A 226,879-nucleotide genomic window follows, 5' to 3' on the forward strand; every position below is an offset into this window, starting at 1 on the left:
ACTACGACGTCGCCCGCAAGCTCGCCTACGCGCCGCTGAAGTGCGCGCCCGGCGACTGCTATGCCTACCAGAACGTCGCCTTCAGCCTGATCGGCGACGTGGTGTTCGCCGCGTCGGGCACCTTCTACGACCAGGCCGTGGATCGCCGCATCTTCAAGCCGCTGGGCATGAACGACGCCAGCATGGGCTTGGCCGGCATCCAGGCGAGCACGCGCTGGGCACGTCCGCACGTGCGCAGCCGCAATGGCTGGGTGTCGTCCACGCCGAAGCCGACCTACTACCGTTTGCCGCCTGCGGCCGGCGTCAATGCCAGCGCCAGCGATCTGGCGCAGTGGTTGATCGCGCAGACCGGCCATCGTCCCGACGTGCTGCCGGCGCCGCTGCTGGCGACGCTGCACGCGCCCGTGGTGACCACGCCGGGCGAAATGCGCGGCGGTTGGCGTCGCGAGCGCGTCCATTCGGCCAGTTACGCACTGGGCTGGCGCGTGTTCGATTACGCGGGCCATGAAGTCGTGTTCCATGCCGGCGCCGTGCAAGGCTATCGCGGCCTGGTCGCACTGGTGCCTGGCCAGGATCTCGGCATCGCGCTGGTCTGGAACAGCGACAGCTCGCTGCCCTCGGGACTGCTGCCGACCATCCTCGATCGCGCGATGGGCCTGCCCGGCCAGCCATGGGTCGAAACGCCGGCCGACTACGACCTTATGCTTGCGGAATCGCCGGGGGCATCGCCGACCGACGCGGCGAAGGACGGCGGCACCTCATCGCAGCGCGGCACGGCGTCGCCGCGCTGATCGTCCCAGGTGGCCGCTAAGGCCACCTGCTGCCTCTCAGGGCTGCGCGCCCTCTTCCATCGCCTTGAGCTTGGCGAGGCCCTTCTCGTAGTCCGCACCGATCATCTTGTCGAACAGCAGGCCGAGCCAACGCTTGAACGGGTTCATGCCGTGCTCGCTGTCGAATGCCCACGTGACCCGCGTGCCCTGCCCCTCAGGCGCCAACAGATAGCTCGCGTTCGCCTGGCTGCCATCGAAGTCCAGCGCTACCACGATGCGATGGTGCGGCTCGCTGGCCGTGATTTCCTGGCTGCCGCTGCCGACGGAGCGGTTGCCCACCCAGCGCATCCTCGCCCCGACGCCGCGGGCGGGCCCTTCGAACGTGTACTTCGCCTGCGGGTCGTACTCGGCCCACGGCGACCAGGCATTGAAGCGTTCGAACGAATCCAGCGTGGCGAACACCTGCTCGGGACTGCGTGCGATCACGGTGCTGCGCTCGACATGCGTCGCCGACGGCAGCAGCAGGCCGCCGACGGTCAGTACCAACCCGATGCCGACGATGACGGCCAGCACCCACTTGATGAACTTCATGCCTCTCTCCTGGGGAATCGCGAAGACGACAGCCTAGCCGGCCGCCCATAAAAAAACTCTCCCCCCGCTGGGCACAGGGAGAGAGTCCATGGTGTTACGGCTAATCGGGGTTGGCTTAGATCAGCGGAGCCGGGGTTGCCGGCAGCGCGACCGGGGCCGCTTTCTTCTTGGACTTCTTGGCAGCCTTCTTGGCGGGCTTCTTGGCAGCCTTCTTCGCAGCCTTCTTGGCCGGCTTCTTGGCTACTTTCTTGGCGGCCTTCTTCGTGGCCTTCTTCGCGGTCTTCTTGGCAGCCTTCTTAGCAGGCTTCTTGGCGACCTTCTTGGCAGCCTTCTTCACGGACTTCTTGGCGGCCTTCTTCGCCGGCTTCTTGGCGACCTTCTTGGCTACCTTCTTAGCGGCCTTCTTGGCGACCTTCTTCACCGCCTTCTTGGCCTTGGCGACCTTCTTGGCGACCTTCTTGGCTGCCTTCTTCACGGTCTTCTTGGCAGCAGACTTCTTGGTGGCCTTCTTGGCGGCCTTTTTGGCGGCCGGCTTTTTCTTCGCAGCTTTCTTCGTTGCCATGTGATGGCTCCTCGTCAGTGAACTATGGATTTTTACGTCTGGTTACAGCACATCTGCCCGAAGGCAGGCCCAGCTGCAAGAAACGCCGCGGGAGTCGGACCCGTCGGCAGCCGCCGCCGCGACACGCGCGGCGAAGCGGATTCCCCAGGGGACCGGGCGTGCGAAACCCGGCTCCCTACAAATACGAAAACACCCGCGTCGCTCGGCGACGCGGGTGTCTTGGATTGGGTGCGTTGCGTTTTTCCGGGGGAAGCGAGGCCGGCGTCCACCCCGATCCGGGTGACGATGGTCTGTGTTGTCTCTCGCGCTGTCGTGTTGATTCGACTCACTCGCTTCCGCAGCATGCTCTGCTTGGGGCGAAACCTAATCACGGTTTTTCAAGGTGTCAACACCTGGCCGCAACTTTTTTTCATCCCGCCCACTGCATGCGTCGGCGGTGACCGGTGCCGACGCACCCTGCCGACTGCCGTCGATGTCGTCGCGCATCGCGCCTCGGAAAAGCACGCGTGAAAAAAACATCGGGAAAACGCGCATATTTTTTTGCGCGGTTCGCGAATCGGCGCTGACGGCATGCCTGCATGTTGCTCCCGCTCAACGCTCGGATCGACGCCCGAACGGCTTGAACGCAGGCTAAAAAAACTTCCTCGGGAGGCGTCGGATTCCGTGTCGCACAAGCCCGAATGCGCCGATTTGCGCAAAAATTTTCCCGCCTGTTGGCGATGCCTTCGCCACCTTGGACGCGCGAACAACACGCGCGCCGGCATGCACCGACATCCCGATCCACCGTCCACGACCATTGCGATCGAGGTGTACCGCGCGTTCCGTTTTGCCGTTCGTCGGTCACGGTCGGATGACCGCGTCGGGATTCCGACGTGTCGTTCTCGGGCTCTGCTCCCCGTGCCATCGGTCACGCGTCGAGCACGCGCCCGATCGCGGCGGCGGAAACGAAACGGGGAGCCGGCGACGACGGATCCGCTCCGTCGCCATCGGCTCCCCGCAGGGAGACAGCCTGTCGGGCTGACTCAGTGGTCTTCGTCTTCGATCAGTTCGGCGTAGTCGTCGGGCGAGAGCAGCTCGTTGAGCTGTTCCGGCTCTTCGGCCTGGATCACGAAGATCCAGCCGTCGCCATAGGCGTCTTCGTTGATGGTCTCGGGCTTGTCGGCGAGCGAGGCGTTGACCTCGAGCACGGTGCCGGTCACGGGGCTGTAGACGTCGGACGCCGCCTTGACCGACTCCACCACGGCGCTGGCGTTGCCGGCTTCGATGCGGTCGCCGACGTTGGGCAGTTCGACGTACACGAGGTCGCCCAGCAGGCCCTGCGCATGGTCGGAAATGCCGACGGTGACGCGGCCGCCACCTTCCAGGCGGGCCCATTCGTGGGACTTGAGGAACTTCAGATCGCCAGGAATTTCGCTCATGGGGTACTCCGGAAAAGTGCGGTGGGTCGGGGAAGAGACGATAGTTTAGCGGAGGAATGCGCGGGTGAAGGAAGCGGCGCGCGGATCACTCGATCACGCCCGGCTGCGGCTGGCCGTCGCGCACGAACGGGAACTTCACCACGCGCACCGGCACCTCGCGGCCACGGATATCGACGCGCACGTTGCCCGCGGCGCCCAGCGGGATGTCGCCGGCGGGGACGCGCGCGAAAGCGATCGCCTTGCCTAGCGTCGGCGAGAAGGTGCCCGAGAGGATCTCGCCGTCGCCGTACGGCGTCAGCACCTTCTGGCCGTGGCGCAGCACGCCCTTCTCGTCCATCACCAGGCCGATCATCTGGCGCGGCGCACCGGCGGCCTTCTGCGCTTCGAGCGTGGCACGACCATTGAAGGTGCGCCCTTCGTCGAGCGCCACCGTCCAGGCCAGGGCGGCTTCGTAGGGCGAGACGGTTTCGTCCATGTCCTGGCCGTACAGGTTCATGCCGGCCTCCAGGCGCAGCGTGTCGCGCGCGCCCAGGCCGGCGGGCTTCACGCCGGCGTCGAGGAGCGCGTTCCAGAACGCCACCGCCTGCTCCTGCGGCAGGACGATCTCGTAGCCGTCCTCGCCCGTGTAGCCGGTGCGCGCCACGAACAACGGCGTGCCGGCTAGGCTGTTGGCCTCGGCGGCGGCGAAGCGCGTCAGCTTGCCGACCTTGGCGCGATCTTCCTCGCGCAGCAGGCCGTGCACGCGATCGCGCGCGGTCGGGCCCTGCACGGCGACCATGGCGAACTCGGGACGTTCGGTGACGGCAACGGCGAACGGAGCGGCCTGGGCGCCGATCCATGCGAGATCCTTCTCGCGGGTGGCGGCGTTGACCACCAGGCGGAAGAAGTCTTCGGCCATGTAATAGATGATGAGGTCGTCGATCACGCCGCCCGCCTCGTCGAGCATGGCGGTGTAGAGCGCCTTGCCCGGCTTCTGCAGCTTGTCGACGGAGTTGGCCACCAGGTGGCGAAGGAAGTCGCGCGTGCGGTCGCCGCGCAGGTCCACCACGGTCATGTGGCTGACGTCGAACATGCCGGCGTCGCGGCGCACCTGGTGATGCTCCTCGATCTGCGAGCCATAGTGGATCGGCATGTCCCAGCCGCCGAAGTCGACCATCTTGGCGCCGAGCGCGCGATGGGTGTCGTTGAGGATGGTCTTCTGGGTCATGGCGGGTCCTGGGACAGGCAAAGAGGGCCATTATCCCAGAACGCACCAGCGCGGTGCGCCGCCGTCAGAGGCCTTCGTAGGCTGTGTTGATGCAGTCCACGGAGCCGGCTTTCAGCGGGGTGAAGCGTCCGGCAGGCAGTTCGATGCGACCGGCCCAGGCGACGTCGCGCAACCATTCGCCATCATCGTCGTGCTGGCGCACCAGGGCCGCCACGCGTGCATCCGGCTGGCGGTCGATGCGGCAGTTGCCGAATTGCAGGTAGTAGTCCTGCCGCCCCTTCGGATACGGCTGCGCGTCGGTGATCTGCCAGCGCGCGCGATTGCCGTCGCGGCCCGCCATCTTGCCGGCCACGACGAAGCGTGGCACCGGCGCCGCTTCGGGATCGGCCGATGGCGCCGCCAGGACCGACACCGAGTAGTCGCATACGTGTTCGTACGCATTGGAATCGGACACGCAACTGCCGCCCATGTCCTCCAGCGCGTCGGGATAGGGTGGCACCGTCAGGCCGACAAGCTGCTGGCCGTCCACCGGCGCGGCCGGCAGCAGCATGCTCATCCACGCTGCCAGCGCCACGCCTTGCCCCATGCGATCAGGCCTCCTGGACCTTCAGCGTCATCCCATCCACGGCCACCACCCGCACGCGGGTGCCGACCGGCAGGTCGGGGCCTTCCACCGTCCAGAACGCATCGTCGATCTTGACCCGGCCGCGGCCGGCCGCGATCGCCTGGTCGAGCACGGCAACGTTACCGACCAGTTGCTCGGCGCGCCGGTTCAACAGCGGCTTGTCGCTCTGCCGTCCCTTGCCGCGGAACCACTTGCGGTAGACGGCCACGGAGATCAACGCCAACATCGAGAACAGCACCGCTTGCGCCAGCCAGCCGAGCCCCGGCGCCATCAGCACCACGACCGCCATGGCCACCGCGGCGAAACCGAACCACAGCATGAAGGCGCCTGGCGCCATCGCCTCCGCGGCGAACAGCACCAGCGCCCCGATCGCCCAGAACGCGAACTTGAAACTCATGTCAGCCTCCCGGGACGCGCGGCGGACGGGACGGTGCAGCGGCCTGCTGCTTGTCCAGTGCGCCCTTCGCAAGCTCGGCGATGCCAGCGATCGAGCCGATGATGCCCGTAGCTTCCATCGGCATCAGCACGAACTTCTGGTTCGGCGCCGTCGCCAGCTCCTTGAAGGCCTCCACGTACTTCTGCGCGATGAAGTAGTTGATCGCCTGCACGTCGCCCTGCGCGATGGCATTGGAGACCAACTCGGTCGCCTTGGCTTCCGCCTCGGCCAGGCGCTCGCGGGCCTCGGCCTCGCGATAGGCGGCCTCACGCTTGCCCTCGGCCTCCAGGATGGCGCTCTGTTTATCGCCCTCGGCGCGCAGGATTTCCGACTGTCGCGCGCCTTCCGCCTCCAGGATCGAAGCGCGCTTGTCGCGCTCGGCCTTCATCTGCCGGGCCATCGCGTCTACCAGATCGCGCGGCGGCTGGATGTCCTTGATCTCGATGCGGTTGACCTTCACGCCCCACGGGCTGGTCGCATGGTCCACCACGCCGAGCAGCTTGGCGTTGATCGTCTCGCGCTGGCTGAGCGACTCGTCCAGGTCCATCGAACCGATCACGGTACGGATGTTGGTCTGCACCAGGGCGATCATCGCCTGATCCAGGCTGGATACTTCATAAGCCGCCTTGGCCGCGTCCAGCACCTGGAAGAACACCACGCCATCCACCTTCACCACCGCGTTGTCCTTGGTGATGACGTCCTGCGAGGGCACTTCGAACACCTGCTCCATCATGTTGACCTTGCGGCCGATGCTCTGCATGTACGGGATCAGGAAGTGCAGGCCGGGGGACATCGTGTGGGTGTACTTGCCGAAATGCTCCACCGTGAACTCGTAGCCCTGCGGCACCACGCGGACACCTTTAAAGAAGGTGACCACGATGAACAGCACCACCGCCGCGACCACCAATGTCGAAAGACCGAACTCCATGCTGACCCCCTTCCTGTGATGTAGATCCGATTATAGGCATGGCCGGACCCGGCGACCGGAAGGAACTTTCCGGTTGCTGCGACGGTATTGCCCGCTGCGGCATCCCTATTCCCGACAGCCCCACGAAATCCTCCGCTTGAGCCGATCGCAGTTCGCCATCGACGTCCCCGACAGCCTGGTCGCCCGCGCGCGCTCGGGTTGCCGGGAGGCGTTCGAGCAGATCTACCGGCGCTTCGAACGCCCGGTGTTCACGCTGGCGCTCCGGATCTGCGGCGACCGGGAGGAAGCGGGCGACGTGCTGCAGGACACCATGCTGAAGCTCTTCCACCACCTTCCCGACTACCGCGGCGACTGCCCCTTCTGGGGCTGGCTGCGGCAGATCGCCGTCAACGAGGCGTTGCTGCGCCTGCGTCGGCAGAAGCGGCTGGTCGCCGAGATCTCGGTGGAGGAAGACGACCTGCCGCAGGACCAGGGACTACCCCCCGCGGCCGCGGCCGACGCGGCGCTGCTGCAGCGCGCGCTGGAAGCGCTACCCGCGGCGACCCGCAGCGTGTTGTGGCTCTACCACGCCGAGGGCTATACCCACGAGGAGATCGCCGGGCTCATGCAGCGCACGCCGAGCTTCTCCAAATCGCAGGTCTCCCGCGGCACGCGCCGGCTGCGGGCGCTGTTGAACATCGAGGACACCGTCCATGCCTGATTCCCGTTCCCGCGAACCCGTGCCGCGCGATTGGGGCGATGCCTTCGGCGCCCTGCCGCTGGAGACGCCGCCTCACGGTGCGTGGCAGCGTGTCGCCGCTGCACTGCCGCCAGCGCGCGTGCCCGCACGTCCCGTGCGCTGGCGCCGTCCTGCCATCGCGCTGGCCGCCACGGCCTTCTTCGCCGCCGTGATCCCGTTGATGCACTGGCGGGGTGCAGAGACCTCGATACCGCCTTTGCAACGCGCGCCCGCGGTCGCGACCACGGCACCGGCGCTTCCGGACATCCCGGCGCGATCCGCTGATGCCGAACCCGCCTCCGCCACACCCGTAGGTGTCTCCACGACGCAACGGATCGCTGACGCGCCGTCGGCGCGTCCAGCCGTTGCGCGCCCTCGTGCGCCGGCGCAACCCGCCCGTCTCGATGCGCTCTACACCGAATCCGCGCGCCTCGAAGCCGTGCTGGCGCAACTACCCGACAGCAGTACCGGCAACGTGGCGGCCCTCACCGTCAGTGCCGACCTGCAGGACCAGGTCAGCCACATCGACCTGGCGCTCTCGCAACCCGCCCTGTCCGAGACCACGCGCACCGCGCTGTGGGAAGAACGCGTCGACACGCTGCGCCAGCTTACCGGCGTGGAAGCCACCCAACGCTGGCAGGTCGCCTTGAACGACACCGCCGCCGATAGCGCCATCTACTGATCCAGAACACGCAACGAGGAGACCCACCATGCTCAAGCCCCTATCCCGGTCGCTGCTGGCCCTTGCACTGATCGCGCCACTGCCCGCGCTGGCCCAACAGGGCGATGCAGCCAAACAGAAGGAACTGGACGCCGCCCGCGCGGACCTGCAACGCGCCGCGAAACGCGTCGCCGAACTTTCGCGGGACGCCGGCGCCGTGCGCGCACCCGTCGACATCGATCACATCGTCGTGCGTCGGCCGCGGCTCGGCGTACTGCTCTCGGGCGATGACGCGGCAGGCGTGCGCATCACGGGCGTGACGCCGGAAAGCGGCGCGGCCAAGGCCGGCCTGAAGGCGGGCGATCGCTTGGTGCGGGTGGCGGGCGAGACGATCGGTGGCGCCACCGCCGACGCACGCGTGGCCGACGCGCGCACGCGGTTGGCCAGCCTAAAGGCAGATACGCCCGTGCGGGTCACCTATCAGCGCGACGGCAAAGTCCACGAGGCGAGCGTCACTCCTACGCAGGTATCGCCGCGCAGTGCGTTCGCCAGCCAAGGTCCGGGCGCCGTCTTCTTCAGCAGCCGCGAAGGTGGCATGCCATGGATCGAGGGGGTGCCTCTGCCGATGGGCGAGATCAGCACCGTCATCGCGCCCGAGGTGCAGCTCGAGCTCCGCAAGCTCGGTCAGCTCGGCGACTGCAAGGGTGAGGACTGCCAGTTGCCTGCGCTCGCCCAGGCCTTCCGCTGGAGCAACCTCAACCTGGCGACCGTGGATGCGTCGCTGGGTCGCTACTTCGGCGCCGACACCGGCGTGCTCGTCCTGTCCGTCGGCGAAGAGCTCGAAGGCCTGCAGTCAGGCGACGTGATCCGCAAGGTCGACGGCGCAACGGTCACCTCGCCCCGCGACGTCACCCAGGCGCTGCGCGACAAGCCGGAAGACGCCAAGGTCGCGATCGAATACCTGCGGGATCGCCAGACCCGGACCAGCACCGTGACCGTACCGAAAGCCGCGGCGTTCCGTTTTCCCGCGACATCGCGTGTGGTCGTGAAGCCGCGTACGGCCGAGACCGCCGGCAAGGCGCCGAACGTCGTGGAGCGTCGGCGCGTGATGATCGTCGACCAGGACGGCAAGGTGCAGACCTTCGAAGACGACGGCGGCGACATGCCGCTGCCGCCCCCGCCGCCTGCTGCGCCCGTACCGCCATCCGGCAAGGGCAGCACGCTGCTCTGACACGCATTACTAGAAGAGAAACCGATGAATCCCCTGCCCCCGCAACCGCGGGGGTCTTTTTCTACAAAGGCGGCACGTCCCTGTGCCGGAGAGAACCTTCAGCGCGATTGCCCGGCCGCCGCGGCACGTTCTGCAGGTGCGGGCTCGACCCAGTCGGCGAACACCTTGGCGATGCTCGCATCCGCCACGGTCTTGCCTTCCTGCACGTCGCCGGCCTGGGTGAACAACGGAATGATCATCGCCATGCCGTCCACCTTGGTTTTCAGGTGGACACCGGGCGCGCGGGACAGGAATCGATCCCAATGCGCGCGCACCTTGGCCCAGTAGCCGGCCGTCGCCTGCCAGTAGTCGCGCGCGGGCTTGAAGTCGACCTCGGTGGTCTTGATGTAATCGTTGAAGCCGAACTCGCGTGCCAGTTCCACCTGCGTCCCGTCGGGTTTTCGCAGGACCTTGGTATTGAACTGCTCGTGGGTCCAGCCATTCGGCGTCAGCGTGTGGCGGTTGACCACCGACAGCGCGTTGTAGTCGCTGCGCTTGGTGTACTCGCGACGCGGCAGCGGCCGCCAGCTCAGATCGCTGGTCCAGGTTGTCACGCCATTGGCGTACTCCCAGCGGCCGGTACCGCAGTAGCGCGGCGCATCGCTGACCTCGTACACGCACTGCGTCCACGCACCGCGCGTGGCATCGGCAGGGATCGTGCGGACGCTCCAGGTCTGGTCGGCGCTGAACTCGAAGCGCGTGGATGCCTCGTAGGTCCAGTCCTGGCGCCAATGCTTGGTCACGTGGCCGCTCTTGGCGTCGACCAGGATGTGCTGGAGGACGATCCGGGTCGGCGAGTCCTCGACGACGATGACGGTCTCATCGCCGCCGCTGCGCATGGCCGCCTGGCGCTCGTAGCCCGGCTGCAGTAGGACGGTTTCGTCGAAAGCGAAGTCGACGGTGTAGTCGCCCTGCATCGCCAGGATCGACTGGTGGTCGCGGGCAGGGTCGGCGGCGAAGGCCTGGCCTGCGGCCAGCAACGAGGCGGTGAACAGCAGGGTGGCGACCGATGTTTTCATGGTGGCTTCTCTCATGTGAGTCTGATCAGCGGTACGACCTTGTCGCCCGCCTCCATTGGGGTTTCCCGATCCGCGTCCGGTAGGGACGCGTTGTAACGGGTCGACGATGCGCAGCAGCAGTCGTGCAGCCCGCTTTCCAGTTCCGCGCCTTCGGCATGCGCGATCCGACGCGCCGTGTTGACGCCCAGCACCGACATCAACGACAGGCTGGCCGCGAGCACGGGCAACGTGGCGGGTTGCGGCACCGCATGGAGTTGCAGCGCACAGGCGCGCCATTGCCCGCCGAGCAAGCGTCCCGCAAGCCGTTGCCACAAGCGGTCGGCCAGCCCGGCGGCTTCACCGTCGGTGCCCTGCGGCAACGACGCCACCAGGCGATCCCAGGCCACGAAATCGCTGTCAGGCAACAGGCACAAACGCCAGCAGCACCGTCCCTGCGCGTCGAAGAACAGCAATCGTTCGTCCAGGCCGTCGCTGCCCACGCCGGCGTGGGCTTCCACGCGTACCGCTTGTTGCCAGCCGGCCAGTTCGCTGCCGTGCTGCGTTCGATAGAGGCACAACACCGGTCCCAACGCCGCGAGTTGCGCGGCGCCCGGAAACGCATCCGCGGATGCGCCCGTGACGGAACCAGGGAGTGCCCGCAGCATCGGCATAGCGGTTACCAGCTCACCGCTACGCTGGCCGACAACGTGCGACCCGGCGCGGTGTAGCGATCGAGCGTGGCGCTGCCGGTGGCAACGAGTGCCATGTCGCCCGCATCGATGTAGCGACGATCGGCCAGGTTGAAGACGCCGACGTTGAACTTCGCGCCAGGCGCGAAATTCCAGTGCGCGTACAGGTCGAGCACGCCATAGCCCGCCTGGCGGTAGTAGTCCGGGTCCGACACGCGGCGCTTGCGGTCGACGAAACGGCCTGCCAGTTCCGCGCCCCACGACGAGGCGTCGTAGGCCAGGCCCAGCGTCGCGGTCAGCGGGTCCACGCTGTCCAGCGGCGTATCGGTGCTGCGGTCCTTGCCGCGCGACCACGCGGCCGCACCGCGCAGCGACCAGCCCGCCCACGCATCGGACAACGCACCGATGTCCAGGCCCGCCTTAAGCTCCAGGCCATGGATCTGCGCCTCGGAAATGTTCTGCGACTGGTAGACCATCAGCCCGTCGTCGTTGTAGCCGATGGGCCGCATCGATTCGATGAAGTCGTCGTAGCGGTTGTAGTAGCCCGAGAAGCTGGCGTACGCCACTTCGCTAGCATAACGCACGCCCAGTTCGACGCCGTCGCTGGTTTCCGGCTTCAGGTCCGGGTTCGCGATGGCGGTGTAGCCGAACTGCACGTTGGTGAAACCGATGTTGACGTCGTTGTAAGGCGGCGATCGGAAGCCGTGCGCATACCCGCCGAACAGCGACCACGCCGGTGCGAACGTCCACACCATGCCGAGTTTGGGCGACACGCTGGTCTCGCGGATATCCGCCAACGCCACGCCCGGATTGTCGGCGTCGAAGATTGCATCGTGCTGCGGGTCGAGGCGATAGTGGTCCACGCGCAGACCCGGCACCAATCGGAACGCGCCGTCAGCGAAGCTGATCTCGTCCTGCACGTAGAGCGCGGCGGTGGTGGTCTTGCTTACCGGGAAGTCGCGCACGGGGAACGTATCCGGCGACATGACCGGCGTGCTCACGCCGGTCAGCGGGAACGTGCGCAGGCCGTCGCGCTTCTGCCGCGTCTCGGTACGTGCGAGGTCCAGGCCATAAATCAGGTCGTGGCGAACAGAAGTACCGAACGCCTTGCGGAAGTTCGCCTGGAGACCATAGGTCCGCTGATCGAAATTGAACTCGCGCTCGCGGATGTCGCGCAGCGTCGGCGCAGGCAGCGTCCGTTCCTCGCGTGTGTACTGGGTGGTTTCGCTGTCCTGGCGGTAGATCTGCCAGTCCAGACTGTCGGCGAATGCCGCCGAAAGGTTGTCCCACTCATGCGCGAAGGCGACGCGCGCACGCGTCTGGTGGTCGCGCGCGATCACGCGATCGTTGGTGGCGCGCGTCAGCGATTGATACCCCTGCTGGGTCAACAGATCGGTATCGGCATTGTCCTCGTTGCCTTCCACCGTCAGGCGGAACCGCTGCCCTTCGCTCGGCGCGAAGACCAGCTTCGTCAGCAGGCTGCGACCATCCCGTTCCTGCGGGTTCGGCAATGTGCGGTTGGCGCCGATACCGGCGACATCGCCCTGGTTTTCGGTTTCCTCGCCTTGCCGGTGGCCGACGCTAACCAGGCCGCTCAATCGGTCGCCACCGAACGCCGCAGTGGCGTTGCCGAACAAGCCGTTCCAGCTGCTGTCGTAGCCGAGGCGGAAGCCGAAGTACGCGTCCTTGCCGTCTTCGAGATAGTCCGAAGGATCCTTGGTGATGAACGATACGACGCCCCCGAGCGCATCGGAACCGTATAGCGAGCTGGACGGTCCGCGCACGATCTCGACCTGCTTCAGCGTGTCCAGGTCGACGAAGTTGCGGTTCGCGTTGGAGAAGCTGCCGATCGAGAAAGCGTCCGACACCGGAATGCCATCGGTCTGGATGCGTACGCGATTGCCTTCCAGGCCGCGGATGCGGAATCCGCCCAGGCCGAAGCGGCCGAAGCTGGAGGTGACGGTCACTCCGGGCTCGTAGCGCACCAGCCCCTTAATGTCGCGGACCAGGCGGTCGTCCAGTTCCTCGCGATCGATGACGCTGACCGTATTCGGCACATCCGCGACGGCGCGCTCGCTGCGCGTGGCGGTAACCTGGATGCGCGCCAGTTCATTCGCATCGGCGCTGGAGGAAGAGGGCGAAGCCGCATCGGCGGCGGGAGCGGCATGGGCATGGCCGGCAAGGGCCAGGCACACGGCCGCGGTGAGCAGCGTGGGACGCATCATGGCGTACAGCATTCCTGTGGGTGGTGATCAGACCCGGAAGGCTGGCGGCCGGAGAATCCTTGGCTGGCGCCCGGTGGAGAGAGAGGGTGTTCCGCCGCGCTGTACTGCGGCGACGCATCGACATAGCGACGATGCGTCGGTTTACTTGGTGAGGATCAGCTTGTCGTTGCTGGTGTGGCGCAAGCGGTACACGCGGTCGCCATGGCGGATCAACACTTCGCGCTGGCCCTTCAGCAGGGCGGCACTTTCGAGGATCTCCTCGGTGCGCGGCTCGCTGTTGGACAGGGAAAGGCGCTCGCGCAGCGCCAGCGAATCGGCCATGGGCAATGCAGTGACGTTCGAGATCATCGGGAAGCTCCGGGTGGAACGGAACTTGATGATAATGATTCTTATTTGCGAGTCAACACTTTCGTAGCGTCGCCTGTCCGTCAGTCCGCCGCAGCCGTCAAGCGCGCCCAGACGGCCTCGTCGTAGCGGGTGGCCAGATCCAGCGCCGTCAGGTTCTCGCGTAGCTGTTCTGCCCGGCTCGCCCCCAGGATGACGGTCGACACATGCGGGTTCTGCAGGCACCACGCGATGGCGAGCGGCGCCGGCTTCTCGCCAAGTTCCGCCGCCACGGCAGCGTAGCGGGCGGCACGTTCCTGACGCCTGGCGCCTGCGGCGCCCAGGATCATCCGGCGTAGATCTTCGTGCCCCGTGCGTCCCAGGCGCGTATCGCCGGCGATGTCGCCGCCGTACTTGCCCGTCAGCAGACCCGACGCCAAGGGCGACCAGGTCGTCGTACCCAGGCCCAACTCGGCGTAGAGCGGCGCGTACTCCAGTTCCACCCGCTGCCGGTGCAGCAGGTTGTACTGCGGCTGCTCCATCGTCGGCCCGTGCAGGTGGTGCTTGCGCGCGATCGCGGCGGCCTCGCGGATGCGCGCGGCCGGCCATTCCGACGTTCCCCAATACAGCACCTTGCCTTGCCGGATCAGCGTGTCCATCGCCCAGACGGTCTCCTCCACCGGCGTATCGGGATCCGGGCGGTGGCAGAAGAACAGATCCAGGTAGTCCACCTGCAATCGACGAAGCGCGTCATGGCAGGCCTCGGTGACATGTTTGCGGGAGAGGCCACGTTGGGTGGGGCGGGGATTCTCGACCGCCCCGAAGCACACCTTGCTGGACACGCAGAAACTATCCCGCGGCAGCGCCAGCGCGCGCAGCGCCTCGCCCATCACGCGTTCGGCGTCACCATGGCCGTAAACCTCGGCGTTGTCGAAGAAGTTGACCCCGTGGTCCCACGCCAGCGCGATCAGCTCGCCCGCCTCGCGAGCACCGACCTGCTGACCGAAGGTCAGCCAGGCGCCGAAGGACAGGGCTGAGACCTGGAGTCCCGACGTGCCGAGGCGGCGGTACTGCATGGCGTTCTCCCGTGGCGGTTCGCCCCATCCTAGCGCCCGTCTCCGGCACCGGCACGGCGCCAAATGAGAATGGCTCCGCCGCCCCCGGCGAGCGCGCTTTAGAATGTGCACACTTTCCTCCTCCGGGGAGTAGCCCACCCGTCCCGACGGGGTCCGCGCGTCAACACACTTGGTCGACGACCATGGTGCGCGGGACGAAGCGAAACGCTTCGCCGGGCAAGACCGAAGGCAGGCGTCGCGCTAACCCGGGCCGGGCAGTGCGTCGTTTGCCTTCGCGTCCATCCGCGAACGCCTGGCCCCGGAGTCCTTGATGTTGTCCCTGCACGCCCTGCTGGTCTCCACCGGCACCGTCACCTTGGCCGAAATCGGCGACAAGACCCAGTTGCTGGCCCTGTTGCTGGCCGCGCGTTACCGCAAGCCGTGGCCGATCGCGCTGGGCATTCTGGCCGCGACCCTGGTCAATCACGCGATTTCCGCCTGGCTGGGCGCCGAACTGACCGACTGGCTGTCGCCCGAGGTGCTGCGCTGGGTGGTGGCGGGCAGCTTCCTGGCCGTGGCCCTGTGGACGCTCAAGCCGGACACGCTGGAGGACGAAGCCGACAACCTGCCGGCCCATGGCGCCTTCCTAGCGACGACGGTGGCCTTCTTCCTGGCCGAGATCGGCGACAAGACCCAGGTCGCAACGGTATTGCTGGCCACCAAGTACGTGCCGCTGTGGCAGGTGATCGCCGGCACCACGATCGGCATGCTGCTGGCGAACCTGCCGGTGGTCTGGCTGGGCCACCGCTTCGCCGACAAACTGCCGCTGAAGCTGGCCCGCGGGCTGGCATCGGCCGTGTTCCTCGCCCTGGCCCTGTGGGTGGCTTTCCGCGGCATAGGCTGAACGGCCTGGGGCGGCCCCGGCGGCTGCTAGACTGCCCGGTCAGAACAACATGCAAGGTCTGGGGGAATACATGCTGGAAGTCTTGGGGCGGATCGGCTTCGGCCTGTTCGGTCTGGCGGTGCTCATCGGCATCGTCTGGCTGTTTTCCAACAACCGGAAGGCCATCGACTGGAAACTGGTCGCCACGGGCGTCACCCTGCAGATCGCTTTCGCCGCGCTCGTGCTGCTGGTGCCGGGCGGCCGCGAAGTGTTCGATGCGCTCGGCCACGGCTTCGTGAAGATCCTCAGTTTCGTTAACGCCGGCTCGAACTTCATCTTCGGCGGCCTGATGAACGTCGAGACTTACGGCTTCATCTTCGCCTTCCAGGTGTTGCCCACCATCATCTTCTTCGCCGCCCTGATGGGCGTGCTGTACCACCTGGGCGTGATGCAATTCATCGTTCGGATCATGGCCTTGGCGATCACCAAGGTGATGAAGGTGTCCGGCGCCGAGACCACGAGCGTCTGCGCCAGCGTGTTCATCGGGCAGACCGAAGCGCCGCTGACGGTGCGCCCGTACATTCCGAAGATGACCGAGTCGGAGCTGATCACCATGATGATCGGCGGCATGGCCCATATCGCCGGTGGCGTGCTCGCGGCCTACGTGGGCATGCTGGGCGGCGGCGATGCGGAGCAGCAGGCCTTCTACGCCAAGCACCTGCTGGCCGCGTCGATCATGGCCGCTCCGGCCACGCTGGTGGTGGCGAAACTGCTGATTCCCGAAACCGGCACGCCGCTGACCCGCGGCACGGTGAAGATGGAAGTCGAAAAGACTTCTAGCAACATCATCGATGCGGCCGCCGCCGGTGCGGGCGACGGCCTGCGGCTGGCACTGAACATCGGTGCGATGCTGTTGGCGTTCATCGCACTGATCGCGCTGCTGAACTGGCCGCTGACGTGGTTCGGCGAAGCCACCGGCCTGGCCGCCATCCTCGGCAAGCCGACCGACCTGGCCACGATCTTCGGCTACCTGCTGGCGCCCATCGCGTGGGTCATCGGCGTGCCGTGGCAGGATGCGACCACCGTGGGCTCGCTGATCGGCCAGAAGGTGGTCATCAACGAGTTCGTCGCCTACCTGCAGTTGGCGGACATCGTGAATGGCAAGGTGGCCGGCGTGTCGCTGTCCGACGAGGGCAAGCTGATCGCCACGTACGCGCTGTGCGGCTTCGCCAACTTCAGCTCGATCGCGATCCAGATCGGCGGCATCGGCGGCTTGGCGCCCGAGCGCCGCTCGGACTTGGCCCGGTTCGGCCTGCGCGCCGTGCTCGGCGGCACCATCGCCACGCTGATGACGGCCACCATTGCCGGCGTGCTGTCGCACTTCGGTTGATCGGAGAACGGCGGCCGGCGGCCGCCCTTCCCCTTCCTTCTACGTTTCCTTTCCGTGACCGCGGCGTTGCCGCGGCCCGGACTTCAGGTATCGCGCCATGAGTACGTCCTCGCCCTCCCCTGCCCGCGTGATTGTCGTGGGCTCGTTCAATGTCGACCACGTGTGGCGCTGCGATGCGTTGCCGGCGGCAGGCGCGACCATTGCCGGGCGGTACGCCAGCGGCCCCGGCGGCAAGGGCTTCAATCAGGCGATCGCGGCCGTGCGCGCGGGTGCGGAGACCACGTTCGTCTGCGCGCTGGGCGACGACGCCGGCGGTCGCCTTGCGCGCGACCTGGCCGCAGGCGACGGCTTGGATCTGCGCGCCCAGGCCAGCGATGAACCTACCGGCACCGCCGGCATCTACGTGGATACGCACGGCCGCAACACCATCGTCATTGGCGCAGGCGCCAATGCTGCGCTGTCCACGGACCACGTGAATGCCCAGTCCGCTATCTTCGCCGTGGCCGGCGTCGTGCTCGCGCAACTCGAATCGCCGACGGACACGGTGCTCGCCGCGTTGCAGGCCGCCCGCCAGCAGGGCATCACCACAGTGCTCAATCCGGCGCCGGCCAATGCCGCCACCACGACCGAGCTGCTCGCGCATGCCGACGTCATCACCCCCAACGAAACCGAATTCGCCGCCCTGCTCGCCCGCCACCTTGGTGAGCGGATCAGCGCCGACGATGTGGCCACGCTCGACGGCGTCACCCTGCACCAGCACTGCCGGCAGCTGTTCCCGCATGGCACGGTGGTCGTGACGCTGGGCGCGACCGGCGTCTACGTGTCCCACCCGGACGAAGCGCTGCGCGGCGACCCGCGACCGCACTACCGTGTTGCCGCCGAAGCCGCCGCGGTGGTCGACACCACTGGCGCGGGCGATGCCTTCAACGGTGCGTTGGCCGCATCGCTGGCGGAGAACAGCGTGCCGACCTTCGCCGATCACGTGCGCTTCGCCAATCGATTCGCCGCATTGTCGACCGAACGGCCCGGCGCGGCACTGGCCATGCCCCTGCGGGCCGATCTCCAGGCGCGTTTCGCCGACTGAGCCGGCGGTTCCCCCGCCGGAGCCGACGGCGGATAATGCCGCCATGCAGATCGGCCCTTACCGCATCGACCCGCCGGTGATGCTGGCCCCCATGGCCGGCGTCACCGACAAGCCGTTCCGCCTGCTGTGCAAGCGGCTGGGCGCCGGCCTGGCGGTGTCGGAAATGACCATCAGCGATCCGCGCTTCTGGAACACGGCCAAATCGCTGCACCGAATGGATCACGACGGCGAACCCAGCCCCATCAGCGTGCAGATCGCGGGCACCGAGCCGGAGCAGTTGGCGAATGCCGCGCGCTACAACGCCGATCATGGCGCGCAGATCATCGACATCAACATGGGCTGCCCGGCCAAGAAGGTCTGTAACGCCTGGGCGGGCTCCGCGCTGATGCGCGACGAGGCACTGGTGGGCCGGATTCTGGAAGCCGTGGTGAAGGCCGTCGACGTGCCCGTCACGCTGAAGATCCGCACCGGCTGGGATTGCGACCACCGCAACGGACCGGTCATCGCCCGCATCGCGCAGGAAAGCGGCATCGCGTCACTGGCTGTCCATGGCCGCACGCGCGACCAGCATTACACCGGCACGGCCGAATACGAGACCATCGCGGCGATCAAGGCCACGCTGCGCATTCCCGTCGTCGCCAACGGCGATATCGATTCGCCCGCCAAGGCCGCGCACGTACTGGCGAAGACCGGTGCCGATGCGGTGATGGTCGGTCGCGCGGCGCAAGGCCGTCCTTGGATCTTTCGCGAAATCGCGCACTTCCTCGCCACGGGCGAGCACCTCGCCCCGCCGTCCCTGCATGAAGTGCGCGACATCCTGATCGGCCACCTGGAGGCGCTGCATGCGTTCTACGGCGAGCCCCAGGGCGTGCGCATCGCGCGCAAGCACCTCGGCTGGTACGCCAAGGACCGTCCCGAGAACCTCGCGTTTCGTGCCGTCGTGAACCGCGCTGAGACGGCCGAAGACCAGATGCGTTTGACCCGCGACTACTTCGATGCCTTAGTGGCCGGCGAGCGGTTGCCGACCGCTGCGTGACTTCCTTCTTCCGGAGACTCCCATGATGGAATCCGACGCTCCTTACCTGCACGGTTTCTCTTCGGTGGAGCAAGCACGCCTGGTGAAGCAGGCGAGACTGCTCGAAAGCACGCTGTTCAACCATGTGGATTACACCGGCGTGCGTCGCCTGCTCGAAGTCGGCAGCGGCGTCGGCGCGCAAACCGAGATCCTGTTGCGGCGGTTCCCCGACCTGCACGTGACCTGCGTGGACCTCAACCAAGTGCAGTTGGATGCCGCACGCGACAACCTGGCGAAGATGCCCTGGTGCCGCGAGCGCTTCACGCTGCAGCAAGCAGACGCGAGCCGGCTGCCGTACGGCGCGCGCGACTTCGACGGCGCCTTCCTGTGCTGGATCCTGGAGCATGTACCCAACCCCGCACGCGTACTGAGCGAGGTACGTCGCGTGTTGTCGCCGGGTTCGTCCATCTATGTCACCGAAGTGATGAACTCGTCGTTCCTGCTGCATCCGTACTCGCCCAATACGTGGCGCTACTGGATGGCGTTCAACGATTTCCAGTACGACAGCGGCGGCGACCCCTTCATCGGCGCGAAGTTGGGAAACCTGCTGCTGGCCGGCGGCTTCCGCGACGTCGTCACCGAGATCAAGACGGTGCACTTCGACAACCGCGAACCGGCGCGGCGCAAGGACCTGATCGCGTTCTGGGAGGAGTTGCTGCTGTCGGCCGCCGATGCGCTGGTGCAGGCCGGTCGCGTCACGCAGGACGTCGTCGACGGCATGCGCCAGGAAATGCGGGATGTCCAGAACGATCCTGATGCCGTGTTCTTCTATGCCTTCGTGCAGGCGCGCGCAACGGTTTACTGACGAAGCTAACCACCCGGTAAACATGACCGGAGTCACCGTGCGTTCCGGCACTGGGGCGCCCCGCAACACGGCGCGACGATGTGTCCGCCGGTCCCCCTGCCGGCCTGCAGCACACCGCAGCCATTCGCGGTAATCACCTCCCCGGAGGAACCCCATGAACACAAGAACCGCATCCCTGATGGCGGCTGTTCTGGCCATCGCTCCCCTCGCCGCACACGCCGACGATACCGTCGCCCAGCTCGCTCGCGAAACGGGCCTTACAGAGCGCAACGTACGCATGGTGCTGGGCGCGCGCACCCCCTATGCGGAGTACCGCATCGTCTTCAATCGCGTCCAACGTCAGTTCAAGGATGCCGTCGGCGAGCACAACTACGATCGCCTGATGCGTGGCGAATCCATCGTGATCGAGCGCGCACCCGCGCAGGACGCTGTCGCCCGGCAGGTTCGCGAGGAGACGTCAACTCCGTCGGCGAAGCCCGAGGACCGAGAAGGCTGACGTCCCTCCGCGGTAGTGGTGGGTCGCTACCGACTCCCGGTAGCGCCTTGCGGCACGTCATTCGCCAACTGCTCGGCGACGGATCCTGCCGCGGGATCCCGGATCCGTCGCCACATGGCATCCAACAGGTGGCGCACGCCTGCGCCACCCGACACCGGGAGCGACCACGGCCGCTGCACCGGAGTGATGGACTGCCAACGCCCTTCCTTCCAGGCCGCGACATCGAACTGGAAGTTGTAGTTCGGTTCCAACCCCATGCGCAGGTCCGAGAGCACCAGGCGGTCCTCGCGGACCTGCGCGCGCATAAAGCCACGGTTGAACCAGGACAAGCGATCCACTGCGGGAATGCCCCGCGCCTGGCGCAGCGCCTGCACGTTGGACGGATAGCCACGGAAGTGCATCCGGCCTTCGTCGACCAGTACCGAGCGTTCGGCTTCGACATAACCCGCGGGCGTCATTGCCACCACGCGCCACAGCAACGTGTTGAACGGCATGGGCACCGAGAAGTACGGCGCATCGCCCAGGCCCATCGAGGCGAGCGTGCGCTCGGCTTCGCGATCCACCATTGCCTTCGCGACCAGGGACCACCCCAGATAGGCCGTACTGAGGACCAACCCCGCCACCAGCGCGCGCTGGGCGGTGATGCGCTCGCGCAGCCCCCACGCGACGATGCACGCGACCAGCAGCCAGACCGTGTACAGCGGGTCGATGATGAACACGCTGGACCACATCGTCGGCGCCGGCATCAGCGGCCACCACAGCTGCGTGCCGTAGACGGTGAACGCGTCCAGCAACGGATGCGTAATCAGCGCGAGCTGGATCGCCCAGAACCAGCGCGCGGGCGCTGCCGCGACGCGCCCATCGCCGAAGCGCTTGAACAGCCACCACAGCAGCCAGCCGACCAGCGGCAGCACGAACAGCGAGTGGCTGAAGCTGCGATGCACCGTCATCAGCGTGACCGGGTTGTCCGAGAACAGCGCGATGGGCAGGCTGTCGAGGTCGGGCAGCGTGCCGAGGGCCGCACCGGCGAGCAGCGCGGCGCGACGATGGGCGGCGGGGGCGATGGCGGCCGCGAGGGCACCGCCGAGGACGATCTGGCTGAGGGAATCCATGCGGCGATCCTAGCAGCCGCAGGCGCGATGCCTCACGCCGCGCGCGGCACGTCCTGCGGAACCAGACGCAGCCGCGGCGCGACTTCCGCCAGCACCTGGCCCGTGTGGGACAGCAGGCACAGCGTCCCGTCCGCCTCCTCGCTGAGCGCGGTCAGGCTTTCGACCCAATCGCCATCGTTCGCGTACAGCAGGCCATCGCGCTGGAGCAGCGAAGCGCGGTGAATGTGCCCGCAGACGATGCCATCCAGCCCCCGCCGCCGCGCATCCTCCAGGCCTGCGTGGACGAAGCGCGCGATGTAGCGCTCGGCCGCATCGCTCTGGCGCTTCAGGTATTCCGCTAATGACCAGTAGCGCAGGCCGAAGCGGCGACGCAGCTGGTTGGTCAGGCGGTTGCCGGTGAGGATGCGGTAGTAGAGCCAGTCCCCGAACTTCTCCTGCAGTCCGCCGAAGTGGGTGACGCCGTCGTAGTCGTCGCCGTGCGTGACCAGCAGCCTGCGCCCATCGAGCGTGGTGTGGATCGCACGGCGACGGACCTGCATGGCGGGCAGCATCAGGCCACAGAAGCGACGAATCGGCCTGTCGTGGTTGCCCGGTACGTAAACCAGTTCCGTGCCGTTTCGCGCCAGCGCGTGCAGCGCTTCGATGACGCGGTTGTGGGCCGCATCCCAGGACGCGCGGCGCTGCGCCATCCACCACAGGTCGACGATGTCGCCGACCAGATACAGCCGCCGGCAATGCAAGCCCGCCAGAAAGTCGGCGAACTCCGCCGCATGGCAGTGCTTGGAGCCCAGGTGCACGTCGGAGACGAAGACCGCGCGCCGCATCGGGGGTGGCGCGGCCAGCGGACTCATGCCGCGGTCTCCGTCGGGCGCCACACGTCGCCCAGGTAGCGTTCCCGCTTCTTCGGCCGGATACGGTGCAGGTCCACTTCGATCAAGCCATCGATGGAATCGCTGAAGTCCGGGTCCACGCCGAACGCGAGGAACCGCGCGCCACCGGGTTCGCACAGCTCGGTGTACTGCTTGTAGAGCATCGGCACCGTCGCCCCCAGCGTGTCGAGGTTGGTCTTGAGGACGCGGAAGGCGGTGTCCGCCTCGAGGGCGTCGAAGCAAGGGGGCGTGGCGGTATAGCGGAACGGATGCCGGGAGCGCGCCTCGCCGTTCGGATCGCCGTAGTAGTGCGCGTAGTACGCGACGATCTGTTCGCGCGCATGCAGCGGCAACGCCGCGCTCATCGATACCGCACCGAACAGGTAGCGCACGCGGGGATGCCGGCGCAGATAGGCGCCGATGCCTTGCCACAGGTAGTCGATGCTGCGGCTGCCCCAGTAGTCGGGCACCACGAAACTGCGTCCCAGCTCCATGCCCCCGGCCAGGCGCGGCAGGGCATCGTCCGCGTAGTCGAACAGCGAGGCGGTGTAGAGCCCCTTCAGCCCCTGGGCGGCCAGTACGGGCGCGCCACGCGCCAGCCGGTACGCGCCGGCGATCTTCCGCTGCGCCGCATCCCACAGCACGATGTGCTCGTACCAGGTATCGAATGCATCCACGTCCATGCGCTTGCCGGTGCCCTCGCCCACCGCGCGGAAGGTCAATTCGCGCAGTCGTCCGATCTCGCGTAGCAGCGGCGAACCACCGGACAACTTGCCCACACAGATCCGCTTGCCATCCGTGGTCTCGCCAAGCACGTCGAGCGCGTCGATGCAGGCCGCCAGTGCGTCAGGTGCCAGCGCATCGACCAGCGGCTCCTGCTCCTCGGACGGCGGGTCCATGGGCTTGGCTTCACGGCGCCCGAGCGCGTACAGCGCCTCGCGCACCTGACCGATGAGCGTGGCGGGATCGACGGCCGGATCCAGCCGCAGCGGCTGGCCCACATGCAGTTGCAGCCGGCGCTGGCTGCGGCGGAACATCTCGCGCGCCAGCAACGCCGTGCCCGCCGGCTTGAACAGCGCCGAGGCGCCGTAGAAAAACGCCGAATTGCGCGCCACCACGCGGACCGGTAACACCGGCGCGCCCGTGGCGCGCGCGAAGCGCAAGAAGCCGCGACGCCAGCGGGTATCGCGCACGCCACGCGGACCCAGCCGGGAGACTTCGCCGGCCGGGAACACGATGACGCACTGCTCGGCCTCCAGCGCCTGCTCGACGGCCCGCACGCTGTCCGCACTCGGCTTGCCGCCCAGGATGCGTACGGGCAGGAGCAGCGAGGCGATCGGCGTGATACCGGCCAGCATGTCGTTGGCGACGATGCGCACGTCCCGCCTCACCCGGCCGACCATCTGCAGCAGCGCCAGCGCATCCAGGGCGCCTGACGGATGGTTGGCCACGATCAGCAGCCGTCCCTGCGCCGGAATCCGGCGCGCATCCTGGTCGTCGACGGCCGGGCGCAGGTTGAGGTGATCGATGGCCGCGTCGATGAAGTCCAGGCCTTGCAGGTGGCCGTGGTCGGCCAGGAAGGCGTAGGCCTGGTCCAGCCGGGACCACCGGCCCAGGGTACGCAGCAGCGGGCCGGTCAGCCGCGCACGGCGGCCGCGGAACCAGTGGGGATAGCGTTCGGCGATCTGGCGTTCCAGCGGGTGCATGGGCAGGGGCTGGCGGCGGGGTTTCGCCGCGCAGCCTGCGCCTGGCCGGCGACAGCACGGTTTCCGTTTTCTGGCAGTCCGGTGACAGCGCAGCGCTTGATGTCCGCTTAACCCGGGACAACCCTGAACAGCGCAGAATGCACGCACCGCTCCCGGCGTGTATCATGCGCGCCCATCTTTTCATCCGAATCAAAGGATATAAGCCTGATGTCCAGCTACCTGTTCACCTCCGAATCGGTCTCCGAAGGCCATCCGGACAAGATCGCCGACCAGATTTCCGACGCCGTGCTGGACGCCATCCTGGCCCAGGACAAGCGCGCACGCGTGGCCTGCGAGACGCTGGTGAAGACGGGCGCCGCCATCGTGGCCGGCGAAGTCACCACCACCGCCTGGGTGGACATCGAGTCGCTGGCCCGCAAGGTCATCAACGACATCGGCTACGACAATTCGGACGTCGGCTTCGACGGCCACACCTGCGCCATCATCAACATGCTCGGCAAGCAGTCGCCGGACATCAACCAGGGCGTCGACCGCAAGAAGCCGGAAGAACAGGGCGCGGGCGACCAGGGCCTGATGTTCGGCTATGCCTGCAACGAGGCGCCGGAATTCATGCCCGCCCCGCTGTACTACAGCCACCGCCTGGTGGAACAGCAGGCCAAGGTGCGCAAGAAGGGCAAGCTGAAGTGGCTGCGCCCCGACGCCAAGTCGCAGGTCACCCTGCGCTACGACGGCAACACCGTCCTGGGCCTCGACGCTGTGGTGCTGTCGACCCAGCACGACCCGGACATCAAGCAGAAGGACCTGATCGAAGCCGTGCGCGCCGAGATCCTGGTGCCCGTGCTGCCGAAGAAGTGGCTGGACGCGCTGCCGAAGAACAAGGTGCACATCAACCCGACCGGCAAGTTCGTCATCGGCGGCCCGGTGGGCGACTGCGGCCTGACCGGCCGCAAGATCATCGTCGACAGCTACGGCGGCATGGCCCGCCATGGCGGCGGCGCGTTCTCGGGCAAGGATCCGTCGAAGGTCGACCGTTCGGCCGCCTACGCCGCGCGCTACGTGGCCAAGAACATCGTGGCCGCCGGCCTGGCCGACAAGTGCGAAGTGCAGGTCTCCTACGCCATCGGCGTGGCCGAGCCGACCTCGATCTCGGTCACCACGTTCGGTACCGGCAAGGTGGGCGACGACGTGATCGAGAAGCTGATCCGCAAGCACTTCGACCTGCGCCCGTACGGCATCACCAAGATGCTGGACCTGGAACACCCGATCTACCAGCCGACCGCCAGCTACGGCCACTTCGGCCGCAAGCCGCGCGAGATCAGCTACGTGGACGCCGCCGGCAAGAAGCACACCGCGACCGCCTTCTCGTGGGAGAAGACCGACCGCGCCGAAGCGCTCCGCAAGGACGCCAAGCTGAAGTAACCGCCGCGACCTTCGCGCCGACGGGAACGGGCCGCACACGCGGCCCGTTTTCTTTTGGAAGCGGCACTGCGCGCGCCGCACCGGGATCGGTTAGCCTGCGCGCCTCACCCCGAGGAGGCGCGCCATGGAATCGCTGAAGAGCCATCAGCTCTCGATGACGGTGCTGATGACGCCGGACATGGCCAACTTCTCCGGCAAGGTCCACGGCGGCGCGATCCTCAAGCTGCTCGACCAGGTGGCCTACGCCTGCGGCAGCCGCTACGCCGGCAAGTACGTGGTCACCCTGTCGGTGGACCAGGTGATGTTCCGCCAGGCCATCAACGTGGGCGAACTGGTGACGTTCCTCGCTTCGGTCAATCACACCGGTACGTCGTCGATGGAAATCGGCATCAAGGTCGTGGCCGAGGACATCCGCAAGCAGAGCGTGCGCCACGCCAACAGTTGCTTCTTCACGATGGTCGCGGTCGACGACGACGGCAGGACCACCCCTGTCCCGCCGCTGGAGCCGTCCACGCCGGACGAGATCCGCCGCTTCGCCGCCGCCCGCCTGCGCCGCCAGTTGCGCGAAGAGATGGAACGCCGGCATGCCGAACTTGGCAGTCGCGCCGTGGAAAACCCCTGAGTTGCCGCAACTGGCGATGCATCCGGTCTGCCGCTAGGATCGTCACACACGTCAGGAAGACCGCATGTCGAACGACACCAACCGGCGTCCCATCGCTGCCCGCGCCAGTGGATGGGCCCGATCGATCAGTGCCGCATTGGCGCGTTCGTGCGTCACGCCGAACCAGATCTCGATGCTGAGCATCGTCTTCGCCGCTCTGGGTGCGGGGATGCTGTGGTTCGCCACCCCGCTTGCGCTGGTCGTCGCGGCGATATGCATCCAGCTACGACTGGTCTGCAATCTGCTGGACGGCATGGTCGCGATGGAGGGAGGCAAGAAGACCCCGACCGGCGCGCTGTACAACGAGTTCCCGGACCGCGTGGCGGACTCGCTGCTGATCGTCGCCCTCGGATACGCCTGCGGCGCGGTGTGGCTGGGCTGGCTTGGCGCACTGGCGGCCGCACTCACGGCCTACGTGCGACTTGCAGGCGGCAGCCTGGGATTGCCGCAGGATTTCAGAGGACCGATGGCCAAGCAGCACCGCATGGCCGTGTTGACGGTCGCGTGCCTGCTGGGCGCAGCCGAACTGGTCTTCGCACAGACGCACTGGGCCCTGCGCATAGCGGCCTGGATCATTGCCTTGGGCGCGCTGGTAACCTGCATCACCCGCAGCCGTGCGATCTCGGTCGCGCTGCATGCGCGCGACAGCGCATGATCAGCCGCCTGCTGGCCGCGATCAGCAAGGCCCTGATCGGGGCCTATCCGCGCTGGATAGGCTGCCAGCCCGAGGCGCGCCAGCGCATCTATTTCGCGAACCACGCCAGTCATCTGGACACCGTCGCGCTGTGGTCGGCATTGCCCCCTTTCCTGCGCCCCAAGACCCGCCCGGTGGCGGCGCGCGACTACTGGGGCGGTGGCGGGCTCAAGGGCCTGATCGCAGGGCCCGGCCTCAACGTAGTGCTGATCGACAGACAGCGCACAGATCCCGACGCCGATCCGCTGCAGCCCCTGTACGAAGCGCTTGACGCAGGCACGTCGTTGATCCTGTTTCCCGAAGGTACGCGCAACCCCGACGCCACGCTGCTGCCGTTCAAGTCCGGCCTGTATCACCTGGCCCAACGCTATCCACGAGTCGAGCTGATCCCGGTCTATCTCGACAATGCGCGTCGCAGCATGCCGAAAGGTAGCCTGCTGCCGGTGCCGCTGATCTGCACCGTGCGCTTCGGCGCGCCCCTGGCGGCGGAGCCTGGCGAAGACAAGGCCGGTTTCCTGCAGCGCGCGCGTGATGCGGTGCAGGCACTGGCGCCCTGAACCAAGGAAGCACGTAGACGCATGGATACCCTGCCCTTCAACGGCTTCATCCGCACCGCCATCGCGCAGGCCCCAGGCAAGTTCTGGTGGATGATCGGGGGCGTGATCGCGCTGCTGGTGCTGGCGTCGACTATCGGCTGGGTGCTGGGCAGGCGCAGGCCTTCACCCGTGGTGGACAACCTCAACGCCCGCATCAACGCCTGGTGGGTGATGGTGGGTGTGCTGCTGGTGTGCTTCCTGGTCGGCAAGATCGCCACCCTGGTGCTGTACGCGCTGCTGTCGTTCTTCGCACTCCGCGAATTCCTCACCCTCACGCCGACGCGCCGCGGCGACCACCTCGCGCTGTGCCTGTGCTTCTACGTCGCGATCCCGCTGCAGTACTGGCTGATCGGCGTGGACTGGTACGGCCTGTTCGTCATGTGCATCCCGGTGTACGGCTTCCTGTTGCTGCCCGCCGTCACCGCACTGCAGGGCGATACCGAGGACTTCCTGGAGCGCAACACCAAGGTGCAGTGGGGCCTGATGCTCACGGTCTACTGCCTGAGCCACGCGCCGGCACTGATGTTGCTGAACATCCCCGGCTACGAGGGCCAGAACCTGATGCTGCTGTTCTACCTGTTGCTGGTGGTGCAGCTGAGCGATGTCCTGCAGTACGTGTTCGGCAAGTTGTTTGGCAAACACCTGCTGGCGCCCAAGGTGAGCCCCTCCAAGACCGTCGAAGGCTTGGTGGGGGGCGGTCTGTCCGCCGCCGCCATCGGCGCCGCGTTGTGGTGGGTGACCCCGTTCACGCCCGTGCAGTCCGCGCTGCTGTCGTTGCTGATCGTCCTGTGCGGCTTCCTGGGCGGGCTGGCGCTGTCGGCCACCAAACGCAGCCTCGGCGCGAAGGACTGGGGCACCATGATCGAAGGCCATGGCGGCGCCCTGGACCGGCTGGACTCGGTGGTGTTCGCCGCGCCGGTGTTCTTCCACGTGGTCCGCTACGGCTTCCAGTAGCGCGCGACGGCAGCGCGGAGACCCCGCCGTGCCGGCTACAATACGCGCATGTCCTTGATGCAATTCCAGCGGGTCGACTTCAGCGTCGGCGGGCCGCTTCTCCTCGAACACGTCGACCTGTCCATCGAATCCGGCGAGCGCGTCTGCATCGTCGGCCGCAACGGCATGGGCAAGTCCACGCTGATGCGGCTGATGGCCGGCGAACTCAAGCCCGACGATGGCGAGATCCGCGTGCAGAACGGCGTGGTCGTCGCGCGCATGGCCCAGGAAGTGCCGCAGGACACGCAGGGCACGGTGTTCGACGTGGTCGCCGAGGGTCTGGGCGACCTGGGCCAGTTGCTGGCGCGGTACCACCATGCCGTGCACGACGGTGACATGGATGCGATGGGCGAAGCCCAAGCACAGATCGAAGCCCGCAACGGCTGGGACCTGGACCGCCGCGTGCAGCAGGTGCTCGAACGGCTGGAACTGCCGGAGGAAACCGACTTCGCCGCGCTGTCCGGCGGCATGAAGCGTCGCGTGCTACTGGCGCAAGCGCTGGTGCGCGACCCCGACATCCTGCTGCTGGACGAGCCCACCAACCACCTCGACATCGAGGCGATCGCCTGGCTGGAGGGCTTCCTGAAGTCCTTCGGCGGCAGCATCGTCTTCGTCACCCACGACCGCAGCTTCCTGCGCTCGCTGGCCACGCGCATCCTCGAGATCGACCGCGGCCAGCTGACCAGCTGGCCGGGCGACTACGACAACTACCTGCGCCGTCGCGAGGAGCGCCTGCACGCCGAGGCGCAGGAGAACGCGCGCTTCGACAAGCTGCTGGCGCAGGAAGAAGTGTGGATCCGCCAGGGCATCAAGGCGCGACGCACCCGCAACGAAGGCCGCGTCACCGCATTGAAGGCGATGCGCCGCGAACGCGCGCAACGCCGCGAGCTGTCCGGCAACGTGAAGATGGAAGCCGCCGCTGCGCAGTCGTCGGGCAAGAAGGTCATCGAGGCCAAGCACATCACCCAGGCCTACGATGGCCGCGTGCTGCTGGACGACGTGTCCGCGACGATCATGCGCGGCGACCGTGTCGGTATCGTGGGTCCGAACGGCGCCGGCAAGTCGACCCTGTTGAAGATCCTGCTGGGCGAACTCGCGCCGCAGCAGGGCGAGGTGAAGCTGGGCACCGGCCTCCAGATCGCCTACTTCGACCAGCACCGCAGCCAGTTGGACGAATCGCGCACCACGCTGGAGAACGTCGCAGAAGGCAGCGACTTCGTCGAAATCAACGGCAGCCGCAAGCACGTCATCGGTTACCTGCAGGATTTCCTGTTCTCGCCCGAGCGCGCGCGTGCGCCGATCACCCGCCTGTCCGGCGGTGAGCGCAACCGGTTGCTGCTGGCCAAGCTGTTCGCCCAGCCCTCCAACCTGCTGGTGATGGACGAACCGACCAACGATCTCGACGTCGAGACGCTGGAGCTGCTGGAAGAGCTGCTGCTGGATTACAAGGGCACGCTGTTGCTGGTCAGCCACGATCGCGACTTCCTCGACAACGTGGTCACCAGCACCCTGGTGCTGGAGGGCGAAGGAAGGCTCGGTGATTACGTGGGCGGCTACACGGACTGGCTGCGGCAACGTCGTGCGCCCGCGGTAGCAACTTCTCCCTCCTCGCCCGCCAAACCCACGCTGTCGAAGCAACCCGAACCGGTCGCCGCCAAGCGCAAGCTGAGCTTCAAGGAAGCGCGCGAACTGGAGCAGCTGCCGGCCCGCATCGAAACGCTGGAAACCGACATCGCCGCACGCACCGCCGCGATGAACGATGCGGCGTACTACCAGCAATCGCCGGCCGACCTGCAGCGCGCGAACGACGAACTGGCCGCCCGACAGGCCGAACTGGACCTCGCCTACCAGCGCTGGTCGGAACTCGACGCCTGAACCCGCACCGGCCTAGCCGGTGTTCTGCACGCCCTGCGACACGCCGTTGATGCTGGCGACGAGCGCATGCAGCAACGCGTCGTCTTCGCGCTCGCTGGCGCGCCAGCGCTTCAGCAAGTCGGCCTGCATCACGCTGATCGGGTCGATGTAGGGATTGCGCAGCCGGATCGACAGCGCCAGTCGCTGGTCGTGCTGCAGCAGCCATTCGTTGCCGTTGAGGGCCAGCACCCAGCGCAGGGCGGCGGCATGTTCCTGCTGCACCTTCGGGAAGAATTCCCCATGCAGGTCGCCTGCCATCTTCGAGTACATCTCGGCGATGCTCAGGTCGCCTTTGGCGAGCACCATCGAGACGTCATCGAGGAAGGTCTTGAAGAACGGCCAGTCGCGCGCCATTTCGCGCAGCGCCTCTTCGCCGTAAGCATCTGCTGCGGCCTGCAACCCCGTCCCTACGCCATACCAGCCCGGGATGACGGCGCGCGCCTGGCTCCACGCGAACACCCAGGGAATCGCGCGCAGGTTGCCCAGCGCCGCATCCTGGCCCAGCCGCCGCGAAGGGCGCGAACCCAGCGTCATACGCTCGATCACGTCGATCGGCGTAGCGCTGCGGAAATAGTCCATGAAACGCGGCGCCTGCACGAAGGCGCGATAGGCCTGCGAACTCTCGCTTGCGACGAGCGCCATGATCTCGCGCCAGCGCGCTTCGCGCGGCTCCGGCGGGCGCGGCCGCACGCTGGACAGCAGCACCGCGCCGACCGACTGCTCAAGCGAACGCAACGCCAGCGCACGGATGCCGTACTTGCGATGGATCACCTCGCCCTGCTCTGTCACGCGCAGGCGACCGTCGACACTGCCGCGCGGCGCGGCTTCCAGCGCGCGCGTGGTCTTGCCGCCACCGCGGATGATCGAACCGCCGCGACCATGGAAGAACGTCAGCCGGATGCCCAGCTCCTGTGCCGCGTCCACCAGATCCACCTGCGCGCGCTGCAGGCCCCAGCGCGAGGCGGCGATGCCGCCGTCCTTGCCGCTGTCCGAATACCCGAGCATCACCATCTGCACGTTGCCGCGCGCGGCCAGGTGAGCGCGGTAGACCGGATCGGCCAGCAGGTCGCGCAAGACGTCGGTACCGTGGCCCAGGTCGTCGATGGTTTCGAACAGCGGCGCGATATCCAGCGGCACCTGGCCTGCGTCGTCGACCAACCCTCCCCGGCGCGCCAGCGCGAGCACGGTTAGGACGTCGGCGCGGCTGTGCGCCATGCTGATGATGTAGGTCCCGAGCGCATCCGCGCCGTGGCGCGTGCGCGCATCGGCCAAGGCCTTGAACACCGCATCCAGGCGCTCGTTGCCTTCCTGGTCGGATGCCGGCAGCACGGCCTCGCCGCTGGCGTACGGACCCAGCAACGCGGCGCGTTCGACCGCATCGCGTTGTTCCCAGTCTCCATCACTCAGCGCAGCCGCCACCGCGCGCGCATGCACGCTGGATTCCTGGCGCACGTCGAGCCGGGCGAGATGGAAGCCGAACGTACGCACGCGCCACACCAGCCGGCGCACCGCGAACCAGCCGGCATGGATGCCGCGGTGGGCTTCCAAGCTGTGCAGGATGAGATCAACGTCCTGCGCGAGTTCGTCCGGCGACGCATAACCTTCGGAACGATCTTCCAGCGTGGCCTGCAAACGGGCGCGCATCAGGTCGTTGAGCAGGCGGTACGGCTGGTCGCCATGGCGGGGCCGCGACCTCTTCGCAGCCTCGGGCATCAGGGCGCGGTAATGATCGACGCGCGCGATGACGTCATCGGACACCCCGATGATCGAGCTCGACTGGCTGAGCAGGGTGGTGAGCTGGCGCAGCTCCTTGAGGTAGCGCGTGAGAATGGCGCGTCGCTGCGCGTCCAGCGTGGCGGTGACGGTGCGCGCATCGACGTTCGGGTTGCCGTCCATGTCGCCGCCAACCCAGGTGCCGAAGCGCAGCACGCGCGGAAGCCGCGCCGTGATGTCGGGCGCGGCGCCGTACACGTCGGTGATCGCGCTTTCGAGTGTTTCGTACAGCACCGGGATGACCCGATACAGCACTTCGATCAGGTAGAAGCCGACATGCTCGCGTTCGTCTTCGACACCCGGGCGCACCGGCGAGGAATCCGCCGTCTGCCAGGCCGACGTCAGCGCCATGCGGAAGCGCGCGGTGTCGGTCGCCAGTTCGCCAGGCGTGCGCGTGCCATCCAGCCCGTTGATCAGGCTGGCCACCATCAGCTGCTCTTTTTCCAACAGCGCGCGACGCACCGCTTCGGTCGGGTGCGCGGTGAACACCGGCTCCACGTCGATGCGCGGCAGCCAGTCGGCCAGTTCCTCGAGGCCGACGCCCTGCGCCTTCAGTCGTGCCAGCGCGTCGTGCAGGCCGTCCGGCTGCGGTCGCGCACTGCCGGCCCGCTGGTAATCGCGCCGACGGCGGATGCGATGTACGCGCTCGGCGATGTTCACCACCTGGAAGTAGGTGCTGAAGGCGCGGATCAACGCTTCCGCCTGTGCCGGCGACTGGCCATCGAGCAGGCCCGCCAGCGATTGCGGGGGCTCACCGGCCTGGCGGCGCGCGATGGCGGTGGTCCGGACGCGCTCCACCTCGGCGAGGAATTCCGGCGAGACCTGTTCAGCCAGCATGTCCCCGACCAGCGTCCCCAACCTGCGCACGTCTTCACGCAGCGGGACATCGGGTGGGGCGAATTCGAGGCTGCGGGGGCTGTTCATGCGCGCTGCGAAGGTCCCGTGGTTCATTTGGCCTGGATTGGTATTGTCCTTGCGGACAATTGGTCTGCTGCAGGGCAGCATTCCGAAGCCTACCCGATCAGGCCAGTGCGTGCGTCATCGTTTCATCCGGAACAAGAGATATAATGCTGGCCGCCGAGGGGCGCTGCGACCGTGATGTCTGTTCAACAGGCAAGCACGGCCAGGCTCGGCAGGAACTGCAACGGCGCCCGGTCAAGCTGCGAGCCTCGCTCGCCACCTTTCCCGGAGCCACTACTGATGAACGCCGTACGCAAGTTTTCCACCGAGGGCGACTACAAGGTCGCCGACATTTCCCTGGCCGATTGGGGCCGCAAGGAACTCGATATCGCCGAGCACGAGATGCCCGGCCTGATGTCCATCCGCCGCAAGCATGCCGCCGTCAAGCCGCTGAAGGGCGTGCGCGTGACCGGTTCGCTGCACATGACGATCCAGACCGCCGTGCTGATCGAGACGCTGAAGGACATCGGCGCCGATGTGCGCTGGGCCTCGTGCAACATCTTCTCGACGCAGGACCACGCCGCCGCCGCGATCGCCGCCACGGGCACGCCGGTGTTCGCCTGGAAGGGCGAGACGCTGGAAGAGTATTGGGACTGCACGCTGGACGCGCTGACCTTCACTCTGGCCGATGGCACTCAGACGGGTCCGGAGCTGGTGGTGGACGACGGCGGCGACGTCACCCTGCTGATCCACAAGGGCTATGAGCTGGAGAACGGCAGCGACTGGGTCAACACCGCCTCGGGCAACCACGAGGAGCAGGTGATCAAGGACCTGCTGAAGCGCGTCGCCAAGGAGCGTCCCGGTTACTGGACCCGTGTGGTCAAGGACTGGAAGGGCGTGTCCGAAGAGACCACCACCGGCGTGCACCGCCTCTACCAGATCGCGGAGCAGGGCAAGCTGCTGGTGCCGGCGATCAACGTCAACGACTCGGTCACCAAGTCCAAGTTCGACAACCTGTACGGCTGCCGCGAGTCGTTGGCCGACGGCCTGAAGCGCGCGATGGACGTGATGCTGGCCGGCAAGCTCGCCGTGGTCTGCGGCTACGGCGACGTGGGCAAGGGCTCGGCGCACTCGCTGCGCGCGTACGGCGCCCGCGTCATCGTCACCGAGATCGACCCGATCTGCGCCCTGCAGGCGGCGATGGAAGGCTTCGAGGTCAACACCGTCGAAGACAGCCTGGGTCAGGCCGACATCTACGTCACCACGACCGGCAACAAGGACATCATCACCCTCGCCCACATGAAGGCGATGAAGGACCAGGCCATCGTCTGCAACATCGGCCACTTCGACAACGAGATCCAGGTGGATGCGCTGTACGCGTCGGAAGCCAAGCGCATCAACATCAAGCCGCAGGTCGACAAGTTCGTGTTCCCGAACGGCAACGCGATCTTCCTGCTGGCCGAAGGCCGCCTGGTGAACCTGGGCTGCGCCACCGGCCACCCGAGCTTCGTCATGTCGAACTCGTTCGCCAACCAGACGCTGGCGCAGATCGACCTGTGGGCGAACAAGGACGTGTACGAGAAGACCGTCTATCGCCTGCCGAAGCAGCTCGACGAGGAAGTCGCACGCCTGCACCTGGAGAAGATCGGCGTGAAGCTGACCACGCTCACCAAGGACCAGGCCGACTACCTCGGCGTGTCGGTCGACGGTCCGTACAAGCCGGACCACTACCGCTACTGATCGACGCAGCGCACGGGGGCGGCGCGACGCCGCCCTCTCGATCCACGGCAGGCGCGGGGATGCGCCTGCCCCTCGGGGCCTCTCTATGCCGATCCCGGTTTCGTTCGAGTTCTACCCGCCCAAGACCGATGAGCAGCGCGCACAGCTCGACCGCACCGCGGACAAGCTGAAGGCGCATTCGCCCGAGTACGTGTCGTGCACGTTCGGCGCCGGCGGCTCCACGCTCAGCTACACCTCCGAAACGGTCCGCCATCTCAACCAGCACCACGGCTTCGATGCCGCGCCGCACCTGTCGTGCGTGGGCGGCAGCCGCGAGGAAATCCGCGAGCTGCTGCGGCTGTACCGGGCCTTGGGCTGCAAACGCATCGTCGCGCTGCGCGGCGACCTGCCGTCTGGAATGGGCCATCCCGGTGACCTTCGCTACGCCTCGGAACTGATCGAGTTCATCCGCGCCGAGCACGGTGACACTTTCCATATCGAAGTGGGCGCCTATCCCGAGACACATCCGCAAGCCGAGGACACGCTGACGGACCTGCGTCACTTCAAGGCCAAGGTCGATGCCGGCGCCGATGGCGCGATCACGCAGTATTTCTACAATCCTGACGCCTACTTCCACTTCGTCGATGCGGTGCGCAAACTCGGCGTGGAGATCCCGATCATCCCGGGCATCATGCCGATCTCGAACTTCGCTCAGTTGCGCCGCTTTTCAGAAGCCTGTGGCGCGGAGATACCGCGTTGGATCGGCAAGCGCATGCAGGCGCTGGGCGACGACGCCGATGCGATCCGCGACTTCGGCGCCGACGTGGTGGCCAATCTCTGCGAGCGCCTGCTGGCCGGCGGCGCACCGTCACTCCACTTCTACACGCTGAACCTCGCCAAGCCGACCCAGACCGTCCTGTCCCGCCTGGGCTAAGCCGCCTGAACATCGGGGCGCGCCATGCGCCCCACCCACACATGAACGGCCGTCGCACTCCGCGCATGCGCATCGTGACCGGCCGCCATGCCCGGATTACGCTGCGGACATGCGCGTTTCGCTTCTTCTCCTCGCCAGCCTCTGCCTGTGGGCCGCATTCGATGCATCGCCTGCGCGAGCGCAGCAGCAGGGCGTGCAGCGCTGTACGACCATGGGTGGCGACACTGTCTACACCGACAAGAACTGCGAAGACATCGGAGCGATGGATCGGCTGCCTTCCGCCAGCAGCACCGGGCCTTCAGCGGCAGGCGCGCTCTATCGTGGAGGGTGTTCGCGCACGCTGAGCGACCTCGTGGCGCAGGTGTCGATGGCGATCAGCGCAGGCGACGTCAATCGGCTGGCCGGGATCTACCACTGGAGCGGCGTGTCCGATGCCGCCGCCCTGCGCATCCTCAACCAGCTCGATGCGGTGACACAGCGACCGCTCGTGGACATCGTGCCCATCCGGCCGGCCCCTGCGCCGGTGATCGATGCAGCAGGCGCCGTCGTCGACGCCAACCAGGACGGCTACTACCCCACCACCACGCAGCGTTCGCGGCCCGTGGGTCTGCGCGTGGTGCAGACGTTGAAGAACAGCGCCACGCCTTCGAACACCACGTTCGGATTGCGGCGGGCTTACAACTGCTTCTGGATCACGCTCTAGGCGCTTTCCCGTCTTGCGGACTCAGCTGCGTTCCGGACCATCGACCGATGCATCCCGCATCGGGGAGAAGCGCAGCGTCGCCACCACCCCCTTCGCGTCGCCAGGCCGCACGCCCACCTCCCATCCGTACAGCGCACAGAGGCGACTGACGATGGACAGGCCGATGCCGCCGCCTTGGGAGTGGCCGGCATGCGTTCCGCGATAGCCCCGTTCGAACAGGCGCGCGGCGTCTTCCTTGCTCAAGCCGGGTCCGGAATCCACGACTTCGACCGCCTCCGGCAGCAGGCGGACGATGACCTCGCCCTCCTTCGTGTACTTCACCGCATTACCGATCAGGTTGCCCAACGCCACGGACAGCGCGGCCTCGGGCGAATCCACCCTGGCGCCCTCTTCGCCCTCCACGCGCAGCGTGAGCGGCTTGCCGCCCAGCGTGGCACGGTGGGAGTCGAGCAGTTGGTCGACCACGCGGGCCACATCGGTATTGCCATGGCCGCGCTCGTTGCGCGACAGCAGCAGCAGCGCGCTGATCAGGTCCGTGCATTGCTGCTCGGCACGCTGGATGCGCTGGATGCGCGTACGCGTCTTTTCGTCCATGTCCGGACGCGACAACATCAGTTCCACCGAGCCACGGATGATGGCCAGCGGCGTGCGCAGCTCGTGGCTGACGTCTGCGTTGAATTCCCGATCGCGCTGGACGACTTCGGTCAGCCGCTCCGAGTAATCATCCAACGCCTTGGCCAGCTCGCCGACTTCGTCCTGCGGGAAATGCGGCGCCAGCGCGCGGGGATTGCTGCTGCCTCGATAGGCGCGTAGGCGCGCGGCGAGCTCGGAAACCGGACTCATCACGCGGGACGCGGACCACCACCCGATCAGCATGGAGATGCCGGTGAACACGACGACGACACCGACGAGCGCGTTATTGAACTTGCTCTTCGCCTTGACCGATTCGGTCTTGTCGTACGCGAGGAAGAACCAGGCTTCAGGCGTCTTCTGTACGGCCAGCCAGTAGGAGAATGGAGACCCGTCGTCGTCCGTGCCGCTGACCGTGTGGATGCCGTTGGGCAGCTCATACCACTCGGGCTGATCGATCTTCAGCTGCTCGAACTTGTCCGGCGCAAACGCATATCCACGCATCGTCTGGACGCGAAGGTCGCGCTCGAGGCCTCCACTGGCTTCGTAGCGGCGTTGGTACTCGATGATGTTCTGGCTGATCGCATCGACGACGAGGTCTTCTTCGACCCGATTGCGCACCCAATTGGCGGAGAACGCCAAGAGCAGGGTCAGTCCGAACCCCAATAGGACGAACGACAGGATGATGCGGGTGCGCAGCCGCCGCCTGAAGCGGCGGTGGCGGCGGGGTTTAGGCGACTCAGTTGCTGGCATCGGGCGCGGCGATGCGGTATCCGATGCCGTGGCGGGTCTGGATGTAGGGCGAGTCGAACGGCTTGTCGACCACGGCGCGCAGACCGTGGATGTGCACGCGTAGGGAATCCGAGTCAGGCAACTCTTCGCCCCAGACACGGGTTTCCAGTTCCTGGCGGGTCACCACGGCGGGTGAGGCTTCCATCAGGGCCTGCAGGATCTTCAGCGCGGTCGGGTTCAGCTGCAGCAGCTTGCCCTGCCGACGCACTTCCAGCGTATCCAGGTTGTATTCGAGTTCGCCCACTTCCAACACGCGCGTCTGCACGCCCTTGCCGCGGCGCGAGAGGGCATTGAGGCGGACTTCGACTTCCTGCAGCGCGAACGGCTTGATCAGATAGTCGTCCGCACCGGAATCGAACCCGGCCAATTTGTTGTCGAGCGAATCGCGTGCGGTCAGCATCAGGACCGGCGTCTGCTTGCGTGCTTCATTGCGCAGCTTGCGGCAGACTTCCAGCCCATCCATGCCCGGCAGATTGAGGTCGAGCACGATGGCGTCGAACTCGTGCACCACCGCCAGGTGCAACCCGGTCACACCGTCGGCCGCAAAGTCGACGGTGTGGCCACGCTCCTCCAGATAATCGCCGAGGTTGGCGGCGATGTCGCTATTGTCTTCTATAACAAGAATGCGCATCGGGTCAGTTGGACTTGAGGATGGGCTGGCGGAAGTTCTTGTTGATGTCGTTCTGCGTATCCTCGCGCATACGGCGACGCTCTGCGACGGTGTAGCACTGGGTCGTCGGACGATGGGAACCGACCTTTTTTTCGCGTGTGCATACTTGGCGACTGTCCTCGCCCGCGCGCGTGAGGATCGTGTTCACCAGTTCCTGGTCGTTGAACACCTTGGCTTTGTCGCTCTCAGAGAGCTGATCAACACCACCGGCTTTCTGCAGCGAATCGCTGATGCGCGTCAACGCATTGCGCACTTCCACACGATCCTGCTGGGTAATCTCGGCGTACGTCTTGCCGTCCCCGAGTTCCGCAAGGATCTTGTCCTTCTGCTGCTCGAACGGGACGGACACATTGAGTCGGCTCGGCGCATCCGATCCGCCAGACGCCGCACTCATGGAGGCCTGCGCCGCGGGGATCGCCAGCAGCATGGCAGAGACCAGAAACAGCTTACGCATCCTTTCACCTCGATCGAAATGATTCACCCACAAAGACGACCCGACATCCGTCATGGCCTTGCTTGTTCTCGGGCGCCGGGGGCGGAGCGACGCGACCGAACGTTCCGATTCTTGCATAGGTAACTGCGGCTACGCCAAGGCCTATCGCCGAAAAAACAAAGGCCCAAGCGGGTGGACGCCCGCTTGGGCCAAATAAAGCCCCGATTACCGTAATCCTGTGCTTTCCAGATGAATCACCGGGAGGAACGCAGAGCTGCGGTCCGGACAAGGCTACGCGGAAATCGATTAAACAGCCGTTAAAGGCGGCGTTAAATCTGCGTGAAGTTCGAAATTTCCGACCGGTATCGCGCCCCCACCCCTGTTCAGGCCTTGGCGGCGAGGTGGTCCACGATCCTGCCGGCGACGTCCACCCCGCAGACGGCCTCGATCCCCTCTAGTCCCGGAGTGGAATTGACCTCCAGAACCAGCGGACCGCGGGCGGCCCGGATCAGGTCCACGCCGGCCACGCCCAGGCCGAGCACCCGCGCTGCGCGTACCGCGACGGCGCGCTCCTCGTCGGAGGCCTCCATGCGCATGGCCGTCCCTCCGCGGTGCAGGTTGGAACGGAAGTCTCCTTCGGGTGCCTGGCGACGCATCGAGGCGACGACCTCGTCGCCGACCACGAAGCAACGCAGGTCCGCGCCCTCTGCCTCGCCGATGAACTCCTGCACCACGAAACTCGCGTACAGGCCGCGCAGCGCCTCGACCACGCTCCGCGAGGCGGATGGCTTTTCGGTCAGCATGACGCCCGCCCCTTGGGCGCCTTCGTTCAACTTGATGACGTGCGGCGGCGGGCCGAGCATCGACAGCAAATCGGTGGTGTCGTCCGGGTTGTCGCCGAACACCGTCACCGGCAGGTCGATGCCCTGTGCCGCCAACAACTGGTGCGCGCGCAGCTTGTCGCGCGCGCGCAGGATGGCATCGGAAGGATTCGGACTATAGGTGCCCATCAGCTCGAACTGCCGCAGCACCGCGGTGCCGTATCGTGTGATGGACGCACCGATGCGCGGGATGACCGCATCGTAGTCCGCGAGCGACTTGCCCTTGTAGTGCAACTGGAAGCCCGAGGACGAGATGCGCATGTAGCAGCGCAGTGGATCGAGCACGCGCGCGGTGTGGCCGCGCTGTCGCGCTGCTTCAACGAGGCGGCGGGTGGAATACAGCTTGCTGTTTCGCGACAGGATGGCGAGCTTCATGGGCGCGGAATCACCGGGGTCGCGAACAGCATCGCACGTCCGCAAGGCCGGACGATGACGGGGAAAAGAGGGGTGGAGCGGGTGATGGGAATCGAACCCACGCTAGCAGCTTGGGAAGCTGCAGTTCTACCATTGAACTACACCCGCGCGGACGGCCGCAGTCTATGCCGGCCCGGACGGCAAGGCAATGCGGCGCCAGTCCGACGCCGCATTGCCCGGGCGCATCAGAAGTTGCCACCCAGTGTCATGAACGCCGTGGTGTTGGTGCCACCACCCTGGTTCACGGTGGTGGTGACACCCAGGTTGGCGTCGAAGCCGAACAGCTTCGTGCGCGCACCCATCAGCAGGGTGCCGTAGCCGTTGTCGGTATCCAGGCCGGGCACGGCGTAGGGGTTGGTGCCGGGCAGCGACAGTGACTGCGCGAACACTTCCTCGGCCGGATCCTCGAACTCCTTGTCGACGGTCAGGCGCGCATACGGCTGCAGGTGATCGTTGATCGCATAGCTGACCTCATAACCCGCACTGCCGATGAGCGAGTCGAAGTCCTGGTCCGGATACGCCAGCGCGCTGGAGTTGACGTTGCTCTCGCTGTAACCGTCCATTTCGATCGTCTGCGACACCACGCTGATGACGGGGCCATGACGGAACGCGCCCTCGCCCCACTGGTAGCCGGCGCTCAGGCCCAGGCTCAGGTTGGTGCCGTCGGGCGAACCGCTGTGGCGGCGGGTCACATCGCCCAGCTGCACTTCGCGGTCGACGTCATAGGAAATCCAGCTGTAGCTGACCTGCGCGTTCGCCCAGAAGCTGTCGCCATACCAGCCCGCGAAGCCGCCCAGCGTGGCATCCGACTCGTCGAAACTGCCGCTGCGCTTGCCGAAGTCGTATTGCGCGCGGCCGTAGCCGGCGAACGCGCCGTAGACCAGCGAGCCGCGCGACCAGTCGACGCCGAAGGTACCCATCGGGCCGGCGCCGTCATACAGGTCGCCGTGGTCGTAGCGCAGGAAGTCGCCGCGCAGATCGCCCCACCAGCGCATGCCATCGGCCTCGGGCTTACCGTTGACGTGCGAGGCTACGCGATCCGCACGGGCACGTCCGTGCACGGACGCGGTATACGGGAGCAGCGCGATCTGGCGCGGTCCTTCCAGCATCGCGACCGCGTACTGCGACAGGATGCTGTGCGCTTTTGAAGTGGGATGCACGCCATCGGCGAATGCATAGGTGTCCGGTGCATTCGGCGTGACGTACGAGGTCGGATTGCAGGTCAGCGAGTTGGCGGTGATCTGCGGCTGGCACGCCGTGCCGGTGACATTGGCGAAGCCGTATTCGGCCGGGCTGGCGACGATCTCACGCAGCAGGGTGAACGTGTCCAGCGGGATCACCCGGAAACCCGCGGTGTCGATCGCATCGAACAGCGCGGTGTTGTAGGTCGTCGACAGCTGCGTGCCCGCCGCCGCCGCTGCGGTGCCCTGTGCGCGGAAACCGGGCGTCACGCCCAGGTCCGGGATCGTGGGCACCAGGATGTAGCGCGCGCCCGCCGTCTGCAACGTGCCGATGATGCCCACCTGTGCCGTGACGGCAGCACCGATGGTCGTGGTCGGGTTGGCGCCGCCGCTAGTGATGGCGAACAGGTCGTTCGCACCGCCCCATACGGTGTAGAGCGCATTGGGATCGGCCCGGCCGCCGGTCGAGCTCAGGTAGGTGTTGACCTGCGTGGCCAGCGAGGGGATCGGGCCGAGCGCGCCCGTGGTGTTGGTGCCCACGCGGGCGCCACCGGCGGCGTAATTGGTGCCTACCTGGCCATTGCCGTTGGCGTAAGCGCTGGTGCCGTAGTACTCCGCCAGGTACTGCGACCAGACGAAGCCGGGATTGGTGGTGAACTGGCCTGTCACCGCGCGCACGCTGGCGGGCAGCAGCGGCCGGAAGTAACCGGCATCGGTCAGGCTGTCGCCGAAGAACACGGTCTGCGTGTAGGGGCCGTCCTGGGCAAGGGCGGGAACAGCCGCCATCGCCAGCGCGACGGCCAGCAACGAACGGACGGGCGAGATGGAACGCTTCATGGAGTCTCCCGGGGCATTGGATGGTGGGCTGCGTGCCGGCTCTGCCGTACGGCTGCGCATGGCGCGCATCCTTCCACCAAAGACGGCCGGGGCACACGCTGCAATGCGGCAATGGCGCCCGCCATCGGCGACAATGCGGCCATGGACATCCAGTTGAATGGGCAGCCGCACGCATTGCCCGAATACAGCACCCTCCTCGAACTGCTCGAACAGCAAGGCCTGGCCGAACGCCGGGTCGCCGTCGAGGTCAACGGCGAGATCGTTCCGCGGGGCCAGCATGCCCACGCGCAGCTGAAGGCCGGCGACCGCGTGGAGATCGTGCACGCCCTCGGCGGCGGTTGATCCGCGCTCGTGCGGTGGCACTCACGATGCCACCCCGCCGCCAACATCGGCGATAATCGACACATGTCCAACACCGTCCCCCATGACCCGCTGGTGATCGCGGGCAAGACCTTCCGTTCCCGCCTGCTGACCGGCACCGGCAAGTTCAAGGATTTCGAGGAAACCCGCCTGGCCACCGAGGCCGCGGGCGCCGAGATCGTCACCGTCGCCATCCGGCGCACGAACCTGGGCCAGTCACCGAACGAGCCCAACCTGCTCGACGTGCTGCCGCCGGACCGCTACACCCTCCTGCCGAATACCGCCGGCTGCTACACCGCCGACGACGCCGTGCGCACCTGCCGGCTGGCCCGCGAACTGCTCGACGGCCACACGTTGGTCAAGCTGGAAGTGCTGGGCGACCCGAAGACCCTCTACCCCGACGTGGTGCAGACGCTGGCCGCTGCCGAGAAGCTGGTCGCCGACGGCTTCCAGGTGATGGTCTACACCAGCGACGACCCGATCCTGGCCCGCCGCCTGGAAGAGATCGGCTGCGTCGCGGTGATGCCGCTGGCTGCCCCGATCGGGTCCGGCCTGGGCGTGCAGAACAAGTACAACCTGCTGGAGATCATCGAGAACGCCAAGGTCCCCGTGCTGGTTGATGCCGGTGTAGGCACGGCGTCCGATGCCGCCATCGCGATGGAATTGGGCTGCGACGGCGTGCTGATGAACACCGCCATCGCCGGCGCCAAGCATCCGATATTGATGGCCAGCGCCATGAAGAAGGCCGTGGAAGCCGGCCGCGAGGCGTTCCTGGCCGGCCGCATCCCGCGCAAGCGCAATGCGTCGGCATCGAGTCCGATCGACGGACTGATCGGCTGATGACGGATCCGTTTTCCAGCCCGGGCGCCAAGACACCGCCCAAGCCGTTCACGATCAGCGAAGGCCGGCGCGAAATCCGCAGCTTCGTACTGCGGCAAGGGCGCTTCACCGATGCCCAGCAGCGGGCGTTCGACACGCAGTGGCCGAGGTTCGGGCTGGACTACGCCGGTACGCCGCGGGACTACGATGCGGTGTTCGGACGCACCGCACCGCGCGTGCTGGAAATCGGATTCGGCAACGGCGAGGCCCTGCGCTTCGCCGCTGCGCACGACAAGGACCGCGACTACCTCGGTCTTGAGGTGCACGCTCCTGGTGTCGGTCGCCTGCTGAACGCGCTGGCCGAGGACGGCAGTGTCCACGTGCGCATCTATCACCACGATGCGGTCGAAGTGCTTCAGCACGAAGTGGCCGACGGCGCGCTGGATGAAGTGCGCATCTACTTCCCGGACCCGTGGCACAAGAAGCGCCACAACAAGCGCCGCCTGGTGCAGCCCGAATTCGCTGCGCTGATCGCGCGCAAGCTGCGCCCCGGTGGTCGCCTGCACTGCGCCACCGACTGGGAAGCCTATGCCGAGCACATGTGGGACGTGCTGGATGCGACGCCGGGCCTGACCAATCGCGCCGGCCCGCGCGGTAGCGTGCCGCGCCCGGCGTGGCGCCCGCAGACCCATTTCGAGACCCGCGGCCAGAAGCTCGGCCACGGGGTGTGGGATCTTCTGTACGACCGCGAGTAATACCCAGGCCCCACGGAACCCGACTGCGACATGGAAAACGCGCTGACGCTGACCAACGACATGAAGCTCGTCCTCGGGCTGGTCGGCTTCACGATGGCGATGTTCCTGTTCGAGCGCATCCGCGCGGACCTGGTCGCCTTGGTCGTGCTGGTGGTGCTGGGCATCACCGGTCTGATCGCACCGGAGGAAATCTTCGGCGGCTTCTCCGGCAACGCGGTGATGAGCATCATCGCCACCATGATCCTCGGTGCCGGCCTGGACCGCACCGGCGCGCTGAACCGCCTCGCGTCCTGGCTGTTGCGACGCGGCCACGGCATCGAGCAGCGGCTGCTGCTGATGACCACCGCCATCGCCAGCCTCAACTCGTCCTTCATGCAGAACCCGTCGGTCATGGCGCTGTTCATGCCGGTGGCCTCGCGCCTGTCCGCACGTACCGGCCTGTCGCTGCAGCGGCTGCTGCTGCCGATCGCGGCGGCCATCGTCATGGGTGGCGCGTTCACCATGGTCGGCAACTCGCCGCTGATCCTGCTCAACGACCTGCTGGTCTCGGCTAACAACAACCTGCCCTCGGGCATGGCCACGCTGGAGCCGCTGCGGATGTTCGCACCGTGGCCGATCGGCCTGGTGCTGGTGATCGCATCGCTGCTGTACTTCCGCTACTACGGCGACAAGAAGCTCCGCGACGAGACCGAGACCAACGTGACGCCGGCGCGCACGGAGAGCTATTTCGCTAACACCTACGGCATCGAAGGCGATGTGTTCGAACTGGTCGTCACCGCCGAAAGCCCACTGGTCGGCATGTCGCTGGGCGAAGCCGAGGCGCTGCACGATGCGCCGTTGATGCTGGCACTGCAGACCGGCAACGATACCCGCCTGGCGCCGCCCGCGGACATGCGCATCTGGGTCGGCAGCGTGCTGGGCGTGATGGGCAAGCGGCAGGAGGTCGGCGATTTCGCGCAGAACCATTTCCTGCGCCTGTCCTCGCGCCTGCGCCACTTCGGCGATCTCTTCAATCCCAGCCGCGCCGGCATTTCCGAGGCGGTGGTGCCGCCGACCTCGCGCTTCATCGGCAAGACCGCGCGCGAACTTCGCCTGCGCAAGCAGAACGGCATCAGCCTGCTGGCGATCAATCGCGACAAGAAAGTCATCCGCGAGAACGTGCGCGAGGAAAAACTGCGTGCCGGCGACATGCTGGTGTTCCACAGCATCTGGCAGGACCTGGGCCTGGCGGCGGAGAGCCGCGACTTCGTCGTCGTCACCGACTATCCGAAGGGCGAGCAGCGTCCGCACAAGTTCAAGATCGCGATGACCATCTTCGCGATCACCATCATCATCGCGCTGACGTCGAAGCTGCCGGTCGCGCTGACGCTGATGACCGGCGTGGCCGGCATGCTGCTCACCGGCGTGCTGCGCATGGACGAGGCTTACAGCGCGATCAACTGGAAGACCGTGTTCCTGATGGCGGGGCTGATTCCGCTGGGCTGGGCGATGGACAGCAGCGGCGCGGCAGCGTGGGTGGCCGGCCATACGGTAGAGCGCCTGCCGGAGGGCATCCCGGTCTGGGTGCTCGAGATCGCCATCGCGTTGCTGACGACCGCGTTCTCGCTGGTCATCAGCCATGTCGGCGCGACCATCGTGATGGTACCGATGGCGATCAACCTGGCATTGGCGGCGGGCGGCAATCCCACCGCATTCGCGCTGATCGTCGCGCTCTCGGCCTCCAACAACCTGATGACGGCGTCGAACCCGGTGATCTCGATGGTCGTGGGCCCGGCCAACTACACCTCGCGCCAGCTGTGGCGCGTAGGCGGTCCGCTATCACTGATCTATACCGTGGTAGTGGTGCTCTCGGTCAATGCGCTGTTCTGGTGGAACGGCCGCGCCGGATGACCGTCCCGTCGCTGACACTGGCCTTGCTGCCCGCACGCTACGCGGTCGCGCAGCTACCTGCCGATGCCGCCCTGCCCGGCTGGTGGCCGACGACGGGCATGCGGCACGCGGGCTGGACGGACGACGAACTCTCGCTCGTCTGCGAAGACCACCTTGTCCCCGACGATGTGCGCTGCCAGCGCGGCTGGCGCATGTTCAAACTGCAGGGGCCGTTCGACTTCGCGCTGACCGGCATCCTCAAGGCCGTGCTGGATCCGCTCGCCGTCGCAGGCGTCGGTATCTTCGCCCTGTCGACGTATGACACCGACTACGTGCTGGTGCAGGCACACCAACTGGATGATGCCGTTTCGGCGCTGCAGGGCGCCGGCCATCGCATTGAGGATTGACGGAGCGATCTAGCGGCGTCGCAGCAGGATACGCGCGAACACCGCGCCGAAGTGCAGCCAGATCGCGGCGAACACGCCCAGCCGTGTGGGCACGCCACGCTGCGCCGCCTCGAACTTGCGGAAGTAGCGCCACAGGCCCCGGTGCTTGTGCCACTCCACGAAGATCGGTCGCGTGCGGCTGGACACGCCGCGGATGTGCAGCACGCGCACATCGTTGGCGACGGCTAGAAGCGCGCCGGCCTCGCGCGCGCGCCGGCACAGGTCCATGTCCTCGGCGTGCAGCCGATACTTTTCGTCGAAGCCATCCAGACGATCGAACAGCGTTCGCGGCAACAACATCAGCGCACCCGACACGATATCCACCGGCTGCAGCACGCGGCTCTCGTCCACGGGCACGCCCAGCCGGGACGCGGCGCCCGGCGAGCTAAGCATCGCCGCGAACAAGGGTTCGCGCCGGCGCGCCGCTGCATCGCGTACGCCATCCTCGTCGACCAGGTCCGCACCGAGCAGCGACTCTCCCGCAACGGCCGCTGCGTGCGCACGCAGCCGCGACAGCGTGTCGACCTCCACCATCAGGTCCGGGTTCACGAACGCGATCCACGGCGAGCCGGTGTCGCGTGCACCCTGGTTGCAGCCCACGGCGAACCCCGGATTGTCGGGATTGGCGATGAAACGCAGGCGCGCGTCCTGCAATGCATGGCGCTGCACGACCTCCATCGTGCCGTCGGTGGATGCGTTGTCGACGATGCGGATCTCCTCCACGCCCCGGGCGACCCGCAGGCGCATCAGGCAATCGTCGATCGTGCTCGCACTGGCATGGGTCACCACCACAACGGCGATGCCGCCGAGATCAGCCGAAGAGGTCACGCTGGCGCTCCGGCGATCCGACATCCGCATACAGGGCGGCCAAGCGCTCGCGGGGCTCGCGCAGCGGATCGGCCATCAGGAAGGTCGCCAGCCGAGGCGTGAAAGCCGGCCAGCGTGCGTTCAAGGCATCCATGTCGCCGTCGGCGGGGCCGCCCTCGCCACCGCGGGCGACGAACGCGGTCTCGCACAAGACGTTGCGCCAGCCCAGGCCCGAGAGGCGCAAGGACAGGTCAACCAGCGCCGCGTACCACGAGGCGTAGCTCGCCGTATCCAGTCCGCCGACGCGCTTGCGTGCACTGCCGCGCAGGGCGACGGCATGGGCGACGGCAGCGGGCAATTCCGGATGCAGCGGCGGCATCGCCGCACAGGCGTGCGCGGTGCGTTCGATATCGCCAGGCGGGGGACTTACTTCCCCCAGCCGCGGCCAGGCGGTGGTTTCGCCGGCATTGCACCACGGCGTGGCGGTGGCGATGGCGGCATCGCGGGCCAGGCATGCGGCGAGTTGCTGCAACCAGCCGGGTAGTGGCTGCGCATCGGGCGACAGCACGACGACGTCCGCATCGCCGCACGCCGCCAGCATCTGATCCATGTGCGCCACTTCGCCGAGCATGCGCGGGCGTCGCGTGTAGTCCGCCTGCAGCTGCGTGCGCGCTAGCCACCGCTCGATGATCGCCAGTCCGCGCGGGCCGGCCTGCGCGTCATCGGCCAGCCAGAGCCGTGCGCCCTCCGGCGTACCGGCGTCGAGCGCGCCCAGGCAGGCATCGAGCGCATCGTCGTCGGTGCCGATGGGCAACAGGACGATGGGCAGGGACGATGCGGCCGACGGCGTCACTTGGAGCGCGGCGTATTCAGCGGTTCCAGCGCGCGGAAGCGCTTGCCGTACTCGTCGGTCAGGTCGTTGGCTTCCTGCGGGTTGCTGACGATGGTCGGCGTCAGCAGCACGATGACTTCGCTGCGCTCGGTGCCGGTGGTCTTCTTACCGAACAGGCCACCGATGATCGGCAGCCGGCTCAGGCCCGGGATGCCGGAGGAGCCCTGGGTCGCGGTATCGCTGATCAGACCCGCGAGCATCACCGTATTGCCCGCCTGCACCGCACCTTCGGTCTTGAAGCGGCGCGTGTTGATGCGCACGTTGCCGTTGGCATCGGGCTCGCTGCCCGGTGAGCTCACTTCCTGCACGATATCGAGGAACACCATGCCGTCCTTGGTCACGCGTGGACGCACCTTCAGAATCACGCCGGTATCCAGGTACTGCACCTGGCTATAAGTGTTATCGGTGCCCAGTCCCGGATTGACGGTTACCGAAGAAATCGGGATGCGGCTGCCCACGTTGAGCGTGGCTTCGGCGTTGTTGCGCACGAAGATGGACGGCGTCTGCAGCAGGCGCACGTCGGAGACTTCGTCCAGCGCCGTGATGACGGCGGCAGCGTCGTTCTTCACCAGCGTCCAGACGGCCCCTGCGCCGCTCACGCCACCGATGCTGCCGGCGAGCGTGCTCCAGCGGCTCGGTCCACCGGCGCTCGGGTCCGCGAAGGGGCCGAGCCCGTTGTCCGTCATCGCACGCTCGAGGTACCAGTTCACGCCGTAGCTGAGGTCGCCGGTCAGCGACACTTCCGCGATCTGCGCTTCGATATGGACCTGCAGCGGCATCACGTCGAGCTTGTCGACCACCTCGCGGATCGACTGCCAGGCGCTGGCACTGGAACGCACCAGCAGCGTATTGGTCTCTTCCACGGCTGCCACGCCCACGCGCGTACCGTCGACTTCCAGCGTCACCGCGCCGTTGCCGTTGTCGCGCTGGTTGAGCGCCAGCGAACCGCCACCCAGGCCACTGTTTCCGGAGCTGCTGCCGCCGCTGCCGCCGAAGTCGACGGAGCTGTTGTTGTTGTTCATGCCGCCGTCGTTGATCTGCACCGGATCGGTACCCGGCATCAGCGAGACGTTGCCGGTGCCGCCGGTCGAACGGCCATCACTGGACGAACCGCCGCTGGAGGCACCGAAGACTTCGGAGAGGCGCTGCGCGAGTTCGCGCGCCTTGATGTATTTCAGCTCGTAGGAATACAGGCGGCTTCCCTCGCCCGCGCCGTCGATACGCTCCAGCCATTGCTGGATCTGGTCGAGGTAGGCCGGCTGCGGCGTGATCACCAGTACCGCGTTCGCGCCTTCCAGCGGCATGAAGCGGAACATGCCCGCGCTGGGTGTCTTGCTGTCGTTGCCGAACACCTTCTCCAGATCGGCCACTACGCGGGTGGCACGGCCCGACTGCAGCGGGAACACGCCCACCGACATGCCGGACAGCCAGTCAACGTCGAAGATCTCGACGGTGCGCAGGTAGTTTTCGAGTTCGCTGCGCGTACCGGCCAGGGTGATGACGTTGCGCGTGCTGTCGACGTTGACGATCGCATTGGGTCGCGCGTACGGCTCCAGTACCTTCTTCATTTCGCTGGCGGAAATGAAGCGTAGCGGCACCACGCGCGCCTCGTAACCGCGCGCGTTGGACGCCGGACCCGTGCGCGGCGCCACGCTGCCGGCCAAGGCTTGATCGGCGGGGATGATGTTGTAGCGGCCACCGGTGTAGACCAGACGCGCGTTGTTCCAGCCCAGCACCATCTCCAGCAGGTTCAGCGCTTCGGCCGGCGATACCGGCTTCGGCGTGCCCAGGGTCACGGTGCCCTGTACGCCGGGCGCGATGACGTAGTTCTGCCCCAGCATGTCGCCGAGGATGGCTTTCACCACCGCGTGCACGGATTCGCCTTCGAAATTGAAGGTGGCCGACCCGCTGCTGGCGCCGCCCAGCGAGGGCAGCGGCGCGCTGCCGGCGCTGCGGTTGATCATCTGCCCGTTGCCGCGACGGATCTGCGCCTGCGGACCCGTGGACGGCGCTTCGGCCTCCTTAAGCGGCGCGGTCTGCGCGGCGCCGGGAACGACCTCGCCCGCCGCCGTGGGCGACGTGCGGCGCACATCGGGCACGGGGGCGCTGGCGCAGCCGGCCAACAGGCCCAGGCAAAGGGAAAACAGGATCACGCGTGACGTCATGCCGGCACTCTACTGTGTCTTGCCGGGCGGTGCCGGCGGCGGATTGGGGTTGGCCTGCTGCTGGCGCAACTGCGCGCGGCGCTGCTCGATGCGTTGGCGGATCGCATCCATCTGTTGTTCGGTCGTCGTGGCGGGTGCGCTCGGCGGCTGCGACGACGGAGTCGGCACGCGCACCGGAACGGGCGCGACCGGGGTAGCGGGCGATGGCGAGGGCATGGTCGGCGTCACGACGGGGCCTGCGTTACCACCGGTCGGACGGGCCGCGGGCGGCACACCCTGCGCACCGGGCGCAGCACCGGATGCCGGTGGCACCGCGACGGCTGTCGGCGGCTGGCCACCCGCACCATTGAACACCCGCAGTTCCAGCTCACGGCGTCCTTCTGGTCCATCGAACACGGCCCGGCGCGGCGACAGTTCCGTCAATCGCCAGCCAGGGAACCCGTCCGGCGAGTCGCCTACCTTGACCCGCAGGCCCTCGCCACCCTGGGCCGGCTGGACGATCGCCAGTTCGAGTGCAGGGGTGATCAGCACGCTGCTGAGGATCAGGTCGAAGGCAGGCGCGGAGGCTTCCTCACCTGACAGGAAGAAGGGCTTGGGCCGGCGATCCTCGGAGAACAGAGGGCGCTCGCCGACCTCGGCATATTGCGGCATGCCGCCCAGACGCTCGGGCGGGGCGGGCGGCATCTTCGGCAGATCCTGGACCAGCGACGGATCAGCCGGTAGCGGCGTGATCCGCCCGCCCAGGCCGAACACCGCCAGCGCCAGCACCAGTAACGACCAGCCGGTCACGGTCGCCAGGATCCATGTGCGCGCAGTCCACGCTTCACGGCGCATCGGGCGCCTCCCGTGGAGCCGCCGGCGCGGGCTTGAGGTAGCCGTAGAGGTCGAAGTTCACATCCAGACCGCCTGCGCCGCTCTCGCTGGCCTGGAATGCGTAACGCTGGGCCAGGATGTTGAGGTTCTCGACGAACAGGCGTGGGCTGCCGGATTCGATCTGGTGCAATACCGAGGCGAGTTCCGGCGCGCCGCAACGCAGGCGTACTTGCACCACCACGCGCGGATAGACCTCGCGCCCGGGGAGCGCCAGCGGCGACTGGTTGGCGATGGCGCAGCTGCGATTGCCGGGGCTAGCCTGCTTGACGATGGCTTCGAGGCGCTGGACCAAGCCGGCGGTCGCCAGCTCCACCGTCGCCTCCGGCAGGAAGCCAGGGCGCTGCGCCTGCTGTGCCAGCGCCGCGGCGAGTTCGCGCTGCACCTGCGGCGCCTGCGCCAGCTGGGTGCGGATACGCAGTTCGCGATCGCGCAGCTCGCCGACGCGCGTGTTCACCTCTTGCATCGGCACGGTCCACCAGGGGTGCACCAGCACGAAGTAACCCAGCAACAGCGCCGCCAGCAGCAGCACGAGGGCTAGCGCACGATCGCGGTCAGTCGTTGCCGGCGGCATTGGGCCCTCCGTTGGCACCGGCTGCGGCGGGCTCCTGCTTGCCCAGCAGCTCCGCGGTCAGCGTGAAGCGGTCCATGCGCGTCCGCGGATCAGGCTGCAGCGCGCCGCTCAACGCGGGGTTGCGCCACAGCTTCGAGCCCTGCAGCCGCGCGACCAGGCCGGAAGCTTCCGGGCTGAAGCCGATCAGGGTCAGCCGATCGCCTTCGATGGCGAGTTTTTCCAGATAGGTGTTGTCGGGCAGCCGCTGGGTCACGTCGGCCATGACCTCCAACGCGGTGGGACGTCGCGCACTCGTGTTGTTCAACGTAGTGATGCCGGCGACCAGATCGACGAGCTGCTGCCGTCCGGCCGCCACGCGGCGGGCTTCGTCGGCACGGCTTTCCACCTGCGCCGCGAAGGCGTCGGCCGCCGCGCGCCGGTTGTCGAGCACCAGCCAAGCCCCCAACACCAAGGCCACCACCGCCACGGCCGCCAAGGCCAGGTGCAAGCCGCGATTCGGTGCCCGGCTCGCGGTCCGGACGTTCTCCGGCAACAGGTTCACGCCGGCGGGCAGGCCGGCGGCATCCTCCACGTCGGCCCCCGCCAGGATCGGCGTCAGCGCGCCGAGTTGCGCGAGCGCCGTGTCGAAGGCGGGCTTCGGCACCACGGCGAGTTCGACGTCCAGTTGGCCGTCCTCGCGCACGCCGACCACCCGCGCATCGAAGCAGGCGTCCTGCGCAGTGAAAGGTGTCTGGCGGTCCAGCTCGAAGCGGACGACATCCCGCAGGCGATCCGCGGCGGCGGCAGGCAACGGCAGGCGCCGACGCAGCGTCATGCCTGTCGGCACCAGCCACCAGCGAGGCAGGCCGGCCAGGCGGCTGCCCAACACGGCGGCGAGCTCATCGGGGGTCACGGTAGAGGGCAGGCGCGCCAGTTCGCGGCGCATCGCCCCTTCCATCCAGCTCAGGGCGATCTCGTCGCCTTCGCGCTGGAAGAACAGGCGTTCGCGGGTCAGGCCGAGCAACACGCGCCAGCGTGCAGGCAGGCAACTGGCCAACGCCTGGCCCCACCAGGCGAGGAAGCTCTTCGGTCCCGGCCCCAGGCGCGCCCGGAACTGCTGCAAGGTGTCGCGTACGCCGCTCATTGTGGTGACGCTCCCTCCTCCCAGCGCAACAAGGTGTAGGCCGATCCCGGCACGGGATTGGCGCCTGCGCGCACCACCGTCCTTAGTGACGCCTCGCGGCCATCGGTCAGCCGCGCACGGCTCTCGATACTATACGTGCCACTGCCGGTGCCGACGAGTTGGGCGTCCCCGCTCGCACCGATGGCGTTGCGCTGCGCCAGCCAGGTGGCGGCATCCATGCCCATCGCCACCAGTACCGGACCCTGCGCATAGGTCGCGTCAGGCTGGCCACGCCCGGAGTAAAGCGTGAGGAAAGGCGCCAGCCGTGCGTACAGCGCGGGTGTCATGCCCAATACCTGCTCGACTTCAGCGACCGTCTCGAAGGGCGCGTCCTTCGCACCGTAATCGCGACCTTCCGAAGCGTAATCGTCATCCTCGGCACCCCCGGACGGCTGGCTCAGATTGTCAGCGTCGCGCCAGTCGACGATGGCGCCCGAGAGCGCATCGGCAACGTCCGGCGCTTCGCCCAGTGCCTGCATGAGGCGGGACAGCAGGCCCGCGTCGGCCTGGTTGAGGTCGACCTTGCCGGTTTCGTCGATGATGCGAACTTCGACCGCATGGCCATCGAACGACCATGCGTAAGGCCGTCCGTTGGGCTGCCAATGCGATTGCGGATTGCGATCGGCCACGCGGACCAGCGCGTACTCGAGTCCGGCGCGCGCGATCTCCTGTGCGACCGCACCGCGGCTTCCCACCTGTCCCTGCATGGCCTCCATGCGTGCGGTCAATGCGAAGGCACCGACCAGCGCCGTGAGCAACGCCACCAGCCACAATACCAGCAGCAGGGCCGCGCCTCGGTGTGGCTTCATGGCAGCACCGGATTCGAGCCGCCGGGCAGCAGGCCGCCGCCGGCCCCGCCTTCGCTGCGTGCAAGCGTGACGATAAGGTCCGGCCAACGTCCGCCGCGCACCGCCTCCACTTCCACCTTGACCTGCAGCGGCAGCATTTCGGAGGTTTCCCAGCGGTCCTGCCATGGACCCAGACGGTTGTCCGCGTCCAGTCCCCGGTAGTGGAAGCGCACGGCACGCAGGCCATCGGCCAGACGCTCGGGACGCTGCGCTTCGGCGCGCTGCTCGAGGTCGTCCAGCGACGCGTCCGGCTGCGCCACCGAGAAGCCGACGAGCAGGCGCCCGTCGCCATCGGCCACCACGTCATGGAGGTACGGGCCACCGTGTCCGAGGTAGTCTGGCAGGTCGGTCACGAAGCGCATGCGCTGCGGCGTGCCGATGAAGCGTGCCTGCCGCAGTGTGCTGCGGTCGGTGGCGAACACGATCGGCTGCGCCGAGGTGAGCCGCGCGCGCAGATAGCCATGCACGGCGCGCATGCGTTCGCTGGCCTGCGCCATGTCTTCGCCACGCGCCGCCACGGCCGTGGACGAACGCAACGTGGCAAACGCGAGCGCGAGGCCGGCCGCCATCAGCACCAGCGCGACCAGCACCTCGATCAGCGTGAACCCGCCCGCATGCCGCCGCGTCATGGTGGCGCCGCCTGATTGATGTCGCGTGGCGCAAGTCGCAGCGTTCGCCATTGCAGCGACTGCCCGCGTTCGGTGCCCCAACGCACGAGCAGACGTACGTCGAGGAGTTGCGGTGCGCCCGGATCGAGCTGCGCACGCGATGCGAGTGGATCGGCAAACGGCGACACCTCCAGCGTCCACTGGTAGCGCCCGCGATCGAAGTCGCCTTCGCGTTGCCCGGGCTGCAGCGCCTCGCCGGAACCCAGCTGCGCCAGCAACGACTGCGCGTGCAAGGTGGCGCGACTGCTGTCGGCGGACTGCCTTACCTGTCGCGCCGCGCCGGACAGCGCGCCAAGCACGAGCGTCAGTGCCAAGGCCAGCAATGCGAAAGCGACGAGCACCTCGAGCAGGGTGAAGCCGTGCTGGCGCGCGCGCGATGCTGGCATCACTGCACCGCTCCGATCGTCTCGCGCGACACTCGCACCTCGCCGGTGAGCCAGGCGACATCGACGCTCCATGCCGCGCGTTCCGCCGTCAGCGTCACCCGGCCGCCCGTGGCACCGCCATCGGGGAAGAACAGGATCGCGCCTTCGCCGGCGCGCGCCTGCGCTTGCCGCGCACCGGTGAAGCTCACCGCCAGCGCCGGATCGATGCGGCCGCGATGGTCGCCGGCCGCTTCCCAGCGATGACCGCGCGGATCGATGCGGAAGCGCTGCGGCTCGCCGGTGGCGATCGCGCGCGCGCGGGTATAGCGTAGTTGCGCGGCGATCTCCTTGGATTCGGAACGCAGCTTGATGCCCTCGAGACCGCCGGTGAACGCCATCGCCGCCAGCAGGGCCGCGGCCGCCATCAGCGCGAGGACGAGCAGCGTTTCAAGCAGCGTGAAACCCGCCAGCGAGGCACGTCCTACGACGACATGTCCTGCAACGGCACGCGCGGAAGGACGCGATGGCAGGGCGCAGGCAGCCATGGCGGCGGACGTGGACGCTTACTCGTTCTTGATGTCGGCGTTCACACTGTCGCCGCCGGCCTTGCCATCGGCGCCAAGGCTGATCAGGTCGAAACGCTGCGACTCGCCGGGGATCCGGTACTCGATGGCGTTCTTCCAGGGATCCTTCAGTTCGCTTTCCTTCGCATACGGGCCCAACCAGCCGGTCGCATTGCCGGGCTGGGTGACCAGGTCGGAGAGCTGCGCGGGATAGCTGCCGGTGTCGAGCTGGTAGGTCTCGATCTTGCCGGAGAGCGTCTGCAGCTGCGACTGCGCCAACTTCACCTTGCCGCTGTCCGCGCCGCCCATCACGCGGCTGCCGACAAGCACCAGGATGCCGCCGATCAGGACCAGCACGATGATGATCTCCAGCAGGCTGAAACCCTGCTGCGAACGGAGGGAGCGGAAGGCGGGATTGGGACGCGTGCGGGACATGGTCTCGGGCTCTCCAGTGAACTCAGTTGATGGCGCCGGTCAAATCGTACAGAGGGACCAGCACGGCGATGATGACGACGCCCACCACCGCGGCCAGGACCAGGGTGATGGCAGGCACCAGGGCGGCCAGCATACGGTCCAGCACCTGAGCGGTTTCCTGCTCGAAGGTCTCGGCCGTCTTCAGCAACATGCTGTCCAGGGCGCCCGACTCCTCGCCCACCTGGATCATCTGCAGTGCCAGGCGGGGAAAGCGCTTGCCCTTGCCCAGCGAGGCGGACAGGCCATGGCCATTCTTCACGTCGTCGGCTGCGGCGTCGACAGCGGCGGCCAGGGCACGGTTGCCCAGCACGTTGCGGGCGATGCCCAGCGCTGTCAGCAGCGGCACGCCGTTCTTCAGCAGCGTGCCCAGCGTGCGGGCCAGCCGAGCGGTCTCCAGGCGGGCCAGCAACGGACCGGCGAGCGGACGACCCAACAACCACGCGTCAAGCCGGGCACGAAAGGCGGGGTCGCGGCGGCGGCGGTCGAACCACAGCATCGCGAGCGCCGGCACGGCGATCAGCACGAACCAGAAATCACGGACGAAGCTGCCGATCCACAGCACGCCGCGGGTGAACCAAGGCAGCGTCACATCCAGGCTCTCGTACATCACCGCGAACTGTGGCACCACGTAGCCCAGCAGGAACAACAGCGCCAGCCCCACCACCACCAGCAGGATCGCCGGGTAGACCAGCGCATTGATCACGCGGCCCTTCAACGCACGCGTGCGCTCCAGGTAATCGCCCAACCGCTGCAGCGTTTCGTGCAGGCTGCCGCCCGCCTCGCCGGCACGCACCATGTTGACGTACAACCGCGAGAAGAGGCCGTGCTGCCGCTCCAGTGCGGCCGACAACGGCGCACCGCCGCGCACGCTGTCGCGGATGTCGGTGATCACCCGACGCGCTTTCTCGTCTTCGGGCAGGTCGAGCAGGATGCCGAGCGCGCGATCCAACGGCTGCCCCGCGCCCAATAGCGTCGCGAGTTGCTGAGTGAATTGCACCAGCCGATCCCCAGCGAACGCATTCGGCCGCCATAGTTGCGCCCAGCTTCGGCCAGCGCCCGCGACCGCGAGCGCCGCTTCCACCGGCAGATGCCCCTGCTCCTGGAGGCGCAACACCACCTCGGCGTCGCTGGCGGCCTCCATCTGGCCCTCCAGCATTTCGCCATGCGCATTCAGGGCCTTGTAGCGGTAGAGCGGCATGCGGGACGGGGTGACGGGGAATGCACCAACTTACCGCATTCGCCCGGCCAACGTCATGCGCACTGCCGCACGGAAACGGACGGCCCCGATTCCCGGGGCCGCCGCATCCTGCCACCCGATCTTCAGGGTGATGTGAAGCCGCCGCGCACGCTGACGTTCGCGAACTTCGTCTTGCCCACCAGCGACACGTAGTACGTGCCCGCCTGGGGGGCGGCGATGTTGACCACCTCGTTGTTGCCCGGCCTTGCCGAACGCAGGTCGTAGTTCGTCGCGGTCGCGGCGCTGCCGAACTTGACATACACATCGGCATTGCCGGTGCCGCCATAGCTGATGAACGACAAGTTCGTCGCACCGGCCGGGACGACGAGGGCGTACTGAACCACCGCGTCCTTGGCGCCCATGTTGCCGCCGACGGCTACGTTGTTGGTCAGCACGGTCGCCGTGGGCGGCTCGCCCCCACCGATGACCGCCTGCACCGCCGCTGCGGCATTGACGATACCCGCACCGATCGGTCGGTTCGCAGGTGGCGCCACGGGGAATGGGCGCGCCGTCGACTTCAGCGTGGCCAGGATCTGCGCCGGCGTCAGCGGTGTTTCGGCAACGCTCTGCATCAGCGCGACCACGGCGGCGACGTGCGGCGCCGCCATCGAGGTGCCGCCCATGCCGAAATAGGTTTCGGTGGTGGGCACCGTGGTACCGGCGTTGCCGGTAGACCACACATAGCCCCCCGGATTGCCGTCCACGCTGCCTCCGCCGCCCGGGGCGGAGATATCGATCCGCGCGCCATAGTTGGAATACGACGCGATGCCGCCGGTAATGCGCGTGGCGCCAACGGTGATCACGCCGGCGCAGTTGCCGGGGGAATAGCCACTGACATTGCCCGCATCGTTGCCCGCCGCTACGACCACGGTGCTGCCATTGGCGATGGCGATGTTGAAGGCGTTCTGCTCCACCGCGCTGCACGCGCCGGAACCGCCCAGGCTCAGGTTGATCACTTCCGCGGGATTGGCATTCGCGGGGACGCCGGCCACCGTGCCGCCGGACGCCCAGATCACCGCATCGGAGATGTCGGAGGTGTAGCCGCCGCAGCGACCAAGCACGCGCGCGGGCACGACCTTCGCATTGAACGCGCCGCCGGCCATGCCCTTCGCGTTGTTGGTCACTTCGGCCACCGTGCCCGCCACGTGTGTGCCGTGCCAACTGCTGTCCTGCACCGGCGAGCCCGTGTAGCACTCGCTCGCGACAGGATTCCAGTCGCCTTCGTCGCGGGGATTGGCATCGCGTCCGTCGCCATCGCGGGACACGAACGTGTCGCTGATGAAGTCGTAGCCGGGATGGATGTTCGCATCCAAGTCACTGTGCGTGGTGATGCCCGTATCTAGCACCGCGACCACCACACCGGCACCGGTCGCGCTGTCCCACGCCGTCGGCAGGTTGATGCCGCCGACCGGATCTTTGAAATGCCACTGGTACTGGTTGTAGTAGGTGTCGTTGGGCACCAGGCGCGCGTAACGGCGCGCATCCACTTCCACGAACTCCACGTCAGGATCCGTCGCCAGTTGGCGGAGCAGGCTTTCCGCTTCCACGCGGTCGAGCTTGCGCGACGTCTGCACCAGGTCCGCGCCGATGCCGAGGCGGCGCAGCTTCGCCGCGCTCACCGCCTTGCCGTTCGCCGCGCCGAGGGCGGAGCGCGAAACCGCGCCGAGCAGGGAGCGCTGCAACGTCGCGCTGTTCGCGCGCGCGGCGCTGCCATCGCGGTATTTCACGATGAATCGATCATAGGTTTGGCCATCGCGCAGTCCAGCGGTACTGACATCGCCCGCCGAGGCCGAGCCTGCGAAGGCGCCCAGCGCGACGATTGCGGCGAGTGCAGCAACAAGGGGGCGACGACGCGAATTTCGGAAAGAAGAATGTGGATTCACTTGACCTGCTCCATGTCTACAAGGATGAACGAACTGGTTAACCCGTTTACAACGTGCCTACTCAACGACTTGCGACTTCCCTTTCAAGCGCATCGTGCACGTACCCCTGTTTACCTGCACCGACACTCTTCACGCGAAGAACACATCTTCTGCACACGCTCTACACATGGCATTAACGCCTTGTTTTAAGCACTTTCATCGCGCTTCCAAGAACGTAGCAAATCTCTCGCAAATTGCACAACGCGGTTGTAGTGTTCGATCACACGGAGTGTTTTGGTGTCATCTCGGGATGAGGGGATGGGGAATGCGGGCATCTTTCGCGGTCGCGAAATCTTGTTTCACGGACTCACTTGCACGTCTTTCAGGACGCGATGCGGCATCGTCGCGTTCTTCGCGAATCAGGCGGCGCTCCAGCGCTAACCCTTCCGTCTTCGACGCATTTTTCCCTCTCGCCTCTTCCGCTCCGTTCGACACGGCCATGCGCGTCCCCTGTCGCGTGCCGTGTTGCCCGTTGCCCTGACGTAGTCCGCCTTGACCCCATGCCATACCGGCATGGGTGCTGTCGTATTCCCCCGAAAACACAGATGAAGGACGTGATCCATGAACAGGATTTACAGCAAGGTGTGGAACCCCTCCCTCGGCATGCTGGTAGTGGCCTCCGAGTTCGCACGTCGTGCGCATGGTGTGATGTCGTCTGGAGCGCGCGTGCGTGCGCGCCTGGGCGTCACGCTATTGGTCTCGGCACTGCTCGCGGGCGCGCCATTCGGCGCCGCACTGGCCCACGACAAACAGAAAGGCCAACAGCAGAACGAAAAACCGCAGATAGGGACGGGGCCCGCCTACTGTGTTGATGCGCGCGGGAATCCGATCAAGGATGGCCGTCCGGGCGAGAATGCCGTGTCGTGCGGTGATGGCGTCGATGCCTCCGGCCGCCACGCGGTCGCCGTAGGCTACAAGAGCATCGCGAACAAGAGCGGTGCCACCGCCGTGGGTGGGCTTGCCGAAGCCACCGGCGTGAACGCCACCGCCGTGGGCTACGACAGCAGTGCGAGCGCGCAAGGTGCGACCGCACTGGGCAGCCAGAGCAACGCGACCAGCACCAACGCGACTGCCGTCGGCACTTCGGCGAATGCGACCGGCACGGGCGCCAGTGCCGTAGGCACCGGAAGCAGCGCCTCTGGCGCGTACGCCAGCGCGCTCGGCAGTGCTTCCTCAGCGTCGGGAGCGCAAGCCTTGGCCGCGGGGCACACCAGCAGCGCGACCGGCATCGCTACGGTGGCGATCGGCGGCTTCGCGAACGCCTCGGGCGCCTTTGACACGGCGCTGGGTTATGGCGCCGATGCCAGCGGCGGCGACAGCACCGCACTGGGTTCGGGCTCGATCGCGACCGGTTACAACAGCGTTGCCGTAGGCGGTTCCCTGCTCGGCTTGCTGCCGACCGAAGCCTCCGGTGATTTCTCCACCGCGGTCGGTGGCGGCGCGTGGGCGCCCGGCACGAACGCGACAGCCGTCGGCAATCTGGCGTCTGCCAGCGCAGACAACAGTGTGGCGCTCGGTGGCGACTCGATCGCCGATCGCGAAGACACCGTCTCCGTCGGCAGCGCCGGCAACGAGCGCCAGATCACCAACGTCGCCGCAGGCACGGAAGGCACCGACGCGGTGAATCTCGACCAGTTGAACGCGGTGGCCGAAGCGTCGGAGAACGCGACCCGTTACTTCAAGGCGAACGGTGAGGGCGATGGCAGTGATGACGCCGTCGCCACTGGCGACTACGCCACGGCCTCCGGTTCTGCTGCGCTCGCAGAGGGCGTCGGCGCAACGGCGACCGGCTCCGGCGCGTTCGCGTTGGCAGACGGCGCAACCGCCACCGGCTTCAATGCCACCGCCACCGGTGCGAACAGCGTCGCCAATGGCGCGGGTGCGCAGGCGGGCGGCGCGGGCGCGGTCGCCATCGGCGGACAGCGTCAGCTGTTCGACGAGAACGGCGATCCGTTGCTCGACGAAGACGGCAATCCGATCTATGCGAGCACCGAAGCCACGGCGGACGATGCCACCGCCCTCGGCGCCGGTGCGGTCGCAGGCGAGGTCGGCGCGAGTGCCATGGGCGCGGGCGCCAATGCAAGCGGTGCTTACTCCACCGCCCTGGGAACCGAGGCCTCCGCGGCTGAAACGCAGTCGACGGCGGTCGGCTTCCGCAGCAGTGCGGGCGGACTCGCGTCGACGACGGTCGGCGGCTACAGCAACGCGGGCGGCGATTTCGCATCGGCATTCGGTTACGGCGCCGATGCCGCCGGTAGCGGCGCGACCGCCGTCGGCGAAGGCGCGAGCGCCGGTGGCGACGAAAGCACCGCGGTCGGCGGCACTACGTTCTTTGGGCTGATCAACACGCGTGCGAGCGGCACGGGGGGATCGGCCTTCGGCAACGGCGCTTGGGCCACTGGCGAGTACAGCACGGCCATCGGTCACAACAGCTACGCCGACGGCGACGAGAGCGTGGCCCTCGGCGTGAACGCCGTGGCCGGCGCCAGCAACAGCGTGGCGATCGGCGCGAATTCGTGGAACGACCGCGACAACACCGTCTCGGTAGGCGACATCGGCGCAGAACGCCAGATCACCAACGTCGCCGCAGGCACGGAAGGCACCGACGCGGTGAATCTCGACCAGTTGGACGCGGTGGCCGAAGCGTCGGAGAACGCGACCCGTTACTTCAAGGCGAACGGTGAGGGCGATGGCAGTGATGACGCCGTCGCCACTGGCGACTACGCCACGGCCTCCGGTTCTGCTGCGCTCGCAGAGGGCGTCGGCGCAACGGCGACCGGCTCCGGCGCGTTCGCGCTGGCAGACGGCGCAACCGCCACCGGCTTCAATGCCACCGCCACGGGCAGCAACAGCGTCGCCACCGGCAGCAGCGCGGAGGCCAGCGGCGAATCCAGCATCGCCATCGGCGGGCAGGTGGACGCGTTCGACGCCGACGGCAACCCGATCACCGTCAATACCGTGGCATCCGGCCTCGGCGCCACGGCGATCGGTTCGGGCAGTCTGGCCTCGGGGCTCGGCAGTTCGTCCTTCGGTGTGCTCAGCGAGGCGAGTGGCGAAGCCAGCTCCGCCTTCGGCTATGGCAGCAGCGCCACCGGGGCCTATGCGTCCAGCTTCGGTCACGCCAGCGGCGCGACCGGTGACTACAGCGTCGCCATTGGCGGGCCGGCAGACCTGATCCCCGGCTTCGGTCTGCTCGTGTACACGCAAGCCAGTGGCTTCAGTGCAGCGGCCTTCGGCGCGGGCGCGATCGCGGCCGGCGACTACAGCCTGGCGGCTGGCAGTCTGTCGGAAGCATCAGGACTGGAGAGCACGGCGGCAGGCTTCTTCTCTTATGCGCCTGGCGATTACGCCACGGCGCTGGGCGCGGAGTCCTGGGCCAGCGGCGACAACAGCACCGCGGTCGGCTTCTACAGCACGGCGTTGGGCGACAACAGCGTCGCTCTTGGCGCGAATTCGACGGCAGATCGCGACAACACGGTCTCGGTGGGCGATGTCGGCAACGAACGCCAGATCACCAACGTCGCCGCAGGCACGGAAGGCACCGACGCGGTGAATCTCGACCAGTTGAACGCGGTGGCCGAAGCGTCGGAGAACGCGACCCGTTACTTCAAGGCGAACGGTGAGGGCGATGGCAGCGATGATGCCGTCGCCACTGGCGACTACGCCACGGCCTCCGGTTCTGCTGCGCTCGCAGAGGGCGTCGGCGCAACGGCGGCCGGCTCCGGCGCGTTCGCGTTGGCAGACGGCGCAACCGCCACCGGCTTCAATGCCACCGCCACCGGTGCGAACAGCGTCGCCCATGGCGCGGGTGCGCAGGCGGGCGGCGCGGGCGCGGTCGCCATCGGCGGACAGCGTCAGCTGTTCGACGAGAACGGCGACCCGTTGCTCGACGAAGACGGCAATCCGATCTATGCGAGCACCGAAGCCACGGCGGACGATGCCACCGCCGTCGGCGCCGGCGCAGTCGCCGGCGAGGTCGGCGCGAGTGCCATGGGCGCAGGCGCGAACGCGTCCGGTGCGTATTCGTCCGCGCTCGGCACCGAGGCCAGCGCATCGGGCGTGCAAGCCACGGCGGTCGGCTTCCGCAGCGGGGCTTCCGAGGATGCGGCGACGGCGGTAGGCAGTTACAGCAGCGCCTCTGCGTTTGGCGCGTCCGCCTTCGGCTACGGCGCCGAGGCATCGCAGGAAAGTGCGACCGCCCTGGGCTTCGGGGCCGTGGCGAGCAACTACGACAGCACGGCACTGGGCTCCAATGCGATCGCCAGCGGCGACAACAGCGTGGCCGTCGGCGGCGCATTCTTCAGCTTCCTTCCCACCGAAGCCTCGGGCGATTATTCCGTCGCCGTCGGTGGCGGCGCGTATACGCCAGGCTTCAACTCGGTCGCCCTCGGCAACCTGGCCACCGCCGAAGCCGACAACAGCGTGGCCATCGGTGGCGATTCGGTCGCCGATCGGGAAGACACGGTCTCCGTCGGCAGCGCCGGCAGCGAGCGACAGGTCACCAACGTGGCGGCCGGCACCCAGGCGACCGATGCGGTGAACCTGTCGCAACTGAGTTCCGTGGCCAGTGCGATGGGCGGCGGCGCAGGGTTCTCCGGCGGCCTCTTCATCGCGCCCAGCTATACGATCCAGGGCACGTCGTACAACAACATCGGCGCGGCGTTCACGGCGGTCGATGCCAAGCTCAACCAGCTGTTCGGCATGTACGACGAACTGAGCACGGGCACCACCGCGACGAGTGGCGGCACGCCTCCCGCCCAGGCCAGCTCGGCGCGCGCGAGCGGCACCAGCGAGACGACGTCCACCGGCACCGCCTCGACGGGCGGCGCGGGTAACGGGCCGACAGCCGGAGCCGGCGCCACTACAGACGGAGGCAATGGCGGCGCCGTCGCCAGCAGCCAGCCTGCAGTGACTGCATCGGCCGATCCTGCGGATGCGCCCGCCGCCGCCGCCGCCGCGGCCTACGCCGATGCCGGCGACGTCGCCACGCTCGAAAGCGCCCGCAGTTACGCCGACGCGGCATCCGCCGACACGCTGGCCAGCGCGAAGGCTTACGCGGACTTCCAGATCAAGGCGCTGGAGGACGACTTCAACGCCTTCCGCGGCGACGTCGATCGCCGGTTCTCCGAACAGGATCGCCGTCTCGACAAGATGGGGGCAATGAGTTCGGCCATGCTCAACATGGCGATCAACGCCGCCGGCAGCCGCAGCCCGCGTGGTCGCATCGCGGTAGGTGCGGGCTGGCAGAACGGCGAGAACGCCCTGTCGCTGGGCTACTCGAAGCCGATCGGCGAGCGCGCATCGTTCAGCATCGGCGGTGCGTTCAGTGGCGACGAGAAGTCCGCTGGCGTGGGCTTCGGTATCGACCTGTGAAGGATGGCGGGGTCCGGCGCATACCGCCGGACCCCGCGCGTCTCGCCGTCAACGCACCACCACGACTTGACTGAGCGCAGACACGCCGTTCTCGTCGAAGGCTTCCACCGCCACGTGATAGCTCACGCCGGCGCTCAATGCGCGCAACTCGAGCTGCGTGGGCTGGTCGGCGAACACCTGATACGTGGAGTTCAGCCGATCCGGCGCGATGCCCCAGCGCACGTTGTAGCCCACCGTCCCTTTCACCGGCCGCCAGCGCACGAAGGCGTTGCGCGGATCCGTATCGCGACGCACCGTCACCTGCTGCGGTGCCACCGGCACGCGACCGTCCGCGTTGCCGAACACGCGCAAGTCGCTGACGGCCAGGTTCGCGGCCCCCACGTGACCGTGCACGTAGCGCACATGGCGCGTCCGCACCGGCGCGGGCAGCTCGATGTAAGCGTTGGGACGATCGCGGCGCGGTACCGGCGTAGCCGCGAGCGGCTGCCAATGCCGGCCATCCAGTGAATGCTCCAAGGTGAACTCCGTATAGATGTCGTCGGCGTCGCCGAAGCGTCCGGATTCGTAATCGCCGAAGTTCACCTGTACCGCGCGCACGGTCTTCATGGCGCCGAGGTCCACGTCCAGCGCCTGGCCGGCCTCGTTCTTCCCCGCCACCCACAGCGTGCGCGGGTTCTCGTCGGTGACGTTGCCGGCGGCGAAACCCTCGCGTGTGCTCGAAGCCATCGCGCGCTTGCGATAGGAAAGCAGCATCCAACCAGTGAACAGCGCCTCCGGATCCGCGTTCGGACCGTCCGGAATGTAATGCGGAAAATCGCCGAAGCGCGTACTGACCGACATCTGCCCGTCTGCGCTGAAGGCGGCGGGGAACATCGCGATGCGCCGCTCGAACGTCCAGTTGCGGCCCAGCCACGGCGTACCCGTATTCCACCAGTTGCCGTGCGCATCCTGGAACGTGGAGCCATGGCCTGCCCCTTGCACGAAGCCGCCGGGCTTGTAGCCCACCGGGTTGTACGGCGCGTACTCGAACGGCCCCAGCGGACTGTCGCCCACGTACGTGCCGGTGGCGTAGGCGTTGTGCTCGGTACCGGGCGCGCCGTATTGCAGGTAGTAACGGCCGCCCACCTTCGTCATCCACGCGCCTTCCATGTAATTGCCCACGGGCTCACCGTCGGGGAAGAACGCGCCGCGATGATCCTGGCCGAAGCGCTCCCAGCCATGCTTCCTAGGATCGAGCGCGAGCAACGCGCGCGGCGTGCCGAGGTAGCGCATGCCCTTCGACATGTCGAGCTCGATGCCGTACAGCGGAAACGTGTCGGACGAACCCCAGTAGAGATACCAGCGTCCGTCATCGTCCTTGAAGAACGCGGGGTCCCAGGGCCCGGGCGGAATCTTGTCCGGCTGCGGATCGCCGTTGTGCCAACCCGGCAGACCGACGTCGCGGCCTGGCGGCACCGCATTCGGCAGTTCCGGCAGCATGCGGGTGAGAAAATCGAAGCGACCCTTCGCCGGATCGCGCGAGACCAGTACTGCGCCCGGCGAAAACAGCGAACGCATCAGGATCAGGCGGTCGCCATCGGAGATCACCGCCGGCGCCACCATGCTGTCGAACGGCCAGCGGCTCGGCGAGATGAACTCCCAGTCCACCAGGTTGGTGGAGCGCCAATAGCCGTCAGCCAACGTCTGGAACAGGTAGTACGCATCGCCATGCCGGACCACGACCGGATCGGCACCGGTGCGGTAGGAAATGCCGCGGCTTTCCTGTTCGAAGTTGTAGCGGTAATCGATGTCGATGGGATTGGCGTAGGTGCGCCGTTCCGCCCCCACAGCAAGGCCGGTCATCGCCAGCAGCGCACATGCCAACCAAGCCTTGCCGGCCTGTCGGAACTCGTCCATCCCGCCCCCATGTAACCGTTTACATGGCGCCAGTGTTGCCGAGGCGGGGAGCACTGGAAAGCCGCACTGCAGCGAACGCTTCCCCAAGATGCGAAAAGCCCGGCATGCGCCGGGCTTCTGCATTCAGTGACGAGAGGACAGGCCGCTCAGTCGCAGTCCATGCGCCCTTTCGGCAGCACCCGCGGATTGCCCATCGCGAACTGGGTGATCGGCCGCTCCCACATTTCGAACGAAGACACGCCCGGAGTCACCCCGCAGGTGCTGGCGTACTCAAACCGCTCGCCGTCGGTGGAAACGTACAAGTCGAACTTGATCGCCTCCGGCAACGCGCTGGAGACCATCAGCGTGGTCTGCGCCGCATCGCCACTGCGGGTGCCGCGCAGGTTGCCGCCGCCCTCGCCTGCCGGCGCCCACGACGCGACCTTGCCATCGGCGACCTCCACCTGCAGCGCTAGCACCGGGGAACCGCTGCCGATCGCGAAACCCTGTGGCAGTTCCGCGCGTGTGAGCGTGCGCGGGACCTTGTCCTTCGCGGAGGCAGGCAGTATCGCCAGCATGGCCGCCATCAGGCATGCACGCATCACGATCTTCGTCATGGCTCACCCCTCCTCGGTAACGCGCAGCACTTCCTCGATGGTGGTCTCGCCGGCCAACGCCTTCGCGATGCCGTCTTCGTACATCGTGCGCATGCCGGACACGCGCGCAAGCTGTTCGATCTCACCCATGCCCGCGTGTCGCATCACGGCACGGCGGATCTCGTCGTTCATGACCAGGAATTCCATAATGGTCGTGCGGCCCAGATACCCCGTGGGCGCTGCAGCCGAAGCGCGCGGACGGAACAGGAAGATCTCGCCCTCGGGCTGGTAGCGGCGCAGGCCGAACTTCTCGATTTCCTCCGGCGAGGCCGGATAGCGCTCAGCATGCGACAGCTCCAGCCGACGCACCAGGCGCTGGGCAAGGATGCCGTTGACGGTGGAGGTGAGCAGGTAGTCCTCCACGCCCATGTCGAGCAGGCGGGTGATGCCGCCCGACGCGTTGTTGGTATGCAGCGTGGACAGCACCAGGTGGCCTGTCAGCGCGGACTGGATCGCAATGCGCGCGGTTTCCAGGTCGCGCATTTCGCCGATCATGATGATGTCCGGATCCTGGCGGACGATGCTGCGCAGCGCGCTGGCGAAATCCAGGCCGATCTGAGGCTTGGCCTGGATCTGGTTGATGCCCTCGATCTGGTATTCGACCGGATCCTCGACGGTGATGATCTTCACGTCGCTGGTGTTGAGCTTGCTCAGCGCCGTGTACAGCGTGGTCGTCTTGCCCGAGCCGGTAGGGCCGGTGACCAGCAGGATGCCGTGCGGCTGCTCCAGCACCTTCTGGAACTGCGGCAGGAACGCGTCGGTGAAGCCCAACCGCTTGAAGTCGAAGACCACGGTTTCGCGGTCGAGCAGGCGCATCACCACGCTTTCGCCGTGCGCGGTGGGCACGGTGGATACGCGCAGGTCGAGCTCCTTGCCCTGCACGCGCAGCATGATGCGACCGTCCTGCGGCAGTCGGCGCTCCGCGATGTTGAGCTTGGCCATGATCTTCACGCGGCTGATCACCGCCGCGGTGAGGTTGGCCGGCGGGCTTTCGCCTTCTTCCAGCACGCCGTCGATGCGATAGCGCACCTTCAGCCGGTTTTCGAACGGTTCGATGTGGATATCCGACGCGCGCAATTCGACGGCGCGCTGGATCACCAGATTGACCAGGCGGATGACCGGCGCCTCGGAGGCGAGATCGCGCAAGTGCTCCACGTCATCCAGATCGGCGGTGGCGTCGCCATCGGCGTTTTCGACGATGGCGCCCATCGCGCTGCGACCTTGGCCGTAGTAACGCTCGATCAGGTCATCGATCTCCGAACGCAACGCCACGCGCGGGCGCACCGCGCGGCCGGTGGCCAGGCGCACGGCATCCAGCGCATAGGCGTCCTGCGGGTCGGCCATCAGCACGTCCACGTGGTATTCGCCCTCGCCCACCGGGCACACGTGGAACTGCTTCATGAAGCGCTGCGACAGTGCCACCGATTCCGGCGGCGCGTCCGGCGCGTCCTTCGCGCTGACCAGCGGCAGGTCGAGCACCTCGGCCGTGGTCTCGGCGTGGTCGCGCTCGGACACCAGGCCCAAGCGCGACAGCAGCGCGAGCAGGCTGCCGCCGGTTTCTTCCTGCAGGCGGCGCGCACGCGCCAAGTCGGTCTCCTTCAGCCGTCCACGCGCAAGCAGCGCGGCGACGATGCGCTCGTCGGCGGAAAGCGAGGGGTCGGACACGGCTGCGTTCACGGAGGCCTCCTGGAAGGCCCGGACTGTATCAGGTGATGCGTTCAACCGGCGTGCCCCGCATCGCCGCGGGCCACAGGTTCATCCCATCCACACCCGCGCGTTGCGGAACATGCGCAGCCACGGTGAATCGTCCGGCCAGCCGGCGGGATGCCAGCTGTGGTTGGCGCTGCGCGGCGTGCGTTCCGGGTGCGGCATCAGGATCGTGGCACGACCGTCGTCGCTGGTCAGGCCGGTGATGCCATCGGGCGAGCCGTTGGGGTTCTGCGGATACAGCGTGGCCACCTGGCCATCGCCGTCCACGTAGCGCAACGCCACGCGCGCGGCCGCCTGGTCGACCGCGCCGCTGAACTCCGCGCGGCCCTCGCCATGCGCTACCGCCACCGGGATACGCGAACCGGCCATGCCGCGGAAGAACACCGATGGCGATTCCTGCACTTCCAGCAGGGCGACGCGTGCCTCGAACTGCTCGCTCTGGTTGCGCAGGAACTTGGGCCAGTGCTGCGCGCCCGGGATGATGTCCTTCAGCTGGCTCATCATCTGGCAGCCATTGCAGACACCCAGCGAGAACGTGTCGTTGCGGCTAAAGAATGCCGCGAACGCATCGCGCAGGTCGTTGCGCTCCAGGATCGAGGTTGCCCAGCCGCGGCCCGCGCCCAGCACGTCCCCGTAGCTGAAGCCGCCACAGGCGGCGATACCGCTGAAGTCCGCCAGTGCGACACGGCCGGCGATCAGGTCGCTCATGTGCACGTCGAAGGCGTCGAAGCCGGCGCGGGTGAACGCCGATGCCATCTCGATCTGGCCGTTGACGCCCTGCTCGCGCAGGATCGCGACCTTCGGGCGCTTGCCCGTGGCGATGAACGGCGCCGCGACATCCTCGGCGGCATCGAACGACAGCTTCGGCTTCAAGCCGGTGCGGCCGAACTGGCGCGCGATATCGCGCTCCTGGTCGGCGGCATCAGGGTTGTCGCGCAACTTCTGCATGGCGTGCGTCACCGACCACCAGGCATCGAACAGATCTTCCCAGCGCCAGTCGGCGAGCACCTCGCCATCCTGCTGCACACGGATGGACGCAGCGGTAGTCGGCTTTGCGATACGCTGCGCGCATTCGGTCAGCGCATGGCGCTCGACCAGGTCGGCGAACGCAGCGCGATCTTCGGCGGCCACCTGCACGACCGCGCCGAGTTCTTCGGCGAACAGCGTGCGGAACGGATCATCGCCCCAGCCATCGAGATTGATGTCCAGGCCGACATGCGAGGTGAACGCCATCTCGCAAAGCGCAGCAAAAGCACCACCATCGCTACGATCGTGGTACGCGAGCAGCACGCCGGCCTCGCGCGCATCGGCGATCAGGTGGAAGAAATCGCGCAGACGCTCGGGGTCGTCCAGGTCGGGCACGCCCTCGCCTGCGAACGCCGGCCACGCGGCGTTCCCGCCGGCATGCGGATAGACCTGCGCCAGTACCGAACCACCGAGGCGCTTCTTGCCGGCGCCCAGGCCGATCAGCCACAGATCGCTGTCTTCTTCGCGCGCCAACAGCGGTGTGAGCTGTTGGCGCACATCGGTGACCGGCGCGAACGCGCTGATGACGAGCGACACCGGTGAGACCGATTTGTGCGCCTCGCCTTGGTCGTGCCACTGCGCCTGCATCGACAGCGAGTCCTTGCCGACCGGGATGCTGATGTCCAGCTCGGGACACAGCTCCATGCCCACAGCCTTCACCGCGTCGAACAGCAGCGCGTCTTCGCCGGGATGGCCGCAGGCGGCCATCCAGTTGGCCGACAGCTTCACGCGATGCAGCGACTCGACCGGTGCGGCGCACAGATTGGTGATCGCTTCACCCACCGCCATGCGGGCGGCGGCGGCGGCATCGAGCAGCGCCAATGGCGTGCGCTCGCCGATCGCCATCGCTTCGCCGACGAAGCCTTCGTAACCGCTCAGCGTGATCGCGCAGTCGGCGACCGGCATCTGCCACGGGCCGACCAGCTGGTCGCGCGCGGTAAGACCGCCGACGCTGCGATCGCCGATGGTGATCAGGAATTGCTTGGCCGCCACGGTCGGATGCGCCAGCACGCGCAGGCCGGCTTCATGCAGGTCCAGCGCGTCGGTTTGCAGCGCCGGCCACTTCGGCGGCGCCGGATGGACGGTGTCGCGGTGCATCTTCGGCGGCTTGCCGAACAACACGTCCATCGGCAAATCGATAGGTGCATCGGCGGGGATGTTGCCGGGCGTGGCGCCATAGGCGACCACCAGATGCTCTTCTTTCGTGGCCACGCCGACGGCTGCGAACGGGCAGCGCTCGCGCTCGCAGAGCGCGGCGAACTCCGCCAGGCGCGTCTGCGGCACGCCAAGCACGTAACGCTCCTGCGATTCGTTGCACCACAGCTGCATCGGCGACAGCGACGGATCGTCGCTGGGCACCTTGCCCAGGTCGATCACACCACCGACGCCGGAGTCGTGCAGCAATTCGGGAATCGCATTCGACAGGCCGCCCGCGCCCACGTCGTGGAACCACAGGATCGGATTGTCCTCGCCCATCGCGACGCAGCGGTCGATGACTTCCTGGCAGCGGCGCTCCATCTCCGGGTTGTCGCGCTGCACACTGGCGAAATCGAGGTCCTCCGCGCTCTCGCCGGAGGCCACCGAACTGGCGGCGCCGCCGCCCAAGCCGATCAGCATCGCCGGGCCACCGAGCACGATGACGGCATCGCCTGCCGACAGCGTCTTCTTCTCCACCTGGATGCGGTCGATCGCACCCAGGCCGCCGGCCAACATGATCGGCTTGTCGTAGGCGCGGGTCAGCGGGCTTCCATCAGGCGAGCTGCCCTCCGGCAGTTCGAAACTGCGGAAGTAGCCCAGCAGGTTCGGGCGACCGAACTCGTTGTTGAACGCGGCGCCGCCCAGCGGGCTGTCGAGCATGATTTCCAGCGCAGGCGCCATGCGCGGGTTCAGCGCGCGCGGCGCCTCCCACGGCTGCGGCAGCGTCGGGATGCGCAGGTGCGAGACCGAGAAGCCGGTCAGGCCGGCCTTGGGCTTGCCACCGCGACCGGTGGCGCCCTCATCACGGATCTCGCCACCGGCACCGGTGCTGGCGCCGGGGAACGGCGCGATCGCGGTCGGGTGGTTGTGGGTTTCGACCTTGATGCAGAACGCCGAATCGACGGTGGCCTCGATCCGATACTGTCCATCGCCGTCCGGGCGGAAACGCGCGGCCGGATAACCTTCCAGCACCGCCGCGTTATCGCTGTAGGCGCTCAGCGTGTGCTCGGGCGTCTGCGCATGAGTGTGTTTGATCATCCGGAACAGGGAGCGATCCTGCTCCTTGCCGTCGATGGTCCAGCTGGCATTGAAGATCTTGTGCCGGCAGTGCTCGGAATTGGCCTGCGCGAACATCATCAGTTCGACGTCGGACGGGTCGCGGCCCAGCTCGGTGTAGCGCGTGCGCAGGTACTCGATCTCGTCGTCGGCGAGCGCCAGGCCGAGGCGGACGTTGGCGGCTTCCAACTGCGCCAGCGGGATGCGCTCCAGCGTGCCGCGCGTCGGTGTGGTGAACAGCGCCTGCGCCTGCTCGCGGCTGGCGAGCAGGGACTGCGTCATCGGATCGTGCAGTGCCTTGGCGAGCGCAGGCGAGGTGTCATCCCAGCCTTCGAGATCGATGCGCAAGCCGCGCTCGACGCGCTTGACCGGCTGGCCGGCCCCGCGCAGCAGCTCCGTGGCCTTGCTGGCCCACGGGGACAGGGTGCCCAGTCGCGGAGTGACGAAGCGGGAGACGGTACCCGACGCCTGCGTTGCATCGCTTTCGCTGGCCTGCAACACGCGGCGCAGCGTGGCCAGGTCCGGGGTCGCGCCGGGCTCGGCTTCGACGAAATACACGTGCCAGGCACCGCGCACGCGGACGTCGGGAACGAGGGACTGGAGCTTGGATTCGAGCCGCGCGCGGCGGAAATGCGACAAGGCCGGTTGGCCTTCGAGGACGATCATGTCCGGGAACCGTGGGGTCGTGCCGTCAGGACGGGGCCCGCTATTGTAGCGAAGCCGGCGCTAGGCCGGCTTCCGGGGTTCACGGGGCGGCGCCACCGGCGGCCGACGGCGCCTTCCGGGCCGCCAACTCGTCCAACTTCGCCCGCAGGGCGGCCGGGGGGAGGTAACCGCCCAACTGCACGCCTTCGGCCGAATAGATCGCCGGGGTGCCGCTGACGCCGATGCGCTGGCCCACGTCGAATTCCATGGTCACCGGGTTCTTGCAGTCGCGTGAGGCGACCGGCTTGCCGGCCTTGGCGTCGGTCAGCGCGCGCTTGCGGTCGGGCGAGCACCACACCGAGATCATGTCCTTGTGGTCCTGGCTGCCCAGTCCCATGCGCGGATAGGCCAGGTATTCGACCGCGATACCCTGGCGGTTGAGTTCGCCGATTTCACCGTGCAGCTTGCGGCAATAGCCGCACTCGATGTCGGTGAACACGGTGATCGTGTATTTCGCGTTCGGCGGGGCGAATACGATGCGCTCGGACTTGGGAATGGTGGCGATCAGCTTGCTGCGGTAGCCGGCCAGCGCGACGCTGTTCTGCATCAGGTCTTCCTGCTGCTCCAGGTCCAGCACGGCGCCCTGCATGAGGTACCGGCCATCGTCGCTGACGTACAGCAACTGCCCGCCGGCGATGACTTCGCGGAAGCCGGGCAGCGGCGCTGCGCCGACGTATTCCACTTTGGCGCGCGGATTGAGCTTGGCGATTGCGGCGCGGGCGCGGTCTTCCGCCGACCCGCTGGCCGCCGCCGATGCCGCCGCGGGCTTGGAGGCGGCCGGCTTGCCGGCAGCGGGCGCTTGTGGCGCCTGCGCGCAGGCGGTCAGGCTGAGGGCACCCAGCAGGGCGGCAGTGATCAGGCGGGTCATCATCAGCATCCGGACAGCAGCCACTTCATGGGGCGAGGGCTGGAATTCTGGCACAGCGGGCGCGCCGTGCGGCTTAACCGTCCGCAAGTGTGATGCCGCTCAAGCCCGGGGATGGTGGCGACCGTGCAGCTGTTTAAGGTGCTCGCGCGCCACCAGCGTGTAGATCTGCGTGGTCGACAGCGAGCTGTGCCCCAGCAGTAGTTGGAGAGCACGCAGGTCGGCGCCATGGTTCAGCAGATGGGTGGCGAAACTGTGGCGCAAGCCGTGCGGGCTGATCCGCGCCGGGTCGATGCCGGCCGTGCCCGCATACCGCTTCACCAGCGACCAGAAGCGCTGCCGGGTGGGCGCCTCGCCATCCGGCTCCAGGAAAAGCGCCGGCAGGCTGCGCTTCCCCACCAGCACCGGGCGAGACCTGGCGAGGTAGGTCTCCAGCCAATGCTGCGATTCTTCGCCCAGCGGCACCAGCCGTTCCTTGCTGCCCTTGCCGGTGACCCGCAGCACGCCCTGGCGGAGGTTCACGGCATTCGCAGGTAGGTTCACCAATTCGCTGACGCGTAACCCCGCGGCATACATCAGCTCCAGCATTGCGCGGTCGCGCAGGCCCAGCGGCGCGTCGGTGTCGGGCGCAGCCAGCAACGCGTCGATGTCGGTTTCCGACAACGCCTTGGGGAGCGAACGCGGCAATCGCGGCGGGTCAAGCAGCGCGGTGGGGTCGTCGCGGCGCTCGCCCAGGCGCAGCCGATGGGCGAAGAACGCGCGCAGCGCGGACAGCAGGCGCGCGTTGCTTCGAGGCGAATAGCCCTCCCGCGTGCGCCAAGCGAGGTAGTCGAACAGGCCCGCGCGGTCGGTCGCGCATATCCCGCCCTCGCGGCCGTCCCGCCAGCGCGCGAAGCCCTCCAGGTCGCGCCGGTAGCTGTCGAGCGTGGGTCGCGCCAGACCGCTTTCGGCCCAGATGGCATCGAGGAAGGCGGCGATCGCGGCCGCGTCCTCCGCCCGAACAGGCGGCAACGCATGGGCCTGCTGGCGACGTTCGGCGGGGGTGCGTGCACTCATCCCGCAAGCTTAGTGCATGGCCGGAACGCTATCCTGTGCGGATGACCGATGCCGCTCCCGTTGCCGAGAAACCCCGCGCACTGATCGTATGGCGCCTGCTGTCGCTGCTGTACGACGTCTGGCCCGTGCTGGCGATGTGGTTCGTCGTCGCCATCCCGTTCGTGCTGGTGGACGTCGCGGCCAGCGGCAACGTCCGCCACAACGTCGAGCCCTTCAGTCTGCTGGCGTGGCTGCAATGGGGTTGCTGCTGGCTGGTGACCGGCCTGTACGCCGTACTCAGCTGGCGGCGTGGTGGCCAGACCTTGGGCATGCGTCCGTGGCGTTTGAAAGTGGTGGCCGCCGATGGCGCGGCCCCCACGACGGGCGCGCTGTGGCGCCGTTATGCGCTGGCCACGCTGTCCACGCTCGCGGGCGGGCTGGGCTTCTGGTGGGCCTGGATCGATCGCGACCGGCTGACCTTCCACGACCGCTTCAGTGGCACCCGCATGATCCGGCTGCCGAAGCACCGCTGACCCGATGCGCTAACGGCTTCGCCGGCCGAACATGACCCACGAGATCGCGAGCAGCGCCAACGGCGGCACGGCGTAGGCGATGCGGTAATCCAGGCGGAACGCGCCGGCCAACCGCACGAACATCGTCTGCAACGCCCAGAACCCGACCGCGAATACGATGCCGAGGAACAAGCGCTTGCCCATGCCGCCGCTGCGCAGGCTGCCGAAGGCGAAGGGGATGGCCGCCAGGCACAGCGCCAGCACGTTGAGCGGATAGAACCAGCGGCCCCAGTACTGGTCTTCGTAATCGCGCGCATCCAGGCCGTTGCGCTTGCGGTACTCGATGTTCTGGCTCAGCTCGGTGCTGGGCATGTTGCGCGCGCGCACCAGGCTGGAGGACAGCACGGCGGCGTCCAATTCCGACTCCCAGCGCTCGCCGAGCACCGTGGTCTGGGTGGCGGAGCGCTCGTTGAAGGTGGTGCGACGCACGTTCTTCAGCAGCCAGTAGCCATCCAGGTGCTCGGCGGTGGCGGCGTGCGCGATCGAGGCCAGGCGGCCATCCTCGGCCAGTTCGTACATGCGTACGTCGCGCAACTGCAGCGCGACCTTGCCGCCGCCCTGGTCCTTCTCTTCGCCGCTCTGCGCGTACAGGAAGGTATTGCCCTCGCGCGCCCACAGGCCGGAGTAGCGGTCCATCGCCACGTTGCCGGTGCGGGCGCTCATCTTCAGCACGTCGGCCTGCCGCTGGCCCCACGGGCCCAGGGTCTCGCCGCTGAACACCATCAGGGCGGTCAGGATGGCGAGCGCAGCGGCCACGGAAATGCTCAGCCGCCGCCGCGACAGGCCCAACGCACGCAATGCCGTCAGCTCTGAGCTGGCCGCCAGTTGGCCCAGGCCCATCAGCGAGCCGATCACCGCCGCCGTCGGAAACATCGTGTAGGCGCGGCGCGGGACCGTGTACAAGACCCAGGCCACCGCATGACCGAAGGTGTAGTTGCCCTGTCCCAGGTCGCTGACCTCGCCGGACAGCGCCATCACCACGTCCAGCCCCACCAGCACCGCCCAGGTGAGCAGCACGGTGACCAGAACCACCTGGCCGACGTAGATATCGTGCAGGCGCGGCGTGAGCCTCATGCGCGCCTCCGCGGCCGGGACAGGTTGCCGTCACGCAGGTAGAACCAGATGGCGACGGCCAACAGCGGCAGCGTCAGCCACCACAGGCCGGCCAGCCCGGGCAGCTTGCCGTCGGCCAGTAGTTGGGTGCCGTTGAACATCAGGCTGACGCCGACGAGGTAGGCCAGGAAGCCGAGCATCACTCGCCCGTAGCGCGCCTGCCGCGGCGAACTGCGCGAGAGCGGCAGGGTCAGCAGGGCGAACGCGAGCGCCAGCAGCGGCGGCGTGAGCCGCGCATGGATCTGGGCGTTGGCTTCCGGGCGCGGATCCGCCAGCAATTGCGGGGTGGGGAGCAGTTCGGGGTCGTCCTTGTCCAGCGTGTCGGCGCGGTCCGGCAAGGCGACTTCATTCGACTTGTAGCGGATCAACCGGTAGTCCAGGCCGCCGCCATCGGGACCTTCGACGCGGAAGCCATCGTCCAGGCGCAGATAGCGGTTGCGTTCGCCCTCGAAGAACATCTGCCCGGATTTGGCCGTCACGACGTCGATCCGGCCGTCCTTCGCCCGGTGCATGAAGACCTTGTTCAGCCCGGTGCCGTCGGGGGAGAGCGCGCTGACGTAGACCACCGCGCCACTCGACAGCACGGTGAACTTGCCGGCATCCAGCCCGGAAACGACCAGGCTGCGGTTGGCATGGTCCAGCATCTGATGGGCCGTGCGCAGCGCCCAGGGGCCGAGCCACAGCGAACAGGTCGCCACCAGGATGACCACGGGCACCACCAGCATCATCAGCGGACGCAGCAGCCGGCGCGGGCCGATGCCCGCCGCAGTCAGCACGGCCATTTCCGAATCCCGGTACAGGCGCGAGAACGCCAGCAGCAGTCCCAGCATCAGGGCCAGCGGGATTATGTAGGGCATGTAGTTGAGGAACTGCAGGCCGAGTTGGGACAGCAACAGGCGGGCCGGCACCTTGCCGTCGGCCACGTCGCCCAGCAGGTCCGCCATCACGCCGCCCACGCTGACCATCAGCAGGATGATCAGGGTGGCCAGGAAGCTCTGGGTGAATTCCCGGAAGAGGTAGCGGTCCAGCTTCGGCATCAGGAGGGCTTGATTTACAATCTCGGGCTTGTGCGCCGCGTCTGCGGCGGCGGTCTCTGCGGTCCGGGATGGCGCCTGCCATCGTTCATCCGGCCCGCGATTGTACGTAACTGAACCTGGAATCTGATCAATGACGCTGGAATTCACCCTGAACCACGAAGCCCCCGCCCAGGCCGGCGTCGATTGCGTCGTGGTCGGCGCCTACGCCGACAAGAGCTTGACGCCCGCGGCCCAGGCCGTGGATGCGGCCAGCGGCGGCAAGCTTTCGGCCCTGGTCCAGCGCGGCGATGTCGGCGGCAAGACCGGCAAGACCACCCTGCTGCACGACCTGCCCGGCGTGACCGCGCCGCGCGTGCTGGTCGTGGGCCTCGGGGAAGCCGCCAAGTTCGGCGTGGCGCAATACCTGAAGGCCGTGGGCGACGCCGCCCGTACCCTGAAGATCGGCCCCGTGAAGGCCGCGCTGTTCACCCTGTCCGAAGTCGACGTGAAGGAACGCGATGCCGCGTGGAAGATTCGCCAGGCCGTGATCGCGGCCGACCACGCCTGCTACCGCTACACCGCGACCCTGGGCAAGAAAAAGAACGATGACCCCGGTCTGGCCCAGTTCGCCGTCAGCGGCGACAACGACCAGGCCTTGGCGCAGGGCGTGGCCATCGCCGCCGGCGTGCAGACCACCCGCGAGCTCGGCAACCTGCCGCCGAACATCTGCACCCCGGCCTACCTGGCCGAGCAGGCGCAGCAGTACGCAGCCGAGAACGGCGCCGAAGCCGAGATCCTCGACGAGACGCAGATGGAAGCGCTCGGCATGGGCTCGCTGCTGGCGGTGGCGCGCGGTTCGGCCAACCGCCCGCGCCTGATCGTGCTGAAGTGGAACGGCGGCGGCGACGCGAAGCCGTACGTGCTGGTCGGCAAGGGCATCACCTTCGATACCGGTGGCGTGAACCTGAAGACGCAGGGCGGCATCGAGGAGATGAAGTACGACATGCTGGGCGCGGGCAGCGTCATCGGCACGTTCGTGGCCGCGGCGAAGATGAAGCTGCCGCTGAATCTGATCGTGGTCGTGCCGGCGGTGGAGAATGCCATCGACGGCAATGCCTACCGTCCTTCCGATGTCATCACCAGCATGTCCGGCAAGACGATCGAAGTCGGCAACACCGACGCCGAGGGCCGCCTGATCCTGTGCGACGCCCTGACCTACGCCGAGCGCTTCAAGCCCGCCGCACTGGTCGACGTCGCCACGCTGACCGGCGCCTGCATCGTGGCGCTGGGCCGCTACGCCAGCGGCCTGATGAGCAAGCACGACGACCTCAGCAACGAACTGCAGGGCGCGGGCGAGACCGTGTTCGACCGCGCCTGGCGCCTACCGCTGTGGGATGAGTACCAGACCCAGCTGGAATCCAGCTTCGCCGACGTCTACAACATCGGCGGCCGCTGGGCGGGCGCGATCACCGCCGGCTGCTTCCTCGCGCGCTTCACCGAAGGCCAGCGCTGGGCGCACCTGGACATCGCCGGCGTGGCCAACGACGAAGGCAAGCGCGGCATGGCCACCGGCCGACCGGTCGGCTTGCTGAGCCAGTGGCTGCTGGACCGCGTCGCCTGACCGGCGACGCGTGCCCGACGCCATGGCCCGTGCCGACTTCTACCTGATCGCCAAGCCGCGCTTCCTTGAGGAACCCCTCAAGCTGGTCTGCGAGCTGGCCCGCAAGGCCTACGACAGCAACCAGTGGACGCTGGTGCTGGCGCGCGATGCCGCGCAGGCCGAAGCGCTCGACGAGCTGTTGTGGGAATTCGATCCGGACGCCTACATCCCGCACCAGATCGCCGGCGACGAAGAGGACGAGCTGACGCCCGTGCTGATCGCCACGCCCGATGTCGACGTGCCCGCCCGCGCGCTGGTCATCAACCTGCGCGACGACGCCTTCGCCGGCGCCTGCGAGCGCGTGCTGGAAGTGGTGCCCGCCGACCCGTCCGCACGCGAGCCACTGCGCGAACGCTGGAAGCAGTACAAGGCGCGCGGCTACGACGTGAACAAGCACGACATGTAACGCCCTCGGCGGCCCTGCCGCCGGCCACGCGATCCGCGTTCGCGCGATCGCAGCAACCACACCGACACGATGACCGACCTCGCCTCCAGTTACGACCCGAAATCCTTCGAATCCCGCCTGTACGCGCAGTGGGAAGCCGCCGGCTACTTCAAGCCCAGCGGCACGGGCCAGCCCTACACCGTGCTGCTGCCGCCGCCGAACGTCACCGGCACGCTGCACATGGGCCACGCGTTCCAACACACGCTGATGGACGCGCTGGTGCGCTACCACCGCATGCGCGGCTTCGACACGCTGTGGCAGATGGGCACCGACCATGCCGGCATCGCGACGGAAATGGTCGTCAGCCGCAACCTGGCGCAGGAAGGCAAGGGCGACACGCGCGACTCGCTGGGCCGCGACGGCTTCATCGCCAAGGTCTGGGAGTGGAAGGCGCAGTCCGGCGATACGATCGAGCGGCAGATGCGTCGCATGGGCGCATCGGGCGACTGGTCGCGCAGCACGTTCACCATGGACGAGGACGCCTCGAAGGCGGTCATCGAAGCCTTCGTGCGCTGGCACGACCAGGGCCTGATCTACCGCGGCCAGCGCCTGGTCAACTGGGATCCGGTGCTGAAGACCGCGATCTCCGACCTGGAAGTGGAGAACGTCGAGGAAGACGGCTTCCTGTGGTCGATCGAGTACCCGCTCGCCGACGGCAGCGGCACGCTGGTCGTGGCCACGACGCGCCCGGAAACCATGCTTGGCGACACCGCCGTGATGGTGCACCCGGAAGACGAGCGTTACGCGCACCTGATCGGCAAGGCGGTGAAGCTACCGCTGACCGACCGTGAAATTCCCGTCATCGCCGACGACTATGTCGATCGCGAGTTCGGCACGGGCGTGGTGAAGGTCACGCCGGCGCACGACTTCAACGATTACCAGGTGGGCCTGCGTCACGACCTGCCCCTGATCAACCTGCTGACGCCAACGGCGGCGATCAACGAGAACGCACCGGAGAAATACCGCGGCCTGGACCGTTACGAAGCGCGCAAGGTCGTGTTGGCGGATCTCGAGGATCTCGGCCTGCTGGTCGAGACCAAGCCACACAAGCTGCAGGTGCCGCGCGGCGACCGTACCAACCAGGTGATCGAGCCCTATCTGACCGACCAGTGGTTCGTGAAGATGGACGGCCTGGCCAAGCGCGGCCTGGAACTGGTGGAGTCCGGTGAGGTGAAGTTCGTTCCGCCGAACTGGATCAACACCTACCGTCACTGGATGGAGAACATCCAGGACTGGTGCATCAGCCGCCAGCTCTGGTGGGGCCACCGCATCCCGGCGTGGTTCGATGGCGCGGGCAATTGCTACGTCGGTCGCGACGAGTCCGAAGCGCGCGCCAAGGCCGGTCTCTCCGCCGATATCGCGCTCACCCAGGACAGCGACGTGCTGGAGACCTGGTTCTCCTCGCAGCTGTGGCCGTTCAGCACGATGGGCTGGCCGGACACGCAGGCGATGGCGTCACGCGGCTTCGATCGCTACCTGCCGTCGTCGGTGCTGGTCACCGGCTTCGACATCATCTTCTTCTGGGTGGCGCGCATGGTGATGGCCACCGACAGCTTCGTCGGCCAGGTGCCGTTCCGCGACGTCTACATGACCGGCCTGATCCGCGACAAGGACGGCCAGAAGATGTCCAAGTCGAAGGGCAACGTGCTCGACCCGCTGGACATCATCGACGGCATCTCGCTGGAAGACCTGGTGGCCAAGCGCACCGGCGGCCTGATGCAGCCGAAGATGGCCGAGAAGATCGAAAAGGCCACGCGCAAGGAATTCCCGGACGGCATCGTGCCGCACGGCGCCGACGCGCTGCGCTTCACCATCGCCGCGCTGGCGACCCACGGCCGCGACATCAAGTTCGACATGGGCCGCGCCGAGGGCTACAAGAACTTCTGCAACAAGCTGTGGAACGCCACGCGTTTCGTGCTGATGAACACCGACGGCTTCACCGCCAGCGGCGCGCCGCAGCCGAAGACCGATGCGGAAAAGTGGATCCTCTCGCGCCTGGCCAAGGTCGTCGCCGAAGCCGAAACGCAGTTCGCCGTCTACCGCTTCGACCTGCTGTCGCAGGCGCTGTACGAGTTCGCCTGGAACGAGTTCTGCGACTGGTTCGTCGAGCTCGCCAAGCCCGCGCTCAATGGCGATGACACAGCCGCCGCCGACAGCACCCGCCACACGCTGCTGTACGTGCTGGAGTCGCTGCTGCGCCTGCTGCACCCGCTGACCCCGTTTGTCACCGAGGAACTGTGGCAGCAGGTCGCCACGAAGCTGGGTATCGACGGCGGCACCGTGTCGTTGCGCCCCTACCCGGTCGCCAGCGACTTCGCCGGCCAGGAGTACGCGCAGGCCGATGCCGACGTCGAATGGCTGAAGACGATGGTGTCCACGCTGCGCCGCGTGCGCAGCGAGCTCAACGTCTCGCCGGGCAAGACCGTCCGCTTGCTGCTGCAGGACGGCCAGGACAACGACCGCGCGCGCATCGCGCGCTTCGCGTCGCCACTGTCGTTCCTGCTGAAGCTCGAAGGCATCGCGTGGCTGGACGCCGGCGCCGATGCGCCCGCCTCGGCGGCCGCGGTGGTCGGTGAGCTGAAGCTGCTGGTGCCGCTCGAGGGTCTGGTCGATCTCGATGCCGAACGCGCGCGCCTGGACAAGGAAATCGCCCGCGTCGCCAGCGAGAAGGAGAAGAGCGAGGCCAAGCTGGCAAAGTTCACCGACAAGGTGCCGCCGGCGGTAGTCGACCAGGAACGCCAGCGCCTGGTCGACTGGAGCAACCAGCTCGCCGCCCTGCACGGACAGCGCGCCAAGCTGTAATCGCGATGGCGGGCCAAGGCCCGCCCTACAGCGGCGGCATCGTGGTGATGTCGTCGGCGACCAGTTCGATCGCCATCACCAATGCGTCCTCGCGACCATCGCGGGCCGGATAGTAGCGGGGCCGGCGGCCGATCTCGTTGAAGCCTTCGCTGTGGTACAGCGCGATCGCGCCCGGATTGGATGGGCGCACTTCCAGGAAGACGCGTTGTGCGCGGTGGTCGCGGGCGATCTTCACCAGCGCGCGCAACAGGTGTCTGCCGAGCCCGCGCCCTTGCCGTTCCGGCGCGATGCAGATGTTCAACACGTGGGCCTCGTCCGCGGCAATGCTCAACAGGCCGTAGCCGATAACCAGGCTGTGTTCGGTGAGCACCCAGGACGGATATCCCGCCTTGAGGCAGTCGCGGAAGATGCCGCGCGTCCACGGAAAGGGATAGCCGCGCTGCTCGATCGCCAGCACGGCGTCCAGATCGGCCTCGCGCATCGGCCGCAGGCTGGGAGTGGACGCCGGTGAAGCTTCGACGCCCAACGCACTCATGCCGACGTACCCCGCCGCAGTCGGCGCAGGACTGGCCACAGCGCACGCTTGGCCGCCGGATTGCCGCGCAATTCCGCGGAGGAAGGCCATTGCGCGAACAACTCCGCCGCACCGGGCGCGTTCGGATTGCAGCCCGACGCACGGATCAGCGCGAAATGCAGGCGATCCGGCAGTCGTGAGCCGGCTGCACGCGGCGCGGGAGCAGTGCGCGGGGGGGCGGGTCGTTCCATCGCTTCGCGTGCCGGGGGCCGGGCGCGAGCCGGCGACGCCGCGGGCTCGCGTTCAGCGCGCACAGCCTGCGGCTCCGCGACCTGCGTCGGCGCACCAGCTTCGGTCGGCCAGTCGGCCGGCAGGTAGACCGTATGCCCGAGGGCGCCGAGCCAGCCCTGCTGCTCGGCCGACCACAAGCGGTCCGCCGCCAGCATCATGCGGCGCCGTCCCGCGTGCGGCGGGTGCGCTGCCACAGCCAGTAGGCCGGCCCGGACAGCGCGTAGACCACACCCACCGCGAACAGCGTGCGCGGCAGGTCGATGAAAAGGATCGCCAACCCCAACGGCACCAGGGCAAGCACCACGAACGGGATACGGTCGGCTTTCGCGCCGCCTTCGCCGGTGCCCTTGAAGCTCCAGAAGCGGATCCGGCTGACCATCAACAGCGCGGCCACCAACGTCACCGCCAGCGCCACGTAGCGGAGTTCCTCGCCGGTCCAGCCGAGCTCGCCATCGGCGAACGCCCAGACGAACGACATCATCAACCCCGCCGCTGCCGGGCTGGCCAGTCCGATGAACCACCGCTTGTCCACCGTGCCGACCTGCGTATTGAAGCGGGCCAGGCGCAGCGCCGCGCACGCGGCGTACAGGAACGCCACCACCCAGCCCACTCGCCCCATCACGCCACCATCGAACTTCAGCGCCGACAGCGACCAGTGGTACATCACCAGCGCCGGCGCCAGGCCGAAGCTGACCAGGTCGGCGAGAGAGTCGTACTGCACGCCGAAGTCGCTGCTAGTGCCGGTCAGGCGCGCCACGCGGCCGTCGATGCCATCCATCAGGCCCGCCACGAACACGGCGATGGCCGCATTGACGAACTGGCCGTTGGCAGCGGCGATGATCGCGAAGAACCCGGCGAACAGGCCCGCGGTGGTGAACAGGTTGGGCAACAGGTAGATCCCGCGCGAGCGCGGGGGCGGCTTGATTTCGTTCATGGGTCGCAGTTTAGCCCAAGCGGTCCGCGCCCCGGCTTGCCTGCACGCCCTAGGGGTGCTGCAATCGGGGCTCCTCGATCCCGGAGCCGGCCATGCGCCTCGTCCCCTGCCTCGCCGCGCTGGCGCTGTGCCTCGCCGTTGTCGCCACCACGAAGGCCCAGCAGGTCTACCAGTGGAAGGACAAGAACGGCGTCACCCACTATTCGGACACGCCTCCGCCCAGCCAGCAGGTCCAGAACCGCCGCATCAACCAGTACGGCGCGCCGGCCAACGAAACGCAACCTGCCGGTAAGCCGGTGGAGAACCCGCAGTGCGCCACCGCGCGCCGGAACCTGGAAGTGCTGGGCAACAAGGCGCCCGTGCAGCAGGACACAGATGGCGACGGCAAACCCGATGCCACGCTGGACGACAACGGGCGCGCCACGCAGCGCGCCCTGGCCGAGGCCGCCATCCAGGCCTACTGCAAGCCCGCCGGCGCCTGAGCCCTGCGTGCGCGCCTGGCTGGCCATCGTGGCGGGCCTGGCGGTAGGCGGCGGCGTGGCGTGGTGGCTATCGCGGGACGAAGCCGACGGACCCGAGGCCCGACGCGAGGCGGGACGCGCCGGCGCCGCCCCTGTGGATACGCGTCCTTCGCTGTACCGCTGGCGCGACGACGCAGGCGTCCTCCAGATCACCGAACAACCGCCGAAGGGCCGGCGTTACGAGCGCATCGAGCGTGACACGCCCGCTGGCATCCGGGTGAGCGGCGACAGCAAGGACACGAAGGAATAGCGCCCCGCGCGCGGCCAAGGCTGGCAAAATAGGCGATTCGTCCCCCTGAACGCCGATGCCGATGCGCCTGTCGCAGTTCCACCTCCGCACCACCAAGGAAACCCCGGCCGACGCCGAACTGGTCAGCCACCAGTTGATGTTGCGCGCCGGCATGATCCGCAAGCTGGCCGCCGGCCTGTACACCTGGTCGCCGCTCGGCCTGCGCGTGCTGCGCAAGGTGGAGACCGTCGTGCGCGAGGAAATGGACCGCGCCGGCGCGATCGAGATGATCATGCCGACCATCCAGCCGCGCGAGCTGTGGGAGGAGACCGGGCGCTGGGAGAAGTTCGGCGGCCAGCTGCTGAAGATCACCGACCGCAAGGAGCAGCACTTCTGCTATAGCCCGACGGCCGAGGAAGCGGTCACCGACTTTGCGCGCCAGGAACTGTCCAGCTACAAGCAGCTGCCGGTCAATTTCTACCAGATCCAGACCAAGTTCCGCGACGAGATCCGCCCGCGTTTCGGCGTGATGCGTGCGCGCGAGTTCGTGATGAAGGATGCGTACTCCTTCCACATCACCGACGAGGACCTGGTACGCGAGTACCGCAACATGCATGCGGCGTACACGCGCATCTTCACCCGTTTGGGCCTGGATTTCCGTGCGGTGCAGGCGGACAGCGGTGCCATCGGCGGCGACGCATCGCAGGAATTCCACGTGCTGGCAGAGTCCGGCGAAGATTCCATCGCCTTCTCCACCGGCTCGGACTACGCGGCGAACGTCGAGAAGGCGCAGGCCGCCGCACCCGGTCCGCGCGCGGCCACATCGGAAACGATGAACAAAGTCGCCACGCCCACGCAGAAGACCTGCGAGGACGTCGCCGCGCTGCTCGGCATTCCACTGCAGCGCACGGTGAAGTCGATCGCGGTGATGACCGACGATGGTTTCGTGCTGGCGCTGGTGCGCGGTGACCACGCCGTCAACGAGATCAAGCTGGGCAAGGTCGCCGGCCTGGCCGACTACCGCATGGCCAGCGAGGCGGAGATCGCCGCCCACCTCGGCAGCGAGCCCGGCTTCCTCGGCCCGGTGAACGCGCGCCAGGCGATCCGCGTGGTGGCCGATCGCGACGTCGCCGCGATGGCGGATTTCGTCGTCGGCGCAAACGAGGCCGGCTACCACCTGGCCGGCGTCAACTGGGGCCGCGACCTGGGCGAACCGGAAACCGTGGCCGACATCCGCAATGTGGTGGAAGGCGACAAGGCCGCCGATGGCGGCGAGATCCGCCTCGTGCGCGGCATCGAAGTCGGCCATGTGTTCCAGCTCGGCCGCAAGTACAGCGAAGCGATGAAGTTCACCGTGCTGGACGATGCCGGCAAGGCCGCCGCGCCCGCCATGGGCTGCTACGGCATCGGCGTATCGCGCATCGTCGCCGCCGCGATCGAACAGAACCACGACGCCAACGGCATCATCTGGCCCGTGCCGATGGCGCCCTGGGCCGTGGCCGTCTGCGTGATCAATCCCAAGAACGACGCAGCGGTGAATACGGCGGCCGAGCAGCTCTTGGCGGACCTGCAGGCAAGCGGCATCGAAGCCGTCCTCGACGACCGCGGCCTGCGCCCCGGCGCGATGTTCGCCGACATCGAGCTGATCGGCATCCCGCATCGCGTGGTGGTATCCGAGCGCGGGCTCGCGGCAGGCACGTTCGAGTACCGCGCACGCCGTGCGACCGATGCGGAGAACATCGGGCGCGACGAACTGCTCGCCCGCCTACGCGGGTGAGCATCGGCGGCGGCGCGGTTTGAACCGCGCTTGCCCGCTCGCTTATGATCGGGCGACCGCCATGGACGGGCCTTCCCTTCCTGATTGGAGATAGTTGATGTCGATCGACCTGCGTAACCTGTCCGCCAAGGAACTTGGTGCCCTGATCGCCAAGGCCAAGGAACAGCAGACCAAGCTGGCCAAGCGCACGCCCATCGCCACGGTGCGCGGCAAGATCACCAAGTTCGCGAAGGCCGAGGGCTACACGCTGGAGGAACTGTTCGGTGCTTCCGGACGCGCCACCACGAAGGCGCCCGCGAAGCCTGCCGCCTCACGCGCCGGCCGCAAGCTGGGCAAGGTGGCGCCGAAGTACCGCAACCCGGCCAACCCCAAGGAAACCTGGACCGGGCGCGGCAAGCACCCGCGCTGGATGGCCGCGCTGATCGCCAAGGGCAAGAAGGCCGAAGACTTCCTCATCAAGAAGAAGTAAGCCGCATCGGAATCGAACGCGAACGGGAGGCCTGGCCTCCCGTTTTTCGTTTGCGCGGATCGCGTCAGAGGTTCTTGCGCGAGGAGATCAACAGGTTGCCGAACAGCAGGCCCGCGATCAGCGCCATCACCACGTTGGTGACGGCCAACAGCGCGGATTGCCCGACGCCCACATCCTGCTGCTGCACCAGCGTGAGCAAGCCGCGCAGGCTGGTGCTGCCCGGTACCAGCATCAGGATGCCCGGCACGCGGATCAGCGCGCCCGGCCGGTTGGCCCAGCGTGCAAACGCATTTCCCGCGGCCGTGAGCGTCAGCGCGGACAGGAAGATACCCACCGGACTACCCCAGGCCGCGCCCGCATACCGCGAAATGCTGTAGCCGGCGATGGCGGCCGCCATCACCCAGAAGTAGTCGCGCCGGTGCGCCTTGAACAGCACGGCGAAGGCATAGGCCGCCACCACCATCGAAGCCCATTCGACCCACTCCGGTTGCGGACGCAGGGCGCGCACCTCCGGATACAGTCCCAACAGCTGGGCCAGGGTCACCGCGATCATGCTGCCGACGGTGAGCTTCAGCACGGTGGCCAGTGCGCCCGCGAAACGCGCCACGCCCGAGACCAGGTGCTGGCTGGTGAGCTCGTTCACCGCATTGGTCAGCGCCATGCCGGGCAGCAGCACGATCAGCGAGGCGATGATCACCGTGTTGAGGTTCAACGGCGCGATGAAATTCGCGATGAGGATCGCGACGAAGCCCGCCACGAGCGCCGAAATCGCATCGCTGGCTTCCTTCATCTGCGGACGGCGCGCGATCAGTTCGCCGAGCACGCCGATGATCACGCCGATCAGCCCCGCGGTCGCCATGTCGAGCCACGGCAGCCGCCACAGGCCGGCCACGGCCGCCGCCGCCAGGCCGGAGGCGAAGATCTGCATCGCTCGCCAGCGCACGCTGCGCGCGCGATCCAGCGCCCGCAGCGCGGTGTGGCCCTGAGCGATGCTCATTTCGCCGGCGGACACGGCATCGGCGATGCGGTCGGCTTCGCTCAGTTTGTGCAGGTCGGTTTCGCCGGGCGCGAGCCGGATCACCCGGGTGCTGTCGCTGGCGCCGAGCGGCCGCGCCGGGTCGCTGAAACTCAGGATCAGCCCGGTGGGATTCGACCACGGTTCGCAATCCAGCCCCAGTCGCTGGGACAGGCCGACGACCGTGCCCTCCAGGCGCTGCGCCGTCGTGCCGTAGCTGTGCAGGCGACCGGCGATCTCGCAGACGAAGGCGATGCGCTGGGCGTACGTGGCGGTGGTGAGCGTCTCGTCGGGCATCGGCACAGTATCGCCGAAGCGGCGGATCGTCGCCTTCATTGGGGCCCTCTTACACTACGCAGCTCGATGACAGGCAGGGGGACGGGTGGGTATCGGCGAAGCCATGGCACTGGGCAGCGCAGCAACGTGGGCGGTGGGCGTGATCCTGGCGCGCCAGCTGGGCGCACACCTGCCGCCGCTCTCGCTCAATCTGCTCAAGAACGGGCTGGTGCTGGCGGTGCTCGCGCCGGTGGCGCTGGTGGTCCATGCCGACGCCTGGCCCACGTTGCCGGCCGCCGAACTCGCCATCGTCATCGCCAGCGGCGTGATCGGTATCGCGCTGGCGGATACGCTGTATTTCCGCGCGCTCAACGAACTGGGCGCGGGCCGGATGGGTGTGATCGGCAATCTGTACAGCCCGCTGGTGCTGCTGCTGGGCTTTGTGTTCCTGGATGAGCGCCTCGGCGCCGGACAATGGATCGGCTTCGCGCTGGTGGGCCTCGGTGTCTTGCTGGTCAGTCGTCCGCCGGGCGAATGGAAAACCCATCCGCAGCACACCGCGCGCGGCATCATGATCGGACTGTCTGCGATCGCGCTGATGGCTATCGCCATCGTGATGGTGAAGCGCACGCTAGAAACGCAACCGTTGTTGTGGGTGACCCTGCTGCGACTGGCCGGTGCCGTCGTCGGCCTGCTGGTGGTCGCCACCCTGCCCACGATGCGCGCGCGTATGCGCTTCGTTCCTGCCGATGTCCCGTGGCGTCGCCTGCTGCTGGCCGCACTGATCGGCCAGGGGCTGTCCATGGTGTTGTGGCTGGGCGGCTACAAGTTCACCTCGGCCTCGGTCGCGGCGATCCTCAACGAGTCCGCTTCGGTGTTCCTGGTGGTGCTTGCAGCACTGTGGCTGCGCGAGCCGCTGGGCAAGCGGGCGTTCATCGGCGTGGTCCTCACGTTCAGCGGGATAGCCTGTATGCTCCTTGGCCGAGCGATGCCATGACCCCCACCCTTGCCCGCCCGCACTGCGAAGCCGATCCCGCCAAGCCTGGCCAGGTGCGGCTGGGTGGCGACTGGACGCTTTCGAGCGCGCTGGTAGTGGCCGAGGAACTTCGCGGCCTGCCCGAGGCGGTGACGCGCATCGACGCGACCGCGATCGACCGCATCGATTCGGCCGGCGTGCTGCAGCTGCTGCGCTTCGCCAAACGGCGTGGCATGGAACTCTCCGACATCGCCTTCCGCCAGGACCACCAGGCGCTGGTCAGCACCATCGAGGACGTGGCTGATGACCGTCCGCCGCGCAAGCGCGACTACGGCGTGCTGGCCGCGCTGTCGCGCCTGGGCTATCGCGTGCACGAGAACAAGCAGGAGATCGTCGCCCTGCTGAGCTTCACTGGCGAGAACCTGGTCAAGCTGGTGCGCATGGTGAAGGAGCCGCGCCGCTTCCGCCCCACGGCCACCGTGGCGCACATGGAAGCCGTCGGCCTGGACGCCGTGCCGCTGGTGATCCTGCTGTCGTACATGGTGGGCGCGGTGATCGCCTTCCTCGGCTCCACGGTGTTGCGCGATTTCGGCGCGGAAATCTACGTGGTGGAACTGGTGAGCATCGCGTTCCTGCGCGAGTTCGCCGTATTGATGACCGCCATCGTGCTGGCCGGCCGCACCGCCTCCGCATTCACCGCGCAGATCGGCGCGATGAAGAGCCGCGAGGAGATCGACGCCATCCGCACGCTGGGCCTGGACCCGATCGACCTGCTGGTCATTCCGCGCCTGATCGCACTGCTCGTCATGCTGCCGCTGCTGACCTTCATCTCGATGATGGCGGGCCTGGCCGGCGGCGTCACCGTCGGCGCATTCGACCTGGGCATTCCGCCGCAGATGTACATCGCACGCATGCACGACACCATCGAGGTGAAGCACTTCCTCGTGGGGCTGTCCAAGGCGCCGGTGTTCGCGCTGGTGATCGGCCTGATCGGTTGCCTGGAGGGCCTGCGCGTGGAAGGCACCGCACAGTCGGTGGGCGAACGCACCACCTCAAGTGTCGTGCAGACCATTTCGCTCGTCATCATCATCGACGCGCTCGCTGCGTTGTGGTTCATGCACATGGACTGGTGAGCATGGCCGACGACAACCCCATCATCCGCGTGCGTGGCCTGGTCAACCGCTTCGGCGAACAGACCGTGCACGAAGGCCTGGACCTGGACGTGCGCCGGGGCGAGATCCTCGGCGTGGTCGGCGGCTCGGGCACCGGCAAATCGGTGCTGATGCGTTCGATCCTCGGCCTGCGCCAGCCCGATGAAGGGCAGATCACGGTGCTCGGCGAGGATGCGCGCTCCGAAGACCCTGCCGCGCGCCAGCACATAGAACGCAACACCGGCGTGCTGTTCCAGGACGGCGCGCTGTTCTCCTCGCTGACCGTGGGCGAGAACGTGCAGGTGCCGCTGAAGGAGCATCACCCCGAGCTGCCCGACAGCTGGCGTTACGAGCTGGCGCTGCTCAAGGTCAAACTGGCGGGCCTGCCTGCCGATGCGCTCAACAAGTTGCCGTCGCAGTTGTCCGGCGGCATGCGCAAGCGCGCCGGCCTGGCGCGCGCGCTCGCGCTGGACCCGCCCCTCCTCTTCCTCGACGAACCCACCGCCGGCCTGGATCCGATCGGCGCGGCTGCGTTCGACCGGTTGATCAAGACGCTGCAGGAAGCGCTCGGGCTGACGGTGTTCCTGATCACCCATGATCTGGATACGCTGTACGCGATCTGCGACCGCGTCGCCGTGCTGGCTGACCAGCAGGTCGTCACCGTGGCGCCACTCAGCGAGGTCGAACGCTTCGACCACCCCTGGGTGCAGGAATATTTCCATGGTCCCCGCGCACGCGCCGCGCGCGATGGACAATCGGCCTACCGGCCACCCCACACGCAAACGGCGGTCTGATCGATGGAAACCCGTGCCAACTACGTGCTCATCGGCGCCTTCACACTGATCATCGCGGCCGCGCTGCTGCTGTTCGGGCTGTGGGCGGCCAAGTATTCGTCCGAACGCACCTGGCAGGAGTACCAGGTGGTGTTCCGCGAGGCGGTCACCGGTCTGTCGGTCGGCAGCCCGGTGCAGTACAACGGCATCGCGGTGGGTTCGATCACCAAGCTGTCGCTGGCGCCCAACGACCCGCGCCAGGTGATCGCGCGCATCCGCGTGGAGTCCTACACACCGGTGAAGACCGACACCCGCGCCAAGCTGGCCATCACCAGCCTGACCGGCCCCACCATCATCCAGCTGAGCGGCGGAACGCCGCAGGCGCCGGCGTTGACCACCGTGGACACGCGCGAAGCGCCGGTGATCCAGACGGCGCCCTCCGCGCTGCAGAACATCACCGACACCGCCAACCGGATCGTCGAGCGGCTCGACCAGGTACTCAGCGACAAGAACGTCGCTAGCATCACCGCCACGCTCGAAAACCTGGAATCGATGAGCAACTCGCTGGCCAGCCGCGAGGACGGGCTGGAGTCGCTGATCGTCAGCGCTCGCGACGCCGCGCAGAACCTCGACAAGACCCTGACCACCACCAACGGCACCATCGAGCGCCTGGACCAGAACTTGGTACGCGAGCTGCCCGACATCCTGGCCAAGCTGGAAAGCACGCTGGGCAAGCTGGACTCCGCCGCCGGCAACGCCGACGCGATCATTGGCGAGAACCGCGCGGCCATCAACAGCTTCGCCAACGACGGACTGGGCCAATTGGGCCCGACGCTCACCGAACTGCGCGGACTGGTGCGCGATCTGCGCCGCGTCAGCGACCGCCTCGAAGGCAATCCCGCGCGCTACCTGCTGGGCCGCGACGCACCCAAGGAGTTCGACCCGAAATGAAAGCGCTGCGCATCTCCCTGTGTGCCTCCCTGGCGGCGTTCGCGCTGGCTGGCTGCTCGATCCTCGGCAGCGAACAGCGCGACCCGGTGACGATCTACGCACCCGACATCCGCGTACCCGCGCGGGCCGAATGGCCGACGGTCGGCTGGTCCCTGGTGATCGCCAAGCCCACGGCCGCACGCGTGGTCGACAGCCCCCGCATCTCGGTGCGCCCGACGCCAGGTGAGCTGCAGGTCTATCGCGGCGTGTCGTGGGCGCAACCGGCGACCGAACTGGTGCAGGACGCGGTGCAGCGCACGCTGGAGGATTCCGGCCGCATCCCCGCCGTGGCCAGCGCCGACGCCGGCATCCTCGGCGACTATAAGCTGGTGATGGATGTGCGCCGCTTCGAGGCCGATTACGCCGGTGCCGCCCTGCCGTCGGCCGTGGTGGAGATCAACGCCAAGCTCGTCAGCAGCCGCGACCAACGCGTGGTGGCATCGCGCACGTTCCTCCAGCAGCAGCCGGCCACGTCCGTCGAGGTGGCCCAGGTGGCGCAGGCGTTCGATGGCGCGCTGACCGCCGCCACCGCGGAGCTGGTGGGTTGGTTGCTGGTGGCGGGCCGGGACGACGCCCCCCTGCGCCGCTGAACCGTCAGCGACGTCGGGCAGGATCCACGTGACGGAACGTCAGGTTGATCCTCGGCCCCAGCGGCCGCGTCGTACGCGGCAAGGCGTGCCGATAGAGGCGCTGGGTATCGCCCGACATCACCAGCAAGCTCCCGTGCGGTAGCGCGATCGCCGCGCGCATCGTCGCCTCCTGCCGGTGTTTCAGCAGGAACCGGCGTGGCGCTCCCAGGCTGATCGACGCGATTACCGGCTGGGGGCCCAGTTCCGGTTCGTCGTCGCTGTGCCAACCCATCGCGTCGCGCCCGTCCCGGTACAGGTTCGCCAGCACGCTGTTGAACGGCACGCCCAACTCAGCCTGCAACCGCAGCCGTAACGCGGACAGCGCATCCGTCCAAGCGAGTGGCGTGAAGGCCGTGCCCGAGTAGCGATACACCGCGTCCGCGTCGCCGATCCACGCGCTGAGTCGGGGCGAATCCACGTCGCGTCCGAACAGCCGGATGCGGTGCACGCTCCACGGCAAGGCATCGGTCAGCGCTTCGAACAGGCGATCCGCGGCATCCCCGGCAAGCCAGGCGGGCTGGAACCGCAAGGTAGCGCCGGGTAGCCCTGCGTCGGAGCCATCCGCAGGCAGCGGCAAGGGTATGGTCATGCCGGCGATGCTCGCGGATTTGCCCCGTCTCGCGCAAACGCCGAAAATACCGGGAGCCTAACGCCACGCTGGAGCCGAGACCGATGTCCGATGTCGAACGCGATGTAATGGAATACGACGTCGTGACCGTCGGCGCGGGCCCCGCGGGCCTGGCCTTCGCGATCCGGCTGAAGCAGCTGAACCCCGACATCTCGGTCTGCGTGATCGAGAAGGCGAGCACCATCGGCGCGCACATCCTGTCCGGCGCCGTGATCGAACCGCAGCCGCTCGACGCGCTGCTGCCCGGCTGGCGCGACAACCCGCCGCCGATCTGCGTGCCGGCCACGGACGACGAGTTCTGGTATTTCAGCAAGGACGGCGGCCGCAAGTTCCCCATGGTGCCGCCGGGCATGCGCAACCATGGCAACTTCATCGTCTCGCTGGGCGCGATGTGCGCCTGGCTGGCCCCGCAGGCCGAAGCGCTGGGCGTGGAGATCTACCCGGGCTTCGCCGCATCTGAAACGCTGCACGATGACGACGGCAAGGTCCTCGGCGTGCGCATCGGCGACATGGGCATCGCGAAGGATGGCAGCCACAAGCCAGGCTACACGCAGGGCATCGACATCCGCGCCAAGGTCACCGTGCTGGCCGAAGGCGCGCGCGGCCATCTGACCAAACGGCTGGTGAAGCGCTTCGCCCTGGACAAGGACAGCGATCCGCAGGCGTACTCGATCGGCATCAAGGAACTCTGGCAGGTGCCGGAAGGCCGCGTCACGCCGGGCAAGATCGTGCACACGCTTGGTTGGCCCGCCAGCAACGACATCTACGGCGGCAGCTTCCTGTACCACCTGGAAAACAACCAGATCGCACTGGGCTACGTCAGCGGTCTGGACTACAAGGACCCGGAATACAAACCGTGGGAGGCCTTCCAGCAATGGAAGAACCACCCGCTGATCAAACCGGTCCTGGAAGGCGGCAGCATCCTGTCCGCCGGCGCGCGCGCCATCGTCACCGGCGGCTGGCAGTCGCTGCCGAAAGTCGAAATGCCGGGCGCATTGCTGATCGGCGATACCGCCGGTCTGCTCAACGTGCCGAAGATCAAGGGCACGCACCAGGCGATCCGCAGCGGCATGCTGGCGGCCGAGCACCTAGTGGCATCGCAGCTGGCACCCGAAGGGTTCGACGCGAAGCTGCGCGATTCCGATGCGATGGCCGAGCTGAAGTCCGTGCGCAACATCAAGCCGGGCTTCAAGAAGGGCCTGTGGTTCGGCATGGCCAACGCCGCTTGGGAAACCGTCACCGGCGGCCTGTCGCCATGGACGCTGAAGGTGAAACCCGACTGGTCCTCGCTCGACAAGGTCGGCGAACACGAGGAACCCAAGCGCGATTACGTGGACCGCACGCTGGCGCCGCGCGATCGCCTGCAGGGCGTCTACTTCGCCGCCACCGAGCACGACGAAGACCAGCCCGTGCACCTGCGCGTGCACGACACGTCCGTGTGCGTCAGCCGTTGCGCCGCCGAGTACGACAACCCCTGCACGCGCTTCTGCCCAGCCGGGGTTTACGAAATCGTCGATAACGGCGACGGCAGACGCCTGCAGATCAATGCCGCCAACTGCGTGCACTGCAAGACCTGCGACATCAAGGACCCCTACCAGATCATCGACTGGGTGACGCCGGAAGGCGGTTCGGGGCCGAACTACCAGAACCTCTAGGAAGCCAGTGACGAATCCCCTGTCACGCCGCGTCCGCACCACGCTGTTCTATGCGCTGCGTGCCGCGTTCCGTCTAACCCCGATGCCACAGGCGACGCGCGATCGGTTGCGCCAACGCTTCCTCGACACGCGCGGCGATTGGGTCCCGGAAGGTCCCAAGGGCAAGGCGCCCGACGGCGCCCAGCCGCGCAGACCCTATGTCCGCTCGGATGAGCGCGCCATCGGTTACGTGCCCTACGAGAAGGACGAACTGCCGGATCCCTTGCCTGCCACGCTGGTCGCGTTCTATCTGCCGCAGTTCCACACCATTCCCGAGAACGACGCATGGTGGGGCAAGGGCTTCACCGAATGGCGCAACGTCACCCGCGCCCTGCCGCAGTTCGAGGGCCACTACCAGCCCAAACTCCCCGGCGATCTCGGGTTCTACGATCTGCGCAATGTCGAGGTGATGCATGAGCAGGCACGCCTGGCACGCGAGTACGGCATCAGCGCATTCTGCTTCTACTTCTACTGGTTCGGCGGCAAGACGTTACTGGAAACACCGCTGCGCAACTGGCTCAACGACAAGACCATCGACCTGAAGTTCTGCCTGTGCTGGGCGAACGAGAAATGGACCCGCACCTGGGATGGCCGCGGAAATGAAATCCTGATCGACCAGCAGCACTCGCCCGAGGACGATATCGCGTTCATCGAGCATGTGGCGGAGTACATGCGGGATCCACGCTATCTGCGTGTGGATGGAAAGCCCGTGCTTCTTGTCTACCGGCCCGGAGTGTTTCCGGACATGAAGGCGACTGCCGCACGGTGGCGGGCGTGGTGCATCGCACAGGGGCTGGGAGAAATACACCTCGCCTACGTGCAGTCGTTCGATAGCGTGGATCCACGCGCGATTTCCTTCGATGCCGCCGTGCAATTCCCGCCCCTGCGCTGGAATGCCCCCCCGCTGGCCGCCACGGTCGATCTGATCAATCCAAGTTATTCAGGCCAACTGATGGATTGGCGCGGCATAGCTCCTGCGTTCAGCCAACCGTCAGCGCCTCCCTACCGGTTACATCAAGGCGTCAGTCCTGGCTGGGACAATGAAGCTCGACGTCCCGGCCGCGGCAGGTGTTTTCTGGGTGCTTCGCCGGATTACTACGGAAAGTTCCTGGCAGACGCGATTGCGTCTACCCGATCCCAGCGGATGCCGGGGCCCATTTTCATCAATGCATGGAACGAATGGGCAGAAGGAGCGGTGCTCGAACCGGACGCAAGACATGGCTACGCCTACCTCGATGCGACCCGAAGGGCGTTACGCCCGCTCCTACCCGCCGAAGCGCGCCCATGCGCGATCGTGCACGCGTGGTATCCCGAGGCGCTGGACGACATCGTCCAGGCGCTCAAGAGCAGTGGGATCGACTGGCGCATCATCGTCACCACCGCGCCCCAGGTCCTTACGGAGATCAGCAGAAGTCTGGAGTCCAGCGGGCTCGAATATGAGCTCTGCGTATTCGAGAATCGCGGGCGGGATATCCTGCCCTTCCTGAGAACGGCGCGTCGGCTCCTTGATACGGGATCCGATCTTGTATTGAAGCTGCACACCAAGCGCTCGACCCATCGGGACGACGGCGATGCTTGGCGAAAGGAACTCTTGAGTCAGCTGGCGGGCGGCGGCAGGGCATCAAGGATCCGCGATGCGATGGAGCGTGCGCCAGAGATAGGCCTCGTGGGGCCGGCGGCGCACGTCTTGTCCCTGAGCGAGTACATGGGCGCGAACGCACGTGAGGTGTCTGCTCTCGCCGCGCGTATGGGCGCGCATCCGCCGGTCGGGGAATACCGTTTCGTTTCAGGCAGCATGTTCTGGGCACGGTTGTCCGCGCTGCGGCCCCTGCTCGAGTTGGACTTCCTGGAGTCCGAGTTCGTCGTAGAGCAAGGACAGACCGATGGCACGATGGCGCATGCCGTGGAGCGTGCCGTCGGCATCAGCGCGGCCGTGATGGGCTATCGACTGGAAAGCATTGAACAGCTGATGGGCGAGCCGGCGCTACCGACCGACCGGCGATACGCATACGCCAATCGATCCTGAAGCGACTCGGACGCGGCGAAATGCCGCCTTGCGTGACCCGCATCGACGCCAGGGTGCCCAGAAACGACAACGCCATGGTGTGAGCCATGGCGTTGTGTGTGCAACTGCGGAGATCGCTATCAGCGACGCAGCAGTTTCCATCCGGTCGGGAAGTTGGGTGCAACGACGCCCGTAAAGGACGTGCCCTGCGACTGCCAGATCTGGATCAACGTGTCGTTCGTCCACAGGACGTCAGCACGCCCGTCCCCGTTGTAGTCGGCGACCTGGATGGGCTTCCACGTCGACGCAGCGGCAAACCCGTGGCCGGACAGTCGCGTACCGCCCGACATACGCCACACGGCAACTTCGCCGGTCGCATTGAAGCGCCAGAACAGGTCGTCGCGGTTGTCGCCGTCCATGTCGCCAATGCCGAACAACGTCCAGCCCGTCGGGTATGCCGGCATCGTAGCGCCCGAGAACCCGCTGGCCGTACCCAGCCACGCCTGGATCTGAGTGCCGTCGTACCAGATCAGGTCGAGTCGGTTGTCGGCATTGAGGTCACCCGAGGCGAGGACATTCCACGTCGGGCCAGCAGCATACGAGGCGCTGCCAATGATGGTCGTGCCATTCATCAACCAGATCGAGATCTGCGTCTTGGCTTCGTCGCGCCAGACGAGGTCGGCGCGGCCGTCTCCGTTCACGTCACCGACCGCCACGATATCGTACCCAGCCGGGTAGCTACGCATGGTGTAAGCGGTCATGCCGCCGGCGTGGTTGTCCCAGAGCTGCATGCCGTCGTAATCGCTCCAGATGAAGTCCAGGCGCCCGTCACCACGGAAGTCGCCGCTCGCAATCAGTTTCCAAGCTGTTCCCATCCCATAACCTACGCCGCCAAGCTTCGTACCACCATTCATCGTCCAGTAGGCGAATTGGCTACCGTCAGCCAGCATCCACAGCAGGTCGGACCGTGCGTCGCCGTTGGTATCGATCGACTTCGCATCAAGCAGGTCGGGCGGAGTCGGTGTGGTGTGGGGCACAACCGTCGCGCGGAACGTTGCCACCACCGGAATCGTCTGGTTCAAGCTACGCGCATTGTCCTCGCTGTTGGCCACGCCACAGGCCAGATTGGCGCTGGGGCCGCAGGTGGTCTTGAGCGGGGTGGAAAAGATGCGGTGCGCGAGCTGACCGGTATCACCATACGCCATCACGGTGTAGAAGTTACCGGCATTCGCCGCGGTCTTGTAACCGAAGGAGTAGGGATAGCGGCCATAAAGCAAGCCATTGGAAGAGTTCAACGAGTTGGCGCGATCGTGTGCCGAACCCATCAGGTGCGCGGCCTCGTGGACCAGGGTTTCGTCCGCGCAATAGTAGGTCTTGCCGTCCGTGCCCTGGTCGTAACCGTCGCTGATGACGGCGTAGCCCCACGAAGCGTCTGCAGCCGTGATCGCCGTCTGGTTCGCGCCATTCAGCCACGCGATACCGCAGCCCTCGTTTTCGGGGGTATTGAACTTGCGGACCAACACGGCAATGTCGGCGCCGTACTGATCACGCGCTGTCCGCAAAGGGGCGAGACTCGCGGGGACCGTCACCGGGGACTGGCCATTGCTGCCCGTCAGCTCGGACAGCGCCGTCTGGTTGGTATTGGTGTTGGTGTAGCTGACCTGCACCGCATTGACGATACGCAGGTAGCCGTTGATGTCACTGTTCACGAACGCCTGGTTGCCCACCTGGATCAGATAGACCAGACGTGTTGCCGCGCCGGAAGCGCCGCCGTTGGCGGTAGCGAACTCGGGGGTATAGCCGATGGCGACGTCGATCGTGTTTGCACCCGTCTGAGGTGCTCCCTGCGCAACGGCGGTCGCACCCTGACTGACCTGGGCCGACTGCACGGCCGCGCCCATCGAGGAGCGGAGCGCCGCCGCTTCGGGCACCATCACGTCGACATGGCCCTTCGTGGCCGAAACGACCTTGGATGGATCGGTCTGGACAGCGAATACGGTGCCGTTGCGCGTCTGCAGGCTCAGCGCCGGCTTGCCGTTGGCCTGAGGAATGGAACCGAAGACCGCTTTCTCACCGAAGGTGATGATGGCTTCCTGCTTCTGGTCGCCACCGACGACGCGACCGATCCACGTCCAGTTGCCATCGATTTCTTCCACGTGGCGCTCGTAGCGCAGCTTCACCTGGCTCCCGTCCGGGGCCGGGACGGTCATTTCGCCGTCGGCGATGCCCTTGAATGCGTGCGCCTCGCTGATCGAGGTTGGGTACCACGTATAGGCGCCTTCCTGCTTGGCAGGCGTCGCCTTGTTGGGGTAGGCCAGCAGTGCGCCCCGATCAGGAGCGTTTGCGATGGACGCGCCAATCGCACGGGCCAGCGGCAACGCCATCGGCAACTTGCCGGTCGCCTTGCTGGCTGCGACACCCCGCATCCCTGCAACCCCTGAATCGGGGCTTTCTCCACTGCACCCGGCCAAAGCCAATACCAAGGCGCAAGCGCCAATGCGGAGTTTCATACGTACCCTCAAGAAAAAACAGTTGGAGCCCCTGAACGGACACTATAGCCCAGGCCGAGGAAATGAAAACAGCCAAGTCGGTCTACTTGGCTGGTTATCGGCAGCAGGACGTACAGCTGAAAGTCAGAAGCGTCCAAGCCCTGTGACGGGCGGAGAATTGACGTACGTCACGCAGGACGCAGGCAGTCGGTCAAACTGTGGTGGAGAAAGTGACGCCTGTCTTGGCCTGCAGTTCGGCCTCCGTCACACCATCCGCCGCCTCGACCAGCATCAGGCCCTGCGGGGTCACGTCGAACACCGCCAGATCGGTAATGATCCGGTCGACCACGCCCACGCCGGTCAGGGGCAGGTCGCATTGCGGGAGGATCTTGTGGCTTCCGTCCTTGGCCACGTGCTCCATCAGAACGACGATGCGCTTGACGCCGGCGACCAGGTCCATGGCACCGCCCATGCCCTTGACCATCTTGCCCGGGACCATCCAGTTCGCCAGGTCGCCCTTGTCGGTCACCTGCATCGCACCCAGCACAGCCAAGTCGATGTGGCCGCCACGGATCATGGCGAAGGAGTCGTGGCTGCCGAAATAGCTGGCTCCAGCGCGGGCGGTGACGGTCTGCTTGCCGGCGTTGATGAGGTCGGCGTCCACCTCGTCCTCGGTCGGAAACGGGCCGATCCCGAGCAGGCCGTTCTCGGACTGCAGCCAGACGTCCACGCCGGCGGGAATGTGGTTGGCGACCAGCGTCGGCAGGCCGATGCCCAGGTTCACATAGGCGCCGTCGGTCAGTTCGCGTGCGGCGCGCTGCGCCATCTCATCGCGGGTCCAGGGCATCACTTGTCTCCTTGGCGAACGGTGCGCTGCTCGATGCGCTTCTCGGGGGTCGGGTTATGGACGATGCGGTCCACGTAGATGCCTGGCAGATGGACGTGATCGGGGTCGATCGCGCCCACCTCCACCACTTCCTCGACCTCGGCGATGCAGACCTTGCCGGCCATGGCGCAGGCCGGATTGAAGTTGCGCGCGGTCTTGCGGAACACCAGATTGCCGGCCTTGTCGGCCTTCCAGGCCTTGACCAGCGACACGTCAGCAGCGAGCGCGGTTTCCATGACATACCAGTGCTCGCCGAACTGGCGGGTTTCCTTGCCTTCCGCCACCACCGTGCCGAAGCCGGTGCGGGTAAAGAACGCGGGGATGCCCGCACCACCGGCGCGCAGGCGCTCGGCCAGCGTGCCCTGCGGATTGAATTCCAGCTCCAGTTCACCCGAGAGGAACTGGCGCTCGAATTCCTTGTTCTCGCCCACGTAGGACGAAATCATCTTCTTGATCTGCCGGGTCTCCAGCAGCAGGCCCAGGCCGAAGCCGTCGACACCCGCGTTATTGGAGATCGCCGTCAGCCCTTTCGCGCCGCTGTCCCGGAGCGCGCCGATCAGCGCCTCGGGGATGCCGCACAAGCCGAAGCCGCCGACGGCCAGGGTCTGGCCGTCCGCCACGACGCCGTCCAGCGCAGCCGCTGCGCTGGGGTAGAGCTTTTGCTTGCCTCCGGAGGCCGGGTTACCCGCCATGGCGCGATCCATTCGTGAGGAAAGTCCGCATTCTACCCAGCCACCCCGAAGCGACACAGGTACTTTCGGGCAATGGGAATCCCGTATGGGACGTGCGCGTACACTTCCGGCATGAGAACCGTCGCCCTCGTCACCGCCGTCGCTGCCACCGGGCATGACGATGACCTCGTTCCCCTGCTAGACGCCTGCGCCGATGCCGGACTGCATGCCCGCGCCGTGGCCTGGGACGATCCCACCGTGCATTGGGGACGCTTCGACACGGTGCTGTTGCGCTCGCCTTGGGACTACACCGAACGGCTGCCCGAATTTCTCGCATGGGCAGAACAGGTGGATCGCGTGACCACGCTGTTGAACCCGCTGAACGTGGTGCGCTGGAACACCGACAAGCACTATCTGGCCGACCTGGCCGCGGTCGGCATCCCCACGGTGCCGACGTCATTCGTGGAGCCGGACGCCGAGCCCATGGATGCACTGGCCCGCTTCCTCGAGGCGTTCCCGGACAACGAGGAGTTCGTGGTCAAGCCTGCGGTCAGCGCGGGCGCGCGCGACACCCAGCGGTACCGTCGCGACCAGCAGTTCGCCGCCGGCAACCATATCGCCCGCCTGCTCGACCAGGATCGCAGCGTCATGCTGCAGCCTTATGTGGCCACGGTGGACGCGGCTGGCGAAACCGCCCTGGTCTATTTCGACGGACGGTTCAGCCACGCGCTCCGGAAAGGCGCGCAGCTGCCCCCTGGAGAAGCCGCGCGGCAGGCGCCCATGGCCGCAGGCGACATCATCGCGCGCGATGCCCTGCCTTCGGAGCTCGCCCTCGCCGAGCGCATCCTGGCTGCGACGGCCCGCCTGCGGCAGCTGGATGCCCCACTGTCGTATGCACGCGTCGACCTGCTGCCCGGTCCGGACGGACATCCCTGCCTGCTCGAGCTGGAACTGACCGAACCCTCGCTGTTCTTCGACCAGGCCCCCGGCAGCGCCGCACGGTTTGCCGCGCTACTGGCGGAACGGCTTGCAGACGCCACCGTACGGGCTCGCATGGACAGGGCCTGACGGCTAAAATCGACGTTCTGCCCTCGGCCAGCCGCCGCGGCCGGGCCTCACCGTCGCATACAGGAATTCCCGCAGGATGAAGATTCTCGTCGCCTACAAGCGCGTGGTGGACTACAACGTCCGCATCCAGGTCAAGCCGGACGGGTCCGGCGTGGTCACCGACGGCGTCAAGCTGTCCCCCAATCCCTTCGACGAGATCGCGCTGGAAGAAGCCCTGCGCCTGCGCGATAAGGGCATCGCCACGGAAGTCGTGGTCGCCACCATCGCTCCCGCCGACGCCCAGGCCCACCTGCGCAACGGCCTGGCCATGGGCGCCAACCGTGCCATCCACGTGGTCACCGACCAGGCCATCCAGCCGCTGACCGCCGCCCGTACCCTGCTGAAGCTGGTCGAAAAGGAGTCGCCGGACTTGGTGATCCTCGGCAAGCAGGCCATCGACGACGATGCCAACCAGACCGGCCAGATGCTTGCCACGCTGTGGGGCCGTCCGCAGGCGACGTTCGCAGGCAAGCTCGACATCGCCGACGGCAAGGCCACCGTGGTCCGTGAGGTCGATGCCGGCCTGGAAACGCTCGAGGTCGACCTGCCCGCGGTCGTCACCACCGACCTGCGCCTCAACGAACCGCGCTTCATCAAGCTGCCCGACATCATGAAGGCCAAGAGCAAGCCGCTGGAAACCCTGCAGCTGACCGACCTCGGCGTCGAATCCGCCGATACGCACAAGACCACGCACTACGCCCCGCCTGCCAAGCGCAGCAAGGGCGTCATGGTGAAGGACGCGGCCGAACTGGTCGCCGCACTCAAGCAGAAGGGGTTGCTGTAATGGCCAAGGTTCTCGTCATCGCCGAACACCTGGACGGCAAGCTCAACGCTTCCACCGCCAAGACCGTCAGCGCCGCCACCGCCGTGAACGCCGACGCCATCGACGTGGTCGTGCTGGCCGCCGACCCGACCGCCATCGCCGCCGACGCCGCGCAGATCGCCGGTGTCGCCAAGGTGCTGACCGTCGCCCATGCCGCCAATGCGAACGCCATCGCCCAGGTGCTGGCCCCGCAGATCGCCAAACTCGCCGCGGGCTACACACACGTGTTCGCGCCGTCCACCACGTTCGGCAAGGACCTGCTGCCCTGCGTCGCCGCCCTGCTCGGCGTCAACCAGGTCTCCGACCTGATGGCCTTGGAAGGCACGCACACCTTCAAGCGCCCGATCTACGCCGGCAACGCGATCATCACCGTTGAAACTCCGGCCGACCAGACCGTCGTCGCCACCGTTCGCACCGCCTCCTGGCCGGAAGCCGCCAAGGGCGGTAGCGCGGTCGTCGAAGCGGCAAACGTGGACGCTACGCTCCCTACCCACACTCGCTACGTCGGCCTGGCCGCCGGCAAGTCCGACCGCCCCGACCTGCAGAGCGCCAAGCGCGTTGTCTCCGGCGGTCGCGGCGTTGGATCGGCCGAGAACTTCAAGGTGATCTACGCCCTGGCCGACAAGCTGGGCGCGGCCGTCGGCGCATCACGCGCCGCCGTGGACGCCGGCTACGTGCCGAACGAGCTCCAGGTCGGCCAGACCGGCAAGATCATCGCGCCCGAGCTGTACGTGGCCGTCGGCATTTCCGGCGCCATCCAGCATCTGACCGGCATCAAGGACGCCGGCACCATCGTCGCGATCAACAAGGACGGCGAAGCGCCGATCTTCGAAATTGCGGATATCGGGCTGGTGGGGGATCTGTTCCAGCTGCTGCCTGAACTCGAAGCCGCGCTGGCTTCCTGATCCGCACGACCATCCTGCTTCGACCTCCTCCAAAGGAATCTTCCGAATGAATCGCGTGAAGTTCACCATTCTTGCGCTTGTGATCGCCGCTTCGTTGGCCGCCTGCAATGGGCAACAAAGTGGCACGCCCGGCGAGCCGACCGAACCCGTCGCCGCCACACCCGCCGAGGCTCCCGCCGATCCACGCACTGTCAACGAAGCGATCCCCGCCGAAAACTTCCTCGTGCATCTCAGCAAAGCCGGCGAACCCCAGCCCTCGGCCGACGGCGCGAGCCTGGATATCCAGGTGAAGGTGGCCAATCCGGGGACGCAGGGCGTGTCCGGTCAAGGAAAGATGCCGGTGAATCTGGGCATCCAGATCCTCGGCGAAGGAGACAACGCGGATGGACCAGGGGGCCTGCGTGAATTCGTGCGCGTGCCCCTGCCCTACATCGCCGGCGGCAGCGAAGCGACCGTGCCCGTCACGGTGCCATTCGATCCCCGCCTCGACGGACGCAAGGTCCGCATTGCCTTGGTCCAGGAGGGGGCACGCTGGTACGAGACGAGCGAGTACGGCGCGATCGACCTGGGCCCCCTGAAAATCTGCGAGGCCCGCCTCTGCGACCCGTCCGCCACGCCCACTTCCCCCTGAACGCGGCGCCCGTTCCCAACGCATCCATGACTTATTCCAATCTTTCCTGTTTCAAGGCGTACGACGTCCGCGGCCGTGTTCCCGAAGAGTTGAACGACGACATCGCGTACTGGATGGGCGAAGGCATGGCAACGATCCTGGGACCCGGCCCCGTGGTCCTCGGACGCGATGTCCGCACCACGAGCGCCGCGCTCCAGGATGCGTTGGCCAAGGGCCTGGCTTCCCAGGGTCGTGAAGTGATCGACATTGGCCTGTGCGGGACCGAAGAGGTGTACTTCCAGACCGCGCATCTGGCTGCCGCCGGCGGCGTCATGGTGACCGCCAGCCACAATCCGATGGGTTACAACGGAATGAAGTTGGTGCGTGAGCAGGCCCGGCCGATAAGCGGCGACTCCGGCCTATCCGTCATCCGCGAGCACGTGGCGGCCCGACTCGCAGCCGGCGTCGCGCCCGCTGCCGGTCCGCCAGCGCCCGTCCGCCAGCACCTGGACAAGTCCGCCTATATCCACCACCTGCTGGGTTACGTCGATCGCGAGCGCCTCAAGCCCCTCCGCATCGTCGTGAATGCGGGGAACGGCAGTGCGGGACCCATCATCGACCTGCTGGCGCCCCACCTGCCCTTCGAATTCGTGCACGTGCACCATGAACCGGACGGGCTATTCCCGAACGGCATCCCCAATCCCCTGCTGCCAGAGAATCGAAGCGCGACGACGGATGCCGTGCAGCGCCACGATGCGGATATGGGGCTCGCCTGGGACGGCGACTTCGACCGTTGCTTCTTCTTCGACAGCGACGGTCGCTTCATCGAGGGATACTACCTTGTCGGACTGTTCGCGCAGGCGATCCTGCGGCATACGCCAGGCGCGCGCATCATCCACGACCCGCGTTTGACGTGGAACACCGTGGAGATGGTCGAGGACGCCGGAGGCGTGCCCGTCATGAGCAAGACCGGGCATGCCTTCATCAAGGAACGGATGCGCGCCGAGAATGCGGCATACGGCGGCGAGATGAGCGCACATCACTACTTCCGGGATTTCTTCTATTGCGATTCCGGCATGATTCCCTGGTTGCTGGTAGCAGCCCTACTGTCGGGAAGCGGCGCGACCCTGGCCGAAATGGTCGAGGAACGCATGCGCGCGTTCCCTTGCAGCGGTGAGATCAATTTCAAGGTCGACGATGCCACGGCCGTCACCGCGCGCATCCTCGATCATTTTTCGCCCCTCGCGCCCGTGCTGGACCATACCGACGGCGTGAGCGCAGATTTCGGAAGCTGGCGCTTCAATCTCCGAAGCTCCAACACCGAGCCGCTGCTGCGTTTGAACGTCGAAGCACGGGCCGATCCCGTACTGCTGCACGAGCGTACGCAGGAGATCTCGGCGCTCATACGGAATGACCTACACCCTCGTTGATCAGGATCGATCCATGTTGCCCATTCTTCCGGTTATCTTGTCTGGCGGGTCCGGCACCCGCCTCTGGCCCCTGTCCCGCGAGGCCTATCCCAAGCAGTTCCTGCCGCTCGTCGCGGACGGCGAGGACACCATGCTCCAGGCGACATGGAAGCGTGCGGCGCCCGTCGCAGGGCGCGCGCCCATCGTCGTCGCCAATGTCGAGCATCGTTTCATGGCGGCCGAGCAGCTGCGCGAGAGCGGCACCACGCCTGAAGCCTTGGTCCTCGAACCCTGTGGACGCAATACCGCGCCCGCCATCGCGGTCGCCGCGTTGATCGCTACCCGCGAGGGCCAGGATGCGCTGCTGCTCGTGCTGCCGTCGGATCATGTCATCCGTGACGACCATGCCTTCCATGCGGCCGTCCATATGGCCGCGACGCATGCGGATGCCGGCAAGCTGGTGACGTTCGGCATCGTACCCACCGGCCCGGAAACGGGCTACGGCTACATCAAGGCCAAGAAGGGCGGCGGCGTCATGGACGTCGAACGCTTCGTCGAGAAGCCCGATCTGGACAACGCCCAGCGCTACGTCGCGTCCGGCGATTACTACTGGAACAGTGGCATGTTCCTTTTCAAGGCCTCCACCTATCTTTCCGAATTGCGCGCGTTCAATCCGCAGATCGTCTCTGCCTGCGAGGCGGCGCTCGCCGACGCGGCGCGCGACACCGACTTCATCCGCCTGGCACCCGAAGCTTTCGCGGCCAGCCCGAGCGACTCGATCGACTACGCCGTCATGGAGAAGACCACCCGCGCCGCTGTAGTGCCGCTGGATGCAGGCTGGAGCGATCTCGGCTCGTGGACTGCCCTGTGGGAGGTCTCGGACAAGGACGATCGCGGCAATGCCCACCATGGAGACGTCATCCAGATCAACTGCACCGATACGTACGCGTACGGCAACCGTTTGATCGCAATGGTGGGCTTGAAGGACACCATCGTGGTCGAAACCGACGACGCGATCATGGTGGGCCATCGGGACAGCATGCAGGACATCAAGGAAATCGTGTCTCGGATAAAGCGCGACGGCCGCAGTGAGGCCGCCGCACACCGGAAGGTATATCGTCCGTGGGGCGCCTACGATTCGATCGACAACGGCACACGCTTCCAGGTCAAACGCATCACGGTCAAGCCAAACGCGACCTTGAGCCTGCAGATGCACCACCATCGCGCGGAACATTGGATCGTGGTGAGCGGCACGGCTGAAGTGACGAGGGGAGACGAGGTCGTACTGCTTACCGAGAACCAGAGCACCTACATCCCGCTGGGCGTCACCCACCGCCTACGCAACCCCGGCAAGTTGCCGCTGGAACTGATCGAAGTGCAATCGGGCAGCTATCTGGGCGAGGACGACATCGTCCGGTTCGAAGATTCGTATGGTCGGGCCTGACCGACGAGAAGGACAGTTGAGCGACGACGAAGCCCGCGCCGCCATCGATGCGCAGCTACCCCGGCGCCGGTGCTCGGCGGGCGTGGTGTTGCGCGATGCGCGCGGCGCGATTCTGTTGGTGAAACCTGCCTATCGGCCAGAATGGATGATTCCCGGAGGCGTCGTGGAAGCAGGCGAAACGCCGGCCCAGGCCGCCATCCGTGAGGTGCGGGAGGAAACCGGGCTGGACGTGCAGCTGACCGGACTGCTGTGCGTCGACGCGGTGAACGCGCAAGACGGATTCTCCGAATCGATCCACTTCCTCTTCTCGGCCCGCACGCGACAGCAAGACCAGTCCTTGCGTGCCGACGGCGTGGAGGTGCTGCAGGTGCGATTCACGGAAACGGAAACGGCCTTGACGCTGCTCCCCGCCGCGACCGCGCGCCGCGTACGCGAAGCGTTATCGGCATCCGTGGGATACTACGAAGGCGGTCAGCTGGCCCTGTCATTCTCGACCGGCTACCTGCCCTGATCCATCTCGCCACCGGGACGCAGCCATGACGAAGGAAAAGGTCGACTTCGACCAATACACCGACAACTACAACGCACTGCTGCGCGAAGGAACGCAGTTCTTCTCCGCCAATGAAGAATACTTCGCCCGCTACAAGGTCGACGTCGTGCGGGACATGGTCAGCACCCCGGTCAAGCGCGTGCTTGAGTACGGCTGCGGCATTGGCCGTAACGTCCCGTTCCTGCAACAGGCGTTTCCCGGCGCGGAGGTCATCGGCACCGATATCTCTGCTGCCAGCCTGGAAACCGCTCGGCACGACATGCCCGATGTCCGTTTCGAGGTGGAACGCGAAGACCTGGAAATCGGCCAGTTCGACCTGATCTTCGTCGCCGGCGTTTTCCATCACATTCCCCAGGGCGAGCGGGCGGGCGCGATGGACACCATCGCGCGTCGGCTGACGGCCAACGGCTCCGCGTTCGTCTTCGAACACAACCCCTACAACCCGGTTACACGCCGCATCGTCAACAACTGTCCCTACGACGCGGACGCGGTGCTGCTGAAACCGTCGGAATTGCGCGGCCTGTTCTCCGGCGCCGGCATGAGACCGAGCGCCAAAGAGTACTGCCTGTTCATTCCCCCGCGATTGTCGGCGCTTTCCGGCCTGGAGAAGTACCTGGGATGGCTGCCGCTCGGCGGTCAGTACTGGGTGCGCGGCGACCGCACGTAATGTCGCAGTTCATTCGGTTCGTCATGGTCGGCGTGTTCAACACGCTGTATGGCTTTGCGATCATCTTCGCCTGCATGTACTGGCTTGGGCTGGGCACCTTCGTCAGCAACGCGATCGGCTATGTATGCGGACTGATAACGTCCTACGTGCTGAATCGCGTTTTCACGTTCAAGAGCGAGGCCACTGGGCCCGGCGAAGCCATGCGTTTCCTCGTCGTGTTCGTCGTGGCGTACGTCGCCAACCTGGCACTGCTATACGCGTGCGTGCATTGGGCCGGCATCCATGCAGGACTCTCCCAAGTCATTGCCGGCGCGGCCTATGTAGCCGCGTCGTTCCTGCTCAACAAGTTCTACGTATTCCGCCAGCACCATCCCGTCGGGCCGGATGCGCGGGAACCCTCCCCTTAAACGACGCCACGGTCGGCGGACCCGCTCGTCAAAGCCTGTCGTCCAGCGATTTTCCCGTCTCGCGATGCGAGAAGCCGGGAACCACGCTTTGGATGGCGTCAACGATTCCCTGCTTGTCGACAGCGCCATCGACGCGCTGAACCGCGTCTTCAAGCAACGAGATGACATCCCTAGTCAGCGCCTGCGTAGGGACATGCTTCACCGCCGCAAGGGTTTGGAGCCCACTATCGATGAGCGATTCGTCCTGACCGACGAACTCCTCGTAGGGCTTCTCGCCACTTGTGTCAAGCGGCGTCAGCAGCAGAGGATAGCGACCTTCGGCCACGAGTGAATCAATCGCCGCCCGAGCCTCGGACTCCTCCTCGAAAAACACGGGCTCGTAGCCGGCGCATTCGAGCACCCTCGATGCCACCTCTTCAAGCAGCTGGAGTTCGCTGCGTGGATCCAGGCGAGGGAACAGTACCGAATCCGGCTGACCCAGCATCGAGGCGAGCAGGCAGATCTCACCGGACTCCGCCTGGGATACGAAATAGCGTCGCGTATCGCGTGGCGCAGCCAGTGGCTGGCGTTTCGCCAAGCGCGACAAGAAGCCCTGCAAGAGGCTCCCATTGGAAAATGCAACGTTGGCGAACCTCGCCGTGGTGCGCGTTCCAGGCACAGCGAGCGCCTCATCGAACACCACATCCTCCATCAATCGCTTGCTCGCTCCCATCAAACTGGTGGGATTGGCCGCTTTGTCGGTGGACACGGCAAAGTAACGCTCTCCGTGCCCACCCTTCTGCAACCACTGGCGGAAGCGGATGTGGCGGACCACATTGGTGTCGATCATCTGCAACAGCGAATAGACGTCCTTTTCCGAGCGCACGTGCTTCAACGCCGCGAAGTTCAACACGATGTCGAAACGCTCGGTATCCATCAAGTACCGACCCATCACCGGCGACCCGTAGTCGAGCGGCAGCGTGCGGAACTCTGTGACGGACAGCCCGCCGGGGCGTCCGCGCAAGTCGCGCACGAGTTCGGCAAGGTAGTTCTCGCTCTGGTCCACGATATGAAGCGCCGACGGCGCCAGATCGGCGATAAGCATAGTCGTCGCCGACCCGATGGTCCCGCCTCCACCCACTACCAGGACACGCCGTCCTTGGACGGCATCACGCAGCGCCGCTCGCTGCTCAATCAGATCCGGACGGAAGTGCGACTGGTCGCGCTTGAGCACCGCGTGATCGAGCGCCGTCTGGTCCAAGCTGATTGTGTTCATTGGCGCGTTCCCAAGTGATCCGTTGTGTTGGCACCGGCCTCGAGGCCAGCGCCCTTCCCATGATGCTCAGCCACGATGTAGCGAGGACGTTGCTTCACTTCGTCGAACACTTGGCCAAGGTACTCGCCGATGATGCCCATGAAGAACAACTGCATGCCGCCGAGCAACGCCATGAACGTGATGATGGACGCCCAGCCGGGGACGTCGATCTCCCCGACAAGATAGGCCAGCACCAGCGAGGCCCCAGCGAGCAGACTGAGCGCCGACATCGCTAGGCCCGCGATCGTGCACAGCCGCAACGGGGTCTTCGAGAACGAACTGATGCCCTGCAGCGCGAAGTTGAAGAGAATGCCAGGACGGTAGTTCGATGCCCCGTGCTCGCGCTTGAGCGGCTGGAACTCGACGTGGGCGACGTTGAATCCCACCCAAGCCACAAGACCGCGCAGAAACGCGTTGCGCTCTTTCAGGTGGTCCCGCAACACCTGGACAACGCAGCGATCCAACAAGCGATAGTCCGCCGCGCCGCCCCGCAGCTCGATGGAACCGATGCTGGACAGGATGCGGTAGAACCATGCCGATGTGGCACGCTTGAGCAGGCCGGTCTCTGCGCCGTCCTGACGAAGCGTCTGCACTATCTGAGCACCACCCTCCCATTTCTCCACAAGTGTCGCGATCAATTCCGGAGGATGCTGTCCGTCGCTGTCCAGCATGACCAGCGCGTCCGCGTCAGAGGCATCGATGCCCGCCAACAACGCAGCCTGGTGGCCAAATCGGCGCGACATCACGATGACCTCCACATCCGGATCCCGGGCTGCCAGATCTGCCAGGATGGCCTCGCTGCGGTCGCCCGCGGGATCGACGACGTACATGTAGCTCAACGCGTAGCGCTGGCGCAGCGATTTCGTCGCGGCAACGAGCTTGCCGTGGAATTCGGCGATGCCGGCCTCCTCCCGGAAAACTGGACAGAGAATCTGGATTCTTCTCACGATTGAAACCCTTCGATGACGCGCTGAATCCCGTCTTCGAGCGAGACGCGAGGCGCCCACCCGGATTCCTGGCGAAGCAGCGCAGTGTCGGCGACGACGTCCTGAATCTCGTTTGTCCGTGGCTGACCCACCGCACGCACGCGTTTGCGCGATCCCGTGCGACGCAGCACCACGTCCACCACCTCGCTGACGCTGTGCGATACGCCGTGCCCGACATTGTAGATGCGGAAAGTTTCGCGCGGCATCGCATGCAACAGCGCATCGACCGCGTCATCCACGTACAGATAGTCGCGCCGCGGCGAAAGATCCATGAGCTCAATATCCGCGTCGCCGGGTTCCAGCGCCTGCTCGACGATGCGCGGAATCAAGAAACGATTGCTCTGTCCCGGCCCGTAGACATTGAAGAGGCGAATGGCCGATACGTTCATGCGGAAAACATCCGCGTACCAGGCACACGCTTGCTCTCCCATCCATTTGGAGAACGCATAAGGATTGTTGGGGTCGATCGGATGTAGCTCGCCGATCGGCAGTTCCCGCGGCGCTCCGTAGATGTACGCCCCGACGTAGGTCAGTGAGCTTCGCGAACGCCGGCATTGATCCAGCACACGCACGGTGCCATGCGCATTGACCAGGTGGAACCGGACCGGATCCTCCCAAGAGTCGGGCACGCCCGTTTCCGCCGCCAGGTGGAACACATGATCGACGCCTTCCAGAGGCAACTCATCCTCGAGCAGACGGAAGCCGGTACTGCGGCCAAGGCCGGTGACGCGGCAGCCCAAGCCCTCCAGCCGCTTCACGAGGGCGCGACCGAGGAAACCGTTCGCGCCGGTGACCACGACGTGCAATCCGCGATAGTGGTCCTGCGGGCTCATGCAATGACAAGACGCTTCGAGAGTTCAGGCCAATCGTCGATGGCGCGCTCGTAGTCGTCGGGTCTACCGATATCCAACCAGTACCCCAGGTGGGGAACCACGGTCACCTGCTTCTGCTCCGCAAGGAAACCCAGCACCAGGTGATCGAATCCATAAGCCTGGTCGGGGGGAATGTTGTCGAGCGTCCTGCGTGAGACCGCGTAGACGCCCATGCTCACCAGGAACGGAATGCTCGGCTTCTCATCGAAGCCTACGAGCGTGTTGCCTCCGTCCACCTTCAGCACACCATAGTCGATGCGCTGATCGCGCGCGGCGGCCGAAATCGTGAAAAGACGATCCTCCGCAGCGTGAGCGTCGAGGAACTCTCCGTAATGGACGTCGGTAAGGATGTCCCCGTTCATCACCAGGAAGTGTTCTGGAAGATCCTCGATGAGTTTCAGCGGCCCCATGGTGCTGAGCGCCTTGGATTCCAGCGAGTAGTCGATCTTCATGCCCCATTTGGAGCCGTCGCCGAAGAAAGCGCGGAACAGGTCTGCCTGGTGGTTGACGGCCAGCGTAACGTGTCCGAACCCTTGTGAACGAAGCTGACGGATGATGACTTCTAGAATCGGATACTCACCGATCGGCATCAGCGGCTTCGGAAGCGCGACAGTGTAGGGGCGCAGGCGTGTTCCCTTGCCGCCCGCCAGGATTACAGCTCGTTTCATCAGGATTGACCTTGCTTGGTTTGAATTCCTTCCCGCCGACGCCTGAAGCCCCACGCCAGCATCACAGCCAGTGACGCCAGCGTGGCGCCCGACATCCAGAGCGCGACGGTGAAGTTTCTCGGTCGGAAGCGCAGCACGATCTCATGACTACCCGTGCCGACGGGAACGCCCAGCAGAATGCCATCGGCCGGAATGACGCTCAAGGATCTGCCGCCCATCTCGGCGACCCAACCGTGGTGGTAGGCCGAGCTGACGACCAGTACGCCAGGCCCGTCTGTCTGCGTCCTGATCCGCCAATATCCATTGCGCCGCTCGACAATGTCCGCCGATGCCCCTTGCTGGCAAGCGCTGGGCAGGATCAAGCGCTTTTCGGTCAACACAGTCGTGAAGGGGTCGAAGCCCGTATCGTTCCGGCTGGCGGAGAGAACCTTCGCGATCGCAGGCAAGTCCGCCTGCTGCGTCTTGCACGCCACCCAGGCCATCGAACGGTAGTCGTGGCGCTCCCGGATGGCCGTTTCGCCGCCCCATGCCAACGGCTGGGACAGCGCGGGCGGTCGCACAACGCCCGCATCGGCGGACGCAAGGGACTGCCACATCCCCGAACGCGCGTCGCGAACCTGGACCTGCACCACTTTCAGGGGCGCCTTGCCACCTGGGACGACATCGATCTCGATCCGCGCAGGAAAGCCCGGCTCAACGCTCCATGCGCCTTCGTAGTTGTGCCCCTGAAAGCCGCCCGCATCGAAGGAGTCGGCTATCGGTGGGCGGCGATGCGCGATCACGCCCACGAGATCGGTGCGATCGTGTGCCCATTCTCCGGTATCGCGCCCCACCTCAACCGGCAGCGCAGCGATCTCTGCGCCATCGGTAGCGATCACGTCGAGCGTGGCGACAGGCGTGCCGTCCTTCAGCGCTTCGGAACAGGCCATGTGGCTCACGACGCGCACCTGATCCACCTGGGTCCCTTCAGGCACGACGAACGCCGCCGAGGCCTTCGGTACGGCGACACCGCAACCGCCACCCAAGAGCTGTGGATCGCTGTTCACGAGGTCGCCCGCGATCCAGCGAACACCCAACACATCCAGAATTGGAGCGTCGAGGGGCACGCGAGGGAATGAACCGGTAGGATCCGTGCCCGTCACCTGTGCGTACCGTGCACTCAACAGCGGGCCGTAACCGATCGCCGACGGCACGCCGAAATGCATGTTCACGTTGGGGCGCAACGTCTGCGCAGGCCACTCATTGGCTCCGAACGGCAGTACGCGACCGTCTCCCCGCGTCAGTGCGGGCGGCGGCGGCGCGTAACGTGCCGGGCTGACACTATCGGCGACGGCGATGGAGTACTTCCAATCGTGGTAGTAGCCGAAACTCGCCAGGTCCATCACGAGCAGTACTAGCAGCATGGCGAAGCGTCCGTGCCCGGGCCTGTGCAACCAGAACGCACACAGCAACGCCGTCGCGGCGATCAGCACGAGGGGAATCACGACATTCGGTGCCGACAAAGCGCCGCCCACGTGTGCAAGTAAGTTATCGGGCAACGCCGCCATCACGGATGCAGCAGCAAGCGACAGGCCGACGAGACTCACGATCCATGCGCCCCATCGCCCGCGAGCCTGCAACCGCCCTCCCATGACCGCAGCCACGCCGTAGGCAGCCAGAACCGAGAGCGAAACGATCAAGATCCAGCCGAACCTAGCCTGCGCGCGGAACTTCCCAAGCACGGGCAGGCGGTAGACGAGCTCGCCGAGCGGCGTCGCCGTTCCCAACGCCAACAAGAGTCCCGCTACCACACCGCCGACCCAGAACCAGATCGCAAACTTCCGATGGAACGCGGTGACCGCGAGTGAGGCGAGCATCCAACTGCCGATGCCGGCATAGAGGGCCAGCTCTGTCAGGTTGAAGGGGCCCGAGTAATAGCCATATGGGCCCGGACCGTAGACGCCGTAGAGATTCGGGAACCAAAGCAGCCGGAGAGACAGGAAGTCGTGGCTGAAGCTTGCGAAGTCGTTGATCGACCACGCGGCACGCACGCTTTGCCCGGCCGAGTCCAGCAGACCCACCAGCGCGGGCGCTGCGAGGAGCAAACCCGCCGCGAACAAGACGGTGATCCTGAGCAGATATCGGAGCGCGATGTTCCATTCGACTTCCCTGGCAGTAGCTACCGCGAGGAACAGCGCGTAACTGCCTGAGAACAGCAGGCTGATCACCGTCAATTGCGGGTGGCCGCCATAGACGCACATCGCGACGGCCGCTGCGCCCAGCGCAACCGGGCGCCAAGACGCATCGCGTGCAGCAAGCACGGCCCACAGCATCCAAGGCATCCATGCCGCAGCGTGGATGATCGTCAGGTGGCCCAAGTGGCCCAGCATGAAGCCGCTACCGGACGCGACCAGCGCGCCGGTCAGTGCGCCCAGACGGGACCCGGTCAGCTTGCGGCACAGTCCGTACATGCCGAGCGCCGCAACCACGTAGGCTGAGATCACCAGCGTATTGAAGGTGGGGCTTAGCCAGCGCAATGGGTACAGCGTCATCGCCTGAATGTCGAAGGCGACGGGGTATCCAGAGAGAATGAGGTCGTTCCAGAACTCCGTGATCGGCAGCCTGAACAGCGGCAGGTAGTAGATCTCGCCGTCGCCCGGCGCGAGCAGCACATGCTTCAGCAGCGCCGGCGAGAAGTAGATCGCATAGAACGCAATGAAGCAGAGCGCGAGCAGTAGCCAGGTGCCGATGCGCCTTTTCGAACGCGGGGCCTCATCGCCGCGCGCCGCGTATGTCCAGCGCGTCTGTTGAGGCGCGCTCACGCATGCACCGCATTCAACGTCGACGGCGTCAGCAGCTCACTGAACAACTTGCGCGAAGACTGCTCCCAAGTCAGCGTTCTGATCCCCTTCGGATGCAGCCAGCCATCGCGGGCAAGGCCATCGCGGACACGCTGGGCGAGCGCAGCGGCGTCACCAACGGTGAAGTACACCGCTTCTTCGCCTGCGATCTCGCGGAACACAGGAATATCGCTCAGGATCAACGGCACGCCCTTGCTGCCCGCCTCCACGATGGGAAGCCCGAACCCTTCCGAGACGGATGCCTGGATCAGTGCATCGGCGCGCTTCATGATCGCAGCAAGGTCGCCGTCACTGGCGTGCTCGAGCCAGAACAGTCGTGTGTCGAGATAGGGGTGCGCCCGCATCCGCTCCGCGAGCGCCTGGACGTTCCATCCCTCTTTCCCCACGATGACGAGGATGGGGTCCAGGCCGTCTTTCCATAACGCATCGAAAGCTTCGACGATCGTCGCGTGGTCCTTGCGTGGTTCCACCGTCCCGACCGCAAGCAGTACCTTTCTCTCTCCGGCGCCGTCCAGCAAGCTGCGGACGGTCGCGCCCGGCTCTGCCTCACGGCCGGATTCCAGATCGCTGCCAAGGTGCACGGCACGCGTCCAGGGGCGATACGGCAGCGCATTTCGCACAGCCATGTCGTCCATGAACGCTTCGAGATCCTGGCGGACGGCTTCCGAGATGCAGATCAATCCGTCCGTGCGCGCGCATGCCAACTCCATCCAGTGTCGGAACACGGGAGGCATGCCGGGATGACAGGTTTCAGGCACCAGGATGGGGACGAGGTCATACACCATGCGGACCACTTCACCGCCCTTCTGCCACACCGCTTCCACCAACGGGTTGAACCGCTCCGGCCACTCCCAAGTCGAATCCAGCAGGAACAACACGTCATCCGGCAACGCCTGCACGGCACCGCTGAGCGGATCGAGGTCCAGCCCGAGCTTTGCGATACCGAACTCGTCCGCATAGCGCAGACCCTCTTCGGTGAAGCTGATCAGGTGTACGTCCGCGTCGGGATTACGGCAAGCCAGGGACGCCAAGCCGACGCAATAGTTCCGCACCACTCGCTGGATGCCCGTCCATGTATTGGTGACGGCGACGCAACTCACGTCGATCAGTATGCGTCGGCGCCGACCCTTGAGCACCGAAGCCAATGCGTTCTCGATCCGGGGCTGCGCCGGCCTGCCGAGCACGCGAAACGTTTCGGCAAGCAGTCCGATGTCTGCGTCCGAAGGTGTCCACGCGCCGGGCGGCAGGACCGGGGCTCCCTCGGTCGGCGATTCGATCGGCCGATCGTCCGCTTGCTCAGGCGCGCGCCCGTGGGCAGGTGGCGCCAACAGCTCGGCGATCGATCGCAAAGCAAGATCGGCACTGCGCTGCCAGGTGAACTTCGCCGCGTGTTCGACACCGCGCGCCGACAGGCTCTCCCGGAATGCGGAGTCGGTCAGCACTCGTTGAAGCAAGGCGCTGCCGGCCTCGATGTCCGCTGGGTCAAAGAGCGCGTCACGCTCGAACATGACTTCCCGCAGCGCACCGGCGCTCGAGCTCAGCACGGGGGCGCCATGCGCCATGGCTTCCAGTACCGGCAATCCGAACCCCTCATAGAGGGATGGAAAGAAGAAAACGGTGCACTCCGCATAAAGGCGGGACAGCACCGCATCGGATACTTGGCCAAGTACCAGCGTCCGATCCGCGATTGCGGAGAACTCACCTTCCAGAGCCGCGCGCACGTCATCTCCCGCCTGCGTCAGCACCAACTGGTGCTTGTCCCGCAGGGGTTTCGGCAACCGGGCGAAGCAGGCCAGCGCAGCGATGTTGTTCTTCCGCCAGTCGCCATTACCTACCATCAGCACGAAAGGGGAGTGGATCCCGCGTTCTTCCAGGCTTTCCCGGCTCTCGTCGTCGCGACGTTGGATCTCGTCGTTCCGCCGGTAACCCGCATCGATCACCCGTATCCGTTCCGGCGCGATGTCGAGCAGCCGCACGAGGTCATCGCGCGTGGACTCGGAAATCGCCAGGTACATGTCGAACTGCTTGAACTTTTCCAACTTGCGCCGGTACCACTCGGTATAGGGCGAACCCTCCGGCAGATAGCGTTCGGGGAAAAGCAGCGGGATCAGGTCATAGGCTACGACCACCGTCGGAATGCCGGCCAGCACCTCCATGTCTAGGTCCGAATCAGCGCCATATCCGCCATCAAAACCTTCGAAGAAGCTCGTAACGAGCACTACATCGGGCTGGAGCGACTGCAGCACCCGCGATCTAAGCATGCCCGCGGCGCGGCTGACGTCTAGCGCCCTGCCGATGACAACGCTGGCGTCCTGGACGGGATAGTGGAAGCTGAGGGTGCGAGCATCCAGCCCGTTGTCGCGGATGAGCCGACGCGCTTCGCGCATGCGTCCCATCTCGCAAGCGTCCACCAGCAACGTGATGTCCGGCCTGTCACGGGAGATGGCCATGGCCCGGACCAACTCAAGCACGTAGCGACCAATCCCGCGATGGCGGGAGTCGGTCTGGCAGGGCTGCATGTCAATCGCAATCTTCATGGCGTGTACGGCGGCTTCCGTGTCGTCGGTTGGGTCAGGCAAGCCGCCTGAGATCGGCATCGACCATCATCGTGATGAGCTCACGCAACGACGTCTTCGGCGCCCACCCGAGCTTGGCCATGGCTTTTTCAGGATTTCCGAGCAGGACATCCACTTCTGCAGGCCGGAAGAATTTCTCATCAATCACGACATGATCACGATAGTTCAGGCCGACGTGCTCGAACGCAATGTCGCACATGTCGCGGACGGTGGTCGTGGTGCCGGTCGCCACCACATAGTCGTCTGCTTGCGCTTGCTGGGTCATGAGCCACATCGCTTCGACGTAATCTCCCGCAAAACCCCAATCGCGCTTCGCATCGATGTTGCCCATGCGCAGTTCTTTCTGCAGTCCGAGCTTGATGCGCGCGACGGCGTCCGTGACCTTGCGGGTGACGAATTCGATACCCCGCAGCGGCGATTCGTGGTTGAACAGGATGCCGCTGGAAGCATGCATGCCGAAACTCTCTCGGTAGTTCACGGTCGCCCAATGCGCCATCAGTTTGGCGACGCCGTAGGGACTGCGGGGATAGAAAGGCGTGGTTTCGCTCTGCTTCTCCGCCTGGATCAGTCCAAACATCTCGCTAGTCGATGCCTGGTAGAAATGCGCTTCCTTGTTGACGATGCGAACCGCCTCAAGGACATTGAGCGCGCCCACGCCATCTACCTGCGCGGTCAGTATCGGTTGCTGCCAGGAAGAACCGACGAAACTCTGCGCGCCCAGGTTGTATACCTCATCGGCGCCGGAACGTTCCATCGCCCGGATCATGGATGACAGGTCCTGGAGATCGCCGTCCACCAGCACGACCTGATCCGCGATACCCAGTTCCCGGAGGCGCCACAACGTGTCGGTGCTGCGGCGGGCCAAGATGCCGTGCACCGTGTAACCCTTCTCCAGAAGCAGGCGGGACAGGTAGGCTCCGTCCTGGCCCGTGATGCCGGTGATCAATGCGCTCTTGTTGGTCATGAGTATGTCCTTGCGTTATCCAGAATTTCTTGAAGTGTTTGTTCCATCGGGATGCTGGGCATCCAGCCGGTCTCGGTGCGGAGCTTGGCGCTGCTGGCCACCATGCGGCGTTGCTCGGCGGGTCGCAACTTGCCGGCGTCCTGCTCGATCGTCGGCTGGATGCCTGCGATCCGACACATGGCGGAAAGCATGTCCCTCACGCGGCGCTCCTGTCCGGAGGCCACGACATAGGTAGCACCCGAGCTGCCACGCGCGAGAATTGCGGCGTAGGCCAGCACGACATCACGGACATCGGTGAAGTCGCGCGTCACGTCGATGTCGCCGACTACGATACGCGGCTCGCTTTTTCCGGCAGCGATGTCGACGATCTGTCGCGCCAAAGCCGGAAGCACGAAGCGCGTGTCCTGCCCAGGTCCGACATGATTGAACGGCCGGGCGATGCGGACGTCCAACCCCCGCGTACGATGCCACATGAGGCAGAGCTGCTCGGCGGCCCACTTGCTGACCGCGTACGGATTGCGCGGCTCCGGCGTCCGCGACTCGTCAACCGGCAGTGCCTCCTCCGGCACGGCGCCATAGATGTCGCCCGAGCTGACGTACAGCAGGCGGCCGCTGAACCCGGAATCCAGCAGGGCCCCCAGCAGATTCGCCGTGCCGGCGACATTGACGGCCATCGTCTCCGCCGGATCCTCGAAGGAGCGTGGCACGTGGCTTTGCGCGGCAAGATGGATGACGGATGCCGGACGCACTTGCTCCACGACCTCACGCACGGCCAGCGCATCCCTCAGATCCAATCCTCTGGGCGTCTCCACGAACTCGACGGCACCGAACGCGCCGCCGCGCGCGGCATCTCGCACATGGGCGCCCACGAATCCACTGGCGCCGGTGACCAGCATCCTGGTGATGGACTCACTCATTCGGCTTCCTCGCGACGATGGCGTAGTCGGGCGCGATCTCCGCCCAGTCCAGCAGGGGATTCAACGATGCTGCAGCCGGCGCCTCAGGCGGTAAACGCGGCAACACGGGCAATGGACGGTGGTCGGACAACCGCAGGATCTCAACATCGGAGAACCCCCTGTCGCCGAACAGCCACTGCATCATGACCGGCGGGAGAGGGTTGCGATGGGTGGGGTCGAGGTAGAAGTTGTGGGTCGCGACACGGAGATTCTCCGGATTCGGCGTCTCGACGATCAGCACTCCGCCAGGCTTGAGCGCGCGCAGGCAAGCATCGGCCAGTGCGACGACGGCCTCGAACGGAAGGTGCTCCACCAGATGCATGGTCGTGATGGCGCCCAGCGACGACTCCGGCAGCGACTCAAGGTGAGCGATAGCGTCGCCAAGGACGACATTGAGCCCCGAGGCGACGCATTCGGCAACGAAAGCGCGGTTGGTATCGACGCCACTTGCGACCAGTCCGGCGTCGCGCAGAAGGTTCAACCACTCGCCGCGGCCGGCGCCAAGGTCCAGGATAGGCTGATCCTCACTCCCCTTGCCCATCGCTTGTAGCGAGGATACATAGGGCATCAGTCGCGCCCGGATCGTCTCCTTCGGCCCGCGGAACTCGTCTTCGAACCGGGCGTAGAGCGTGTCGAGGACACCCGATCTCTCCTGCACCAGGCGGTGCGCCTCCATTTCGCGATCGAGGTACGCCAGATGCCTCTCCCAGCGCCGACTCTGCTCATCGAACGCGTGTCGCTGTTCTTCGACTACCCGGTGCAGGGCCGCGACCTGGCTTTCGAGGTTGGCCACGCGCCGGCTGTTCGCCGACGCCATGTCGGATGTCGTCTCGCGGACACGCCCCAATTGCTCGTTGAAGATGGCCAGGGTGTCTTCGTGCCTTTCCAGGAGACCGCCGAACTGATCGCCTAGGCGGCCGACGTGTCGGCCAAGTTCCTGCACGTCCCGCGCGAGGATGTTTTCGGACTGCGCAAGCGCGGGCTCAAAGTGATGCACGAACAACAGGGCATGCGTCCAACGCAGCAAACGACCTACGATTGGCTTGCGCCCCCACTTCCTCAACAGGTGCGGCAGCAGAAGGCCATTGACGTGGACGCCACGCGTGCGCCCCTCATCAGACCAGCGCAGCTCGGCCAGAACATCGACCTTGCTCATGCCTCCACTTCGCAGTTGGTTGACGAATCCCTCGAGGCCGATCGCGTCGGCCGGCCGGCGAAGGACCGCGCGATAGGCGTTGTGGACAAAATCCACATCACTGGCTCGGAGCAGCTCTTCGAGCTCGTATTGCGGCTTGGCCGCGAGCTGGGATTCCGAAGAACCCCAGTTCGGTGGACTGAAAGGATCGGCGGAATAGGTCGCCAGCGCCGCACGATCCGCAGCATCGCTGCGCAACGCGGCTTCGACACGGATGCGGCGCATCACGCCCGCGACGGTAAACAGGCCATCGGACGGAGAAACGGGCATCTTCTTCGACGTCACGATGGTCATCGCCCGGCGTCCGCCTCGGTTTTCGCCGCGCGCGTGTGCACCGTCACCGTCGCATCCGCGTCCTGCTGCACAACGCTCAAGACGGGGGGTATCCACGCGCAGCCGACGAACTGCGGTTTATCTGTATTGGCGACCGTGAACACCTGTGCCAGGTCCCACCATTGATAGTTCTTGACCAAATGCGTTTCCGTGCTCGAAAGGGCCATGGAGATGGAATAGGTGCCCGGCCCCAAGTTCATCGGGAACTCCGCGGAGAAAGTCACGCGTCGCCCTGCCGGAAGATCCTTGCAGGCCTGTTCGCTATGGTGGGTATTCGTCCCGTAGACCGGTTGCCCAAGCCTGTCGCGGATCATGTAACCGAACACAAGGCGGTCGATATCTTCGTGCACGGCCACGCGGGCCTCAAGTATGGCGCGCTCCCCCACGGAGAAGTAGTCGGCAGGACTTCCGTCGACTTTGCGCAGCGCCACCTCCGTAAAACCAGCCTCGCCCGTACCCGAGCGGGTGCTGACGCCATCCTTCACTTCCCGCACGGTAACCATACTGTTCTCGCGCTCGGCGATGAGCGCGTTGTAGTAGTCCAGCACTTCGCGAGGGTAGCCATCGAGCACCATCCGCCCGCGGTCAATCAGCACCGCGCGATCGCACAACGACTGGATCGCGGAGGCATCGTGCGACACGATGAGCAGCGTCGTCCCCGCCTCGCGGTACTCGCGGATGCGCCTGAAACACTTGTGGACGAAGTAGGCATCGCCCACGGAAAGCGCTTCGTCCACGATGAGCACGTCGGGCCTTACCGCCGTCGCGACACTGAACGCGACCCGCATCTGCATGCCGCTGGAGTATGTTCGGATGGGCTGATCGAAGTACTCGCCGATCTCTGCGAAGGATTCGACCCCACCGATGAGGTCGGCGATCTGCGCGCTCGTCAGCCCCATCAATCCGAGCGCATGTCGCGCGTTCTCACGGCCTGTGAGCTCTGGACTGAAGCCCAGGCCCAGCTCCAGCAACGCGGATACCCGGCCGTTGATGCCGACGCGGCCCGTGCTGGGGAGCGTGGTACCGGTGATGATCTTGAGCAACGTACTCTTGCCCGCACCGTTCTGCCCGACGATGCCCACGGCTTCGCCTTGCCCCACGCGGAAACTGATGTGCTGGAGCACCCAGTGCTCATGCAGCGGCTTGGCAGGGAGGCCGAACCAGCGCGCGAAGCGTTGCAGCTCGCTGGCGTACTCCACGTAAGCTTTGCCGACGTCCTCGACCAGGAGACTGAAGGTTGCACTCATAGCGCGTCCACCAGTTCCGCCGACGCACGACGAAAGACGATCAACGATACGAGCAGCAGGCCGAACGCCGCAACCGCCGGATACAACACGGCCAGGCCGGGCGATCGGCCGTAAAGCAGCACATCGTGATAACCACCCACCAGCACCGCTACGGGGTTCGCACTCAGTACGACCTTGAAGGGCGCTGGAACGATCGTGGCCGGATAGGCCACCGGCGTCATCCAGAACAGGAACTGCATGGCAACGTTGACGATCTGGCCGATGTCGCGCGCGAACACATTCAACGTGCCCAGCAGGACGCCGACGCCCGTCGCCAACGCCACAGTGACCATGGTCAGTATCGGGAGCCAGAGCAGCGCGACAGAGTACTGGCCATCAAGCAATGGCAAGAGCGCCAGCACCACGACAGCCAGCGCGAGATTGGACACGAGCGCCGTCCCAGCCACGATGAGCGGCAGGGCAATGCGTGGAAACTGCATTTTCTTCAACAACGAGGCGTTGTCGATGAACACGTTCAGGCATCGCTGCAAGATCTCAGCGAAAACGGACCAGCACAGCAGGCCAGACAGCAGGTAGATCGCGAACGCGTATTTGCTGTCCACGCCGGGGACGCGCGCAGCCAAGACGTTCGACAGCACTACCGCGAAGATAAGGGCCTGCGCGAGTGGCTGCAGCACCACCCAAAGAGTGCCCAGTCGGCTCCTGGCCACGCGCGTGCGCAGCTCGTTGACCACCGATGAAACGATGAAATTCCGATATCGCCAGATGGCATTGATGAAAGGCGATATCACGAGGTGCTTCCTGCCATACGATCGAGGGTGCCAAGTTGTTCCACGAGCATCTTACCCACCGCGTGTGGATTCAGCCGACTGACGACGGTCTGCCTCGCCGCCGCACCGAGACGACGACGGAGCTCATGATCGGCCGCGAGTTCCCGCATGAAGAACGCAGCATGGTTGACATCCGGCTCGGCCCATTCGTCTCCAGGCACGTGCGGGTACTCACCCGCCTGCACTGGACGCAGCTTGAAATCGACCAAACAACTGTTCGTCTCGGCCATGAATTCAAGGTTCCCCGACCAACGCGTCGCGATGACCGGCTTCTCCAACCCCATGGCCTCCGCCATGACCAATCCGAATCCTTCAGCCCGATGCAGCGAGACGAAGACGTCGCAACAACGGATCAGAGCCTGCACATGAGCCCGATCGATGACGTCGTCGCGCACGATGATGCGCGGGTCGTTGGCCGTGAGCGCTAGCAGGTCGCGCAGGGCCTGCTCATGGAAGCTCCCGTTGCTCGATTTGATGAGAAGACGCACGTCTTTGCGTTCTGGAAACGCATGCTTGAAGGCCTCGATCACGGCTTGCGGGTTCTTCCGCGCCATCGACGAGTGAAAATCGAACATGCAAAGAAAGATGAAGTCGTCCGACTGCAGGCCGAGATCAGACCTGGCCAGACCACTGTCGGGACCAGGGTAGTACGGCAAGGGAACCCTCAATATGGGTTTGTCCGTCACCGCACGGAAGGCATCTTCGACGAAACGCGAAGCCACCAGGATAGCGTCGACCTGCGCGATCGCCGGCGACCAATCGAGCGGGATGCGCGGCAGCTCCCAGAACCAGCAGGCGATGTTGCGCCGGCCCTTGAAGTGCCCCTCGCCCGCATTCTGCATGGCTTGCTGCAGGAAATCCGGATTGACGAAGATCAGATTAGAGCTGTGCGGCGCTTGGTCGCCCAGCATATCTGCGAAGGAATCATCCTTCATGCCGTGAGGCAGGGCCAGGTCGATGTTGAAGAAGCTGCAGGGGACGTTCGCATCGAGCAGGGAGCGCGAGTAAAGGCGCGCACTTTCGCCCAATCCGAATTCACCGCTCAGATAGCCGAAAACGTTGACGCCCGGCCCACCCGAGAACGCGACCGGGCGAACGAGGTGCGCCGTCGCCGACTGCCTTTCCCAGCGCGGGTTGCGGGCGAACCTAAGCCGAGCGTGCGCCCGTTCGGTCAGCCTTGCGTTCAGGCGTGCGCGGAGGGCAGCAGGCATGACCCTGTACACGGTACGCAACAGCGCATTACCGCGGATCCAAGCGAGCGCACTGAGCAAGCCGAACGCAAAGCGCTGGCCCGTCGGCGTCTTTTCGAACAGCGTTGCCACGCTCAAGCCAGCGCAGCTGTCAGGTCATGGATGAGGTCTTCCTGCGCCTCAATCCCCACACTCAACCGCACCAGCCCATCGGTGATTCCCAGCTTCTCCCGCCGCTCTACCGGCACCGACGCATGCGTCATGACGGCCGGGTGATTGACCAGACTTTCCACGCCACCGAGCGATTCGGCCAGGGTGAAGAGCGTTGTGTTTTCGCAGAACCGGCGAGCGGCATCGAAGCCGCCCTTGATCACGATGGAAATGATGCCGCCGAAGCCCTGCATCTGCCGGGCGGCAAGCGCATGCTGGGGATGGGATGCCAGGCCGGGGTAGATGACTTTCTCGATCGCGGGATGCGTCTCGAGCCACTGCGCCAATGCCAGGGCGTTCTCGCAGTGTGCCTTCATCCGGAGGTGTAGGGTCTTCAGGCCGCGCAGAGCGAGGAAGCTGTCGAAAGGCCCTTGCACCGCGCCGATGGAGTTCTGCAGGAAGGCCATCTGTTCGGCCAGTTCCGCATCATCCCCGACCACCACCATGCCGCCGACCATATCGGAGTGGCCATTGAGGTACTTGGTGGCCGAATGCATGACGATGTCGGCACCGAGCGCGAGCGGACGCTGCAGGATCGGCGAGGCGAAGGTGTTGTCGACGACCACACGCAGGCCGCGCTTGCGCGCGATCTCGCAGATGGCAGCGATGTCGACGATCTTGAGCATGGGGTTTGTGGGGGTCTCCACCCACACGAGTCGCGTTTCCGGGCGGATCGAGGACTCGAACGCCGCCAGGTCGGTCATGTCGACGAAGCTGAAATCCAGCGCCGCCGTGCGTCTGCGCACCCGCTCGAACAGGCGGAAGCTGCCGCCGTAGAGGTCGTCCATCGCGACGACGTGGCTACCACTGTCGAGCAGTTCCAGGATCGTCGAGGTCGCGGCCATGCCCGATGCGAAGGCGAACCCGCGGCTTCCGCCCTCGAGGGTCGCCACGCAGCGCTCGTAGGCGAAGCGCGTCGGGTTGTGCGTGCGGGAGTACTCGAAACCCTGATGGACGCCCGGGCTGCTCTGCGCGTACGTCGAGGTCGCGTAGATAGGCGGCATGACCGCGCCCGTGGTGGGGTCCGGGGATTGCCCGCCATGGATGGCCAGGGTGCCCAGGGCGAGATCTCCGGCGTTCCCGCCGGAGGGAGATGAATGGTGCGCCATATTCGGGTTCCTTGAGTCAGCCCGCCATTTTAACAGCGGGTCCTTAACGTATCGTCCGTGTCCGGCCGCCCTCCCCTGCGGGCGGCCATGCATCGCCGCCTACTGTGCGCGGCGTCGCAGATAGTTCAGAAGATCGATGCGGGTGATCAGGCCCAGGAAGGCGTCTCCGTCCGTGATGATGGCCACCTGCCCGCGATCGAAGACCGGTAGCAGGGCCTCGATCGGCGAACGGACGTCCAGGCGGTCCAGCTTGCTGACCATCGCGGTGGAGACGGGATCGCGGAAACGCGCCTCGTCGCCGTACACGTGCAGCAGCACATCGCTTTCGTCGACGATGCCGGCCAGCTTGTCGCCTTCCATCACCGGTAGCTGCGAGACGTCGTACAACTTCATGCGCTGATAGGCCGTCGTCAGCAGGTCCGTAGGGCTGACCACGACCGTGTCCCGCTGGCTATAGGGACGCAGGATCAGGTCTCGCAGATCACCATACTGGGGGCGGTCGATGAAGCCGTTGTCCAGCATCCAATAGTCGTTGTACATCTTGGACAGGTACTTGTTGCCGGTGTCGCAGACGAAGACGAGCACCTTCTTCGGTTCGGTCTGCTCGCGGCAGTACTTCAGCGCCGCGGCGAGCAGCGTGCCCGTCGAGGAGCCGCCCAGAATGCCCTCTTTCGCCAGCAGCTCGCGCGCGGTCAGGAAACTCTCGCGATCGCTGATCGCATAGGCCTTCTTGACGCGCGTGAAGTCCGAGATCTGCGGCAGGAAATCCTCGCCGATGCCTTCCACCAGCCAGCTGCCCGACTTCGTGCTAAGGGTCCCCTCGTTGATGTACTGGGTCAGGATGGAGCCGACCGGATCGGCAAGCACCATCTCGGTCTGGGGCGAATGCGCCGCGAAGCACCGCGACAGACCCGTCATGGTCCCGGAGCTGCCGCAGCCGAAGACGATGGCATCCAGTTGGCCGTCCATCTGCCTCAGGATCTCAGGACCGGTGCCGAATTCATGCGCAGCGGGGTTATCCGGATTGCCGAATTGGTTGATGAAGTAGGCACCCGGCGTTTCGCGCGCAATGCGCTCGGCCAGATCCTGGTAGTACTCGGGATGTCCCTTCGCGACGTCGGAGCGGGTCAGGATGACCTCGGCGCCCATGGCCTTCAGGTTGAAGATCTTCTCCCGGCTCATCTTGTCCGGGACGACCAGCATCAGCTTGTAGCCCTTCTGCTGGGCGACCAGTGCCAGTCCGATGCCGGTATTTCCCGCCGTACCCTCCACGAGCGTGGCGCCGGGCTTCAGGTCGCCGCGCTTTTCGGCGGCCTCGATCATCGACATGCCGATGCGGTCCTTGATGGACCCGCCGGGGTTGGCGCTCTCGAGCTTGAGATAAAGGGTGCAGAGCCCGGTGTCGAGGCGCTTGGCCTGGACGATCGGCGTGTCGCCGATCAGCTCGAGTACGGAGGAGTGGATCGCCATGCGGCCGTGCATCCGGTGCGGAACGTGGCCCGGATTATCGCACTAGGGTGACGCGGACGGCGACGGCCGACGAGGAGGCCGTCGCCGCCCGCGACGAGAAAGATCGGGGAGGCGTCAGTGGGGCTTTGTGTCGTAGATCCGGAGCAATCGCTCCTTGGCGTGCAGCTTTTCGCGCTTCATCTGCCCGAGCAGGTTGTCATCGATGGGCAGGACGCCGAGTTCGGCATCGGTGACTTTCTTGTCCAGCTCGCGATGGCGCTGGTAAAGCTGCTTGAACTCCGGATCGGCCTTGATGAGTGCATCGATTTCGGCCTGCGGTTGACCTTCGAACATGGTGTTACCTCCTTCAGCAGAAATACGAACGCCCCGGCCTTCACAGGCACGGGGCGTTGGCTTGGGAGCGGAGGTGCTGATCCGTGACGCGGGCACCCCCCACCGGAAGGCCCGCGACAGCCTGGCTGCCGGCGGCGGTTTCCTGTGGGACTGGAACGGGCGTCATCGGGGCGATTCTCCGGTGAGCCAAGCGACAGGGGTCGCTTGGGTATACGACCCTACTCCTCGTCCGAAGCCCCGGCAACCCCATTCGTAAGTACTTGATTCGGGGTGTATTGCAGGGCTCGCTGCTCCTCACATGGACCGCCCCGCACACCTCGGAGCGCCGGATAACAGACTGATCCTTAAAGGAAAATCAGTGCGTGATGACAACTTCGATGGCGCGCGCCTTCGTGCCGGCCCCTTTCGCGGCGCTCTGCAGTCGGTTTCGCTGCACGCCACCCGCCGTCAGGGCGTCCCGCACGGCATCCGCGCGGCGCTGTCCCGGCGTCTGCTTGTCGCCGTACCCCTCGATCCGCGCGCGCGCCTTGGGGTTTGCCTGCAGGTAGGCGGCCAGCGCGCTTGCCGTCGAACTGCCCCCCCCGGACAGCTTCGCCGATCCGCTTGCGAAAGCGTCCGCGCCCAGCGTGAAGACCTCGCCACGGCTTTCGAACTTGGACGCCGGCAGCTTCGCCCCCGAGACGAGTTCCGCCTCTTCCCGTGCCAGCTTCAACTCACGTTGGCGCGCGGTGCTGAGTCGACTGGCCTGCTGGCCCGCCACGGTATCCAGTGTGGTCTCCGCTTCCTGCCGGGCCAGCGCCTCGGCTTCCGCCGCCAACCGCAGGCGGTCCGCCTCTTCGGCCTGGATCTGCGCCTGCACACGCAGACGCTCGGTCTCACGGCGCGCACGCTCGGCTTCGCGACGGCTGGCTTCCACCAGCAATTCACTGCGCGTGCGGTCCAGACGATCCGCCTCGCGGCGCGCGGCTTGGGTGCGGGCCGCGATCTCGGCGATCTCAACGCGGCGCTCGGCCACGTACTGCAGGGTCTCCCGCTGGCTGCGGCGCGCGTCGTCGAACGCGGCCACGGCGTGCTGCGCCTGGAGCTTCTCGTAGGCCGCGAATTCCGCTAGGGCAGGATCGGACTGCAGCCGGGTCAGGCGCTGATTGAGCTGCACCACCACCGGGTTGTCTGCAGCGAACGCACTCATCGCCGCCGTGGCGGCAAGCACCAGGCACAAGACGAGCGGGACGTTTCGGCGTGCGCTCATCGGCCGCCCTCCCCGAGCTGACGCTGCAGGTCGGCGATTTCCGCGCGGCGCTGGCCGACCTCGGCCGTCGCTACGGCTTCTTCGCTGCGCGCGCGCGCCAGATCGGCATCCGCCGCTGCGCGCAGGGCGAAATCGAGTGCTTCCTTCTTGTTTCGCGTGGACTGCGCCTGGGCCAGCGACTGGCGGGCGGCGGCCAACGGCTCCGGAGCGTACTGATCGGCATCGGCCTGGTCGGCGCGCTGCACGGCCTTCACCGCGGCCTCGAGCTCCGGCGTGGGGACGCTCTGGGCGAAGGCGGGCACCAGGGCCAGTGCCGCTACTGCGGCGGCCATCACATGCAGGGGCCTGGGGAAGTGTGCGAAGCTAACAGTCATTGGGGTGCCGTGACGTTGAGGGGTACGCGCGGCCATTGTCTGTAGCCTTCGGCGCCGTTGCAACGTGGTGCCGCGCATCGTGGGGAGCTTTGCATATGGACATCGGCTATTTCCTGAAGCTGATGACCGAGAAGAACGCCTCGGACATGTTCCTCACGACCGGGGCGCCGGTCTACATCAAGATCGAGGGCAAGCTGTACCCCTTGGGCAACACCGGCCTGCCACCCGGCATGGTCAAGAAGATCGCGTACTCGCTGATGGACGAGGGCCAGGTGCCCGTGTTCGAGCGCGAACTCGAGCTGAACATGGCGATCGCCCTGCAGGACGCCGGCCGCTTCCGCGTCAACGTGTTCAAGCAGCGCGGCGAAGTGGGCATGGTCATCCGCGCCATCCGCAGCGTGATTCCGAGCATCGAGGAGCTGAACCTCCCGCCGGTGCTGAAGGACATCATCATGACCCCGCGCGGGCTGGTGCTGATCGTCGGCTCCACCGGCTCGGGCAAGTCGACCTCGCTCGCTTCGATGATCGACTACCGCAACACGACGAGTACCGGCCACATCCTCACCATCGAGGATCCGATCGAGTACCTGCACCGGCACAAGCAGTCCATCGTGAACCAGCGCGAAGTCGGCCTGGATACCCACGCCTTCCACAACGCGCTCAAGAACGCGATGCGCGAGGCGCCGGACGTCATCCTGATCGGCGAAATCCTGGACGCCACCACGATGGAAGCGGCGATTGCGTTCGCCGAGACGGGCCACCTCTGTCTGGCCACACTGCACTCGAATAACGCCGATCAGACCATCGAGCGCATCCTCAACTTCTTCCCGGAGAGCGCGCACAAGAACGTGCTGATGAACCTGGCGCTGAACCTGCGCGCCGTGGTTTCCCAGCGCTTGGTCAAGGGTACCGATGGCCGCCGCCTGCCCGCTGCGGAAGTGTTGATCAACACTCCGATGATCCGCGACCTGCTGCGCCGCGGGCAGGTTCACGAGATCAAGGCCGCCATGGAAGAGTCTCTGGAGGAAGGCATGGAGACCTTCGACCAGTGCCTGTTCCGCATGGTGAAGGAAGGTCAGATCGAACAGGAAGAAGCGCTGCGCGCCGCCGATTCGCGCGATGGCCTGGCACTGAAGTTCCGTCTGTCCGAAGGCAGCAAGGGTGAGCACGATCCCTACGCCGACTACGACAACGGCAGCAGTTCGCCGCGCATCACCCACGGCTTCGGCTGACCGCCGCAAGACATCGCGACACGCACGGCAAGGGCAGCGCAAGCTGCCCTTCTCGTTTCAGGCGGTGGCGTCGGGTTGGTTTTCGGGACGTGCGCGATCGAACGCCGGCAAGGCCAGACACGCTTCCTCGATGCGCAGGATCGTCGGGAACGCCGTGACGTCCACGCCGAAGCGACGCGCATTGAAAACCTGCGGCACCAGGAAACAATCCGCAAGCCCGGGTGTCTGCCCATGGCAGTACGGACCGGTAGCGGCATCCTCGACGAGCAAGGCCTCCATCGCCGTGAAGCCTTCGACGATCCAGTGCTTGATCCAATCGTCGCGCTCGGCCTGCGGGACATTCCAGGTGTGCTCGAAATACTGCAGCACGCGCAGGTTGTTCAGCGGGTGGACGTCGCACGCGACCATCTGCGCCAGCGCTCGCACGCGGGCGCGGTCGCGCGCTGTCATCGGCAGCAAGCGCGGCGAAGGCCAAGCTTCGTCGAGGTATTCGAGGATCGCCAGCGATTGCCGGATCACCCGCTCTCCGTGCTGCAGCGTCGGTACCAGCTGCTGGGGATTCTTGGCGATGTACTCCGCAGAGTGCTGCTGCCCACCGTCGCGCACCAGATGCACGGGCACGGTCTCGTACACCAGGCCCTTCAGGTTCAGGCCGATGCGGACACGATAGGCGGCGCTTGAGCGCCAGTAGGAATAAAGCTTCAGTTGCTCAGCCATGCAAGCCGCTCCCCGCGGTTTGCGCCATCAAATTCCCGGAATCCACGTCCCTGCCCGCTTCGGTCCTTCAGGCAACCACACTGGGCCCGGGCCCAGCCTTAAGGCAAGGGTTGGGCCTCGATCCGCTGCTCGATCGCACCAAAAATGGAACGGCCGTCACGATCCTTCATTTCGATGTGGACCACATCGCCGAAGCTCATGAACGGGGTGCTGGGCTTGCCATCGCGGAGCGTCTCGACGGTGCGCTTCTCGGCGAAGCACGAGGCGCCCTTCGAGGTGTCCTCGTTGGCGATGGTGCCCGAGCCGACGATGGTGCCTGCGGACAGCGGGCGCGTCTTGGCGGCGTGGGCGACGAGCTGCGAGAAGTCGAACTGCATGTCGACACCGGCTTCCGGCGCACCAAACCACGCGCCGTTGATGTGGGTCACCAGCGGCAGGTGCACCTTGTTGCCATCCCATGCGGCGTCCAATTCGTCCGGCGTGACGAAGACCGGCGACAACGCCGACCGCGGCTTGGACTGGAGGAAGCCGAAGCCCTTGGCGAGCTCGCCCGGAATCAGGTTGCGCAGCGACACGTCGTTGACCAGGCCGATCAGCTGGATGTGCCCGGCCGCCTGCGCGGGTGTGACCGCCATCGGCACGTCGTCGGTGATCACGACGATCTCGGCCTCCAGATCGATGCCGTGGTCTTCGCTGACCACCTTCACCGGATCGCGCGGGCCAAGGAAGCCTGCGCTGGTCGCCTGGTACATCAGCGGGTCGGTGTAGAAGCTCGCCGGCACTTCCGCATTGCGCGCACGGCGCACGCGCTCGACGTGAGGCAGGTAGGCGCTGCCGTCGACGAATTCATAGGCGCGCGGCAGCGGCGCGGCGAGCGCGTGCAAGTCGATATCGAAGGCACCCTCGACATCACCGGCATTCAACGATTCGTACAGCGCGTTGAGGCGCGGCGCGGTGTTGCTCCAGTCCTCCAGCGCGCGCTGCAGCGTCGGCGCGATGCCGGTGGCGCGCACGCCGCGGGCCAGATCACGCGACACGACGATCAACGTACCGTCGCGACCACCTTCCTTCAGGGAACCCAGCTTCATCGGAACTCCAGGATGCCGGCGCCCATGCGCCATGGTTTCAATTGTAACGAAATGCGCGCGACGGTCAGCCTTCGCGGGGGTCGCCCTGGAAGCCGTCCTTGCGGAAGGTCAGCACCAGCGTATCGCGATGGCCCTGCCCGTCCAGGGGCTGGATCGGGGTGGATTCGTGGATGACGCGCTCGTCGTCGAGGAACAGCAGCGACCACGGGGCTTCCAGCGTAAAGCGCTGCCCGTCCGGCCCTGCGGCGGCGAAGACGCGGGTTTCGCCCCCTTTGATGCCCTGGCGGCCCAGCAGCAGCACCGCAACGAAATCGACACCGTCGCGATGCGCGCCTTCCGGCGTCGGGCGGCCGATGCCGTCGGTGGTGTCGATGCGGAATTGATGCGCCTCGACATACCAGGGGCGCTGGCCCCTGAGCATGGAACACCAGCGACCCAGCCCCACCAAGAGTTGCCGCCAGGCCTGGGCTTCCGCGACGGCCGGCTCGATCGGCTCGAACCAGCGCTGCATGCCGCCATGCAAGGCGTTGTAATCCAGCGACTGCCAGTGCGCGCGGTGCGGCGCTTGCGCGATGCCTTCCGCATCCAGGACGAAGCACGAATGCCGCCGCCGCCGATAGCGGCCGCCGTCCTTGAGGTACTCGTCCACTTCCAGCCGATCCCAGCTCGGCAGCAACGTATCGAGTGCGTCGAGATCGACGCCTACGGCGTCGGCCATGGCCCGCGGCTCGAGCACCGCGTAGCCACGTTCCTGCACGCGGCGCACAGCCTCGTCGGCGGGGCAAAAAGGAGGTTGGAACATCGCGACCATGGCAAGACCCCTCAACGCAAAAACCCGCCAGAGGCGGGCTTTCGCGGATGTCCAGTGGACTTCAAGTTGGCAGCCCCGGATGGATTCGAACCACCGAATGCCTGAGTCAGAGTCAGGTGCCTTACCGCTTGGCGACGGGGCTGTGTAACCAGTGACGCGTAGTGTAGCGCGTCTGTTAGCGCTTGGAGAACTGCGTGGCGCGACGCGCCTTGTGCAGGCCGACCTTCTTACGCTCGACTTCACGGGCGTCGCGGGTCACGAAGCCTGCCTTGCGCAGTTCCGACTTCAGCGTTTCATCGTATTCCACCAGCGCGCGTGCGATGCCCAGGCGGATGGCGCCGGCCTGACCGGTGATGCCGCCACCGGTGGTGGTCACGGTGATGTCGAAGGTTTCCGTGTTCTTGGTCAGCTCCAGCGGCTGGCGCACGATCATGCGGCCGGTTTCGCGGCCGAAGAACTCGTCCAGCGGACGACCGTTGACCGTGATGTTGCCGGAACCCTTGCGCAGGAACACGCGGGCGGTGGAGGACTTGCGACGGCCGGTGCCGTAGTTCTGAGTGATAGCCATGATTAGATGTCCAGGACCTGCGGCTGCTGAGCGGCGTGCGGATGATTCGGGCCGGCGTAAACCTTGAGCTTGCGATACATGTCGCGGCCCAGCGGGCCCTTCGGCAGCATGCCCTTCACGGCGGTCTCGATGACGCGTTCCGGATGGCGCTCCAGCGCCTGCGCCAGCGTCTCGGTCTTCAGGTTGCCGATGTAGCCGGTGAAGCGGTGGTACTTCTTGTCGGCCAGCTTGTTGCCGGTGACGTGGATCTTCTCGGCATTGATCACGACGAGGTAGTCGCCGGTGTCAACGTGAGGGGTATAGACGGGCTTGTGCTTGCCGCGGAGACGGCGGGCCAGCTCGGTGGACAGGCGACCCAGGGTCTTGCCTGCTGCGTCGACGACGTACCAGTCACGCTGGACGGTCTCGGACTTGGCGGTAAAGGTGCTCATGTAACTCTCGTGTGTCTGGTCGGGCGGATTCCGCGGTTTCCCGGGCGGAACTTTGCCACGCGTTGTGAAGGGTGAAGCGCGAGGGGCGGTATTGTACGGATCGACCCTTTCCCTTGCAAGCCGCCCATCCTCCGCCAGACGGGGAGGCGCGATCGCGGCACAATAGCGCCATGAACACGCGGACCTTTTCCCCCTTGGACCGCTGGCTGGTGGAAGCCCAGCGCGGCCTGGACACCGTCTTCGGCAACCCGCCGGCCCAAAGGGCCAATCCCGCCGGCGATACGCCGGATGTCGCCATGGACGAGACCGAACAGCGCCATGCCGCCGGGCTGATGCGGATCAACCATGTGGGCGAGGTCTGCGCCCAAGGGCTCTATTTCGGCCAGGCCGCGGTCGCCCGCGACCCTGAGACCCGCGCCCATCTGCTCGATGCCGCCCAGGAAGAGACCGATCACCTGGCCTGGTGTGCGGACCGACTAAGGGAGCTCGACAGCCGTCCCAGCCTGTTCAACCCCCTTTGGTATGCCGGCAGCTACGCCCTGGGCGCGCTGGCCGGTTTGCGGGGCGATGGCTGGAGCCTGGGCTTCGTGGTCGAGACAGAACATCAGGTGGAGGCCCACCTGGACGAACACCTGGAAACCCTGCCGCCCGCCGACCTGCGCAGCCGCGAGATCCTGACGGTGATGAAAGCCGACGAAGCCCGCCATGCCGAGCATGCCCAGCATGCCGGCGCCCGGGTGCTCCCGGCCCCGATCCCAACCCTGATGGCCGGCGCCTCGAAGCTGATGAAGGCCGTGGCCTACCGCCTCTGAGGCGCCGCCAGTCCCGGTTTACGAAGCCAGTTTCAGACCGATGATGCCGGCCACGATCAGGCCGATGCAGACCAGCCGCGCCGCCGTGGCAGGCTCCTGGAACAGCCACATGCCCACACAGGCGGTGCCGACGGCGCCGATGCCCACCCAGATCGCATAGCCCGTTCCCAGCGGGATGTGCTTCAGGGCTGCCGCCAGCAGCCAGAAGCTGGCCGCCGCGGCAACGGCCGTGACCACACTGGGCACGAGGCGGGTAAAGCCCTCGGAATACTTCAGGCCGACCGCCCACACGATTTCCAGCACGCCCGCCAACACCAGATATACCCACGCCATACGCCTTCTCCTCAGGTTTATGTCCGGGCCACAACGCAAAAGCGGCCCGGAACTCTCGTTCCGGACCGCCGTCGGTCCTGGTGCGCGGCCTGCGCCGCGGGCGGGTCGTCCCGCCTGTTTGAACCCACCTTACCGCGGGTCACCCCAATGGGGTGTAACCCCGCGGCCCTGTCACTCGGACAGGTTGCGCCCGTGGTACAGCTCTTCGATCTCCCGCTTCAGGCGCGCCTCGATCTTCATGCGCTCCTTGAACGATAGGTTCTTGGCCTTCTCCTCGAACAGGTAGTTGTCGAGGTCGAACTCCTTCAGGTGCATCTTCGTGTGGAAGATGTTTTCCTGGTAGACGTTCACGTCGAGCATCTCGTAGCGCGACTTGATGTTCTTGGCCAGGAAGTCCTGGATCGAATTGATCTTGTGGTCGATGTAGTGCTTCTTGCCCTTCACGTCGCGGGTGAAGCCACGGACCCGGTAATCCATGATGACGATGTCGGATTCCAGGCTTTCGATCAGGTAATTCAGAGCTTTCAGCGGCGAGATGACGCCGCAGGTCGCCACATCGATATCCGCGCGGAATGTCGCGATGCCGTTGTCCGGATGGGTTTCCGGATACGTGTGCACCGTGATGTGCGACTTGTCCATGTGGGCCACCACCGCGTCGGAGATGATCTCCTTGCCCGCATCCTTCTTGTCGATCACCGGCTCCTCGGAGATGAGGATGGTCACCGACGCGCCCTGGGGATCGTAGTCCTGGCGGGCCACGTTCAGGATGTTGGCGCCGATGATCTCCGCCACGTCCGTCAGGATCTGGGTCAGGCGGTCGGCGTTGTATTCCTCGTCGATGTACTCGATGTACCGGCGACGCTCATCCTCGGACGAGGCGTAGCACACGTCGTAGATGTTGAAGCTCAGCGCCTTGGTCAGGTTGTTGAAGCCTTGCAGCCGCAGGCGAGGCAGGGGTTTTACCACGGCGGTGGTCCCTCTTGGGGGGTATCGGATGGGGGGCAAATTATGCGCCATTAGGGGTGACAGCGAAATGTCCACCGCCACCCGTCGGCCCGCCGCCGCGGGACTGGCCCAGCCCTTGCATGGCCTGCGTTTGCCGTCGGCTACGTATTCGGACTAAGCTTCCGGAATTACAAGCCGCGACCACCATGAGCCCAGGCATCCCCCTTTCAGCCCCCGCTCGCCCCGCCGCCAGCCCCCTGACGCCGGACAACGCCACGCTTGAGCGTTTCCTCGCCCATAGCCACAGGCGACGCTATCCGGCCCGCGCCGACGTGTTCCGCCCGGGAGATCCGGCCGGCACCTTGTATTACGTGGTCAGCGGCTCGGTCAGCATCATTACCGAGGAAGACGACGACCGCGAACTGGTCCTCGGCTACTTCGGTAGTGGTGAGTTCGTCGGTGAGATGGGCCTGTTCATCGAGTCCGACCGCCGGGAAGTGATCCTGCGCACCCGGACCCAGTGCGAACTGGCCGAGATCAGCTACGAGCGCCTGCACCAGCTGTTCCTGGGCACGCTCTCGGCCGACGCCCCCAAGCTGCTGTACGCCATCGGCGCCCAGTTGTCCCGGCGCCTGCTGGACACCAGCCGGAAGGCCAGCCGTCTGGCGTTCCTGGACGTGACCGACCGCATCGTCCGCACCCTGCACGACCTCGCCCGCGAACCGGAAGCCATGAGCCATCCGCAGGGCACCCAGCTGCGCGTCTCCCGCCAGGAGCTCGCCCGCTTGGTCGGTTGTTCGCGCGAGATGGCTGGTCGCGTACTGAAGAAGCTGCAGGCGGATGGCTCGCTGCATGCGCGGGGCAAGACCGTCGTCCTGTACGGCACCCGCTGATCTCCATGGGTCGGGCCGGTCCTCCATTGCGACCGGCCACGCCTTCCAACACGCTTCCACCTCTCGACATCCGCCCTGTCATGCCGGGGGATGCAGATGATGTCGCGCACCTGCTGGCGGAGCTGGGTTACCCCTGTTCTACGCGCGAAGCCGCTGAGCGCATCCACGCTGTGGATGCCGATCGCCAGCAAGTGCTGCTGCTCGCACGGCGCGACGGCGGGCGATGCGGCCTCGTTGGCCTGCACTTCCTCTATTACGTTCCGTTGGGTGCGCTCATCTGCCGGATCACCGCGCTGGTCGTCGCTACCGAAGCGCGAGGCAGTGGGCTCGGACGACAGTTGCTGGAGGAGGCCTACCGCCGTGCACGCGGCGCGGACTGCGTGCGACTCGAACTGACCACCGCCCTGCACCGCACCGAAGCCCACGCGTTCTATCGCGCCTGCGGCTTCACCGAAAGCTCGCTCCGCTTCACCCGCGCACTCGGCGGAGCCTGATCGACAACGCAGGGTATCCTTCGAGCATGCGATGTCGGATCTCCCACCGGCAGGGATCCATGCATGGAGTTCGGCAGCGAGTTCTTCTGGTTCATCCTGATCGGCCTCGGCGCGCAATTGGTCGATGGCGCGCTGGGCATGGCCTTCGGCCTGATCTGCTCGTCGATCCTGCTCAGCATGGGTCTTCCCCCGGCGGCCGTCAGCGCCAGCGTGCATGCGGCGGAAGTCGTCACCACCGGCGTGTCCGGCGCATCGCACGCCTACTTCCGCAACATCGACAAGCGTCTGTTCTGGCGACTGACGATCTCGGGATCCATAGGCGGAGCGCTCGGTGCGTACGTGCTCACCCGCCTGCCGGGCGACGCCATCCGGCCCTTCGTCTACCTGTACCTGCTGGCGCTGGCGATCCTGATCCTCGTCCGTTCGTTCGGTCGTTGGATGCCGCGCGAGGAAATCAAGCGTGTACCGGTGCTGGGATTCTTCGCCGGCCTGCTGGATGCCACGGGTGGCGGAGGATGGGGCCCGCTTGCCACGTCCACCCTGCTCGCCCGCGGCGGACAGGCCCGCACCACCATTGGCACGGTCAGCGCTTCGGAATTCGTCATCACGCTGGTGGTATCGCTGACGTTCCTCCTGACGATCGGTCTGGACCATCTTGAGATCGTGCTCGGCTTGCTGGTCGGCGGCGCCATCGCCGCACCGTTTGCAGCCTGGTTCGTGCGCCATGTTTCCGAACGAATCGTCTTGAAGGTCGTGGGCGTGCTGGTTCTGTCGATCAGCCTGTATCAAATCGGTCGCGCGTGGTTCCTCTAGGCATTCGCGACTGGCATTTCTAGCGGATATGCGGGTCGGTTATTGAACCGACCCGCACACATTGCAGCTGCTCAGCGGGAAGGAGCCGCCTGATCACGTTGCGGCGCGGCCTGCTGGTCCGTCACGGACTGTTCCTTCTGCCAGCTCTGACCGGCCGATGTCTTAAGGTAATCGTCCAGTGCCTGACGCATGGCCCGATCATCGCCACTCTGCAATGCAGAGAACATGCGGTCCACGAACGAACGCTGCGATGCCGCCTCCGCAGGAGCGACATCGCGCGTGTCGCGCACGGAGATCGCCATCGCCTCACGCGACCGCTCGCCATACACGCCATCAACCTTGAGCCCGCGATCCGCTTGGAACGCCCGCAGCGCATGCTCCGTCTGGGGGCCGAATCTGCCGCTCGATGTCTCCAGAGACTGGCCGTCGGCGCCGCGGTAACCCAGTTGGTTGAGCTGCTGCTGCAGCTCCCGCACCGACGCCCCCGAACCTCCGTCACGCAGCACCTCGGGCGATGCGGATCGTGCGGGCATCGCGGCATCCCGGTTTGCACCGCGCAAATAGGGCAACGGGTCGACCTGGCGACCGTCCCGCCACAGCTCGAAGTGCAGATGCGTGTCGCCTTGCGCTGGCGTGTTGCCTGAGCGCCCCATGGTGCCGACCTGCTGCCCGGCTTCCACGCGCTGGCCGTTTCGGACGCTGAATTCGCCCAGGTGGAAGTACTTGCTAAGAGAGCCGTCGTCGTGCCGGATATGAACCGTGTTGCCCGCCGCACCATTGTTCGGACGCACCACGACCGTGCCGCCTGCAACTGCGACAATGGGGTCGCCGGTATCGCCCTGGATGTCGATACCGCCATGACGCCGACCACCGCTTCGCGGCGTGCCAAACTCGCCCCGGCCCTCGCGCGGCTTGTCGGCCTCATTGATGTCGCGATTGCCCGGCGTCGGCCAGGTCAGTCCGCCTTCGCGCCGCTGCGCTTCCATGGGCTGGACACGGTTACGCTCCTGCTCAGGCAACGCCAGTTGCTGCACAATGGCCGCGCGCGTGCGCGCATCGGCATTGCCCGTGGCTTCCAGCTGGTTAGCCGCCTGGAAGGCGCGCACCGCTTCCTGCGTCTTGTCGCCATAGATGCCCGAACGCGTTTCCAGTTCCGCACCTTGGCCATCGCGGAAACCGAGCTGGTTCAACGAGGTCTGCAGCCGGCGCACCTCTTCACCTCGTTCGCCGTTATGCAGCACACCATCGGCCAGCGGCGAAGTGCGCTCACGGGCTGCCGCATCGGGCTGGCCCGCCTGGATGCCGCGATCGGGAATGCTGATGGCGGCATACTTGGTGTTCCAGTACTGCGAGAACGTCGTCGCCAAGTCGCGGTCGTTGAGACCGCTCAAATCTGCGTAGGGACGGCCGGTCAGTCGCTCGACATCCCGCTCGCTGATGTTGTTGAGAATGTTTCGACGAGAAACTCCAAGCGAAAACTCGCCCGTAGCGATCGCGCTTTGGATGGACGCATAACCAGCGGCACCCTGCTGATGGGCGAGATAGAGATCGAGTCCATTGGGTGTTTGTTCACCGGAAAGGAACTCGTGCCCGCTGCGTGCCTGGCGACGCGAAATGTCGCCGAGATTATCGGAGTACAGATGCGCGGCTGCGCGTGTGTTCGCCTCCGGATCGAACTCCCGACCCTGTATCCCATACTCTTTGGCGGTCTTCGGTACGAACTGGAAAAGCCCCTTCGCACCGCTCGGATTGCTCGCATCCGGATTGAAGCGGCCACCTGTTTCGATATAGGCGAAACGCAGGAAGTCGTCTCGCGGAATGCCACTTTCCTGCGCCTGTCTTTCAATGATGTCGAGGATCTGTTCACGTGTATGCTGACTGGCCATCGTTGGCTCCTTTGCTGATGTTCGCGGCCGGGTAGCCGCAGGACGTCAACCGGGCCCCTCCATGGGCCTGATGCAAGTCGGTCAACTTGAAATCGGCTTGTCTACTTGTAGCGTTCAGTCGTTTGATCGAAGGAGTAGACCACGTCGTCCGCGTCCGTCATGTCACGGATTTTTCCGGGCGACGCGATGGTGGTTCCCTTGGAGGACACCTTCAGGTTGGGCAGGCCCTCGCCCGTCTTCACGAACGCCAGCGTCCCGGTACTGGCGACACACGGCATGACCTGGCCGCCATCGCACGCGGTACTGTTGTCATCACCGACAGGAATACTCCCCACGTATCCCCACTGCCTGAAGCCCAGCGCGTCAACATTGCCTGGATCGAAGAGGAACAGGCTGAACATACGGACGTCGGTGCCGTTGACGAAGTCCTGGGTAGGCACTGCCAGCAGATAACGTCCGTCGCCGGTCGTGAACGACTGCGCCTTCCGCGAATCATCGATCTGCTCCGGCCGCCCCATCCTGCCGAACTCACCGACATAGCCATCCGTATCCGGCCTCGACCACTCGGGCTTACCGCCCTTCTCGCCGCGAGTGAAGGTCGCCTGCGAGATCGCGACATGCTCCGGATCCATCATGCCGTCGTCGCCTTCCGGACCCTCGCCCTGGCTTTTGGCTCCGAAGCCGGTGAAATAGTGCTTTCCCTTCAGATCGAACGCATGGCCGTACCAGTAGCTGACGGTGGCACCGCCATCGACTTTGTAGCTCACCGCACCATCCCCGTCGCGCTGGTAGATGAAATACAACACGCTATCCGCGGCGGGCGGTTTCAGCTCTGACATGTCTTGTTCCTTCATCTGCGGTTGTGTTGCCTGGCTCATTGCATCCAAGTTTTTCGGCGCTTGCGCATCGCAGCCGACAGCAAGGCCGGCCATCGCGGCCAGGAGCAGGGGGGATAGCTTTGTCATGCGCTGCAACCTCATGCGGGTAATCGAACTTAGTCGGACGGCTTGGATACTGGATATCGTCGCTTCGATATCATCGACCGGGCTAGTGACAGTCAATCGAATCGGCCTCCTTAGCTTCTTCAGAAACTCGACAGCCAACCATAGAGCCGAAACAGGCGCATCTCGTTCAATAGTCATAGGCATCGAAAGCGTCGCTGAACTTCACTGACACTCTCGGGTCAGCACGCTCAGATTCCACCCGGCAACCGAGTTGCCTCGTTCATAGCCCTAGAAATAGTCAGAAGAAAGGCACATCTTCCCTCACTCGCGAATCAGTATCGGAGCCGTGCAGTTCGAGTAAGTCATTTGGCAAGAACGCCCTCCGTTCTTAACGGAGCAATCAGCTATGGCGCGCTGTGATGCAGCTTCCACCGTCTCTCCGTCCAGATATGTAGCGACCGGATTCTTTAGCACCTCAATCGGCTCGGCCACCACCGCGCAGCTATTCATGTAGGTGTATACGAACTTACATTCCAGTCCGCCGCTGGCCTTGCATTTCCCGCGCGCTTCGCGCTCCGCTTTCCGGCGACTCGATTGACCGGTCGATGTGCCCACGTTCCCGGTCGCAATATCCCCTACCATCGCACCCCAAGTTGATTTCCATCGGGTATAGGTCTTTCCGGCAGGTAGATCCCATCCGCCACCGCCTGCTCCACCTGGGCCACAGCGAGGGTCTCCCGGCCCAACACCTTGAGGGCATGCTGTCTGCGCATAGGATTGCATGGAGAAGACAAGCAAGAAGAGAAGAATTGTTATGCGGGACATGAACGGCCTGCCTCAGTTGAAAATGTTGCGTGGCGACTGAAAAGAGGGGTTCGCCATCGAAGACGAACGTGCCAGTGACTGCGTATCCCCACTCACACCAGAGTATCCCGGCTGCCCCGGCGCACCTGGTTGTTGCGGCGGCTGGAAGGCGCTGTAAGGCGTGAATTGGCCAAGCGTGCCTTGGAAGAGCATCGCAGCCATCGGTGGCGCGCTAACGATGAGAGCGGTCAAGATCAGCCCAAGACCTCCCTGCTGCATCGCCATGTTGGTCACATTCTCTCCACCCATACCCAGCGCACTTGTAATCCAAAAAGCTGTTCCCACGGCAATAACCATGTCGAGCGCCAACGTCACCATCACCGTCAACAATGCCATTGAGAACAATGTGCCTATTCCGTACATCAACCATTTCTGGAACAGGGTTTTTGTTTGCTCAAACAGGAGACAGAGAATGAATACGGGCCCCATCGCGACGATCAGACCGATGGCCACCTTGTTCAGCATCATTGCCACAGCCGCCATAATGGCAGGCGCCCCGAGCCCTACCCCGGTAAACAGCAGGGCCCGATCCTTCTGCTTCTCTGTGACCATGTCGTGATTGCTGTCCACCGTATCGATGGCAGACAGTGCCGCCTGCATGATGGCGAGCGTACGGTCGATATCACCGTATGCCCCGCCCCCATCTTCTTCGCCCGTCATCGTCTCGTTGACCGTCTTTGTCAGCCCATCTGTCAACGTCTGGTAGATCGGCCCCCACGAAACAGCTGCTCCCAGCGCAATGCCGACGATGAAAGTGGCGCGCAGCGAACTGACGACCAGCGCCAACATGGACTCGCGTGACTGTCCAGTAACTATTCGGTACCCCTGGATCATTATCCACAAAGTGAGGAGTACGGTCCCTATCCCGCCCACTACGCGCATGACTCTTCGCCCAAGGTTGGGCAGGTACTCGTTGATCAGCTCGTCATCAATGAAGTCATTGATCTCATGGAAGAAGACCATGTTCGGCAATGAGGCATGCAAGGGCACCCACTCACGTACCGTATCCATTATCGGCAGCAATCCGACGTCCATTATGTGCTTGCCTGTATGTGAGAGTTAATCATCGCTCTGCCCGATTGAGTGAACCTTCAGTCGTTCGTTTCGCTAGCGCTCACGACTACGCGCAACCTGCAGCGCACCCTTAAGTGCCCCGTACTGCACAACTTCTTCAAGTAGACCGCGACCTTTTCCGTTGAAAGCGGCCTGACCCAGCCAAACCTGCTCCGTGTTGAGCGCTTTCAGACTGGCGTCGTAAGCGCTAAGCAGCGTATTGGCATTCTGGATATCGAGCCCGACATATGCTTCCAGCTGGGCAATGTTGGCTTTCACTCTCTCAAGCGAACCGGGCTGGTCAGCAGGCACTGCGGCAGCCTGCTTCTTTAGCTCTTCCATCTGTCGATCCCGAACATCGAGATTCTTCAGTATGCGGACCATCACGTTGTAGCGCGTATTCTCTGTCTGGATGATAGCTACGCAGTTCTTGAACTGACGCTCAGCAATGTCCTTGAGTTGTGCGGGGCCGGTACGGAGGCCACCTCCGTTACCGCAGCGTTCCACCACATAGTCATTCAGTCCGCGCTCCGATAATGTCTCTCGGTACCCAAGACCTCCGTTGAAGGAAGGGCCATTCACATACTTTTGCTCAAGCTCACGGATCTGGGTACGGTACTGCTCCATCTGGCGCTGCAATTCTTGGTACATCTGCTGGTACTGAGCAACCCAAGCAAACTTGTTGACGCCGATATGCGCGCCATCAACGACAGGGACTCCCGATGCGCGGCTGGGGAGCGCGGGCAGCAGGAGAGCAGCAATCAGCAACGGCAGCGCCAAGAGCCTAATCTCCTTTCCATTTCCTGTAAGAACTCGTGACATGTCTGTCTCCCTTAGTCGGTTTGACGTTGCGATTTCTCCACTGGCCGCCCCACTTGCAAGACGCCGACCGGAGCTCAAGACTAGCTTTGCTTGTTGTTCGATAAGGAGCGGCTCGCTGACTTGCCCGACCCTTTCCGCTCCTCCTGGAATCGCGGCAACCACTGCTCGGGACGCAGGTCGGCCTTGTCGATACCCATCCGCAGTGCTTCTTCCTCGACGATGCGGTGCATGATCTCGATGTTGTCGGTGCTGGCCGAGATCACCGCGAGGGCATCATCCATGCCGCGCAGATTAAGTTGGCACACGGTCGAGGCGTGGCCCTGCTTGACGAGGAAGCAGCGAGAGCGCTCGTCCAGGCTCTTGATGACCTTGAACTCCGCATCGGTCAGCTTCAACCCGTCGATGTAGTCTTCGCGCGCTGCGTTCGGGTTGGGCAGGAGGATGAGGGTGGCCGTCTGTTCGATCAGCGCTGCCGAGATGTCGCTGGCGAGCGCATCTTCCGGGCTCTGGGTGGCGAAGATGCCAAGGCCGTTCTGCTTTCGGATGGTCTTCTGCTTGTTCTTGGCGAAGTCCTTGAGTGCGCCACCGCCGTCGAGGATCTTCCAGAACTCGTCCATCACGTAGATCAGCGGACGGCCGTCGATCAGCTCTTCCAGCCGATGCAACAGATAGTTGACGACGGGGACGCGGATTTCGGCATTCTCGATGACATCGGTGTAATCGAAGCCGATGATGCTGGCCCGGCTAAGGTCGATCGTGTCGACGGGGTTATCGAACACCCAGCCGAGTGCATTGCCTGACGTCCACTTGCGGAGGCGGGCATAGAGTCCGTCGTCCCCCATGTTGGGCAGGCTCTTCTGGAAGTTGGTCATCGACCTCAGGTGGAGCGGCATGTCTAGCATGGACTCGACCGCCCGGAAGATGTCCTCGTCCTCCCGCGCCGTGTAGTGACTCTTGGCCGCCAGGACCTTGATCAGTCCCGCTAGGAACTGCACGTTGGCATCGGTGCGTTCGCACTGGAACGGATTGAAGCCGGTAGGCTGCCCGTTCTCCAGCGCCAAGTAGTTACCGCCGCAGGCGCGCACGAATATCTCCGCACCCCGGTCCTTGTCGAAGAAGAAGATGGTCGGCACGGGATCGAACTTCTGCACCTGGCTGAGCAGGAAGTTGATCAACGCGGTCTTGCCGGTACCCGACTTTCCGATGACCATGGTGTTGGCAATGGCCTTCTCACCCAGCGAGTTCTCGGCGGGATGCGTGGCGTGGAAGTTGAAGTAGTAAGGCTGTCCGTTGGTGGTCTGCAACACCGTCACGCTGTCGCCCCAGGGATTGTTGTCCCGCTTGCCGGTGGCGAAGTTGTGCAGTGGCGAAAGGCCCAGGAAGTTCAGCGAACTGACGTTCGCCAATCGCGTGCGGTAGCGCCAGTTGCCTGGCAGCTGGGAATAGAACGAAGAGCAGACGGCCAGGTCTTCCTTGGCCGACACGAAGCCGGCATTGGACAGCTCCGCCCGCGTCACGGCCACGTTCTGCGACAGACGCTGTTGGTCCTCAGCGTACAGGGTCATGATGAAGTGGTACTCGCCCAGCACGAAGTTGCCCGACGCGACCTGATCCATGGCACCGTCCAGCTCGATGATCTGGCTGACCGCCTTGTCGCCTGACGAGATCATCATTCCCTTGGTGCGGTCCAGCACCTTCAGTGCGTCCTGCCGCCCCATCGGACTGAACGAGTGCGTGATGACGTACTCGAAGTCGAGATACTTCAATCCATTGAGGATGCCGGGCCAAGTGCCGTCCGTGTACTCCTTGATATTCAGGATGGCGCCGAAGTGGTTCTGTCCATCCGGCGCACTGACAACGAAATCGCCTGTCTTGGACGAGAACATGTGCCGGCTCACCGCCAAGTAGTCGTAGAGCGGTGCGCGCAGGACGGGGACGGGTTCGGAGATGCGGTTGAGTACGAAGCCGAAGAACTCGAGCGTTTCGGAGAAGACGCCCCCCGCGCCGGATTCGTACATGCCGAGGCGGGTCGGCGCGTAGTCTTTGAGCACGGCCTCGACGTTGCCTGCCAGTTCCATGAGTTTGTCCACCGCCTGCTCCTGCTCGGCCTGGAGACGCGGCACATTGGCGGACTTCTCGACGAACTTCTTCCCCATCACGACGGGTCGGTAGATCATCGTGAGGTAGAGCTCGTTCTGCATGATCTTCTGCGCGGACAGCGCATCGAAGTAACCGTCCGACAACGCCTGGTTGAATGCCTGGCCGAAGCGCGCGCCGGAGCGGACGCCGCCACGGCGGCGCAGGTCGTGGACCCAGAACGCGACGTTCACGAAATCGGGCGCTCGCAACGTCTGCAGCATGCGGTTGAACGTGTTGTGCCGGTGCTCCAGCTCCCATTCCTCGCGCCCGACGAACGGCAGCCCTTCCAACCGCCACGTCAGCAGGAAGTCGCCCCCCGTCGTCTTGACCACATGCGGGGACACGTGGGCGGACAGCGGGATGAATTCGGCGATGGACAGGTCGGGCGCGAGCATGGTCAATCCGGGATCAAGTCGTCGAAGCGCTTGCGATAACTGTTGGGCGTGAACACCCACATGCCCTCGTGGTGGCGAAGGTTGCGGACCTTGGTCCGGAACTGCCACCGCAGGCCGAGCAGCCGGAAGATCATCTCGTCGCGGCGCGCCATCTGCCGCATGATGAAGATCACGACCGGCAGCAGTGCCAGGAAGAACATGTTGAAGTAGAACGTGAGCAGCAGGCAGCTACCCGCCCCGATCGTGAAGGGCACATATGGAACCCCCATAAACATGGGCGGGCGGGTGCAGCCCCTGAACAGCACGTTCTTATACATACTGCGTCAGCATCTGTCCGACGACCATCGCGGTCGACGTCACGTCGGACGGCAGCAGCATCTTCGCGATCTGCGCGGCCGCACCGATCAGGAATCCACCGATCAGCACAGGCGCCACGTCGCCGACCCGCTTGTGGTTGAACGCGATCTGGTAGCCCGCGAAGATCACGGCGATGGTCACGATGGCGATCGATGCCACGTTCAACAGGGAATTGATGTTGGTGAAGAAGCTTGTGACCCGCCCCTGTGCGCCGGTGGCGTCCTGGGCGAGCGCCAGTTCGGGAAATGCCAGCGCGGTGGCGGCGATGATCACCATGATGATGGCGCTGGAAGCCTGCTTTGCCTGGATAGATTGCGTCTTGTTCATAATCGACCCCAAATGGTGGTTGCAACGGTAGGTGGCACTTTCGCGTGCCGATGAGCCATCCCTGGCGGGTACTGCTAGAAGACGAAAGCGTCATCCCTCCCGGATGTCTGCACGACCTGCGGCGCTTGCGGCGCCGCGGTAGTGGTCTGGTAGTAGGCCTGCACCGTAACGGGTGCGTCGCCCGATGCCTGCGAGATGGCCGGCGGTACGATGGTTGAGGCTGGCAGTGCCGTCGTGCGCCGCGGAGCATCACTGGCGATGGCGGCAGCACGCTGCGCATCCACCCGCTCGGACCTCGCCTCCTCGACGCGCCGCGCCACACGTGACGACTTCCGTCCGTCCGTGTCCGCGCGTGAAGCATGATCCGATGCCTTGCGCAGCGTCGTCCGCGATGCTTGTGCGACCGTCCTACGATCGATCACCGGTATGGCCTGAGCGGTGCCGTTGCCCACCTGCCGCTGCCAGGAAGCAAACACCTTTTGCACGTACCCGTGGCGATAGCCGGTCGTGAAGTTGCCGGAGTAGTAGCAGCTGAAGGCCTTGCCCCAATCGTTGCCGGAGCGCGTGTAGCACTCGGCGAGGATGCGCGAGCCTGCCCGCAGGTTCGCGCAGACATCGAACGCCTTCTCGTAGCTATCGAGCCCCTGCCGCGTGAGGTTGTAGCGATTGACCTGCGCCAGCCCCAACGAAAAGTTGTAGCCGCGCTCCTCGAGCATGCGGGCCGTCGACAGCGCCTCCGCAAGATTGCGCGGTTGGCGGGCCAGTCGCCCCCCCACAACGCCGATCGCGTAGGGATTGAACGAGGACTCGACCTTCACGACGTGCTCCATTACCGTCGGCGGAACCGCCAGTCCGGTGCAGCCCATCAGCTCCATGCCAGGCAACATCAACACACCCTCCCTTTTCCGCCACATGGCATGCGCAGGTCACTCGGTCTGCCGGATCCCTGCTCTTTCGTTGATGGGTGAGTGGCGTTCATATGCGTCCTTCAGGCAGCCAAGACACGGGCGGGATCGAAGTCGATGCCCGTGATGTAGCGGCGCCCGGCGTGCGCCTTGATATGCACGACGATGTCGATGGTCATCTTCAGCAGACGCTTGATGACTTCGAACTCCAGGCCTGCGCCTTCGACAGACGCCTTGACCATCAGGGCGAGCTGGTCCCAGGTCTGCGCCGTGCTGCCGGCGTGACAACTGGTGATAGAGCCCGGATGGCCGGATGCGCAATTGCGGATGAAGTAGAAAGACTCGTCGCCGCGCAATTCCGCCAGGATGATGCGGTCCGGCTTCATGCGAAGACAGGCTTCCATGCAGTTCTTGGCAGTGATATTGCTGGCGCTCTGCCCCCCTTTCGAGTACAGGAGATGCACGACATTGGGTTGGCGAATGAACAGTTCGCGGGCGTCCTCGATCGTCACCAGGCGCTCCTGGTCGGGGATATGGTTGACCAGAGACTTCATGAAGGTCGTCTTGCCGCTGCCGGTCGCGCCGGCCACCACGATGTTCTTGTGATAGTGCACAGCCTTCCGGAAGAACTCCGCATAGTTGCGGCTGCGGCGGAGCTCCAGTAGTTCCTGATCATGGTCGCCGAGAACTTGCTGCTGCTCGAGGATCTCGTCGAAGAAGCCGTCCCGTTCGTACTGCTCCAGCGACTTGCTGAACTTCGCCGGCAGGCGGATGGTGATCGATACCTTGCCGGCGTCGCAGGCTGGCGGGATCACGAACTGCGCGCGTTGCCCGGTCGGAAAGGTCAGCGACACCATTGGATCGATGTCGGTGATGCGCTGGCCGGTGTTGCTTTCGTTGACGACCGAGGTGCAGAACTGCCGCGCACGCTCGAAGGTCAGCGTCGGCACCTCGGCTTTGAGCCAGCCCGCTCGCGCCGTTTCGAGATAGAGCTCACCTGGGCGATTGATGCAGATCTCGGTCACATCCGAGGAGTGCATGTGCTCGCCGATCCCCAGCACCTGGTACTGGTAGTCCAGGAACTCGGTGGAGACACGGGCAATAGGCTCATTCTGCGTGTCCATATCCATAGATCCGTCAGCGCATGACAGCCGAGAAGTCGACGTCACGCGCCACGTACACGTTGACGACAGTTCCTTGGTTGATCGTCACCGTGGGAGGGCGCGCCATGTTGCGGTCCAGCGCCATGTTGGCAAGGCGCTCCATGGTCCTTGCGGTATTGCTCTCGTATGGATTCTGGACGATGGCACCATTGACGATCGAGGTTTCCTGCGGACCGTGCTTGGCACCCGCATACTTGAAGGCATCGCTCAGCATGCTGATCAGCAGCGCGGACGAGATACGCTGTGTCCAGTGTGCGGAATAGTGTCCCGGGTTGCCCGCAGACCCCAGCATGTCGGTTCCTGGGCTTCGCATGTTGACGTCCATGCCGGTGGGCGTCGTAATGCGATCCCAGACGATAGCAGCGCGCTCGCCGATGATGGCTTCGGCGTCATAGCGCCCCATTACCTTCGAACCACGCGGAAGCAGCAATCGCTTGCCGTTGACGGAGTACACAGGCTCGGTCACGACACAGGACGTAAAGCCCGGCACGTCGGTGATCACGCGCGATTCGAGTACACAGCGAATGTAAGTACCCCGCAGAAGCAGGGTGTTCGGGTTGTACAGAGGTTTGGCGCTGGACACGTCCTCCGACTTGGCGGTCGCCGCGGCGTCAGACTCCGTCCCAGCCTGCATCATGAGACGGGCGTAGTCGTCTGGCGACATCACTCCCGGTACCGAGCCCGATTGGCCCGATGACGCACGGTTGCCCGACGCGTCCATGATGCGACGGTCCCTGAGCGTCAGTTCGGCGCTCTCAGCGGAGGGGGTCTGGGGGAAGTTGAAGCTGGGGACCGCCGGTGATTCGTCAACCACTGGCAGAGGCGGCAGATCCGGTTCTGCCACCATTGCCGGCTGCTCGGGAGGAAGCTCGGGGAGGTCTTTGGGAGCGGCCGGAATCACCAGTTGCTCTCCTCGGGAATTCCCAGCCACGTCATCATCCGGGTCGGAGACTGCGGTACTGAATATCCAGAACGCGACGGCCAGGAGGAGCAGTACGATGCCTCCCAGGAACAGCAGCGCTTTGCGGTTTAGACGCTGCACATCGACCGAGCGCAGGTAAGGCGCGTTCGCGTCGAGATCGGGTTCCGCCCCGGGGCGGCCGCCTTGTTGGTAGGGGTTACGCTGCGCGGGCTCGACATGGGGTTCGTTCGGTGTCTGGTTCATTGCTCCGGACTCCTGCGCAGGCCCACCACGTTGTCGCCGTGACGGATGACCAAGTAGGGATACGTGCCATGCACGACGATGGTGTCGTCCTGTACGGTCGAGTTGACGACGAACTCGTCACCGCTTTGGGTTTCCCGTGCGAGTACCACCGGGAAGTTTCCGCTTGGGAAGCGGGTACGGTCGCCCATTCGGATGTAGGTGAATCGGCGATCGTCGTACACCGTCGTCGGCACGAGCCAAGCCGGGCCGCGCTTGCGCTGCGCGTACTCGTAGTTGAAGTGGTATGCGCGCCCCGGTTCGACCCCAGTGCTAATCTCAGACGTCGTCTCTTGCGGTCGATTGGCAGCACCGGCAAAGCTCGTATCACCTGGATATGCGAACTTGATGCGGTATTGCACGCCCGCTGCCCGTGCCTGATCCAGCACACGCCAGTCTGTCGCCACGACCTTGAGTTCAAAAATGTACGAATGGGCTGCGGTACGCACCAGAAGGTTGGTGTCGACGTCGACATTCTTCGGCTTCAGATAGAACACGTTCCCGCGACGGCTGATGTCCCAGCCGCCACTGAAGCCGGTGCTGAAGTCCAGGATCTCCTCATGCGGAGATAGCTCGATCTGCGTGGTGATGCCGAGGCCGGTGCGCACCGGATACACCTTGTCCGGCGTGTACGTGTACTCCTCGATCACTTGCGCCACCGCAGGCAGCGTCATGAGTAATAAGCCAATAGCAGCCAAACGCAGCAGGGCGTCCTTCAACCTCATCGTTGGGGCACTCCAGGTCGAGTATCGGGTTCCGACTGCTCCGCGGGCTGAGGTGCGGTCGATACATCGTTTTGGTTGGGGAGGGAGGCATCTGCCGGTGCTATTGCCGTGGCGTCCGTGCCTGGCATCGATGCCGATGGCGGGAGAGCGGTTGCGGGTACGCCTTGCGGCGCCGGAAACTCACGCTCCGGCACGGTCGCGGCAGCGAAATCGTCGTCGACGCGATAGTTGGTGACACGGAATCCCAGTGGATTCAGTAGCCGGTCCTCTTCGCTCAACCTGAGATCCGGGTTGTACGTGAACTCCAACGTGGCGATGCGACTGTCCAGCGGCTGTACCTGTCCCCGCCCCTTGTCGTAAAGGCTTCTCTGGTACCGAACTGTCGCACCGGTGGGACGCGCGCCTCCGCCGCCCCCCATGAGAACGATGCTGAGGATGCGCGTACGGACTGAGCTCGCCCCCCCATAAAGCCGGAACGGCCGCTCAGGATTGCTTTCAGAGTGCAACGCGATGTAGGCCGGGGACACCGCCGGACCAGCCATCGACAGTGTTGTTCGCCAGTTGCGCTGTCCGATCAAGCCTGAATCGTAGGACTCCCGAGCCAGGACGAACTGCGCGACGTTGCTCTTGTTGATGGCTTCCTCGGTGGTGATATCCCGATCCTGGAAGTTACCCGAGAGGCGCGCCACGCTGGCAGTGCCTGTATAGGGGTCGGCCATCACGAGGTAAGGCACTTTCTCCTTCAACGGCAGGAACAGGAAATAGCCCCCCGCCAGGATCAGGGACATCACTATGGCAGACCACGCGACCAGCCAGGCACGGCGCTCGCTTCTCCTCGCGCGATCCGCCAACGTCAGCTCGAAACTGACCCCCTGCGCGACAGCGCGGTCGATATCCGGGGTCGACGTTTTCTTATTGAACATGCGCAGCCCGTGCCTTCAGTCGCCCAACGACGCCGATGGGGCCACGCCTGCGGAAGAAAGCGATGCCTGGCTCACAATGATGCGTGGACGCTCAATGACGATGCGCACGCCCTGCTCGCCGTACGCCGCCGACAACGCACCGGCAGCTTCCTCCAGACTGTTAGTGCGGATCTGCGCGACTGGCGCATGGAGCGTGTAGTCGTTCGGATGCAGGTAGGCCAACGTGAGATTCGCATCTCTCGCCCACCGTCCGAGCATGGTCTTCAGCGTGCCATCCGCGGGCGAGGCCTGGTACACGTAGGCTTGCTGCAGGGGAATCGCTTGCGGCGCCTCGGCAAAGCGGTTGACCGGTCGCCAACGTCCGCCGATACCTTCCGCTTCAGGCGTCGCGCAGCCCGGCAGCCCGAGCACCAGGCCTAACACGCCGGCAAGCAAAGACGCTCGAACAACGACGTTTCGATTCACGAATCCATCACCCCTGCAATCGTCGGCAACACGAACCCGCTGCGACCCGTCGCGGGTCGCGTCGCGGCACTGATGATTGTTTGTGGGCGGCAGTGCGCGAAAGCGCATCGGGATCCGCGGACACGCCGCGATCATCGCCGTGCACGGATTGATGGCCCGTGCCATACCCCCTGTGTTCGCATCCATGTGGGTAACGCTCCAGTGAATCCAGATGGCGCCTACGGATCACATCCGATCCGACTACTGCATCACGACATTCGCGCCGAACATATCCACGACATTTTGTGCCGTCAACCCAATTGCACGAGTAAACATGTGTACGAACATTTGTGAAAGTTCAACAAACATCGAGAAAGACCATAAAACAAGCGACATATTGCAGATTGGTGAACCTGCGAGCACCACTTAACTCATGGACGTGAAGATGATTGTGAAACCACGTATCGCGTCACATGATCACGTGAAGACGTCCTTCACTCGCATGAATGCAAGCGATTCAAGTGGATTCGTTGTGACGTATTGAAGTTCGAGCGCGTTGTGCATCATCCTGAAAGGAATTCATATCGCCCATCCATAGACAAGGATCGACATGGACTCATCGAAGATGGATGAATTCCTCGCCAACGCGGCGTTGCTCGCGGCTCATCTTAAGGAGCAGTGCGAACGGGCAACGGCTTCACAGCAGTCGTCGGCCGATGATCTCCGGGGCGCAGCAATCGTGGTAAGAAGAACCATCGAGGAGGGTAAACGCGAACTCGTAGAGCATGCGGGTTCTGCTGTGTCCACCGCGCTTGCAGAGAAGATTCCTGCAGCGACAAACGACATACTTGAGACGTCCGCGCGCTTGAAACAGGTAACGGACCGTTTCCATAACGAGCAGGCTGCACTGGAACGCAGAATGCGGCTTCTCGGTACAAGCACCTTGAGTGCCATCGCCGTTGCCTGCGCGGTGCTCATCGCCGGAACCGGATATGCGTCCTGGTACAACGTGAAGCGTGCGCAGCGTGCCCACGCCGATGCAGAAGTCCTCGATGCGCTGCGGCAAGTCACCATTACCGCGTGCGATGGGGCTCCATGCATCAAGCTTGAAGATGGCCTCCGCCGCTGGGGAAAGAACAGAGACTATGTTCTTGTCGACGGGAGGAAGGAAAGCAGTGGCGAGCCCACGGGCGAGCGCCAACCGAAGTAGACGGCATGCGGCCCAGTCGCCGCGCGAATGGATGCAAGAACGGGGGAAATCTTGGGAAACGTACGCTTTCTGGCAAGCGCGGCACTTGGCATCGGCGCCCTTGTAGGGGGCATCTATTTATCTGGATATCTGTCCCTACTTTTTCTGGGGGTCGACGGTGCACAAGCCGAGTGGCACACCTACTTCGACTACCTGAAGCACATCGACCATCCGCGGGTCCAGCCCTATGCCTGGCGCATCAGGACTGCCGGTGCCGTCGGAGGGGGCCTGATGCTATTGGTATGGCTTGCGCTCGTTGTGATGATCTTCAAGCTGCGAAGCCATCGCAACCTGCATGGTCGGGCGAGGTTCGCCGGCATGATCGATCTCGGCAGGAAGGGATTCCTGGGCGACGGTGACGACGGGATCGTTGTCGGAAAGATGAACAGCAAACTGCTTCGCCTGCGCGGTCAGCAATTCGTGATCCTCGCGGCACCGACGCGCTCCGGAAAGGGCGTGGGGATCGTGATTCCCAATCTACTCGATTATCGCGAGTCCGCCGTGGTGCTGGACATCAAGCAAGAGAACTTCGACCTTACGTCGGGCTGGAGGCAGTCTATCGGGCACGAGGTCTACCTGTTCAATCCTTTTGCGGAGGATCGCAGGACGCACCGCTGGAATCCGATGACGTATGTTTCTAACGATTCCGCGTTCCGCGTATCCGACCTGCAAAGCATCGCAGCAATGCTGTATCCCGATGGCGATGACAAGGACAAGTTCTGGGTCAGTCAGGCACGCAATGCCTTCCTTGCGTTCTCGCTGTATGTCTTCGAGCGGCATGGGCACGATCACACGACCGAGAGGCCAACATTGGGCGCCATCCTGCGTGTGGCGTCGGGCGACGGCGGAGAGTTGAAGTCCTACCTACAGAAGCTCATCGAGGCGCCGTTCCTCAGCGCGCAGACACGCGCGGCGTTCGCGGGATTGCTGTCCCAGGCCGACGTGACGTTCGCCTCGATCATAGGTTCGTTCCGGGAGCCACTGAATCCATGGCTCAATCCAGTCCTGGACGCCGCCACCAGTGCGGACGACTTCCGTCTTGACGACGTGCGCCGACGTCGCATGACGATCTATGTCGGTATCCAACCGAACAAGCTCGCCGAAAGCCGGTTGATCGTGAACCTGTTCTTCAGTCAGCTCATCAACGTCAACACCAAGACACTGCCGCAGAACGATGCGTCGCTGAAGCATCAGTGCCTGCTGTTGATGGATGAATTCACCGCGATCGGTCGCGTGGACATCATCTCGAAGTCCGTTGCGTACATGGCGGGATACAACCTGAGGCTGCTGCCGATCATCCAGTCGATGGCGCAGCTGGATGCGGTGTATGGGAAGGAGCTGTCGCGCACCATCATTACCAACCATGCGTTGCAGATCATCTACGCACCCCGCGAGCAGCAGGATGCCAATGATTACTCCGAAATGCTTGGCTACACCACCATCCGGCGGCGCTCCCGGACGCGGTCGCATGGCCAGGGGAGGAATGTCTCCGACAACGAGGTGCTGGAGAAGCGGGCGCTGATGCTGCCCCAGGAGCTCAAGGCCATGGGACCCAAGAAGGAGATCGTCCTGTACGAGGGCCTGGCGCATCCCATCTTGTGTAGCAAGATCCGGTATTTTGACGACGCGTACTTCACCCGCCGCTTGCTGCCCAAGGCGCACGTCGAGCCGCTGCGGATATAGCGCACGCGGCGCCTGCCGGGCGCCGGGGCATCCGGGTTAGAATCCGCCGGAATCGACCCACCCTGTCCGGGAGTTCTTTCCATGCAGTGCCCCAAATGCCACAGCCCGATGGAACTGATCGTGGAGCCGGAGGCCACCGCGCATCGGTGCACGCAATGCAAGGGGTTGTGGTTCGAGATGATGGCGCACGAGACGCTCAAGCACCGTGCCGAGGAGATCGATACCGGCGATCCGGCGCAAGGCGAGGAATGCAACAAGGTCGACCGCATCAAGTGTCCGGTGTGCATCGGCAATCGGGACCTGATCCGCATGGTTGATCCGCAGCAGCCGCATATCTGGTTCGAGAGCTGCAAGAACTGCTACGGGCGCTTCTACGATGCGGGCGAGTACCAGGATTTCGCGGAAATCGAGTTCGCCGACCTGATCCGGGACTGGAACGCGCCCGAACGCACCTGAGATCAGGGAGCTCCCGCGCCGCCCCGCTCCTTGCAACCCCAGTTGAGGATCGGCGTGCCTGGCGGCAAGACGCGCTTGAACATGTCCACGCGTGCTGGCTTCGGATTGACCACGACCGGCGCCCGCGCGGCCTTCAGCAATGGCAGGTCGGCGCTGCTGTCCGAGTAGGCCACGGCGATCTCGCCGTAGCCGCGCTCGCGCAACATGCGCATCTTTTCTTCGTTGTGGCAGTGACGCGTGGCCACCACCGCGCCCAGACGCGGCCCCACGGCCGTGCCGATCACGGGTACGTCTTCGTGGGCGACGAAGCTGAGGATGGCGCGCGCCAGTTCAGGCGGCGCGCCGGTGGCCACGACCACGCGATCACCGGCGGCACGATGCTCGCGGAAGACCTCAAGCGCGTGCGGCAGCAGGCGCTGTTGCACTTCTCCGCGGTGCGTATCCACGTACTGGTCGATCAGGGCATCGAAGCTGCGACGTCCGTGCAGGCCGAACGTGCCGATCCAGATATAGCCGGAAATGCCGCGTCGCCGCGTGGGCAGGAACGCCACCATCGGCCCCAGCACGATCGATGCGGCGATGGCCACCACCGCGCGCAGTGGATTGCGCCTAATCAACCAGGCCACCAGGTGGCCGCCCGAATCACCGTCATACAGCGTGTGGTCGAAGTCGAAGACGACGACTGGAGCGTCGGAGTGCGGCGTGGGATAAGGCGTGTCCGTCATGCCGCGAAGAATAGCTGACGCAGCGCCTCGCCGGGTTCTTCCGCCCGCATGAAGGTTTCGCCGACCAGGAATGCGTTGACGCCCGCGGCGCGCATCTTCGCCACATCATCCGGCACCACGATGCCGCTTTCGGTGACCAGCAGGCGGTCTTTCGGCACGGCGTCCTTCATCGCCAGCGTGGTGTCCAGCGTTACGTCGAACGTGCGTAGGTTGCGGTTGTTGATGCCGACCAGCGGCACCGGCACCTGCAACGCCCGCTCGAGTTCGTCGATGTCGTGCACCTCGACCAGCACATCCATGCCCAGCTGCAGCGCCAGGCCCGACAGATCGACCAGCTGGCCGTCGTCCAGCGCGGAGACGATCAACAGGATGCAGTCCGCGCCCAGCACGCGCGCTTCGTACACCTGGTAGGGATCGACCGTGAAGTCCTTGCGCAGCACCGGCAGCGTGCACGCATCGCGGGCCTGGCGCAGGTAGTCGTCGGCCCCCTGGAAGAAGTCGACATCGGTCAGCACAGACAAGCAGGCCGCTCCGCCGAACTCGTAGCTGACCGCGATGTCGGCCGGGCGGAAGTCCGGGCGGATCACCCCCTTGGACGGGCTCGCCTTCTTCACCTCGGCGATCACCGCCGGGTCGCCCCGCGCGATCGTCGCGTTGAGCGCGTCGGCGAAGCCACGCGTCGGCGGCGCATCGTCGGCGCGCGCGCGTAGGTCGGACAGCGATACGCGGGCGCTGCGCTCGGCGATCTCGTCCGCCTTGCGGGCGAGGATGGTGGTCAGGATGTCGCTCATGCAGTCCTCAGGCGGGCACCCGCCTGTGCGGGACCCCTATTTTCGCACTATCCGTGCCGTTCGGTCGTCGCGCGGTCCCAACCGTAGGCGCGTTCGACCTTGGCGACCCGCAGTTCGAAATGGTCGTACCAGTCCCGTCGGCCCTGCTCGCGCGCGGCCGTGTGCTCGGCATGCTGGCGCCAGGCGAGGATCGCCGCCTCGCTCTCCCAGTACGCCACGGTGATGCCGAAGCCGTCCGCGCCGCGGGTCGATTCCATCCCGAGGAAGCCCGGCTGCTGTTGCGCCAGTTCGACCATGCGCTCGGCCATGGCGCCGTAACCGGCGTCGTCCTGGCCATTGCGCTGCGATGAGAAGACCACCGCGTAGTACGGCGGCTTGGGCAGGCTGGCGAATCCGCTGGCGGCCATGTCAGTGCGTTTCCTGTTTTCCCAGAGCTTGGGTGGTGGCGATGAAATGCTGGAGGCGCTCCAGCGCCTTGCCGCTGGCGATGGCCTCGCGCGACGCGGCGATGCCGGCCTCGATGCTGTCCGCAACGCCAGCGACATACAGCGCCGCGCCGGCGTTCAACACGACGATCTCACGCGCCGGGCCGGGCCGGTTGTCCAGCACACCCAGCAGCATGGCCTTCGACTCCGCGGCATCACCCACGCGCAGGTTGCGGCTGGCGGCCATGGCGATGCCGAAGTCCTCCGGGTGCAGTTCGTACTCGCGTACCTGTCCATCGCGCAGTTCGCCGACCAGCGTGCCCGCGCCGAGCGACAGCTCGTCCATGCCGTCGCGCCCCCAGACCACCAGCGCACGTTCGGCGCCGAGTTCCTGCAACACGCGCGCCTGGATGCCGACGAGGTCCGGATGGAATACGCCCATCAGGATGCTCGGCGCGCCCGCCGGATTGGTCAGCGGCCCCAGGATGTTGAAGATGGTGCGCACGCCCATCTCGCGACGGACGGGCGCAACGACCTTCATCGCCGGGTGGTGGATGGGCGCGAACATGAAGCCGATGCCGGACTGCACGATGGACTGTGCGACCTGGTCGGGCTGCAACTCGATGTTGACGCCCAGTGCCTCCAGCACGTCGGCGCTGCCCGACTTCGACGACACGCTGCGGTTGCCGTGCTTGGCGATCTTCGCGCCGGCAGCGGACGCCACGAACATCGAGCACGTGGAGATGTTGAACGTGTGCGAGCCGTCACCGCCGGTGCCGACGATGTCGACCAGGTGCGTGCGGTCGGGCACCTCCACGGTGCGCGAGAACTCGCGCATGACGGTGGCGGCGCCGGCGATCTCGCCGACGGTTTCCTTCTTCACGCGCAGACCGGTCAGGATCGCCGCACTCATCGTCGGCGATACGTCGCCGCGCATGATCTGCCGCATCAGGTCGACCATCTCGTCGTGGAAGATCTCGCGGTGCTCGATCGTGCGCTGCAGCGCTTCTTGCGGGGTCAGTGGCATGTGGGCTCCGTAGGGTGGGCCCTGGCCCACCGGCATGGCGATGGCGGGCCAAGGCCCGCCCTACGTCATCGTTCGAGGAAATTCTTCAACAGCGCGTGGCCGTGCTCTGTGAGAATGGATTCGGGATGGAACTGCACGCCTTCGACGGGGAATTCACGATGGCGCAGCCCCATGATCTCCTCGAAGCTGCCGTCCTCGTTCTCGGTCCAGGCGGTGACCTCCAGCGCGTCCGGCAAACTGCTGCGCTCCACGACCAACGAGTGGTAGCGCGTGGCCTCGTAGGCATCGGGCAAGCCTGCGAAGACACCCTTGCCCTCATGGCGGATGCGTGAGGTCTTTCCGTGCATGATGCGGCCCGCCCGGATGACGTTGCCGCCGTACGCCTGGCCGAGGCTCTGGTGGCCCAGGCATACCCCAAGGATCGGCGTATTGGCGCCCAGCCGCTCGATGATTTCCAGCGAGACGCCCGCTTCGTTCGGCGTGCATGGGCCGGGCGAGATCACGATGCGCTCGGGCGCGAGCTTCGCGATTTCGTCCACCGTCATCGCATCGTTGCGCACCACCTTCACCTCGGCACCCAGCGACTGCAGGTACTGCACGAGGTTGTAGGTAAAGCTGTCGTAGTTGTCGATCATCAGCAGCATGGGTCAATCCGCAAGCAGGAATACGGTGTAGATCTTGTCGGTGAAGGTGACGTAGCCCGTCTGGAACGATTCGAGATTCGCCCGCTTCATCCGGGATCCCGTTACCTGGACCTTGTCGAGCGTGTACCCGTCCGTCTCTTGGAATCGGCCCCATTCATAGGTCGAAGGCCAACTGCCCTCGCGGACCCCATACTGGAACTGCGGAGCCACGTCTGAAACGCTGTAAAGTCCGCCCAACCTCGCGCCGTAGGCCTTTGCGATGGTTTCCGCTTTTTCTCGCGATGATTCAATGGCCTTCTCGCGAAGCGCCTTGCGAAGTTGGGCTTCGTCCGCTAATTCGGTGTCCACGCTTGAGACATTCAACTCCTTCGACGTCTTCAGGTCGGCCAAGAACGTCTTGAGCGACGCCTGGCTGTCAAATCGAGCGACAACGGTACGCTTGACGCCCGTTCCCACAAACACCTGCTCACTCTTCCTGTCGTCGTAGCGCTCTCGCGTGCCCATTTCCATCGACGTGGCCACGATCTCGCCATCCGCGACGCCTGCGGCTTTCAGCTTTCCGAGGACCTGTTGCACGTTCTCCTCGACTCGTCGGCGCGCAGCGTCTGCATTCATGTCGATGGCCTCGAAATTCACGGATATCTTGAAGCGATCCGGGATCGCGCGCGCCTGCGCTTCGCCATACACCAGGATATGGCGCGTCGGGGGGAGCGCATTGACCTGGGCGGCCAGGTCGGAGGACAGGGTCAACGCAAGTACTAGCAGCAGGTAACGCAGCTTCATGGGATCTCTCCGGCTCAAGGACTTCCCTGTCGAACGCACGACCATCGAATGCGGGGTTCCAGATGCGGTCATCGGTCTTGGTCCTGCGTCAGCACATGCGCCAGGACGGCCACGAACGCTTCGATGTCGGACTCCGGTGTTGCCCACGATGCCATCAGTCGGATCACCGTGGTGCCATCGCTGCGCCGCTCCCAGGTTTCGAACTCCACGTACTGTCCGAGGCGCTCAACCACCGCGTCCGGCAGTATCGGAAACACCTGATTGCTGGGTGAGTCGACCGCCAGCGGCACGCCGGCTTGCTGCAGGATCTCCCGCAGGCGCGCCGCCATGGCATTCGCGTGCGTCGCCAGCACGAAATACAGGCCGTCTTCGAACAAGGCTTCGAACTGCGCGCCGACCACCATGCCTTTGGCGAGCATCGCGCCGCGCTGCTTGATGACGTGACGGAAATCCGTGCGCAGCGCGGGGTTCACGATGACCAGCGCCTCGCCGAGCAAGGCACCGTTCTTGGTACCACCGATGTAGAAGGCATCGGCCTCCGTCGACAGCAGCGCCAGGTCGACATCGTTGCCGGGCGTCGTGAGTGCCGAGGCGAGGCGTGCGCCATCGACGTAGAGCAGGAGGTCACGATCGCGGCAGAACACGCCGAGCGCCTGCAGTTCCGCCGCGCTGTACAGCGTGCCCCACTCGGTGGTGTTGGAGATGTAGACCAACCGCGGCTTCACCATGTGCTCGCTGCCGTGGCCGTCCAGGCAAGGCTGGATGAGCTCCGGACTCAGCTTGCCGTCCGGAGTGTCGACCGTCAGCACCTTGTGCCCGCTGGCCTCGATCGCGCCTGTCTCATGCGTCGCGATATGGCCGCTGGCTGGTGCGATCACGGCTTCGTGCGGGCGAAGGAAGGCGGCCAGCGCGACGAGGTTGGTCTGGGTGCCACCGGCGAGGAAATGGATGTCGGCATCGCGGGCAAGGCGATCGCGGATCAGCGCGGCGGCCCGGAGGCTGTGTGCGTCCAGGCCGTAACCACGGTTGATCTCCGCGCTCGCCACGGCCAGCGCCTGCAGCAGGCGCGGGTGCGCACCCTCGCTGTAGTCGTTGCGCAGGCTGATCCTGGCGTTGTCGGTCGCGACCTCCATCACAACCCCTTCGCCGCTTCGGCCACGGCGCGGAACAGTGCACGCCCCTTGTTCATCGTCTCGTCCCATTCCTTCTCGGGATCGGAGTCGTAGACGATGCCGGCACCGGCCTGCACATGCAGACGGCCATCCTTGATGACGGCGGTACGGATGGCGATGGCGGTATCGGCATCGCCGTGCCAGCCGATGTAACCGATGCTGCCGGCGTAGACGTTGCGCTTGATCGGCTCGAGTTCGCGGATGACTTCCAGCGCACGGATCTTCGGCGCACCGCTGACCGTACCGGCGGGGAACGTCGCGCGCAGCACGTCCGCGTAACTCAGGCCGGGCAAGAGTTTTCCGGTGACTTCGCTGACGATGTGCATGACGTGGCTGTAGCGCTCGATGACGAACTGTTCGCCCACCTGCACCGTGCCGGCTTCCGACACGCGACCGGTGTCGTTGCGGCCCAGGTCGATCAGCATCAGGTGCTCGGCGCGCTCTTTCGGGTCGGCGAGCAGTTCGGCTTCCAGCGCGATGTCTTCGTCGAGGGTCTTGCCGCGCGGGCGCGTGCCCGCGATCGGGCGCACGGTGACTTCGCCCTGCTCCAGGCGCACCAGGATCTCGGGCGACGAGCCCACCACCTGCACATCGCCGACGTCGAGGAAGTACATGTACGGCGAGGGATTCAGCGCACGCAGCGCGCGATACACATCCACTGGACGCGCATTGAACGGCACGCTCAGGCGCTGGCTCAGCACCACCTGGAAGATATCGCCGGCACGGATGTATTCCTTCGACTGCTCCACCGCGGCGATGAAACCGTCATGGGTGAAGCCGGAAACGAAGTGGCTCTCGTCCAGCACGTCGCGGGTGATCGGCGTGGGATACGAACCCGGCTGACGCAACTTGGTGGTCAGCGCATCCAGCCGTGCCTGCGCACGGTCCCATGCATCGGCGTCGCGCGGGTCGGCATGCACGATCAGGTAGAGCCGGCCTTTGAGGTTGTCGAAGACGGCGACTTCTTCCGACAGCATCAACAGGATGTCGGGCGTGCCGAGTTCGTCCGGCTTGTCGCCCGTGGCCAAGCGCGGCTCGATGTAGCCGATGCACTCGAAGCCGAACCAGCCGACCAGGCCGCCCGTGAACCCGGGCAGGCCCGGCAGGCGCGGTACCGAATGCGCCGCCCGCAGCGCTTCGACTTCGGCGAAGGGATCGTCCACGTCTCGCGACTCCACCAACTGGCCGTGGTCGCGGATCTCCACGCGACGGCCGCGGAAAGTGACCACGCGGCGCACCGGCAGGCCGATGATGGAATAGCGGCCGAAACGCTCGCCGCCTTCCACCGATTCGAACAGGTAGGTATGCGGCGCGTCGGCGAGTTTCAGGTAGACCGAAAGCGGCGTGTCCAGGTCGGACAGCACTTCACGGACAACAGGGATGCGGGTGTGGCCTTCAGCAGTGAACTGCTGGAACTGGTCGTGCGAGATCAAGCGGGCTTTCCTTCCGGGACGCGGTGGCAGGGCGGGCGACGGCTACGGGCCACCATCGCCAGCTGCGGCGTGCGGAAAGTTTGGAAAGCGGGCGCGTGGGGTGGGACACGGCCCTACTCTACCCGATGCCCGACCCCACCGGCCAGCCGGCCGGAGGTCACCCCAGCAGCGGGCAATCCGCCGGCAGGTGCATGCGGACGCGTCCCGGGACGCAGGCCACGCGAAACCGAAGCGACTGCACCGGCTCACCATCCAGGTTGAGGGTCATCGGCGTTTCGGCGCTCAACTCCACCCAGGCGAGCCGGGCGCGTTCTGCGACGCGGTCCAACGCCGCATGCTTGCCGTCCTTGACCAGCGTGCCGACGGTGGCGGCGACTTCGCCCGAGAGTTCCGGGACGATGGTCAGGTCCAGCTGGCCATCATCGACCAGCGCATCCGGACACAGGGCCTGTCCGCCACCGGCCTGGCGTCCGTTGCCGAGGCCGAGTGCGATGAAGTCGCCCTGCCAGGCGAAACTCGGGCCTTCGATGCGCGCTGCCATCGGCTCGATGCGACCCAGCTTGGCGATGCCGGTGATCAGGTATGCCAGGCCACCCAGCATCTTCTTCAGGCCCTCATCGGTTTCCACGGTGACCTCGGTGCCGAAGCCGCCGCTGGCGAGGTTGGCGCACCAGTGCGGCCCGTCGTCGGCGTCGATGCGCAGCAGGTCCATCGGAGCCGCAACCGCATCGCGGACGAGGTGCAGTGCGGCCAGCGCCTCATCCGGAATGCCGGCCGCGGTGGCGAAATCATTGGCCGTGCCCATCGGCACCAGTCCCAGAGACGGCAATGCGTCGGCGGTCTCGTCGCGATGCGCCAGCGTGGTCGCCACTTCGCTCAAGGTGCCGTCGCCACCGGCCGCGATCACCGTGTCCACGCCATCGGCGATGGCTTCGGCGACATAGCGCTCGGCATCGCCGTCTTCCCAGGTCACGCGAACGTCGAGCGTGATGCCGTCTTCGCGCAGCGCTCCGACGGCCGCACGCAGATCGTCATCGCCGGCGGATTTTCCATTGAGGATCAGGCGCCAGCGGGGTGCGGTCATGGGGATTCCTTGGAGGACGCGCGAGCATAGCCTCTCTCCTGTAGGAGCGACGTGAGTCGCGACCGCACGCTACGGCTGGCAGGGAAACTGCGGATCCAGGAACTTCGGAACTCGGGGTCTACGGTCGCGACTCACGTCGTTCCTGCAACGGCAAAGCCGCTGTCACGGGCCCGTCACAGACGATGCGTAGTGTGGAAGGCCATAGCAGGGACGACGGGCGGAGGCAGGATCAGCCTCCAATTCTTCCGGGGCGGTGGCGAAAGCCATCGCCCTTCTGCTTTTCAGGCGCCGCGCGCGTCGGCGACGGCCTGGCGCATGCGATCGATCACGTCCTTGTAGTCCGGTGCATTGAAGATCGCCGAGCCGGCGACGAAGGCATCCGCGCCTGCCGCCGCGATCTGGCCGATGTTGTCGGCCTTCACGCCGCCGTCGATCTCCAGGCGGATGTCCTTACCGGTCTTGTCGATCATCGCGCGCACGGCGCGCAGCTTGTCCAGCGCCGATGGGATGAAGGCCTGCCCGCCGAAGCCCGGATTCACCGACATCAGCAGCACCAGGTCCAGCTCCGGCAGCACCCAGTCCAACACTTCGACGGGCGTTCCCGGATTGAGTACCAGGCCGGCCTTGCAGCCCAGCGACTTGATCAGCTGGATCGTGCGGTGCACGTGCTTCGAGGCTTCCGGGTGGAAGCTGATGATGCTGGCGCCGGCCTCGGCGAAGTCCGGGATGATGCGATCCACCGGCTCCACCATCAGGTGCACGTCGATCGGCGCGGTGACGCCGTGTTTGCGCAGCGCGCTGCACACCAGCGGGCCGATGGTCAGGTTGGGCACGTAATGGTTGTCCATCACGTCGAAGTGGACCCAATCGGCGCCGGCCTTCAGTACGTTGTCGACTTCCTCGCCGAGGCGGGCGAAGTTCGCGGACAGGATGGACGGGGCGATGATGCAGTTCGACATGGAGAGGCTCACTTGCGCTTGCGCTGGGTCTTGATGCGGTCGTAGGCGGCGTTGATCTCGCCGGCCTTCTGTTCGGCCTGGCGGCGCAGGTCGTCCGCCGCGCCGGCCATCTTGTCGGGGTGGTACTGGGAAATCAGCCGGCGGTAGGCCTGGTCGATCTCCGCATCGCTGGCATCGCTGGTCAGGTCGAACACGCGGTACGGGTTGTCGCGACTGAGCTTGAACCAGTCCTCGTCGAAAGCATGGCCGATGATCAGGCCCACCAGGCCGCCCAGCGGGTGGCGCATCAGCAGCCAACCGGCCACGAATCCCAGCAGTTTTCCGTACCAGCGCTTCATTCGGCCCGCCTTCTCCGGCAATCGCGCCATTTTACGGCACACACGGCCCCCAAGCGCCGTACACTACGCGGCCCGGTCCGGTACCCGGCCCCGCCACCCGCGGGTAGACGGCCGCCCCGGGGCACGGGCGCACGGCCTGCCGCACGCCCCCACGACGCTGTACCGCCTCGCTGGTTTCCGGACTCCCCAAGGAGTGTTTGTGCCCACGACGTTGCTTCAATCCGATCTGCCCGGCCTCACCCTGCGCCATCGCGGCAAGGTCCGCGACGTGTTCGACCTGCCCCGCGACCGCCTGCCTGCCGACGCCCCCGCCGGCGATTACTTGTTGATGGTCGCCACCGATCGCCTGAGCGCGTTCGACGTGGTGCTGCCCGACCCCATTCCCGGCAAGGGCGAGATGCTCTGCCAGATCTCCAATTTCTGGTTCGCCAAGACCGCGCACCTGATGCCGAACCACCTGACCGGCATCGACGTGGCCAGCGTGCTGCCGGCCGGCGTGGACGCCTCGCTGTACGCCAAGCGTGCGGTGGTGACGAAGAAGCTCAAGCCGGTGCCGGTGGAAGCCATCGCGCGCGGTTACCTGATCGGCAGCGGCTGGAAGGACTACCAGCGCACCGGCAAGGTCAGTGGCATCGAACTGCCGGACGGTCTGCGCCAGGCCGAGAAGCTGGCCGAGCCCATCTTCACGCCGTCGACCAAAGCCGCCGTCGGCGACCACGACGAGAACATCGACTTCGACGCCATGGTGAAGACCGTTGGCGCCGAACTGGCCGAGCGCGTGCGCGATGCCACCCTGCGCATTTACCGCTTCGCCGCCGATTTCGCGGCCGAACGCGGCATCCTGCTGGCCGACACCAAGTTCGAGTTCGGCACGGACGAAGACGGCCGCCTGTACATCATGGACGAGATGTTGACCCCGGATTCCTCGCGCTACTGGCCTGCGGACCAGTACGAAGTCGGCACCAGCCCGCCGAGCTACGACAAGCAGTTCGTGCGCGACTACCTGGAAACGCTGGACTGGAACAAGACCGCGCCCGGCCCCTCGCTGCCGGTCGAGGTCATCGAACGCACCCGCGCCAAGTACGCGGAAGCGCTGCAGAAGCTGGCCGGCATCATCGTCGACTGATCGGCGGCCCTCCCGCCGGACGGCCCGGCACACTCTGCCGGGCTGGGGTATGCTCCATACCCTGCCGCATTGCCATCCTCGGGAGGGATGAATGAACGCGACTGCGCAACGCCCGGTGGACCGCTGGTTCGCCAGCTACTCCGGCGACCACGTCAACGAAACCAACCAGCTGATCCATGTGTTCGCCGTGCCGGCGATCCTGTGGACGGTGGTGGCGCTGCTCTGGTGCATCCCGGTGTTCGGCACCTGGGTGAAATCCGGCATGTGGGCGGCGCTGGCGATGTTCGGCGCGTGGATGTACTACTACAAACTCTCGCGCCCGCTGGGCTTCGGCATGCTGGCGATCTTCATCGCGATGGCGTGGCTGACCCGCTGGCTGGAAAGCGTGCTCGGGCTGCAGAACCTGTTCTTCCTCGCGGTGACGGTGTTCGTGGTGGCGTGGATCGCCCAGTTCATCGGCCACAAGATCGAAGGCAAGAAGCCCAGCTTCCTGACCGACCTCACCTACCTGCTGATCGGGCCGGTCTGGGTACTCAGCAAGTTCTACCGGAAGATGGGCTGGAAGTACTGAGCGGCTAGCGGCCGCCCTCGCCCAGCGCGCGCGCATCGACCACGAAGGCGCGCGGCGCAAAACCGAAATCACGGCGCGCCGGCGCCACGTCGAACACCAGGTCCTCGCGCATGCGGGCCACGGCATCATCCGTGAGCCCCCGCATCGCGCCGGCCATCCGCGCGATCCCCAGCACCGCACGGAACACCGTCATCGGCAGTTCCCACAGCCGCACCGGCGGCGGCAGCGCCGCCAGCGTGCGCGCCACCATGTCGCGGTACGCGAGCGTTTCGCCGCCCGGCAGCGCGTAGGCCTGGCCGTGCGTGGCGGAGGCATCCACGACCGCGAGCGCGGCGTGCGCCAGATCGTCCACGTGCACCGGCTGGCGCTTTCCATCCGCACCACGCGGCAGCATAAAGAAGCCCATGCGCCGGCCCATCGCGGCGATGCGCGCCAGGGTCTGGTCGCGCCCCGCGCCATACACCAGCGTGGGTCGCAGCAGCGTCGCGGCGGCACCGCGGACGGAGGCAGTAACGAACACCGTGCGCTCTGCCGCCTGCAGTCGCGCGACGATGTCGCGCTCGTACGCATCGCCCGAGGCCTGTTTCGTGTCGAGGCTGGTGGAACCGAACGCGACCACGCGCGATGCGATCACGTCGCCACGCGCATACCACTGCGCGAAGCCATCCAGCGGCCCGGTGCTGAACATGACGTCCACGGTCGAGGGCAATCCTGCGATACCGGCGAAGTCGCCCTTCAGCCAGACGATCCCGGCAGACGACGGGCGCGGGTTGCGAGACACCGCGAACACTTGCCAGCCCTCGCCCGCCAGGCGCGCCAACAGCGCGTCCCCGATCTGGCCGCTGGCGCCGAACACCAGCGCCGTGCGCGAAGGGGTATCAGGCATCCGGGCGGGCGCCTTCGTCGACCGCATCAATGGGGCGCGGCGGTTCGCCACCCGGCATCGGTGGCCGCTCCGCCATGTGCAGCGACAGCGCCGCCTTGGCCATCAGGTGCGCGCTGATCGGCGCGGTGATGAAGAGGAACGCGGTGATAAGCAATTCGCGCGGCTGCGGATCGGTGCCCGACAGCGCGTGGTAGCCGATCGACGCGATCAGCACGCAGCCCACGCCCAGCGTGCTGGCCTTGGTCGGTCCGTGCAGGCGCTTGAAGAACTCCGACAGCTTCACCAGGCTGAAAGAGCCCACGAGGATGAAGAAGCTGCCCACGGCGAGCAGCAACACCAGCAGGATGGCGAAGACCCAGCTCATTCGACGATGTCCCGGCGCAGCACGTACTTGCTCAGCACCACCGTGCCGACGAAACCGAGCATGGCGATGATCAGCGCCGCTTCGAAGTAGACCGCCGTGCCCAGGTACATGCCGAACAGCATCAGCTGCGCGATCGCCGCCACGAACAATGTGTCCAGCGCGAGGATGCGGTCGGGCACGCTCGGGCCGCGCACGAGGCGGAACAGCGCCAGCAGCATGGCGATCCCGACGACGTGCATCGCGCCGACGATCGCGTACATCACCAGGGCCTGCGGCGTCATGGGAATATCTCCATCAGCGGCGCTTCGTAGCGCGTCTTGATCTGCCGTATCACTTCGTCGGCGTCGTCCAGGTTCAGCACGTGCACCATCAGATGACGCCGGTCATCCGACAACGCCGAGGACACCGTGCCCGGCGTCAGCGTGATGATGCTGGTGAGCGCGGCGATGCCGTGGATGTTGGCGATGTCCAGCGGCACCCAGATGAACCCCGGATGGATCTTCCGCTCCGGCCCCAGCACCTGCAGCGCGACGGTGATGTTGGCCTGCACGATGTCCAGCGCCAGCACCCCCAGCATGCGCGGCACGCTGCGCAACCGGCCGATCCGCGCGAACTCGCGATCGAGGCGCGCCGCGAACGGCGGGATGACCAGCGCCAACACCGTCGCCATCACCACCTGGCCAGCGCTGATCTCATCGTTCATCAGCAACCAGAAGCAGAACACCGTCGCGCTCAGCGGCAGCGACGGCAACCAACGCTTGCGCCAGCTCGCGACCATGCTCAGGGCTCCCTCAACGTGGGCATCGCGGCGCGCACCTGCTGTACGTAGTCGCCGGGCGATTGCAATTGCGCCGCGGTGGCCTGCGTGTAGTCCAGCAGAGGCGAGGCCGCCAGCACCAACGCCACGCCGTAGCCGAGCAGCAGCACGATGGCGGCGGTCTCAAGCGGGCGCGAAGGCGCATGCGCCAGGTCGCCGGCAGGCGTGAAGGCTGCGCGTGTTTCCGCACTGGCGTCCGGCCACGGTTCGGTGCGCCAGAACAGGCGCGTGCCGGCGCGCGCCAGGCCTACCAACATCATGAAGCTGGTGCCCAGCACCAGCAGCCAGACCCAGAAGGTGCGTGGACCTTCCGGTACCGCGCCTAGCAACAGCAGCTTGCCGATGAAGCCCGACAGCGGCGGCAGGCCCGCCAGCGACACCGCCGCGACCAGGAACAGCAGGCCCGGCACCGTCTTGCCCGGCAGCGCAGCGATGACGTCCTTGCGGTCGCCGGCGTGTCCGCGGCGACGGCGGATCAGGTCCGCCAGCAGGAACAGCGCGGCGCCGGCGAAGCTGCTATGCACCAGGTAGTACAAGCCCGCACCGATCGTCCCCGCGGTGTGCAGCGAGAACGCCACGAACAGCGTCGCCGCCGAGCCCAGCACCAGGTACGCCGCCAGCGCGCGCAACCGGTTGGCCGCCAGCACGCCGAGCGAAGCGAGCACCAGCGTGGCGGCGCCGAGTGCGAGCAGCGCGGGCCAGGCGAAACCTGCCAGCGGTCCCGCCGCGCCGAACGTCAGGGTGCCCAGCCGCAACACGGCGTACAGGCCGACCTTGGTCATGATCGCGAACAGCCCCGCGACCGCGGCTGGTGCGTGGGTGTAGGTCTCCGGCAACCAGAAGTACATCGGCAACAGCGCGGCCTTCGCGCAGAACACGACGAACAACAGGCCCGCCGCCGCCTGCACCAGCGCCACGTCGCCGGCAGGCAACTGCGCCACCCGCACCGACAGCTCGGCCATGTTCAACGACCCCAACAGGCCGTACAGCAGACCCAGCGCGATCAGGAACAGCGTCGAGGCCGCGATGTTGAAGGTCACGTAGTGCAGGCCCGCACGCATGCGATCGCCACGGCCACCGCTGAGCATCAACCCGTATGACGAGATCAGCAGCACTTCGAAGAACACGAACAGGTTGAAGATATCGCCCGTGAGGAAGGCCCCGTTCAAGCCCATCAGCTGGAACTGGAAGAACGCATGGAAGTGCGGTGCGCGCCGATCCCAACCCGCGCAGGCGTGCAGCAGGCAGGCCGCACCGAGCAGCAGGCCCACCAGCACCATCAGCGCGGACAGGCGATCGACCATCAGCACGATGCCCAGCCGCGCCGGCCAGTCGCCGAGCAGATAGACCTGCACCTCGCCGCTGGCCGCCTGCGCGACCATCGTGCCGGACACGCCCAGCATCGCCGCGACCGACAGCCAGGCGACGATCCGTTGCGGCACCATGCCGAAGCGGCGGTGTTCGAAGAACAACGCGATCGACGCGGCGAACAGCGGGATGAGGATCGGCAGGATGGGCAGGATGGGCAGGTGGCTCATGCGCCGTCCTCCGCATCGCCGTCGGTCTTCGCGAGCTCGCGCGCCTCGTCATGGCGGCGCTGTTCGGCGGCCTGGAATTCGCGCTCGGCCTTGCGGCCGTCCACGTGGTCGCTGTCGTTGTCGCCGCGGCTGCGGATCGCCAGCACCACGGTGACCGCCGTCATCGCGAAGGCGATCACGATGGCGGTCAGCACCAGCGCCTGCGGCAACGGATCGGTGTAGTTCGCCAGGTCGGTCGGCACGCCGTCGCGGAGGACCGGCGGCTTGCCCGGAACCAGCCGCCCACCGGAGAAGATCAGCAGGTTGGTCGCGTACGACAGCAGCGTCAGCCCGAGGATGACGTCGAAACTGCGCGCACGCAGCAGCAGGTACACGCCTGCCGCGGTCAGGATGCCGATCGCGCTCGCCATCGCCAGTTCCATTACGGTGCGGCCCTCATCAACGCATGTCTCCGGTGCGGGTGGAACGGTCGCCGGGCTCCATCACGCCCAGATGCGAGATGCGCGTGCGGGAAGGCTTGATCGTGCCGAGCATCGACAGGATCAGCATCGCACCGCCGAACACCACCAGGTACACGCCGGTGTCGAAGCCGATCGCGCTGGCCAGCGGTACGGTGCCGATCAGCGGCAGGTCGAGATCGAGGTGGCCGCTGGTGAGGAACGGCACCCCGAATCCCATCGAGGCCACGCCGCTCACGCCCGCCACGATCAGGCCCACGCCGATGCACTTGACGTAGTCGAAGCCGAAGCGCGACTCGACCGACGCCGCGCCCTGGATGACGTACTGCACCAGCAGCGGCACGGCCAGCACCAGCCCTGCGATGAATCCGCCACCCGGTGCGTTGTGGCCGCGCAGGAAGAGGAATACGGATACCGTCAGCGTCAGCGGGAACATGATCTGCGCCAGGTCGGCCGGCACCGGCAGCTGGATCGGCGGGCCCGACATCACCTTCTCCGGCGCCATCCGCGCGCGTCGCAGCAGCGCGTGCACGATCAATGCGGCGATGCCGAACACGGTGATCTCGCCGAAGGTGTCGAAGCCGCGGAAGTCCACCAGGATCACGTTCACCACGTTGCTGCCGTAGGCCTCGGGCAGCGAACGCGCCAGCATTTCACCGCTGATCGTGTCGCCGGGACGCGTCATCACGGCATAGGCCAACGAACCCACGCCCAGTCCCGCGGCCAGCGACACGACGATGTCGCGCAGGCGCCTGCGCGGCGTGCGCTCGGGCGGCGAACGCGGCGGCAGGTAGTGCATGCCCAACAGCAACAGCGCCAGGCTGACCATTTCGACCATCAACTGGGTAAGGGCCAGGTCGGGCGCGGACAGGAAGACGAAGGTGAGGCTGACCACCAGCCCCGCGCCGCCCAGCACGATCACGGCGAGCAGGCGCTGCCGGTACAGACGGATCGTGTAGACCGCGCACACCACCAGCACCAGCCACAGCAGCCAGCCGAGCAGCGGCATCGGTTGCGGCGCGCGCCACGCCAGCGGCGGCGATACGCCTGCGATGAAGGGTGCCGCGCCCGCCGCGAGCGCCGCGAGCACGAGGAACAACAGGCTGCGTTGCAGGCTGCCGTTGGCCACGCGTGCCGTGAAGCGTCCCGCCACTGCGTACAGGGCTTCCATGTTCCAGCGGAACAGGTTCCGGCCGAACGACCGCCGCACGATCGCATGCAGGTCGAACAGGCGCCTCAGGCCGAAATACAGCAGCACGCCACCGGCGATGCCGGCCAGGCTCATCAGCAGCGGCGTGTTGATGCCGTGCCATACCGCGAGACTGTAGTCGGGCATCGCCGGGCCAAGGATCGCGCCGGCGCCTGCCTTCAGCACCGGCGCCACGGTGAAGGCCGGGAACATGCCCACCGCCACGCATAGCACCACCAGCACTTCCACCGGGATCTTCATCCAGCGCGGCGGCTCGTGCGGGGTGGTGTCCAGCGCGCGCGGGCCCTCGCCGAAGAACGTCTCGTAGACGAACCGCAGGCTGTAGGCGACGCCGAAGATGCCGTACAGCAGCGCCGCCACCGCGATCGCATCGCGCATCACGCGATGGCCGGGGATGTCGATCGCTTCGGCGAAGAACATTTCCTTCGACAGGAACCCGTTGAGCAGCGGAATGCCGGCCATCGCCAGCGACGCGACGATGGCCAGCGCACTGGTCCACGGCAGGTAGCGCCGCAGGTTGCCCAGCCGGCGCATGTCGCGGGTGCCGGTTTCGTGGTCGATGATGCCCGCCGCCATGAACAGCGAGGCCTTGAACGTGGCGTGGTTGAGGATGTGGAACACGCCTGCCACCACGGCCATCGGCGTGGAGATGCCGAACAGCAGCGTGATCAGCCCGAGGTGCGAGATGGTGGAATACGCCAGCAATCCCTTGAGGTCGTGCTGGAAGATCGCGAACCACGCGCCGATCAGCAGCGTCAGCGCACCGACCGTGGTCACCACGTAGAAGAACATGTCGGTGCCCGCGAGCGCCGGATGCAGGCGCGCGAGCAGGAACACGCCCGCCTTCACCATCGTGGCCGAATGCAGGTAGGCCGACACCGGCGTGGGCGCCGCCATCGCATGCGGCAGCCAGAAATGCAGCGGGAACTGCGCGCTCTTGGTGAACACGCCCGCCAGCACCAGGGCCAGCGCCCAGGGATACAAGGTGCTTGCACGGATCAACTCGCCCGACGCCAGCACCACGTCGAGGTCGTAGCTACCGACGATGCGCCCGATCAGCAGCACGCCGCCGAGCAGCGCGAGACCGCCGGCACCGGTGATCGCCAGCGCCATGCGGGCGCCTTCGCGCGCATCCTGGCGATGCGACCAGAAGCCGATCAGCAGGAACGAGCTGATGCTCGTCAGTTCCCAGAACACCACCAGCAACAGCAGGTTGCCGGCCAGCACCACGCCGAGCATCGACCCCATGAAGAGCAGCAGGCTGGCGAAGAAGCGCGGCGCGCTGTCCTTCTCGCTGAGGTAGTAACGCGCGTAGATCACCACCAGCACGCCGATCGCCAGCACCAGGCCGGCGAACATCCAGGCCAATCCGTCGAGGCGCAGGGTGAAATCCAGGCCGATCTGCGGCAGCCAGGCGTGCTCGGCGCGCAGGTTCCAGCCCTGCAGCACGCTCGGCGTCATCCACGCCAGCAGCACCAGGCCCAGCAACGGTGCGAGCCCGGCCAGCCATGCGGTCGCGCCGCGCGGAAGGCCGCGCGCCAGCGCCACCACCAGCGCGAGCACAAACGGCAGCGCCAGCAGGATTTCAAGAAAAGGGATCATCAACCGCCTTGCGTTGCAGGGAATGCGTCATTCACGAGCAATCCGCCCGAGTTTAACAAACCCGTCACGCCCTGCCTGACCCGCGGTTCAGGCCAGCAGCGCGATCTCCAGCACCAGCCAGCCGAAAAAGGCGATGAGCAAGAACGCGCCTTCCCGCCGGCTGATGCGCAGGTCGCCGCGCAGCATCGGGTAGAGCACGATCACGAAGGCGATCGCGGCGGGCAGTTCGAGCCGCACGAACGACTCCGGCAAGGGCAACGGTCGGAACGCCGCCATGCCACCCACCACCACCAGCAGGTTGAACAGGCTGGAACCGATCACGTGCCCCGCCACCATGTCGCCCTGCCCGCGACGGGCCGCCATGGCGGCCGCGGCAATTTCCGGCAGCGCGGTGCCGATGGCGACCGGCAGCAGGCCCGTGAGCAACGGCGAGAGACCCCAATGCGCACCGATCACCGGCGCGCCCTGCACCACGAAGCGCGCGCCGTAGTACAGCAATACGGCCGCGACGACGAAACGCAGCAGGTTCATCCACAAGTCGGTACGCGTGCTCGCGTAGGCCTCGATCTCGGCGCGCACCGCGGCATCCTCGCTGCGCGCGCGCGCCAACAGGAACGCCACCATCGCGACGAAGGCGAGCAGCAGCACCATGCCTTCGATGCGGCTGACCATGCCATCGAGGCCGAACACGATCAGCGCCAGCGTGGCGATTGCCAGCAACACGAGGACCGGGGACAACAGGCGCATGCGCACCACGACCGGCGCGATCACGGCGGCCAAGCCGAGAGTCAGGCCGAGGTTGACGATGTTGCTGCCCACGGCGTTGCCGAGCGCGAGTTCCTGGGAACCCACCCACATCGCACGCGCATTGACCGCCAGTTCCGGCAGCGAGGTGCCGAAGGCGATCAGCAGCAGGCCGGCGATGAAGGGCGAGGCGCCGACGCGTTGCGCGAGCCCCGAAGCGCCCTTGACGATGGAGTCACCGCCCAGTGCCAGCAGCACCAGCCCCAGCGCGAAGTATCCCCAAGCTTCCGTCATGGCCCCGCACTCCCCTCTTGGATTGCAGGGATTCTATGCCGCCCCGCTTCCTCAGGAACAGCCTTCGACGTACTCGACCTGCGGCGACAGGCCCACGCGCCATGAGGTGACCTTGCCGGCGGCGTCGGCTTCGAAGATCAATTTGGTCGGTGCGACGTCACCCGCATCGATGGACAGGTACTGGCCGCCCTGCACGTACTTGTGCGGCGTACCCTTTAGCGCGCCGCCGTAGAGCTTCTGCAGCTCCTCTACACTCATGCCCACCTTGCCGCCGCCCGGCGCGGTTTCCTTGTCGATACCCACGTCGTAACGGACGAACTTGCCCTCTTCCATCATGAAGGCGAAGTCGGCAGGACGGCTGATCCACTTCGGCCACAGGTAGTGGCACGTGGTGCCCTCCATCGGCGCGCCGTTCAATTCGCCGCCCCAGGCCGCACGCGCTTCTTCAACGGTGCTGCCCAGTTTCATGTCGCCGTAGCCGAGGAAGCTGGCCTGGCTCACAGGACCCGCCGGCGCCGCCGTGTCGTCGACCGCCGGCACCGGGGCCGGCGTCTCTGCCACCGGGGTGCTCGCCGCCGTGGTCAACGGGTCCGCATCGGCCGCGGCGGGCGCCTCCTCGCGCTGGCAGGCGGACAACAGGGCAGCGACCATCACGATCGGCAGCATCGACTTCATCGGCTCTCTCCTATGCACAAACCTGAAGACTAACGTTTACGCGTTAAGTCACCGCGAACGCCCGGCTGTCATCGGCACTTCATGGCGACGCATTAGCGTGGGTACCGGCCCCTCCGGTTCCGCCATGCGCCCGTCCAAGACCGACCTCGCCCGCACCACGCTCCAGGCCCATGGCGGCACGTTGGGCATGCGCGAGCGCCGGGCGCTGATCCTGTGCGATGGCCAGCGCGGGCTGGACGAACTCGTGCAATTGCTGGGACAGGATGCGCCGCTGCTGATCCAGCGTCTGGTGCGAGACGGCTACCTCGCGGCATCGTCATCGGCGACTGCAACTGCACCCTCGCCCGCGACATCGACCGCACCCGCCGGACCACGGCGCTCACGGGTAGCCGCCCGGATCTATCTGTCGGGCATGCTGGAACTGCATCGCGATGCGGAGGCGCGACATCATCGCGACCGCCTGCAGTCGCGGCTCGACGATGACGCGATGCTCGAGGTACTCGCCGACGCGGTGCGGTTCCTCGAAGGTCGCGTGGCGGCGACGCTGGCTCAGCGCATCCGCGAACGCCTGCTCGAAGCGCTGCCGCTGGAAGACGTGCCACTGCTGCAGGCACGCCTCGCGCCGGAAGACGACGCCCTCGCCCTGCCGTGAGGTCGCTCAGCCCTGCGGCGGCGCGAAGTGCTTGCGCAAACCGGCCCAGCAGGCCTGATAGTCGCGCTGCCGGTGCGGGGCTTCGACGGCCTGGCGCGTGGGACGGATCACCGCGCGCGTTTCGAACATGAAGGCCATCGTGCCGGTGATGACATCGGGCTTGGACAGATCGGCGCCCGACGCTTTCTCGAACGTCGCCGCATCCGGCCCGTGCCCGGTCATGCAGTTGTGCAGCGAAGCGCCGCCGGGCGCGAAGCCCTCGGCCTTGGCGTCGTAGACGCCCTGGATCAGCCCCATGAACTCGCTGGCGATATTGCGATGGAACCACGGCGGCCGGAACGTGTCCTGCGCCACCAGCCAGCGCGGCGGGAAGATCACGAAATCCATGTTGCCCACACCGGGGGTATCGCTGGGCGAAGTGAGCACCAGGAAGATCGACGGATCCGGATGGTCGTAGCTGATCGAGCCAATCGTGTTGAAGCGGCGCAGGTCATAGCGGTAAGGCGCGTAGTTGCCGTGCCAGGCCACCACGTCGAGCGGCGAATGGCCGATGTCCGCGCGCCACAGGTGGCCCTGGAACTTGGCGATCAGTTCGAACTCGCCCTCGACGTCCTCGTACGCGGCGACCGGCGTTTCGAAGTCGCGCGGATTGGCCAAACCGTTCGAGCCGATCGGCCCCAGGTCCGGCAGGCGGAGCTGCGCGCCGAAGTTCTCGCAAACATAGCCGCGCGCCTCACCGTCGGGCAGTTCGACCAGAAAGCGCACGCCGCGCGGAATCACCGCGATCTGCTGCGGCTCGATGTCGATCACACCGAACTCGGTGGCAATACGCAGGCTGCCCTGCTGCGGGACGATCAGCAGTTCGCCGTCGGCATCGTAGAAGTAGCGGCCCTGCATCGACCGGTTGGCCGCATACAGATGGATACCCACGCCGTGCTGGGCTTCCGGCGCGCCGTTCCCGGCCATGGTGTAGAGGCCATCGACGAAATCGGTGGGCGTCTCCGGCATCGGCAACGGCGACCAGCGCATCTGGTCCGGCGACACCGGACCGGCGCTGAAATCGCTGTGCAGGCGATGCTGCGCGTACGGCGCGAAAGTGCCGTGCATCGCCGCTGGGCGGATGCGGTACAGCCAGCTGCGGCGGTTCTCCGCCCGCGGCGCGGTGAACGCCGTGCCGCTGAGCTGCTCGGCGTACAGGCCGTGCGCGACCCGCTGCGGTGAATTGCGACCCTCGGGCAACGTGCCCGCGACCGCTTCCGTGGCGAAGTGGTTGGCGAAGCCGGTCTGGTAATCCGATGCGCTCATGCCGCGTGGACCTCGGGAGATGGTGCGATTACAGCACGCCGCGCTTCATCTGGTCGCGCTCGATGCTCTCGAACAGCGCCTGGAAGTTGCCTTCGCCGAACCCTTCGTTGCCCTTGCGCTGGATGATCTCGAAGAAGATCGGGCCCAGCGCGTTCTGGGTGAAGATCTGCAGCAGCTTGCGTTCCTTGGTCTCGACGTCGGCATCGATCAGGATCTTGTTGCGCGCCAGGCGCGCGACGTCTTCGCCATGGTTCGGGATGCGTTGGTCGATCACGTCGAAATAGGTATCCGGCGTGTCGAGGAACTCGACGCCCGATGCGCGCATCTTCTCCACCGTGGTGTAGATATCGTCGGTGAAGCAGGCGATGTGCTGGATGCCCTCGCCTTTGTAGGCGTCGAGGTACTCGTTGATCTGGCTCTTCGGGTCGCTGGACTCGTTGAGCGGGATGCGCACCATGCCGTCCGGCGCGGTCATCGCCTTGGACAACAGGCCGGTCTTGGCGCCCTTGATGTCGAAGTAGCGAATCTCGCGGAAGTTGAACAGCCGCTCGTAGTAGTCCGCCCACTTGGCCATGTTGCCGTGGTAGAGGTTGTGGGTCAGGTGATCGATGAAGGTCAGCCCGAAGCCCTTCGGCATCAGCTCCACGTCCGGCAGGTACTCGTAGTCCGGGTCGTGGATGGTGCCTTCGGTGTCGTAGCGGTCGACGATGTAGAGCATGCAGTCGCCGATGCCCTTGATGACCGGCGCGGCGACGGCCTTGGTCAGTTCGTCGGCGGCGTCGAACGACTCGGCGCCGTTCTTCAGCGCCTGCACGCGCGCCCATTCGGCGAGCTTGTTCACACGGATCGCGAAGCCGCAGGCGCTCGGGCCGTGCTTGGCGGCGAAGCGCGCGGCGAAGGAATCCGGATCCTCGTTGATGAGGAAGGTGCAATCGCCCTGACGATAGGTGCTGATGGGCCGCGTCTTGTGGCGCGCGACCTGGACGAAGCCGAGCTTGCGGAAGTAGTCGTGCAGCTGGTGGGCCTGCCCGGCGGGCGCGGCGAACTCGACGAATTCGAACCCGTCGATGCCCATCGGGTTGTCGAAGGTGGTCGGTTTCATGCCGGTATTGGGTTGTGCGTTCATGGGGCACCTCGCTAGGCTTGCCGGGATACGCTCCAATATAGTTTCAGCTGAAACCACCCACAAGTAGCAGCGCAGCATGAGCCAGCCAGCCAGCCCCGCCATCCACGCCGATTTCGACCTCGACCGCCTGTTCTCCTACCGGTTGAGTGTGCTCTCCAACCGTATCAGCGGGGCGATTTCCCGCGAATACCACCGCCGTTTCGGCCTGGCCATCACCGAATGGCGGGTCATGGCCGTGCTGGGGCGCTTCCCGGGCCTGTCCGCCGGCGAGGTCGCCAACCGGACCGCCATGGACAAGGTGGCCGTCAGCCGGGCGGTGGCCCGCCTGCTGGAGCGGGCGCTGATCCAGCGCGAGATCCACGGGGACGACCGCCGCCGCTCGGTGCTGGCGCTGACCGACGAGGGCTTCCGGGTCTACGACGAAGTCGCCCCGATGGTGATCGAGTACCACCAACGCATGCTGGAGCCGCTGAGCGACGAGGAACGTGCGATGCTCGATCAGTTGATCGACAAGCTGGCCGGCGAAGGCGTGAAGCGCATCGAAGGCTGAAGCCTTTCTGCGGATAGAAAAACGGCGGCCATGGGCCGCCGTTTTTTGTTGGCGTCCGGCGAGTGCCGGGACGCCAGGGAATTACTTCACGCCGTGCATCAGCTTCTGGATCAGCGGCGCGATCACGAACAGCAGCACGCCCGGGATCACCAGCGCCCAGAAGCCGAAGGTATAGCCGCCCAGCGCGGATTCCACGTTCATGCCGCTCTCGCCACTGACATGCGCGGCGAAGATGCCCGACAGGTTGTTGCCGATGCCGGTGGACAGGAACCAGCCGCCCATGCCGAAGCCGACCAGGCGCAGCGGCGCCAGCTTGGTCACCATCGACAGGCCGATCGGCGACAGGCAGAGCTCGCCGACGGACTGGATCACGTAGACCATGAACAGCGTCCAGAACGGGATCTTCAGCGTCTGCGGGTCCACCAGGCTGGACAGCGCGAACATCAGCAGCAGGAACGCCAGGCCATTGAAGATCAGGCCCAGGCCGAACTTGCGCGGAATCGACGGGTTGGCCTTGCCCATCTTCACCCACAGCCACGCCAGCACCGGCGCCAGCGTGATGATGGCCACCGAGTTGACCGACTGGAACCAACCCACCGGGAACGTCCAGTCGCCGAAGGTGCGGTTGACGATGTTCTGGGCGAGGAAGTTGAACGAGCTGCCGGCCTGCTCGAAGAAGCACCAGAAGATGATGTTGAAAGTGAAGATGATCAGCATCGCGATGACCATGTCGCGCTGCTTGGGTCCGTTGCGGATGCCCTCCACCAGCAGCAGCACGCCCAGCGCGATGAACAGGATGGTCAGCGGCACCTGCAGGACCTTGCTGTCCAACGCGAGCAGGAAATAGAAGGCCGGGATGGCGGCGAGCGCGCCGATGGCCGTAGCGATCACGCGACCGCCACCCGAACCTTCCGGCGGTGTGCCCACGCCCTTGAGCTGGGCGCGACCGAACCAGAACCACACCAGGCTGATCAGCATGCCGATGCCGGAAGTGATGAAGACCACCTTGTAGGCCGGCATCGCTTCGCTGCCGAACACCTTGTCGGCCAGCCAGCCGGTCAGGATCGGCGAGATCATCGCGCCCAGGTTGATGCCCATGTAGAACAGGGTGAAGCCCGAATCGCGGCGCTCGTCGCCGGTGGTGTACAGCTTGCCCACCATCGTCGAGATGTTCGGCTTGAACAGGCCGTTGCCGACGATGATCGTGGCCAGGCCGAGCTTGAAGATGTTCTCGCTCGGTACCGCGATCATGAAGAGACCCGCCGCCATGATGATGGCGCCGAGCAGGATGGAACGTTGGTAGCCGATCACGCGGTCAGCGACGTAACCGCCGAAGATCGCCGCGGCATACACGAGCGCCAGATAGGCGCCGTAGACCTGGTTGGCCGGGGCCTCACCGGTGCCGCTGCCCTGGTAGAACTGGGCCACGATGTAGAGCACCAGTGCCCAGCGGATGCCGTAGAACGCGAAGCGTTCCCAGAACTCGGTCATGAAGAGCATCCACAACGGACGCGGATGGCCCATGACCTGGGCGTAGTCGGGAACGTGCCCCGGTTGCGTATTGACGGCTCCGCTCATGCGGGCTCCCCCTAGAAAAAGTGGTTCAGGATTTCGGTTTCCCCTGCAACGAGCGCAGGGGACGGGCGAGGATCACCGACCCGGCGTGCCCCCGTCAAATCGCTGAAACACCGGTGGTGTAACGGCCGTTTGGCCTGTTCAGCGAATCAATTCGCTGATTTCCAAGGGATTTCGATCCGGACGACCCCGCTCGCCCATCAACGATCGGGGCCGATCGAGGTGCGCACGTCGAACAGTTCCGGGAAGAAGGTCAGCTCCAGCGCCTGGCGCAGGAAGCCCACGCCGCTCGAGCCGCCGGTGCCGCGCTTGAAGCCGATGATGCGCATCACGGTGCGCATGTGGCGGAAGCGCCACAGCTGGAACTGGCTCTCCAGGTCCACCAGGTCCTCGCACAGCGAGTACTCGCGCCAGTAGCGGTCGGTGTCCTCGTAGATCGCTTCGAACACCGGCAGCAGGGCGGTATCGGCGGCATGCGACTGGCGCCACTCGCGCTGCAGGTGCTGCGCGGGGATCGCATGGCCCCAGCGGGCGAGGTACATCAGGAACTCGTCGTACAGGCTGGGCGCGTCCAGCACGGCCTCCAGGCCGGCGTGGCCTTCCGGATCGTGGGCGAACACCTTCAGCATCGCCGCGTTCTTGTTGCCCAGCAGGAATTCGATGGTGCGGTACTGCAGCGACTGGAAGCCCGACGACGGGCCCAGCAGGTCGCGGAAGCCCATGTATTCGGACGGTGTCAGCGTCTCCAGCACCGACCATTGCTCGGTCAGCTGGCGCAGCACCTGCTTGGCGCGCGCCATCACCTTGCGGCACTGCCAGACCTGGTCGCGCTGGAGGAAACCGATCGCCGCGCGAAGCTCGTGGATCATCAGCTTCATCCACAGCTCCGAGACCTGGTGCTGCACGATGAAAAGCATCTCGTCGTGGTGCGGCGGGTCCGACACCGGGTGCTGCGCGGACAACAGGCGGTCCAGCTGCAGGTAGCCGCCATAGCTCATGCGGCCGGAGAGGTCGGTGTGGATGCCTGCTTCCAGCGGGCGCTCGTTCTTTTCTACGGCCATCCGTCGATCAACCGGGACGCCACCTGGGCGGCGGCGGGGGCGCCAGCGTAACCGATGAGGGCGGGCGACCCGGGCAAGGTGATGGAAAACCGACACTTATGTCATGCCCATGCAATGCGTGTACCACAGGCTTCCGCTACATTGCGTCGGCCGGGGGCGGCACCGCTCCCGCGGGGGTCGGCGTTCAATCCACTGAGGGAGAGTCCGTAACATGGAAATGCCACGGGGCCGCCTTGCGGCCGTGTTCGCGTCTTGCGCCTTGCTGTTTGCCGCCTCGTCGGCACAGGCACAGGTGGTCATCAGCCAGGTCTACGGCGGCGGCGGCAACAGCGGCGCCACGCTGAAGAACGACTTCATCGAGTTGCGCAACAACGGCCCCACCGCGGTCGACCTGACCGGCTGGAGCGTCCAGTACACCTCGTCCGCGGGCACCACCTGGAGCGGGCGCACCAACCTGGCGGGCACGATCCCGGCCGGCGGCTTCTACCTGGTCCAGCAGGCGCAGGGCGCCGGCGGCACGGTGGACCTGCCTGCACCTGACGCGGTGGGCACCATCGCGATGAGCGGCACCGCCGGCAAGGTCGCGCTGAGCCGCAGCACCACGGCGCTGACGGGCGCCTGCCCGACCGCCGATGCGAACGTGGTCGACTTCGTCGGCTTCGGTAGTGCGGCCAACTGCTTCGAAGGCAGCACGCCGACCGGCACGCTCAGCAACACCACCGCCGCGCTGCGTGGCGGCGACGGCAGCATCGACACCAACAACAACGGCGCCGACTTCGCGGTCGGTGCGCCGAATCCGCGCAACAGCGGCGCCGAGCCGCCGGAACCGCCCGATCCGCCGCTGGCGCTGACCATCGCGCAGATCCAGGGCAACGGCCTGCTGTCGCCGCACAACGGCAAGCGCGTGGTGACCGAAGGCATCGTCACCGCGATCAAGTTCAACAACGGCTTCTTCCTGCAGGCCGCCAACGACGATGGCGACCCGGCCACGTCCGATGCCGTGTTCGTATTCACCAGCAGCGCGCCGCCCGCCACCGCCGCCGTCGGCAACCGCGTGCGCGTGACCGGTACGGTCGAGGAATACACCCCGTCGTCCAATCCGCACCAGCTGGCCATCACCGAGATCGTCACCCCGACGCTCGAAGTGCTGGAAACCGGCGTCGCCCTGCCCGCCGCGATCGAACTGACCGCCGCCGAGCTGGGTCCTGACGCCCTGCCCGGCACGCTGGAACGCCTGGAAGGCATGCGCGTCAGCGTCGCGCAGTCGGTGGTGATCGCCCCGTCGGGCGGCAGCATCGACGAGAACGATGCGCTGTCCTTCAGCGACGGCGTTTTCCACGTGGCCCTGCCTGGCGTGGCGCGTCCGTTCCGTGAGTCTGGCATCGCCGTGATGGATGCCATCACCCTGCCGGCCGGCAAGAACCCGCCGCGCTTCGACACCAATCAGGAACGCCTGATGGTGCGCAGTCGCGGCCAGGTCGGCGCGTCGCCGCTCTCGGCCGACACCGGTGCCGACGTCGCCGGCCTGCTCGGCGTGCTCGACTACTTCGCCGGCACGTGGGCGCTGCTGCCCGACGTGGCCACGCCGCCGACGGTCACCGGCGGCATGTCGCCGGAAGCCGTCAACGATGCCGCCTACGATGAAGTCACCGTCGGCAGCTTCAACCTGCTGCGCCTGTTCGACGAGGTCAACGACAGCAACGGCGCGGTGACACTGACGCCGGAAGCGTTGGACAAGCGCCTGGCCAAGGCGGCGTTGGCGATCTGCGACTACCTGAAGACCCCGGACATCCTGGGCGCGGTGGAAGTGGAGAACCTGCGCGTGCTGCAGTTGCTCTCCGAGCGCATCGACGCGACCTGCGCCACGCGCCCGGGCTATGTGCCGTACCTGCAGCCGGGCAACGACGTGGGCGGCATCAACGTCGGCTTCCTGGTCAGTTCGCGCCTGACCGCGGACGGCATCGCCCGCGTGGAAGTGCTGGACGTCGCACAGTTCGGCAAGGAAACCACCATCGCCAACCCGAACGGCACCACCAGCCTGCTCAACGACCGTCCGCCGCTGCGCCTGCGCGCCCGCGTGCACCAGGACGGCACGTCGAGCTACCCGCTGACGGTCGTCGTCAACCACCTGCGTTCGCTCAACGACATCAACGACACCCTGCCCGGCAGCAGCGGCTGGGCGACCGGCGGCGAACGCGTGCGGGTGAAGCGCGGCGCCCAGGCGGTCTACCTGGCCCAGTTGGTGCAGGAGATGCAGCAGGCGAACCCGGACGAGAAGATCGTGCTGGTCGGCGACTTCAACGCGTTCGAGTTCAACGACGGCTATGTCGACGTGATGGGCATCATCAAGGGGGAAGCCGCGACGGAAGACCAGGTGCTGACCTGGATGGCCAGCCCGGTCACCACGCCGCTGGTCGATGGCTCGCAGCTGATCGCCGATCCGGCGCAGCGCTACTCGTATTCGTTCGAGGGCAATGCGCAAACGCTGGACCACGTACTGGTCAACGAAGCCCTGGTGATGGACGCCGGCCTGCGCGTGGACCATGCGCGCATCAACGCGGACTTCGGCGTGGACAACTTCGGCGATGCCACGCTGGCCCTGCGTTCGTCCGACCACGACCCGGTGCGCCTGAGCATCCGCGTGCCGTCCTTCGCCCGCGCCGACCTGTCGGCCACCGTCGGCGCAGACCGCACCACCGCCAACGTGGGCGAGACCGTCCGCTACACCGCCGCGGTGCGCAACGCCGGTCCCGGCGCGGCATCGCCGGCGGCGTTCGCCTTCGTGTTCTCGGCCGAACTGTCGCCGTCGCTGGCCACGCTGCCGGCCGGCTGGAGCTGCGGCGCGGCGGAAGTGACCGCCGGCACCACCCGCGTGGCCTGCACCACGCCGGCGCTGGCCGTGGGCAGCGACGCCACGTTCGCGATCGACGCCGTCGTCCCCGCCAGCGCCGCGGGCGCCACGCTGGGCCTGGGCGTGTCGGCGAACTCGACCGTGCTCGACCCGGCCAATGGCGACAACACCGCCGCCGTGTCGGTGGCCGTGGCCGCGCTGCCGCAGACCCGCGCCGACCTGTCGGTGCAGCTGCTCGGCGCCGCCCTGCCGCTGCGTCGCGGCACCATCGCCACGCTGCTGGTGCCGGTGCGCAACGCCGGTCCCGATGCGGCCGAGCAGGTGACGGTGCGACTGACCAGCAACGTCGATGCCCGTTACGCCGCCGTCGCCGCCCCCAGTGGCTGGAGCTGCACCCGCGTGGAGGACACCACCGACGGCGCCGCCGCCGACTGCACGCGTCGTGGCGCCATGCCGCGCGGCGTGCAGACGCTGGCCTTCGCCCTGGTGGTGCCGGGCAAGCCGAAGCGCGGCACCGAACTGGAGTTCGATGCCACCGTCAGCAGCACGACGACGGATCCGAACCCCGCCAACAACCACGACCGGCTGGTCCAGCGCATCCGCTGAACTTTCCCGCCATCGTGGGGTCGACAGGGGCGCGGGCAACCGCGCCCCTTGTCGTTTGCGCAGCCCGCGACGCGCATCACGTCCGGCCCGCGCCGGCTGCAGGCAGGCTGACACCGAACGACAGCCGGGCAAGCGCCTGTTTCCGCACCGGTTTCTCCGTGCAGCCACCTGCCATGCACCCCCGTCTTGCTGCATTGCACGACAGCCGCCAGCCCCATCGCTCCTAAAATTACATTTGAAACCAATTCCGCCGGCCGACGAGAACACCGTCCAGATGACCACCGCCGCAAGCTTCGAGATCGAATACCTCCAGTACCTGGGCCCCGACGGCACCCTGGTGCGCAACGACCTGCCCGAGGCCGGGCGCGATATCGCCCGCCTGCGCGAGCTGTTCAAGCAGATGCTGTTCGTGCGCACCTTCGACACCAAGGCGATCGCCCTGCAGCGCACCGGCAAGCTGGGCACCTACGCCAGCTGCCTGGGCCACGAGGCCACCCATGTGGGCATCGGTGCCTCGATGCGTACTGGCGACGTCTACGCCCCCAGTTACCGCGAATACGGCGCGATGTTCATGCGCGGGGTGAAGCCGCGCGACGTGCTGATGTATTGGGGCGGCGACGAGCGCGGCAGCGACTTCGACCGCGACAGCGATGCGCGCATCGATTTCCCGTTCTGCGTGCCGATCTCCACCCAGTGCCTGCACGCCGCCGGTGCGGCGCTGTCGTTCAAGCTGCGCAAGCAATCGCACATTGCGGTGGCGACCTGCGGCGATGGTGGTTCGTCGAAGACCGACTTCTACGCCGCGCTGAATTCCGCCGGCGCCTATGAACTGCCGCTGGTGCTCGGCGTGATCAACAACGGCTGGGCGATCTCGGTGCCGCGCAGCGCGCAGACCGGCGCGCAGACGCTGGCGCAGAAGGGCCTGGCCGGCGGCCTGCACTGCCTGCAGGTGGACGGCAACGACCTGATCGCCGTGCTCGAGGGCATGCGCCGCGCCGGCGAGCGCGCCCGCAAGGGCCAGGGCGGCACGGTGATCGAGTTCGTCACCTACCGCCTGTCCGACCACACCACCGCCGACGACGCGCGCCGTTACCGCGACGACGCCGAGGTGAAGGCCGGCTGGGAACGCGAACCGATGACGCGCCTGCGCACCTGGCTGACCGCGCAGGGCGCGTGGAGCGACGCCGACGAGGCCGCATGGAAGGAAGAGTGCGGTGTGCGCGTGGACGAAGAGGTCAACAGCTACCTCAACACGCCGGTGCAGCCGGTCGAGGCGATGTTCGACTACCTGTACGCGGATCCGCCGCCGGAACTGTTGCAGCAACGCGCCGCCGCGATCGCCGCGGAGGGCCGCGCATGAGCGCCGTGATGGAGAACAAGACCGTGGCCAAGACGCAGAACGCCGAGACCGTGGCCGCCCCGACGGCGATCACTCTGATCGAAGCCATCACCCAGGCGTTGGCGTGGGAGATCGCGCACGACGATTCCGTGCTGGTACTGGGCGAGGACGTGGGCGTGAACGGCGGCGTGTTCCGCGCCACCGCGGGCCTGCAGCAGAAGTTCGGCCCGGAGCGCGTGCTCGACACGCCGCTGGACGAAACCACTATCGCCGGCCTGACCGTCGGCCTGGCGGCGCAAGGCATGAAGCCCGTGGCAGAAGCGCAGTTCGACGGCTTCGTCTACCCGATGGTCGATCACATCATCTGCCACGCCGCCCGCCTGCGCACCCGCACGCGCGGCCGCCTGCACTGCCCGATGGTGCTGCGCGTGCCGTGGGGCGGCGGCATCCGCGCGCCGGAGCACCACAGCGAAGCCAACGAAGCGATCTTCACCAACGTGCCGGGCCTGCGCGTGGTGATGCCGTCCTCGCCGCAGCGCGCCTACGGCCTGCTGCTGGCCGCGATCCGCGATCCGGACCCGGTCATCTACATGGAGCCCAAGCGCATCTACCGCCAGTACAAGGAAGTGGTCGCCGACGACGGTGAAGCGCTGCCGCTGGACGTGTGCTACGTACTGCGCGACGGTACCGACGTGACCCTGGTGACCTGGGGCGCGCAGGTGAAGGAAGCGCTGGAAGCGGCCGACAAGCTGGCCGGCGAAGGCATCAGCGCCGAAGTCATCGACGTGGCCACGCTGCGTCCGCTCGATTTCGACACCATCGCCGAATCCGTGGCCCGCACCGGCCGCTGCGTGATCGTGCACGAAGCGCCGCGCACCGCGGGCTTCGGCGCCGAGATCGCCGCGCGCCTGGCCGAACACTCGATGTACGACCTGCTGGCCCCGGTCGAGCGCGTCACCGGCTACGACACCCACATTCCGCTGTTCCGCCTGGAAATGAAGTACCTGCCCAGCGTCGACAAAATCGTCGCGGCGGCGAAGCGGGCGATGGCGAACGGCTGACCGCGCGTCGGCCCACGAACGACTACGAAGAGATATCCGAATGAGCGAGAGCAAGACCTTCCACCTTCCCGACCTGGGCGAAGGCCTCCCGGACGCCACCATCGTCGAATGGTTCGTCAAGGAAGGCGACGTGATCCGGCTGGACGAACCGCTGGTGTCGATGGAGACCGCGAAGGCCGTGGTCGAAGTGCCCTCCCCGGTGTCCGGCAAGGTGGTGAAGCTCGCCGGCGCGGCGGGCGATGTGGTCATCACCGGCAGCATGCTGGCCGTGTTCGAGCCCGATGCCAGCCTGCCGCAGCGTGCGGAGGGCCAGGACACCGGCCATCACCATGGCCCGCCCAAGGAGCAATCCGCACCGGCTGCGGTCGCAGCACCCGCACCGGCGGCGAACGACGGCGGTGAGCGCGATGATGCCGGCACCGTGGTCGGTGCCATGCAATCGTCCAACACCGTGCACGCCGAGCAGGCGATCGCGGTGGGTGGCGTCAAGGCTATGCCCGCCGTGCGCGCGATGGCGAAGAAGCTCGGGGTGGACCTCGCACGCGTGCGCGCCACCGGCGCCGATGGCGCGGTGACGATGCAGGACGTGAAGCAGGCCGCGGCCGACGGCACCGCGCATGGTGCCGCGACGCCCGCCCCTGCCGCCACGCGCAACGTCGCTCCCGCTGCCGCATCGGCACCCGTCGCGGCCCCGCAGCGGACCGCGCTGTCCGCGAGCGGAAAGCCGATGCGCACGCAGCCGCCGGGCGTCTCGGTCAGCGGCCAGCCGGAACAACTCAAGGGCGTGCGCCGGAACATGGCGCGCGTGATGGCCGATGCGCATGCCAAGGTCGTGCCGACCACGCTCAGCGACGACGCCGACGTGCATGCCTGGACGCCCGGCAACGACATGACCGGCCGCCTCGTCCGCGCCATCGTCCGCGCCTGCAAGACGGTGCCGGCGATGAACGCCTGGTTCGATGGCGAGAAGCTCACCCGCACGCTGCACCCGCATGTCGACATCGGCATCGCCGTGGATACCGATGACGGTCTGTTCGTCCCCGCGCTGCGCAATGCGGACCTGCTGGAGGCCGGCGGCGTGCGCGAGAGCATCAACCGCCTGCGCGCGCAGGTGGAAGACCGCAGCATCCCGCCGTCGGAGCTGACCGGCTACACGATCTCGCTGAGCAACTTCGGCATGTTCGCTGGCCGCTACGCCACGCCGGTGGTGGTGCCGCCGTGCGTGGCCATCGTCGCCGCGGGTCGCGCGCGCCATCAGGTCACGCCGGTGATGGGCGGCTTCGAATCGCACAAGGTGATCCCGCTGTCGGTGACGTTCGACCACCGCGCCTGCACGGGCGGCGAAGCCGCGCGCTTCCTCAAGGCATTGATCGACGATCTGGCCCTGCCTCAATAACGCGGGCGTCGTACAAGTGAGCGACGCAGAGGTACGTCGCTCACTCCACCAGCGCTGTGGGATGAGGACAACACGCGTCCGCGAAGCGTGGCAGGATGCTGCGGTGATCCCACCGCAGGAGTCGCCATGAGCCACCGCAGCCGCCTCGCCGGTTTCATCATCGACAGCCAGGTCGACGACCTGCCCGCCGCCTCCGCCTTCTGGAGCGCCGCCCTGGGGTTGAAGGTCACCGATCCCGACGACGGCGGCCTGGGCATCTACGACAAATTCGAGCCCGGCCCGGGCGGCCTGCATATCGAAGTGCAGAAGGTGAAGCATGAAGCGCGCGTGCACCTGGATATCGAAACCGATGACATCGAGGCCGAAGTCATGCGCCTGGAGTCGCTCGGCGCGAAGCGGGTGCAGCACGTGCGAAACCGCTGGTGGGTGATGGAAGCACCTACCGGCCACCGCTTCTGCGTGGTGCCGATGAACGAGGACAGCGCGCGCGAAGCGCCCAACCGCTGGCCCTGACGCGTCAGCGCGACAGGATCGCCTGCTCGCTCCAGAACGTCAGCAGGCGCATCAGTCCGGGCGACGAACCGGCATGGTCTTCCAACCAGGGGGCGTCGCGCTGCCACTGCGCCTGGCTCAATTGCTGCACGACGCTTTGCGGCGCCTCCGAAAACCCCATGTGCCAGCGCTGGAACCGGCGCGCGTCCAACCGTCCCTGCTCCAGGATCTCCAACCGGTGATGTTGGCTGGCGCGCGTGATCCGCGCATAGATCTGCTCCACGTCCGCGCGCGTCCCCTCGAGGTACTGCACGAACTGGCGGTCGCCGTACAGCAGCACGCCGGTGACGTTCGCCAGTTCGTTATTGATGCGCGCATCCAGCAGCAGGATGTCCAGGTCCGACGCATCCAGCGGGCGCGAGGCCTGGCTCTGGTAGACGAGTGCGTGGAGAGGCGCCATGGAATTCGCCGAAGAGGCCGACAGGACGCGCAGCATAGCGCGTGCCGCCCCCCGAGCGGCGCGCTCTCGTGCTACTCGCGTTCGGCGCGGCTGCGTTCGCGCGCGGCCCTGAACTCCGATCCGTCCAGCCAATGCGGCCATGTATCGCCGTCGGCGATCTCGCGACCGAGCACGTAGAGGATCTCCACGTCCTGCGTCTGTCCGTGCGCATTCCACGTCGACGTCCAGGCGTCGCAGGCCTGGTGGTAGCACTTGGCGAAGTACGCATCGCGCAGGGCCTTGCCGCTCGCGACGCCACCGTCCATGCGATCCAGCCCCGCGCCCACGGTGATCGCCGGCACGCCAGCCCGAGCGAACGCGAAATGGTCAGCGCGATAGAAGAAACCTGCTTCCAGATTGGGGTCCGGCGAGTACGTCCGCCCTTGTGCCTCGGCGACGCGCTTCAGGTCGCCCTCCAGCGACACCCGTCCGTTGCCCCACGAGGCGATGTCGCGCGTGGGGCCGTCGGGGCTGAGCATCTCGATGTTCAGCACCGCGGCGGTCTTCGCCAACGGCACCAGCGGATTCGCCGCGTAGAACGTCGCACCCTGCAAACCCTTCTCTTCCGCCGTCAGCGCCATGAACAGCAGCGTCCGCTGTGGCCGCGGGCCGGCAGCAAACACGCGCGCCAGTTCGATCACCGCCGCCACGCCGGTCGCGTTGTCGACCGCGCCGTGGCGCACCGGGTCACCGGCCGCATCGGGTTCGCCGATGCCGAACGCGTCCCAATGGGCCGAATAGATGACGGTCTCATCGGGACGCTGCGCACCCTCCAGCCGGCCGATGACGTTCCGCGTGACCACTTGGTCGCGTTTGATGGCGAATGCGGCGGACAGCGTCGCATCGCCCAGCGCCACCGGCGTGAACGCCTTCGTCTGCGCACGACGCTTCTCCGCATCGAAATCCAGCCCGGCGCGCTTGAACAGCGAGACCGCGAGATCGCGCTGCATCCAGCCGCGCAGCCGCGTGTGGTACTTCGCCGCATCCGGACGCGGAATGTCGAACACCGCCGACAGGCCGGAGGCGCGCACCGTCGCCCAGCCATACGCGGCCGGCGCGGTCTCATGGACGATCAGAACGCCTGCGGCGCCTTGGCGCGCGAGCTCCTCGTACTTGTACGTCCAACGACCGTAGTAGGTCACCGCACGCCCATCGAAGGCACCCGGCGCGTCGGTCTCGAAATCCGGATCGTTGACTAGAACCACGGCAACCTTGCCGGCGAGATCGGCATCCTTGAAATCATCCCAGCCGCGTTCCGGCGCATCGATGCCGTAGCCCACGAAGACCAGCGGCGCGTCGGCCAGCGCGATGCGGTCGACCGGGCTCAGGCTCTGCAGCACCACGTCTTCGCCGTTGGCGAGCACCTGCGTTTCACCGCCGATGCGCAGTGATGCCGTCACCGCCCCCTCCACCTGCGCGCGCACCAGCGGCACCGCCTGCGTCCAGCCGCCCTCCTCGCCTCCCGGCTGCACGCCGGCCTGCTTCAGCGCATCGACGACATAGGCGATCGTCTTGTCTTCACCGGGGGTCGCCGGCGCGCGACCTTCGAACGCATCGGACGCCAGCACGCGCACGTGGCGCGACAGGTTGTCGGCACTGATACCGCCACCCGGGACGTCCGCAGCGAGCGCGGGCACCGCGCACAAGGAAAGCAGCATCGGAAGCGCGCGTTTCATGGAGATCAACCTCGTTCTATCGTCGCCGCGATTCTAAGGGATGCTTCCCCGAACGCCCTCACGGTCGCCCACGATCGAGCCACACGCCAAGACCCTGCGCATTCAACTCGATGTCCATGGCCAGGATGCGTTCGACATCTTCATCTGCCAACGGCACCTGCAATGCGTGGGCACGCTCCAGGTAGAGCGCCGTGAGACCCGCGGTGAGGCAACGGTGCCGGTCCGCGCGCCCGTCGCAACTGTCGGCAATGGCCACCATCGCATCGATCTGCTCGTACAAGGCCTGCGCCAGGCGCGGCACGTCGGACACGGGCCCGTAATGGGTGAGGTACATGGCCTCGGGCGCGCGTTCGACCATGCGCGCGATGCTGGCCTTCAGCGCCGCAGGTTCGAATTGCACGGGCGTGGTCGTCGGCAGGATGAAGGCGCCCTGTGGCCCATCCAGTTCGCGATAGGACAGCCCGAACGTGTCCCCGGTGAACCAACTCCGGCTGCGCGTATCCCAGATGCAGTGGTGGTGCCGTGCGTGACCCGGCGTATCGATGCACTCCAGCGCGCGGCCGGCCAACAGCACTGTCTCGCCATCGTCGACGATGCGCACGCGCGCCTCCGGCACGGGCTGGATGGCACCGTAGCTGCGCTGCATCTCTTCTTCGCCATACACCGCGGTCGCCCCCGCGATGAGCTTCTCCGGGTCGATGAGGTGCGGCGCCGCACGCGGATGTGCGACCAGCGTGGCGTTCGGCAAGTGCTGCATCAGCAGGCCGGCGCCGCCGGCATGGTCGAGGTGCACGTGGGTGACGATCAGCAGGTCGATGTCGGCAGCGGCGAGGCCGGCGCGCTGCGCCGCCGCCAGCAACAGCGGTACGGAATGGTGGGTGCCGCAGTCGATGAACGCACCGCGACCTTCCTCGACGATCAGGTAGGCGGCGTCGAAGTGGTCGCGCTGGAACGCGGTGTCGATGGTGTGGATGCCGTGGAGGCTCATCCGCGGGCCTGTGTGGGGACGGATGACCCGATTCTAGTCCGCGATCCGCGACAGCACGACCCGCCTTTGGTGGAACACGCCATCCACGCTCAGGTCACCCGCGCGACAACCACCAGCCGCGCAGCGGCACCGCCAACGTCAGCACGAACAGGAAAGCACCGTAGGCGACGAGCGTCGCCAGCACCTGCTTCCAGATCGCGCCGGTGCCCACGTCGGACGCACCGAGCGCATACCCCCACTGCATGCCGATAAAGCTGAGCACGAAGGCCACCGCGAGCGCCGCGAGATCGAAGCCCTTGCGGCGCGCGTTGCGCGGCTGGCGCGGGAACAGCCAGTACAACGATCCCAGCAACAGGAACCACGGCAGGAACAGGATGACCGCCAGGTACGGCATGGCTCAAGCCTCCGCGGCGCGCAACGCGGCCAACGCCGCGAGCACATCACCGGCGGGGACCTGCAGCACGATCTCCGGCGTTTCCATCGCGTCCGCCTGCTCGGCCTGCTTGAGCACACCGATCAGCTTGCCGGCGTCCTTCGGCGAATCGAAGCCGTTGCTCTGCACCAGCACGTTGCCCTCGGCGTCCGTGAGCTTGAAGTAGAAGCGGCCATCGGTATCGCGGTACTGCTTGAACGCCGGCAACGCGGCCCTCGAGGCCGTGGCTTTCGCCTCGACCACCGGTTGCTGGGACAGGTCACGCAGGCCCACCGCATGGCGCAGCTCAGCCAGCAGCGGCGTGGCATAGCGCTCGCGCAGGCGGCGGGCGCCATCGCGCAGGATGGCTTCGATGTCGGCCGGCTTGGCCATTAGCGCTTCGTACTTCTCGCGCAGCGGTGCGATTTCCGCATCGATGCGTTCGAACAGCTGCTGCTTGGCGTCGCCCCAGCTGATGCCGTCGGCGAACTTCTGCGCGAATGCGCGCGTTTCCTCGGCGCTGCCGAAGGCTTGGTAGAGCTGGAACAGCGCCGAACCTTCGGTGTCTTTCGGCTCGCCAGGCCCGCGCGAGTCGGTCAGGATGGAGAACACCAGTTTCTTGAGCTCCTCGCGCGGTGCGAACAGCGGGATGGTGTTGTTGTAGCTCTTGCTCATCTTGCGCCCGTCCAAGCCGGGCAGCGTGGCGACGTTGTCGTCGATCAGCGCCTCCGGCAGGGTGAAGTACTCCTTGCCGTAGACGTGGTTGAAGCGCTGGCCGAAGTCGCGCGCCATCTCGATGTGCTGGATCTGGTCGCGACCCACCGGCACCTGGTGCGCGTTGAAGATCAGGATGTCGGCAGCCATGAGCACCGGGTACATGAAGAGGCCCGCGCTGACGCCGGCATCCGGGTCTTCGCCCTCGGCGTTGTTCTTGTCCACCGCGGCCTTGTAGGCATGCGCGCGGTTGAGGATGCCCTTGCCCGCCACGCAGGTCAGGAACCACGTGAGCTCGGTGATCTCCGGCACGTCGCTCTGGCGGTAGAACCAGACCTTGTCCGGCTCCAGGCCGCAGGCCAGCCAGGTCGCCGCGATCTCCAGCGTGGAACGCTGGGTGCGCGCCGGGTCCTGCGCCTTGATGAGGCTGTGCAGGTCGGCCAGGAAGTAGAAGCTCTCCGTGTCCGCGGCACGGCTGGCGGCCACGGCGGGGCGCACGGCGCCGACGTAGTTGCCCAGGTGCGGCGTGCCCGAGGTGGTGATGCCGGTAAGGACGCGGGTGGTCATGTGCGAAGCGGGGGCATGCGGGAAAGCGGCCAGTTTACCGGCTGGGGGCGGGCGATGCCGGTGGCCGGCCTGCGACACGGCGTCGCAGGCGCGGCCCACTGGCGGCTTAACCGGGGCAGGCATCGCCGTTCCAGGCAACCCCACTGCCGCCGACGATCCGTTCCCAGCATCGTCCCCACCTGGAGAACGGACATGCTGCATCGCATCCTCGCTTCCCTGGCTACGCTGGCGCTGCTCGCCGCGTGCGCCCCGTCCCATGCCCGCCCACTCGTGGACGTCAGCGTGGTCGACCGCGACACCGGCGAATGGCTGTCCCAACACCCCCACCGGGGCGATGTCTGGGTGGCCGGTTCGCCCGGTCATCGCTACAGCGTCCGCCTAACCAACACCACCGGCGAGCGCGTGCTGGTCGTGCTGTCGGTCGACGGTGTCAACGCGATCACGGGCCAGACCGCGCACCCTTCGCAAGCGGGCTACGTGCTGGAACCGTGGCAGACAACGGAGATCAACGGCTGGCGCAAGTCGATGCACGACGTGGCGCAGTTCGTCTTCACCGACCTCGGCGACAGCTACGCCGCACGTACCGGCCGGCCGCGCAACGTCGGTGTGATCGGCGTAGCGGCGTTCCGCGAAGCCCGTACCTACTATCCGCAATACACGCCGCCGCCGATCGCGCGGGGACGGATGGAAAAGCGAGGCGAAGCCAATGACGCCGCCGCGGCACCCGCGGACACGTCACGCGGAATTGCCGCCGAAGAATCCATGCGCCAGCAGAGCATCGGCACCGGGCACGGGGATCGCGAATGGGCCCCGACCTCGCGCACGGGTTTCGAACGCGCGACGCGCCAGCCGGAACAGGTGAGCGAAGTGCGCTACGACGACTACCGTCGCCTGGTCGCGCTCGGCGTGGTACCGCGGCGCCATGGCCCAATCTGGCGCGAGGACGCACCGTCCGCGTTCCCCGGCGGCTTCGTCGCCGATCCGCCGCGCTATCGTTGAGCGCAAAAACGCAGACGGGCCGCGCGAGGCGGCCCGTCCTGCTCGACGCGGCGTCAGCCGGTCAGTGGTTCACGGATTTGTCCGAGCGCAGGCTGCGCTGGAAGTCTTCCACTTCGGTATGCGCGCGGTCGCGGTCGTAGCCGTAGCGCTCCTGCAGCCGGCCTTCGAGATATTCGGCGTTGCCCTGCGCGACCTTGAAATCGTCGTCGGTCAGGTCGCCCCACTTCGCCTGGATCTTGCCCTTTAGCTGCTTCCAGTTGCCGGCGATGATGTCCTGGTTCATGGTGTTGCCTCGCTAGATGTCGCGGCAGGGGGCGCCGCGGAAACAGCATCGCAAACGGCGCGTTCCCATCCGATCAAGTGGCCGTCAACGCATCATTATGATTGCCTGAACGATTCAGTCGCATGACGAAGCGTTCGCAGCGATGAATGCGCGAGGTGCAAACACGCAAAAAAAACGGGCCGCGATGCGGCCCGTTTTTCTGGTTGGCGCCGGCCTTACTTGCCGGACGAATCCTCGACCTTTTCGCCCACCTTCTGCACGTCCTTGCCGAACCCCTTGACGGTGTTGCAGCCGGACAGCACGGCGACGGAGAACAGGGACAACAGCATCAACGCGACGAAACGCTTCATAAGCGACTCCTGTGGACGGTATTCACGATCGGGGGCTCGGGCGGCCGGACCGTGCCGGCGGTGCTGCCCACCCGCGCAGTCTGATTCAAGCACACTGGCTGCCGGCTGACCAAACGCGTGCGCCCACAACGAAGAAGGGCCGGGAGCGACCCCGGCCCTTCCTGTAGGGACCCCTCGGGGTCCCGAGTCACACATGGATCAGCACTTGCCGTCCTTGCAATCCTGCGCCTTGTCTTCAACCTTCTCGCCGACCTTCTGTACGTCCTTGCCGGCACCGGCCATGGTGTTGCAACCGGACAGCACCGCCGTCGAGAACAGGGCCAGCATCAGCAGGGTCATCGCACGCTTCATGTGTTTTCTCCTGGTGGAAAGGGGTGCCGCTGCGCGTGCGTCCGACGTCGCGGCGGCGTGTGCGTCCACCTTCGACGCGCCGCCGTATAGACCGCGTGAAGCCCGCTCCGTGCCGTTCAGTCGCAGTTTTCCCTACGGTGCCGGCCTCAGTCGCGCATGAGCGTGGACTTGCCGAACAGGCTCTCCACCAGGTCCACCGTGAGCTTGGCGGTGCGGTTGCGCCGGTCCAGCACGGGGTTGAGTTCGACGATGTCCAGCGACCCCATCAGCCCGGTGTCGGCGATCATCTCCATCACCAGCTGCGCTTCGCGATAGTTGGGGCCGCCCGGCACCGTGGTGCCCACGCCCGGCGCGATGCTGGGGTCGAGGAAGTCCACGTCGAAGCTGACATGCAGGTGGGTGTCGGCATCGACGCCCTCCAGCGCGGCTTCGACGGTGCGCTTCATGCCGACCTCGTCGATGTAGCGCATGTCGTACACATCGACCTTGTGGTCCTTGATCAGCTTCTTCTCCTCGGGATCGACCGAGCGGATGCCGATCTGCCGGACCATCGACGGCGTGATCGCCGGCGAATCGCCCCCGAGTTTCGTCAATGCATCGGGGCCGATGCCGCACAGGCATGCCACGGGCATGCCATGGATGTTGCCCGACGGCGTGACCTCACTGGTGTTGAAGTCCGAATGCGCGTCCAGCCACAGCACGCGCAACTTCTTGCCGGCCTGGCGGCAATGCCGCGCAACAGCGGTGATCGACCCCATCGCCAGGCAATGGTCGCCGCCCATCATGATCGGCAATCGGCCACTGGCGAGTTCCGCGGCGGTCGCGTCCATCACGGCGCGGTTCCAGGCCACTACTTCATCGAGGTGGCGATATCCCGCGACGGGTCCCGTCCACGGATTGGCCGGCCCCTGCACGTTGCCGGTGTCGATGACATCCACCCCGCGCGCGAGCAAGGCCTCACCCAGGCCAGCGATGCGGAGCGCGTCGGGTCCCATGCGGGCGCCGCGATGGCCGGCACCGACGTCGGTGGGCACGCCGATCAAGGACACGGGAAGAAAGGCTCGACTCATGGGCATACCTTGCGGAAACAGGCGCACAGTCTATGCCGATGGCGATGACGTCCCTGTGGCATCGCAGCACACAAGGTGCGGCACGGGGCGCGGAGTGGTGCCGCTTATCCGAATCGAACGGATGACCTACCGCTTACAAGGCGGTTGCTCTACCAGCTGAGCTAAAGCGGCGTGGGCGGCAATTCTAGCGCAGCGCCGTGCATTCGAGCGGTTGCGGTGCCGCGCTCGACGCACGCCGCGCCAATGCAGCCGGGTCTGCACCCTCGGCCGCACCCGTATCCAGCCACCACAGGCTGGGTCCTGCGCGGCCCACGGGCTGCAGTTGCGCGGTGAAGCCGCCCGCCTGCAATTCGGCGATCCGGCGCTCGGCCGCATCGCGGCTGCGGTAGCGGCCCAGCGCGATGCCGTTGGCTTGGTCGCCTTGGCGCACGACGAGGAAGTCATCGAAGCCCGCGGCACCGATCCGCGTCGCGGTGGCCTGCGCCTCTTCCAGCGAGGCGGCCGGCGGCATCACGACCTGGTAGCCGCTGGCGCTGGCACCCGGTGCTTCCCGCAACTGCGAGCGGAGCAGGTCTGCGCCCAGCGTGTCGCGCGCCTGGGTGGCGGCGGCCTCGCTGGTGAACGGGCCCAGGCTGAAACACACGGCAGGCGCGGGCGACACGAGGATGGCTGCGGGCGACGCGGATACGGGCGCGGCCGGAGTCTCCTCGCCCACCAATTGCAGTCGCGCCACGCCTGCCGGCAGCGCCGGTGGCGGTTCGGGGGCGGGGGCGGGTCGGGTGAGCCACCAAGCGGCGGCACCCACGTTCAGCACCACCAGCAGGACGATCAGGGCACGGATCAGCATGCGTTGATTCTAGCCAGCCCGGCTCAGTCGTCGATACCGGCACGCGCCCAGCGTGCGAGGCCTTCCAGCACCAGCGCTGGGGCATGCACGGCAGCCGGAAGCCTGGAACGTAGGGCCTCGGCGCCGCCCCCATGCAGCAGCAGCACCGGTGGCGAACCCAGCAGGTCCGTCGCCTGTGCGAGGCTTCGCTCGACCAGTCCTAACGCGGCGCCCTCGCAGCCGGAGGCGAGCGCGTCGAGCGTATCGGTCGCGAACTCGGTGTAGTCGCCGCCCTGCGCTGGCAATTGCGCGGCGGCCTGTTCGAGCGCGGCCCGCATCAGCGTCGGCGACGGTGCGATGCGCCCGCCATGGTGCAGGCCCCGCGCGTCCAGTACGTCCACGGTGATCGCCGTGCCCACGCCCACCACCAGCCATGCCTGCTCGCCGCGTGCACGTGCCGCGAGCAGGGCCAGGAAGCGATCCACGCCCAATCGCGCCGGATCGGCGTAGGCGATGCGTACACCCGCCAACGAGGACTGCGTCCGGGCGATCGAAACGGCGGCGAACCGGGTGGTCAACCACTCCACCACCGCTGCCGTGCGTGCCGGCGAGGCAACGCTCGCCAACGCGGCCGATGCGGAAGGCGTCGGCGCCAACGCCAAGGCCGCATCCAGCGCGGTCGCGATCCCGTCCCCATCGTGGGCGACGGCGATGACCTCGCCGAGGCTGCCATCGGCACGCAGCGGCGCGGCCTTCAGGCGGCTATTGCCCACGTCGAACACCCATTGCGTCATGTCGCCCTCACGCTGACATCCCCGGCATGCACCTGCCGGCGTTCCCTGCCGATCCTCACCTGCAAGGCGCCATCCGCGCCAATGCCATCGGCGATGCCCTGCTCGTCGCCCTGTGGCCCGTGCACGGTGACCGCACGACCCGAGAGCACATCGAGCACGGCATAGCGCGCCAGGAACGGCGCCAAGCCATCGGCATCGAAGAGATCCAGGGCGGGCAGCAGCGCATCCAGCACGAGGGCGGCGATCGCATTGCGCGATGGCGCCTCACCATCGCCCAACCTGGCCAGATCGGTCCACGCCTGTTCGATGTCCCCGGCAGCGGCATCCTGCATGCGCACGTTGAGGCCAATGCCGATCACCGCGCGCACCGGCCCGCCGTGTTCGCCTCCGCCTTCGACGAGGATGCCGCCGAGCTTGCGGTCGCCGGCCAGCAGATCGTTGGGCCACTTCACGCCGACGCTGCCGTAGCCCGCCTGTCGCATTGCCTCGGCGACGGCCACGCCCACCACCAGGCTGAGGCCACCCAGGCGCGCCAATCCGCCGGAGAACTGCCGCGATATCGAGAGATAGAGGTTCGCCGCGATCGGCGACGCCCAGTGCCGCCCGCGCCGGCCACGTCCACCGGTCTGCTGTTCGGCAAGCAAGACGTCGGCGCCGTGCGCGGGCGCTTTCCGTCGCAGCAGTTCGCTGTTGGTCGAATCCACAGACCACGCGACTTCGAGTGCCGACACCGAGGCGACGTGCCGCGTCTGCGCCAGGATCCGATCGGCCTCCAGCAGTTCGACCGGCAATGCCAAGGCATAACCGCGACCCGGCTGCGCATCGATGCGCACGCCGCCCTCGCGCAGGGTCTCGATGCGCTTCCACACGGCCGCACGTGTCTGTCCCACGGCACGCGCGAGCGCGTCGCCGGACACCGGGCCTTGCGAAAGGCGCAACAGCAGGTCGCGTTCGCCCGTCATGCGCGCCGACGCCAGAAACGCACGCGCTCGAAGCGCGACTCCGTGCCCGCACGCAGGCGCTGCACGTTGGCGCGATGGGTGAACAGCACCAGCAGCGCCGCGGCCACCGCGAACAACTGCGTCGCGCCATCCGCGTCCAGCCAGAGGGCCAGCGGCAGCAGGCATGCTGTCGCGATGATCGAAGCCAGCCCTACGTAACCGGTGGCGACGAGCACGCACACCCAGACTAGGAACAACGGCAACAACGCGACCGGCCAGAGGATTGCGACGCCGCCCAGCAGCGTGCCGACGCCCTTGCCACCGCGGAACCCATGCCACAGCGGCCACACGTGACCCACCGCGGCTGCGAACACGGCCAGCCACGCGACCGCACGCGCGGGCAGCGCGCCATCCACTGGCGCGAACCGCAGCGCGAGCCAAGCCGCCAGCGCGCCCTTGCCGATGTCGATCAACACCACGCCGAGCGCGAACTTCGCGCCCTGCGTGCGGAAGGCATTGGTGCCGCCGGCGTTGCCGCTGCCCTGGGTGCGGATATCCACGCCGCGCAGCCGGCCCAGGGTCAGGCTTCCGGATACGGAGCCGAGCAGGTAGGCGGATACGAGAAGTAAGAGGGAGACGAGCATCGCCCCATTATGGGCCACGGCCGGCGCGTCTCAGTCGGCCTGCGCTGGCTGCACCGCGACGATCAACGCGCCCTGCCCGGCGTGCGCACCGATGGCCGCACCGGTGTCCACCAAGCGGTCTTCCGAGATATCCAAGCGTGCGCGCAGCGCCAGCAGCAGGCGGTCGGCTTCCGGTCGCGCGTCGCAGTGGCCCACGATCAGGCGCCAGCGTTGGCCCGGCGGGAGTGCACGCGCAACGCGGCGCGCGAACGCTTCGGGCGCCCGGGCACGCGTAAGCAGCAGCCCCGCCACGGTCATACGACCGTCCACGCTCATCTTCGCCATCGGCGTCAACGCGGTCAGTCGGGCGATCGGTGCGGCCCAGCGAGGAATGCGTCCGCCACGCACTGCGTGCGAGATGTCTGGCGCGATCGCCCACATCCAGGTGAGCGGGCGGAGGCGTTCGAGTTCCGCCACCACGTTGCTCTCCTCCTGGCCTCGTGCGGCGAGTTCCGCTGCGCGCCAGACGAGTAGCGCCTGCCCACATGCCGCATTGATGGTGTCGAACACGCGCACGCGTGCTCCGGGGTCGCGTGCCGCCGCATGCTCGCCCGATTGCAGCGTGCCGGACAGTGCGCGCGACAGGCCGACATACAGCACGCGCGCATGATGTGCGAGCGAGAGTTCGAACTGCCGACGGAAATCCCCCGGCGGCGGCTGGCTCGTGCGCGGCAATTGCCGTGAAGCCGCCATGCGCCGGTAGAACTCGGCCGTAGACAGTCCCACCTTGTCCAGATAGTCGCGGCCATCCAGATCCACGCGTGCCGGCACCACACCGATGGCGAAACGCTCGCCGATGTCCTCGGGTAGGTCGGCCGCGCTATCGGTGACGATCACCAGCGATTGCGTCAGTGAGGCGGCGGCTTGCTGGCGCACCATGTCGTCCGCCTTCATGCCTTCGACCTGCCCTTGCTCCGCGCAGGCATCGAACAACGCCTGCGGTGATCCCGTATGGGCGTGCACGCGCAACCGCGACGCGCCACCCGCGATTACGATGGAGTCCGCGCCCGCCGCCTCCAACGCCGTACGGAGGCGGTCCCGGTCCAGTCCCTGACCCAACAGCAGGCATTCAGTGCACCAGCGGCGCGCCGGATCGATGTCATGGTCATGGCCGATCGGATCCGGGGCGTCGTTCGCGGCCGGCGGCGCGCTGCCGCGCATGCGGACCGCGCGCGGTCCGCCCTCGACGAATTCGGCGATGCCTTCCAGCAAGTCGACGAAGCCCTGCGCGCCGGCATCCACCACACCAGCGCGTTGCAACAGCGCCATCTGCCGCGGCGTGTCGGCCAGCGCGCGACGCGCGCGGTCCAGCGCGCGGGCGAAGCCGCTGCGCGCGTCGGCCGGTGCATCGCGGTCGCCGGCGGCGGCATCCAGTTCGTCGGCGAACGCGGTGATCACGCTGAGGATGGTGCCCTCCACCGGCTGCGCCAGCGCCTGGCGCGCGCTCTGCGCCCCCTGGCGGACGGCGGCGGCGAGGGATCGGGCATCGAGTTCCGGAAGGGTCCGGACGCGCTCGGCGACGCCGTACAGGAACTGCGCGAGGATCGCGCCCGAGTTGCCGCGCGCGCCGTCGATGGCGTCGTTGCCGACCCGGCTCAGCAGGTCGCCGGCATGCTGGCTGGGCCGGGACAGCGCCCCGTGCAGGACGCTTCCCAGGGTGGAGGCAAGGTTGTTGCCGGTATCGCCGTCCGCCACCGGGAACACGTTGATCCGGTTCAGGCCGTCGCGGGCGGCGATGACGCGCCGGGCCCCTGCGATCAGCGCCAGGCGCAGGGCGGGTGCGGTGAGTGGGCGGTCCGGCGGGGCAGGCATGGGGCGCCAGTCTGCCGCAACCGGCGCCGCTTACCTGCTGCGTCGCAGCAGCCAGTCGCCGGGTTCCCTCATTCCGTCGCCGTGTATCGGCGTTTCGTCGCACGGCGCCCCCGGCCCGTGCCGGGAAGGGGTCTTTCCGGCTATAGTCGGCGACGTCATCTGGCCGCCGTAACCGACCGACAGGAGTCTACCGATGCTTCGCGCCAGCCTTGCCCTGCTGCTCCTCGGTGCCTCGGCGGCCGTGTTCGCCCAGAACGGGCGCGCGATCTCCAATGGCAACGCCACGGTCTGCCAGGATGTCGCCGACCGCGCGGTCGCAGACCGTCCGGGCGATGCCGTGCCGACGGCCACGGATGCACGCCGCGCGCGCGCGACCGCCGTGCGCAGCAAGTACGCCGCACCGACTGCGTTGACACCCCCCGCCTCGCGCGGTGGCGGCGATGACGACGAGACCCCCCTGCCGCGTAGCCGCGGCTCCAAGTGGCACAGCTTCCTGCCGGGCATGTTCCGCTGACGCGGACTGCACCGACCCGTGATTGGACTGTTGCGCCGCTTGCGGCGCCCCGCCCCCTTCATCGAAGACGTCTTGTGGCACGCGGTCCGGACGGATACCGCTTGGACCGCCGCGCTGGATGATGCACGCGCGGACCGCCTGCGCGCGTTGACCGCGCGCTTCCTGCACGAGAAAACCATCACGCCGCTGGCCGGCCTGAAGCTGGACGATGCGCAGCGCGTGCAACTCGCCGCGCTGTGCAGCCTGCCGTTGCTGGAGTTCGGTGAAACCGGCCTGCGTGGCTGGTCGCAGCTGATCGTCTACCCCGATGCTTTTCGTGTGCAGCGCACGCACACCGATGCCGCCGGCGTGCTGCACGAATGGGAAGACGACCTGTCCGGCGAAGCCTGGGACCAGGGCCCCCTGATCCTCTCCTGGGCCGACGTGCAGGCCGACTTGGCCGAACCCGATGCAGGCTTTTGCGTGGCCGTGCACGAAATGGCGCACAAGCTGGATGTGCTGGACGGCGAACTCGATGGGACACCGCCGCTCCCCCGCGAGTGGCACGCGCGCTGGGCACGCGACTTCCAGCGTGCGTACGACGATTTCTGCATGCAGGTGGATCTGGGGCGCGAGACCGCGCTGGACCCCTACGCAGCGGAAGCGCCGGAAGAGTTCTTTGCCGTCACGACCGAGTACCACTTCTCGGCACCGGACGTGCTGGCGGCATCGCTGCCGAAGGTGGCCGAGCACCTACACCGCTTTTACGGTCCGTCGCCGTTCGCCCGGCGCTAGCGCTACAGGCCAGGCGGCAGCCGCACTTCGAAGCGCGCACCGCCCAGTTCTTCCGAGCGCGACACGTGAAGTTCGCCGCGGTAGTCGCGGATCAAGTCCTGCACGATCGACAAACCGATGCCGTGGCCCTGCACGCGTTCGTCGCCGCGCACGCCCCGTTGCAGCACCTTGGCCACATCGTCTTCTGCGATGCCGGGACCGTCATCGTCGACCGCGAGGAAAAGGCCCGGCCGGCGCTGCGGTGCGGTCGCGCCCACCTTCACCGTGAGCAGCACGCGTGAGCGCGCCCACTTGAACGCGTTCTCCAACAGGTTGCCCATCAGCTCCTGCAGGTCGCCGGTCTCGCCATGGAAGCGCGCGCGCGGATCGATCTCGAATTCGCAGATCACGCCCTTGCCGGCGTAGACCTTCTCCAGGCCGCGCACGATTTCTTCCGCATGCGGCTCGAGTGGCACCGGTGCGGAGAACAGCTTGTGGCCGCTCGATGCCGCCCGCGCCAGCTGGTACGACACCAGGTTGTTCATGCGCTTGAGCTGCACGTCGAGCTCATCGCGCAACGCAGCGGGATCGGCGTTGTTGTCCATCTGCGTGCGCAGCACGGCGATCGGCGTCTTCAGGCTGTGCGCCAGGTCGGCCAGCGTATTGCGCTGGCGCTCGAGGTTCTCGCGTTCGCTTTCGATGAAGGCGTTGATGCTGTCGGTCAACGGCTCCAGCTCGCGCGGATGGCTTTCGGTCATGCCCGAAGCCTCGCCGCGTTGCACGCGGCTCAGTTCGAAGATCACGCGCCGCAGCGGACGCAGGCTCCAGCGCAGCACCAGCATCTGCAGCAGCAGCAGGATCACGCCTGCGCCACCCAGGTAGACCCACAGCGAGCCGCGGAAAACACGGATCTGCGCACTCAGCGCCTGCGCGTCTTCAAGGATGTAGATGCTGTAAGGGATTTCGCCGTGCTGGTGGGTAGCCGGCCATGCGTAGCCCACGCCATAACGGTAGGCCTCGCTTTCGGTGCCGTCGGCGCGCCGGATCGGCAATGGGCCTTCGAAAGACTCGTCCAGCGCACCCAATAGCTGAGGCGTCGGAAGCTCGGGGCCCAGCGTGGAGTTGGAGCCCCACGGCGCAGTGCCTTGCAGCACCACCTGCGCGTACATGCCGCTGTCGGGCATGTCGAAGCGCGGGTCGGGCGTGTTGTAAGGCGGGATCAGCGTGCCGTTCCGGCCGAACTCCACCTTGTCGGTGTAATACAGCGCGTAGCTCTTCAGGCGCTGGCGCAGGTTGTCCTGAGCGGTATCGACGAATGCGCGATCCAAGGCCCAACCGGCGAGCGCCAGGAAGGCGAGCAGCGCGAGACTGGCGGCCAGCAGTTGGCGCGCGCGCAACGAGCGCGGGCGCCAGCCGTCGAACCGGTCACGGCCGACGGGCGCGGGCGGCGTACCGCCGGAAGGTGGCGCGGGCATTCAAGTACAGGCGATGCCAGCGCGGCGCATCAGGCCTCGCCGGTGCGCGGGATGGCGAAGCGGTAGCCGCGGCCGCGCACAGTCTCGATCGGCTTCAGTTCGCCTTCCGGGTCCAGCTTCTTGCGCAGGCGGCCGATGAAGACTTCGAGCACGTTGGAGTCGCGATCGAAATCCTGTTGGTAGATGTGCTCGGTCAGGTCGGCCTTCGAGACCAGCTCGCCGGCATGCATCATCAGGTACTCGAGCACCTTGTATTCGTAACTGGTCAGGTCGACGTTGCTGCCGTTGACGCTTACCGTCTGCGCAGCGAGATCCAGTGCGACCGGGCCGCACTCGAGCGTCGGCTTGCTCCAGCCCGCGGCGCGACGCAGCAGCGCGTTGACGCGCGCCAGCAGTTCCTCAACGTGGAACGGCTTGACCAAATAGTCGTCGGCGCCCTGCTTCAGGCCCTCAACCTTGTCCTGCCAGCTGCTGCGCGCGGTCAGGATCAGCACGGGGAATTTCTTGCCCTCGTCGCGCAGCGCCTTAATCAGCTCCATGCCCGACATCTTCGGCAGGCCCAGGTCGATGATGCCCACGTCGAACGGCACTTCGCGACCCATGTACAGGCCTTCCTCGCCGTCCTGGGCCGCGTCCACCGCGAAGCCTTCGCGCTTCAGGCGCGCGGCAAGGGTTTCACGCAGGGGGGCTTCGTCTTCGACCAGCAGGATACGCATGGACTCTCCTTGGGAATGCGGCGCGGCGTGGGCCGCGCGGGACGTGCTCGTGTTGAGCCGTGATTCTACGTAAGACTACGGGCGCGGGGGGTTATCGCCGCGTGCAGGCTGGCTACCATCGCGCGGTCGCGATGGCGCATCGGCACCGCGACGCGAAGGACCCGCGTCGTCCATCGTGCGCACGCGGCCACGGTCGTCGACGTACTTCACCCGATTGATCTCGCGACCGTCGTACTGCATGCGCTCCACGCTCAACACCTGCCCGCCGGTCTCGTTGCGCACGCGGCGCACGGAGTCCGACATCGAGCTGCGATGGCCGCGATCCTCGGCCCGCTGGGCGCCGCGCTCGCGCGACGGCGGCGCGTTGCCACGGCCCTGATCGTCCTGCGCCAGCACCACGGAGGTGCCCGCCAGGGCGATGAGCCCGGTCATGGCAAAGGCGGCAAGCGTGGATGAACGAAATCGCATAACGGAATCGTAACGGATACGGGGCCGCGAAACTGAACGAAACCCGAAACCGCCTCTGTGGATGGGAGGCAGAGTTTTGGCCGGCGGCGGTGAATCCGTTCTGAATTTATCCACAGCCCGAGGGGCCCCATTCAGTCAGCTGAATGGTCAGAAAATCTCGGCCACACAACACCTTAGCGAGCCCCCTCCCGCCTCGATGGCCTCCAGGGGCACGCTCCGGATGGCAAAGCCCGCCACCTCTTCCAACTGGCGGCGGGCGTCAGCCGTCAGACCATCGTGTGCCCGGCGGCTCATCCAGACCGACCGGTCGGTCAGCGCGATCGCATTGCCGGCGAAGGCGGCCTGCTCGGCCGGCGACAGCGTCACGACGTGCGGCCCGTACAAAGCGAACAAGGCGGCTGATATGTCGCCTTGCAACGCATGCGGGCAGACCAGGGCCGCCCGGCCGGCCAGCACCGCCAGCAGCACGTTGGTGTGGTACTCGCCCGCCGCCAGGTCGAACATTAGGGTGGCGCGCAATCCGAACGCCTCGTGCATCTGCGCCGCACCGGCCTCATCACAGCGCTCGGACAGGCCGCAGAAGCCGATGCCGCGCGCGCGGTCGATGACCAGCGCGCCGGTCAGTTCACCGGGGCTGGGCTGGGCAGACAGATCGGTCTCGGCGTAGCCCATCGCGTTGAAATAGCCGCGGATGTCGGCCCGCGCCGCTTCCCGCTGTCGCACCGGATGCCGCATGCGCCCGACGATCAGGCGCGGCCGGCCATCGACGCGCGCGGTCGCGAACACGTTGTTCGGGAATACGGCGTCGGGCGTCGCCTCGTCGCCCGGGAAGCAGATCACCGGCACGTCCTGCGACAACGCGCGATGCAGCGCATGGTGCTCGCGCAACGCCGCCTCGGCATCGAACGCGCCGGCGTCGGCCATGTAGCGGTTGTCCTGCGCGGATTGGTCCGCGCGCACGAAGCCATCCGGCGACACGAGGAACGCCGCACGCGCCGTCGCCGGCCCAAAGTCCGGCTGCAACGTGCGCGCAAAGGCGATGAAGGCGTCGATGTCGCGCGTGATCATCGCTCAGGCCGCCGGCCGCAGTTCGCGCACGGTCGTCGCCAGCGCCTGCTCCACCAGCGACCAGTCCGCGCCGGGCTTGTGCGCACCTTCGCTGAGGATCTGCCGGAACGCGCGTCCACCCTGCTGCGCATGGAACAGCCCCAGCACATGGCGGGTCAGGTGCTTCAGCGCCACGCCCTTCGCCAGCTGCGCTTCGACATACGGGCGCCATGCGCGCAGCAGGTCCGCGCGCGGCGCGATGTCGCCACCGAACAAGGCCGCCTGCATTTCATGCAGCACATAGGGTTCGTGGTATGCGGCACGCCCGATCATCACGCCATCGCTGTGCTGCAGGTGTTCGTGCACCTGTGCCGTCGTGGTGATGCCGCCGTTGATCGCCACCGTCAGCGCCGGCCGCTCGCGCTTGAGCCGGTAGGCCCAGTCGTAACGCAGCGGGGGGATCTCGCGATTTTCCTTGGGCGACAGCCCTTGCAGCCACGCCTTGCGCGCATGCACGAAGAACGTGTCGCAACCGGTCGCCGCCACCGTATCGATGAAGGCGAGGAAGAGGTCGTAGTCCTCCTGCTCGTCCACGCCGAGACGGCACTTCACCGTCACCGGAATGCTCACGGCCTCGATCATCGCCACCACGCACTCGGCCACCAGTGCGGGTTCCTTCATCAGGCAGGCACCGAAGCGCCCCGCCTGCACGCGGTCGGACGGGCAGCCGACGTTGAGGTTTACCTCGTCGTAGCCCCATTCCTGCGCGACGCGCGCGGCCTGCGCCAGGTGCGCCGGCTCGCTGCCCCCCAGCTGCACCGCCACGGGATGCTCACCCGCCTCGAACCCCAGCAGGCGATCGCGGTCGCCATGGATCACCGCCTGCGCGTGCACCATCTCGGTGTACAGGCGCGCGTTCGGCGCCAAAAGCCGGTGAAACACGCGGCAATGCGTGTCCGTCCAATCCATCATCGGAGCGACGGACAGGCGCAGGGCGTCATGGGGAATCGGGGGGGACGTCATGCCGCCATTGTAGCGTGGGGCCTCTCGCCTCACTCCCGCACGATAAACCTCAACCCTACGCCCGGCTCCGTGGCGATATACCGCGGCGCCGTCGCGTCATCGCCCAGCTTCTGCCGCAATTTGCCCACGAGGATGCGCAGGTAATGCGTGTCGTCCTGGTGGGTGGGGCCCCAGAGTTCGCGCAGCAGTTGCGGTTGGGTGACCACGCGGCCGGCGTGCTGCAGCAGCAGGGCGAGCAGGGCGAATTCCTTGCGGCTCAGCACCACCGGTTCGCCGTCCAGCGTCACTTCGCGGCGACCGAGGTCCACGTGCAGGTGGCCGTCGTCGAACACCGGCATCGCGGCGTCGGCCGGGGCGATACGCGCGCGCAGCAGGCCGCGGATGCGCGCCATCAGTTCCTGCACGCCGAACGGCTTGGTGACGTAGTCGTTCGCGCCGCCATCGAGCGCGGCGACTTTCTCCGCCTCGCCATCGCGCACGGTCAGCATGATGACCGGCACCTGCGACCATTGGCGCAACTCGCGCAGCACGCCATGGCCGTCGAGATCGGGCAGACCGATGTCGAGCACGACCAGGTCGGCACCATGCGCGGCCAAGTCCGCCAACCCGGCGCGCCCGCTCTCCGCCAGCGCCACCACATAGCCCTGCGCGCGCAGGCTGATGTCGAGGAAACGGCGGATCTGCGGCTCGTCGTCGATCACCAGGATGCGGGCCGGCGGTGCGGACGCGGGCGGTGGCGCGGTGTAGGTCAAGCCGGTTCCTGGGGCGTGGGCGACAGCAGCGGCAGGGTAATCCGGATCACCGTGCCGCGGCCATCCGGTCCCGGCAGCGCCTGCACGCTGCCGCCGTGCGCGCCCACCATGCCCTGGCAGATCGCCAGTCCCAGGCCGGTGCCGTGGCGGCCGCGGTCGCCGCGCTCCACGCTGTAGAACATGTCGAAGATGCGCGCGCGCTCGTCTTCCGGAATGCCGGGGCCCCGGTCGCGCACGTCGATGCGCAATGCGCCGTCGACGAGCTTCGCATCGATCTGCACCGGCTCGTCCGCCGGCGAAAACTTCGCGGCGTTCTCCAGCACGTTGAACACCGCCTGCTCGATCAGCGCCGGGTGCACCCACACCGGCGGCACGTCGGCGGCGACCGTGGTCTGCACGCGCACGCCCGGCTGGTAGCGCTGCAGGCGCGTGACCGCAGAGCCCAGCAGCTCGTCCACGCCGATCCAGTCGCGGTTGAGCGTCAGCCCGCGATGGCCGAGGCGGGTCATGTCGAGCAGGTTCTGGATGTAGCGGTCCAGCCGCTCGCCTTCCTGCTGGATGGTCTCGAGCAGGCTGCGCCGGTCCTCTTCGCCCATCTGCTGGCCGTAGCTGGCCAGGCTGCTGGCCGAGCCGATCATCGACGCCAGCGGCGAGCGCAGGTCGTGCGACACCGACGACAGCAGCGCCGAGCGCAAGCGTTCGGTTTCCCCACTGACGCGCGCGTCTTCCAGTTCGGCGACCAGCCGCGTGCGCACCACCGCCTGCGCGATGTCGTCGGCCATCGCCTCGGCGAGGCGACGCTGCTCGGGCACCAGGCGCGTCGCATCGTCGAAGCGCAGGCCGAGCACGCCCAGGGTGTCGCGGTCGCCGCGCAGCGGCAGGAACCAGTGCGCCGCGCCCGCCAGCGTGTCGGTGTGGCGGCCGGTGGGCTGCCCATGCTGCTGCGCCCAGTCCGCCGCCGCGCGGTCGATGTCGGACAGCACCGCGTGCGCCGGCACCGCCTGCCCCTGCACGCGCAGCCACGCCTCGCCGGGCAACGCGCGCGACAACGCCTTGCGGCCCGCGGCCAACACCTGTCCCAGGTCGGCGGCCCCCGCCAGGTCGCGCCCCAGCGCCTGCAGCGCCGTGGCCTGCGCATTGGCCGCGCGCAGCGCCACCACCTGCATGCGCAGGCGCGACGCGAGCCGGCCGGCGACCAGCGCCGCTACCAGGAACAGCACCACCGTGGTCACGCCCTGGCGCGCGCCGATGTTGAGGGTGAAACGTGGTTCGATGAAGAAGAAGTTGTAGGCCAGGAAACTCAACAGTGCGGCGACGACCGCGGCCGTCATGCGCGTGCGCGCCGCCACCAGCACCACCGCGACGATGAACACCATCGACAGGTCGTCCAGCCCCACCCAACGCTCGGCGAGCGCGGCGACGCCGACCGCCAGCACCGACGCGACGGCAGCGAAGGCCAGGTCGTGCCGGCCCAGCAGGTCCGACACGCGCGTGCCGCCGCGACGTGCCCGGGCGCGGGCTTCCGGCGTGCTGATGATGACCAGCTCGTAATGCGCGCCGCGCTGCAGGAGTTGCTGGGTCAGCGTGCGATTGAACATGCGCGCCACCGGCCGCTCGCGCGTGCGGCCGAGCACCAGCGTCGACGCGCCGTTCTGCGCGGCATGGTCGAGCAGCGCATCGGCGATGCGCGCACCCCGCAGCACTTCCGTGTCCGCCCCCAGCCGCCGTGCCAGCGCGAACGCCTCGTCGATCTCGCGCTGCCTGGCGTCGTCCGTGGTGTCGGTCTGCACGGTCACCACGCTCCACGGGGCATCGCGGCGCTCGGCGATGCGGCGTGCAGCGCGCACCAGGTACTCCGATGATCCCAGCCCGTCGATCGCCACCAGCACGCGACGGCGAAGCGGCAGCCCGGGCAGGCCACGCGCGGCCTGGTCGTCACGCAGATCGGCGTCCACGCGGTCGGCGGCGGTCTGCATGGCGAGTTCGCGCAGCGCGATCAGGTTGGACGGCGAGAAGAACGCCTGCAGCGCCTGCGACGCCTGTTCCGGCACGTAGACCTTGCCCTGGTGCAGGCGTTCGATCAGTTCGCGCGGCGGCAGGTCCACCAGCACGATGTCGCGCAGGCGATCGAACACGAGGTCGGGCACGGTCTCGCTGACGCGCACACCGGTGATCCGGTGCACCACGTCGTTGAGGCTCTCCAGGTGCTGGATGTTGATGGTCGTGTGGACGTCGATGCCGGCATCCAGCAGCTCGATCACGTCCTGCCAGCGCCGCTCGTGGCGGCTGCCCGGGGCGTTGCGATGCGCCAGTTCGTCCACCAGCGCGATCTGCGGACGACGCGCCAGCAGCGCGTCCAGGTCCATCTCCTCCAGCCAGCGTCCCTGGTAGTCCACGCGCCTGCGCGGCAGGATCTCCAGCCCTTCGGTGAGCGCCGCGGTCTCGCCGCGCCCGTGCGTCTCGACGATGCCCACCACCACATCGCGCCCTTGCCGGCGCAGCTCCCTGGCGCGCGACAACATCGTGTAGGTCTTGCCTACCCCGGGCGCCGCGCCCAGGAAGATGGTCAGCCGCCCACCCCGCTCGCGCTGCAGGTGGTCGATCAGGGCGTCGGCCTGACGGTCGCGGGGATCGGTCATCGCACTATTCTGCCTGTTGTCGTGTCACGTCGAGCGGGCGCCGACCTCGCGAAGGGCGGCGTCGAAGCAGATCTCCTCGATGACGAGGCCGCCCTGCCACTTCCGAAGCTCAAGCACGAGGCCACGTGCTCGGGTAGCGCACCTTTCGGGTTCGATGGCAGGGAAAACTGCTTCATCAAGCAAGTCCTGACACCTGCCTCAACGTGCCTGCGCATCCAGCGCGAGGTTCAGTTCCAGCACGTTGACGCGCGGCGCGCCGAACAGGCCGAACTGCTTTCCCTCGACATGCGCGGCGACCAGGCGTTCCACCTCGCCGACCGGCAGCCCGCGCGTGCGAGCCACGCGGGCGATCTGGATCCGGATGGCGGCCGGCGACAGGTGCGGGTCGATGCCGCCACCGGACTGGGTGACCAGGTCGCCCGGGACCTCGGACGGCGCCACCTGCTCGCGCGCAGCGACGGCGGTACGTGCCTCGGCGATACGGGCGCGCAGGTCGGGGTTGGTGCGCGCCTGGTTGCTGCCGGCCAGCGCCATCGTGTCGTAGTTCGCCGCCGATGGGCGCGACTGGAAATAGCGGTCGTCGGTGAACGGCTGGGCGACCAGCGACGAGCCGATCACCTGTCCGTCGTGTTCGATCAGGCTGCCGGTGGCCTGGTCGGGAAACAGCACGCGGCCCAGGCCGGTGCCGGCAAGCGAGTACAGCAGGCCGAAGCCGAGCAGCGAGACGGCGGCGAGCATCAGCGACGGACGGAGTGCGCCCTGGGGGGCGGAAGCGGTGGTCATGGCAATTCCTCAGGCGCCGGTAACGGCGGCCAGCAACAGATCGATGAGCTTGATGGCGGCGAACGGCAGCAGCACGCCGCCCACGCCGTAGACCAGCATGTTCCGGCGCAGCAGCGCGGTGGCGCCGGATGGACGAAAGCGCACGCCGCGCAAGGCCAGCGGGATCAGCAGCGGGATGATGATGGCGTTGAAGATCAGCGCTGCGATCACCGCGTTGGTCGGGCTGGACAGCCGCATCACGTCGAGCGCGGCCATCGAGGGGATGGCGGACGCGAACAGCGCCGGCAGGATCGCGAAGTACTTCGATACGTCGTTGGCCAGCGAGAACGTGGTCAGCGCGCCGCGCGTGATCAGCTGCTGCTTGCCGACTTCGACGACCTCCAGCAACTTGGCCGGGTCGGAATCCAGATCGACCATGTTGCCCGCCTCCTTCGCCGCCTGCGTGCCGGAGTTCATCGCCAGGCCCACGTCGGCCTGCGCCAGCGCCGGTGCGTCGTTGGTGCCGTCGCCGACCATCGCAACCAAGCGGCCACCGGCTTGTTCCTGGCGGATGCGCGCCAGCTTGTCTTCGGGGCGTGCCTCGGCGATGTAGTCGTCCACGCCGGCTTCGGCGGCGATGGCGGCAGCGGTCAACGGGTTGTCGCCGGTGATCATCACCGTGCGGATGCCCATCGCCCGCATGTGGGCGAACTTTTGCTTGATGCCGTGTTTGACCACGTCGGAGAGTTCGACCACGCCGAGCACGTGGTTGCCGTCGCTGACGACCAGCGGCGTGGCGCCGTTGCGGGCGACCTGTTCCACCCGTGCGTTGAGTTCGGCGGGCGCGGTGCCGTCGTGCGCCTGCACGTGCTTGAGGATCGCGTCGGCCGCGCCCTTGCGGATGACGCGCGCGTGGCCGCGGCCATCGTCCGGCAGGTCCACGCCGGACATGCGGGTCTGCGCGGAGAAGGCGATGAACTGCGCACGCTCCGGATCGGCCAGGGTGGCGCCCTGCTCGCGCGCCAGCTTCACGATCGACTTTCCTTCGGGCGTGGGATCGGCGAGCGAGGCGAGCATCGCCGCATCGCGCAGCCGCTCGCGGTCGATGCCGGCCAGCGGATGGAACAGCGTGGCCTGGCGATCGCCATGGGTGATGGTGCCGGTCTTGTCGAGCAGCAGCACGTCGATGTCGCCGGCCACCTCCACCGCCTTGCCCGACTTGGCCAGCACGTTGGCGGCGAGCGCGCGGTTCATGCCGGCGATGCCGATGGCCGGCAGCAGGCCGCCGATGGTGGTGGGAATCAGGCAGACCAGCAGTGCGACCAGCAACAGCGGATCGAGCTTCGCACCGACGAAACCCGCGATGAAGGGCAGCGTGACCACGACGATCAGGAAGGTCAACGTCATCGTCACCAGCAGCAGGCCGAGCGCGATCTCGTTCGGCGTCTTCTGCCGGTTGGCGCCTTCCACCAGCGCGATCATGCGGTCGAGGAAGCTGTGGCCGGGCTCGGCGGTGATCTTCACCACGATCTCGTCGGAGAGCACTTTCGTGCCGCCGATCACGCCGCTGCGGTCGGTGCCGGCTTCGCGCAGCACCGGGGCGGATTCGCCGGTGACGGCGGATTCGTTGATCGTGGCCAGGCCTTTGACGATCTCGCCGTCGGCCGGGATCTGTTCGCCGGCCGACACGATGACGTAGTCGCCGGGCCTCAGGTCCGCCGCAGGCAGGCGGCGTTCGGTGCCGCCGAGCGGCGTATCCACGCAGCGCGCAACGAGATCCTTGCGGGCGCGCCGCAGCGATGCCGCCTGGCCGCGGCCGCGCGCCTCGGCGACGGCTTCGGCGAAGTTGGCGAACAGCACGGTGACGAACAGCAGCGCGGTCACCGCCCAGCCGATGCCGGGCGCGGTGGTGCCGGCAAGCGTCAGCCCGGCGGTCAGCCACGTGCCCAGCCAGACCACGGCCATGACCGGATTCCTGAAGGCGTGCTGCGGGGCGAGCTTGGCGAACGACGCGATCACCGCGGCGTGGACGCCGGCGCGGTCGAGCAGGACCGGCGCACGGCCGGAGGAGCGTAAGGAGGAAGAAGTCATGTCGGTGTTCTCAGAGCGCGCTCAAGGCCAGGTGGTCGGCGATCGGGCCGAGGACCAGCACGGGCATGAACTGCAGCAGGGTCAGGATGACGACCACGGCGATCAGGGTGAGCGCGAAGGTCGGGGTTTCCACCTGGAGGGTGCCGGGGCTTTCCGGCGCGGCGCGCTTGCGGGCGAGCGACGCGGCGATGGCCAGCGGAATGATCAGCGCGGGGTAGCGGCCGAGCAGCAACATCAGCGTCGTGCTGAGGTTCCACCAATAGGTCGCATCGCCCAGGCCCTCGAAACCGGAGCCGTTGTTGGCGAAGGCCGAGGTGTACTCGTAGAACACCTGGCTGATGCCGTGGAAACCGGGATTCGAGTTGCCGGTGATCGAGGGCACCGCCAGCGTGATGGCGGTGAACGCCAGCAATGCCAGCGGCTGCAGCAGCACCAGCGCGGCGAGCAGTTTCACTTCATGCGCTTCGATCTTGCGCCCGAACAGTTCCGGCGTGCGGCCGGTCATCAGGCCGGCGAGGAACACGCTGAGCAGCAGGTAGACGAGGAACTGCTGCAGGCCGCAGCCGACGCCGCCCCAGACCGCGTTGACCAGCATGTTGCCCATCGCCACCAGGCCGGTGAGCGGCGCGGCGGAGTCCAGCATCGCGTTGACCGAGCCGTTGTTGACCGCGGTGGTGGTGGCCGCCCACAGCGCCGAGGCGTCGGCGCCGATGCGCACTTCCTTGCCCTCCATCAATGCGATGTCCTGCACGGGCGCGGCATGGCGCTCGAACCAGATCGCCAGCGCGGACGTCGCCAGCCACATCGTCATCATCGTGCCGACGACGAGCGCGGTGAACTTCCTGCGCCCGGTGAATGCGCTGACCATGAAGGCCACGCCGACCGGGATCAGCAGGATCGCCAGCGTTTCCATGAAGTTCGCGAACGGCGTGGGATTCTCCAGCGGCACGGCACTGTTCGGGCCGTACCAGCCGCCGCCGTTGCTGCCGAGCTGCTTGGCCGCGACCATCGCGGCGACCGGGCCGACCGCAATCTTCTGTTCGGCCATCTGCGCCGTCGTGTCGATCGGCGTGGCCACCAGACCGCCCTGCAGCGTGGACGGCACGCCCTGCCAGGTCAGCAGCAGCGACCACGCCAGGCACAGCGGCAGCATCACGCGCACGGTGGGACGGAGCACGTCGGCCCAGTAGTTGCCGACATCGGCGTCACCGGCGGCGGGCGTGGTGGCCTTGTCGCCGCGGCCACCGAAGAAGCCGCGCAGCGTGGCCACGACCAGGGCCAGGCCCATCATCGGCGTGACCACCTGCAGGCCGACGATGCCGGTCATCTGCGCCAGGTGCGACAGCTGCGCCTGGCCCGAGTAGTGCTGCTGGTTGGTGTTGGTGAGGAACGACACCATCGTGTGCAGCGCCAGGTCCCAGCGCATGTTCGGCGCGTCGTTGGGATTGAGCGGCAACCACGCCTGGGTCATGAACACGCCCCAGGTCAGCACGCCGAGGATCAGGTTGCTCAGCAGGAAGGCTTTCGCATACGCCTTCCAGTCCATGCCCTGCGCCGGATCGACGCCGAGCAGACGGTACAGCGGTCGTTCGATCCATCCGAACAGCGCGTCGCCGCGCATCGGCGCACCGCGCATCACCGCGGCGAGGTAGCGGCCCAGCGGCCAGCCCAGCGCGATGGCCAGCGCGAACACAAGGAGGAATTCAGTCATGGAAGTCGTCCATCGGGGCGCGTGCGCGCCGCGTGATCAGCAGGAACAGGAGACCGGCACCGGCGAGCACGCCCGCCAGGGCCAGCAGCAGATGAAGGAAGTCGGTGGCCATGGCGATGCTCAGAACGCGGCCTGCAGCGCTGCTTCCACGCGCGAACCGGCCAGGCCGGGGAACAGCCTCTTCGCGCTCCTGTCGGTGGCGTGCGCGGTCACCCGCAGTTCGAACGGCGCCTTGAATGCCCACACCGCGCCGAGCTGTGCATGCGCGTAGCTATCGTCGTAGACGTCGTCCAGCCCGTAGTAACCGGCCGCGGCTTCCACGCGGAGTTGGTCGTTCAGCGGAAACTTCGCACCGAGTTGGGCATAGGCGCCCGCGTCATCGGTGGCGAGCGCTTCGGTGGAATACCCCAGCTGCGCCCAGTAGTTCTGCTTCCACGTCAGCGTGCCGATCGCTTCCGTCCAGTCGAGCTCGACGGTGGTGGACGGATAGCGGTAGTGGGTCAGGTTGAGGTCGAGCGCCCAGTCGTCCGACAGCGCTCCACCCCAGCCGACGGTGACATCGATTTCACTGCTGGCGTGGGTGTCCGGCGCAAACTCGACGTTCGAGCCCCACACCGCGCCGTACACGCCGTTGTCGGCCGTGGCCTTGAAGCCGGCCTGCACGGCCGGGTCGCCCTGGGTCTGGGTGGTACCGCGCCAGACGTAATCGGTGGTGAGCGCGCCGGAACCGTTGAAGGTAGCGGCGTGCGTGGTGAACGCCGTCGTCAGCAGCAGGCCGGCGGCGATGGAGGAAACGACGAGGCGCGCCGGCATCGGCCGGCGCGGAAGGAACGAGGAGGAAGACATCGGTGCGATCCAGGCGGAAGACGTTCCGCCGACCGCGAAAGTCTGGTCCTGCCCCGCGTAAAGCCGCCATGCGCTTCCCGCGCACCGCCGTAAATTCGGCGTAAAGCCGCGCGCCCTGCCTTAGCCCGCGTTGCGTGCCTGCGGCGACGACGTGCCGAGCACGTGCTCCGCATCCTGGTCGAACACCGGCGCGGCGAACGGTGCCGGACCCGGCGTCCGCCCGAACGCGATGGGCCGGGTGACGCCGCGGTAGCTGCCGACGACGGGATGCGCGATCTCGGCCACCATGTCTTCGGCCAGCACCTGCGGATGTTCGAACATGTCTTCGACGCGTCGCGCCGCCGCGCACGGCACCTCGTCGCCGAAGTGCGCTTCCCACTCCGTCGCGGTGCGCGCCTGCAGCGCGTCGTGCAGTTGCGGCACGATCTCGGCAGCCTGCGCGGCGCGCTTGCGCACGCTGTCGTAGCGCGGATCGTCGGCCAAGGCGTCGAGGCCGGTCAGCCGACACAGCGCCTTCCAGAAGCGCGGCGTATTGGCGGAGAGATAGAGATAGCCCTCGCGCGCCGGATGGATGCCGGTGACGCCGCCGGAGCGCATGTCGCGGCCGATGTCGAGCGCTTCACCTTCGGCCCAGATCATGCGCGCGGACTGCATGGTCAGCGCGCTGCGCAACAGCGACACGCCGACGAACTGCCCGCGCCCGCTGCGTTCGCGTTCGTACAGCGCCGACGACACGCCGGCGGCGAGCAGCGCCGCCGCGTAGTAGTCCACCACCGAGCCGTAGATGATCTCCGGCGCACCGCCGCGCTTGCCCTGCAGCGTGCACATGCCGGTCATCGTCTGCAGCACCTGGTCGTAGCCGGCCTTGTCCTTCATCGGCCCGGTTTCGCCGTAGCCGGTCACCGCGCAGTAGATCAGCCGCGGGTTGATCACCGTCAGGCTGTCGAAATCGATGCCCAGCCGCTTCGGCACGGTGGGACGGAAGTTGTGCACCAGCACGTCGGCCTCGCGCACCAGGCGCAGCAGCGCGGCGTGGTCGGCCGGCTGCTTGAGATCGAGGGCGATGCCCTGCTTGCTGCGGTTCACGCCGAGGAAAGCGCGGCTCTCGCGCTCCAGCGTGGACGGGTACTGGCGCAGGTTGTCGCCATCGGGCGGCTCGACCTTGATCACGTCGGCGCCCTGGTCGGCCAGCAGCGTGCAGCCGTACGGGCCGGCGATGTAGGCGCTGAGGTCGAGTACCTTCACCCCGCTCAGCGGGCCGACGGGACCCGTGCGCAGCCGCGAACGGAAGGGAGACGGATTGTCCATGGAAGAGGGCTCCTTCAGCCGCCGCCGCAACGGCGATGGCCAGTCTGTGCCACGGCGCGGGCGCGATACAGCCAGCGGCCGTAGCTTCTGCTGCCACAAATTCTTGCGAGCGCGCGGACGGTCATGGCGACGGCAGCGCCAGCCAGGTCAGGCGCCAGGCGCCGTCATGACGCCCACCGGCTCGGTAGTACGGCCAGAACAGCAGCGGCGGCCGGCTGGCGGGCTGCAGCGAAATGGCCGCGCCCTCCTCGCCGTCGGTCACCGGCAGCACCTGCAACCAGTCGTCCTGCGGGCCGTCGGGCAGACGGACGGTCTCTTCGGTCTTGAAGCCGTCGATCAGGTCGGTGGCGTAGGCCAGCGGGCCGCGCGTGAGCCCGACGTAATGCAGGTCCAGCACCTGCTGGTGGACCGCCGAGCCGTCCGGCGCGCGCGATTCCTGCACGTTGCGCAGCACCTGCCGGTGCAGGGTCGGCCGCAGCGGGAAGGCCAGTTGCACGTGGTCGTCGGAACGCCACAGGCGGCGCAGGACGAGGAAAGCACCGGGGACGACCGCGGCCTCCACGGGCTCGCCATTGACCGAGACCGTAGCGCCCTCGGCCCAGGATGGAATGCGCAGCTGCAGGTCGAACGTCGCGTCGCGCTGGGGATGCACGTCCAGCGACACGTCGCCGTCGAACGGATACCCGGTGTGCTGGCGCAGCACCACCGTCCCGGCTTGTGGGTGCGCCAGGCGCGCTTCGCCGGGCCCGTAGAGCTGCACGCGGACGGTGTCGCCGTCCACGGCGTACGCCAGCGACGGCAGTTCCTCCACCGCCATCGCGCCGCTGGACTTGCAGCACCGCCAGTAGGTGGTGTGCACGCGCCGCCCGTTCGGGAACGAGTAGTAGCACCAGTCCTCGCCATCCGGCGCCTGCGCGCCGAGCAGGTCGTTGTACGCGGTGCGCTCGATCTCTTCGGCGAAGCGCGCTTCGCCGGTGAGCTGCAGCAGCTCGCGGTTGAACTGGATCCACGACAGCAGCGAGCAGGTTTCCACGTAGGCATTCGGGCTGAAGCTGCCGCGTGCGTTGAACACTTCGCGCGAGCGATGGGCGACGCCGCCCCACGGTCCGCCGCCCAGGGTCAGGTGGTGCTTGCGGATGTTCTGCCAGATGCGCTCCAGCGTGTCGCGCAGGGCGGCGTCACCGGTGGCGCGGCACAGCTTCACGAGGGCGACCAGGTTCCAGAGCAGCTGGTAGGCCTTGCCGGTGGCGATCTCGGACGCATCGGCGCCGGCGTCGAGCGCGGGCAGCAGGCGCAATGCCGGATAGGCGTTCGCCTGCTCCAGCACGCGCTGGGCGAGCGCCAGGAAACGCGGCTCCGCGGTTTCGGCATGCAACTCCAGCGCGGCATCCATCAGCACCGTGGCCGACATGCCGTGGTGGTTGCCGAGCGTGGTGATGTCGATGCCGGACGCCAGCGCCTGCGCGCACAGGTCGGCGATACGTGCGGCGGCCTGCGTGTAGCGCGGATCCTGCAGGGCGCGCGCCGTCTCGACCAGGCCAAGGATCAGGTACGCATGCACCCAGATATCCCACGTGCGCAGCGCCGGCGCACCGTCCCAGCTGGGCGGCTTCGGCGGTTGCGGATGGAGGAAGCGGCGTTCTTCCGCGTAGGTACCCAGGTAGCCGTCGGCTTCCTGCACGGAGAGCAGGTAGTCGGCGACCGAACGCAGGTGCGCGCCCAGCGTCGCATCGCCGCTGCGGCCATAGGCGCGGGCGGCGGCCGACAGCCATTTGCCGGCGTGTTCGCCGTACCAGTCGCCCTCGGTGTTGCGCGCGCGGTGCTCGGGCGAGAACAGCGCGATGGCGGGGCTGTCCGGCGCAGTGATGAAGTGCGAGAGGCGGCCACGGAGGTTGGCCTCGAGGGCTGCGCCGAGGACGCCGTGCAGCTGGATGTGGTGCGGGGTCATTGCTTCAGGTACCTGGCCAGGTCGTCGATCTGCTGCGCGCTCAAGCCGGCCGCGTGCGGGCGCATCACGCCGCGGCTGAGCGCATCGACGATGCGGGTGTGGGGGCGCGTGGCGATCACCGCGCGCGGGGGAATATTGCCTTGCGGATGGTCGTGGCAGGCAGCGCAGCGCTGCGTGTACAACGTTGCCGCCGGCACGCCGGCCAGCCGCGCATCGACGGCGACCTCCTGCGTGGCGGTGGCGACCGGCGTGCGATCGGTGACCCGCTTGCCGCCACGGCCGAAGGCCTGGATGCGGTCGGTGCCGACGAACACCTGCCCGCCGCCGAACGCGGGCTGGTTGTACTTGCCGCTGGTGAACAGTTCGCCCGGCGCGCTGCGCCACACGATCTCGAGCGAGCGCGCGTCCAGGGCATAGAGCACGGGCCGTGGCGCATCGCCACCGGCCAGCGAGGCCGAGCGCGGTGCGTTCTCGTCGAGGATCCAGACCAGCGCATCGTCGGTGCCGCGGCTGGTCACCACCGGCGAACCGGGATTGCCGAGCACCAGCGTGGGATGCGCGCGATCGACGCGCAGGAACGGCGCGTCCGGCGACGTGCGGTCGACGCGCAGGCGCACCACCGACGGCGCGATGCTGACCGACGAGCCGGGCGCCTGCTTGGTGTTGCCGGTGACGACGACGTACTCGGCGCCCGAGCCATCGCGGTACACCGCGGGCACCGAACGGGCGCGGGCCAGGTCGAGCGCCGCATCGTCTTCCGAATACGGGCCGAACACGTTGAGCGGCCCGCGCGTGCCGAACGGTCGCTGCGGCGACGGCGCCAGCAGCGAGCGATCGCTTGCGGCATCGGTGCTGCAGGGCGCACGGCGATCGAGCGCACCGGGCAGGCGATCGCGATCCAGCAGATAGACGTTGCCTTGCTTGCCGCCCACGGTCATCAGCCGGCGGCCACCCTCGCCCGCTGCATCCGGGAACAGCGCCACGCCGCCCGAGCCGAGGTCGATGTCCCTTTCGGCCGTGGTCCAGTAGTTGAACGGCGTATACGTGCCGCGCAACGCGAAACCCTTCTCGTCCGACGAGGCCAGCTTCAGCACCGACTGCGCCCAGTCGCCGTCGGACGGCTGGTAACCGCCGAAGCCGCTGCCGGTGACCACATACACGTGGCCCTCGGCATCGACGGCAGGACCGCCCGCACCCCAGATGCCGCCACTGCCCCGGTGCGGCATGGCGACGGAAGCGAACGCACCGCTGACACGTGGATGACGTGTATCCACCGCAGCGATCCAGCCCGTCTCCGATTCGCCGAACACGATGTACAGCTGCGAACCATCGGGACTGAGGTTCAACGCACCGCGCTGCACGCGGAAATCGAACTTGCGCTTCGGCGGCACCGGCGACGGGCCGGCGTTGGTGTTGAGGCGGTTGAAGGCGGCTTCGTCGAGCATCACCGGCCAGCCCGGCAGCACGCGGCCGCTACCCAGCTCGAGCGCATAGGCCTGCCACCGGTGCTGCGGGTCGCAATGGGTCACGTACAACCGGCCCTGCGCGACATCGATCACCGGCGTGCTCAGGATGCCGGTAGGCACGCCATCGAGCGGCGCCGGCTGCAGGCGGCACGGCTCACCCAGGCGCGTCTTCCAGAGGATGCGCCCTGGCGCGACGTCGCCCTGGCGCGCCGCGTTGATCGCATAGACATGACCGTTGTTGCTGGCGGCGATGACGACGTCATGCCGCTCGCCGGTCTGCGGACCCGACGTGATCGCCAGCCGATCGACATACAGCGGCGAAGCGTACAGGCGCGCGTCGCTGCCGTTGTCGGCATCGAGCGGTGGCGATTCCCATACCAGGCCGAAATCCTTCGCGCCGACGGTAGCCGGCGTCAGGACGTTTTCGTCGCGGCGCCAGCCGGTGCGTGCGGCATCGACGTGGAAGGTGGCGCGACGTACCTGGCCGGGTGCGCCGGTCGGCGCGGGCGCGGATGCGTCAGGGATCGCTGGCGCATCCCGCACGTCGGCATGCGCCGACCACAGGATGGCGTTGAGCAGCACATGGCGCACGGAGGGTTGGCCGAGCGCATCGAGGTAGTGCCCACCGGTGAAGACGACGACGCGCCCACCGTCGGCGCGCTCGTGGGCCCAGGCCACGTCGGTCCGCTCGGCGATGTCCTCGATCACGGGTTCGCCGTCGCGGAACTGCGGATGCAGCACGGCCTGCAGCAGCGGCGTGCGCGCGCCGGTGCCGCGGAAGGTGGGATAGAACTCGTCGCGGTAGGCGAAGGGCCGCATGCCGGCGGTGACGGGGTGCGCGGCCGGTTCGAGCGTCGTCCACTCGGTGGTGCGATCGAACATGCCCACGCGCACCGCGCCCAGCCAACGCGCGAGACCGAAATCATGGCCTTGCGGCACCGTCGAGGCCTGGTGCAGCGCGACGACGCCAGCGCCGCGCTGCATGGCGGCGTCGAAGGCCGCGCGATGCGCAGGATCGCGCAGCGGATGCTTCTCCAGGCCATCGAAGTACAACACCACCGTATCCGCTTGCGCGAGCGCGGCGGGATCGGTCGGCCAGCCGTCGGGATAGGCCTGCACGCGCACGCGCCCGGACGCTTCCTCTTCGAGCATCTGCTGCAGGTGGCGGATGCCTGCCGGATACGCATGCCGACCCGGACCTTCGCTGGCCGGGCCGCCGATCAGCACGACCGTCTTCGGCGCTCCGGCGGAGCAGGCCACCAGCGCGCAGGCGAGCACCAGCGCGACCACCCAACGACAGGCGCGCGACAACCCGCGTGCGCGCCCGCCTGGCATCACGCCGCATCCACCACGCAACGGAAACCGATGCGACCGGAGCGATCCTTGCCCGGCGCCATCAGCAGCAGCTTGCCGTGCTGGTCCAGCCGTTTGGCCTGGGGGAAATACCAGTGCGACGTGCGCGGCTCGTAGTCGCTGCCGCCGCGCACGATGGCCGCGCGCGTGTGCTCGTCGTGGAACTCATCCGTCCACTGCCAGACATGGCCCACCAGGTCCATCACGCCGAATGGACTGGCCCCGGCGGGAAACGCACCGACATCGGCCGGTGGCGGCAGCACGCGACCGCGGAACACCGGCGGCGCGGCATCGTCGCGCCAGGCATCGCCCCACGGATACAGGCGGCCGTCGGTGCTCTGTGCGGCGTATTGCCATTCCCAGCCGTGCGGCAGACGCTTGCCCGCCCATGCGGCGTAGGCGCGCGCATCTTCCAGCGACACCCAGGTGACCGGCTTGTTGTCCCAGCCCGCCTGCGGTGCGCCATCGCGCCAGTCGCGGAGGAAATTCAGCGCATCGCGTGGCGCATAGCCGGTGGCGTCGATGAAGGCCTTGAACTGCGCATTCGTCACCAGGTGGCGATCGATGTGGAACGGCGCGACCTGCATGCGCTGGCGATGGTGGCGGCGCGCGGTCGGTTCCCACGGGAACTGCACGTCCACGCCTTCCCACACCTGCCCTTCGATCTCGATGCCCTGCACGGCGAACAGGAACTCGCCACCAGGAATCGTCACCATGCCGTCCGGTGCCGTGGCCTGTGGCGTGGTCGCGGCGATCGGCTGCAAGGCCTGCGGCAGTGCGGTCCATCGTGCGGACAACGACGCCAGCGGTGTGGCGGCATGCGTGGCCATCTGCGCGAGGAACGCCTCCAGGCCTTCTTCCTCCACGCCCGACCGCAGCGCCAGCAGCGCGCCGAAGCCACGGCCTTCCAGGGTCGTCTCCAGGATCGCGTGGCCGTCGATGATGCGCGGCTGCAGTACCGTGCCGTTCCACAGGTCGACATAGCGCGTGCCGTCGACATGCGGCACGGCGAGTTGCTCACCGGCGATCGCGTACTCGTGGCGGTTGACCAGCGTCCACAACGTGCGGCCCTCGCCCGGGAAGCGGCTGGCGAAGATGCCGGCCTGCAGCGTGCGCTCGTACGGGCGCCAGTCCAGGCTGACCAGCAACGGTGCGAAGCGGCGGTAGATCGTGGCGATGCGGCGCAGTGAGGCGGCGTCGCGCGGGGTCAGCTGGTTCCACAAGCCCCACACGTTCTCCCACGCGTTGTAGCCCACGCCATTGAAGAAGATGTACTGCAGGTCGTGGTTGCGGTCGCGGCCCCAGCGGTTCTCGTAGTTGATCATGTGGCGCGGTTCCAGCCACTTGAACTTCGCTACCGGCGGCACGACCTCGTTCGGCGCCTTCTTGCCCCAGCTCTGCACGTTCCAGATCAGGTGTTCTTCGGCGCTGATCGTGGATTCCGGCTGCACCACCACCGGATGGCCCAGCGCATCGCAGGCATCGAAGAACGCGCGCGGCACGCCGTTGTAGGTGTCGCCGTTGATGCCGTCCGCACCGACCGCCTTGACGATCTGCGCGATGGCCTGCCAGTCCGGCGCGCCTTCGTCGCGGGTACCGTTGTCCCACGGCATGGTGGTGAGGAACACGCGCACGCCACGTCGGTGGAAATCGTCGACCGCACCGCGCAGCGCCTCCAGCCCGCCCGGCAGGCTGCGTGCCAGATCGAACTGGTTGCGATCGTCCACGCCGATGTTGGGATACACGCACCACAGCAGCACGCTGTCCAGGCCGCCGAAGCGCGCTTCCAGATCATCGAGGTAGCGGTCGACGGTGTAGCGGCCGGCGACGGGATCGTAGAGGTAGCGGTCCTCGACCATCGCCTGCGCATGCACGAAGTTGCGCTGCGCCCATTGCAGTTCCGGCCGGCGGTAGTTGGCATCGTCGTAACCGATGCGCGTGAGGTGCTCGCGCCGCCAGTCCTTCAGCTCGGCGACCCAGTCGTCGGCCGAGGCGTTGGCATCGATCTTCCATTGGCCGATGTCGGCGAACGGCCAGCCCGGCGCCTTGCCCGGCGTGGGCAGGTAGCGCTGCGTGGTGACGTGGGAAAACTTGTATTCGGTCTTCACCACGTGCGTGTCGTCGTGACCAGCGGCATCGTGGGAATCGGGGAACGTGGGAGTGCTCATGGGGAGATCTTGGATCGGGACGATGGATCAGTCGCGGGGAAGGCCGCAGTAGGTCGCCAGGGCGGCCTGCTGCGAAGGTGCGTCGGCATGCCCGGCGAGCCAGGCTTCGACTTCCGGGCGCGCCGGGATGCTGGTCTGCGCGCCCAGCCGGGTGCAGGCGAGCGCGGACGCCGCGCTGGCGAAGCGTAGCGCGTCCGCTAGCCCGGCATGCTCGGCCAGGCGGGCTGCCAGCGCACCGCAGAACGTGTCGCCGGCCGCGGTCGTATCCACGGCGTCGATCGGGAACGCGGGCTGCAGGAAGATTTCACCGCCCCGTCGTGCGAAGCAACCACGCGCGCCAAGCGTCACGATCACGCAGGGCACCGGCAGGCGTGCCGCCTGCGCGGCCACGGGACCTTCGCCGGCCAAGGTGGCCAGTTCGCCTTCGTTGACGACCAGCACATCGACGCTGTCCAGCAGGCCCGCGGGCAACGGGGTGGCGGGGGCGGCATTCAACACCACCCGCACGCCGGCCTCGCGGGCAAGCCGGGCGTAGCTGGCCACGCTGTCCAACGGTGTTTCCAGTTGCAGCAGCAGGTGGCTGATGCCGCGCAGCGAAGGAAGATGGTGCGGCATCAATCCCGCGTTGGCGCCCGGCGCGACGGTGATCGCGTTCTCCGCGTCGTCGGACAGGCAGATGAAGGCGGTGCCGCTGGCGGTATCCGGCACGCGCACGATGTGCATGGCCACGTCGGCGTCGGCGAGGGCGGCTTCGAGCACCGCCGCGTACAGATCGTCACCGAGCGCGAGCAGCATGCGAGTCGGCACGCCGCCGGCACGCGCACTGGCGACGGCCTGGTTGGCGCCTTTGCCGCCCGGAAACGTCGCGAACTCACGACCCAATACCGTCTCGCCCGGCGCCGGCACATGCGCCGCACGCACGACGAAATCGAGGTTGGCCGACCCCGCGACCAGCACGCCGCCCTGGCCGCGGCTCATGGTGTCGCCGCCGAGTAGACCGCGCGATAGAACGGCGTGGCCAGCTTGGGCAACGGAGGTGCTC

211 protein-coding genes, 3 tRNA genes, 1 pseudogene and 1 riboswitch (2 of these 216 cut by a window edge) are annotated in these 226,879 nt (G+C 66.5%); of the genes and pseudogenes, 69 read left to right on the forward strand and 146 right to left on the reverse strand.

Annotated features, from left to right (window positions below; genetic code table 11):
* Positions 1-791 carry the 3' portion of a serine hydrolase domain-containing protein gene (locus BM365_RS06790; protein WP_093487728.1) on the forward strand. It extends 631 nt beyond the left edge of the window, so 791 of the gene's 1,422 nt are visible here — the last part of the coding sequence; the start codon falls outside the window, past its left edge; it ends in the stop codon at positions 789-791.
* A gap of 36 nt (positions 792-827) precedes the next feature.
* Here BM365_RS06790 and BM365_RS06795 read toward each other — a convergent pair whose 3' ends face one another.
* From BM365_RS06795 to BM365_RS06825, 7 genes are all read right to left on the reverse strand, one after another.
* Positions 828-1,361, reverse strand: a complete 534-nt coding sequence (locus BM365_RS06795; protein ID WP_093487730.1) for an SRPBCC family protein — start codon at positions 1,359-1,361, stop codon at positions 828-830.
* A gap of 115 nt (positions 1,362-1,476) precedes the next feature.
* Positions 1,477-1,923 (reverse strand): histone, encoded by a 447-nt coding sequence (locus BM365_RS06800; protein ID WP_093487732.1) that lies wholly within the window; start codon positions 1,921-1,923, stop codon positions 1,477-1,479.
* Positions 1,924-2,945: 1,022 nt separating this feature from the next.
* Complete coding sequence (gcvH, locus tag BM365_RS06805) at positions 2,946-3,341, reverse strand: glycine cleavage system protein GcvH (protein WP_093487734.1); 396 nt, start codon at positions 3,339-3,341, stop codon at positions 2,946-2,948.
* A gap of 85 nt (positions 3,342-3,426) precedes the next feature.
* Positions 3,427-4,548, reverse strand: coding sequence for a glycine cleavage system aminomethyltransferase GcvT (gene gcvT, locus BM365_RS06810; RefSeq protein WP_093487736.1), 1,122 nt, complete (start codon positions 4,546-4,548; stop codon positions 3,427-3,429).
* A gap of 64 nt (positions 4,549-4,612) precedes the next feature.
* Entirely contained in the window at positions 4,613-5,104 is a 492-nt protein-coding gene (locus BM365_RS06815; protein ID WP_175502046.1) for a hypothetical protein, read from the reverse strand.
* Positions 5,105-5,138: 34 nt separating this feature from the next.
* A complete protein-coding gene (locus BM365_RS06820) occupies positions 5,139-5,570 on the reverse strand; it encodes an NfeD family protein (protein WP_093487740.1) in 432 nt (143 codons plus the stop codon).
* Position 5,571: 1 nt separating this feature from the next.
* Positions 5,572-6,537 (reverse strand): SPFH domain-containing protein, encoded by a 966-nt coding sequence (locus BM365_RS06825; protein WP_093487742.1) that lies wholly within the window; start codon positions 6,535-6,537, stop codon positions 5,572-5,574.
* 136 nt (positions 6,538-6,673) lie between these two features.
* Here BM365_RS06825 and BM365_RS06830 point away from each other — a divergent pair, with 136 nt between their 5' ends.
* Genes BM365_RS06830 through BM365_RS06840 form a run of 3 tightly spaced genes read left to right on the forward strand, consistent with a single transcriptional unit; the run spans position 6,674 to position 9,147 of the window.
* Positions 6,674-7,237: an RNA polymerase sigma factor gene (locus BM365_RS06830; protein ID WP_093487744.1), complete on the forward strand. Its 564-nt coding sequence runs from the start codon at positions 6,674-6,676 to the stop codon at positions 7,235-7,237.
* Positions 7,230-7,937, forward strand: a complete 708-nt coding sequence (locus BM365_RS06835; RefSeq protein ID WP_093487746.1) for a hypothetical protein — start codon at positions 7,230-7,232, stop codon at positions 7,935-7,937. Before BM365_RS06830 ends, BM365_RS06835 begins: the two co-directional genes overlap by 8 nt.
* 28 nt (positions 7,938-7,965) lie before the next feature.
* On the forward strand, positions 7,966-9,147 hold the full coding sequence (locus BM365_RS06840; protein ID WP_093487748.1) for a PDZ domain-containing protein: 1,182 nt from the start codon (positions 7,966-7,968) through the stop codon (positions 9,145-9,147).
* A gap of 98 nt (positions 9,148-9,245) precedes the next feature.
* Here the strand turns inward: BM365_RS06840 and BM365_RS06845 are convergent, their stop codons facing one another.
* From BM365_RS06845 to BM365_RS06865, 5 genes are all read right to left on the reverse strand, one after another.
* The gene (locus tag BM365_RS06845; RefSeq protein ID WP_093487750.1) at positions 9,246-10,205 is read right to left on the reverse strand and encodes a DUF6607 family protein; all 960 of its coding nucleotides are present in this window, start codon (positions 10,203-10,205) and stop codon (positions 9,246-9,248) included.
* A gap of 11 nt (positions 10,206-10,216) precedes the next feature.
* The gene (locus tag BM365_RS06850; RefSeq protein WP_233210758.1) at positions 10,217-10,849 is read right to left on the reverse strand and encodes a ChuX/HutX family heme-like substrate-binding protein; all 633 of its coding nucleotides are present in this window, start codon (positions 10,847-10,849) and stop codon (positions 10,217-10,219) included.
* A gap of 11 nt (positions 10,850-10,860) precedes the next feature.
* A complete protein-coding gene (locus BM365_RS06855; RefSeq protein ID WP_093489539.1) occupies positions 10,861-13,098 on the reverse strand; it encodes a TonB-dependent hemoglobin/transferrin/lactoferrin family receptor in 2,238 nt (745 codons plus the stop codon).
* A gap of 141 nt (positions 13,099-13,239) precedes the next feature.
* Positions 13,240-13,419, reverse strand: a complete 180-nt coding sequence (locus tag BM365_RS06860) for a hemin uptake protein HemP (RefSeq protein ID WP_233210848.1) — start codon at positions 13,417-13,419, stop codon at positions 13,240-13,242.
* 107 nt (positions 13,420-13,526) lie between these two features.
* Complete coding sequence (locus tag BM365_RS06865) at positions 13,527-14,498, reverse strand: aldo/keto reductase (RefSeq protein WP_093487756.1); 972 nt, start codon at positions 14,496-14,498, stop codon at positions 13,527-13,529.
* Positions 14,499-14,808: 310 nt separating this feature from the next.
* Between BM365_RS06865 and BM365_RS06870 the strand changes: the two genes are divergently transcribed.
* The 6 genes from BM365_RS06870 to BM365_RS06895 all read left to right on the forward strand — a co-directional run bounded on the left by BM365_RS06870 (position 14,809) and on the right by BM365_RS06895 (position 20,210).
* Positions 14,809-15,381: a TMEM165/GDT1 family protein gene (locus BM365_RS06870; protein WP_217645168.1), complete on the forward strand. Its 573-nt coding sequence runs from the start codon at positions 14,809-14,811 to the stop codon at positions 15,379-15,381.
* A 70-nt stretch (positions 15,382-15,451) separates the two neighbouring features.
* Positions 15,452-16,750, forward strand: coding sequence for a NupC/NupG family nucleoside CNT transporter (locus BM365_RS06875; protein WP_093487758.1), 1,299 nt, complete (start codon positions 15,452-15,454; stop codon positions 16,748-16,750).
* 97 nt (positions 16,751-16,847) lie between these two features.
* Entirely contained in the window at positions 16,848-17,834 is a 987-nt protein-coding gene (locus BM365_RS06880; RefSeq protein WP_093487760.1) for a ribokinase, read from the forward strand.
* 43 nt (positions 17,835-17,877) lie between these two features.
* Positions 17,878-18,870, forward strand: a complete 993-nt coding sequence (dusB, locus tag BM365_RS06885; protein WP_093487762.1) for a tRNA dihydrouridine synthase DusB — start codon at positions 17,878-17,880, stop codon at positions 18,868-18,870.
* Positions 18,871-18,892: 22 nt separating this feature from the next.
* Positions 18,893-19,714, forward strand: a complete 822-nt coding sequence (locus BM365_RS06890; protein WP_093487764.1) for a class I SAM-dependent methyltransferase — start codon at positions 18,893-18,895, stop codon at positions 19,712-19,714.
* A 154-nt stretch (positions 19,715-19,868) separates the two neighbouring features.
* The gene (locus BM365_RS06895; protein WP_139227348.1) at positions 19,869-20,210 is read left to right on the forward strand and encodes a hypothetical protein; all 342 of its coding nucleotides are present in this window, start codon (positions 19,869-19,871) and stop codon (positions 20,208-20,210) included.
* 26 nt (positions 20,211-20,236) lie between these two features.
* Here BM365_RS06895 and BM365_RS06900 read toward each other — a convergent pair whose 3' ends face one another.
* From BM365_RS06900 to BM365_RS06910, 3 genes are read right to left on the reverse strand one after another with little or no spacing between them, the layout of a single operon-like run.
* A complete protein-coding gene (locus tag BM365_RS06900; RefSeq protein WP_093487768.1) occupies positions 20,237-21,322 on the reverse strand; it encodes a metal-dependent hydrolase in 1,086 nt (361 codons plus the stop codon).
* A 32-nt stretch (positions 21,323-21,354) separates the two neighbouring features.
* Positions 21,355-22,173, reverse strand: a complete 819-nt coding sequence (locus tag BM365_RS06905; RefSeq protein WP_093489543.1) for a UDP-2,3-diacylglucosamine diphosphatase — start codon at positions 22,171-22,173, stop codon at positions 21,355-21,357.
* Entirely contained in the window at positions 22,170-23,897 is a 1,728-nt protein-coding gene (locus BM365_RS06910) for a bifunctional ornithine lipid synthase OlsF (protein ID WP_093487770.1), read from the reverse strand. The genes BM365_RS06905 and BM365_RS06910 overlap by 4 nt, the downstream gene beginning before the upstream one ends.
* Before the next feature lie 207 nt (positions 23,898-24,104).
* Between BM365_RS06910 and metK the strand changes: the two genes are divergently transcribed.
* From metK to BM365_RS06940, 6 genes are all read left to right on the forward strand, one after another.
* A complete protein-coding gene (gene metK / locus BM365_RS06915; protein WP_093487772.1) occupies positions 24,105-25,316 on the forward strand; it encodes a methionine adenosyltransferase in 1,212 nt (403 codons plus the stop codon).
* A 124-nt stretch (positions 25,317-25,440) separates the two neighbouring features.
* Positions 25,441-25,938, forward strand: coding sequence for an acyl-CoA thioesterase (locus BM365_RS06920; RefSeq protein ID WP_093487774.1), 498 nt, complete (start codon positions 25,441-25,443; stop codon positions 25,936-25,938).
* Between the two features lie 64 nt (positions 25,939-26,002).
* Positions 26,003-26,632, forward strand: coding sequence for a CDP-alcohol phosphatidyltransferase family protein (locus tag BM365_RS06925; RefSeq protein WP_093487776.1), 630 nt, complete (start codon positions 26,003-26,005; stop codon positions 26,630-26,632).
* Positions 26,629-27,228 carry a lysophospholipid acyltransferase family protein gene (locus BM365_RS06930; RefSeq protein ID WP_093487778.1) on the forward strand — a complete coding sequence of 200 codons (600 nt, stop codon included), beginning with the start codon at positions 26,629-26,631 and terminating at the stop codon, positions 27,226-27,228. Before BM365_RS06925 ends, BM365_RS06930 begins: the two co-directional genes overlap by 4 nt.
* 90 nt (positions 27,229-27,318) lie before the next feature.
* The gene (locus BM365_RS06935; RefSeq protein ID WP_233210847.1) at positions 27,319-28,221 is read left to right on the forward strand and encodes a phosphatidate cytidylyltransferase; all 903 of its coding nucleotides are present in this window, start codon (positions 27,319-27,321) and stop codon (positions 28,219-28,221) included.
* A 48-nt stretch (positions 28,222-28,269) separates the two neighbouring features.
* Entirely contained in the window at positions 28,270-30,135 is a 1,866-nt protein-coding gene (locus BM365_RS06940; RefSeq protein ID WP_093487782.1) for an ATP-binding cassette domain-containing protein, read from the forward strand.
* A 12-nt stretch (positions 30,136-30,147) separates the two neighbouring features.
* On the opposite strand, the gene ppc is transcribed toward BM365_RS06940, so the two are convergent.
* The gene (ppc, locus tag BM365_RS06945) at positions 30,148-32,871 is read right to left on the reverse strand and encodes a phosphoenolpyruvate carboxylase (RefSeq protein ID WP_093489545.1); all 2,724 of its coding nucleotides are present in this window, start codon (positions 32,869-32,871) and stop codon (positions 30,148-30,150) included.
* Between the two features lie 149 nt (positions 32,872-33,020).
* A riboswitch (S-adenosyl-L-homocysteine riboswitch) is annotated at positions 33,021-33,107 on the forward strand.
* Between the two features lie 40 nt (positions 33,108-33,147).
* Here ppc and ahcY point away from each other — a divergent pair.
* From ahcY to BM365_RS06960, 3 genes are all read left to right on the forward strand, one after another.
* Entirely contained in the window at positions 33,148-34,587 is a 1,440-nt protein-coding gene (ahcY, locus tag BM365_RS06950) for an adenosylhomocysteinase (protein WP_093487784.1), read from the forward strand.
* A gap of 85 nt (positions 34,588-34,672) precedes the next feature.
* Complete coding sequence (gene metF, locus BM365_RS06955) at positions 34,673-35,500, forward strand: methylenetetrahydrofolate reductase [NAD(P)H] (RefSeq protein ID WP_093487786.1); 828 nt, start codon at positions 34,673-34,675, stop codon at positions 35,498-35,500.
* 109 nt (positions 35,501-35,609) lie between these two features.
* Positions 35,610-36,203: a hypothetical protein gene (locus tag BM365_RS06960; RefSeq protein WP_093487788.1), complete on the forward strand. Its 594-nt coding sequence runs from the start codon at positions 35,610-35,612 to the stop codon at positions 36,201-36,203.
* Positions 36,204-36,224: 21 nt separating this feature from the next.
* On the opposite strand, the gene BM365_RS06965 is transcribed toward BM365_RS06960, so the two are convergent.
* The 6 genes from BM365_RS06965 to BM365_RS06990 all read right to left on the reverse strand — a co-directional run bounded on the left by BM365_RS06965 (position 36,225) and on the right by BM365_RS06990 (position 42,008).
* Complete coding sequence (locus tag BM365_RS06965; RefSeq protein WP_093487790.1) at positions 36,225-37,586, reverse strand: HAMP domain-containing sensor histidine kinase; 1,362 nt, start codon at positions 37,584-37,586, stop codon at positions 36,225-36,227.
* Complete coding sequence (locus BM365_RS06970; protein WP_093487792.1) at positions 37,573-38,256, reverse strand: response regulator transcription factor; 684 nt, start codon at positions 38,254-38,256, stop codon at positions 37,573-37,575. The genes BM365_RS06965 and BM365_RS06970 overlap by 14 nt, the downstream gene beginning before the upstream one ends.
* A gap of 4 nt (positions 38,257-38,260) precedes the next feature.
* Complete coding sequence (locus tag BM365_RS06975; protein ID WP_233210757.1) at positions 38,261-38,722, reverse strand: hypothetical protein; 462 nt, start codon at positions 38,720-38,722, stop codon at positions 38,261-38,263.
* 389 nt (positions 38,723-39,111) lie between these two features.
* Positions 39,112-39,984, reverse strand: a complete 873-nt coding sequence (gene rimK / locus BM365_RS06980; RefSeq protein WP_093487794.1) for a 30S ribosomal protein S6--L-glutamate ligase — start codon at positions 39,982-39,984, stop codon at positions 39,112-39,114.
* A gap of 73 nt (positions 39,985-40,057) precedes the next feature.
* Positions 40,058-40,131 (reverse strand) — tRNA-Gly (locus BM365_RS06985).
* Between the two features lie 77 nt (positions 40,132-40,208).
* Complete coding sequence (locus BM365_RS06990; protein WP_175502081.1) at positions 40,209-42,008, reverse strand: autotransporter domain-containing protein; 1,800 nt, start codon at positions 42,006-42,008, stop codon at positions 40,209-40,211.
* Between the two features lie 174 nt (positions 42,009-42,182).
* Between BM365_RS06990 and thiS the strand changes: the two genes are divergently transcribed.
* The 5 genes from thiS to BM365_RS07015 all read left to right on the forward strand — a co-directional run bounded on the left by thiS (position 42,183) and on the right by BM365_RS07015 (position 46,251).
* Positions 42,183-42,383: a sulfur carrier protein ThiS gene (gene thiS / locus BM365_RS06995; protein ID WP_093489549.1), complete on the forward strand. Its 201-nt coding sequence runs from the start codon at positions 42,183-42,185 to the stop codon at positions 42,381-42,383.
* Between the two features lie 63 nt (positions 42,384-42,446).
* On the forward strand, positions 42,447-43,241 hold the full coding sequence (locus tag BM365_RS07000; protein WP_093487798.1) for a thiazole synthase: 795 nt from the start codon (positions 42,447-42,449) through the stop codon (positions 43,239-43,241).
* Positions 43,241-43,975, forward strand: coding sequence for a tRNA (guanosine(46)-N7)-methyltransferase TrmB (gene trmB, locus BM365_RS07005; protein ID WP_093487800.1), 735 nt, complete (start codon positions 43,241-43,243; stop codon positions 43,973-43,975). Before BM365_RS07000 ends, trmB begins: the two co-directional genes overlap by 1 nt.
* A 30-nt stretch (positions 43,976-44,005) precedes the next feature.
* A complete protein-coding gene (locus BM365_RS07010) occupies positions 44,006-45,865 on the forward strand; it encodes an SLC13 family permease (protein WP_093487802.1) in 1,860 nt (619 codons plus the stop codon).
* Positions 45,862-46,251 carry an ACT domain-containing protein gene (locus BM365_RS07015; RefSeq protein WP_093487804.1) on the forward strand — a complete coding sequence of 130 codons (390 nt, stop codon included), beginning with the start codon at positions 45,862-45,864 and terminating at the stop codon, positions 46,249-46,251. The genes BM365_RS07010 and BM365_RS07015 overlap by 4 nt, the downstream gene beginning before the upstream one ends.
* A 9-nt stretch (positions 46,252-46,260) precedes the next feature.
* On the opposite strand, the gene BM365_RS07020 is transcribed toward BM365_RS07015, so the two are convergent.
* The 14 genes from BM365_RS07020 to BM365_RS17765 all read right to left on the reverse strand — a co-directional run bounded on the left by BM365_RS07020 (position 46,261) and on the right by BM365_RS17765 (position 59,278).
* A complete protein-coding gene (locus BM365_RS07020; RefSeq protein ID WP_233210756.1) occupies positions 46,261-47,118 on the reverse strand; it encodes a glycosyltransferase family 2 protein in 858 nt (285 codons plus the stop codon).
* A complete protein-coding gene (locus tag BM365_RS07025) occupies positions 47,102-47,950 on the reverse strand; it encodes a glycosyltransferase family 2 protein (protein ID WP_093487808.1) in 849 nt (282 codons plus the stop codon). Before BM365_RS07025 ends, BM365_RS07020 begins: the two co-directional genes overlap by 17 nt.
* The gene (gene gspD / locus BM365_RS07030; protein ID WP_093487810.1) at positions 47,947-50,154 is read right to left on the reverse strand and encodes a type II secretion system secretin GspD; all 2,208 of its coding nucleotides are present in this window, start codon (positions 50,152-50,154) and stop codon (positions 47,947-47,949) included. The genes BM365_RS07025 and gspD overlap by 4 nt, the downstream gene beginning before the upstream one ends.
* Positions 50,155-50,163: 9 nt before the next feature.
* Positions 50,164-50,988: a dihydrolipoyllysine-residue succinyltransferase component of 2-oxoglutarate dehydrogenase complex gene (locus tag BM365_RS07035; RefSeq protein ID WP_093487812.1), complete on the reverse strand. Its 825-nt coding sequence runs from the start codon at positions 50,986-50,988 to the stop codon at positions 50,164-50,166.
* Positions 50,978-51,598 carry a type II secretion system protein GspM gene (gene gspM / locus BM365_RS07040; protein ID WP_093487814.1) on the reverse strand — a complete coding sequence of 207 codons (621 nt, stop codon included), beginning with the start codon at positions 51,596-51,598 and terminating at the stop codon, positions 50,978-50,980. The genes BM365_RS07035 and gspM overlap by 11 nt, the downstream gene beginning before the upstream one ends.
* Positions 51,579-52,721, reverse strand: coding sequence for a PilN domain-containing protein (locus BM365_RS07045; RefSeq protein ID WP_093487816.1), 1,143 nt, complete (start codon positions 52,719-52,721; stop codon positions 51,579-51,581). Before BM365_RS07045 ends, gspM begins: the two co-directional genes overlap by 20 nt.
* Positions 52,718-53,569: a type II secretion system minor pseudopilin gene (locus BM365_RS07050; RefSeq protein ID WP_093487818.1), complete on the reverse strand. Its 852-nt coding sequence runs from the start codon at positions 53,567-53,569 to the stop codon at positions 52,718-52,720. The genes BM365_RS07045 and BM365_RS07050 overlap by 4 nt, the downstream gene beginning before the upstream one ends.
* Positions 53,566-54,237: a prepilin-type N-terminal cleavage/methylation domain-containing protein gene (locus BM365_RS07055; RefSeq protein WP_093487820.1), complete on the reverse strand. Its 672-nt coding sequence runs from the start codon at positions 54,235-54,237 to the stop codon at positions 53,566-53,568. The genes BM365_RS07050 and BM365_RS07055 overlap by 4 nt, the downstream gene beginning before the upstream one ends.
* Positions 54,234-54,662 (reverse strand): type II secretion system protein XpsI, encoded by a 429-nt coding sequence (locus BM365_RS07060; RefSeq protein WP_093487822.1) that lies wholly within the window; start codon positions 54,660-54,662, stop codon positions 54,234-54,236. Before BM365_RS07060 ends, BM365_RS07055 begins: the two co-directional genes overlap by 4 nt.
* On the reverse strand, positions 54,662-55,066 hold the full coding sequence (locus tag BM365_RS07065) for a type II secretion system protein XpsH (RefSeq protein WP_233210846.1): 405 nt from the start codon (positions 55,064-55,066) through the stop codon (positions 54,662-54,664). Before BM365_RS07065 ends, BM365_RS07060 begins: the two co-directional genes overlap by 1 nt.
* A gap of 138 nt (positions 55,067-55,204) precedes the next feature.
* Complete coding sequence (gene gspG / locus BM365_RS07070; protein WP_093487826.1) at positions 55,205-55,639, reverse strand: type II secretion system major pseudopilin GspG; 435 nt, start codon at positions 55,637-55,639, stop codon at positions 55,205-55,207.
* A gap of 22 nt (positions 55,640-55,661) precedes the next feature.
* Entirely contained in the window at positions 55,662-56,876 is a 1,215-nt protein-coding gene (locus BM365_RS07075; RefSeq protein WP_093487828.1) for a type II secretion system protein XpsF, read from the reverse strand.
* A 122-nt stretch (positions 56,877-56,998) separates the two neighbouring features.
* The gene (locus tag BM365_RS07080) at positions 56,999-58,798 is read right to left on the reverse strand and encodes a S8 family peptidase (RefSeq protein ID WP_093487830.1); all 1,800 of its coding nucleotides are present in this window, start codon (positions 58,796-58,798) and stop codon (positions 56,999-57,001) included.
* 279 nt (positions 58,799-59,077) lie between these two features.
* Complete coding sequence (locus tag BM365_RS17765; RefSeq protein ID WP_139227350.1) at positions 59,078-59,278, reverse strand: hypothetical protein; 201 nt, start codon at positions 59,276-59,278, stop codon at positions 59,078-59,080.
* Between the two features lie 120 nt (positions 59,279-59,398).
* Here BM365_RS17765 and BM365_RS17975 point away from each other — a divergent pair, with 120 nt between their 5' ends.
* Entirely contained in the window at positions 59,399-64,210 is a 4,812-nt protein-coding gene (locus tag BM365_RS17975) for an ESPR-type extended signal peptide-containing protein (RefSeq protein ID WP_175502048.1), read from the forward strand.
* A gap of 48 nt (positions 64,211-64,258) precedes the next feature.
* Here the strand turns inward: BM365_RS17975 and BM365_RS07120 are convergent, their stop codons facing one another.
* The 6 genes from BM365_RS07120 to xerD all read right to left on the reverse strand — a co-directional run bounded on the left by BM365_RS07120 (position 64,259) and on the right by xerD (position 74,356).
* Positions 64,259-66,106 carry a family 43 glycosylhydrolase gene (locus BM365_RS07120; protein ID WP_175502049.1) on the reverse strand — a complete coding sequence of 616 codons (1,848 nt, stop codon included), beginning with the start codon at positions 66,104-66,106 and terminating at the stop codon, positions 64,259-64,261.
* Between the two features lie 146 nt (positions 66,107-66,252).
* Positions 66,253-66,702: a hypothetical protein gene (locus BM365_RS07125; RefSeq protein WP_093487832.1), complete on the reverse strand. Its 450-nt coding sequence runs from the start codon at positions 66,700-66,702 to the stop codon at positions 66,253-66,255.
* Between the two features lie 3 nt (positions 66,703-66,705).
* Positions 66,706-68,418: a type II secretion system ATPase GspE gene (gspE, locus tag BM365_RS07130; protein WP_093487834.1), complete on the reverse strand. Its 1,713-nt coding sequence runs from the start codon at positions 68,416-68,418 to the stop codon at positions 66,706-66,708.
* Positions 68,419-68,496: 78 nt separating this feature from the next.
* A complete protein-coding gene (gene purL, locus BM365_RS07135; protein ID WP_093487836.1) occupies positions 68,497-72,396 on the reverse strand; it encodes a phosphoribosylformylglycinamidine synthase in 3,900 nt (1,299 codons plus the stop codon).
* 79 nt (positions 72,397-72,475) lie between these two features.
* The gene (locus tag BM365_RS07140; protein WP_093489560.1) at positions 72,476-73,303 is read right to left on the reverse strand and encodes a DsbC family protein; all 828 of its coding nucleotides are present in this window, start codon (positions 73,301-73,303) and stop codon (positions 72,476-72,478) included.
* Between the two features lie 99 nt (positions 73,304-73,402).
* The gene (xerD, locus tag BM365_RS07145; RefSeq protein ID WP_093487838.1) at positions 73,403-74,356 is read right to left on the reverse strand and encodes a site-specific tyrosine recombinase XerD; all 954 of its coding nucleotides are present in this window, start codon (positions 74,354-74,356) and stop codon (positions 73,403-73,405) included.
* A gap of 41 nt (positions 74,357-74,397) precedes the next feature.
* Here xerD and BM365_RS07150 point away from each other — a divergent pair, with 41 nt between their 5' ends.
* Entirely contained in the window at positions 74,398-74,868 is a 471-nt protein-coding gene (locus BM365_RS07150; RefSeq protein WP_093487840.1) for an RDD family protein, read from the forward strand.
* 9 nt (positions 74,869-74,877) lie between these two features.
* On the opposite strand, the gene lptG is transcribed toward BM365_RS07150, so the two are convergent.
* Positions 74,878-75,981 carry an LPS export ABC transporter permease LptG gene (gene lptG / locus BM365_RS07155; protein ID WP_093487842.1) on the reverse strand — a complete coding sequence of 368 codons (1,104 nt, stop codon included), beginning with the start codon at positions 75,979-75,981 and terminating at the stop codon, positions 74,878-74,880.
* Complete coding sequence (lptF, locus tag BM365_RS07160) at positions 75,978-77,057, reverse strand: LPS export ABC transporter permease LptF (protein ID WP_093487844.1); 1,080 nt, start codon at positions 77,055-77,057, stop codon at positions 75,978-75,980. Before lptF ends, lptG begins: the two co-directional genes overlap by 4 nt.
* Before the next feature lie 130 nt (positions 77,058-77,187).
* Between lptF and BM365_RS07165 the strand changes: the two genes are divergently transcribed.
* From BM365_RS07165 to BM365_RS07175, 3 genes are all read left to right on the forward strand, one after another.
* Positions 77,188-78,657: a leucyl aminopeptidase gene (locus BM365_RS07165; protein ID WP_093487846.1), complete on the forward strand. Its 1,470-nt coding sequence runs from the start codon at positions 77,188-77,190 to the stop codon at positions 78,655-78,657.
* Between the two features lie 22 nt (positions 78,658-78,679).
* Positions 78,680-79,102, forward strand: a complete 423-nt coding sequence (locus tag BM365_RS07170; protein ID WP_093487848.1) for a DNA polymerase III subunit chi — start codon at positions 78,680-78,682, stop codon at positions 79,100-79,102.
* Between the two features lie 69 nt (positions 79,103-79,171).
* Entirely contained in the window at positions 79,172-81,943 is a 2,772-nt protein-coding gene (locus tag BM365_RS07175; protein WP_093487850.1) for a valine--tRNA ligase, read from the forward strand.
* Between the two features lie 25 nt (positions 81,944-81,968).
* Here the strand turns inward: BM365_RS07175 and rimI are convergent, their stop codons facing one another.
* From rimI to pssA, 3 genes are read right to left on the reverse strand one after another with little or no spacing between them, the layout of a single operon-like run.
* The gene (gene rimI / locus BM365_RS07180; RefSeq protein ID WP_093487852.1) at positions 81,969-82,478 is read right to left on the reverse strand and encodes a ribosomal protein S18-alanine N-acetyltransferase; all 510 of its coding nucleotides are present in this window, start codon (positions 82,476-82,478) and stop codon (positions 81,969-81,971) included.
* Positions 82,475-82,906 carry a hypothetical protein gene (locus tag BM365_RS07185; protein ID WP_093487854.1) on the reverse strand — a complete coding sequence of 144 codons (432 nt, stop codon included), beginning with the start codon at positions 82,904-82,906 and terminating at the stop codon, positions 82,475-82,477. Before BM365_RS07185 ends, rimI begins: the two co-directional genes overlap by 4 nt.
* Positions 82,903-83,682 carry a CDP-diacylglycerol--serine O-phosphatidyltransferase gene (gene pssA, locus BM365_RS07190; RefSeq protein WP_093487856.1) on the reverse strand — a complete coding sequence of 260 codons (780 nt, stop codon included), beginning with the start codon at positions 83,680-83,682 and terminating at the stop codon, positions 82,903-82,905. Before pssA ends, BM365_RS07185 begins: the two co-directional genes overlap by 4 nt.
* 92 nt (positions 83,683-83,774) lie before the next feature.
* Here pssA and BM365_RS07195 point away from each other — a divergent pair, with 92 nt between their 5' ends.
* The 4 genes and pseudogenes from BM365_RS07195 to BM365_RS07210 all read left to right on the forward strand — a co-directional run.
* Positions 83,775-84,164 carry a DUF4124 domain-containing protein gene (locus BM365_RS07195; protein WP_093487858.1) on the forward strand — a complete coding sequence of 130 codons (390 nt, stop codon included), beginning with the start codon at positions 83,775-83,777 and terminating at the stop codon, positions 84,162-84,164.
* A gap of 7 nt (positions 84,165-84,171) precedes the next feature.
* Positions 84,172-84,453, forward strand: coding sequence for a DUF4124 domain-containing protein (locus BM365_RS07200; protein ID WP_158253546.1), 282 nt, complete (start codon positions 84,172-84,174; stop codon positions 84,451-84,453).
* 61 nt (positions 84,454-84,514) lie between these two features.
* On the forward strand, positions 84,515-86,209 hold the full coding sequence (locus BM365_RS07205) for a proline--tRNA ligase (protein WP_093489562.1): 1,695 nt from the start codon (positions 84,515-84,517) through the stop codon (positions 86,207-86,209).
* Positions 86,210-86,306: 97 nt separating this feature from the next.
* Positions 86,307-86,672: pseudogene (locus BM365_RS07210) on the forward strand (H-NS histone family protein); the annotation flags it as partial.
* A gap of 70 nt (positions 86,673-86,742) precedes the next feature.
* Here BM365_RS07210 and BM365_RS07215 read toward each other — a convergent pair.
* Entirely contained in the window at positions 86,743-87,990 is a 1,248-nt protein-coding gene (locus BM365_RS07215) for a threonine/serine exporter family protein (protein WP_093489564.1), read from the reverse strand.
* Positions 87,991-88,093: 103 nt separating this feature from the next.
* Here BM365_RS07215 and BM365_RS07220 point away from each other — a divergent pair, with 103 nt between their 5' ends.
* Genes BM365_RS07220 through BM365_RS07240 form a run of 5 tightly spaced genes read left to right on the forward strand, consistent with a single transcriptional unit; the run spans position 88,094 to position 92,449 of the window.
* The gene (locus BM365_RS07220) at positions 88,094-88,966 is read left to right on the forward strand and encodes a DMT family transporter (RefSeq protein ID WP_093487864.1); all 873 of its coding nucleotides are present in this window, start codon (positions 88,094-88,096) and stop codon (positions 88,964-88,966) included.
* A complete protein-coding gene (locus BM365_RS07225) occupies positions 88,963-90,078 on the forward strand; it encodes an ABC transporter permease (RefSeq protein ID WP_093487866.1) in 1,116 nt (371 codons plus the stop codon). Before BM365_RS07220 ends, BM365_RS07225 begins: the two co-directional genes overlap by 4 nt.
* Before the next feature lie 2 nt (positions 90,079-90,080).
* Positions 90,081-90,890 (forward strand): ABC transporter ATP-binding protein, encoded by an 810-nt coding sequence (locus tag BM365_RS07230; protein ID WP_093487868.1) that lies wholly within the window; start codon positions 90,081-90,083, stop codon positions 90,888-90,890.
* A 3-nt stretch (positions 90,891-90,893) separates the two neighbouring features.
* Positions 90,894-91,820 (forward strand): MlaD family protein, encoded by a 927-nt coding sequence (locus BM365_RS07235; RefSeq protein ID WP_093487870.1) that lies wholly within the window; start codon positions 90,894-90,896, stop codon positions 91,818-91,820.
* Entirely contained in the window at positions 91,817-92,449 is a 633-nt protein-coding gene (locus BM365_RS07240; protein WP_093487872.1) for an ABC-type transport auxiliary lipoprotein family protein, read from the forward strand. Before BM365_RS07235 ends, BM365_RS07240 begins: the two co-directional genes overlap by 4 nt.
* 4 nt (positions 92,450-92,453) lie before the next feature.
* Here the strand turns inward: BM365_RS07240 and BM365_RS07245 are convergent, their stop codons facing one another.
* Entirely contained in the window at positions 92,454-93,077 is a 624-nt protein-coding gene (locus BM365_RS07245) for an alpha-ketoglutarate-dependent dioxygenase AlkB family protein (RefSeq protein WP_093487874.1), read from the reverse strand.
* 83 nt (positions 93,078-93,160) lie between these two features.
* Here BM365_RS07245 and BM365_RS07250 point away from each other — a divergent pair, with 83 nt between their 5' ends.
* Together BM365_RS07250 and BM365_RS07255 are read left to right on the forward strand one after the other, a co-directional pair.
* Positions 93,161-94,771 (forward strand): electron transfer flavoprotein-ubiquinone oxidoreductase, encoded by a 1,611-nt coding sequence (locus BM365_RS07250; protein ID WP_093487876.1) that lies wholly within the window; start codon positions 93,161-93,163, stop codon positions 94,769-94,771.
* 7 nt (positions 94,772-94,778) lie between these two features.
* Positions 94,779-96,836: a glycoside hydrolase family 99-like domain-containing protein gene (locus BM365_RS07255; protein ID WP_233210930.1), complete on the forward strand. Its 2,058-nt coding sequence runs from the start codon at positions 94,779-94,781 to the stop codon at positions 96,834-96,836.
* 119 nt (positions 96,837-96,955) lie between these two features.
* On the opposite strand, the gene BM365_RS07260 is transcribed toward BM365_RS07255, so the two are convergent.
* From BM365_RS07260 to BM365_RS07270, 3 genes are all read right to left on the reverse strand, one after another.
* Positions 96,956-99,325 (reverse strand): FG-GAP-like repeat-containing protein, encoded by a 2,370-nt coding sequence (locus tag BM365_RS07260; protein ID WP_093487878.1) that lies wholly within the window; start codon positions 99,323-99,325, stop codon positions 96,956-96,958.
* Between the two features lie 190 nt (positions 99,326-99,515).
* Entirely contained in the window at positions 99,516-100,151 is a 636-nt protein-coding gene (locus BM365_RS07265; protein WP_093487880.1) for a CoA transferase subunit B, read from the reverse strand.
* The gene (locus tag BM365_RS07270; protein ID WP_093489568.1) at positions 100,151-100,882 is read right to left on the reverse strand and encodes a CoA transferase subunit A; all 732 of its coding nucleotides are present in this window, start codon (positions 100,880-100,882) and stop codon (positions 100,151-100,153) included. The genes BM365_RS07265 and BM365_RS07270 overlap by 1 nt, the downstream gene beginning before the upstream one ends.
* 111 nt (positions 100,883-100,993) lie before the next feature.
* Between BM365_RS07270 and BM365_RS07275 the strand changes: the two genes are divergently transcribed.
* The 9 genes from BM365_RS07275 (at position 100,994) to BM365_RS07315 (ending at position 108,783) form a co-directional block, all read left to right on the forward strand.
* The gene (locus BM365_RS07275; protein ID WP_175502050.1) at positions 100,994-101,929 is read left to right on the forward strand and encodes an ATP-grasp domain-containing protein; all 936 of its coding nucleotides are present in this window, start codon (positions 100,994-100,996) and stop codon (positions 101,927-101,929) included.
* Between the two features lie 76 nt (positions 101,930-102,005).
* Positions 102,006-102,752 (forward strand): electron transfer flavoprotein subunit beta/FixA family protein, encoded by a 747-nt coding sequence (locus BM365_RS07280; protein WP_093487882.1) that lies wholly within the window; start codon positions 102,006-102,008, stop codon positions 102,750-102,752.
* Positions 102,752-103,696 (forward strand): electron transfer flavoprotein subunit alpha/FixB family protein, encoded by a 945-nt coding sequence (locus tag BM365_RS07285; RefSeq protein WP_093487884.1) that lies wholly within the window; start codon positions 102,752-102,754, stop codon positions 103,694-103,696. Before BM365_RS07280 ends, BM365_RS07285 begins: the two co-directional genes overlap by 1 nt.
* A gap of 46 nt (positions 103,697-103,742) precedes the next feature.
* On the forward strand, positions 103,743-104,327 hold the full coding sequence (locus BM365_RS07290; protein WP_093487886.1) for a hypothetical protein: 585 nt from the start codon (positions 103,743-103,745) through the stop codon (positions 104,325-104,327).
* Between the two features lie 26 nt (positions 104,328-104,353).
* Positions 104,354-105,736 carry a phosphohexomutase domain-containing protein gene (locus tag BM365_RS07295; protein ID WP_093487888.1) on the forward strand — a complete coding sequence of 461 codons (1,383 nt, stop codon included), beginning with the start codon at positions 104,354-104,356 and terminating at the stop codon, positions 105,734-105,736.
* 13 nt (positions 105,737-105,749) lie between these two features.
* Positions 105,750-107,159 (forward strand): mannose-1-phosphate guanylyltransferase/mannose-6-phosphate isomerase, encoded by a 1,410-nt coding sequence (locus BM365_RS07300; RefSeq protein WP_093487890.1) that lies wholly within the window; start codon positions 105,750-105,752, stop codon positions 107,157-107,159.
* Positions 107,146-107,670: an NUDIX domain-containing protein gene (locus tag BM365_RS07305; RefSeq protein WP_093487892.1), complete on the forward strand. Its 525-nt coding sequence runs from the start codon at positions 107,146-107,148 to the stop codon at positions 107,668-107,670. Before BM365_RS07300 ends, BM365_RS07305 begins: the two co-directional genes overlap by 14 nt.
* A gap of 25 nt (positions 107,671-107,695) precedes the next feature.
* Positions 107,696-108,376: a class I SAM-dependent methyltransferase gene (locus tag BM365_RS07310; RefSeq protein WP_093487894.1), complete on the forward strand. Its 681-nt coding sequence runs from the start codon at positions 107,696-107,698 to the stop codon at positions 108,374-108,376.
* Complete coding sequence (locus tag BM365_RS07315; RefSeq protein WP_158253544.1) at positions 108,376-108,783, forward strand: GtrA family protein; 408 nt, start codon at positions 108,376-108,378, stop codon at positions 108,781-108,783. The genes BM365_RS07310 and BM365_RS07315 overlap by 1 nt, the downstream gene beginning before the upstream one ends.
* A 28-nt stretch (positions 108,784-108,811) precedes the next feature.
* On the opposite strand, the gene BM365_RS07320 is transcribed toward BM365_RS07315, so the two are convergent.
* The 17 genes from BM365_RS07320 to BM365_RS07400 all read right to left on the reverse strand — a co-directional run bounded on the left by BM365_RS07320 (position 108,812) and on the right by BM365_RS07400 (position 129,479).
* On the reverse strand, positions 108,812-110,038 hold the full coding sequence (locus tag BM365_RS07320; protein WP_093487898.1) for a polysaccharide biosynthesis protein: 1,227 nt from the start codon (positions 110,036-110,038) through the stop codon (positions 108,812-108,814).
* Positions 110,035-111,024, reverse strand: coding sequence for a glycosyltransferase family 2 protein (locus BM365_RS07325; RefSeq protein WP_158253543.1), 990 nt, complete (start codon positions 111,022-111,024; stop codon positions 110,035-110,037). Before BM365_RS07325 ends, BM365_RS07320 begins: the two co-directional genes overlap by 4 nt.
* A complete protein-coding gene (locus BM365_RS07330; protein ID WP_093487902.1) occupies positions 111,021-111,896 on the reverse strand; it encodes an NAD-dependent epimerase/dehydratase family protein in 876 nt (291 codons plus the stop codon). Before BM365_RS07330 ends, BM365_RS07325 begins: the two co-directional genes overlap by 4 nt.
* A complete protein-coding gene (locus BM365_RS07335) occupies positions 111,893-112,603 on the reverse strand; it encodes a sugar phosphate nucleotidyltransferase (RefSeq protein WP_199186270.1) in 711 nt (236 codons plus the stop codon). The genes BM365_RS07330 and BM365_RS07335 overlap by 4 nt, the downstream gene beginning before the upstream one ends.
* Entirely contained in the window at positions 112,603-115,404 is a 2,802-nt protein-coding gene (locus tag BM365_RS07340; RefSeq protein WP_093487904.1) for a YfhO family protein, read from the reverse strand. The genes BM365_RS07335 and BM365_RS07340 overlap by 1 nt, the downstream gene beginning before the upstream one ends.
* The gene (locus BM365_RS07345; protein ID WP_233210929.1) at positions 115,401-118,040 is read right to left on the reverse strand and encodes a glycosyltransferase family 4 protein; all 2,640 of its coding nucleotides are present in this window, start codon (positions 118,038-118,040) and stop codon (positions 115,401-115,403) included. The genes BM365_RS07340 and BM365_RS07345 overlap by 4 nt, the downstream gene beginning before the upstream one ends.
* On the reverse strand, positions 118,015-118,983 hold the full coding sequence (gene gmd / locus BM365_RS07350) for a GDP-mannose 4,6-dehydratase (RefSeq protein ID WP_093487906.1): 969 nt from the start codon (positions 118,981-118,983) through the stop codon (positions 118,015-118,017). The genes BM365_RS07345 and gmd overlap by 26 nt, the downstream gene beginning before the upstream one ends.
* The gene (locus tag BM365_RS07355; RefSeq protein WP_093487908.1) at positions 118,980-119,900 is read right to left on the reverse strand and encodes a GDP-mannose 4,6-dehydratase; all 921 of its coding nucleotides are present in this window, start codon (positions 119,898-119,900) and stop codon (positions 118,980-118,982) included. The genes gmd and BM365_RS07355 overlap by 4 nt, the downstream gene beginning before the upstream one ends.
* Complete coding sequence (locus BM365_RS07360) at positions 119,893-121,428, reverse strand: methyltransferase domain-containing protein (RefSeq protein WP_093487910.1); 1,536 nt, start codon at positions 121,426-121,428, stop codon at positions 119,893-119,895. Before BM365_RS07360 ends, BM365_RS07355 begins: the two co-directional genes overlap by 8 nt.
* Positions 121,425-122,714: an ABC transporter ATP-binding protein gene (locus BM365_RS07365; RefSeq protein ID WP_093487912.1), complete on the reverse strand. Its 1,290-nt coding sequence runs from the start codon at positions 122,712-122,714 to the stop codon at positions 121,425-121,427. Before BM365_RS07365 ends, BM365_RS07360 begins: the two co-directional genes overlap by 4 nt.
* Positions 122,711-123,505, reverse strand: coding sequence for an ABC transporter permease (locus tag BM365_RS07370; protein WP_233210928.1), 795 nt, complete (start codon positions 123,503-123,505; stop codon positions 122,711-122,713). The genes BM365_RS07365 and BM365_RS07370 overlap by 4 nt, the downstream gene beginning before the upstream one ends.
* The gene (locus tag BM365_RS07375; protein ID WP_233210927.1) at positions 123,502-124,866 is read right to left on the reverse strand and encodes a glycosyltransferase family 4 protein; all 1,365 of its coding nucleotides are present in this window, start codon (positions 124,864-124,866) and stop codon (positions 123,502-123,504) included. The genes BM365_RS07370 and BM365_RS07375 overlap by 4 nt, the downstream gene beginning before the upstream one ends.
* 2 nt (positions 124,867-124,868) lie before the next feature.
* On the reverse strand, positions 124,869-126,053 hold the full coding sequence (locus BM365_RS07380) for a cystathionine gamma-synthase (RefSeq protein WP_093487914.1): 1,185 nt from the start codon (positions 126,051-126,053) through the stop codon (positions 124,869-124,871).
* Between the two features lie 99 nt (positions 126,054-126,152).
* Positions 126,153-127,523, reverse strand: coding sequence for a pyridoxal-phosphate dependent enzyme (locus BM365_RS07385; RefSeq protein ID WP_093489580.1), 1,371 nt, complete (start codon positions 127,521-127,523; stop codon positions 126,153-126,155).
* A gap of 114 nt (positions 127,524-127,637) precedes the next feature.
* The gene (locus BM365_RS07390; RefSeq protein WP_093487916.1) at positions 127,638-127,856 is read right to left on the reverse strand and encodes an HP1242/YdcH family protein; all 219 of its coding nucleotides are present in this window, start codon (positions 127,854-127,856) and stop codon (positions 127,638-127,640) included.
* Between the two features lie 355 nt (positions 127,857-128,211).
* A complete protein-coding gene (locus tag BM365_RS07395) occupies positions 128,212-129,105 on the reverse strand; it encodes an OmpA family protein (protein WP_093487918.1) in 894 nt (297 codons plus the stop codon).
* Positions 129,102-129,479 (reverse strand): DUF4398 domain-containing protein, encoded by a 378-nt coding sequence (locus tag BM365_RS07400; protein WP_093487920.1) that lies wholly within the window; start codon positions 129,477-129,479, stop codon positions 129,102-129,104. The genes BM365_RS07395 and BM365_RS07400 overlap by 4 nt, the downstream gene beginning before the upstream one ends.
* Positions 129,480-129,574: 95 nt before the next feature.
* Between BM365_RS07400 and BM365_RS07405 the strand changes: the two genes are divergently transcribed.
* Positions 129,575-130,711: a PilT/PilU family type 4a pilus ATPase gene (locus BM365_RS07405; RefSeq protein WP_056879502.1), complete on the forward strand. Its 1,137-nt coding sequence runs from the start codon at positions 129,575-129,577 to the stop codon at positions 130,709-130,711.
* Positions 130,712-130,768: 57 nt separating this feature from the next.
* On the opposite strand, the gene maiA is transcribed toward BM365_RS07405, so the two are convergent.
* From maiA to rplM, 6 genes are all read right to left on the reverse strand, one after another.
* The gene (gene maiA, locus BM365_RS07410; RefSeq protein ID WP_093487922.1) at positions 130,769-131,428 is read right to left on the reverse strand and encodes a maleylacetoacetate isomerase; all 660 of its coding nucleotides are present in this window, start codon (positions 131,426-131,428) and stop codon (positions 130,769-130,771) included.
* 98 nt (positions 131,429-131,526) lie between these two features.
* Positions 131,527-132,516 carry a fumarylacetoacetate hydrolase family protein gene (locus BM365_RS07415; protein ID WP_093487924.1) on the reverse strand — a complete coding sequence of 330 codons (990 nt, stop codon included), beginning with the start codon at positions 132,514-132,516 and terminating at the stop codon, positions 131,527-131,529.
* Positions 132,517-132,580: 64 nt separating this feature from the next.
* Positions 132,581-133,327, reverse strand: a complete 747-nt coding sequence (locus BM365_RS07420; protein ID WP_093487931.1) for a 2OG-Fe dioxygenase family protein — start codon at positions 133,325-133,327, stop codon at positions 132,581-132,583.
* Positions 133,328-133,394: 67 nt separating this feature from the next.
* Positions 133,395-133,469 (reverse strand) — tRNA-Gln (locus BM365_RS07425).
* Positions 133,470-133,502: 33 nt separating this feature from the next.
* Positions 133,503-133,895 carry a 30S ribosomal protein S9 gene (rpsI, locus tag BM365_RS07430; RefSeq protein WP_056879499.1) on the reverse strand — a complete coding sequence of 131 codons (393 nt, stop codon included), beginning with the start codon at positions 133,893-133,895 and terminating at the stop codon, positions 133,503-133,505.
* Positions 133,896-133,897: 2 nt separating this feature from the next.
* The gene (rplM, locus tag BM365_RS07435) at positions 133,898-134,326 is read right to left on the reverse strand and encodes a 50S ribosomal protein L13 (RefSeq protein ID WP_055936916.1); all 429 of its coding nucleotides are present in this window, start codon (positions 134,324-134,326) and stop codon (positions 133,898-133,900) included.
* A gap of 170 nt (positions 134,327-134,496) precedes the next feature.
* Here rplM and coq7 point away from each other — a divergent pair, with 170 nt between their 5' ends.
* A complete protein-coding gene (gene coq7, locus BM365_RS07440) occupies positions 134,497-135,138 on the forward strand; it encodes a 2-polyprenyl-3-methyl-6-methoxy-1,4-benzoquinone monooxygenase (RefSeq protein ID WP_093487933.1) in 642 nt (213 codons plus the stop codon).
* An 18-nt stretch (positions 135,139-135,156) separates the two neighbouring features.
* On the opposite strand, the gene sugE is transcribed toward coq7, so the two are convergent.
* Entirely contained in the window at positions 135,157-135,471 is a 315-nt protein-coding gene (sugE, locus tag BM365_RS07445) for a quaternary ammonium compound efflux SMR transporter SugE (RefSeq protein WP_093487935.1), read from the reverse strand.
* A 171-nt stretch (positions 135,472-135,642) separates the two neighbouring features.
* Positions 135,643-136,437 carry an adenosylmethionine decarboxylase gene (gene speD, locus BM365_RS07450; RefSeq protein WP_056879496.1) on the reverse strand — a complete coding sequence of 265 codons (795 nt, stop codon included), beginning with the start codon at positions 136,435-136,437 and terminating at the stop codon, positions 135,643-135,645.
* A 185-nt stretch (positions 136,438-136,622) separates the two neighbouring features.
* Here speD and crp point away from each other — a divergent pair, with 185 nt between their 5' ends.
* The 3 genes from crp (at position 136,623) to BM365_RS07465 (ending at position 138,616) form a co-directional block, all read left to right on the forward strand.
* Positions 136,623-137,309, forward strand: a complete 687-nt coding sequence (gene crp, locus BM365_RS07455) for a cAMP-activated global transcriptional regulator CRP (RefSeq protein WP_233210926.1) — start codon at positions 136,623-136,625, stop codon at positions 137,307-137,309.
* An 80-nt stretch (positions 137,310-137,389) separates the two neighbouring features.
* Positions 137,390-137,803: a GNAT family N-acetyltransferase gene (locus BM365_RS07460; RefSeq protein WP_158253542.1), complete on the forward strand. Its 414-nt coding sequence runs from the start codon at positions 137,390-137,392 to the stop codon at positions 137,801-137,803.
* Between the two features lie 63 nt (positions 137,804-137,866).
* A complete protein-coding gene (locus BM365_RS07465; RefSeq protein WP_093487939.1) occupies positions 137,867-138,616 on the forward strand; it encodes a sulfite exporter TauE/SafE family protein in 750 nt (249 codons plus the stop codon).
* 71 nt (positions 138,617-138,687) lie between these two features.
* On the opposite strand, the gene BM365_RS07470 is transcribed toward BM365_RS07465, so the two are convergent.
* The 13 genes from BM365_RS07470 to BM365_RS07535 all read right to left on the reverse strand — a co-directional run bounded on the left by BM365_RS07470 (position 138,688) and on the right by BM365_RS07535 (position 152,971).
* Positions 138,688-140,502 carry a peptidoglycan-binding protein gene (locus tag BM365_RS07470; protein ID WP_093487942.1) on the reverse strand — a complete coding sequence of 605 codons (1,815 nt, stop codon included), beginning with the start codon at positions 140,500-140,502 and terminating at the stop codon, positions 138,688-138,690.
* Between the two features lie 101 nt (positions 140,503-140,603).
* Complete coding sequence (locus BM365_RS07475) at positions 140,604-141,467, reverse strand: hypothetical protein (RefSeq protein WP_139227352.1); 864 nt, start codon at positions 141,465-141,467, stop codon at positions 140,604-140,606.
* 816 nt (positions 141,468-142,283) lie between these two features.
* Positions 142,284-143,345 (reverse strand): TrbL/VirB6 family protein, encoded by a 1,062-nt coding sequence (locus BM365_RS07485; RefSeq protein ID WP_093487950.1) that lies wholly within the window; start codon positions 143,343-143,345, stop codon positions 142,284-142,286.
* A gap of 72 nt (positions 143,346-143,417) precedes the next feature.
* On the reverse strand, positions 143,418-144,143 hold the full coding sequence (locus BM365_RS07490; protein ID WP_093487952.1) for a hypothetical protein: 726 nt from the start codon (positions 144,141-144,143) through the stop codon (positions 143,418-143,420).
* A 122-nt stretch (positions 144,144-144,265) separates the two neighbouring features.
* Positions 144,266-146,719, reverse strand: coding sequence for a VirB4 family type IV secretion/conjugal transfer ATPase (locus BM365_RS07495; RefSeq protein WP_093487954.1), 2,454 nt, complete (start codon positions 146,717-146,719; stop codon positions 144,266-144,268).
* A gap of 2 nt (positions 146,720-146,721) precedes the next feature.
* Positions 146,722-147,036 carry a VirB3 family type IV secretion system protein gene (locus BM365_RS07500; RefSeq protein WP_093487956.1) on the reverse strand — a complete coding sequence of 105 codons (315 nt, stop codon included), beginning with the start codon at positions 147,034-147,036 and terminating at the stop codon, positions 146,722-146,724.
* Positions 147,029-147,403 carry a TrbC/VirB2 family protein gene (locus BM365_RS07505; protein ID WP_093487958.1) on the reverse strand — a complete coding sequence of 125 codons (375 nt, stop codon included), beginning with the start codon at positions 147,401-147,403 and terminating at the stop codon, positions 147,029-147,031. Before BM365_RS07505 ends, BM365_RS07500 begins: the two co-directional genes overlap by 8 nt.
* Positions 147,404-147,477: 74 nt before the next feature.
* The gene (locus tag BM365_RS07510) at positions 147,478-148,290 is read right to left on the reverse strand and encodes a lytic transglycosylase domain-containing protein (protein WP_093487960.1); all 813 of its coding nucleotides are present in this window, start codon (positions 148,288-148,290) and stop codon (positions 147,478-147,480) included.
* Positions 148,291-148,391: 101 nt separating this feature from the next.
* Positions 148,392-149,432, reverse strand: coding sequence for a P-type DNA transfer ATPase VirB11 (virB11, locus tag BM365_RS07515; protein ID WP_093487962.1), 1,041 nt, complete (start codon positions 149,430-149,432; stop codon positions 148,392-148,394).
* Between the two features lie 13 nt (positions 149,433-149,445).
* A complete protein-coding gene (locus BM365_RS07520) occupies positions 149,446-150,636 on the reverse strand; it encodes a TraB/TrbI/VirB10 family type IV secretion system protein (RefSeq protein ID WP_093487964.1) in 1,191 nt (396 codons plus the stop codon).
* A complete protein-coding gene (locus tag BM365_RS07525; RefSeq protein WP_093487966.1) occupies positions 150,633-151,397 on the reverse strand; it encodes a TrbG/VirB9 family P-type conjugative transfer protein in 765 nt (254 codons plus the stop codon). The genes BM365_RS07520 and BM365_RS07525 overlap by 4 nt, the downstream gene beginning before the upstream one ends.
* Positions 151,394-152,320, reverse strand: a complete 927-nt coding sequence (locus BM365_RS07530) for a VirB8 family type IV secretion system protein (protein ID WP_093487969.1) — start codon at positions 152,318-152,320, stop codon at positions 151,394-151,396. The genes BM365_RS07525 and BM365_RS07530 overlap by 4 nt, the downstream gene beginning before the upstream one ends.
* 15 nt (positions 152,321-152,335) lie before the next feature.
* Complete coding sequence (locus BM365_RS07535) at positions 152,336-152,971, reverse strand: hypothetical protein (RefSeq protein WP_139227354.1); 636 nt, start codon at positions 152,969-152,971, stop codon at positions 152,336-152,338.
* Between the two features lie 418 nt (positions 152,972-153,389).
* On the opposite strand from BM365_RS07535, the gene BM365_RS07540 reads away from it, so the two are divergent.
* The 3 genes from BM365_RS07540 (at position 153,390) to BM365_RS07550 (ending at position 156,152) form a co-directional block, all read left to right on the forward strand.
* Positions 153,390-153,974, forward strand: a complete 585-nt coding sequence (locus tag BM365_RS07540) for a hypothetical protein (RefSeq protein ID WP_139227356.1) — start codon at positions 153,390-153,392, stop codon at positions 153,972-153,974.
* Positions 153,975-154,025: 51 nt separating this feature from the next.
* Positions 154,026-155,696 (forward strand): type IV secretory system conjugative DNA transfer family protein, encoded by a 1,671-nt coding sequence (locus BM365_RS07545; RefSeq protein ID WP_093487975.1) that lies wholly within the window; start codon positions 154,026-154,028, stop codon positions 155,694-155,696.
* Between the two features lie 81 nt (positions 155,697-155,777).
* Positions 155,778-156,152, forward strand: coding sequence for a zf-TFIIB domain-containing protein (locus BM365_RS07550; RefSeq protein ID WP_093487977.1), 375 nt, complete (start codon positions 155,778-155,780; stop codon positions 156,150-156,152).
* Between the two features lie 2 nt (positions 156,153-156,154).
* On the opposite strand, the gene BM365_RS07555 is transcribed toward BM365_RS07550, so the two are convergent.
* The 11 genes from BM365_RS07555 to BM365_RS07605 all read right to left on the reverse strand — a co-directional run bounded on the left by BM365_RS07555 (position 156,155) and on the right by BM365_RS07605 (position 165,533).
* Positions 156,155-156,877 carry a haloacid dehalogenase-like hydrolase gene (locus BM365_RS07555; protein WP_093487979.1) on the reverse strand — a complete coding sequence of 241 codons (723 nt, stop codon included), beginning with the start codon at positions 156,875-156,877 and terminating at the stop codon, positions 156,155-156,157.
* Positions 156,874-157,668 (reverse strand): indole-3-glycerol phosphate synthase TrpC, encoded by a 795-nt coding sequence (gene trpC, locus BM365_RS07560; protein ID WP_093487981.1) that lies wholly within the window; start codon positions 157,666-157,668, stop codon positions 156,874-156,876. Before trpC ends, BM365_RS07555 begins: the two co-directional genes overlap by 4 nt.
* 47 nt (positions 157,669-157,715) lie before the next feature.
* A complete protein-coding gene (locus tag BM365_RS07565; protein ID WP_093487983.1) occupies positions 157,716-158,075 on the reverse strand; it encodes an antibiotic biosynthesis monooxygenase family protein in 360 nt (119 codons plus the stop codon).
* A gap of 1 nt (position 158,076) precedes the next feature.
* Positions 158,077-159,120 (reverse strand): anthranilate phosphoribosyltransferase, encoded by a 1,044-nt coding sequence (trpD, locus tag BM365_RS07570; protein WP_093487985.1) that lies wholly within the window; start codon positions 159,118-159,120, stop codon positions 158,077-158,079.
* A 65-nt stretch (positions 159,121-159,185) separates the two neighbouring features.
* Positions 159,186-159,764 carry an anthranilate synthase component II gene (locus BM365_RS07575; RefSeq protein ID WP_093487987.1) on the reverse strand — a complete coding sequence of 193 codons (579 nt, stop codon included), beginning with the start codon at positions 159,762-159,764 and terminating at the stop codon, positions 159,186-159,188.
* A 3-nt stretch (positions 159,765-159,767) separates the two neighbouring features.
* The gene (locus BM365_RS07580) at positions 159,768-160,547 is read right to left on the reverse strand and encodes an SIMPL domain-containing protein (RefSeq protein ID WP_158253540.1); all 780 of its coding nucleotides are present in this window, start codon (positions 160,545-160,547) and stop codon (positions 159,768-159,770) included.
* A gap of 68 nt (positions 160,548-160,615) precedes the next feature.
* Complete coding sequence (locus BM365_RS07585; protein ID WP_093487991.1) at positions 160,616-161,680, reverse strand: threonine aldolase family protein; 1,065 nt, start codon at positions 161,678-161,680, stop codon at positions 160,616-160,618.
* Positions 161,680-163,152 carry an anthranilate synthase component I gene (gene trpE / locus BM365_RS07590; protein WP_093487993.1) on the reverse strand — a complete coding sequence of 491 codons (1,473 nt, stop codon included), beginning with the start codon at positions 163,150-163,152 and terminating at the stop codon, positions 161,680-161,682. Before trpE ends, BM365_RS07585 begins: the two co-directional genes overlap by 1 nt.
* A gap of 157 nt (positions 163,153-163,309) precedes the next feature.
* Positions 163,310-164,236, reverse strand: coding sequence for a lipid kinase YegS (gene yegS / locus BM365_RS07595; protein WP_093487996.1), 927 nt, complete (start codon positions 164,234-164,236; stop codon positions 163,310-163,312).
* Between the two features lie 281 nt (positions 164,237-164,517).
* Positions 164,518-165,195: a ribulose-phosphate 3-epimerase gene (gene rpe, locus BM365_RS07600; RefSeq protein ID WP_093487999.1), complete on the reverse strand. Its 678-nt coding sequence runs from the start codon at positions 165,193-165,195 to the stop codon at positions 164,518-164,520.
* A gap of 8 nt (positions 165,196-165,203) precedes the next feature.
* Complete coding sequence (locus BM365_RS07605) at positions 165,204-165,533, reverse strand: J domain-containing protein (RefSeq protein WP_093488001.1); 330 nt, start codon at positions 165,531-165,533, stop codon at positions 165,204-165,206.
* A 199-nt stretch (positions 165,534-165,732) separates the two neighbouring features.
* Between BM365_RS07605 and BM365_RS07610 the strand changes: the two genes are divergently transcribed.
* Positions 165,733-166,659, forward strand: coding sequence for a phosphoribosylaminoimidazolesuccinocarboxamide synthase (locus BM365_RS07610; RefSeq protein WP_175502051.1), 927 nt, complete (start codon positions 165,733-165,735; stop codon positions 166,657-166,659).
* A gap of 91 nt (positions 166,660-166,750) precedes the next feature.
* Positions 166,751-167,230: an Mpo1 family 2-hydroxy fatty acid dioxygenase gene (locus BM365_RS07615; protein ID WP_093488007.1), complete on the forward strand. Its 480-nt coding sequence runs from the start codon at positions 166,751-166,753 to the stop codon at positions 167,228-167,230.
* A 4-nt stretch (positions 167,231-167,234) separates the two neighbouring features.
* On the opposite strand, the gene BM365_RS07620 is transcribed toward BM365_RS07615, so the two are convergent.
* The 9 genes from BM365_RS07620 to BM365_RS07660 form a co-directional block, all read right to left on the reverse strand.
* Positions 167,235-168,116, reverse strand: a complete 882-nt coding sequence (locus tag BM365_RS07620) for an SDR family oxidoreductase (protein WP_093488010.1) — start codon at positions 168,114-168,116, stop codon at positions 167,235-167,237.
* On the reverse strand, positions 168,109-168,480 hold the full coding sequence (locus tag BM365_RS07625; RefSeq protein WP_093488013.1) for a Na+/H+ antiporter subunit G: 372 nt from the start codon (positions 168,478-168,480) through the stop codon (positions 168,109-168,111). The genes BM365_RS07620 and BM365_RS07625 overlap by 8 nt, the downstream gene beginning before the upstream one ends.
* Positions 168,477-168,761 (reverse strand): K+/H+ antiporter subunit F, encoded by a 285-nt coding sequence (locus tag BM365_RS07630; protein ID WP_093488016.1) that lies wholly within the window; start codon positions 168,759-168,761, stop codon positions 168,477-168,479. The genes BM365_RS07625 and BM365_RS07630 overlap by 4 nt, the downstream gene beginning before the upstream one ends.
* Positions 168,758-169,258, reverse strand: a complete 501-nt coding sequence (locus BM365_RS07635; protein WP_093488019.1) for a Na+/H+ antiporter subunit E — start codon at positions 169,256-169,258, stop codon at positions 168,758-168,760. Before BM365_RS07635 ends, BM365_RS07630 begins: the two co-directional genes overlap by 4 nt.
* Positions 169,259-169,260: 2 nt before the next feature.
* Complete coding sequence (locus BM365_RS07640) at positions 169,261-170,835, reverse strand: monovalent cation/H+ antiporter subunit D (RefSeq protein ID WP_093488021.1); 1,575 nt, start codon at positions 170,833-170,835, stop codon at positions 169,261-169,263.
* Complete coding sequence (locus tag BM365_RS07645) at positions 170,832-171,257, reverse strand: Na+/H+ antiporter subunit C (RefSeq protein ID WP_093488023.1); 426 nt, start codon at positions 171,255-171,257, stop codon at positions 170,832-170,834. The genes BM365_RS07640 and BM365_RS07645 overlap by 4 nt, the downstream gene beginning before the upstream one ends.
* A 16-nt stretch (positions 171,258-171,273) precedes the next feature.
* Positions 171,274-174,105, reverse strand: a complete 2,832-nt coding sequence (locus BM365_RS07650; RefSeq protein WP_093488025.1) for a monovalent cation/H+ antiporter subunit A — start codon at positions 174,103-174,105, stop codon at positions 171,274-171,276.
* 87 nt (positions 174,106-174,192) lie between these two features.
* A complete protein-coding gene (locus BM365_RS07655; protein WP_093488028.1) occupies positions 174,193-175,143 on the reverse strand; it encodes a calcium/sodium antiporter in 951 nt (316 codons plus the stop codon).
* 51 nt (positions 175,144-175,194) lie between these two features.
* Positions 175,195-175,818 (reverse strand): lectin, encoded by a 624-nt coding sequence (locus BM365_RS07660; RefSeq protein ID WP_233210925.1) that lies wholly within the window; start codon positions 175,816-175,818, stop codon positions 175,195-175,197.
* Positions 175,819-175,942: 124 nt separating this feature from the next.
* Here BM365_RS07660 and BM365_RS07665 point away from each other — a divergent pair, with 124 nt between their 5' ends.
* On the forward strand, positions 175,943-176,470 hold the full coding sequence (locus BM365_RS07665) for a hypothetical protein (RefSeq protein ID WP_093488031.1): 528 nt from the start codon (positions 175,943-175,945) through the stop codon (positions 176,468-176,470).
* Positions 176,471-176,476: 6 nt separating this feature from the next.
* Here the strand turns inward: BM365_RS07665 and hmgA are convergent, their stop codons facing one another.
* Positions 176,477-177,775: a homogentisate 1,2-dioxygenase gene (gene hmgA / locus BM365_RS07670; protein ID WP_093488034.1), complete on the reverse strand. Its 1,299-nt coding sequence runs from the start codon at positions 177,773-177,775 to the stop codon at positions 176,477-176,479.
* A gap of 28 nt (positions 177,776-177,803) precedes the next feature.
* Complete coding sequence (gene hppD, locus BM365_RS07675) at positions 177,804-178,901, reverse strand: 4-hydroxyphenylpyruvate dioxygenase (protein WP_093488036.1); 1,098 nt, start codon at positions 178,899-178,901, stop codon at positions 177,804-177,806.
* 76 nt (positions 178,902-178,977) lie between these two features.
* Between hppD and BM365_RS07680 the strand changes: the two genes are divergently transcribed.
* Positions 178,978-179,451, forward strand: a complete 474-nt coding sequence (locus BM365_RS07680; protein WP_093488039.1) for a MarR family winged helix-turn-helix transcriptional regulator — start codon at positions 178,978-178,980, stop codon at positions 179,449-179,451.
* An 81-nt stretch (positions 179,452-179,532) separates the two neighbouring features.
* On the opposite strand, the gene BM365_RS07685 is transcribed toward BM365_RS07680, so the two are convergent.
* Both BM365_RS07685 and BM365_RS07690 read right to left on the reverse strand, forming a co-directional pair.
* Positions 179,533-181,029, reverse strand: a complete 1,497-nt coding sequence (locus BM365_RS07685; protein ID WP_093488041.1) for a peptide MFS transporter — start codon at positions 181,027-181,029, stop codon at positions 179,533-179,535.
* A 197-nt stretch (positions 181,030-181,226) separates the two neighbouring features.
* The gene (locus BM365_RS07690; protein ID WP_093488043.1) at positions 181,227-182,087 is read right to left on the reverse strand and encodes a tryptophan 2,3-dioxygenase; all 861 of its coding nucleotides are present in this window, start codon (positions 182,085-182,087) and stop codon (positions 181,227-181,229) included.
* Positions 182,088-182,298: 211 nt separating this feature from the next.
* Between BM365_RS07690 and BM365_RS07695 the strand changes: the two genes are divergently transcribed.
* The 5 genes from BM365_RS07695 to BM365_RS07715 all read left to right on the forward strand — a co-directional run bounded on the left by BM365_RS07695 (position 182,299) and on the right by BM365_RS07715 (position 189,853).
* On the forward strand, positions 182,299-185,544 hold the full coding sequence (locus BM365_RS07695; RefSeq protein WP_093488045.1) for a lamin tail domain-containing protein: 3,246 nt from the start codon (positions 182,299-182,301) through the stop codon (positions 185,542-185,544).
* Positions 185,545-185,818: 274 nt separating this feature from the next.
* The gene (gene pdhA, locus BM365_RS07700) at positions 185,819-186,904 is read left to right on the forward strand and encodes a pyruvate dehydrogenase (acetyl-transferring) E1 component subunit alpha (RefSeq protein ID WP_093488047.1); all 1,086 of its coding nucleotides are present in this window, start codon (positions 185,819-185,821) and stop codon (positions 186,902-186,904) included.
* Between the two features lie 8 nt (positions 186,905-186,912).
* Positions 186,913-187,944, forward strand: coding sequence for an alpha-ketoacid dehydrogenase subunit beta (locus BM365_RS07705; RefSeq protein ID WP_093489586.1), 1,032 nt, complete (start codon positions 186,913-186,915; stop codon positions 187,942-187,944).
* A 40-nt stretch (positions 187,945-187,984) separates the two neighbouring features.
* Entirely contained in the window at positions 187,985-189,340 is a 1,356-nt protein-coding gene (locus tag BM365_RS07710; protein WP_093488049.1) for a dihydrolipoamide acetyltransferase family protein, read from the forward strand.
* Positions 189,341-189,466: 126 nt separating this feature from the next.
* On the forward strand, positions 189,467-189,853 hold the full coding sequence (locus BM365_RS07715) for a VOC family protein (RefSeq protein WP_093488051.1): 387 nt from the start codon (positions 189,467-189,469) through the stop codon (positions 189,851-189,853).
* Positions 189,854-189,857: 4 nt separating this feature from the next.
* On the opposite strand, the gene BM365_RS07720 is transcribed toward BM365_RS07715, so the two are convergent.
* From BM365_RS07720 to BM365_RS07740, 5 genes are all read right to left on the reverse strand, one after another.
* The gene (locus BM365_RS07720) at positions 189,858-190,292 is read right to left on the reverse strand and encodes a BLUF domain-containing protein (RefSeq protein WP_158253539.1); all 435 of its coding nucleotides are present in this window, start codon (positions 190,290-190,292) and stop codon (positions 189,858-189,860) included.
* Positions 190,293-190,363: 71 nt separating this feature from the next.
* Complete coding sequence (locus tag BM365_RS07725) at positions 190,364-192,007, reverse strand: M28 family metallopeptidase (RefSeq protein ID WP_093488055.1); 1,644 nt, start codon at positions 192,005-192,007, stop codon at positions 190,364-190,366.
* Positions 192,008-192,065: 58 nt separating this feature from the next.
* The gene (locus BM365_RS07730) at positions 192,066-192,995 is read right to left on the reverse strand and encodes an MBL fold metallo-hydrolase (protein ID WP_093488057.1); all 930 of its coding nucleotides are present in this window, start codon (positions 192,993-192,995) and stop codon (positions 192,066-192,068) included.
* A 94-nt stretch (positions 192,996-193,089) separates the two neighbouring features.
* A complete protein-coding gene (locus tag BM365_RS07735) occupies positions 193,090-193,389 on the reverse strand; it encodes a hypothetical protein (protein WP_093488059.1) in 300 nt (99 codons plus the stop codon).
* A gap of 3 nt (positions 193,390-193,392) precedes the next feature.
* Positions 193,393-194,688, reverse strand: coding sequence for a tryptophan--tRNA ligase (locus BM365_RS07740; protein WP_093488060.1), 1,296 nt, complete (start codon positions 194,686-194,688; stop codon positions 193,393-193,395).
* A 192-nt stretch (positions 194,689-194,880) separates the two neighbouring features.
* Here BM365_RS07740 and BM365_RS07745 point away from each other — a divergent pair, with 192 nt between their 5' ends.
* A complete protein-coding gene (locus BM365_RS07745) occupies positions 194,881-195,687 on the forward strand; it encodes a hypothetical protein (RefSeq protein ID WP_093488062.1) in 807 nt (268 codons plus the stop codon).
* Positions 195,688-195,748: 61 nt separating this feature from the next.
* Here the strand turns inward: BM365_RS07745 and BM365_RS07750 are convergent, their stop codons facing one another.
* The 10 genes from BM365_RS07750 to BM365_RS07795 form a co-directional block, all read right to left on the reverse strand.
* Entirely contained in the window at positions 195,749-195,970 is a 222-nt protein-coding gene (locus BM365_RS07750; protein ID WP_093488064.1) for a CsbD family protein, read from the reverse strand.
* 215 nt (positions 195,971-196,185) lie between these two features.
* A complete protein-coding gene (locus BM365_RS07755; RefSeq protein WP_056879414.1) occupies positions 196,186-196,320 on the reverse strand; it encodes an entericidin A/B family lipoprotein in 135 nt (44 codons plus the stop codon).
* Between the two features lie 198 nt (positions 196,321-196,518).
* A complete protein-coding gene (locus BM365_RS07760) occupies positions 196,519-196,671 on the reverse strand; it encodes an entericidin A/B family lipoprotein (RefSeq protein ID WP_056879413.1) in 153 nt (50 codons plus the stop codon).
* Between the two features lie 146 nt (positions 196,672-196,817).
* Positions 196,818-197,741, reverse strand: coding sequence for an arginase (gene rocF, locus BM365_RS07765; protein WP_093488066.1), 924 nt, complete (start codon positions 197,739-197,741; stop codon positions 196,818-196,820).
* 95 nt (positions 197,742-197,836) lie between these two features.
* A tRNA-Thr gene (locus BM365_RS07770) sits at positions 197,837-197,912 on the reverse strand.
* A gap of 13 nt (positions 197,913-197,925) precedes the next feature.
* On the reverse strand, positions 197,926-198,588 hold the full coding sequence (locus BM365_RS07775; protein WP_093488067.1) for an SPOR domain-containing protein: 663 nt from the start codon (positions 198,586-198,588) through the stop codon (positions 197,926-197,928).
* Between the two features lie 23 nt (positions 198,589-198,611).
* Positions 198,612-199,361 carry a type III pantothenate kinase gene (locus tag BM365_RS07780; RefSeq protein WP_093488068.1) on the reverse strand — a complete coding sequence of 250 codons (750 nt, stop codon included), beginning with the start codon at positions 199,359-199,361 and terminating at the stop codon, positions 198,612-198,614.
* Positions 199,358-200,323 carry a bifunctional biotin--[acetyl-CoA-carboxylase] ligase/biotin operon repressor BirA gene (gene birA / locus BM365_RS07785; RefSeq protein ID WP_093488069.1) on the reverse strand — a complete coding sequence of 322 codons (966 nt, stop codon included), beginning with the start codon at positions 200,321-200,323 and terminating at the stop codon, positions 199,358-199,360. Before birA ends, BM365_RS07780 begins: the two co-directional genes overlap by 4 nt.
* Complete coding sequence (plsY, locus tag BM365_RS07790; RefSeq protein ID WP_093488070.1) at positions 200,320-200,946, reverse strand: glycerol-3-phosphate 1-O-acyltransferase PlsY; 627 nt, start codon at positions 200,944-200,946, stop codon at positions 200,320-200,322. The genes birA and plsY overlap by 4 nt, the downstream gene beginning before the upstream one ends.
* A gap of 30 nt (positions 200,947-200,976) precedes the next feature.
* Entirely contained in the window at positions 200,977-202,797 is a 1,821-nt protein-coding gene (locus BM365_RS07795; protein WP_093488071.1) for a DegV family protein, read from the reverse strand.
* A gap of 193 nt (positions 202,798-202,990) precedes the next feature.
* On the opposite strand from BM365_RS07795, the gene BM365_RS07800 reads away from it, so the two are divergent.
* Together BM365_RS07800 and BM365_RS07805 are read left to right on the forward strand one after the other, a co-directional pair.
* A complete protein-coding gene (locus BM365_RS07800) occupies positions 202,991-203,311 on the forward strand; it encodes a hypothetical protein (protein ID WP_093488072.1) in 321 nt (106 codons plus the stop codon).
* A 72-nt stretch (positions 203,312-203,383) separates the two neighbouring features.
* Positions 203,384-204,085, forward strand: coding sequence for a M90 family metallopeptidase (locus BM365_RS07805; RefSeq protein ID WP_254772663.1), 702 nt, complete (start codon positions 203,384-203,386; stop codon positions 204,083-204,085).
* A gap of 2 nt (positions 204,086-204,087) precedes the next feature.
* Here BM365_RS07805 and BM365_RS07810 read toward each other — a convergent pair whose 3' ends face one another.
* From BM365_RS07810 to BM365_RS07890, 17 genes are all read right to left on the reverse strand, one after another.
* On the reverse strand, positions 204,088-205,539 hold the full coding sequence (locus tag BM365_RS07810) for an ATP-binding protein (RefSeq protein ID WP_093488073.1): 1,452 nt from the start codon (positions 205,537-205,539) through the stop codon (positions 204,088-204,090).
* A gap of 29 nt (positions 205,540-205,568) precedes the next feature.
* Complete coding sequence (locus BM365_RS07815; RefSeq protein WP_056879339.1) at positions 205,569-206,255, reverse strand: response regulator transcription factor; 687 nt, start codon at positions 206,253-206,255, stop codon at positions 205,569-205,571.
* Positions 206,256-206,330: 75 nt separating this feature from the next.
* Positions 206,331-206,687, reverse strand: a complete 357-nt coding sequence (locus BM365_RS07820) for a hypothetical protein (RefSeq protein WP_093488074.1) — start codon at positions 206,685-206,687, stop codon at positions 206,331-206,333.
* Positions 206,688-206,870: 183 nt separating this feature from the next.
* Positions 206,871-207,791, reverse strand: coding sequence for an arginine deiminase-related protein (locus BM365_RS07825; protein ID WP_093488075.1), 921 nt, complete (start codon positions 207,789-207,791; stop codon positions 206,871-206,873).
* Between the two features lie 3 nt (positions 207,792-207,794).
* Positions 207,795-208,793, reverse strand: coding sequence for a tRNA dihydrouridine(20/20a) synthase DusA (dusA, locus tag BM365_RS07830; protein ID WP_093488076.1), 999 nt, complete (start codon positions 208,791-208,793; stop codon positions 207,795-207,797).
* 29 nt (positions 208,794-208,822) lie between these two features.
* Positions 208,823-209,545, reverse strand: a complete 723-nt coding sequence (locus tag BM365_RS07835) for a response regulator (RefSeq protein WP_093488077.1) — start codon at positions 209,543-209,545, stop codon at positions 208,823-208,825.
* Positions 209,542-212,184, reverse strand: a complete 2,643-nt coding sequence (locus tag BM365_RS07840; protein ID WP_093488078.1) for a sensor histidine kinase — start codon at positions 212,182-212,184, stop codon at positions 209,542-209,544. The genes BM365_RS07835 and BM365_RS07840 overlap by 4 nt, the downstream gene beginning before the upstream one ends.
* Positions 212,185-212,382: 198 nt before the next feature.
* The gene (kdpC, locus tag BM365_RS07845) at positions 212,383-212,967 is read right to left on the reverse strand and encodes a potassium-transporting ATPase subunit KdpC (protein WP_093488079.1); all 585 of its coding nucleotides are present in this window, start codon (positions 212,965-212,967) and stop codon (positions 212,383-212,385) included.
* A gap of 9 nt (positions 212,968-212,976) precedes the next feature.
* On the reverse strand, positions 212,977-215,037 hold the full coding sequence (gene kdpB / locus BM365_RS07850; RefSeq protein WP_093488080.1) for a potassium-transporting ATPase subunit KdpB: 2,061 nt from the start codon (positions 215,035-215,037) through the stop codon (positions 212,977-212,979).
* 10 nt (positions 215,038-215,047) lie between these two features.
* Positions 215,048-216,748 carry a potassium-transporting ATPase subunit KdpA gene (kdpA, locus tag BM365_RS07855; RefSeq protein ID WP_093488081.1) on the reverse strand — a complete coding sequence of 567 codons (1,701 nt, stop codon included), beginning with the start codon at positions 216,746-216,748 and terminating at the stop codon, positions 215,048-215,050.
* Positions 216,749-216,868: 120 nt separating this feature from the next.
* Positions 216,869-217,594, reverse strand: a complete 726-nt coding sequence (locus BM365_RS07860) for a TorF family putative porin (protein ID WP_233210923.1) — start codon at positions 217,592-217,594, stop codon at positions 216,869-216,871.
* A gap of 120 nt (positions 217,595-217,714) precedes the next feature.
* Positions 217,715-218,902, reverse strand: a complete 1,188-nt coding sequence (locus BM365_RS07865) for a CaiB/BaiF CoA transferase family protein (protein WP_093488083.1) — start codon at positions 218,900-218,902, stop codon at positions 217,715-217,717.
* A 121-nt stretch (positions 218,903-219,023) separates the two neighbouring features.
* Entirely contained in the window at positions 219,024-220,850 is a 1,827-nt protein-coding gene (locus tag BM365_RS07870; protein WP_233210922.1) for a glycoside hydrolase family 127 protein, read from the reverse strand.
* Positions 220,847-223,651 carry a ThuA domain-containing protein gene (locus tag BM365_RS07875; protein ID WP_093488084.1) on the reverse strand — a complete coding sequence of 935 codons (2,805 nt, stop codon included), beginning with the start codon at positions 223,649-223,651 and terminating at the stop codon, positions 220,847-220,849. Before BM365_RS07875 ends, BM365_RS07870 begins: the two co-directional genes overlap by 4 nt.
* Positions 223,651-225,837, reverse strand: a complete 2,187-nt coding sequence (locus BM365_RS07880; protein WP_093488085.1) for an SUMF1/EgtB/PvdO family nonheme iron enzyme — start codon at positions 225,835-225,837, stop codon at positions 223,651-223,653. Before BM365_RS07880 ends, BM365_RS07875 begins: the two co-directional genes overlap by 1 nt.
* A 27-nt stretch (positions 225,838-225,864) precedes the next feature.
* Complete coding sequence (locus tag BM365_RS07885; protein WP_093488086.1) at positions 225,865-226,815, reverse strand: ribokinase; 951 nt, start codon at positions 226,813-226,815, stop codon at positions 225,865-225,867.
* On the reverse strand, positions 226,812-226,879 hold the 3' end of the coding sequence (locus BM365_RS07890) for a serine hydrolase domain-containing protein (RefSeq protein WP_175502052.1). It continues 1,141 nt past the right edge of the window; only the last 68 of its 1,209 coding nucleotides appear in the window; its start codon lies off the right edge, out of view — the gene reads right to left on this strand; it ends in the stop codon at positions 226,812-226,814. The genes BM365_RS07885 and BM365_RS07890 overlap by 4 nt, the downstream gene beginning before the upstream one ends.

The organism is Pseudoxanthomonas sp. YR558 (genome assembly GCF_900116385.1).
In the GTDB taxonomy this organism is placed as follows: domain Bacteria; phylum Pseudomonadota; class Gammaproteobacteria; order Xanthomonadales; family Xanthomonadaceae; genus Pseudoxanthomonas_A.

What these genes read in the sequence shown, in the direction of transcription:
- BM365_RS06795 (WP_093487730.1), bottom strand. Translation starts at nt 1,361, where the DNA reads ATGAAGTTCATCAAGTGGGTGCTGGCCGTCATCGTCGGCATCGGGTTG.
- BM365_RS06800 (WP_093487732.1), bottom strand. Translation starts at nt 1,923, where the DNA reads ATGGCAACGAAGAAAGCTGCGAAGAAAAAGCCGGCCGCCAAAAAGGCC.
- gcvH (WP_093487734.1), bottom strand. Translation starts at nt 3,341, where the DNA reads ATGAGCGAAATTCCTGGCGATCTGAAGTTCCTCAAGTCCCACGAATGG.
- gcvT (WP_093487736.1), bottom strand. Translation starts at nt 4,548, where the DNA reads ATGACCCAGAAGACCATCCTCAACGACACCCATCGCGCGCTCGGCGCC.
- BM365_RS06815 (WP_175502046.1), bottom strand. Translation starts at nt 5,104, where the DNA reads ATGAGCATGCTGCTGCCGGCCGCGCCGGTGGACGGCCAGCAGCTTGTC.
- BM365_RS06820 (WP_093487740.1), bottom strand. Translation starts at nt 5,570, where the DNA reads ATGAGTTTCAAGTTCGCGTTCTGGGCGATCGGGGCGCTGGTGCTGTTC.
- BM365_RS06825 (WP_093487742.1), bottom strand. Translation starts at nt 6,537, where the DNA reads ATGGAGTTCGGTCTTTCGACATTGGTGGTCGCGGCGGTGGTGCTGTTC.
- BM365_RS06835 (WP_093487746.1), top strand. Translation starts at nt 7,230, where the DNA reads ATGCCTGATTCCCGTTCCCGCGAACCCGTGCCGCGCGATTGGGGCGAT.
- BM365_RS06840 (WP_093487748.1), top strand. Translation starts at nt 7,966, where the DNA reads ATGCTCAAGCCCCTATCCCGGTCGCTGCTGGCCCTTGCACTGATCGCG.
- BM365_RS06845 (WP_093487750.1), bottom strand. Translation starts at nt 10,205, where the DNA reads ATGAAAACATCGGTCGCCACCCTGCTGTTCACCGCCTCGTTGCTGGCC.
- BM365_RS06850 (WP_233210758.1), bottom strand. Translation starts at nt 10,849, where the DNA reads ATGCTGCGGGCACTCCCTGGTTCCGTCACGGGCGCATCCGCGGATGCG.
- BM365_RS06855 (WP_093489539.1), bottom strand. Translation starts at nt 13,098, where the DNA reads ATGATGCGTCCCACGCTGCTCACCGCGGCCGTGTGCCTGGCCCTTGCC.
- BM365_RS06860 (WP_233210848.1), bottom strand. Translation starts at nt 13,419, where the DNA reads ATGGCCGATTCGCTGGCGCTGCGCGAGCGCCTTTCCCTGTCCAACAGC.
- BM365_RS06865 (WP_093487756.1), bottom strand. Translation starts at nt 14,498, where the DNA reads ATGCAGTACCGCCGCCTCGGCACGTCGGGACTCCAGGTCTCAGCCCTG.
- BM365_RS06870 (WP_217645168.1), top strand. Translation starts at nt 14,809, where the DNA reads ATGTTGTCCCTGCACGCCCTGCTGGTCTCCACCGGCACCGTCACCTTG.
- BM365_RS06875 (WP_093487758.1), top strand. Translation starts at nt 15,452, where the DNA reads ATGCTGGAAGTCTTGGGGCGGATCGGCTTCGGCCTGTTCGGTCTGGCG.
- BM365_RS06880 (WP_093487760.1), top strand. Translation starts at nt 16,848, where the DNA reads ATGAGTACGTCCTCGCCCTCCCCTGCCCGCGTGATTGTCGTGGGCTCG.
- dusB (WP_093487762.1), top strand. Translation starts at nt 17,878, where the DNA reads ATGCAGATCGGCCCTTACCGCATCGACCCGCCGGTGATGCTGGCCCCC.
- BM365_RS06890 (WP_093487764.1), top strand. Translation starts at nt 18,893, where the DNA reads ATGATGGAATCCGACGCTCCTTACCTGCACGGTTTCTCTTCGGTGGAG.
- BM365_RS06895 (WP_139227348.1), top strand. Translation starts at nt 19,869, where the DNA reads ATGAACACAAGAACCGCATCCCTGATGGCGGCTGTTCTGGCCATCGCT.
- BM365_RS06900 (WP_093487768.1), bottom strand. Translation starts at nt 21,322, where the DNA reads ATGGATTCCCTCAGCCAGATCGTCCTCGGCGGTGCCCTCGCGGCCGCC.
- BM365_RS06905 (WP_093489543.1), bottom strand. Translation starts at nt 22,173, where the DNA reads ATGAGTCCGCTGGCCGCGCCACCCCCGATGCGGCGCGCGGTCTTCGTC.
- BM365_RS06910 (WP_093487770.1), bottom strand. Translation starts at nt 23,897, where the DNA reads ATGCACCCGCTGGAACGCCAGATCGCCGAACGCTATCCCCACTGGTTC.
- metK (WP_093487772.1), top strand. Translation starts at nt 24,105, where the DNA reads ATGTCCAGCTACCTGTTCACCTCCGAATCGGTCTCCGAAGGCCATCCG.
- BM365_RS06920 (WP_093487774.1), top strand. Translation starts at nt 25,441, where the DNA reads ATGGAATCGCTGAAGAGCCATCAGCTCTCGATGACGGTGCTGATGACG.
- BM365_RS06925 (WP_093487776.1), top strand. Translation starts at nt 26,003, where the DNA reads ATGTCGAACGACACCAACCGGCGTCCCATCGCTGCCCGCGCCAGTGGA.
- BM365_RS06930 (WP_093487778.1), top strand. Translation starts at nt 26,629, where the DNA reads ATGATCAGCCGCCTGCTGGCCGCGATCAGCAAGGCCCTGATCGGGGCC.
- BM365_RS06935 (WP_233210847.1), top strand. Translation starts at nt 27,319, where the DNA reads ATGATCGGGGGCGTGATCGCGCTGCTGGTGCTGGCGTCGACTATCGGC.
- BM365_RS06940 (WP_093487782.1), top strand. Translation starts at nt 28,270, where the DNA reads ATGTCCTTGATGCAATTCCAGCGGGTCGACTTCAGCGTCGGCGGGCCG.
- ppc (WP_093489545.1), bottom strand. Translation starts at nt 32,871, where the DNA reads ATGAACAGCCCCCGCAGCCTCGAATTCGCCCCACCCGATGTCCCGCTG.
- ahcY (WP_093487784.1), top strand. Translation starts at nt 33,148, where the DNA reads ATGAACGCCGTACGCAAGTTTTCCACCGAGGGCGACTACAAGGTCGCC.
- metF (WP_093487786.1), top strand. Translation starts at nt 34,673, where the DNA reads ATGCCGATCCCGGTTTCGTTCGAGTTCTACCCGCCCAAGACCGATGAG.
- BM365_RS06960 (WP_093487788.1), top strand. Translation starts at nt 35,610, where the DNA reads ATGCGCGTTTCGCTTCTTCTCCTCGCCAGCCTCTGCCTGTGGGCCGCA.
- BM365_RS06965 (WP_093487790.1), bottom strand. Translation starts at nt 37,586, where the DNA reads ATGCCAGCAACTGAGTCGCCTAAACCCCGCCGCCACCGCCGCTTCAGG.
- BM365_RS06970 (WP_093487792.1), bottom strand. Translation starts at nt 38,256, where the DNA reads ATGCGCATTCTTGTTATAGAAGACAATAGCGACATCGCCGCCAACCTC.
- BM365_RS06975 (WP_233210757.1), bottom strand. Translation starts at nt 38,722, where the DNA reads ATGCTGCTGGCGATCCCCGCGGCGCAGGCCTCCATGAGTGCGGCGTCT.
- rimK (WP_093487794.1), bottom strand. Translation starts at nt 39,984, where the DNA reads ATGAAGCTCGCCATCCTGTCGCGAAACAGCAAGCTGTATTCCACCCGC.
- thiS (WP_093489549.1), top strand. Translation starts at nt 42,183, where the DNA reads ATGGACATCCAGTTGAATGGGCAGCCGCACGCATTGCCCGAATACAGC.
- BM365_RS07000 (WP_093487798.1), top strand. Translation starts at nt 42,447, where the DNA reads ATGTCCAACACCGTCCCCCATGACCCGCTGGTGATCGCGGGCAAGACC.
- trmB (WP_093487800.1), top strand. Translation starts at nt 43,241, where the DNA reads ATGACGGATCCGTTTTCCAGCCCGGGCGCCAAGACACCGCCCAAGCCG.
- BM365_RS07010 (WP_093487802.1), top strand. Translation starts at nt 44,006, where the DNA reads ATGGAAAACGCGCTGACGCTGACCAACGACATGAAGCTCGTCCTCGGG.
- BM365_RS07015 (WP_093487804.1), top strand. Translation starts at nt 45,862, where the DNA reads ATGACCGTCCCGTCGCTGACACTGGCCTTGCTGCCCGCACGCTACGCG.
- gspD (WP_093487810.1), bottom strand. Translation starts at nt 50,154, where the DNA reads ATGACGTCACGCGTGATCCTGTTTTCCCTTTGCCTGGGCCTGTTGGCC.
- BM365_RS07035 (WP_093487812.1), bottom strand. Translation starts at nt 50,988, where the DNA reads ATGCGCCGTGAAGCGTGGACTGCGCGCACATGGATCCTGGCGACCGTG.
- gspM (WP_093487814.1), bottom strand. Translation starts at nt 51,598, where the DNA reads ATGCCGCCGGCAACGACTGACCGCGATCGTGCGCTAGCCCTCGTGCTG.
- BM365_RS07045 (WP_093487816.1), bottom strand. Translation starts at nt 52,721, where the DNA reads ATGAGCGGCGTACGCGACACCTTGCAGCAGTTCCGGGCGCGCCTGGGG.
- BM365_RS07050 (WP_093487818.1), bottom strand. Translation starts at nt 53,569, where the DNA reads ATGAAGCCACACCGAGGCGCGGCCCTGCTGCTGGTATTGTGGCTGGTG.
- BM365_RS07055 (WP_093487820.1), bottom strand. Translation starts at nt 54,237, where the DNA reads ATGACGCGGCGGCATGCGGGCGGGTTCACGCTGATCGAGGTGCTGGTC.
- BM365_RS07060 (WP_093487822.1), bottom strand. Translation starts at nt 54,662, where the DNA reads ATGCCAGCATCGCGCGCGCGCCAGCACGGCTTCACCCTGCTCGAGGTG.
- BM365_RS07065 (WP_233210846.1), bottom strand. Translation starts at nt 55,066, where the DNA reads ATGGCGGCCGCGGCCCTGCTGGCGGCGATGGCGTTCACCGGCGGTCTC.
- gspG (WP_093487826.1), bottom strand. Translation starts at nt 55,639, where the DNA reads ATGTCCCGCACGCGTCCCAATCCCGCCTTCCGCTCCCTCCGTTCGCAG.
- BM365_RS07075 (WP_093487828.1), bottom strand. Translation starts at nt 56,876, where the DNA reads ATGCCGCTCTACCGCTACAAGGCCCTGAATGCGCATGGCGAAATGCTG.
- BM365_RS17765 (WP_139227350.1), bottom strand. Translation starts at nt 59,278, where the DNA reads ATGGCCGTGTCGAACGGAGCGGAAGAGGCGAGAGGGAAAAATGCGTCG.
- BM365_RS17975 (WP_175502048.1), top strand. Translation starts at nt 59,399, where the DNA reads ATGAACAGGATTTACAGCAAGGTGTGGAACCCCTCCCTCGGCATGCTG.
- BM365_RS07120 (WP_175502049.1), bottom strand. Translation starts at nt 66,106, where the DNA reads ATGGACGAGTTCCGACAGGCCGGCAAGGCTTGGTTGGCATGTGCGCTG.
- BM365_RS07125 (WP_093487832.1), bottom strand. Translation starts at nt 66,702, where the DNA reads ATGACGAAGATCGTGATGCGTGCATGCCTGATGGCGGCCATGCTGGCG.
- purL (WP_093487836.1), bottom strand. Translation starts at nt 72,396, where the DNA reads ATGATCGTCCTCGAAGGCCAACCGGCCTTGTCGCATTTCCGCCGCGCG.
- BM365_RS07140 (WP_093489560.1), bottom strand. Translation starts at nt 73,303, where the DNA reads ATGACCCGCCTGATCACTGCCGCCCTGCTGGGTGCCCTCAGCCTGACC.
- xerD (WP_093487838.1), bottom strand. Translation starts at nt 74,356, where the DNA reads ATGAGTGCACGCACCCCCGCCGAACGTCGCCAGCAGGCCCATGCGTTG.
- BM365_RS07150 (WP_093487840.1), top strand. Translation starts at nt 74,398, where the DNA reads ATGACCGATGCCGCTCCCGTTGCCGAGAAACCCCGCGCACTGATCGTA.
- lptG (WP_093487842.1), bottom strand. Translation starts at nt 75,981, where the DNA reads ATGAGGCTCACGCCGCGCCTGCACGATATCTACGTCGGCCAGGTGGTT.
- lptF (WP_093487844.1), bottom strand. Translation starts at nt 77,057, where the DNA reads ATGCCGAAGCTGGACCGCTACCTCTTCCGGGAATTCACCCAGAGCTTC.
- BM365_RS07165 (WP_093487846.1), top strand. Translation starts at nt 77,188, where the DNA reads ATGACGCTGGAATTCACCCTGAACCACGAAGCCCCCGCCCAGGCCGGC.
- BM365_RS07170 (WP_093487848.1), top strand. Translation starts at nt 78,680, where the DNA reads ATGGCCCGTGCCGACTTCTACCTGATCGCCAAGCCGCGCTTCCTTGAG.
- BM365_RS07175 (WP_093487850.1), top strand. Translation starts at nt 79,172, where the DNA reads ATGACCGACCTCGCCTCCAGTTACGACCCGAAATCCTTCGAATCCCGC.
- rimI (WP_093487852.1), bottom strand. Translation starts at nt 82,478, where the DNA reads ATGAGTGCGTTGGGCGTCGAAGCTTCACCGGCGTCCACTCCCAGCCTG.
- BM365_RS07185 (WP_093487854.1), bottom strand. Translation starts at nt 82,906, where the DNA reads ATGATGCTGGCGGCGGACCGCTTGTGGTCGGCCGAGCAGCAGGGCTGG.
- pssA (WP_093487856.1), bottom strand. Translation starts at nt 83,682, where the DNA reads ATGAACGAAATCAAGCCGCCCCCGCGCTCGCGCGGGATCTACCTGTTG.
- BM365_RS07195 (WP_093487858.1), top strand. Translation starts at nt 83,775, where the DNA reads ATGCGCCTCGTCCCCTGCCTCGCCGCGCTGGCGCTGTGCCTCGCCGTT.
- BM365_RS07205 (WP_093489562.1), top strand. Translation starts at nt 84,515, where the DNA reads ATGCGCCTGTCGCAGTTCCACCTCCGCACCACCAAGGAAACCCCGGCC.
- BM365_RS07215 (WP_093489564.1), bottom strand. Translation starts at nt 87,990, where the DNA reads ATGCCCGACGAGACGCTCACCACCGCCACGTACGCCCAGCGCATCGCC.
- BM365_RS07220 (WP_093487864.1), top strand. Translation starts at nt 88,094, where the DNA reads ATGGCACTGGGCAGCGCAGCAACGTGGGCGGTGGGCGTGATCCTGGCG.
- BM365_RS07225 (WP_093487866.1), top strand. Translation starts at nt 88,963, where the DNA reads ATGACCCCCACCCTTGCCCGCCCGCACTGCGAAGCCGATCCCGCCAAG.
- BM365_RS07230 (WP_093487868.1), top strand. Translation starts at nt 90,081, where the DNA reads ATGGCCGACGACAACCCCATCATCCGCGTGCGTGGCCTGGTCAACCGC.
- BM365_RS07235 (WP_093487870.1), top strand. Translation starts at nt 90,894, where the DNA reads ATGGAAACCCGTGCCAACTACGTGCTCATCGGCGCCTTCACACTGATC.
- BM365_RS07240 (WP_093487872.1), top strand. Translation starts at nt 91,817, where the DNA reads ATGAAAGCGCTGCGCATCTCCCTGTGTGCCTCCCTGGCGGCGTTCGCG.
- BM365_RS07245 (WP_093487874.1), bottom strand. Translation starts at nt 93,077, where the DNA reads ATGACCATACCCTTGCCGCTGCCTGCGGATGGCTCCGACGCAGGGCTA.
- BM365_RS07250 (WP_093487876.1), top strand. Translation starts at nt 93,161, where the DNA reads ATGTCCGATGTCGAACGCGATGTAATGGAATACGACGTCGTGACCGTC.
- BM365_RS07260 (WP_093487878.1), bottom strand. Translation starts at nt 99,325, where the DNA reads ATGAAACTCCGCATTGGCGCTTGCGCCTTGGTATTGGCTTTGGCCGGG.
- BM365_RS07265 (WP_093487880.1), bottom strand. Translation starts at nt 100,151, where the DNA reads ATGCCCTGGACCCGCGATGAGATGGCGCAGCGCGCCGCACGCGAACTG.
- BM365_RS07270 (WP_093489568.1), bottom strand. Translation starts at nt 100,882, where the DNA reads ATGGCGGGTAACCCGGCCTCCGGAGGCAAGCAAAAGCTCTACCCCAGC.
- BM365_RS07275 (WP_175502050.1), top strand. Translation starts at nt 100,994, where the DNA reads ATGAGAACCGTCGCCCTCGTCACCGCCGTCGCTGCCACCGGGCATGAC.
- BM365_RS07280 (WP_093487882.1), top strand. Translation starts at nt 102,006, where the DNA reads ATGAAGATTCTCGTCGCCTACAAGCGCGTGGTGGACTACAACGTCCGC.
- BM365_RS07285 (WP_093487884.1), top strand. Translation starts at nt 102,752, where the DNA reads ATGGCCAAGGTTCTCGTCATCGCCGAACACCTGGACGGCAAGCTCAAC.
- BM365_RS07290 (WP_093487886.1), top strand. Translation starts at nt 103,743, where the DNA reads ATGAATCGCGTGAAGTTCACCATTCTTGCGCTTGTGATCGCCGCTTCG.
- BM365_RS07295 (WP_093487888.1), top strand. Translation starts at nt 104,354, where the DNA reads ATGACTTATTCCAATCTTTCCTGTTTCAAGGCGTACGACGTCCGCGGC.
- BM365_RS07300 (WP_093487890.1), top strand. Translation starts at nt 105,750, where the DNA reads ATGTTGCCCATTCTTCCGGTTATCTTGTCTGGCGGGTCCGGCACCCGC.
- BM365_RS07305 (WP_093487892.1), top strand. Translation starts at nt 107,146, where the DNA reads ATGGTCGGGCCTGACCGACGAGAAGGACAGTTGAGCGACGACGAAGCC.
- BM365_RS07310 (WP_093487894.1), top strand. Translation starts at nt 107,696, where the DNA reads ATGACGAAGGAAAAGGTCGACTTCGACCAATACACCGACAACTACAAC.
- BM365_RS07315 (WP_158253544.1), top strand. Translation starts at nt 108,376, where the DNA reads ATGTCGCAGTTCATTCGGTTCGTCATGGTCGGCGTGTTCAACACGCTG.
- BM365_RS07320 (WP_093487898.1), bottom strand. Translation starts at nt 110,038, where the DNA reads ATGAACACAATCAGCTTGGACCAGACGGCGCTCGATCACGCGGTGCTC.
- BM365_RS07330 (WP_093487902.1), bottom strand. Translation starts at nt 111,896, where the DNA reads ATGAGCCCGCAGGACCACTATCGCGGATTGCACGTCGTGGTCACCGGC.
- BM365_RS07335 (WP_199186270.1), bottom strand. Translation starts at nt 112,603, where the DNA reads ATGAAACGAGCTGTAATCCTGGCGGGCGGCAAGGGAACACGCCTGCGC.
- BM365_RS07345 (WP_233210929.1), bottom strand. Translation starts at nt 118,040, where the DNA reads ATGCCGATCTCAGGCGGCTTGCCTGACCCAACCGACGACACGGAAGCC.
- gmd (WP_093487906.1), bottom strand. Translation starts at nt 118,983, where the DNA reads ATGACCAACAAGAGCGCATTGATCACCGGCATCACGGGCCAGGACGGA.
- BM365_RS07355 (WP_093487908.1), bottom strand. Translation starts at nt 119,900, where the DNA reads ATGAGTGAGTCCATCACCAGGATGCTGGTCACCGGCGCCAGTGGATTC.
- BM365_RS07360 (WP_093487910.1), bottom strand. Translation starts at nt 121,428, where the DNA reads ATGACCATCGTGACGTCGAAGAAGATGCCCGTTTCTCCGTCCGATGGC.
- BM365_RS07365 (WP_093487912.1), bottom strand. Translation starts at nt 122,714, where the DNA reads ATGAGTGCAACCTTCAGTCTCCTGGTCGAGGACGTCGGCAAAGCTTAC.
- BM365_RS07380 (WP_093487914.1), bottom strand. Translation starts at nt 126,053, where the DNA reads ATGGCGCACCATTCATCTCCCTCCGGCGGGAACGCCGGAGATCTCGCC.
- BM365_RS07385 (WP_093489580.1), bottom strand. Translation starts at nt 127,523, where the DNA reads ATGGCGATCCACTCCTCCGTACTCGAGCTGATCGGCGACACGCCGATC.
- BM365_RS07390 (WP_093487916.1), bottom strand. Translation starts at nt 127,856, where the DNA reads ATGTTCGAAGGTCAACCGCAGGCCGAAATCGATGCACTCATCAAGGCC.
- BM365_RS07395 (WP_093487918.1), bottom strand. Translation starts at nt 129,105, where the DNA reads ATGAGCGCACGCCGAAACGTCCCGCTCGTCTTGTGCCTGGTGCTTGCC.
- BM365_RS07400 (WP_093487920.1), bottom strand. Translation starts at nt 129,479, where the DNA reads ATGACTGTTAGCTTCGCACACTTCCCCAGGCCCCTGCATGTGATGGCC.
- BM365_RS07405 (WP_056879502.1), top strand. Translation starts at nt 129,575, where the DNA reads ATGGACATCGGCTATTTCCTGAAGCTGATGACCGAGAAGAACGCCTCG.
- maiA (WP_093487922.1), bottom strand. Translation starts at nt 131,428, where the DNA reads ATGGCTGAGCAACTGAAGCTTTATTCCTACTGGCGCTCAAGCGCCGCC.
- BM365_RS07415 (WP_093487924.1), bottom strand. Translation starts at nt 132,516, where the DNA reads ATGAAGCTGGGTTCCCTGAAGGAAGGTGGTCGCGACGGTACGTTGATC.
- BM365_RS07420 (WP_093487931.1), bottom strand. Translation starts at nt 133,327, where the DNA reads ATGGTCGCGATGTTCCAACCTCCTTTTTGCCCCGCCGACGAGGCTGTG.
- rpsI (WP_056879499.1), bottom strand. Translation starts at nt 133,895, where the DNA reads ATGGCTATCACTCAGAACTACGGCACCGGCCGTCGCAAGTCCTCCACC.
- rplM (WP_055936916.1), bottom strand. Translation starts at nt 134,326, where the DNA reads ATGAGCACCTTTACCGCCAAGTCCGAGACCGTCCAGCGTGACTGGTAC.
- coq7 (WP_093487933.1), top strand. Translation starts at nt 134,497, where the DNA reads ATGAACACGCGGACCTTTTCCCCCTTGGACCGCTGGCTGGTGGAAGCC.
- sugE (WP_093487935.1), bottom strand. Translation starts at nt 135,471, where the DNA reads ATGGCGTGGGTATATCTGGTGTTGGCGGGCGTGCTGGAAATCGTGTGG.
- crp (WP_233210926.1), top strand. Translation starts at nt 136,623, where the DNA reads ATGAGCCCAGGCATCCCCCTTTCAGCCCCCGCTCGCCCCGCCGCCAGC.
- BM365_RS07460 (WP_158253542.1), top strand. Translation starts at nt 137,390, where the DNA reads ATGCCGGGGGATGCAGATGATGTCGCGCACCTGCTGGCGGAGCTGGGT.
- BM365_RS07465 (WP_093487939.1), top strand. Translation starts at nt 137,867, where the DNA reads ATGGAGTTCGGCAGCGAGTTCTTCTGGTTCATCCTGATCGGCCTCGGC.
- BM365_RS07470 (WP_093487942.1), bottom strand. Translation starts at nt 140,502, where the DNA reads ATGGCCAGTCAGCATACACGTGAACAGATCCTCGACATCATTGAAAGA.
- BM365_RS07475 (WP_139227352.1), bottom strand. Translation starts at nt 141,467, where the DNA reads ATGACAAAGCTATCCCCCCTGCTCCTGGCCGCGATGGCCGGCCTTGCT.
- BM365_RS07485 (WP_093487950.1), bottom strand. Translation starts at nt 143,345, where the DNA reads ATGGACGTCGGATTGCTGCCGATAATGGATACGGTACGTGAGTGGGTG.
- BM365_RS07495 (WP_093487954.1), bottom strand. Translation starts at nt 146,719, where the DNA reads ATGCTCGCGCCCGACCTGTCCATCGCCGAATTCATCCCGCTGTCCGCC.
- BM365_RS07500 (WP_093487956.1), bottom strand. Translation starts at nt 147,036, where the DNA reads ATGTATAAGAACGTGCTGTTCAGGGGCTGCACCCGCCCGCCCATGTTT.
- BM365_RS07505 (WP_093487958.1), bottom strand. Translation starts at nt 147,403, where the DNA reads ATGAACAAGACGCAATCTATCCAGGCAAAGCAGGCTTCCAGCGCCATC.
- BM365_RS07510 (WP_093487960.1), bottom strand. Translation starts at nt 148,290, where the DNA reads ATGTTGCCTGGCATGGAGCTGATGGGCTGCACCGGACTGGCGGTTCCG.
- virB11 (WP_093487962.1), bottom strand. Translation starts at nt 149,432, where the DNA reads ATGGACACGCAGAATGAGCCTATTGCCCGTGTCTCCACCGAGTTCCTG.
- BM365_RS07520 (WP_093487964.1), bottom strand. Translation starts at nt 150,636, where the DNA reads ATGAACCAGACACCGAACGAACCCCATGTCGAGCCCGCGCAGCGTAAC.
- BM365_RS07525 (WP_093487966.1), bottom strand. Translation starts at nt 151,397, where the DNA reads ATGAGGTTGAAGGACGCCCTGCTGCGTTTGGCTGCTATTGGCTTATTA.
- BM365_RS07530 (WP_093487969.1), bottom strand. Translation starts at nt 152,320, where the DNA reads ATGTTCAATAAGAAAACGTCGACCCCGGATATCGACCGCGCTGTCGCG.
- BM365_RS07535 (WP_139227354.1), bottom strand. Translation starts at nt 152,971, where the DNA reads ATGGATGCGAACACAGGGGGTATGGCACGGGCCATCAATCCGTGCACG.
- BM365_RS07540 (WP_139227356.1), top strand. Translation starts at nt 153,390, where the DNA reads ATGGATGAATTCCTCGCCAACGCGGCGTTGCTCGCGGCTCATCTTAAG.
- BM365_RS07550 (WP_093487977.1), top strand. Translation starts at nt 155,778, where the DNA reads ATGCAGTGCCCCAAATGCCACAGCCCGATGGAACTGATCGTGGAGCCG.
- BM365_RS07555 (WP_093487979.1), bottom strand. Translation starts at nt 156,877, where the DNA reads ATGACGGACACGCCTTATCCCACGCCGCACTCCGACGCTCCAGTCGTC.
- trpC (WP_093487981.1), bottom strand. Translation starts at nt 157,668, where the DNA reads ATGAGCGACATCCTGACCACCATCCTCGCCCGCAAGGCGGACGAGATC.
- BM365_RS07565 (WP_093487983.1), bottom strand. Translation starts at nt 158,075, where the DNA reads ATGGCCGCCAGCGGATTCGCCAGCCTGCCCAAGCCGCCGTACTACGCG.
- trpD (WP_093487985.1), bottom strand. Translation starts at nt 159,120, where the DNA reads ATGCCACTGACCCCGCAAGAAGCGCTGCAGCGCACGATCGAGCACCGC.
- BM365_RS07575 (WP_093487987.1), bottom strand. Translation starts at nt 159,764, where the DNA reads ATGCTGCTGATGATCGACAACTACGACAGCTTTACCTACAACCTCGTG.
- BM365_RS07580 (WP_158253540.1), bottom strand. Translation starts at nt 160,547, where the DNA reads ATGAAGCTGCGTTACCTGCTGCTAGTACTTGCGTTGACCCTGTCCTCC.
- BM365_RS07585 (WP_093487991.1), bottom strand. Translation starts at nt 161,680, where the DNA reads ATGGAGGTCGCGACCGACAACGCCAGGATCAGCCTGCGCAACGACTAC.
- yegS (WP_093487996.1), bottom strand. Translation starts at nt 164,236, where the DNA reads ATGACCGCACCCCGCTGGCGCCTGATCCTCAATGGAAAATCCGCCGGC.
- rpe (WP_093487999.1), bottom strand. Translation starts at nt 165,195, where the DNA reads ATGTCGAACTGCATCATCGCCCCGTCCATCCTGTCCGCGAACTTCGCC.
- BM365_RS07605 (WP_093488001.1), bottom strand. Translation starts at nt 165,533, where the DNA reads ATGAAGCGCTGGTACGGAAAACTGCTGGGATTCGTGGCCGGTTGGCTG.
- BM365_RS07615 (WP_093488007.1), top strand. Translation starts at nt 166,751, where the DNA reads ATGAACGCGACTGCGCAACGCCCGGTGGACCGCTGGTTCGCCAGCTAC.
- BM365_RS07620 (WP_093488010.1), bottom strand. Translation starts at nt 168,116, where the DNA reads ATGCCTGATACCCCTTCGCGCACGGCGCTGGTGTTCGGCGCCAGCGGC.
- BM365_RS07625 (WP_093488013.1), bottom strand. Translation starts at nt 168,480, where the DNA reads ATGAGCTGGGTCTTCGCCATCCTGCTGGTGTTGCTGCTCGCCGTGGGC.
- BM365_RS07630 (WP_093488016.1), bottom strand. Translation starts at nt 168,761, where the DNA reads ATGACGCCGCAGGCCCTGGTGATGTACGCGATCGTCGGCGCGATGCAC.
- BM365_RS07635 (WP_093488019.1), bottom strand. Translation starts at nt 169,258, where the DNA reads ATGGTCGCGAGCTGGCGCAAGCGTTGGTTGCCGTCGCTGCCGCTGAGC.
- BM365_RS07640 (WP_093488021.1), bottom strand. Translation starts at nt 170,835, where the DNA reads ATGAGCCACCTGCCCATCCTGCCCATCCTGCCGATCCTCATCCCGCTG.
- BM365_RS07645 (WP_093488023.1), bottom strand. Translation starts at nt 171,257, where the DNA reads ATGGAACTGGCGATGGCGAGCGCGATCGGCATCCTGACCGCGGCAGGC.
- BM365_RS07650 (WP_093488025.1), bottom strand. Translation starts at nt 174,105, where the DNA reads ATGATCCCTTTTCTTGAAATCCTGCTGGCGCTGCCGTTTGTGCTCGCG.
- BM365_RS07655 (WP_093488028.1), bottom strand. Translation starts at nt 175,143, where the DNA reads ATGACGGAAGCTTGGGGATACTTCGCGCTGGGGCTGGTGCTGCTGGCA.
- BM365_RS07660 (WP_233210925.1), bottom strand. Translation starts at nt 175,818, where the DNA reads ATGAAGTCGATGCTGCCGATCGTGATGGTCGCTGCCCTGTTGTCCGCC.
- BM365_RS07665 (WP_093488031.1), top strand. Translation starts at nt 175,943, where the DNA reads ATGCGCCCGTCCAAGACCGACCTCGCCCGCACCACGCTCCAGGCCCAT.
- hmgA (WP_093488034.1), bottom strand. Translation starts at nt 177,775, where the DNA reads ATGAGCGCATCGGATTACCAGACCGGCTTCGCCAACCACTTCGCCACG.
- hppD (WP_093488036.1), bottom strand. Translation starts at nt 178,901, where the DNA reads ATGAACGCACAACCCAATACCGGCATGAAACCGACCACCTTCGACAAC.
- BM365_RS07680 (WP_093488039.1), top strand. Translation starts at nt 178,978, where the DNA reads ATGAGCCAGCCAGCCAGCCCCGCCATCCACGCCGATTTCGACCTCGAC.
- BM365_RS07685 (WP_093488041.1), bottom strand. Translation starts at nt 181,029, where the DNA reads ATGAGCGGAGCCGTCAATACGCAACCGGGGCACGTTCCCGACTACGCC.
- BM365_RS07690 (WP_093488043.1), bottom strand. Translation starts at nt 182,087, where the DNA reads ATGGCCGTAGAAAAGAACGAGCGCCCGCTGGAAGCAGGCATCCACACC.
- BM365_RS07695 (WP_093488045.1), top strand. Translation starts at nt 182,299, where the DNA reads ATGGAAATGCCACGGGGCCGCCTTGCGGCCGTGTTCGCGTCTTGCGCC.
- pdhA (WP_093488047.1), top strand. Translation starts at nt 185,819, where the DNA reads ATGACCACCGCCGCAAGCTTCGAGATCGAATACCTCCAGTACCTGGGC.
- BM365_RS07705 (WP_093489586.1), top strand. Translation starts at nt 186,913, where the DNA reads ATGGAGAACAAGACCGTGGCCAAGACGCAGAACGCCGAGACCGTGGCC.
- BM365_RS07710 (WP_093488049.1), top strand. Translation starts at nt 187,985, where the DNA reads ATGAGCGAGAGCAAGACCTTCCACCTTCCCGACCTGGGCGAAGGCCTC.
- BM365_RS07715 (WP_093488051.1), top strand. Translation starts at nt 189,467, where the DNA reads ATGAGCCACCGCAGCCGCCTCGCCGGTTTCATCATCGACAGCCAGGTC.
- BM365_RS07720 (WP_158253539.1), bottom strand. Translation starts at nt 190,292, where the DNA reads ATGGCGCCTCTCCACGCACTCGTCTACCAGAGCCAGGCCTCGCGCCCG.
- BM365_RS07725 (WP_093488055.1), bottom strand. Translation starts at nt 192,007, where the DNA reads ATGAAACGCGCGCTTCCGATGCTGCTTTCCTTGTGCGCGGTGCCCGCG.
- BM365_RS07730 (WP_093488057.1), bottom strand. Translation starts at nt 192,995, where the DNA reads ATGAGCCTCCACGGCATCCACACCATCGACACCGCGTTCCAGCGCGAC.
- BM365_RS07735 (WP_093488059.1), bottom strand. Translation starts at nt 193,389, where the DNA reads ATGCCGTACCTGGCGGTCATCCTGTTCCTGCCGTGGTTCCTGTTGCTG.
- BM365_RS07740 (WP_093488060.1), bottom strand. Translation starts at nt 194,688, where the DNA reads ATGACCACCCGCGTCCTTACCGGCATCACCACCTCGGGCACGCCGCAC.
- BM365_RS07745 (WP_093488062.1), top strand. Translation starts at nt 194,881, where the DNA reads ATGCTGCATCGCATCCTCGCTTCCCTGGCTACGCTGGCGCTGCTCGCC.
- BM365_RS07750 (WP_093488064.1), bottom strand. Translation starts at nt 195,970, where the DNA reads ATGAACCAGGACATCATCGCCGGCAACTGGAAGCAGCTAAAGGGCAAG.
- BM365_RS07755 (WP_056879414.1), bottom strand. Translation starts at nt 196,320, where the DNA reads ATGAAGCGTTTCGTCGCGTTGATGCTGTTGTCCCTGTTCTCCGTCGCC.
- BM365_RS07760 (WP_056879413.1), bottom strand. Translation starts at nt 196,671, where the DNA reads ATGAAGCGTGCGATGACCCTGCTGATGCTGGCCCTGTTCTCGACGGCG.
- rocF (WP_093488066.1), bottom strand. Translation starts at nt 197,741, where the DNA reads ATGAGTCGAGCCTTTCTTCCCGTGTCCTTGATCGGCGTGCCCACCGAC.
- BM365_RS07775 (WP_093488067.1), bottom strand. Translation starts at nt 198,588, where the DNA reads ATGCTGATCCGTGCCCTGATCGTCCTGCTGGTGGTGCTGAACGTGGGT.
- BM365_RS07780 (WP_093488068.1), bottom strand. Translation starts at nt 199,361, where the DNA reads ATGACGCAATGGGTGTTCGACGTGGGCAATAGCCGCCTGAAGGCCGCG.
- birA (WP_093488069.1), bottom strand. Translation starts at nt 200,323, where the DNA reads ATGACGGGCGAACGCGACCTGCTGTTGCGCCTTTCGCAAGGCCCGGTG.
- plsY (WP_093488070.1), bottom strand. Translation starts at nt 200,946, where the DNA reads ATGCTCGTCTCCCTCTTACTTCTCGTATCCGCCTACCTGCTCGGCTCC.
- BM365_RS07795 (WP_093488071.1), bottom strand. Translation starts at nt 202,797, where the DNA reads ATGCCTGCCCCGCCGGACCGCCCACTCACCGCACCCGCCCTGCGCCTG.
- BM365_RS07800 (WP_093488072.1), top strand. Translation starts at nt 202,991, where the DNA reads ATGCTTCGCGCCAGCCTTGCCCTGCTGCTCCTCGGTGCCTCGGCGGCC.
- BM365_RS07810 (WP_093488073.1), bottom strand. Translation starts at nt 205,539, where the DNA reads ATGCCCGCGCCACCTTCCGGCGGTACGCCGCCCGCGCCCGTCGGCCGT.
- BM365_RS07815 (WP_056879339.1), bottom strand. Translation starts at nt 206,255, where the DNA reads ATGCGTATCCTGCTGGTCGAAGACGAAGCCCCCCTGCGTGAAACCCTT.
- BM365_RS07820 (WP_093488074.1), bottom strand. Translation starts at nt 206,687, where the DNA reads ATGACCGGGCTCATCGCCCTGGCGGGCACCTCCGTGGTGCTGGCGCAG.
- BM365_RS07825 (WP_093488075.1), bottom strand. Translation starts at nt 207,791, where the DNA reads ATGATCACGCGCGACATCGACGCCTTCATCGCCTTTGCGCGCACGTTG.
- dusA (WP_093488076.1), bottom strand. Translation starts at nt 208,793, where the DNA reads ATGACGTCCCCCCCGATTCCCCATGACGCCCTGCGCCTGTCCGTCGCT.
- BM365_RS07840 (WP_093488078.1), bottom strand. Translation starts at nt 212,184, where the DNA reads ATGACCGATCCCCGCGACCGTCAGGCCGACGCCCTGATCGACCACCTG.
- kdpC (WP_093488079.1), bottom strand. Translation starts at nt 212,967, where the DNA reads ATGACCACCGCTTCCGCCCCCCAGGGCGCACTCCGTCCGTCGCTGATG.
- kdpB (WP_093488080.1), bottom strand. Translation starts at nt 215,037, where the DNA reads ATGACTTCTTCCTCCTTACGCTCCTCCGGCCGTGCGCCGGTCCTGCTC.
- kdpA (WP_093488081.1), bottom strand. Translation starts at nt 216,748, where the DNA reads ATGACTGAATTCCTCCTTGTGTTCGCGCTGGCCATCGCGCTGGGCTGG.
- BM365_RS07860 (WP_233210923.1), bottom strand. Translation starts at nt 217,594, where the DNA reads ATGTCTTCCTCCTCGTTCCTTCCGCGCCGGCCGATGCCGGCGCGCCTC.
- BM365_RS07865 (WP_093488083.1), bottom strand. Translation starts at nt 218,902, where the DNA reads ATGGACAATCCGTCTCCCTTCCGTTCGCGGCTGCGCACGGGTCCCGTC.
- BM365_RS07870 (WP_233210922.1), bottom strand. Translation starts at nt 220,850, where the DNA reads ATGACCCCGCACCACATCCAGCTGCACGGCGTCCTCGGCGCAGCCCTC.
- BM365_RS07875 (WP_093488084.1), bottom strand. Translation starts at nt 223,651, where the DNA reads ATGCCAGGCGGGCGCGCACGCGGGTTGTCGCGCGCCTGTCGTTGGGTG.
- BM365_RS07880 (WP_093488085.1), bottom strand. Translation starts at nt 225,837, where the DNA reads ATGAGCACTCCCACGTTCCCCGATTCCCACGATGCCGCTGGTCACGAC.
- BM365_RS07885 (WP_093488086.1), bottom strand. Translation starts at nt 226,815, where the DNA reads ATGAGCCGCGGCCAGGGCGGCGTGCTGGTCGCGGGGTCGGCCAACCTC.